Source organism: Phytopseudomonas argentinensis, from assembly GCF_900113905.1.
Classification (GTDB): Bacteria; Pseudomonadota; Gammaproteobacteria; order Pseudomonadales; family Pseudomonadaceae; genus Aquipseudomonas; species Aquipseudomonas argentinensis.
This window is the reverse complement of record NZ_FORC01000001.1, coordinates 786271-1015575: the sequence shown is the minus strand read 5'-3', so window position 1 is coordinate 1015575 and position 229305 is coordinate 786271. Positions and strand designations below refer to the sequence as shown.

Sequence of the window (229305 nt, the reverse complement as noted above, 5' to 3'; positions counted from 1 at the left end):
GCTCGGCGAGCAGTATTCGTTCCAGGCTTTCCATTTCCTCGGCTTCCTCATCGTCGATGTGGTCGTAGCCCAGGAGATGCAGACAGCCATGTATCACCAGATGCGCCCAGTGCGCATCCAGGGTCTTGCCTTGCTCGACCGCCTCGCGCTCGACCACCGGCACGCAGATCACCAGGTCGCCAAGCAGTGGAATATCGAGTAATTCGTCGGGTACATCGGCCGGGAAGGACAGCACATTGGTGGCGTAATCCTTGCCGCGCCAGGTGCGGTTGAGCTCACGGCCTTCGGCTTCGTCCACCAGGCGGATGGTCAGTTCCGAGTCGGCGCTGCGCTGGCGCAGGGCGAGTGCGCACCAGGCCTGGAAGTCGGCCTCCGCGGGCAGGCGGCCAGCATCGCTGGCGACCTGCAGATCCAGTTCGATCATGGCTCGGAGCGCGCTCCCGGATCGTTGTCCGCCGGGCGGCGGTCGAACGGTTGGCGCTCGGCATCGAAGCGCTCGTAGGCTTCGACGATGCGCTGCACCAGCGGGTGACGCACCACGTCCTTGGGCTTGAAGTGGGTGAAGCTGATACCCGGCACGCCCTTGAGCACCTCGATCACGTGGGTCAGGCCGCTCTTGGTGCCGCGGGGCAGGTCGACCTGGGTGATGTCACCGGTGATCACCGCGGTGGAGCCGAAGCCGATGCGGGTCAGGAACATCTTCATCTGTTCCATGGTGGTGTTCTGGCTTTCATCGAGGATGATGAAGCTGTTGTTCAGCGTACGACCGCGCATGTAGGCCAGCGGCGCGACCTCGATCACCTGTTTCTCGATCAGCTTGGCCACCTGCTCGAAGCCGAGCATCTCGTACAGGGCGTCGTACAGCGGGCGCAGGTAGGGGTCGATCTTTTGCGACAGATCACCAGGCAGGAAACCGAGCTTCTCGCCAGCCTCGACAGCCGGGCGTACCAGCAGAATGCGGCGAATCTGCTCGCGCTCCAGTGCATCCACGGCGGCGGCTACGGCCAGGTAGGTCTTGCCGGTGCCGGCCGGGCCGATGCCGAAGTTGATGTCGTGATCGAGGATCGCCTTCACGTACAGCTGCTGGTTGGCGCCACGCGGGCGGATCATGCCCTTGCGCGTGCGCAGGGCGATGTTGGCGTGGCCGCTGGGTGCGTTCAGTTCCTCGATACCGGATTCCTGCAGGAACAGGTGCACCATGTCCGGCGACAGCTCGGTGGCGTCGGTTTCACGGTACAGGCGCCGCAGCAGGTTTTCGGCAGAGGTGGTCTGGCCAGGCTCGCCCAGCAGCTCGAACTGGTTGCCGCGGTTGCGGATCTCGATGCCCAGGCGCGATTCGATCAGGCGCAAGTGCTCGTCGAATTGCCCGCTGAGGTTGGCGAAGCGCTTGGCTTCGAAGGGTTCGAGGGTGAAGCGATGAGGTGTCGAGGTGATATTCAAGGTCGTATTGTGGCCGCCGTCGGCTGAATGGAAGGAAGAGAATAGCGCTAGCCAGGGCCGAGTGAAAGCGCGCCGATAGCCGCGCCTCGGGCAAAGATGGCCGATGATCGTGCGCGCTGGAGCCATGGGCGGCAAGAAAATCGCCGCTGCGGGCGCCTTCACGAGTTTGTAAGTGGGTCTGACTCGCTTCACTCGCGGTTCCATGGCCGCCCTGAAGGGCGTTCGGCGCGGGCGGCGTTCCCGTCGGTCTGGCGACCCGGCGCGGTTTCACCGCGCAGCCGCGCATGAGGCTATCAATGACGCTCGATCAGGGTGCCGCGCAGGGAATGCGGCATCGCCTCATCGATATGCACGTCGACGAACTGGCCGATCAGGCGCGGATTGTCGCACTGAAAATTGACGAAGCGGTTGTTCTCGGTCTTGCCCTGCAACTTGCCGGGATCCTTTTTCGAGAAGTCGCTGACCAGAATGCGCTGCACGCTGCCGACCATGCGCCGGCTGTTTTCGAAACCCTGCTGGTTGAGGCGATGCTGCAGACGCTGCAGGCGTTCCTTCTTCACTTCTTCCGGCGTGTCGTCATGAATATCCGCGGCCGGGGTGCCGGGGCGCGAGCTGTACATGAAGGAGTAGGAGAAGTCGAAGCCGACGTCCTCGACCAGTTTCATGGTCTGCTCGAAGTCTTTTTCGGTTTCGCCGGGGAAGCCGACGATGAAGTCCGAACTGATCACGATGTCCGGCACCGCTGCGCGCAGTTTGCGGATGCGCGACTTGTACTCCAGCGCCGTATGGTTGCGCTTCATGGCGGCAAGGATACGGTCGGAGCCGGACTGCACCGGCAGGTGGAGAAACTTCACCAGCTCTGGAATGTCGGCGTGGGCTTTGATCAGCGCATCGGAAAACTCCAGCGGGTGGCTGGTGATGTAGCGAATACGGTCGATGCCCTCGACGGCGGCCACCAGGTACAGCAGCTCGGCGAAGTCGGCGATACCGCCGTCGCGCGTTTCACCGCGGTAACCGTTGACGTTCTGGCCTAGCAGGGTCACTTCACGCACGCCGTTTTCGGCCAGGTGAATGATTTCGCCCAGCACGTCGTCCAACGGCCGGCTGACTTCCTCGCCCCGGGTATAGGGCACTACGCAGAAGGTGCAGTACTTGCTGCAGCCTTCCATGACCGAAACCATGGCGCTGGGGCCGTCGACCCGGGGCTCGGGCAGGCGGTCGAACTTCTCGATCTCGGGGAAGGAAATGTCCACCTGGGCGGTCTTGGTCAGCCGCGCGGCGTCGATCATCTCCGGCAGGCGATGCAGGGTCTGCGGGCCGAAGACCACATCGACATAGGGCGCCCGATCGCGGATCGCAGCGCCTTCCTGGCTGGCCACGCAGCCCCCGACGCCGATTACCAGTTCGGGGTTCTCCAGCTTCAGTTCACGCCAGCGGCCGAGCTGGGAAAACACCTTGTCCTGGGCCTTCTCGCGGATCGAGCAGGTGTTGAGCAGGATGACGTCGGCATCTTCCGGGCGATCGGTGACTTCCAGAGCCTGATGCTCGCCCAGCAGGTCGACCATGCGCGAGCTGTCGTACTCGTTCATCTGGCAACCGTGGGTTTCGATATAGAGCTTCTTGGTCATGGCGGTTCGTCGGCGGTGAAAAAATGACCGCGGATTATAGGAGGGTTGCTCGCGTGAGGCCACCGGCGATGGACGGGAGGGGCGACGCCCCGGCAAGACGGCATGCTAAGATTTGCGTCCTTTCATTGCATAGCCAGCCATTCGTCATCCATGAGCAAGCGCGACCCGATCTACAAGGTGATTTTTCTCAATCAGGGCCAGGTGTACGAGATGTACGCCAAGCAGATCTTCCAGAGCGATCTGTGGGGGTTTCTGGAAATCGAGGAGTTCGTGTTCGGAGAGCGTTCGCAACTGGTGGTCGATCCCAGCGAGGAAAAACTCAAGGCACAGTTCGAGGGCGTCGTGCGCAGCTTCGTGCCGATGCATTCGATCGTGCGCATCGATGAAGTGGAGCGCCTGGGCACGCCGAAGATCAGCGAAGCCAAGGGTGGCGGCAACGTCATGCCATTTCCGATGCCGATGCCGGAGAAATAGCCCCCGGGGCAGTGAGTCGCTGCTTGGCGCGGCGGCTTATTTGAGCGGTGCGAAGGGGGACAGGCTGTCGGCGGCCTGCAGTTCCTGCAGGTAATTGCGGAAGATCTGCCCGAGCACCTGGGTGGCGACTTCCTGTTCCGCTCGCGGCATTTGCATGGCCACTTCATCGGCGCCGTCCATGGCCTCGTCAGAGCCGTTGACCGCGGCCATTTTCAGCACGATGTAGGCCTGTACGTTGTTGGCCGCGACGCCTTCGCCACGAAAGAACATCATGCCCAGACGGTACTGCGCCTGGGCATGGCCTTGCAGCGAAGCGTGCTCGAACCAGTTCAGTGCCTGGGACAGGTCGCGCTCGCCGGCTTGACCGTTGTAATAGAACTCGCCCAGTTCGTACTGGGCCTGCGCATCGCCGTTCTCGGCGCTCTGTTGGCAGGCCTGCAAAGCGCTGGGCAGGTCTTCGGCGGCGACGTTCAGCGAACAGCTGCCAATCGCTGGGATCAGCAATGAGTTTCCGTCCGCCAAGGCAAGCGCTGGCAGCAGGAGCAACAGGCAGCCCAGGGACAGGGTGCGGCCGGTGCGCTTCATGAAGATCCGGATACCTCGACAGGCTGGCGGGTGGGTGACTGGCGAAGCCAAATGGGCTCGCCATCACATTATGAAATAAGCGACACCGTTCTTACAAAGTGTTTACCGGCTTTTCTGCCCCAGGTTGAGGCAACAATCGCGCCTGCCGGACTGACAACCCCGGTTATACGCCTTTCAAGGGCTTGCAGGTGGCCTACACAGGATCGCGCTGGCCAGCCTGCCGTTCACCTCAGGCGCCGAACGGCACCGCGGGGTTCACGCCTGTTTGAGTGCGGCGAAGGCCCGCTCGGCGGCGTCCAGGGTCAACTGCAGCTCGGTGGCGCCATGGGCGATCGAGGTGAAACCGGCCTCGAAAGCACTCGGCGCCAGGTAAACGCCGCCGTCGAGCATCAGGTGGAAGAAGCGCTTGAAACGCTCGGCATCGCTGGCCATCACGTCATCAAAGGTAACGATATCGTCGGCGCCGCTGAAGTACAGGCCGAACATGCCGCCTGCCTGAGTGGTCACGAACGGGATACCGGCGGCATCGGCACGGTCCTGCAGACCCTGCAGCAGCGAACTGGTGTAGTCGCTGAGCTCGGCGTGGAAGCCCGGCCGGCTGATCAGCTTCAGGGTGGTCAGGCCGGCGGCCATGGCCAGCGGGTTACCCGACAGGGTGCCGGCCTGGTAGACCGGACCGAGCGGGGCGATGCGCTCCATGATCGCGCGCTTGCCGCCAAAGCAGCCCACCGGCATGCCGCCGCCGACGATCTTGCCGAAGGTCGACAGGTCCGGGGTGACGCCGTAATGCGCCTGGGCGCCGCCAAGGGCGACGCGAAAGCCGGTCATCACCTCGTCGAAGATCAGCACCACGCCGTGCTGGTCGCACAGCGAGCGCAGGCCCTCGAGAAAGCCCGGCGCCGGCGGTACGCAGTTCATGTTGCCGGCCACCGGCTCGACGATGATGCAGGCCACGCTCTGGCCGACTTCAGACAGGGTCTGTTCGACCGCCTCGATGTCGTTGAACGGCAGCGTCAGGGTATGTTTGGCGAAGTCGGCCGGCACTCCCGCCGAGCTGGGTACGCCCTGGGTCAACAGGCCGGAGCCGGCCTTGACCAGCAGGCTGTCGGAGTGGCCGTGGTAGCAGCCCTCGAACTTGATGATCGCGTCGCGGCCGGTGTAGCCGCGGGCCAGACGGATGGCGCTCATGGTCGCCTCGGTGCCCGAGCTGACCATGCGTACCATCTCCATGGACGGCACGATCGAGCAGACCAGGTCGGCCATCTCGGTTTCCATGGCGGTCGGTGCCCCATAGGACAGCCCGTGGTCGAGTTGGCGACGTACCGCGTCGAGTACCTCGGGATGGCTATGGCCGAGAATCATCGGACCCCAGGAGCCGACGTAGTCGACGTAGCGCTTGTCGTCTTCGTCGGTGACGTAGGCGCCCTCGGCGTGCTTGAAGAACAGCGGCGTGCCGCCCACGCTCTTGAATGCGCGCACCGGTGAGTTCACACCGCCGGGAATGTGTTTCTGGGCGTTGGCGAAAAGCGTTTCGGAGCGGGACATGAGGGGTCTCCTGAAAGTGAGTCAGTTCGATTCGAACAGGGCGCTGAAGGCACGCGCGCGGCGCTCTACCTCGGTGGGCGAAGCGGCGGCGAACAGGGCATGGATCACGGCGATCATGCTGGCGCCCTGGTCAATCAGCGGCGCGGCGTTGTGCAGGTCGATACCGCCGATGGCGACGATCGGCAGTGCCACCTGCGCCTTGGCTTGCGCCAGTAGATCGGGGGTGGCAGCTGGGGCACCGGGTTTGGTCAGGGAGTTGAAGAAGCGCCCGAAGGCCACGTAGCTGGCGCCTTCGCTGGCCGCCTGTTCGGCCAGGGCGAGCTGGGCGTGGCAGGTCGCTCCGATGACCGCCTGGCGGCCGAGCAGGGCGCGGGCCGCCGCCAGCGAGCCATCCTGCTGGCCGAGGTGCAGGCCGACGCCAAGGCGTGCGGCCAGTTCGGCGTCGTCATTGATGATCAGCGTGGCGCCATGGCTTTCGCACAGCCTGTGCAGCGCCTCGGCCTCGCGCAGGCGGCGGGCCTCGTCAGTCGATTTGTCGCGGTACTGCAGCAGGCGCGCGCCGCCGGTCAGTGCGGCTTCCACGTAGGGCAGCAGCTTGCCGTCGGCGAGCAACTGGCTGTCGGTGATGGCGTAGAGGCCGCGCAGTTTGCCAGGCTTGGCCATCAGCCGAGATCCAGCGGCAGGCGGCGCGGAACGAACTGGCCGCGGCCGGGCTGCTCGGCATCGCGCAGGGTGCGCCAGGTGTAGTCCAGGGCGCTTTGTACCGCGCCGATCAGATCCTGGCCGAGGGCCAGGCGGCCGGCCAGGCTGCTGGCCAGGGTGCAGCCGGAGCCGTGGTAGCTGCCGGGCAGCCGCGGGCAGGTGAAGGTGCGCACGCTGCCATCGCGCAGATACAGGCGATTGTGCACGGCGTCGGGTTCGTCGCCATGGCCGCCGGTGATCAGCAGATGCTCGATATGCGCCAGCAGCCGCTCGGCGCATGCGTCAGCGCTGCCGTCGGGCAGTTCGGCGAGAATGCGCGCCTCGGGCAGGTTCGGGGTGGCGATGACGGCGCCGGGAAACAGCCGCTCACGCATGGCGAAGCCGACGTCTTGCTTGCCCAGGGCGCCACCGCCGCCAGCGCGCAGCACCGGGTCGCAGATCAGTGGGATGCCGGGCAATTTGTCCATGATCATCAGCACGGTGTCGACCATCTCCACCGAGCCGAGCATGCCGAGCTTGACTGCGGCCACCGGCATGTCGGCGATTACCGCATGGGCCTGGGCCAGCACCCAGTCGCGCTCCAGTACCCGGAAGTCGCTGACGTCCACGGTATCCTGTACGGTCAACGCAGTGACCGCTGGCGCCGCGTGGCAACCCTGGGCGAGCAGCGCCTCGATATCGGCCTGCAGGCCGGCACCGCCGCTCGGGTCATGGCCGGACAGGCACAGCACCACCGGGCGCGAGGGCGCGAGGCGGGCGGTGCTGCGCGGGTAATCGGGGAGGCCAAAGTCGATCATCTGTGTCGCGGATTCCGGCTTACGGGTACGGCGTTGGCCGCGGTACCAGGTTGAACGGGCTCGCACCCGCACAGGGCAGGCGGCATCTGGATGGGGCGCGAGCTTAACATTTTATGGCCGGCAATGAGCCCAGGCCGTCGCGGCCTTCAGCCACGTGCGTGTTTATCACCTTGAGCCCCTCGAGCGGTATTTGTACGATGGCCCTGCAGCATGGACGGCCAGCGGGCCGTAGCCTGTGCTCTCTTTATCAGCGGGTCATAAGGCGCCTGGGATGAACAATCTGTTGCGTGGTGTCTGCGTGTTGCTGTGCCTGCTGACGGGCTTCGTCCAGGCCGAGCCACGGGTGGTGGCGCTGAGCTGGGAGGCCACCGAGCATCTGCTCAAGCTCGATATCACCCCCATTGCGGTGGCCGATGCCGACCAGTACCGCGCCCAGGTGGCGCGCCCGCCGCTGCCGGCCCAGGTGCCCAGTGCGGGGGCGCGCCGCGCGCCGAACCTGGAACGACTGGCAGCGCTCAAGCCCGATCTGATCGTTATCGGCGAGCCGCTCGAGGGCATGCGCGACGAACTCGCGCGCATTGCGCCGGTGACCACCTACGGCAGCTTGTCCCAGGAGCACGACAGTTATCTGGTCGCCCGTGACGACTACCTGGCCCTGGCCCAGCGTTTCGGGCGTGAGGATCAGGCGCTGCGTGAGCTGGCCGCCATGCAGGTGCAGGTCGATGAACTGCATCGCCGGCTGGTCGAGCATTTTCGCGGGCAGTTGCCCAGGGTCGCGGTGATCCGCTTCACCTCGCCGACCAGGGCGCGCGTAGCTGGCACTGATTCGATGATCGACCATGCCCTGCAGCAGCTGCACCTGCAGCCAGCTTACCCGCAGCCGAACGAATCGGTAGTGCCGGTGCAGGCACTGGCGAGCATCGAGGACGGCGTGGTGCTGTATATCGAGCCCTTCGCCGGGCAGGCGCAGCTGTTCGCGACGCGCGAGTGGCGAGCCATGCCGTTCGTGCGCGCCGATCGTTTCGCGGCGATGCCTGACACCTGGGCCCATGGCGGGGTGTTTTCCATCCAGTACCTGGCCGAGGCCATCACCCAGGCCCTGCTGAGCCTGCCTGCGCCGTGAGCTGACGTTCGGTCGTCTTGGCGCTTGCGATGCGCGGTCGCGAACCCTAGAGTTGCCGGCATTCATATATCGAGCCATGCACGACAGCGTCATCTCGAAGGCGTGGGGCCTTGCGACGCTGCACAACATGGTCATCTGCGGGGCTGCATGCGTTTTCTCCTGATCCTTTTTCTGGCCCTTTGTCCGTGGTTGGCCAATGCCGCCGGGCCGGCGCTATTCGACGAGTACACCCGCATGCTGCCGCTGGGCGAGCACATGGCGGTGTTCGAAGACGTACGGGGTGACAAGACCATCGACGACGTCACCTCCAGCGCCCTGCAGGGCAGCTTCCGGCAGCACGACAAGGCGGTGCTGAACGCCGGCTATTCGCGTTCGGCGTTCTGGCTCCGCATCGACCTGCATTATCGGCCGCAGGCCGCCGCGCGCGCCGCCAATGTGCAGAGCTGGCTGCTGGAGCTGGCCTACCCGCCACTGGACCATCTGGAACTGTACGAGGAGGGCAGTGACGGACGCTTTCACCTTAGTCATCGCACCGGCGATGCGCTGCCGTTCTCCAGCCGGCAGATCCGTCAGAACAATTACCTGTTCTCGCTGGACTTCCATCCCGAGCAACTGCGGCGCGTCTACCTGCGCCTCGAGAGCCAGGGGTCGATCCAGGCACCGCTGAGCCTGTGGTCGCCAGCTGCCTATCTGGAAGAGCAGCCGGCGCGCATCTACGTGCTGGGCATCATCTATGGCGTGCTGCTGGTGATGCTGATCTACAACCTGTTCATCTTCATCAGCGTGCGTGACACCAGCTACCTGTATTACATCCTGTACATCGCCTCGTTCGGTTTGTACCAGGTGTCGGTCAATGGTGCGGGCATCGAGTTCTTCTGGCCGGACAGCCCCGGCTGGGCGAATATCGCCACACCCTTCCTGATCGGTGCCACGGCGCTGTTCGGTTGCCAGTTCGCCCGTAGTTTCCTGCACACCCGCGAACACAGCCCGTGGGTGGATCGCAGCCTGTTGCTGCTGATGCTCTGGGGCGCGCTGGTGATGGTGCTGGCTCTGTGTGTCAGCTATGCCCTGTCACTGCGTCTGGCCACGGTACTGGCGCTGGTGTTCACCCTGGTGATATCCACTGCCGGGGCGCTGGCCTGGCTGCGGGGCATGCGCGTGGCGCGCTATTTCCTGATCGCCTGGGCGGCGTTTCTGCTCGGCGGGCTGGTCAACACGCTGATGGTTCTCGGCTATCTGCCCAACGTGTTCCTGACCATGTACGCCAGCCAGATTGGCAGCGCCATCGAGGTGGCGCTGCTGTCGCTGGCCCTGGCCGATCGCATCAATGCCATGAAGGAGGAGCGTGCCCGCATCCTGCAGAGCGCCAGCGCCAGGCTGGAGATGCTCAACCAGCAACTGGCCGACAGCAACCGACTCAAGGACGATTTCCTGGCGACCGTGACCCACGAACTGCGCACGCCGATGAACGGGGTGATCGGCTCACTGGAGCTGATGCAAACCCTGCGTCTGGACCCGGAGGTGGAGCAGTACCAGAAGACCGCGACTCGCTCGGCGCGGGACATGATGCAGATGGTCAACGATATTCTCGCGCTCACCGAACTGCAGGCCGGCCGGCTCTACCCCCGGCGCGAAACCTTCAGCCTGCGCGGCCTGCTCGATGGGCTATGTGCGAATTTCGAGGGCCGTGCCCGCGACAAGGGCCTGGCCTTCGAGCTGGATCTCGACGAGCGCCTGCCCGATACCGTGGAAGGCGACGGGCAGAAGCTCGCCCAGGCGCTGGGCTATCTGCTCGACAATGCGGTCAAGTTCACCGCCGTGGGCAAGGTGCGCATGCGCGTGCGCGGCAATGCCCAGGCGGCGCCGGACAGCCTGCCACTGAGCATCGAGGTGATCGACGCCGGCATCGGCTTGGAGAACGTTCGCGAAACCGACCTGTACCGGCGCTTTCATCAGCTCGACACCTCGATGACCCGCCAGTACGGCGGCTTGGGCATCGGCCTGAGTATCTGCCGGCAACTGGTCGACCTGCTCGGTGGCAGCCTTGCCTACGAGCCCAACCGGGCCGGGGCGGGGGGCAGTATCTTTCGTCTCGACCTGACGTTGGCGCTGCCCGTGCAGAAGCCTGCCGAGCAGCCCGCGGTACGGCGCAGCAGCGGCGCGGCGGTCCGGGTGCCCGAACAGTGCACGGTGCTGGTGGTCGAGGACAACGCCATCAACCAGCTGGTGATTCGCGGCATGCTGCTCAAACTCGGCTATCGAGTGCGTACCGCCGACAACGGTAACGAGGCACTGGAGTGCCTGCAGCGCGAGACCATCGATGCGGTGCTGCTCGATTGCCAGATGCCGGTAATGGACGGCTTCGCCACCTGCCGCGCGCTGCGCCAGTTGCCCAACTGTGCGCAACTGCCGGTGCTGGCGATCACCGCACACAGCCAATCCGGGGACCGCGAGCGCTGCCTGGCCGCGGGCATGAGTGACTACCTGGCGAAACCGGTGAAGTTCGATGAGCTGCGCGTGCTGCTGCACGACTGGGTGCTGTGCCGTACGGCCTGAGTGACGTGTACCCAATACGGTGGTGGTCGCCCTCTAGGACCCTGGCGACAGGCAACGCGCCAGCTCGCGGGCATCGTGGCTGCAGAAAATCTCCAGCTGCGGCTGCTCCAGGGACAGGGCCCGCAGGCGCCGCTGGTTAAGCACCCGCCGTTCGTGGTCGGTGTCCATCAAGCGCTGATAGAGGCGCAGCCCAGGCGGACACCGGCGTGACGCCTGGCCGATCTCGTTGCGGAAGAAGTAGGCGTCGCCGGCATGCAGCACCCAGCCGTGTTCGCCTCGGATGGCGATGCCGGCATGGCCGGCGGTATGGCCGCGTAGCGGAATCAGCAGGATGTCGTCGACCACGCTGCGAACCGACTGGAAGCCAAACCACTCCTCCCCCTCTTCACGGTACAGCTGCCAGCGGCTGATCCCGCGCCATTGCGCAGGCACGAAGCGGCGGCGGGGCAGAAACCCTCTTGCTTGCTGCGCCGCGGCGTGTTCATCCTGCATCAGGTGAATGGTCGCGTTGGGAAAATCAGCCAGGCCGCCGGCATGGTCGAAGTCCAGGTGGGTGAGCAGGATATGGCGCACGTCGGCCGGCTGAAAACCCAGCTTGCGAAGCTGCGCCACGGCGGTGCGAGCGGGGTCGAGCCGGATGTTGTTGAGCACCCTGAACAGCCGGCTCAGCCGTGAGGGATCGCGCACGTCATCCTCGCCGAAACCGGTATCGACCAGCACCAGGCCATGCTGATCGGTCTCCAGCAGCAGACAGTGACAGCACAGGTGAGCCAGCGGCCCTTTGCTGAAGCCGTCGAACAGCGCACCGCCGAGCGGGCACATGCAGCCGCAGTCCAGGTGATGGATTCTGATCATGGCAGTTCCTGCCGTCCTGAAGGTGCCCGCAGCCGCCAGGCCGCGCGGCGCAACAGCGGCTCAATGGTGCACGTGGGCACCGGTGGGATCTTCGATCTGGAACACCTTGCCCTTCTGCCAGGCATCGGCGCCAGGCAGTACCGGCGGCCGTTCGATGTCGGCGCGCTTCTGGCGTTTTTGGGTGCTGTCGATGCCCAGGCGCCGATCACGCTCATCGACCATGCGCCGATCCACCTGACCATCGGCGGTGAAGCCCATCATCAACTGGGGCACGCCCAGCGGCAGGCTCTTTTGCTGATCGGTATGCCAGGTGTGCCAGGTCTTGCCGTAGGTACGCACCAACTTGCGCATCAACGCATGTTCGGCGACCTCTGGAATCCCAGGGGCGACCAACTGGCCGGATTTCACTTCATGCACATGACTGTGCCACAGCGCCTTTTCCGCGTCGGGCAGGGTCTTGAACAACTGCTCGCTGATGATGTACTCGACACCCATCAGCTTGGCATCCTTGACGTTGCCGTCGTAGATCACGCACTGAATCAGCTCCTCGCTAAGCACGGCGCAGTAGTGATGGGCCTCCATCTGCGCCTGCGGTCTGCCATTGTAGAAATGAAAACCGTCGAGGTAAGCGTTCAGGGCTGCCACGGGAGCGTGAGACTGCAGGCTGGCTGCGCCTGCTTCCAGCATTCGGGTATCGGCCTTGGTCGGCGCGCCCTCGGTGCCAACGTTGGAATGACTCTTGGCCGCAATGCAGCCGCCCAGCGGCAAGATGGCCAGCAGTGGCAGCAGCGCCAAGCCCGTTCGCGCGATCATGGTGGACTCCTGTCAAAGCCGAGCCCGGCAATGGCCGGGCTCGAGGGTGCGATCAGTGGTGGGTCTGGCTCTGCAGCTTCTTCGCCATTTCCAGGTGATGTTCCAGCTTGGGCAGGGTCTTCTTGGCCCAGGCGCTGACTTCCGCATCATCGGATGCTGCCGCTTGCTGAAAGAGCTTGATGGTCTGCTCGTGAGCCACCACCTGGTTGTTGGCGTAGGCCTTGTCGAAGTTCTCGCCGTCGCGTACCTGCAGGATCATGGCCTTGGCCTTGTTCATCAGCTCGGCGTCGTCGGAAACCTCAAGGTTTTTCTTCTTGGCCAGTGCCTTTAGCTCTTCGTTGGCACGGGTGTGGTCATCGATCATCGCCTGGGCGAATTTCTTCACCTCGGCGCTGCTGCCTTTCTCGAGTGCCAGCTTGCCGGTTTCGATTTCCGCGATGCCCTTGGCCGACGCCTCCTCGGCAAAGTCATTGGCACTGACTTTGTCGGCGGCCTGGGCCATGGTGGCGAAGCCGAAGAGCAGGGCGGCGGTTGCGCTGATCAATACACCTGTGCGTTTCATGTTGATTCCTTGTTAGGTCGATTGCTGGGCTTGAGCGCCGCTCAAGGCGACAGCTGTAGCCACTGTCGATTGGCATGAGTAATAAAGGGAATTAACGAAGCGGTCTTTCAATGAACACCGTCTCCTTAATGGCCTACCACCCGGGGCAGGTAAAAAGTTGGAAAGGGTCGTTGCCGGAACGTTCGAGAAAAAAAGCAGTGAGAACGATGAGTGGTAGGTTTTATAACGCGCGTATAAGGACTGTATAAGAAATGGCAACGTAAGTTGTGCCAGGCGCGCGGAAGTCGCGTGCTGTAAAACTGCAGACTTTCTTGGATTTATTCAACAATTATTTGTTTATCGAACATGCGGTTCGCAGTGCAGTCAGTGCATAGATAAGGTCGCTTTTTAGTTAAGAGATCGCAGGCTTGATAACAGCATTTCGCCATGCCATTGGGCCGTTCGAATTCACTGATGAGGCAGCACCATGAAAGAGCCGATATTCCTGATCGATTACCTTTGTGATAACCAACCCATGCACCTGGAGGTGACAGCCGACACCGAGACCATGTCGGTCGAGCAGGCGCAGCAGCATGTGCAGAACGCGGGTGCCAAGGGCCGAATCACCGACGTACAGGTCAGCAAGATCACCCGTACCCATGAGCCGGGTACCACGCCCGGGCATCAGCGGCAGCCTTGAAGCCAATGCAGCCAGCCGGCGCCTGGCGCCGGCTGGTAGATGGTGCAAAGCGTGCTGCCTTAACCTAGCGCTTGGCTTCCAGTCCCGGGGTGTCGGAGCGGTCCAGAAAGGCCTGGCTCAATTCCGGCAGGTGGCTACGAAGCCAGTCAGCCATGGCGATTTCCTGCTGCAGGATCGCTTCACAGTCCTGTTGGGTCTGCGCGTCCCCCGCTGCCTTGGCAGCTGCAATGAGTACCGTGTAGGAAGCGATTTCCAGGGTTTCGAATACATAGCCCGACATGGCGCCTTTGACCACTTCATCGCTCATCATCATGCCGCCCATGGCCTGACCGAAGGCCATTAGTTTCCCGCTCAGGTCCTTCAGCGTGGAAGGTTCGCTGCCCAGGCGCGCCAATGCCCGTTCCAGGGTCTCGCGCTGACCTATGGTTTCTTCGATATGTTTTTCAATACGCGTGCGCAACTTTGGGTAATTGTGCAGGCGCTCTTTCTGGGCGCTCAGCATCTGTTCCGCTTGTTGTTCCATGGCATGGGCATCGCGCAGCCAGTTCACCAGGTTTTCACGTGTCGTGGTCATCATCGAATTCCGTGGTTATTAGCAAGTAGGAATTCCGAGAGAGTGGCGGGGACAGAGGTTCAGTCATTTTCGCCAACGGTATTAAACGAAGCGGTATTAAGCGAAGCGGCGGGGTACTGTTGTTCTCCGAAGTTGCCGTTTCGCTTAATTGTAAACTTTGTTTTTTCTTGAACTAGCTGCGCACTTTCGCATTCGGTTACTACAAGGCCCATCAGGGCAGGGAGCGAAACCATGAAGGGAATTATTACCGGTGAGGAGAACAGTCCATGTTCGTACACAACAAGCAGTTGCAGTACACGGTAAGAGTCGCGGGGCCCAATCCGGGTCTGGCGAATCTGCTGCTCGAGCAATTCGGTGGCCCGCAAGGTGAACTGGCAGCGGCCATGCGTTATTTCACCCAGGGCCTGGCTGAAGACGATGCAGGCCGCAAGGATCTGCTGCTGGACATCGCCACCGAGGAACTGAGCCACCTGGAAATCATCGGCTCGATCGTCGGCATGCTTAACAAGGGGGCCAAGGGTGATCTGGCCGAAGCCGTGGAAGAGGAGGCGGCGCTTTACCGCTCGCTGACCGAAGGCGGCAACGACTCGCACATCACCTCCCTGCTGTACGGTGGCGGCCCGGCGCTGACCAACTCTGCGGGGGTGCCCTGGACGGCGGCCTACATCGATACCATCGGTGAGCCCACAGCGGATTTCCGCTCCAACATCGCTGCCGAGGCACGTGCCAAGATCATCTACGAACGCCTGATCAACGTCACCGATGACCCGGGCGTCAAGGATGCGCTGGCCTTTCTGATGACTCGCGAACTGGCGCACCAGAAGTCCTTCGAGAAGGCGCTGCATGCCATCCAGCCGAACTTCCCGCAGGGCAAACTGCCGGGCATCCCGGAGTTCACCAGCGTCTACTTCAATATGTCACAGGGTGCAGAGGATCGTCGTGGCCCGTGGAACGAGGGCGATCAGTGGGAGTTCGTCGACAACCCGCAGCCTGCGGTCGATGGTGGAGACGGCACTGCTCAGGTGATGTTGCCCGCCAAGCAGGCCGAGACGCTGTTGCAGATGGCCAAACGCACCGCCTCGGATCCGACCCTGGATTCGATCACTGGCGCTGATCTGGGCTCGGGTGCAGCGCGCAAGCCCAAGTAGGGGCAATCATGCCTCGAGTGATTCGAGGCGGGTGGATATCAGCCAGGCGAGCGATGCTCGACCTGGCTTTTTTTGTGCCTGCAATCGCTTGCCTGCCGGAAATGCTGGCAATTACCGCTGATCCTTCAGGTTGAATCTTTTTTCCCGTGCCGGTCTCCCACTTCCATAAGGCCGCATCGTTTAACCGGCTTCGCCCGCAACGGCCACACCAAGAATCGTTTGAGTGCCGCATGTTCACTGGTGCTCTTGAACTGCCCACGCAAGGCTCCGACCATGACGACTTTGATGCCGATCTTCACCACGACCAGCCAGGACTGCAGCTTTCTCCAGGCCGGCCCTGCGCGGACGCTGTACGAGCGCCTGCTGCAGCCTGAGCTGGACGCGAACGCGCTGCAGGAGGCTCGCAGCTTCCTCGATGAACAGCTGGTTCAGGCCCGGGCGTTGCCTTGCGAGGTACCGACGCAGCCAGAGGCATTGCTCGAATGGATGCGCGGTGGCGCGCAGCGCACCACCGAGGCGTATGGGCAGTACCTGCAGGAGCGCCGCCAGGGCGCGCCGCGACGTTACTTCAGCAACCGTGCCCATGCCTTGTACTTCCTGCGCCATGTTGCGCCCACCAAACTGGTCGATGGCGCCTGGCTGTATGGGCTGCTCAGGCATTGGCAGGAGCTGCGCCTGCGCCCCTTGTTGCGTACCTATCTGGAAGAGCTGGGCGATGGCGTTCCGGCCATGAACCACGTGGTGCTCTACAAGCAGCTGCTTGCCCAGCACGACTGCGATGAACTGGCCGAGCTCGACGACAGTCATTTTCTCCAGGGTGCGCAGCAGCTCGCGCTGGGTCATCTGGCCGAAGATTATCTGCCCGAAGTGATCGGCTATAACCTGGGTTATGAACAGCTGCCCCTGCACCTGCTGATCACCAGCTTCGAACTCACCGAACTGGATATCGACCCTTATTATTTTCAGTTGCATGTGACCATCGACAACGCCAGCTCGGGTCATGCGCAGAAGGCCGTGCAGGCGGTTCTCGAGAATCTGCCCCTGGTGGGCGACCGTGACGAGTTCTACCGCCGCGTGCTGCGCGGCTATCAGCTCAATGACCTGGGCGTGGGCTCGACGGCGGTCATCGCCGCGTTCGATCTCGAAGACGAGGTCTGCGCCATGCTCGAGCGTAAACGTGAGGTGGCCACCCAGGTGCATTCCGATTACTGCCGGATCGAAGGGCGCACGGTCAACGAGTGGCTGAGCGAGCCTGGCCAGGTGCGCGCCTTTCTCGACGCCCTGCAGAAGCGCGGCTGGATTCGCCGCGACGAGGACCCGCAAAGCAGCCGATTCTGGCAACTGGTGCAAGGTGATCGAGCTGCCATGTTTGGGGTGTTCAGCAGCTACGAGCAGCAGTTGCTGCACGACTGGATCGCCGGTAGCTGGGCGCCGCCGCGGGCCCGTGGCCGGCACCGTCGGCGTGCAGCGCCGGCCGTTGCCGAGCAGGCTGCCGGGTTGGACGACGAGGCCCAGGCTCTACATGCCGCGCTGCGTGGGCTGCCGGCTCAGCAGCAGGCCGACAAGCTGATCGAGCTGATGTCGCCAGCCAGCCATTTCACGCCGGCAGGTCTGCTGGCCACGCGCCTGTTCAACGCCTATCTCCAATAAACATGTCCGGGGCACCGATGCACAGCGAGCAGAATACCGTACAGCAACAGGCGCTACTGGGCCTCGGCCAGGCTCTTGTTAAGCAAGGCTACCGATTCGTCACCGCCACGCCGCTGACCCACGAACGGGTCAATGCACGGGCTGAAAACAGTCAGGCCCGGGATCTTGCCGGGGTGTTCGGCTGGAGCCGGCCGTTTGCCGCGCCGCTGCTTGGCGACGAGCTGCTGGAATTGCTGCGTGCCGGTGGCGCGCTGCAGGAGGAGGGATCTCTGCACGCCAGCGCGGTACGCTGGTCCAGCCTTGGTGACAACCTGTTCGTGCATTCGCGCTACCCGACGGTGCAGACCGACGCGGTGTTCTTCGGCCCCGATACCTATCGCTTCGTGCGGGCTATCGATGCCTGGCTCGGCACGCCCTCCGCCACGCAGGTAACACGGGCGGTGGACATCTGCTGTGGAGCCGGTCCGGGTGCATTGTGCATTGCCCAGGCGCGGCCGAGCGCCGAGGTGCTTGCCGTGGATATCAATCCGCGGGCGCTGCAATTCACCCGCATCAATGCCGCACTCGCAAAGCTTACCAACGTCGAGGCGCACTACAGTGATCTGCTGAAAAACGTGGACGGTGAGTTCGACCTGATCGTCGCCAATCCGCCCTATATGCTCGATGCCGAAAGTCGCGCTTATCGCAATGGCGGTGGCGAACTTGGCGCGGGGTTGTCCGAGGCCATCGTCGAGGCGGCGCTGCCGCGGCTGGCCCCAGGCGGTAGCCTGTTGCTCTACACCGGCGTGGCCATGACTGCGGCGGGCGATCCCTTTCTCGCCTACGTCAAACGCACGCTTGGCGACCAGTCGCTGGCGTGGCGTTATGAGGAAGTGGATCCGGACGTATTCGGCGAAGAGTTGCTCAAGCCCGGCTACGAGCAGGTCGAGCGTATCGCTGCGGTGGTTCTGACCGTTACTCGCACCGCGGGCTGAGCGGTGGCGCTGGGGGCAATGACTCGCCCTCAGCGCCTGGACCTTAAGCGCTTTCGATAAAGCGCCGAATGCGCTGCGCCGCTTCCACGCATTGTTCAAGAGGGGCGACCAGCGCCATGCGAATCCGCCCGGCCCCCGGATTGAAACCGTCCACCTCACGGGACAGGTAGGAGCCGGGCACCACGGTCACGTGTTCCCTGGCAAACAGGGCGCGGGTGAATTCGGCATCATCGCCCGGCGTCCTGGCCCACAGGTAGAAGCCGCCATCCGGGCGCTGCACATCGAGCACGTCGCCGAGAATCTCCAGCACGGCATCGAATTTCTCGCGGTACAGGTCGCGGTTGGCACGCACGTGCGCCTCGTCCTGCCAGGCCGCGACGCTGGCCAGCTGGGTTTGTACCGGCATGGCGCAGCCATGGTAAGTGCGGTACAGCAGGAACGCCTTGAGAATCTCCGCGTCGCCGGCCACGAAGCCCGAGCGCAGGCCGGGCAGGTTGGAACGCTTGGACAGGCTGTGAAACACCACGCAGCGCTTGAAATCGCTGCGGCCCAGCTCGGCGCAGGCGGTCAGCAGGCCCGGTGGCGGGCTGTCCTCGTCGAAATACAGCTCGCTGTAGCACTCATCGGCCGCTATCACGAAGTCGTAGCGGTCGGCCAGGTCGATCAGTTTCTTGAGGATCGGCAGCGGAATCAATGCGCCGGTCGGGTTGCCGGGCGAGCACAGGAAGAGAATCTGGCAGCGCTGCCAGACCTCCGGCGCCACGGCATCGAAATCCGGGTTGAAGCCGTGTTCGGCCAGGCATGGCAGGTAATGGGGCTGGGTGCCGGCGAGCAGGGCCGCGCCCTCGTAGATCTGATAGAACGGGTTGGGACTTACCACCAGGCCATCGACATCGCGCTGCGCCACGGTCTGGGTGAAGGCGAACAGCGCTTCGCGGGTGCCGTTGACCGGCAGCACGTGGCGGGCGGCATCCAGCCAGCCGGTCGGCACCTGGAAGCGCCGCTCGCACCAGCCGACGATGGCTTCGCGCAGTGCCGGGATACCCAGCGTGGTCGGGTAGACCGCCAGCTGGTCAAGGTTATCGGTCAGGGCCTGGGCGACGAAGGCCGGCGAGCGATGCTTGGGTTCGCCGATCGACAGGGCGATGGGCGAGCGATCCTCGGCGGGGGCGACACCGGCAAGCAGGGCACGCAGTTTCTCGAAAGGGTAGGGCTGCAACTGGGCGAGGGCGTGGTTCATGGTGATCCGACGGGTCCTGTATGGGGCGGCGACAAAGGTGCCGACACTAGCACGTGGGCCGGGCGAGGAAAATTGCTTATGCCGTTCCGAGGCCTCGGCTCGGGGTCGCCATCCCCAACTGCACTGACCGGCAACACGTCAAGCAGGGAGTGGCAGATGGTTGTCCAAGGCACGTTGCAGGCAGCCGTAGGTTGCGCTTGCAGGGCTGTAGCGCGGGCTTTTCAGCCACTCTTTCGAGTCGCCGGCAATCGCGCGGATTTTGCCGAGCGGCGCTAAAGAGCTGCAGCCTCTAGCCGATAGCCTGGGCGTAATCCATTCCTGCCGTCCTTCAGCGAGAGCTCCTTCATGCGCACCTTAAAATTCAGCCACAAGATCATGCTGGCTGCTTCCCTGGTGGTCATTGCGGCCTTCGCATCCTTTGCGCTGTACAACGACTACCTGCAGCGCACGTCGATTCGCGACAATCTGGCCAATTACCTCAACGATGTCGGTCAGGTATCTACCGGCAACATCCAGCACTGGCTTTCTGGGCGCATGCAACTGCTCGACAACCTGGCCGAATCGGTACAGGACGACAGCGCGCCTGCATCGCTGGCCAGAAACCTGCAGCACCGCAGCATCGCCTCGGCTTTTCTGTATGCCTACTACGGCCAGAACGACGGCACCTATACCCAGTTTCCCGCCAGTGAGCTGCCTGCCGGCTATGATCCGCGCCAGCGCCCCTGGTACAAGAGCGCGGCAGGCGCCAGCGGCCCTGGCCTGACCGAGCCCTACCTGGCAGCCGACCCGCGCGATGGCCTGCTGATCACCATCACCCGCCCGGTCAGTGTCGGCGGTACCTTGCAGGGCGTGGTTGGCGGTGATCTCAAGCTGCAGACCATCGACGATATCCTCAACTCCTTCGACCTGGGTGGCATGGGCTATGCATTCCTGGTCGATGACAAGGGCACGATGCTGGTGCACCCCGACAAGAGCCTGGTGCTCAAGAAGCTGCCGGAGCTCTACCCCGAGGCGACGCCGCGCCTGGAATCCGGCCTGCAAAACACCACCGGCATCGATGGCAGTGCGCGCATCGTCACCTTCCTGCCGGTACAGGGCCTGACCGGGGTGCGCTGGTACGTCGGTCTGTCGGTCGATGAAGGCAAGGCCTTTGCAGCGCTGCAGGAATTCCGCCTCTCGGCACTGACCTCGACAGTGATCGGGGTGATCGCCATCCTGCTGTTGCTCGGCGCGCTGATCCGCATCCTGCTGCGCCCGCTGCACGTGATGAGCCATGCCATGAGCGGCATCGCCGAGGGCGAGGGCGATCTGACCCAGCGCCTGAAAATCGATTCCGGCGACGAGTTCGGCGAGCTGGCCGGGGCCTTCAACCGCTTTGTCGAGCGTATTCACGAGTCGATTCGCGAAGTCGCCTCGACCACCCGTGAAGTGCATGCCCGGGTCAGTACCGTGGTGCAGGCGTCCAACGCGTCGATGGGCAACTCCAGTGAACAGGCCGCGCGCACCGACAGCGTCGCCGCGGCGATCAACGAGCTTGGCGCCGCCGCCCAGGAAATCGCCCGCAACGCCGCCGACGCCTCGATTCAAGCCAGCGAAGCGCGCCGCGATGCCGAGGAAGGTCAGGGCATGGTCGAGCGCACCCTGGGCTCGATGGGCGACCTGTCGGACAAGATCCAGGCCTCGGGCAGCCATATCGAGCTGTTGAGCGAGAAGAGCAACGACATCGGCCAGATCCTCGATGTCATCAAGGGTATTTCCGAGCAGACCAACCTTTTGGCGCTCAACGCCGCCATCGAGGCGGCCCGTGCTGGCGAAGCTGGCCGTGGTTTCGCGGTGGTGGCCGACGAGGTGCGCAATCTGGCCCAGCGTACCCAGAGTTCGGCGCAGGAAATCCAGCAGATGATCGAGCAGCTGCAGACCGGTGCCCGCGACGCCGTGGCGACCATGAGCGAGAGCCGCCGCTTCAGTGACGACAGCGTGCGCATCGGTGGGCAGGCGGGCGAGAACCTGCGCGGGGTGACCCGCCGCATCGGCGAGATCGATGGCATGAACCAGTCCGTGGCCACCGCCACCGAGGAGCAGACCTCGGTGATCGAAAGCCTGAACATGGACATCACCGAGATCAATACGCTGAACCAGGACGGTGTGCGCAACCTGCAGGCCAGCCTGAATGCCTGTACCGAGCTGGATCAACAGGTCGGGCGGCTCAAGCAGCTGGTGGACAGCTTCAGGATCTGAAGCCGGCCGCGCGGGCCTCAGCGCCCGCGCGGCATTCTAGATGCTGATCTGCGAGGGGCTGGGGCTGCTGGTGGCCGACAGCCGGGTGATGATCGCCTGTTGCAGGCGGGCACACAGCTCGGGGTCGGACAGCGGCTGGTTGTCGGCATCGGTTACAAAGAACACGTCTTCCACCCGTTCGCCCAGGGTGGCGATCTTGGCGTTCTGCAAGGACAGGTCGAAATCCAGGAAGATGCGTCCGACCTTGGCCAGCAGGCCGGGGCGATCCGGGGCGGTCAGTTCCAGCACGGTCACCGGTCGCTGGGCATCATTGTGGATGGTCACCTGGGGCGCAAAAGCGAAGTGCTTGAGCTGGCGTGGCACTCGGCGCTGGATGATGCTCGGGTATTCGTCCGGATGCATCAGGGTATCGACCAGGCTCTGGCGGATCTGCTTGATGCGCGCGGGGTTGTCGCCGATCGAGCCGCCTTCGGCTTCCAGCACGATGTAGGTATCGAGGGTGAACTGGCTGGTCGACGTGAGAATCCGCGCGTCGTGGATGTTCAGGTTCAGCTGTGCCATGGCCGCCACCGTCACCGCGAAGAAGTCGTGCTGATCCGGTGCATAGATGAAGATCTGCGTGCCGCCCTCGAACTCGCGCTGGGTGGTTTCCTTGATCAGCACCAGTGGGCCGCCGTCATCGGGGTGCTGGAGGATCGCGTCGGTGTGCCAGGCAACGTCGCTGGCAGTGTGGCGCAAGAAGTAGTCATCGCCCAGTTGCGACCACAGCTGCTCGACGTCGTCAGGGTCGGTGCCGCCATTGATCAGGGTATCGAGCGCCGCGCTCTGGGTCAGGCGAATCTGCTCCTCGCGCTCTACCGGGTTCTCCAGGCCGCGGCGCAGCGCGCGCTTGGTCTCCGTATAGAGTTGGCGCATCAGGCTGGCCCGCCAGGAGTTCCACAGGGTCGGGTTGGTGGCGTTGATGTCGGCCACGGTGAGCACATAGAGGTAGTCCAGGTGCGTCTGGTCGCCGACGAATGCGGCGAAGTCGTTGATCACCTGCGGATCGGATAGGTCCTTGCGCTGGGCGGTGGTCGACATCGCCAGGTGGTTCTGCACCAGCCAGACGATCAGCCCGGTGTCCCAGGCGGGCAGGTGGTGGCGCTGGCCGAAGGCTTCGGCGTCGACCGCGCCCAGTTCCGAGTGGTCACCACCGCGGCCCTTGGCGATATCGTGATAGAGCCCGGCGAGATAGATCAGCTCGGGCTTGGGCAGCTTGTCGATCAGCTTGCTGGCCAGCGGAAACTTCTCGGCCAGTTCCGGCCACTTGAACTTGCGCAGGTGCTTGATCAGGTTGAGCGTGTGGGCGTCGACCGTGTAGATATGGAACAGGTCGTGCTGCATCTGCCCGACGATATGACCGAACTCGGGCAGGTAGCGGCCGAGGATGCCGTAGCGGTTCATGCGCCGCAGGTTGCGGTGGATGCCCTGTTCGCACTTGAACAGCTCGATGAACAGACTGGTATTGCGGATGTCCTTGCGAAAATCGTCGTCGATCAGGTGACGGTGATCACGCAGCAGGCGAATGGTGTCGGCGCAGACGCCATTGAGTTCGGGGTGCTGGGCCATCAGCACGAAAATTTCGATGATCGCGAACGGCGTACGCTTGAAGACGTTGGCGTGGGTGACCTCGATGTAGCCGTCGCGCACCTGGAAGCGACTGTTCAGCGGCTTCGCCGGCAGGCTGTCGCCGGTGCGCAGGATCTCCTCCTCGAAGTGCTGGTTGATCAGGTCACTCAGCTCGGCGATGGCCATCACCACCCGGTAGTATTTCTGCATGAAACGTTCGATGGTGCGCTTGGTGTCGCCTTCGTGGTAGCCGAGCAGCTCGGCTACCTTGCTCTGGTGATCGAACAGCAGGCGATCCTCGGCACGCCCGGCCAGCATGTGCAGGGCGTAGCGCACCTTCCAGAGAAACTCCTGGGAGGAGGCGAGCAGGGCGTATTCGCTTTCCAGCAGGAAGCCCTGGCCGACCATCGCATGCAGGTTCAGGGTGCCGAAGTGCCGGCGCGCCACCCACAGGATGGTCTGGATATCGCGCAGCCCGCCGGGCGAGCCTTTGACATTGGGCTCCAGGTTGTACTCGGTGTCGTTGTACTTGGCGTGGCGGGCCTTCTGTTCGTCGCGCTTGGCCAGGTAGAACGCCTTGCTCGGCCACATGTGGGCGCTGGAGGTCACTTCCTGCATGCGTTCGCGCAGGTGCTCGGGGCCGGCGATGGTACGGCTTTCCATCAGGTTGGTGATGACCGTCAGATCGGCGCGGGCCTGTTCGCCGCATTCGGCCACCGAGCGCACGCTCTGGCCGACCTCCAGGCCAATGTCCCAGAGCAGGGTGAGAAAGCCTTCGATCGGCTCGCGAAAGGTTTCCTGGTCATCGCCGCCGAGCAGGATCAGCAGGTCAATATCGGAATAGGGATGCAACTCGCCGCGGCCGTAGCCACCCACCGCCAGCAGGGCGATTTCCGCCTCGCTACTCCAGCTGAAGCGGTTCCAGGCCTCGAGCAGGATCTGGTCGGTGAAGCGTGCGCGATCCTCGACCAGGCGGCGCACGTCGCGGTTGTCGCGAAAGCGTGCGTCCAGCACCTCGTGGGCGCGGCGAATGGCTTTCTTGAAGGCGCCGATGGGGCTGGACTTGAGTGCCAGTTCCGCCTGGAACTGGCCGCGATCGAACAACTCGGCGTCTAGCAGCGACATGCGGCGGCCTTCCTTTATCTATAGGGGATGCGCGTATCAGGCTGAGGTGCGGGCAATGGTGTCGTCGCTGCGCAGGGTGAAGATCTCGTAGCCATCGGCAGTGACCAGCAGGGTGTGCTCCCATTGCGCGGACAACTTGCGATCCTTGGTGATCGCCGTCCAGCCATCACCCAGCACGCGGGTTTCGGGGCGACCCTGGTTGATCATCGGCTCGATGGTGAAGGTCATGCCTTCCTTGAGTTCCATGCCGGTGCCGGCGCGGCCGTAGTGCAGCACCTGCGGGTCTTCATGGAACACCGAGCCGATGCCATGGCCGCAGAACTCGCGAACCACCGAGAAGCCGTTTTTCTCGGCATGCTTCTGGATCACCTCACCGATGTCGCCAAGGCGCGCACCGGGGCGCACCACTTCGATGCCTTTATAGAGGCACTCCTGGGTGACCCGCGACAGGCGCTCGGCCCACTCCGGCACCTTGCCGACGTGGAACATGCGGCTGGTGTCGCCGTAATAGCCGTCCTTGATGACGGTGATGTCGATATTCATCACGTCGCCTTCCTTGAGCGGCTTGTCGTTGGGGATGCCGTGACAGACCACGTGGTTGAGCGAGGTGCAGATGGATTTCGGAAAGCCCGGACGACCTGGCGCGGCGCCATAGTTGAGCGGCGCGGGAATAGCCTTCTGCACATCGACGATATAGTTGTGGCAGAGGGCGTTGAGCTCGTCCGTGGTGACGCCGGGTTTGACATGTTCGGCGATCATTTCCAGTACGTCGGCGGCCAGGCGACCGGCGATGCGCATTTTCTCGATTTCGTCGGGCGTCTTGAGGGTGACGGTCATGGTGATCTCGGTTGTTCTGTAAAGGCTGCATGGTAACAGTTTGCGCCGCCAACCTTGAAGCGCCCGCGCGCGGGGGCAGGCCATCAAGCGCATGCAGGCATATAGCCTAAGGTCGGTTTGTGTGGTATAAAACGCGCCGCTTTACGGGGTAGACCCCGAAAGCTTAACCCCACACACGCATCGACACGATTTCCTGGGTGCCCGCAAGGGTTGGAAATTGGGATGCGTGGAGGCCTAACCCGACTTATCAAGGAACTATCATGTCCCAAGTCAACATGCGCGATATGCTGAAGGCCGGTGTGCACTTCGGCCACCAGACCCGTTACTGGAACCCGAAAATGGGCAAGTACATTTTCGGCGCGCGTAACAAGATTCACATCATCAACCTGGAAAAGACCCTGCCGATGTTCAACGACGCCCTGTCGTTCGTTGAAAAGCTGGCTGCTGGCAAGAACAAGATCCTGTTCGTCGGCACCAAGCGTTCCGCTGGCAAGATCGTTCGCGAAGAAGCAGCTCGTTGCGGCTCGCCGTTCGTCGATCACCGCTGGTTGGGCGGCATGCTCACCAACTACAAGACCATCCGTGCCTCGATCAAGCGTCTGCGCGATCTGGAAGTACAGTCCCAGGACGGTACCTTCGCCAAGCTGACCAAGAAAGAAGCCCTGATGCGTTCGCGTGATCTGGAAAAACTGGATCGCAGCCTGGGTGGTATCAAGGACATGGGCGGCCTGCCGGACGCACTGTTCGTCATCGACGTTGATCACGAGCGCATCGCGATCACCGAAGCCAACAAGCTGGGCATCCCGGTCATTGGCGTTGTCGATACCAACAGCAGCCCTGAAGGCGTTGACTACATCATCCCGGGTAACGACGACGCCATCCGCGCCATCCAGCTGTACATGGGTGCAATGGCCGACGCCGTGGTCCGTGGCCGCAGCAACGCTGGCGGCGCCACCGAGCAGTTCGTTGAAGAAGCCCCGGCTGCCGAAGCCGCCGAAGGCTAAGCGGTAACGCAGAGCATCTGGTGTTATGCGCTGCGCAAAAAGGGGGCTAGGCCCCCTTTTTGCCACTCACAGATTTGATCATCCGTATTGCGGGTGATGGTTGAAGACCTACACAGAGGATTTTCAAGATGGCAGAGATTACTGCAGCACTGGTCAAGGAACTGCGCGAGCGTACCGGCCAGGGCATGATGGAATGCAAGAAGGCCCTGGTTGCCGCCGGTGGCGACATCGAGAAGGCCATTGATGACATGCGCGCTTCCGGCGCCATCAAGGCTGCCAAAAAGGCTGGCAACATCGCCGCTGAGGGTGCTATCGCCGCTCGCGTCGAAGGTGGCCGTGGTGTGATCATCGAAGTCAACTCGCAGACCGACTTCCTGGCTCTGCAGGACGACTTCAAAGGCTTCGTGAAAGACAGCTTGGATGAAGCCTTCGCTCAGAACCTGACCGACGTCGCTCCGCTGATCGCTTCGCGCGAATCCGCTCGTGAAGCGCTGGTTGCCAAGTGCGGCGAGAACGTCAACATCCGTCGCCTGACCGCTGTTTCCGGCGACACCGTTGGTGCTTACCTGCACGGCCACCGCATCGGTGTTCTGGTCGTTCTCAAAGGTGGTAACGACGAGCTGGCCAAGCACGTTGCCATGCACGTCGCTGCTTCCAACCCGGCCGTGGTTTCCCCGGACCAGGTTTCCGAAGAGCTGGTTGCCAAGGAAAAGGAAATCTTCCTGCAGCTCAATGCCGACAAGATCGCCGGCAAGCCGGAAAACATCGTCGAGAACATGATCAAGGGCCGCATCAACAAGTTCCTGGCCGAAGCCAGCCTGGTTGAGCAAGCCTTCATCATGGATCCGGAAGTCAAGGTCGGTGACCTGGTCAAGAAAGCCGGTGCAGAAGTCGTTTCCTTCGTACGTTACGAAGTGGGCGAGGGCATCGAGAAGGCCGAGACCGACTTCGCTGCCGAAGTTGCTGCTCAGGTTGCTGCCAGCAAGCAGTAACAGCAGGCCGCTCAGCTAGTGCCCCAGAAGAGGCTGCCCGCTCACGCGCGCGGCCTCTTTTTCAAATGGGTTTTTTTTCAGAACGGCGGTTGGTGCCCACGGCACGAACAGTCTTGAGCGCTGTCGAAGCGCTCGATATGGCGAGTCACTCGGCTCGCAGGTTTTTCTTACGCCGCAGGAGAGAATGGTAATGGCTCAGCAGGTGAGTGGTCGTCAACCGCGTTACAAGCGCATTCTGCTCAAACTCAGCGGCGAGGCCCTGATGGGCTCCGAAGATTTCGGCATCGATCCCAAGGTGCTCGATCGCATGGCCCTGGAAGTCGGCCAGCTGGTCGGCATCGGCGTCCAGGTCGGTGTGGTGATCGGTGGCGGCAATCTGTTCCGCGGCGCAGCGCTCAGCGCGGCCGGCATGGATCGGGTCACCGGTGATCACATGGGCATGCTGGCCACGGTGATGAACGCCCTGGCCATGCGCGACGCCCTGGAGCGCTCGAACATCCCGGCACTGGTCATGTCGGCCATCTCCATGGTCGGCGTCACCGACCACTACGATCGCCGCAAGGCCATGCGCCACCTGAAGACCGGTGAGGTGGTGATTTTCGCCGCTGGCACTGGTAATCCGTTCTTCACCACCGATTCGGCCGCCTGTTTGCGCGGTATCGAGATCGACGCCGATGTGGTGCTCAAGGCAACCAAGGTGGATGGTGTGTACACTGCCGATCCCTTCAAGGATCCGCATGCGGAAAAATTCGATCGCCTCACCTATGACGAGGTGCTGGATCGCAAGCTGGGCGTGATGGATCTGACGGCTATCTGCCTGTGCCGGGATCACAACATGCCGCTGCGGGTATTCAATATGAACAAGCCGGGTGCCCTGCTCAATGTCGTGGTGGGTGGTGCCGAAGGTACTTTGGTCGAGGAAAGCAAAGAATGATCAACGAAATCAAGAAAGACGCTCAGACGCGCATGCAGAAGAGCCTGGAATCGCTGGTCCACGCATTCAGCCGCATCCGCACCGGTCAGGCTCACCCTAGCATCCTCGGTGGTGTGATGGTGCCGTATTACGGCGCGGACACCCCGCTCAACCAGGTTGCCAGCGTGACCGTCAAGGATTCGCGCACCCTGCAGGTGGTGGCATTCGAGCGCAGCATGCTGAGCGCCGTCGATAAGGCCATCCAGAGTTCGGGCCTGGGTTTCAACCCGACCAACCTCGGCGAGCTGCTGCTGGTGACCATGCCGGCGCTGACCGAAGAAACCCGCCGCGGTTTCACCAAGCAGGCCCGTGATGCCGCCGAAGATGCCCGCGTTGCCGTGCGCAACATTCGTCGCGATGCCATGAGCCAGCTCAAGGATCTGGTCAAGGAAAAGGAAATCAGTGAGGACGAAGAGCGCCGCGCTGCTGATGACGTGCAAAAGCTGACCGACAAGTTCGTGGCCGAGATCGACGTCGCCGTGAAGCAGAAAGAAGCGGACCTGATGGCCGTCTGACGGCCAGGAAGTCGCCATGGACAATAGCAAAGTCGGTGCCGTGATGGCCGTTCCACGGCACGTGGCGATCATTATGGATGGTAACAACCGCTGGGCGCGCAAGCGCCTGCTGCCCGGTGTCGCCGGACACAAGGCGGGTGTGGATGCGGTGCGGGCGGTCATCGAGGTGTGCGCCGACTCCGGCGTCGAGGTGCTGACCCTGTTCGCCTTCTCCAGCGAGAACTGGCAGCGCCCGGCCGACGAGGTCGGGGCGCTGATGGAGCTGTTCCTCAGCGCCCTGCGCCGCGAGGCCCGCAAACTCGACGAGAACGCTATCAGTCTGCGCATCATCGGCGACCGCTCGCGGTTCCACCCTGAGCTGCAGGCCGCCATGCGCGAAGCCGAAGCCGCGACCGCCGGGGCCGTGGGCGAGAAGCGCTTCATTCTGCAGATCGCCGCCAATTATGGTGGCCAGTGGGATATTGCCCAGGCCGCGCAGCGCCTGGCGCGCGAGGTTCAGGGTGGCCATCTGCAGCCGGAAGACATCACCCCGCGCCTGCTTCAGGGTTGCCTGGCAACTGGCGACCTGCCGTTGCCCGACCTGTGCATCCGTACCGGTGGCGAGCATCGGGTGAGCAATTTCCTGCTCTGGCAGATGGCCTACAGTGAACTGTATTTCTCCGACCTGCTGTGGCCGGACTTCAAGCACGACGCCATGCGTGCGGCGCTGGCGGATTTCGCCAAGCGCCAGCGACGCTTTGGCAAGACCAGTGAACAAGTAGAAGCCGAGGCCCGCGCCTGATGCTCAAACAACGAATCATCACGGCGCTGATCCTGTTGCCGATCGCCCTGGCAGGTTTCTTCCTGCTCGAAGGTGGCGCATTCGCGCTGTTCATCGCCGTGGTGGTCGTGCTTGGCGCCTGGGAATGGGCGCGTCTGGCAGGCCTGCAGGCTCAGCCGCTGCGCATTGCCTATGGGGCACTGGTGGCGGTGTTGCTCTATCTGCTGTACGGCGTACCGGCGCTGGCGCCTTGGCTGTTGGCCGCAGGCGTGTTGTGGTGGGCCTTCGCTACCTTCCTGGTACTCAACTACCCCGATAGCAGTCGTTACTGGGGCGCATTGCCGGGGCGCCTGCTGATCGGCCTGCTGATTCTGTTGCCGGCCTGGCAGGGCCTGGTGGTGATCAAGCACTGGCAGTTGGCCAACTGGCTGATCCTGGCGGTAATGGCATTGGTCTGGGTCGCCGATATCGGCGCCTACTTTTCCGGCAAGCGCTTCGGCAAGCGCAAGCTGGCGCCGCGGGTCAGTCCTGGCAAGAGCTGGGAGGGCCTGGTCGGTGGTCTGCTGCTCAGCCTGCTGCTGACGGTGGCCGTTGGGCTCTACCGCGACTGGTCGTTCAGTCATTTTCTGCTGGCGCTGCCGGCCGCTGCGCTGGTGGTGCTGATTTCGGTGGTCGGTGACCTGACCGAAAGCATGTTCAAGCGCCAGTCCGGCATCAAGGACAGCAGCAACCTGCTGCCGGGCCATGGCGGTGTGCTCGATCGCATCGACAGCCTGACGGCCGCGGTTCCGGTGTTCGCCATGCTGTTGTGGCTGGCTGGCTGGGGCGCATTGTGAGCCAGGTACAACAGGTTACCGTGCTGGGGGCCACCGGCTCCATCGGTCTTAGCACCCTCGATGTCATCGCCCGGCATCCGTCGCGTTACCAGGCCTTCGCCCTCAGTGCCTTCACTCGCATGGCGGAGCTGGAAGCGCTGTGCATCAGCCACCGGCCACGCTTCGCGGTGGTCGCCGATGGCAGTGCGGCCCGCGACCTGCAGGCGCGTTTGCTGCACGCCGGGCTCGCTACCCGGGTGCTGTTTGGCGAAGCCGGGTTGTGCGAGGTCGCGGCCCACGCTGAGGTGGACGCGGTGATGGCGGCCATTGTCGGTGCGGCAGGGCTCAAGCCGACCCTGGCGGCGGTCGAGGCCGGCAAGAAGGTATTGCTGGCCAACAAGGAAGCCCTGGTAATGTCCGGCGCGCTGTTCATGCGTGCGGTGCGCGAGAGTGGCGCGGTGCTGCTGCCCATCGACAGCGAGCACAATGCGATCTTCCAGTGCCTGCCCCAGGATTACGCGCGCGGCCTGCAGCCTGTCGGGGTGCGGCGCATCCTGCTGACCGCCTCCGGCGGGCCGTTTCGCGAGTTTGCAGGCGATGCCCTGCATGCGGTGACCCCCGAGCAGGCCTGCGCCCATCCCAACTGGTCGATGGGCCGCAAGATTTCCGTCGATTCGGCGAGCATGATGAACAAGGGCCTGGAGTTGATCGAGGCCTGCTGGCTGTTCGATGCCCGCCCACAGCAGGTCGAGGTGTTGATTCACCCGCAGAGCGTCATCCATTCGCTGGTCGATTACGTCGACGGCTCGGTACTCGCCCAGTTGGGCAACCCCGACATGCGTACACCCATCGCCCATGCCCTGGCCTGGCCGCAACGCATCGATTCGGGGGTCGCAGCGCTGGATCTGCTCGCCGTGGCACGTCTGGATTTCCAGGCACCTGACGACGTTCGCTTTCCCTGTCTGCGCCTGGCGCGTGATGCCGCCGAGTCTGGCGGCAGCGCGCCGGCAATGCTCAATGCCGCCAACGAAGTGGCGGTGGCAGCGTTTCTCGAGCGGCGGATTCGCTTTACCGATATCGCGCGTATCATTGGCGGCGTTCTCGAGGCCGAACCGGCGGTTGCCGTGAACTGTCTCGACGCCGTGCTCGAGGCCGACCGCCGCGCGCGAGAGCTGGCCGGGCAGTGGCTCAATCGTGGGGAGGTGGCATGAGCGCACTCTATATGATCGTCGGTACCCTGATCGCCCTCGGGGTGCTGGTGACCTTTCACGAATATGGTCATTTCTGGGTCGCCCGCCGCTGTGGCGTCAAGGTGCTGCGCTTTTCCGTGGGCTTCGGCACGCCCCTGGTGCGCTGGCATGACCGCCAGGGCACCGAGTTCGTGATCGCTGCGATTCCGCTCGGTGGCTACGTGAAGATGCTCGACGAGCGCGAAGGCGACGTGCCACCGGAGCTGGCCGAGCAGTCGTTCAACCGCAAGACCGTCAGGCAGCGCTTCGCCATCGTCGCTGCAGGGCCGGCTGCCAACTTCGCCCTGGCCCTGGTGTTCTTCTGGTTGGTGGCCATGCTGGGCAGCCAGCAGGTGCGGCCGGTGATTGGTGCGGTGGAGGCGGGCAGCCTGGCGCAGGTTGCAGGCCTGCAGGTCGATGAAGAAATCGTCGCGGTCAATGGCAAGGGCACCACCGGCTGGTCGGCAGTCAACCTGCAGCTGGTGCGCCGTCTGGGTGAAAGCGGCGAGCTGCTGATCACCACGCGGCCTGCCGATGGCGGCGCCGAGTCTGTTCACCGCGTTCAGCTGGATAACTGGCTGCGTGGCGCCAACGAGCCCGATCCGATCGCCTCGCTGGGCATTCGCCCGTGGCGGCCAAGTCTTGAACCGGTGCTCGCCGAGTTCGACCCCCAGGGCCCGGCCCAGGCCGCCGGTATGCGCGCCGGTGATCGCCTGCTGGCCCTGAACGGGCAGCCCCTGAGCGATTGGCAGGACCTTGTCGATCGGGTCCGTGGTCTGCCGGGCAAGGCGGTAGCCATTGCCCTGGAGCGTGACGGGCAGCGTCTGGAAATTCCGCTTACCCTGGCGGTCAAGGGCGAGGGCGATGCGGCGACAGGATATCTTGGCGCCGGCGTCGCGCCTGCCCAATGGCCGGCGCAGATGCTGCGCGAAGTCAGCTACGGCCCACTGGCGGCGATAAGCGAGGCGGCGTCGCGAACCTGGACGATGAGCCTGCTGACCCTCGATTCGCTAAAGAAAATGCTCTTCGGCGAGCTCTCGGTAAAAAACTTGAGCGGGCCGATAACCATTGCTAAAGTGGCGGGCGCTTCGGCCGAGTCAGGCCTTGGGGACTTTTTGAATTTCCTCGCCTACCTGAGTATCAGTCTGGGCGTTCTCAATTTGCTGCCCATTCCGGTTCTGGATGGCGGACATCTGCTTTATTACCTGGTCGAGTGGGTACGGGGCCGCCCGCTTTCCGAACGGGTGCAGGGTTGGGGGATGCAGATTGGTATCAGCCTGGTGATCGGGGTGATGCTGCTGGCTCTGGTCAACGACCTTGGTCGCCTGTGAGCCCAGTTGAATTATATATCTTTCGTCTCGAACGACTGATTTCTTATCGTTAGTTGGAATAAGAAAGGACTTCATGAAACGTCTGCTGCTACCTGCGGTTCTTGCCGCATTGATGATCGCCGAAGTTCACGCCGAGTCCTTCACCATCTCCGATATCCGCGTTAACGGTCTGCAGCGCGTTTCCGCGGGCAGCCTGTTCGGCGCGCTGCCCTTGAACGTCGGCGAGGCGGCCGACGACCGTACGCTGACCGAAGCAACCCGCGAACTGTTCAAGACCGGTTTCTTCCAGGATATCCAGCTTGGTCGCGACGGCAACGTGCTGGTCATCACCGTGGTCGAGCGCCCGTCGATCTCCAGCATCGAGATCGAGGGCAACAAGGCTATCAGCAGTGACGACCTGCTCAAGGGCCTGAACCAGTCCGGCCTGGCCGAGGGCGAGATCTTCCAGCGCGCGACCCTCGAAGGCGTGCGTAACGAGCTGCAGCGCCAGTACGTGGCCCAGGGCCGTTATTCCGCCGAGATCGACGCCGAGGTGATTCCTCAGCCGCGTAACCGCGTGGCCCTGAAGATCAACATCAACGAAGGCAGCGTTGCGGCCATTCAGCACATCAACGTGGTCGGCAACAAGGTCTTCTCAGATGAAGACCTCAATGACCTGTTCGAGCTGAAGACCACCAACTGGCTGTCGTTCTTCCGCAACGACGACAAGTACGCCCGTGAAAAACTCTCCGGTGACCTGGAGCGTCTGCGCTCCTACTACCTGGACCGCGGCTACATCAACATGGATATCACCTCCACCCAGGTATCCATCACCCCGGACAAGAAGCACGTCTACATCACCGTTAATATCGATGAGGGCGAGAAGTTCACCGTGCGTGACGTGAAGCTGTCCGGCGACCTCAAGGTGCCGGAAGAAGAAGTCCGTGCGCTGCTGCTGGTCAAGGAAGGTCAGGTGTTCTCCCGCAAGGTGATGACCTCCACCAGCGAACTGATCACTCGCCGCTTGGGTAATGAGGGTTACACCTTCGCCAACGTCAACGGCGTGCCCGAGCCGCACAATGATGACAACACCGTATCCATTACTTTCGTGGTGGATCCGGGCAAGCGTGCCTACGTCAACCGTATCAATTTCCGCGGCAACACCAAGACCGAAGACGAAGTGCTGCGCCGTGAGATGCGCCAGATGGAAGGCGGCTGGGCGTCTACCTACCTGATCGACCAGTCCAAGACCCGTCTGGAGCGTCTGGGCTTCTTCAAGGAAGTCAACGTCGAGACCCCGCAGGTGCCGGGTACCGACGACCAGGTTGACGTCAACTACAGCGTCGAGGAGCAGGCTTCCGGCTCGATCACCGCCAGCGTGGGTTTCGCCCAGAACGCCGGCCTGATCCTCGGTGGCTCGATCACCCAGAACAACTTCCTGGGTAGCGGTAACCGTGTCAGCCTCGGCCTGACCCGCAGCGAATACCAGAGCCGCTACAACTTCTCCTTCACCGATCCGTACTGGACCGAGGATGGCGTCAGCCTTGGCTACAACGCCTTCTACCGTACCACCGACTACGACGAGCTTGATGTCGATGTATCCAGCTACTCGGTCGACAGCCTCGGTGCCGGCATCAACATCGGCTACCCCATCAGCGAGACCGCGCGTCTGACCTACGGTTTGACCGCGCAGCAGGACGAGATCAACTCGGGTCGCTATACCGTCGACGAAATCTTCGACTTCACCCGTCAGGAAGGCGAGAAATACCTCAACTTCAAGGCTTCCGTCGGCTGGTCCGAGTCCACCCTCAACCGCGGCGTGCTCGCCAACCGTGGCCACTCCCAGAGCCTGGTGTTCGAGACCACCGTGCCGGGCAGTGACCTGTCGTTCTACAAGCTCGATTATCGCGGCCAGGTGTTCAAGCCGCTGACCGATACCTACACCATGCGTTTCCATACGCAACTGGGTTACGGCGGTGCGTTCGGGTCCACTCAGAAGCTGCCATTCTATGAGAACTACTATGCCGGTGGTTTCAACTCGGTACGTGGTTTCGAGGACAGCAGTCTTGGGCCTCGTAGTACGCCAAGCCGTGGTGAAGCTATAACCGGCAACGCTGGCACAGCGGCCGACCCCGATCAGGATCCGCTGCCGTTCGGTGGTAACGTATTGATCCAGGGCGGCGCCGAACTGCTGTTCCCGCTGCCGTTCGTCAAGGATCAGCGCTCGCTGCGTACCGCGCTGTTCTGGGATGTGGGTAACGTGTTCGACACCGACTGCAGCTCCGGCCAGAAACGCCGTGGTGACAGCTGCGACATCGATTTCGGCAACCTGGCCAGCTCGGTAGGTGTCGGCGTTACCTGGATCACCGCGCTCGGCCCGCTGAGTTTCAGCCTGGCGATGCCGGTCAAGAAGCCGGACGATGCCGATACCCAGGTATTCCAGTTCTCCCTCGGCCAGACGTTCTAAGCGTCTGGTTACGAACCACCAAGACAGTTTTTCTGCAGGAGTTGCACCGTGCGTAAGTTGACTCAATTGGTTCTGTTAAGCGTCACCCTGCTGGCTACCCCAGCCTTCGCGGAAATGAAGATCGCCGTGCTCAACTACCAGATGGCCCTGCTCGAGTCCGATGCGGCCAAGCGCTATGCGGTCGACGCCGAGAAGAAATTCGGCCCGCAGCTGAACAAGCTCAAGACTTTGGAAAGCGACGCCAAACGCATTCAGGACCGCATCGTCAAAGATGGCGAGAAGATGCAGACCGCCGAGCGTGAGCGCCTGGAACTGGACTTCAAGCAGAAGGCCCGTGACTTCCAGTTCCAGTCCAAGGAGCTGAACGAAGCCAAGGCGGTTGCCGATCGCGACATGCTCAAGAAGCTCAAGCCCAACCTGGACAAGGCCGTTGAGGAAGTCATCAAGAATGGCAACTTCGACCTGGTGCTCGAGCGCGGCGCGGTCATCGATGTCAAACCGCAGTTCGACATCACCCGCCAGGTCATCGAGCGCATGAACCAGATGCGTTGATGATGTCCACACCGGTATTCACCCTCGGCCAATTGGCCGAACAGCTGGGCGCCACCTTGCGTGGCGCCGCTGAGCAGACAGTCGACGGGCTGGCAACCTTGCAGGATGCCGGCCCGTCTCAGCTGACGTTCCTGGCCAATGCGCAGTATCGCAAGCACCTCGGCAGTTGCCGGGCCGCTGCGGTGCTGCTCACCGCTGCCGATGCCGAAGGTTTCTCCGGCAATGCGCTGGTCGTCGCCAATCCCTATCTGGCCTACGCCACGCTGTCCCATCTGTTCGACCGCAAGCCCAGGGCCGTTGCCGGCGTCCACCCGACTGCGGTGGTGGCCGAGGACGCGCAGGTCGATCCGAGCGCCGCTATCGGTCCCTACGTGGTCATCGAGGCAGGGGCAAAGATTGCCGCTGGCGTGTCGCTGGGCGCGCATTGCGTGATCGGCGCACGCTCGGAGATCGGTGAGGGCGGCTGGTTGGCCCCGCGGGTCACCCTGTACCACGACGTGCGTATCGGCAAGCGGGTGGTGATCCAGTCCGGCGCGGTGATCGGTGGCGAGGGCTTCGGCTTCGCCAACGAGAAGGGCGTGTGGCAGAAGATCGCCCAGATCGGCGGCGTGAGCATTGGTGACGATGTCGAAATCGGTGCCAACACCACCCTCGATCGCGGCGCACTGGCCGATACGCGTATCGGCAACGGCGTGAAGCTGGATAACCAGATCATGATCGCCCACAACGTGCAGGTCGGCGACAACACGGCGATGGCCGCCTGTGTCGGCATTTCCGGCAGCACCTCGATCGGCAAGAACTGTATGATCGCCGGCGGCGTCGGCATGGTCGGTCATATCGACGTGTGTGATGGCGTATTCGTGACCGGCATGACCATGGTCACCCGCTCGATCACCGAGCCCGGTGCCTATTCGTCGGGCACTGCCATGCAACCTGCAGCCGAGTGGAAGAAAAGCGTGGCGCGCATCCGCCAGCTGGACGACATGGCGCGGCGTGTGAAGCAGCTGGAAAAACAGCTTGCTGCCGTGACCTCGAGCGGGAATGCCTCATCTGATGCCTGAGCCAATGGCTGGCTCTCTTCTTTTTATTACGGGCTTCTCTGGAAATGATGGAAATCAACGAAATTCGCGAGTACTTGCCGCACCGTTACCCGTTCCTGCTGGTGGATCGGGTCACGGATCTGGATCTTGAGGGCAAGAGCGTTCGTGCCTATAAGAATGTCAGCGTCAATGAGCCATTCTTCAACGGCCATTTTCCCGAGCATCCGATCATGCCAGGCGTCCTGATCATCGAGGCCATGGCCCAGGCCGCCGGTATCCTGGGTTTCAAGATGATGGACGTGAAGCCTGCCGATGGCACCCTCTACTACTTCGTCGGCTCCGATAAGCTACGCTTCCGTCAGCCGGTGGTGCCGGGCGACCAACTGATCCTCGAGGCCAAGTTCCTCAGCAGCAAGCGCAGCATCTGGAAATTCGAATGCAAGGCCACGGTCGACGGCAAGGAAGTGTGCTCGGCCGAAATCATCTGTGCGGAACGCAAGTTATGAGTTTGATTGACCCTCGCGCCATCATCGATCCCAGCGCCAAGCTGGCTGACGACGTCGTCGTCGGCCCTTGGTCGATCATTGGGCCCGACGTAGAAATTGGCGAGGGCTGCGTGCTGGGTCCCAACGTGATCATCAAGGGGCCTACCCGAATCGGTAAACACAACAAGATCTACCAATTCGCCTCCCTGGGTGAAGACACCCCGGATCGCAAGTACAAGGGCGAGCCTACGCGCCTGGTCATCGGTGACCACAACATCATCCGCGAAGGCGTGACCATGCACCGCGGCACCATTCAGGATCGTGACGAGACCACCATCGGTGATCACAACCTGATCATGGCCTATGCCCATATCGGTCACGACAGCGTGGTCGGCAACCACTGCATCCTGGTCAACAACGTGGCCCTGGCCGGGCACGTGCACATCGGCGACTGGGCGATTCTGTCCGGCTACACCCTGGTGCATCAGTTCTGCCATATCGGCGCCCACGCCTTTGCCGGCATGGGTGCAGCGATCGGCAAGGATGTCCCGGCCTACGTCACGGTCTCCGGCAACCCGGCCGAAGCGCGCAGCATGAACTTCGAAGGCCTGCGCCGTCGCGGTTTCAGTAGCGAGTCGATGCAGGCGCTGCGCCGTGCCTACAAGATCGTCTACCGCCAGGGTTTCACCATCGAGGAAGCACTGGTCGAGCTGGAAGAAGTGGCGGCCCAGTTTGCCGAAGTGGCGGTGTTCCGCGATTCGATCCTGACCTCCAGCCGCGGCATCACCCGCTGACCCATGGCTGAGGTATTGCGTGTCGCGCTGGTTGCCGGCGAGGCATCCGGCGACATTCTCGGTGCAGGGCTGATGCAGGCGCTCAAGGTGCAGCACCCGAACGTCGAGTTCATTGGTGTCGGCGGTCCGCGCATGCAGGCCGAGGGCCTGGTCAGCGATTTCCCCATGGAGCGCCTGGCGGTCATGGGCCTGGTCGAAGTGCTGGGCCGGCTGCCGGAGTTGCTGTCGCGCCGTCGCCGCCTGATCGCCAGCCTGATCGAACGCAAGCCCGATGTGTTCATCGGCATCGATGCGCCGGACTTCACCCTGGGCGTCGAACTCAAGTTGCGCCAGGCCGGCATTCGCACCGTGCATTACGTCAGCCCATCCGTCTGGGCCTGGCGGCAGAAGCGCGTGCTGAAGATTCGCGATGCCTGCGACTTGATGCTCACCCTGTTTCCCTTCGAGGCGCAGTTCTACGAGGCGCATCAGGTGCCGGTGTGCTTTGTCGGCCACCCGCTGGCCGATGCCATCCCCCTGCAAGCCGACCGTACCGCGGCGCGCGAAGCGCTCGGCCTGCCGCTCGAGGCGCCGGTGGTGGCCTTGTTGCCGGGCAGCCGCGGCGGTGAAGTGGCGCGCCTCGGCAGCCTGTTTCTCGATGCCGCCGAGCGCCTGCGGGCGCTGCGCCCCGGCGTGCGCTTCGTGCTCCCCTGTGCCAGCCCGGAGCGTCGCCAGCAGCTCGAACAGATGCTCGGTAGTCGTGACCTGCCGCTGCAGTTGCTCGACGGCCGCTCCCACGACGCCCTGGCCGCCTGTGATGCGGTGCTGATCGCATCCGGCACGGCTACCCTGGAGGCGCTGCTCTACAAGCGGCCGATGGTGGTGGCCTACCGCGTCGCGCCGATGACCTTCAGCATTCTCAAGCGTCTGGTGAAGAGCCCGTACATCTCGCTGCCCAATCTGCTCGCCCAGCGGCTGCTGGTGCCCGAGTTGATTCAGGATGCGGCAACCGCCGAGGCCCTGGCCCAGACGGTGTCGCCGCTGCTGGTTGACGGCGAGGTGCAGACCGAAGGCTTCGATGCCATTCACCGCACCCTGCGCCGCGATGCGTCCGAACGGGCGGCTGCCGCGGTTCTCGATCTGGTGGGGCGCAGCTGATGCAACTGGGTCTGGATTTCGCCACGGTCGAGGAATTGGTGGCCGGGGTCGACGAGGTCGGTCGCGGCCCACTCTGTGGTGCGGTGGTCACTGCGGCGGTGATTCTCGACCCGGCGCGGCCGATTCTCGGCCTCAACGACTCGAAGAAGCTCAGCGAGGCGCGGCGCGAAAAGCTGTTCGATGAAATTCGCGAGAAAGCCCTGGCCTGGTGCATTGCCCGGGCGGAAGTGGAAGAGATCGACCGCCTGAATATCCTGCACGCCACCATGCTGGCCATGCAGCGTGCGGTCGAAGGTCTCGCCGTGCAGCCGAAACTGGCGCTGATCGACGGCAACCGCTGCCCGAAACTCGCGGTGCCCAGCGCGCCGGTGATCGGCGGCGACGCCCAGGTGCCGGCGATTGCTGCGGCCTCGATTCTCGCCAAGGTCAGTCGTGATCGGGAAATGCGCGAGCTTGACCTGCTTTACCCCGGGTACGGCATCGCCCTGCACAAGGGCTACCCAACACCCGTTCACCTCGAGGCCCTGACCCGTCTGGGCCCGACTCCCATCCACCGGCGCTCCTTTGCGCCGGTACGCCGCCTGCTGGAAGCCGTGACCGCGTTCTGAGCCATTCAGCCCGCTGTAGGTCACTCCAGTTACGGTACAATCCGCGTTTTGTCGCTTTTCCTGCAGGGCTTCTTCATGGCTGTTTCCTTCGTACATCTTCGCCTGCACACCGAATATTCCCTGGTCGACGGCCTGGTTCGCGTCAAGCCGCTGGTCAAGGCGGTAGCCGGCGCCGGCATGCCCGCCGTGGCGGTCACCGACATGAGCAACATGTGCTCGCTGGTGAAGTTCTACAAGGCTGCCATGGGCGCCGGTATCAAACCGATCTGCGGCGCCGATATCTGGCTGGCCAGTGCCTACGAAGATGGCCCGCTGACCCGAATGACCCTGCTGGCGATGAACCCCAAGGGCTACCGCAACCTGACCGAGTTGGTGTCGCGTGGCTGGAGCGATGGGCAGAGCAACGATCTGGTGATCATTCAGCGCGACTGGGTGAAAGCCGCCAGCGAGGGGCTGATCGCCCTGTCTGGCGCCAAGGAGGGCGAGATCGGCCATGCGCTGCTCGACGGCGAACAGGCCAGGGCCGAGGCCCTGCTGCAGGAGTGGCAGGCGGTATTCCCGGAGCGTTTCTATCTCGAGGTGCAGCGCACCAGCCGGGTCAACGACGAGGAACACGTGCACGCCGCTGTGGCCCTGGCGGACCGGATGGGCGCGCCGCTGGTCGCCACCAACGACGTGCGCTTCCTCAAACAGAGTGATTTCGAGGCCCACGAAACCCGTGTGTGCATCGGCGAAGGGCGCATTCTCGACGACCCGCGCCGGCCGCGGATCTACTCCGACCAGCAGTACCTGAAGTCGCCAGAGGAAATGGCCGAGCTGTTCAGTGACCTGCCCGATGCGCTGCAGAACACCGTCGAGATCGCCAAGCGCTGCAATATCGACGTGCAGCTGGGCAAGTACTTCCTGCCGGACTTCCCGGTGCCGGAAGGCATGACCATCGACGAATACTTTCGCAAGGTGTCCTTCGACGGCCTGGAGGAGCGCCTGGAAGTCCTGCTGCCCAAGGATACCCCGGACTACGACGCCAAGAAGCAGGTGTACATCGACCGCCTGAATTTCGAGCTGGATATCATCATCCAGATGGGCTTCCCTGGTTACTTCCTGATCGTCATGGACTTCATCCAGTGGGCCAAGAACAACGGCGTGCCGGTCGGTCCCGGCCGGGGTTCAGGTGCCGGCTCGCTGGTCGCCTACGTGCAGAAGATCACCGATCTCGATCCGTTGGCCTATGACCTGCTGTTCGAGCGCTTCCTCAACCCCGAGCGGGTATCGATGCCCGACTTCGACGTCGACTTCTGCATGGACGGCCGTGACCGGGTCATCGACTACGTGGCCGAAAAATATGGCCGCAACGCAGTAAGCCAGATCATCACCTTCGGCTCCATGGCCGCCAAGGCGGTGGTCCGCGACGTGGCGCGGGTGCAGGGCAAGTCCTACGGTTTGGCGGATCGTCTGTCGAAGATGATTCCCTTCGAGGTCGGCATGACCCTGGAAAAGGCCTACGAGATGGAGGAGCCGCTGCGCGACTTCCTCAAGGTCGACGAAGAGGCGGCCGAGATCTGGGACATGTCCCTGAAGCTCGAGGGTATCGTGCGTGGTACCGGCAAGCACGCCGGTGGCGTGGTGATCGCGCCGACTAAGCTGACCGACTTCGCGCCGATTGCCTGTGACGAAGAGGGCGCCGGCTTGGTGACCCAGTTCGACAAGGACGACGTCGAGCAGGCTGGCCTGGTGAAGTTCGACTTCCTCGGCCTGCGTACCCTGACCATCATCAAGTGGGCGCTGGAAACCATCCACCGCGACCAGCGCGCCGCCGGGGTGGCCGAAGAGGATCTGGTCAACATCGACTTCATCCCCCTCGATGACAAGCCGACCTACCAGATGCTGCAGAAGGCCGAGACCACCGCGGTGTTCCAGCTCGAATCGCGGGGCATGAAGGAGCTGATCAAGAAGCTCAAGCCCGACTGCCTGGAAGACATGATCGCTCTGGTGGCGCTGTTCCGCCCCGGCCCGCTGCAGTCCGGCATGGTGGACGACTTCATCAACCGCAAGCATGGTCGCGCCGAGCTGTCCTATCCGCACCCCGATTACCAGTACGCGGGCCTGGAGCCGGTGCTCAAGCCCACCTACGGGATCATTCTCTACCAGGAACAGGTGATGCAGATCGCCCAGGTCATGGGTGGCTACACCCTTGGCCAGGCGGACATGCTGCGCCGCGCCATGGGCAAGAAAAAGCCCGAGGAAATGGCCAAGCAGCGCGGCGGCTTCATCGAGGGCTGTGCCAACAATGGCATCGACGCCGAGCTGGCCGGCAACATCTTCGACCTGGTGGAAAAGTTCGCCGGTTACGGCTTCAACAAATCCCACTCGGCCGCCTATGGCCTGGTCTCCTACCAGACCGCCTGGCTGAAGGCCCATTACCCGGCGCCCTTCATGGCCGCGGTGCTGTCGGCGGATATGCACAACACCGACAAGGTGGTGATCCTTATCGAGGAATGCCGCAGCATGAAGCTGCGCATCGATCCGCCGGATGTGAATGCCTCGGAGTTCAAGTTCACCGTCAGCCACGACGCGAACAACGTGCCGCGGATTCTCTATGGCCTGGGTGCGGTCAAGGGGGTCGGCGAAGGGCCGGTGGAAGCCATCGTCGAGGCGCGCCAGGACGGCCCGTTCAAGGACCTGTTCGATTTCTGCTCGCGGGTCGACCTCAAGCGCATCAACAAGCGCACCATGGAAGCGCTGATCCGCAGCGGTGCGCTCGACCGCCTGGGCCCGCATTTCCACGACGAGATCAAGGCCTACCAGGCCAATATCGATCGCAACCGAGCCGTGCTGCTGGCCGCGATGGAAGAGGCGGTACAGGCAGCCGAGCAGACAGCACGCAGCCACGATAGCGGGCATATGGATCTGTTCGGCGGGGTGTTCGCCAGCCCGGAGGCGGATGTGTATGCCAACCATCGCAAGGCCCGTGAGCTGTCCCTCAAGGAGCGCCTCAAGGGCGAGAAGGACACCCTGGGCCTGTACCTGACCGGCCACCCGATCGATGAATACGAAAGCGAAGTACGGCGCTTTGCCCGTCAGCGCATCGTCGACCTGAAGCCGGCACGCGATACCCAGACCGTAGCCGGCCTGATCGTCAACCTGCGGGTGATGAAGAACAAGAAGGGCGACAAGATGGGCTTCATCACCCTGGACGACCGTTCCGGGCGCATCGAAGCCTCGCTGTTCGCCGATGCCTTTGCCAGTAACCAGGCCTTGCTGCAGAGCGACGCCCTGGTGGTGGTGGAGGGGGAGGTCAGTAACGACGATTTCTCCGGTGGCATGCGGCTGCGCGCCAAGCGGGTGATGAGCCTGGAAGAGGCGCGCACCGGCCTGGCCGAGAGCCTGCGGGTCAAGGTACAGGCCACGGCGCTGAAGGGCGATCGGCTGCGCTGGTTGGGCGAGCTGTGCCAACGTCACCGTGGCGCCTGCCCGATTACCCTGGATTACACTGGCGCCGATGCCAAAGCCCTGCTGCAGTTTGGCGAGGAGTGGCGAATCGACCCGGCCGACAGCTTGATTCAAGCTTTGCGTGACCAGTTCGGGCGAGACAACGTCTTCCTGCAATACCGCTGAAAATGGCGGCGCTGGAAAGGTGGGCTCAGGCCGCGCCTTTTCGGCCCTGACCCTGCATGTTTGCCCCTGGCGTGAGCAGATCTTATGATTTGCCGCCGTGCGAATGCCTGGCGCATTTGCCGGCATTTTCGCCGGACGTGCACTGCAGGTGTCGACCTGAAGGCGCCTGTTCCTATAAGGTAGGCGCCAATTGGATACACGCTCCCCGGCCCTTTTGGCCGTCGACGCATGACGGATGCCTATGAACCCGAATTATCTCGATTTCGAACAGCCGATTGCCGACCTGCAAGCCAAGATCGAAGAGCTTCGCCTGGTTGGTAACGACAACTCCCTGAACATCGGCGACGAAATCGCCCGCCTGCAGGACAAGAGCAGCACGCTCACCGAGAGCATCTTCAGCAATCTGACCAGTTGGCAGATCGCTCGCCTCGCGCGTCACCCTCAGCGTCCGTATACCCTGGACTACCTGCAGCACATCTTCACCGAGTTCGACGAACTGCATGGCGACCGCCACTTCTCCGACGATGCGGCCATCGTTGGCGGTGTCGCACGCCTCAACGGCCAGCCGGCGATGGTCATCGGTCATCAGAAAGGCCGCGAAGTGCGTGAGAAGGTGCGTCGCAACTTCGGCATGCCGCGCCCGGAAGGATACCGCAAGGCCTGCCGCCTGATGGAAATGGCCGAGCGCTTCAAGATGCCGATCCTGACCTTCATCGATACCCCGGGTGCTTACCCGGGCATCGACGCCGAAGAGCGCGGGCAGAGCGAGGCGATCGCCTGGAACCTGCGCGTCATGGCGCGCCTGAAGACGCCGATCATCTCCACCGTGATCGGTGAGGGCGGCTCCGGCGGCGCGTTGGCCATCGGTGTGTGCGACAACCTCAATATGCTCGAATACTCGACCTATGCGGTGATCTCGCCGGAAGGTTGCGCCTCGATCCTCTGGAAGACTGCCGAGAAGGCGCCGGAAGCTGCCGAGGCCATGGGCATCACGGCCGAGCGCCTGAAGGGACTGGGCATCGTCGACAAGGTGATCGCCGAGCCCCTGGGTGGTGCACACCGCGATCCGGGCGCTGCTGCCGAATCGATCCGCCAGACCCTGGTCGCTCAGCTCGAAGACCTGCGCAAGCTCGATACCGACGCGCTGCTGGCCCGTCGCTACGAGCGCCTGATGAGCTACGGCATCGCCTGATGCCGTCCTACCCCGCAAGCAGGCCAATCGCCCTGATGGCCGTCATGCTTGCGGGGTCGCTTCACTGATCCCCATGTCTCTCGAATCCACCGTGCTGGCGCGCCTCGCGCCATGGCGTAATGCGCCGCTCTGGCGGGTAGCGTTTTCCGGCGGGCTCGATTCCTCCGTGCTGCTGCATGTGCTGGCCAAGGCCGCCCGGCACCATGAGCTGCCGCCGATCCGCGCCGTTCACGTGCATCACGGGTTGCAGGCCGCCGCCGAGCAATGGCCTGCGCACTGCCAGCGCTTTTGCGATGAGTGGGGCATCGCCCTGGCTATCGAGCCTGTGCAGGTGGCACCTGGGGCCAGCCTGGAGCGCGCCGCTCGCGAGGCGCGCTTTGCGGCATTCGCCTCTCTGATGGTGCCGGGTGAGGTGCTGCTGCTGGCCCAGCATCAGGACGACCAGGCGGAAACCCTGCTCTATCGGTTGCTGCGTGGCGCCGGCGTGCGGGGGCTGGGGGCGATGGCGCACAGTCGTCGACTGGGCCAAGGGCATGCCGTCAGGCCGCTGCTGGATATACCACGCAAGGTGCTTGAGACCTACGCGGCCAGCCAGGGCCTGGGATGGGTGGAAGACCCTTCGAACAGCGACAGCGGCTTTGCCCGCAACTTCCTGCGTCAGGACATTCTGCCGCGTCTGGCTGCGCACTGGCCGGCGGCCTCCACGGTGCTGGCCCGTGCGGCGGCGCATCAGGCCGAAGCGCAGGAGCTGCTGGAGGACCTTGCCGCGCTCGATCTGCAGCGCTGCCTTGGCCAGTTGGGCGTTGCCTGGCTGACCATTCCCTGTCTCGATTTACCGGCGCTGCGCCAACTGTCCGACGCACGGCAGCGCAATGTGCTCAGGCACTGGCTGGGCACCGAGACGCGCCTGCCGGACAGTCGCCATTGGCAGGGCTGGACCGATCTGCGTGACGCCGCCCTCGATGGGGCGCCGGTATGGCGGTTGGAAAGCGGCGAGCTGCGCCGCCATGGTGATCAGCTGCTGTGGCTGGGCGCTGCCTGGCTGTTGCCCTGGTCCAAAGACGAGCAGCCTTGGCCGCAAGTGCCCCAGCCCCTCGAGTTGCCTGGCAATGGCGTCGTCGAGTTTTCCGGGCGGCTTCCGGATGGACGGCTGAGCATCGGTTACCGGCAGGGTGGTGAAGTGCTCAATGTGCCGGGCCGTGGCCGGCGTGATCTCAAGCGCTTGTTGCAGGAAGCGGGTGTGCCCGAGTTCATTCGCCCCCGGCTGCCGCTGCTGCGGCGCGATGGCCAGGTCGTTGCGGTGGCCAATTTGCCGCTCGATCCGGCCATTGGTGAGCTGCGTTGGCAGATATCCTCTGTGGTGCAGCCAGTGGCGCAGGGGTGACTGCCTGAGGCCATGTGTTCGAAGCTAAGCGGCGGATTCACAAGGCATTTCCCGTGATGCCGGAATTCTGCCAGCAGCTGTTTTCGCGCGGTGCCGGCTTGCCGTTCTTCCCCCTTCGGGACCTTTCCGGTAGACTACGCTCCCGTCTCTATTCAGGTATTCGCTGCTTCTTCCGGAAGCGGTGGATGTTTGCTATTTGCCGGCATGGTTCGCCATGTTTGCTAAGGTGAACCAAGGCCTTCTCTGCTCCCCGGCGGCTCGACCGCCACTGCTGACTTCTTAGGGTTTTTCATGACGCGCTTCATTTTCGTCACGGGTGGTGTTGTTTCTTCATTGGGGAAAGGCATCGCCTCGGCATCCTTGGCGGCAATCCTGGAGGCGCGGGGCCTGAAGGTCACGATGCTCAAACTGGATCCGTACATCAACGTCGATCCGGGCACCATGAGCCCGTTCCAGCATGGTGAGGTGTTCGTCACCCACGATGGCGCCGAGACCGACCTCGACCTAGGTCACTACGAGCGCTTCATCCGTACCACCATGACCAAGAGCAACAACTTCACCACCGGCCGCGTGTACGAAGACGTACTGCGCAAGGAGCGCCGTGGCGACTACCTGGGGGCGACCATTCAGGTCATCCCGCACATCACCGACGAGATCAAGCGGCGCATCATCAAGGGTGCCGGCGACGCCGACGTGGCCATGGTCGAGATCGGCGGTACGGTTGGCGATATTGAGTCGCAGCCGTTCCTCGAAGCCATCCGCCAGCTGCGCGTGGAAGTGGGCGCCAAGCGCGCCATGCTGATGCACCTGACCCTGGTGCCGTACATCGCCACCGCCGGCGAGACCAAGACCAAGCCGACCCAGCATTCGGTCAAGGAACTGCGTTCCATCGGCCTGCAGCCTGACGTGCTGGTGTGCCGCTCCGATCACCCGATCGACGTGTCGTCGCGTCGCAAGATCGCTCTGTTCACCAACGTCGAAGAGCGCGCGGTGATCAGCCTGGAAGACGTCGACACCATCTACAAGATCCCCGGCGTGCTGCATGCCCAGGGTCTGGACGACTTCGTCGTCGAGCGTTTCGGCCTGGATTGCCGCGGCGCCGACCTCTCCGAGTGGGACCGCGTGGTGGATGCCAAGCTGAACCCGGAGAAGGAAGTCACCATCGCCATGGTCGGCAAGTACATGGAGCTGCTGGACGCCTACAAGTCGCTGATCGAAGCGATGAGCCACGCCGGCATCCAGAATCGCACCAAGGTCAACCTTCGCTACATCGACTCCGAAGACATCGAGAACCAGGGCACCGACCTGCTGCAGGGCGTCGATGCCATCCTGGTGCCGGGCGGCTTCGGTCTGCGCGGCGTGGAAGGCAAGATCACCACGGTCAAATATGCCCGCGAGAACAAGATTCCCTACCTGGGTATCTGCCTCGGCATGCAGGTGGCGGTCATCGAGTTCGCCCGTAACGTGCTGGGCTGGAGCGATGCCAACTCCACCGAATTCGATATCGCCAGCGGCCACCCGGTGGTCGGCCTGATCACCGAATGGCAGGACGCCACCGGGGTTACCGAGTCGCGTACCGAAGCTTCCGATCTGGGCGGCACCATGCGCCTGGGTGCCCAGGACTGCCAGCTGCTGCCGAACTCCCAGGTACATGCCTGCTACGGCAAGGACGTGATCGTCGAGCGCCATCGTCATCGTTACGAAGTGAACAACAACCTGCTGCCGCAGCTGATCGAGGCAGGCCTCAAGGTCACCGGTCGCTCCGGTGACGGCGCCCTGGTCGAAGTGGTCGAGAGCGCGGATCACCCCTGGTTCGTGGCCTGCCAGTTCCACCCCGAGTTCACCTCCACGCCGCGTGACGGCCACCCGCTGTTCAGCGGTTTCGTCAACGCTGCACTGGCGCACCAAGCGAAGAAGGCCTGACCCATGGCGCAGAAGACCGTTCGTGTTGGCAAGATCGACATCGCCAACGACAAGCCTTTCGTGCTGTTCGGCGGCATCAACGTGCTGGAGTCCCGTGACTTGGCCATGCGCGCCTGCGAGGAATATGTGCGGGTTACCGACAAGCTCGGCATCCCTTACGTATTCAAGGCCAGCTTCGACAAGGCCAATCGCTCCTCGGTGACCTCCTTCCGCGGCCCCGGCCTGGAAGAGGGCATGAAGATCTTCGAGGAAGTGAAGAGGACCTTCGGCGTGCCGGTGATCACCGACGTACACGAGCCGCACCAGGCGCAGCCGGTGGCCGATGTCTGCGACATCATCCAGTTGCCGGCCTTCCTGTCCCGACAGACCGACCTGGTGGTGGCCATGGCCAAGACCGGCGCGGTAATCAACATCAAGAAAGCGCAGTTCCTGGCACCCCAGGAGATGAAACATATTCTCGCCAAGTGTGTCGAAGCCGGGAACGATCAGTTGATCCTCTGCGAACGTGGCTCCTCCTTCGGGTACAACAACCTGGTGGTGGACATGCTGGGCTTCGGCATCATGAAGGCCTTCGAGTACCCGGTATTCTTCGACGTTACCCACGCCCTGCAGATGCCGGGCGGTCGCTCGGATTCCGCCGGCGGGCGTCGCGCCCAGGTCACCGAGCTGGCCAAGGCCGGCATGAGCCAGGGCTTGGCGGGGCTGTTTCTCGAGGCGCATCCGGATCCGGAAAACGCCATGTGCGACGGGCCCTGTGCCCTGCGCCTGGACAAGCTTGAGCCGTTTCTCGCTCAGCTCAAGCAGCTGGATGATCTGATCAAGAGTCAGGATCCGATCGAAACCGCCTGAGGGCGTTTCCCGGTCTCGTCCGTTTCACCGCCCGGCCCGTTGGCCGGGTTTGTATATCCGCCTGGCTGCCATCGCGCGTGGTCGGTGGCCTACGAATGCTGCAGTGTGTTTTCGACAACTTCTGGAGAGCTTACAAGAATGGCAAAGATCGTCGACATCAAGGGTCGTGAGGTTCTCGACTCCCGTGGCAACCCCACCGTGGAAGCGGACGTAATCCTCGACAATGGCATCGTTGGCAGCGCCTGCGCGCCGTCGGGTGCCTCCACCGGTTCGCGCGAAGCGCTGGAACTGCGTGATGGCGACAAGAGCCGTTACCTGGGCAAGGGCGTGCTCAAGGCCGTGGCCAATATCAACGGCCCGATTCGCGATGCGCTGCTGGGCAAGGACCCGGTCGACCAGAAAGCACTCGACAAGACCATGATCGATCTCGACGGCACCGAGAACAAGGCCAAACTGGGCGCCAATGCCATCCTCGCCGTGTCCCTGGCTGCCGCCAAGGCCGCTGCCCAGGACCAGGACCTGCCGCTGTACGCGCATATCGCCAACCTCAACGGCACACCAGGCCAGTACTCCATGCCGGTGCCGATGATGAACATCATCAACGGCGGCGAGCACGCCGACAACAACGTCGACATCCAGGAGTTCATGGTTCAGCCGGTTGGCGCCAAGACCTTCTCCGACGGCCTGCGCATGGGCACCGAAATCTTCCACCACCTCAAGGCTGTACTGAAGGCCCGTGGCCTGAGCACCGCCGTGGGTGACGAAGGCGGTTTCGCACCGAACCTGGCCTCCAACGAAGACGCGCTGTCGGCGATTGCCGAAGCCGTGGCCAATGCCGGCTACAAGCTGGGCAGCGACGTGACCCTGGCTCTGGACTGCGCGGCTTCCGAGTTCTTTGAGGACGGCAAGTACAACCTCTCCGGCGAAGGCAAGTCCTTCGACGCCGAAGGTTTCGCCGAGTACCTCAAGGGCCTGACCGAGCGCTTCCCGATCATCTCTATCGAAGATGGCCTGGACGAGTCCGACTGGGCGGGCTGGAAGATCCTCACCGACAAGATCGGCGCCAAGGTTCAATTGGTCGGCGACGACCTGTTCGTGACCAACACCAAGATCCTCAAGGAAGGCATCGACAAGGGTATCGGTAACTCGATCCTGATCAAGTTTAACCAGATCGGCTCGCTGACCGAAACCCTGGAAGCCATCCAGATGGCCAAGGCCGCCGGCTTCACCGCGGTGATCTCGCACCGCAGCGGCGAAACCGAAGACAGCACCATCGCCGACCTGGCCGTGGGTACTGCCGCTGGTCAGATCAAGACCGGTTCGCTGTGCCGTTCCGACCGCGTATCCAAGTACAACCAGCTGCTGCGTATCGAAGAGCAACTGGGCGCCAAGGCGCCGTACCGCGGTCGCGGCGAGTTCCGCGGCTGAGTCAGGTTCGCGCGGCGGGGCGTTACGCCTTGCCGCGCGGGCGTGCTGGAGCACCACCACGTCGATCTGGCGGCCTTGCCGGATAGCGGCGAGGCAGGGAGAATCCACGGATGTCCGCTTTAGCGACCCTTTCCTACCCGAGTGCCTCACCTGCCATGCGTAGTCCCTACTGGCTATTTCTCGTTCTGATCCTTGTGCTTGCAGGCTTGCAGTATCGCCTGTGGGTGGGCGAGGGCAGTCTGGCGCAGGTGACAGAACTTCAGCAGCAGATTGCCGAACAGCAAGGCGAGAACGAGCGCCTGCTCGAGCGTAACCGCATTCTCGACGCCGAAGTGATGGAGCTCAAGAAAGGCATGGAAACCGTCGAAGAGCGCGCCCGCCATGAGCTGGGCATGGTCAAGGACGGCGAAACCCTCTATCAGTTGGCTGAATGAACACACCTGATCTGCCGCCTTTCTGGGCGGTGATTCCGGCCGCCGGCATCGGCAGCCGCATGCGCGCCGACAAGCCCAAGCAGTATCTGCAACTGGCCGGCAAAAGCATTCTCGAGCATACCCTGCACTGTTTTCTCGATCACCCCTGCCTGCGTGGCGTGGTGGTCAGCCTGGCCGAAGGCGACCCCTTCTGGCCGGCCCTCGATTGTGCCCGCGATGGGCGAATCCATATCGCCGCCGGCGGTGCCGAACGTGCCGACTCGGTACTCAATGCCTTGCTGCGTCTGGCCGAGCTGGGAGCAGGTGAGCAGGACTGGGTGCTGGTGCACGACGCCGCGCGCCCCAACCTGGCACAGTCCGATCTCGATCTTCTACTGGCCGAATTGGCCGACGACCCGGTAGGCGGGCTACTCGCCGTCCCGGCCCGAGATACCCTCAAGCGCGTGGGCAGCGATGGTCGGGTACGCGAAACCATCGATCGTTCACCGATCTGGCAGGCCTATACGCCGCAGATGTTCCGCCTTGGCGCCCTGCATCAGGCGCTGGCCGAAGCCCTGGTCTCGGATGTTGTGGTCACCGACGAGGCCTCGGCCATGGAGTGGGCCGGGCAGGCGCCGCGCCTGATCGAGGGCCGGGCGGACAACCTCAAGGTCACCCGCCCGGAAGACTTGCACTATCTGGAGCGCCTCTGGCGAGGCCGCCACTGAGTCACCGCGGCATCTCAGTTGAGCCACTTCTTGGCATTCTTGCCGATGTTTCGCTCCAGCACCGAGGTGAGCTTGTTCATGGCGCCGTCGATGGCCTGCTGCAGCTCGCAGGCGTCAAAGGACACCGACATCGGATCACGGCCCTTCATGCGCGCCTCGACCTTGCAGCGCTTGTCCTGAGGGCCGCTCTTCAAGGCGTTTTCATCCGAGAGATGAATTTCCACCCGGGTCAGGTGTTCCTCGTAGCGCTGCAATTTGTCGCGCACTCGCCCGCGAATGTCAGTCTTGAATGCCATGGAGGTGTCGACGTGTTTTCCGCTGTTGACCATGACCTGCATAATCCTGTCCTCATGCTGGTGGCTTAGCAACGGCCCCAAAACGAGGGCCTCAGGGGTTACGACGGGCCGGGGGCGAAGGGGTTCGCGGTCGGGTTGTGACATTCCGTGAGCGCCAGCCTGGAGACGCGGCAATCAGGCGTATTCGGCGCGTTGAGCGAGACCGTAACGTAATGCGTCGATCAGTTGCCTGACCTTGGGCGATAGATGCCGCTGCTGGGGGTAGAGCGCCCATACCGCGGTATTGGGTGGCTGATGATTATCGAGTAGCGATACCAGGGCGCCGCTGCGCAGATGCTCGAGCACGTAGTAGTCCGGCAGCTGGCATAAGCCGAGCCCCGCCAACGCAGCTTCCAGCACGGCCTGACCGCTGTTGCAGCGCCAGTTGCCCTGGATGCGCTGGGAGGCTTCGCGACCGTCGAGCTGGAAGGTCCACACATCGCTGCTGCCGACCAGGCAATTGTGCCGGACCAGTTCGGAAAGACTGTGCGGGCGTCCATAGCGCTGCAGGTAATCAGGCGACGCGCACAGGTACATGCGCCGAGGTGCCAGGCGGGTCGCCAGCATGCGCGAGTCCGGCAGGCGGCCAAGGCGTATGGCGATGTCGAAGCCGTCCTGGACCAGGTCGAGGGTGCGATTGCTCAGTTCGATGTCCACGGACAGGCGTGGATGGCGCGCCATGAACGCGGTGACCAGCGGAACGATGAAGCGCTCGCCGTAGGCCACCGCGCAGGTCATGCGCAGCAAGCCCTTTGGCTCACTGCCCAGATCGCCGATGGCGTTAAGCGCTTCCTCGCGGGCGTCCTGCAGCCGCTGGCAGTGCTGCAGGAACGTCTGGCCGGCCTCGGTCAGCGCCACCTTGCGCGTGGTGCGGTAGAACAACCGGGTTTGCAGGCGCTCTTCCAGGCGAGCGATCTGCCGGCTCACCTGGGAAGACGACAGGCCCAGGCGCTCGGCCGCTGCGCTGAACTGGCCGCATTCGGCGACGGCCACGAATTCGTCCAGGCCTTCCCAGCGATTCATGCTAGCTCCTCGTTAAAAAAGGATTATCCCTGATGGGCAATAATGTTTTGCATTTTGCCTGATTATCTCTAGTGGTGGCTCTATTACACTGCTCGCCATTGTTATCTCACCTGGAGAATCAGAGCATGATCAAGTCGCGCGCCGCCGTAGCCTTTGCGCCCAACGAGCCGCTGCAAATCGTCGAAGTGGATGTCGAGCCGCCAAAGGCCGGTGAAGTGCTGGTGCGTATCGTCGCCACCGGCGTTTGCCATACCGACGCCTATACGCTGTCTGGCGCCGACTCCGAGGGCGTGTTCCCGTCGATCCTGGGCCATGAAGGCGGCGGCATCGTCGAAGCCATCGGCGAGGGGGTGACCTCGGTAGCCGTGGGTGACCACGTGATTCCGCTGTACACCGCCGAATGCCGCAAGTGCAAGTTCTGCCTGTCCGGCAAGACCAACCTGTGCAGCTCGGTGCGCGCCACCCAGGGCAAGGGGCTGATGCCCGATGGCACCTCGCGCTTCAGCTACAACGGCAAGCCGATCTACCACTACATGGGTTGCTCGACCTTCTCCGAGTACACCGTGCTGCCGGAAGTCTCCCTGGCGGTCATTCCCAAGGAAGCGCCGCTGGAAAAGGTCTGCCTGCTCGGTTGCGGCGTGACCACCGGGATCGGCGCAGTGCTCAACACCGCCAAGGTGGAAGAGGGCGCTACCGTGGCGATCTTCGGTCTGGGTGGCATCGGCCTGGCAGCGATCATTGGCGCCAAGATGGCCAAGGCCTCGCGGATCATCGCCGTCGACATCAACCCGGCCAAGTTCGACGTGGCCCGTGAGCTGGGTGCCACCGATTTCGTCAACCCGAAGGATTACGACAAGCCGATTCAGGATGTCATCGTCGAGTTGACCGACGGCGGCGTGGATTACAGCTTCGAGTGCGTCGGCAACGTGCAACTGATGCGCGCGGCGCTCGAATGTGCGCACAAGGGCTGGGGTGAAAGCGTGATCATCGGCGTGGCAGGTGCTGGCCAGGAGATCAGCACCCGGCCGTTCCAGCTGGTGACCGGTCGGGTGTGGCGTGGCAGCGCCTTCGGTGGCGTCAAGGGCCGCACCGAACTGCCGAGCTATGTGGAGAAGTCGCAGAGCGGCGAGATTCCGCTGGACACCTTCATCACTCACACCATGGGTCTGGAGCAGATCAACGAAGCTTTTGACCTGATGCACGAAGGCAAGAGCATCCGCACCGTCATCCACTACTGATCAGTGGGGCGGGCAGCTTATCTGCCGATGGCCTGCCCGCCGCCCCGTGAGGATTCGTCATGACCTTGGAAATCGTTTCCAGCAACAAGAGCTTCGGCGGCTGGCACAAGCGCTACCGGCACCGTTCTTCGAGCCTCAACTGCGACATGGTGTTCGCTGTCTACCTGCCGCCGCAGGCCGAACAGGGCGCCAAGCTGCCGGTGCTGTACTGGCTGAGCGGCCTGACCTGCAGCGACGAGAACTTCATGCAGAAGGCCGGTGCCCAACGCATGGCCGCTGAACTGGGGTTGATCATCGTCGCGCCGGATACCAGCCCGCGGGGTGACGGCGTGCCGGACGACGCCAACGGCGCCTATGATTTCGGCCTGGGAGCCGGCTTCTACATCAACGCCACCCAGGAGCCCTGGTCGCGCCATTACCGCATGTACGATTACGTGGTGCAGGAACTGCCAGCGTTGATCGAGGCCAATTTCCCGGTCTCCGACAAGCGTGCCATCGCCGGGCATTCCATGGGCGGCCATGGCGCACTGATCTGTGCGCTGAAGAATCCGGGACGCTACCGATCGGTTTCGGCCTTCTCACCGATCAGTAACCCGGTCAATTGTCCATGGGGCGAAAAAGCCTTCAGCAACTATTTGGGTGAAGACCGCTCGCGCTGGCGCGAATGGGATGCCAGTTTGCTGATCGCCGAGGCCACCGAGCAGTTACCGCTGCTGGTCGATCAGGGCGATCGCGATGACTTCCTCGAGGGACAGCTCAAGCCCCATGCACTGGAGGCAGCGGCCAAGGCGGCGAACCATCCGCTGACACTGCGCCTGCAGCCAGGGTATGACCACAGCTATTATTTCATCGCCAGTTTCATCGAGGACCATCTGCGTCATCATGCCGAGGCGCTGGCGGGCTGAGGCCTCTGATCGATGGTAAAAGCATTTCGCGGGCGGGGGCGCCCAGCCCATGCCCGCGATGCGCGACTGGATGCAATGAATAAAAAAGGGCGCTGCAGATCAAATCTGCAGCGCCCTTTTTCTAACGCGGACGGTTATTCGCCCAGGCTGGAACGCAACATCCAGGCATTCTGCTCATGCACGCCGATACGCGCTACCAGCATGTCATGGGTGAACAGGTCGCCAGCCTCTTCGGCCAGTTCCGCGAATTCACTCATGCGCCGGGCAACGGTCTCGTTGTCCAGCACCAGCTGCTTGATCATTTGTGGCGTAGTCCCGTGGGGCGCCTCGTTGTCGATTACGGTCAGGGAGCGGAAGGTCTCTCCGCCGGTCGGTACCAGCTTGCCCAGGGCACGGATGCGTTCGGCGATTTCGTCGGCCGCCTGATGCAGTTCGTTGTACTGCCCGTCGGTCAGCTTATGCAGGCCATAGAAGTTGGCACCCTGCACGTTCCAATGCACACCCAGGGTCTTCACGTACAGGGTGTAGCTGTCGGCGACTGCCTTGGTCAGCGCCTCGGCGACTTTTTCGCGGGCACCGCCATCAACGCTGGTGTTGATGTTCAGGCCATCGCCCTTGAGTTTCGACGGCGCGGTCTTCGGCGCGGCTTTGGACTGGGGTTTAGCGACTGCCGGTTTTTTTGCTACGGCCATGATGCTCTCCATGGTTGCTGGAAATTCTGCTACTTCTTGTCGACTCCCGGAAGCGCAAAAACATTCCCATGTTTTTCTTCGTGGTCATCGGCGCAGGGGGCGTTCGTTGCGAGCACCTGCAGGTAAATGCGCCACCTTGTCTGCCTCGGTTGCCGGGCAAAGCCGCCTTGCGCCGAGCTTTCGGGTAGAATCGGCCTTTTTGCGAGGGCAGCGGCTCATGCGGATTGGCCATGGTTACGACGTGCACCGGTTCGGCGAAGGGGATTTCATCACCCTGGGCGGGGTGCGCATTGCCCACAGGTTCGGCCTGGTCGCCCATTCCGATGGCGACGTGCTGCTGCATGCCCTGAGCGACGCGCTGCTGGGCGCGGTGGCGCTCGGTGATATCGGCAAGCACTTCCCCGATACCGACCCGAACTTCAAGGGCGCCGACAGTCGTGTGCTGCTGCGCCATGTACTCGGCCTGGTGCACGCCAAGGGTTGGGCCGTCGGCAACGTCGACGCCACCATCGAGGCCCAGGCGCCGAAGATGGCGCCGCATATCGAGGCCATGCGCGCGCTGATCGCCGAAGACCTGCAGGTCGAGCTGGATCAGGTCAACGTCAAGGCCACCACCACGGAAAAGCTGGGTTTCGTAGGGCGCGAAGAAGGCATCGCCGTGCACGCCGTTGCCTTGTTGGTCCGCCCATGACCGAGTCGGAACTGCTTGGCCCGCGCGCCCATGGCGAACCCTGCGGCCTGGCCGTTCTCAAGGCCACGGCCGAGGATTTCCAGGTCGACGAGGTGCTGGACATCGAGCTGTCCGGGGCGGGTGAGCACCTATGGCTGTGGGTCGAGAAACGCGGCCTCAACACCGAGGACGCCGCGCGCCGCCTGGCACGGGCCGCTGGCGTGGCCATTCGGATGGTCAGTTATGCCGGCTTGAAGGATCGCCACGCGCTCACCCGGCAGTGGTTCAGCATCCACCTGCCGGGCAAGCACGATCCTGATCTGGCGGCCGCCCAGGACGATACCCTGGCGATCCTCAAGCAGGTGCGTCACGCCCGCAAGCTGCAGCGCGGCGCCCATGCGGCCAATGGCTTCACTCTGCGGCTGAGCCAGTTGCAGGCCGATCACACGGTACTGGATCGGCGCCTGCAACGTATCAATGAGCAGGGCATTCCCAACTACTACGGTGCCCAGCGTTTCGGGCACGAGGGCGGTAACGTCGCCCACGCCCGCCACTTCGCCGAGCGCGGCGAGCTGCCGGAAAAGCGCAATGTGCGGTCGCGGGTGCTGTCGGCCGCGCGCAGCTTCATATTCAATCGGGTACTGGCCGAGCGCGTGGCGGCCGGCAACTGGAACCAGGCGCGGCCTGGCGACCTGCTGGCATTCACCGACAGTCGCAGCTTTTTCCCGGCGGGCGAGGCGGAATGTCAGGATCCTCGGCTGGCCCAGCTGGACCTGCATCCCACCGGGCCGCTGTGGGGCGCGGGGGCTTCGCCTGCGCAGGGTGACACCGGGCTACTCGAGCAGCGGATAGCCGCGACCGAGGCGCTGCTAGCCCAGTGGCTCGCACAAGCGGACATGGCGCACGAACGGCGTATCCTGCGCCTCCCCATTAGCGGTTTGACGTGGCATTATCCCGAGCCTGACATTCTGCAACTGGAATTCGTCCTGCCGGCTGGATGTTTCGCCACCGCACTGGTGCGCGAAATCGTCGACCTTTTGCCTGCAGGGCAGACGGACAACCCATGCGTATTCTGATTTCTAACGATGACGGCGTGGCCGCACCGGGCCTCGCCGCATTGCACGCTGCGCTCGCCGATTACGCCGATTGCACGGTGATCGCCCCGGATGGCGATCGCAGCGGTGCCGGCAGTGCGCTGACCCTCGATCGGCCGCTGCACCCCTGCACCCTGGCCAACGGTTACATCAGCGTCAATGGTACCCCCACCGACTGCGTGCACCTGGGCATCAACGGCCTGCTGCCCGAGGCGGTGGACCTGGTCGTGGCGGGCATCAACCTGGGCCCCAACCTGGGCGACGACGTGCTGTATTCGGGGACCGTCGGCGCCGCGCTGGAAGGTCGCGTCCTGGCCCGCCCGGCGTTCGCGTTCTCGCTGCTTTCCCGCTCGGCCGAAAACCTGCCCACGGCAGCCCATTTCGCCCGCAAGCTGGTGGCGGCCCACGAGCAGCTCGACCTGCCGCCACGCACGGTGCTGAACGTCAACGTACCGAACCTGCCGCTCGACCATATCCGTGGCGTGCAGCTGACCCGCCTGGGCCATCGTGCCCGTGCCGCCGCACCGGTAAGGGACGTCAACCCGCGGGGCAAGGCCGGCTATTGGATCGCAGCGGTCGGCGATATCGAGGATGGTGCCGAGGGGACCGATTTCCATGCCGTGATGCAGGGCTACGTATCGGTCACGCCGCTACTGCTCGACCGCACCTATCAGGATGGCCTCAATCGCCTCAAACCCTGGCTGGAGGGGTTGATGACATGAACCGGGAGCATGACCGCCACGGGATTGGCATGACCTCGCAGCGCACTCGCGAACGGCTGATTCAACGCCTGTACGACGAGGGCCTGTCCAACGCCGGGGTACTCGAGGTGATTCGCCGTACGCCGCGCCACCTGTTCGTCGACGAAGCCCTGGCCCATCGTGCCTACGAAGACACGGCGCTGCCGATCGGCCACAACCAGACCATCTCGCAACCCTACATGGTAGCGCGCATGAGCGAGCTGCTGCTGGCTGCCGGCCCGCTGGACAAGGTGCTGGAGATCGGTACCGGCTCCGGCTATCAGACGGCGATCCTGGCGCAGTTGGTCGAGCGGGTATTTACGGTCGAGCGCATTCAGGGTTTGCAGGAACGGGCGAAGGAACGTCTGGTCAAACTGAGCCTGCGCAACGTGGTGTTTCGCTGGGGCGATGGCTGGGAGGGCTGGCCGGCACTGGCGCCCTACAACGGCATCATTGTTACCGCTGCGGCATCCGAAGTGCCACAGGCCCTGCTGGATCAGCTGGCACCCGGTGGCCGCCTGGTGATTCCGGTCGGTTCAGGTGACGTTCAGCAACTGTTACTGATTATTCGCGAGGAACAGGGTTTCTCCCGGCACGTACTCGATGCAGTGCGGTTCGTGCCTCTGCTTAACGGCCCATTGGCCTGATTCAAACCGATCGGAAGGATGCATGAAGAAAACCTTGTTGCTGTATACCAAAGGCATGGCGATGGGCGCGGTCGATGTGGTGCCTGGCTTCTCAGGTGGCACCGTCGCCCTGATCACCGGTATATACGACAAGCTTCTCGGCTCCTTCGCGGCCATGCCTCAGGCGCTGATGCTGGTCGCCCGCGGGCGTATCGCGGCGGCCTGGCAGGCCTGCAACGCCAGCTTCCTGCTGGTCGTGCTGCTGGGCATCCTGAGCAGCGTGTTCACCCTGGCACGGGCCATCAGCTACCTGATGAATGAACACCCGGTGCCGCTGTGGGCATTCTTCTTCGGCCTGGTGCTGGTCTCCGTCTACTTGGTGGGGCGTGAGGTGCAAGCCTGGCGCAGCAATCGGCTGGTCGGCTTCGCTGTTGGTCTGGTATTCGCCCTGTGGATCACCCTGGCAGTGCCCATGCAGCTTTCTGCCGACCCGCTGATGCTGTTCTTCGCCGGCGCCATCGCCATCAGCGCAATGATCCTGCCGGGCATCTCCGGCAGTTTCATTCTGGTATTGCTAGGCCTCTATCCGGTGGTGCTGGGCGCCGTGAAGAATTTCGATGTGGCTGTGCTGGCGGTGTTCTGCGCCGGTTGTGTATTGGGGCTGCTGACCTTTTCGAAGGCATTGAGCTGGCTGCTCGCCAACATGCGTGACCTGACCATGGCGTTTCTAGCGGGGCTGATGCTCGGTTCACTGGTCAAGGTCTGGCCCTGGAAGCAAACCCTGACCTGGCAAACCAATCGACATGGTGAATCGTTTCCACTCGAGCAGGTCAATCTATTGCCGTGGCAGTTTGCCGACGTCAGTGGCGAGGATGCGCAGCTGCTGCTGGCCATCGCATTGAGCCTGTGTGCCGTTGCGCTGGTGCTCGGCGTGGAATGGTTGGCGCGCCGTCGCCAGGCTGAAGAAGTGTGACGTTTCGACGTTCTTTACGGGTCGTTCGAGGCCGTCTGCAAGGGAGATTGGGGTGAGTTCCACAGCCAAGCAAGGACATCGTTGCTCGGGCAAGTTGCGCAGCTTGCTGGTTCTGGCAGCCATCAGTGCGCTGCTGGCCGGCTGCGCCAGCTCGCACTCCGGTAGTGTGCAAGTCGTCGATCGCAACAGCGCGGCTTCACAGCGCCAGCCGGTGACATCCGGCCAGTACCGGGTGCAACGTGGAGATACACTTTATTCGATCGCCTTTCGCTATGGCTGGGACTGGAAAGCACTGGCTGCGCACAACGCCATCGCGCCGCCGTATCTGATTCGCGTTGGCCAGGTGATTCGCTTCGGTTCGGCCAGTTCGAGCAGGCCGGTGGCGGCTTCCGCGCCGAGCGTCTCGACGCCTGTGGTGACCACCCCCAGCCGGCCCTCCACGCCGGTGCAGGCGCCCCCGGCGCAAACCACCAGCCGCCCGTCGACACCGGTTGTGGTAGCGCCTGCCACTACGCCTGTAGAGCCTGTCCAGCGGTCCGCGACAGGCTGGGCGTGGCCGGCAAGTGGTGCGATTATCGGACGTTTTTCCTCAAACGGCAGTTTGAATAAAGGCATTGATATAGCAGGTGAATTGGGACAGCCTGTCCTTGCTGCGTCTGGAGGATCCGTTGTCTACGCCGGGAGTGGGTTACGGGGCTACGGCGAATTGGTGATCATCAAGCACAGCGATACCTACGTGAGTGCCTACGGTCATAACCGCAGGTTGTTGGTACGTGAGGGGCAGCAGGTCAAGGTCGGGCAACAAATTGCCGAGATGGGTTCCACGGGGGCTGACCGGGTGAAGCTTCATTTCGAGATTCGCCGCCAGGGTAAGCCAGTGGATCCAATGCAATACCTGCCACGTCGTTGATCTGTCGCTCGTTCACTCCCTCATGTTGGATGGACGGGCTCGGATGTTGCCAAGGAGAAGTGCGCATCAGGGCTTGCTGGTCGAACTCAGCAAGGGACGGAACAATAATATGGCACTCAATACCAAGGCGCCGGAGTTTGACATCGATGAAGAAGTGCTCCTGATGGAGCCGGACATCGATCTTGACGAGGCCAGTGACGCGGCGGCTCCTGTCAAGGTTACGCGCAGCAAGGCCAAGCAGCCCGCGGGCAGCAAGCAACACAAGTACATCGACTACACCCGGGCGCTCGACGCCACTCAGCTTTACCTCAACGAAATCGGTTTTTCTCCCCTGCTTACCCCCGAGGAAGAGGTGTTCTTCGCGCGTCTGGCGCAGAAGGGCGACCCCGCCGGGCGCAAGCGCATGATCGAAAGCAATTTGCGGCTGGTGGTGAAAATCGCCAGGCGCTACGTGAATCGTGGCCTGTCGCTGCTGGACCTGATCGAGGAAGGCAATCTGGGGCTGATTCGCGCGGTCGAGAAGTTCGATCCCGAACGTGGTTTCCGGTTCTCCACCTACGCGACCTGGTGGATCCGCCAGACCATCGAGCGGGCGATCATGAACCAGACCCGCACCATTCGCCTGCCCATTCATGTGGTCAAGGAACTGAACGTCTATCTGCGCGCTGCGCGGGAGCTGACCCAGAAGCTCGACCACGAACCGTCCCCTGAAGAAATCGCCAACCTGCTGGAAAAGCCGGTGGGCGAAGTCAAGCGCATGCTCGGCCTCAACGAGCGTGTGTCCTCGGTGGACGTCTCCCTGGGGCCGGACTCCGACAAGACCCTGCTCGATACCCTCACCGATGATCGACCTACCGACCCCTGCGAGCTGCTGCAGGACGACGATCTTTCCCAGAGCATCGACCAGTGGCTTTCGGATCTGACCGACAAGCAGCGTGAGGTGGTGGTGCGTCGCTTCGGCCTGCGTGGCCACGAGAGCTGTACGCTCGAGGAGGTTGGTCAGGAGATTGGCCTGACCCGTGAGCGGGTACGGCAGATCCAGGTCGAGGCGCTCAAGCGCCTGCGCGAGATACTCGAGAAAAACGGCCTGTCCGCCGACTCACTGTTCCAGTAACCCCGGCCTGCCAGGCCTTGGGCCAGCCAGCTCTGCTGGCTGGCTTTTTTGTGGCTGCTTATCGGCAGCTGCAATGAAAACGGCGCCTCAAGGGCGCCGTCTCCGTCAGGCTCGCCTGCTCAGGCTCGCAATTGCAGCAGGGCATCCGACTGTGCCTGCACGGCACGGTATTGCTCGGCATCCTTGGCCAGCACCGAGGCCGGTACCGGAAAGATCTCGTCCAGCTTGCTGCGCCATTCAGCCGAGGCCGCCTGGTCGGGGAAGCAGCGGCGAATCAGGTCGAGCATGATCGAAACGGTCACCGAAGCGCCTGGCGAGGCGCCCAGCAGGGCGGCGATGGAGCCATCCTGAGCCGCCACCAGTTCGGTACCGAACTGCAGGATGCCGCCTTTCTTGGCGTCCTTCTTGATGATCTGCACGCGCTGGCCGGCAATCTCCAGGCGCCAGTCGCTGGCCTTGGCCTCCGGATAGAAGCCGCGCAAGGTGTTCAGGCGCTGTTCCTGGGATTGCATCACTTCCTTGACCAGGTAACGGGTCAGGTCGAAGTTGTCGCGGGCCACGGCCAGCATCGGGCCGATGTTGTTCAGGCGCACCGACATCGGCAGGTCGAGAAGCGAACCCTTCTTCAGGAACTTGGTGGTAAAGCCCGCGTAGGGCCCGAACAGCAGCGACTTCTTGCCATCGACCACGCGGGTATCCAGATGCGGTACCGACATCGGCGGCGAGCCGACTTCGGCCTGGCTGTAGACCTTGGCCTGATGCTGGTTGACCACCTCCGGGTTGTCGCAGCGCAACCACTGGCCGCTGACCGGGAAGCCGCCAAAGCCCTTGCCTTCGGCGATGCCGGACAGCTGCAGCAGGGGCAGGGCGCCACCCCCGGCACCGAGAAACACGAAGCGCGCCTGGATCTGCCGATGAGTGCCGTTCTGCTGATCCTTGGTGCTCACGCGCCAGCCGTGCTCGTTGCGGGTCAGGTCGGTGACCTTCTGATTGAACGTGACGCGGGCCTCGCTCTGCTGGGCCAGGTGGTCGAGCAGGCTCTTGGTGAGTGCGCCGAAGTTGACGTCGGTACCATTGGCCACGCGGGTCGCTGCGATCGGCTCCTGCGGATCACGGCCGGGCATCATCAGTGGCATCCACTCGGTCATGGTGGCGCGGTCTTCGCTGTACACCATGTCTTCGAAGGCGTGGTGTACATGCAGCGCTTCGAAGCGTTTCTTGAGGTAATCGATGCCTTTCTGGCCGCGTACGAAGCTCAGGTGCGGGACAGGGTTGATAAAGGACTTGGGCGCGCCAAAGGTACCCTTCTTGACCAGGTAGGCCCAGAACTGCTTGGACTCCTCGAACTGAGCATTGATGCTCACCGCCTTCTTGATGTCGATGGATCCATCGGCAGCTTCGGGGGTGTAGTTGAGCTCGCACAGACCGGCGTGGCCGGTACCCGCATTGTTCCACGGGTTGGAGCTTTCCACTGCAACGTGGTCCATTGCCTCGACGACCTCCAGCTTGATGCCCGGATCGAGTTCCTTGAGCATTACAGCCAGGGTCGCACTCATGATGCCGGCACCGACCAGCACTACATCTACAGCTTCGTAATCGTTCTGCGCCATTACCACATCTCCAAAAAATCAGCTTCCAGTCATAGGCCGTCGGCCTGGGCGTCAAAGGCGCCTGTCAGCGGTTGCAGAGCTGTATTGAGGATGGGGATGAGGGGAGGAGGCCGCCCAGTCCTGCCGCAAGTTGGTTCATATGTTCGCCACACTCTTGTGAAGTTATTGAAACCGTTTTTTCGCGCTCTTTTGAAACGCGAACCTCAAAAGTTCATGTGCCTGTTGAGCCTTCCCCGGCCGCAGATGTTCCGCGAAAACGCGGTTACCGCATGATGAAGAGGCCATTGATAGCGAGCAGCACGAAGTGGGCGACTCTCTGTGGCGTTGCCGATGGCATGAATGCATCAGCGGTACGGCGATGCCGATCAGGAGGCGTCCTTATAATCGGGGCGAGATTATAAGGCGAAAGCGCGGCAAGTGATCAGTGCGTGTGACTTTTATTGCGCACGCAATTGCCGATGGAAAACGCCCGGGCGGGCGTTCAGCGCGAGGTGAAGGCGCTTTTCGGCAGGCGGGCGCCGAGCCAGTTGAGGCGCTGCTCAGTGACTTCATGCCAGCCTGCAGACCCCGGTGGCTGGGCGCTCTGGTGGAATGCGCGGCAGATGCCGTGCTCGTCGAGGCAGGCGAAAATACGCTGCTGGGGTCTGCTGGCGAATTTCTGCAGGAGTGCGCGCATCAAAAGCGTCCTTCGTGCAAAGCGACTAAAGTCTTATACCGCCGGCATGTGACGCACAGGTGACGTGGAACCGCGCTCACCTAAAACAGGTCGATTCGTTATACTTCGCGAGCCTTAAGCGCCCCCATGGAGAACCGAGTATGAATCGCCTGTTGTTTGGTCTGGTTGCCGTTATCAGTCTGGCTCTTGTCGGTTGTGCCCACAGCCCTCAGCAACTCAGCCCGCAGCCCAAGCTGATCGGCTCGCTGACGCCTGTCGGCCAGGGCCAGCCGGTTGTGGTGCGGGTGGTCGATGGACGTCCTTCCCCGGTGCTGGGAACCCGTGGCGGCCTGTATCCGGAAACCAGTGCCATCAGCGTATCGGGGCAGGATGTGCTGCCCAAGCTGCAGGCTCAGGCCGAGGCGGCCGTGCGCCTGCTGGGCTTCACTCCTTCGGCGAATGCCTACAACGCCCCGCAGTTGACCCTGACCCTGGCCGAGCTGAAGTACCAGTCGCCCAAGGAAGGCCTGTACGTCACCGAAGCCAACATGACCGCCAGCTTCCGTGCCGACGTGCAGAACAGCAATCGCCGCTATAGTGGCCGTTACGGTGCCTCGCTGAATCAGCGTTTCGGCATGGCGCCCAACCAGGAAACCAACACCAAGCTGGTCAGCGACGTGTTGAGCGATGCGCTGACGCGCGCCTTCAAGGATCCGACCCTGGGGCAGATCCTCAGCGGTCAGTGATCTGACGGCAGCCAAGAAAAAGCCCCGACATGTCGGGGCTTTTTTATTGCCGGGGACGCTTTGAGGTCAGAGCGGCAGGCCAGCCTTGACGCGGTACTGGTTACGCACCGGCATCGCGTACTGGAGGATCAGGTAGGGCTGTTGCTCGCTTGGGCAGCGGTTCAGGCGCTGCTGCCATTGTTCCTTGGCCGCTGACAGCTCGGCGGCGCCGAACAGGGACTCGGCCGCTGGCACGTCCAGCTGCGGATCGCGTTCGCTCCACATGGCATAGGCCAGGTAGTGCACGGGGAACAGGCGGTAACCGGTGAGAATCTGCGCGTCGGTCAGGGCGGCCAGCTGCTTGGCGTCCTCGAAACCGCTGGTGATCGGGTCGCCGAAGTGCACGTGTACGCGCCCCTTGTAGCCGGTGATGCCCAGCCCGATGCTCTTGTCATCCTCGCCCGGCTGCTTGGTGTAGCTGCCGGTGGTGGCGCGGGTGTACAGCTCGCGGGCCTTGGCCTGGTCGCAGGGATCGTACTCGTAGCTGATCGACACCGGTGTCAGCTTGAGGCTGGCGATGACCTCGGCGAAGGGCTCGTCCTTGCGGCTCATATGAAACATCTTGAGGATTGCCGAGTCGGTGCGGTCATCACCGTCCTTGGCACGGCCTTCGGCCTGGGCGATCCAGATGGACTCGCCGTCCTGGCAGATCGAATGGCTGATATAGGCCGACAGCAACTGGTAGGCCGCGAGTTTTTCGCGGCGACCGCTGATCGAGCGATGCACGATGAAGCTCTTGTTCAGGCGCATCAGGTCGCTGACGAAAGGCTTCTGCAACAGGTTGTCGCCAATGGCGATACGGGGGGTCTGCAGGCCCGCGTGGTATACCGCGTAATTGACGAAGGCCGGATCCATGACGATGTCGCGGTGGTTGGCCAGAAACAGGTAGGGGCTGCCGGCCTTAAGCGTCTCAACGCCCGAATAGGTCACGCCATCGGTGGCATGCTCGACGGTGCGGTCGATGTAGGGCTCGATGGATTCCTGCAGCGCGCGTACCGAACCGATATGGCGGAACTGCCCACGCAGGCGATGGGCTATAAGGGGTTTGAGCAGCCAGCCAAACGGGCTGGCCAGGCGGGGAAAGCGAAATTGGGTAAGGATGTCGAGAAATGCATCGTCGGCCAACAGACGTGCCAGAACCGCTGGAATTTCCGCGTCGGCATAGGGTCGGATGCTGTCGAATTCGCCCATCATGATCTCTTGTGATTGTCGCTGCGATTGAGGAGTTCAGGCCCTGCACCATGTGCCACGTTCACGCGCCGATACAGCATGACGGTGGCTCCAGGGGCAGCACCTAGACCGCCCATTATAACCTGCAAGTCACGGAGGCGCCCCATGTTGGAAACCCAGGATTATCAGTGCCCCTACTGCGGTGAGCCCGTCGAGGCGGTTCTTGACCTGTCGGCCGGCGATCAGCAATACATCGAGGATTGCCCGGTATGCTGCCGGCCTATCGTCTTCCTGCTGGAAACCGATGGGCAAGCCTGGCACCTGGATGTACGTGGGGAGAACGACTGATGAGGCGCATCTACGAACCGCAGGACCTGATGGAAGGCGAGTTGCTCAAGGCCATGCTGGCCAGCGAGGGCATCGAGGCGCATCTGGTAGGGGTTCATCTGGCTGGCGCGGTGGGTGAACTGCCGGCGTGCGGGCTGCTCGGCATGCTGGTCGAGGACGAGAACGCCGAACGCGCTCGCTGGCTGATCGCCGAGTACAATGGCGCGCAACCGCTACCCGGTGACGAGCCCGACGACGTTCAGGGCGTGTTGCTGTGTTGAGTCAACGGTACGCCCGCCCATCCCGATCGAGCCTTTCATGAGTGGACGCTTCGCGCTGTTTCGCTGGACGCCCGCCTTCGCGGCGCAGCCAGGTTTTCCTGCCGACCAGCAGCCGCACTGGAACCTCGCACCTGGCTCCCAGGTGCTGTTGTTGCGCGGCGAGCACGAGCAGCCTGCGCTGGTTCGCGCGCGCTGGGGGCTAACCCCTGCCTGGCTCAAGGATTTGTCGAAAACGCCCGCCCATGCCCGCGCCGAAACCCTGGCCGAGCAACCGATGTTTCGCGAAGCATTTCGCCTGCGCCGCGGCCTGATTCCGGCCAATGGCTTCTACGAGTGGCGGGGGGCGGCGCGCAAGCGGCCCTATTGGCTGAGCGGTGAGGAATCATTGCTCTATTTCGCTGCGGTCTGGGAGGCCTACCCGGTCGAGGGGCACGTCTACCTGAGCGCGGCGATGATCACCCAGGCGGCGGCGACGCTGCGTCGTCCACTGATCCTCAATGCCCAGGGCAGGCAGCGCTGGCTGGCTGCCGATACCCCGCTTGAACAGCTGCAGGCGCTGCTGGTCGGCACGCCGCAGGCGCTGCGGGAACGGGTGTTGAGCAATCTGGTCAATGACCCGACGCTCGACGGGCCGGAGTGTCTGACGCCTGCCTGAGCCTTGGCTTGCGCTGAAATACGTGCAGCACCTAGCAGGTTGTTGAAAAACTGCCTACGTGGCCGCCGCATCGTTGAAAACAGCCTTAAAATGCTTGTGCACACAAGTCGTAGGCTCCGCTTTTCCGCGGTTTTTTGTGGGGCCGCCCAGGCCTCGCGTCAGCTGTCTCGCCTACGTTTTTCAACAGCCTGATAGCATACTTCGTTCAAGGTCCCAGGGAGTTCCAGCATGAAATCGTCGTTGTCCATTACCACGCTGACCGCGGCACTGCTGCTGGCAGGATGCCAAGCTGTGAACACCACCAGCGGTGGCGCGGTGGGTGTCGAGCGCAAGCAGTACATGTTCAGCGCGCTGTCGACCGATGAAGTCAACCAGATGTACGCCCAGTCCTACCAGGAGACTTTGCAGAAGGCCTCCGGCAAAGGTGTGCTGGACAAGACCAGTGCCGATGCCAAGCGCCTGCAGCGAATCGCCGATCGCCTGATCAAGCAGGCGCCGCTGTTCCGCCCCGATGCGGCGCAGTGGCAGTGGGAAGTCAATCTGATCAAGAGCCCGGAGCTCAACGCCAATTGTGGGCCCGGCGGCAAGATCATCTTCTACAGCGGCATTATCGAAAAACTGAAACTCACCGACGATGAAATCGCCGCGGTGATGGGGCACGAGATCGCCCACGCCCTGCGTGAGCATGGCCGTGAGGCGATGTCCAAGGCCTATGGTTTGAACCTGGCCAAGCAGGGCGCCGCCGCGCTGCTCGGTGTGAGCTCGGATCAGATGGCGCTGGCCGACGCCGCGGTGAACTACGGTATGACGCTGCCCAATAGCCGCAGCAACGAGAACGAAGCCGACCTGATTGGTCTGGAGCTGTCTGCCCGTGCCGGCTTCAATCCCAACGCGGCAGTTACCCTTTGGGAAAAAATGGCCAAGGCCAGCGAGGGGGCGCCGCCGGAGTTCATGAGCACGCACCCGTCGTCGTCCAGCCGTATCGCCGCGCTGCAGGCGGCCATTCCCAAGGTCATGCCGCTCTACCAGCAGGCCAAGAAGGGCTGATCGCGATGCTCCGGCCAGCGCCGTGCGCAAGCGCTGGCCGGGCGCTGGCCTGTCAGCCGTTGAGAAAACCACTCAGCAGCATGGCCTGGTAGGCGGCGTACACCGCCAGGGCGGCAAAGGCGATGGCGGCGAGCCGGCGAATCAGGGTGAGCGGCAGGCGGTCGGCGGCAAAGTTGCCGGCCAGCACCACCGGCACGTTGGCGATCAGCATGCCCAGGGTGGTGCCCAGCACCACCATGATGAAGTGCGGGTACTGGGCGGCGAGCATCACGGTCGCCACCTGGGTCTTGTCGCCCATCTCGGCCAGGAAAAAGGCGATCAGTGTGGTCAGGAACGGCCCGTAGCGTTTCAGACTGGAGCTTTCGTCGTCATCGAGTTTGTCGGGGATCAGCGTCCACAGCGCCACGGCGATAAAGGATACCGCGAGGATCCAGCTCAGCAGCGCCGGCGACAGCAGGCCGGCCACCCAGTTGCCCACTGCCCCCGCAGCCAGGTGGTTGGCCAGGGTGGCGACCACCATGCCCCAGATGATCGGCCAGGGCCTGCGAAAGCGGGCAGCCAGCAACAGCGCGAGCAATTGAGTCTTGTCGCCGATTTCCGCCAGGGCAACGATCAGGGTGGGAACGAAAAGAGATTCCAGCATCGGGGTTCCTAAAGGGGCGGGTAGACACGGCTATGACACGTACAGCCTCCCCGCCCCGGGTAAGGTGCTCGTGTCATAGGTCTTGTCAAACCCTGCGGCGTTCGAGCCGAACGGCGCAGATCCGTCTGGGCGGATCTTGGGTCGCACGCACCATGGTCAGCCGACCAAGTATGTTGATGCATGCCGGGCGAGCTGGCGCTCGCGGGAGACTACTCCCCTAGGACGCGCGCATTCTGCCCAAACGCTGTGCATTGGGCAAGGCCTGCGCCGCTGCGCCGCAGGCAGCTTTGCTCATCGGCTGGCGGCTTGATAGATGCGGAAGCCATCGGCATCGGCCAGGGTGTGACACGGGCCGATATGCTGCTCGATCAACGGCGGATACTTGAGAAAGCGGTTGGCCACTAGGCGGATCTGTCCGTCTTTGCGTAAATGTCGGGCTGCCTGGCGCAGCAGGTCTTCGCTGGCCTGATAATGAGTGTGCACGCCCTGGTGGAACGGCGGATTGCTGAGGATGGCGCTCAGCTCGGCAGGCGCCGCAGCGATACCATCGCCACTGATGACATCCGCCTGCAGGCCGTTGGCCGCCAGGGTCAGGCGGCTGCTGGCGACGGCGAAGGCATCGACGTCCAGCAGGGTGACCTGGCTGTGTGGGTAGCGGCGCTTGAGCACCGCCCCCAGCACCCCGGCGCCGCAGCCGAAGTCAAGCAGATGGCCGTCGGGCAACTGATCGAGATGCTTGAGCAGCAGCGCGCTGCCGATATCCAGGCGGCCGTGGCTGAATACGCCGGGCAGGGTGACAATATCGAGGGAGCCGTCAGCCAGCGGCAGGCTGTAGCGCTGCGCCAGTGCATTCAGGTCTGGCGCTGCCGGCACGTTATCCACGCGTACCTGCCACAGCTGGCAGTGGCGGGCGCTGTCGAGCTTGCGTGGCGTACCGTAGGCCGCCATCTGCTTGGCGGCGCGCTCGACGCCGGCGCGTTTTTCGCCAACCAGATAGAGCAGCTTGCCAGGCAATCGGGCGGCCAGGGCGTCGAGCAGGTAAGCGGTCAACTCGCGGGATTTGGGCAGGAACAACACGGCCGTCTCGACGAGCGCGGCTGGCGGCGTGACGTCAAAGGCGCTGCGCCCGGCGAAGCGTTGGTCCAGCCGGGCATGGTCGCCGGCATGCCAGCTCCAGCCCGCGGCCTGTGGCAGGTGCCCGAGCAGATCATCGGCCGGCAGGCCTGCGAGCAAGGCCGAGCCACCGAACAGCTCGGCCTGACGCAGCAGCACTTCACTTCGCGGATCCATCAGCTCTTCCCCGGTAAAAGCGCGAAGGGTAGGGGCGTGGGCCGCAAGCTGCAAGTCCGATGCATCAGGGGTCAGCTGACCTGGCGCTTGGCCTGCCCGGCGAAAAAGCCTGCTGCGTTTTCCGCCAGTTGGCCGACGATCCGCTGGCGCGCTTCACGGGCGCCCCAAGCGCTGTGGGGGGTGATGATCAGGCGCGGGATGTCGGCAGCCAGCAGCGGATTGCCGTCCTTGGGCGGCTCCTGGGTCAGCACGTCGGTCGCCGCACCCCCCAGCTTGCCGGCGCGCAGGGCGTCGGCCAGGGCCTGCTCGTCGATCAGACCGCCGCGGGCGGTGTTGATCACGAAGGCGCCGGGCTTGAGCAGATCCAGTTCCCGGGCGCCAATCAGGTTGCGCGTCCGCTCGGTCAGCGGGCAGTGCAGGGTGAGGGCATCGACCTGGGCGAGCAACTCATCGAGTGGCAGCCGATCGTCCCGGGCTGGCCGGCCCGGCAGTTGCCCATAGAGCACGCGCATGCCGAATGCCTCGGCCAGCCGGGCGACCGCGCTGCCCAGCTCACCGTGGCCGAGCAGGCCCAGGGTCTTGCCCTCGAGTTCGACGATCGGATGATCGAGCAGGCAGAAGATGGGCGACTGCTGCCAGCGGCCGGCGCTGATATCGCGCTGGTACTCAGGCAGACTGGTGGCCAGGGCGAGCAGCAGGGTGAGGGTGTGCTGGGCCACCGATGGCGTGCCGTAGCCCTGGCAGTTGCACACTGTGACACCGTGCGCCCGGGCTGCGGCGAGGTCGACGTTGTTGGTGCCAGTGGCCGCGACCAGTATCAGCTCCAGTTCGGGGCAGGCCGCCAGCACCGCAGCATCGATCACCGCCTTGTTGCTGATCGCCACGCGGGCACCCTGCAGGCGCTCGATGACCTGCGCCGGGGTGCTCTGGTCGTGCAGTACCAGCTCGGCGAAGAGCTCGCGCAGCGGCGCCATGTCAAGGTCGCCAAGGTCGAGGGAGCGATAATCGAGAAACACTGCGCGGCCTGTTTTGCTCATCAGCTGTACCTTTATGACTGTCCGGTTGGGAAGTACAGTGCAGCCTATCAGAAGGCCTCTGCCGTCTGCCCGCTCTGCATGGGGGCGTCAGCCTTCGCCACCTGGATCAATCAGCCATCTCCTGGAGCCGCCGTGTACTGGATGGAATTTCTTACCGTTGCCGTCATTCACCTGCTGGCCGTCGCGAGCCCAGGCCCGGACTTCGCCGTGGTGGTGCGCGAGAGCGTCGCTCACGGCCGGCGCATCGGCGTTTTCTGCGCCCTGGGTGTCGGCACCGCGATCTTTCTTCATGTGGCCTATTCGTTGGCGGGCATCGGGCTGATCGTTTCGCAGTCGATCGTGCTGTTCAATGCCCTGAAGTGGCTGGCCGCTGCCTACCTGCTGTACATCGGGTTCAAGGCACTGCGCGCCAAGCCAGCGGCGCCCGCTGCGGCGCAATCCCAGGCTCCGGCACCGGCACGAACCCCGCGTGCGGCGTTCATCACCGGCTTCGTGACCAATGGCCTCAACCCCAAGGCGACGCTGTTCTTCCTGTCGCTGTTCACCGTGGTGATAAATCCGCACACCCCGCTGCTGGTGCAGGGCGGTTATGGCGTTTACCTGGCCGTGGCCACGGCGCTGTGGTTCTGCCTGGTGGCGATGCTGTTCAGCCAGCGGCGCGTACGTGATGGTTTCGCGCGCATGGGCCATTGGTTCGACCGCCTGATGGGCGCGGTGCTGGTCGGCCTGGGTATCAAGCTGGCGTTTACCGAACTGAAGTAGGGCGCGCGGTCGCGCGCCTATTTCGTGGCGGTCAGAGCACTTCCAGCGCCACCGCCGTCGCCTCACCACCGCCGATGCACAATGAGGCGACACCGCGCTTGCCACCGGTTTGGCGCAAGGCGTTGATCAAGGTGACGATGAGCCGCGAGCCGGTCGAGCCGACAGGATGGCCCTGGGCGCAGGCACCGCCATAGATGTTCACCTTGGCGTGGTCTAGGTGGTGTTCGCGGATCGCCAGCATGGTGACCATGGCGAATGCCTCGTTGATTTCGAACAGGTCGACCTCGTCCTTGCCCCAGCCAGCCTTGTCCAGCACCTTGCCGATAGCGCCGATGGGGGCGATGGTGAACTCGCTGGGATCCTGGCTCTGGGTCGAGTGGGCGACGATGCGTGCCAACGGCTGCAGGCCACGTGCCCGGGCTTGTTCGGCGCTCATCAGCAGCAGCGCGCTGGCGCCATCGGAAATCGAACTGGCGTTGGCGGCGGTGATGCTGCCGTCCTTGCTGAAGGCCGGTTTCAGGCTTGTGATCTTGTCTATCCTGGCGCTCAGCGGCTGTTCATCCTCGCTCACCTGAACCTCGCCCTGGCGCGTTGCCACGTTGACCGAGACGATCTCGTCGGCCAGTAGGCCAGACTGCATGGCCTGTTGCGCACGGCGCAGCGACTCGATGGCGTAGGCGTCCATCGCTTCGCGGGTGATGCCGTAGCGATCCGCGGTCTCCTGGGCGAACGAGCCCATCAGGCGACCGGTGCGGGCATCCTCCAGGCCATCGAAGAACATGTGATCCTTGACCTCGCCGTGGCCCATGCGCAAGCCGCCACGCGCCTTGGGCAGCAGGTATGGAGCATTGGACATGCTCTCCATGCCGCCGGCGATCACCACCTGGGCGCTGCCGGCCTTGATCAGGTCGTGAGCCAGCATCACCGCCTTCATGCCCGAACCGCACAGTTTGTTGATGGTGGTGCAGCCCGTTGCGCTTGGCAGGCCGGCGCCCAGCGATGCCTGGCGAGCCGGGCCCTGCTTGAGGCCGGCGGGCAGCACGCAGCCCATGATCACTTCCTGCACGTCCTCGGGGGCGACACCCGCCCGGGCGATGGCAGCGCGGATCGCTGCGGCACCAAGGTCCGTTGCGCTTAGCGGAGCCAGGCTACCCTGAAAACCACCCATGGGCGTGCGTGCGCCACTGACGATAACAATATCCGACATGTGTTCACCTTGATCTTCAATAGGGGGAGCAAAACCGTCTCGTTGGTTACAGTGAGCAACACAATCATCCATCTGGCTGATTGAGCGAGCGCCGGTACACGCTACTGTTGGCAAGGTGCCATCTGCGCGCTCAGGTTTTGCTTCATCTCTGTCACCATCAACAATAGCCCAGAACAGGTGAGCCCATGCTGCAGACCCGCATCATCCCTCCCTCCGCGAATGCCCACCCATACCCGCTGCTGATCAAAAGCTTGCTGCTGTCGGGCAGTCGCTACGAAAAAAACCGTGAAATCGTCTACCGCGACACGATGCGTTACAGCTACGCGACCTTCAACGAACGAGTAGCGCGGCTGGCCAACGTGCTCACCCAGGCCGGCGTGAAGGCCGGCGACACCGTGGCAGTGATGGACTGGGACAGTCACCGTTACCTGGAATGCATGTTCGCGGTACCGATGCTCGGCGCGGTACTGCACACCGTCAATGTGCGCCTGTCGCCGGAACAGATTCTCTACACCATGAACCACGCCGAGGACCGCTTCGTGCTGGTCAACAGCGATTTCGTCGCGTTGTATCAGGGCATCGCCGGGCAACTCACCACGGTCACCGGCACCTTGTTGCTGAGCGACAACGCCACGGCCGCCGGCGAGCTCCCCGGTTCTGTCGGTGAGTACGAAAGCCTGCTGGCGGCTGCCGAGCCGAGCTATGCGTTCGCCGATTTCGACGAGAACTCCGTTGCCACCACCTTCTACACCACCGGCACCACCGGCAATCCCAAAGGCGTTTACTTCACCCACCGGCAACTGGTGCTGCACACCCTGTCGATGGCCACCACCCTGGGAAGCCTGGACAGCATTCGCCTGATGGGCAGCGATGACGTGTACATGCCCATCACGCCCATGTTCCACGTGCATGCCTGGGGCGTGCCCTATGTCGCCACCTTGCTGGGCGTAAAGCAGGTCTACCCGGGCCGTTACGAGCCGGAGATGCTTTGCCAGCTGATCAAGGGCGAGCAGGTGACGTTTTCCCATTGCGTGCCGACCATCCTGCAGATGCTGCTCGCCGCCCCTGGCGCCCAGGGGCATGACTTCAATGGCATGAAGGTGATCATCGGCGGCAGCGCACTCAATCGCGCCCTGTATGACGCGGCCAAGGCCAGGGGTATCCAACTGACAGCCGCGTACGGGATGTCCGAGACCTGTCCGCTGATTTCCTGCGGCTATCTCAATGAAGAACTGCTCGCTGCCAGCGAGCTACAGCGCACCGCCTACCGCATCAAGGCCGGGGTTCCGGTGCCGCTGGTCGAGGCGGCGATCATGGATAGCGAAGGCAGGTGCTTGCCCGCCGACGGCGAGACCCAGGGCGAACTGGTGGTGCGAGCGCCCTGGCTGACCCAGGGCTATTACCGCGAGCCGGAAAAGGGCGAGGAATTGTGGGCCCGTGGCTGGCTGCATACCGGCGATGTGGCCACCCTGGATGCCATGGGGTTCATCGACATCCGCGACCGTATCAAGGACGTGATCAAGACCGGCGGCGAGTGGATTTCCTCGCTGGAGCTGGAAGACCTGATCAGTCGCCAGCCAGCGGTTCGCGAAGTGGCCGTGGTCGGCGTGGCGGATCAGCAGTGGGGCGAGCGCCCTTTCGCCCTGGTCGTGGCCAAGGATGGCCAGCCGCTGGACGCCGCAATTATCAAGGCGCACCTCACGCCCTTCGTCGAGCAGGGGCTGATCAACAAGTGGGCGATTCCCTCGCAGATCGCCCTTGTTACCGAAATTCCCAAGACCAGTGTGGGCAAGCTGGACAAAAAGCGCATTCGCGTTGACCTGGCGCAGTGGCAAGAGGCGGGAAGTGATTTTTTATCGTCCCTGTAAAGCACGAATTTCAAGGTCAAAAATGTGACTGATCAGTCAAACAAGCGTTTGGCTTGCTAATTGCTGGTTTCAGGCCATTCTTGGCTTGTCACGGATGGGACTGATCCCTCTAAACCGGCGAGCCAGAGTGTCTGGGGCACTGCAAGCATCACCTGGCAAGCTCGCTGGCTTTAGTCAATCAGCCATAACAAAAACAAATGGAGTAGCGTCGATGACCAACACAACAAGGCCTTTCTGGCGTCTGGCAAAACTGCCGCTGGCCGTCAGCCTCGCATCAACTCTTGCCAGCCCGGCATTCGCGGTGAATTTCAATATCGGGGAAATCGAAGGTCAATTCGATTCGTCGCTGTCCGTGGGGGCTAGCTGGTCGACAGCCAAGCGTGACGATCGTTTCATCGGCGAAGCCAATGGCGGCACTGGCTACACCCAGACGGGTGACGACGGTCGTCTCAATTTCAAGCGCGGCGAAACCTTCTCCAAGATCTTCAAGGGCATTCATGACCTCGAGTTGAAGTACGGCGATACCGGTGTGTTCGTGCGGGGCAAATACTGGTACGACTTCGAACTCAAAGATGAGTCGCGTCCCTTCAAGGACATCGATGACGACGGCCGCAAACCGGGTGCCAAGTCCGCCGGTGCGGAATGGCTCGATACCTTCGTGTACCACAACTACAGCATTGGCGATCAGCCCGGCTCCGTGCGCCTGGGCAAGCAGGTGGTGAGCTGGGGTGAAAGTACCTTCATCCAGAACAGCATCAACTCGATCAACCCGGTTGACGTTTCCGCTTTCCGGCGCCCAGGCAGTGAGGTCAAGGAAGGTCTGATCCCGGTCAACATGTTCTATGTTTCCCAGAGCGTCACCGATCGGTTGTCGATGGAGAGCTTCTACCAGTTGAGCTGGAAACAGACCGTTGTCGATAACTGCGGAACCTTCTTCTCGACCGCCGACGTGGCGGCCAATGGCTGTAACAACAACTACAACATCCTCAACAGCAGCCTGGTCGGCTTGTTGCGTGGCGTCGATGCCCTGGCAGCCGGGGCGCCGGCGCTGGCGCCGATCGGTGCGTCGGCCGCCGGTGTGAACTACACCCAGGAAGGCATGGTGGTGCGTCGCGGCAAGGACAACACTGCACGCGATGACGGGCAGTGGGGCTTGGCACTGCGTTGGCAGGGCGATAACACCGAGTACGGCGCGTACTTCATGAATTACCACAGCCGTACGCCGTTCCTCAGTGTGCAGAATGCCGATGCGGCAGCGCTGGCGAGAATTGGCGCTGCGGCTCGCAGTATCTACAACACCCTGGGGGTTGGTGCCGCTGGCAGCCCTGCAGCTTGGGTAGGCTCGGGTAATGCTTGGCTCGGCGCCGCGCCACCTGCCGCTTTCGCAGGCCCCCTGGGCGCTCAGGCACGCACGCTTGCCGGCGCCGCTGTGGCCGTGGGTAACGGCAGTTACTTCATGGACTACCCCGAGGACATCCGCCTCTATGGTCTGAGTTTCTCCACCACGCTGCCTACCGGCACGGCCTGGCAGGGTGAAGTCAGCTATCGCCCGAACGCGCCGGTGCAGATCAACACCCAGCAGCTGACCCTTGCCCTCGCAGGCGCTGCAGCTGGTACCACGGCACCGGGGGCGGTGCAGAAGGGCTATGACCGCAAGGAAATTACCCAGATCCAGACCACCTTCACGCATTTCTTCGATCAGGTGCTGGGCGCTGACCGCCTGACCCTGGTGGGCGAAGTCGGCTTCGCGCACGTGGGCGGCCTGGAAGGCAAGAACAAGAACCGCTATGGTCGTGACCCTATCTACGGCATCACCGGCAGTGCGGTGGACCCTAACGAAACGTCCATTGCCCGTTATGGCGACCATGGTTACACCACTGCCAACTCCTGGGGTTATCGCATGCGCGGCATCCTGGACTACAGCGATGTGTTCGCCGGTGTGAACCTGCGCCCCAACGTCGCTTTCTCCCACGATGTTGACGGCTATGGTCCCAACGGGTTGTTCAATGAGGGCGCCAAGGCTGCCAGCCTGGGCCTCGATGCCGAATATCAGAACACCTACACCGCCACCGTCGCCTACACCAACTTCTTCGATGGTCGTTACAACACCCTCGTTGATCGTGACTTCCTGGCCCTCAGCTTCGGTATGAACTTCTAAGCGCCCGTATTCATAGGAAAACGCATTTATGAGAACAACAAAAAGGCTGTTGCAAACTGGCGCTCTGACCTTGTCGCTGCTGGCCACCGGTGTGATGGCAGCGGTGTCGGCGGACGAGGCGGCCAAGCTGGGTAATACCCTGACGCCGATCGGCGCCGAAAAGGCAGCTAACGCTGATGGCAGCATCCCGGCCTGGACGGGCGGGCTGCCCATCAATGCGGGGGCGGTGGACGCGGGTGGCTTCCTGGCCGATCCGTTCCCCAACGAGAAGCCACTGTTCACCATCACCGCGCAGAACGTCGAGCAGTACAAGGACAAGCTCACGCCTGGCCAGTACGCGATGTTCAAGCGCTATCCGGAAACCTATCGGATGCCGGTCTACACCACGCATCGCTCGGCAACCGTACCGGACAACATCATCGCGGCGACCAAGCAGAACGCGACCAACACCAAGCTGATCCAGGGCGGTGAGGGGCTGGAGAACTTCCAGCTGGCCAACCCGTTCCCGATTCCGAAAGACGGTCTGGAAGCGATCTGGAACCACATCACCCGCTACCGTGGTGCCAGCGTTCGTCGCCACGTGGTGCAGGTGACGCCGCAGGCCAATGGCTCGTTCAGCCCGGTCAGCCTGGAAGAAGAGTTCGCTTTCCGCAGCATGATGAAGGGCGTCGATACCAGCCAGCCGAGCAACATCCTGTTCTACTTCAAGCAGCGGGTAACCGCACCGTCGCGTCTGGCCGGTAACGTGTTGCTGGTGCATGAGACCATCGACCAGGTGAAGGAGCCGCGGATGGCGTGGCTGTACAACGCCGGTCAGCGCCGTGTGCGCCGCGCGCCGCAGGTGTCCTATGACGGCCCGGGTACTGCCGCCGACGGCCTGCGTACCTCGGATAACCTCGACATGTACAACGGCTCGCCTGATCGCTACGACTGGCAGTTGCTGGGCAAGAAGGAAATCTACATTCCCTACAACAGCTACCGTCTCGATTCAACGAAGTTGAAGTACGCCGACATCGTCAAGGCGGGACACCTGAACCCGGACTTCACCCGTTACGAGTTGCACCGCGTCTGGCACGTGACCGCGACCCTGAAGCAGGGCGAGCGCCACATCTATGCCAAGCGTGACTTCTACCTCGACGAGGATACCTGGCAGGCCGCTGCCATCGACCACTACGACGGTCGCGGTACCCTGTGGCGCGTAGCGGAAGCCCATGCCCAGTACTACTACGACAAGCAGGTGCCGTGGTACGCCGTCGAGGTCATCCATGATCTGCTCTCCGGTCGCTATCTGGCCCTGGGCCTGAAGAACGAGGAGAAGCGCGCCTACGAGTTCGACTATCCAGCCAAGGAAAGCGACTACACGCCGGCAGCACTGCGCCAGTCTGGCGTTCGCTGATCGTCGCGTAAAACCAGAAAGCCGGCCTCAGGGCCGGCTTTCTGCTGTCTGCTCGAATGATTTTCGAGATGAGACCCGTGAAGCCTCTACAGGTGATGCACGATTTGCCGCTCCACCGCGCGGCACCTTACGGCGGTTACAATCGGCCATCCGCCTGCCATCCGCGTTACAGGAAACCCGCATGCAATCCACTTCTCCCACCTTGATCCGCGAAACCTTTCCCGTCGGCCCGCTGCAGTGCAACTGCACCATCATTGGCGATCCGGTCAGCGGCAAGGCCATCGTGGTCGATCCGGGTGGCAACCCAGACCTGATCATGGCACGCCTGGAGGCCCACGGCCTCAAGGTGGTGAGCATCATCCACACTCACGCGCACCTGGATCATTTCCTGGCGTCCGGGCAGATGAAGGAAAAGACCGGCGCGACCCTGCACCTGCACAAGGATGATCAGTTCCTCTGGGACAACCTGGAGATGCAGTGCCAGATGTTCGGCGTGCCCTATACGCCGGTGCCCGCCCCCGATCAGTGGCTGGCCGATGACCAGGCACTGGCCTGCGGCTGCGGTGTGGCCCTTCACACGCCGGGGCATACCCCTGGCTCCATGAGCTTCTGGTTTCCCGAGGCCAAGCTGCTGATCGCCGGCGACACCCTGTTTCGCCGCGGCATCGGTCGTACCGACCTGTGGGGCGGCGATTACGCCACCATCGAGCGCTCCATCCGGCAGCGTCTGTACCGGCTGGATGAAGACGCCACCGTGGTGACCGGCCATGGGCCGGACACCCGACTAGGTGACGAGATGCGCGAAAACCCCTTCGTGCGTGCTTGAAAAAACAAGCGTTTACAGATTTTTTGCGTGGTGATTGTTAGCCTTGGTCGGGAACTTGACTGCGTTCGCTGGCTCGAAGCCGCGGATAAAAGCCTGCCTCTCTCGTAAAACGACTAAGGATTACCCATGATCAAACTCCGCTCGCTGATTGCCGCAACGGCCGTTTTCGCTGTCCTGTCCGGCTGTACCGTCAACCCCTATACCGGTGAAAGCCAGGCAGGCAAGGCCGGTATCTATGGCGGCGTTGGCGCCCTGGCGGGAGCCGCGGTGGGCGCTGCCACCTCGAGCAAGAAGGATCGCAAGAAGGGCGCGCTGATCGGTGCCGCCGTCGGCGGTGCAGCGGGCGGTGGTTACGGTTACTACGTCGATACCCAGGAAGCCAAGCTGCGTCAGCAACTGCAGGGCACCGGCGTACAGGTGCAACGCAATGGCAATGACCTGACCCTGATCATGCCGGGCAATATCACCTTCGCCAGCAACTCGGCAGACATCGCCGGCAACTTCTACCCGACGCTGAATTCCCTGGTACTGACCTTCAAGGAGTTCAACAAGAACGGTGTGAACATCGTCGGCCATACCGATAGCACCGGTTCGGCCGAGCTGAACCAGAGCCTGTCCACCCGCCGTGCGCAGAGCGTGGCCTCGTACCTGGCTGCCAACGGCGTGGCCGCGTCGCGCATCTCGGCCTATGGCGCTGGCCCCAACCAGCCGATCGCCAGCAATGCCAACGAAGCAGGGCGTGCACAGAACCGTCGCGTGGAAATCAACCTGCGCCCGCTGTAAGCCAAACCGCGCATCAGAAAACCCCGCCACGGCGGGGTTTTTTATGTCCGCCATATTCCTGTGCCGGTGGCTGCCACGCGCGTGATGACTAGACTGTGATGATCAATGGTCGATGCGGGCAGGGAGGTAGAGGTGGTGCCGGATCAGGATGAGCCGCTGGAAATACTCGTCGTCGATGATCGACAGGACAATCTGGATGACATGCAGGAACTGCTCGAAGCCATCGAGCAGCCGGTCCACTGCGTGGACTCGGGTCCCAAGGCCCTCGAATACCTCGCCCAGGGTGAAGTGGCCCTGGTGCTGCTCGATGTACAGATGCCCCGAATGGACGGCTTCGAGGTGGCGCGGCGCATGCGCAATGGCCCGCATACCCGACTGACACCGATCATCTTCATCTCCGGTATGGCGCAGACCGATGAGATCCTCAGTAAGGGCTATGGTGCCGGCGCGATGGACTTCATCGCCAAGCCGGTGCAGCCGGCGATGCTGTTGCACAAGGTACGCGCGCTGCTCGAACACGAGCGCCATCGCCGTGATCTATTGCGCCTGACCCGGCAACTGGAGCGCGAGCGGGCATTCAATGCCTCGATTCTCGACAACACTGCCGAAGGCATTCTGGTGGTCGGCGACGAAGGGCGTATTCGCTTCGCCAACCCGGCGATCACCCGCATGCTCGGTTGCCAGGCGGGCGAGCTGATCGGCAGTGCGCTGCTGGACTGGGTCGAGGGCGGTGACGCTGAGGAGTGGCAGACCTCCAGCTTCTACCTGCACTGGCAGCGTCGCGAGGACCTTCGTCTGCATGACGCCAACCTGCGTACCCGGGATGCCCGCCCCGTGCCGGTGGCGCTTTCCTGTTCGCCGCTACCGGATAGCGAGCACGGCATGGTGCTGTTGGCGCTGGACATGTCGGTGGTGCGTGACCTGCACCATCAGCTCGAGTCGCTGGCCATCACCGATGCGTTGACTGGATTGCTCAACCGCCGTGGTTTTCTGCAGGAGCTGCAGGCCGCGATCTCCCGTCACCAGCGCACTGGCCAGAAGGCGGCCTTGCTGTACCTGGATCTGGATGGCTTCAAGCGCATCAACGACACCCTGGGCCACGAGCGCGGTGATCAGGTGCTGCGCCAGGTCAGCGTTCAGCTCAAGGGTTGCCTGCGCCCCTATGATCGCCTGGCACGGATCGGCGGCGACGAATTCACGGTGATCCTCGACAGCCTGGGTAGCTCGGCCGAGGCGGCCGCGGTGGCGCAGAAACTGGTCCAGCAGGTATCCGACCAGGCGGGTGAGGGCGACCTGTCGGGGCTGGGCGTCAGCATTGGCATCGCCTGCTTACCCACCGATGGTGACACGGTCGAAGATCTGCTGCGGGCGGCCGATATGGCGATGTATGCGGCCAAACGCGGTGGGCGGCGGCAGTATCGCTTCCACCAAGCAGAGAGTTGAGCCTAGGGATGCTGCTGGTGCAGGCGCATCAGCAGGTCGTCCTTGGCTCCCCACAGGGCGTTGACCCACTGCTGGAAATCCTGGCGATAGGCTTCGTCCTGGTCGTAGGCGCGGCCGATGAAGCGAGCCGGGATCGGTAGCTGCTCGACCACCACCACCACGTCGTGCAGCTGACCGCTGAGCAAGGTCCAGAAACCGGGGCTGCCCTGCGGGTAATGCAGGGTGACGTTGATCATGCCGTGCAGCTGTTCGCCCATGGCATCGAGCACGAAGGCCAGGCCCCCTGCCTTTGGCTTGAGCAGGTAGCGGTAGGGCGATTGCTGTTCCTGATGCTTGGCCGGGGTGAAGCGAGTGCCTTCGACGAAGTTGAAGATGCCCACCGGGTTGTGGCGAAACTTGGCGCAGGTGCGGCGGGTGGTCTGCAGATCCTTGCCTTTCTTCTCCGGGTGCTTGGCCAGGTATTGCTTCGAATAGCGCTTCATGAAGGGAAAGCCCAGTGCCCACCAGCACAGGCCGATCACCGGTACCCAGATCAGTTCCTGCTTGAGGAAGAACTTCAGCGGCCGGACGCGTCGGTTGAGCAGGTACTGCAGCACCAGAATATCCACCCAGCTCTGGTGGTTGCTGGTTATCAGGTAGGAGTGTTCGTAGTCGAAGTTCTGCTCACCCTGGATATGCCAGCGGGTTTTGCCCAGCACCTGCATCCAGGCTTTGTTGCAACTGATCCAGCCTTCCTGGATGAAGATCATCAGGCGATCACTGGCTCGTTGCACAACCGGCAGTGGCAGCAGGATACGCAGCAGCGTGATGGTGAATAGCGGCACGCACCAGAACAGGGTATTGAGCGCCAGCGAGACGCTCCCCAGCAGGCCGAGCACCGGGGCAGGCAGAAAGTGCAGCATGAACGTGCGAACCTCAGGCAGGTTGGCTGCCGGCGATAGCGCTGGCAGCAATTGGCGCACAGGTTAACGATTGGTGATGGAACTGCAAGTCGAGGCGAATGCGGGGTGTGTCACCCGCATTCGCCTCGCCCTTGTTCACCGGCGCATGTTGGCGGCCTGGATAGCGGTCAGGGCAATGGTGAAGACGATATCGTCCACCAGCGCGCCGCGCGACAGGTCGTTCACCGGCTTGCGCAGGCCCTGCAGCATGGGCCCGACGCTGATGCAGTCGGCGCTGCGCTGCACCGCCTTGTAGGTAGTATTGCCGGTGTTCAGGTCCGGGAAAATGAACACCGTGGCGCGACCGGCCACCGGGCTGTTGGGGGCCTTTTGTCGGCCGACGCTTTCGATGGCCGCGGCGTCGTACTGCAGCGGGCCGTCGACCAGCAGTTGCGGGTCGGCCTGGCGTGCCAGGCGCGTGGCCTCGCGCACCTTTTCCACTTCCTCGCCACTGCCCGAATCACCGGTGGAGTAACTGAGCATCGCTACCCGCGGCGGAATGCCGAAGGCCTGGGCGGAGCTGGCGCTCTGCAGGGCGATTTCCGCCAGTTGCTCGGCATTGGGGTCCGGGTTGACCGCGCAGTCGCCGTAGACCAGCACCTGATCCGGCAGCAGCATGAAGAACACCGAGGACACCAGGTTGTAGCCGGGGGCGGTCTTGATCAACTGCAGCGCCGGGCGGATGGTATTGGCGGTGGTGTGCACCGCGCCGGACACCAGGCCGTCGACTTCGTCCAGGGCCAGCATCATGGTGCCCAGCACCACGGTGTCTTCGAGCTGGGCGCTGGCCATTGGCGCGTTGAGGCCCTTGCCCTTGCGCAGCTCGACCATCGGCTCGACGTAGCGCTCGCGGATCAGATCCGGGTCGAGGATCTCCAGCCCTGGCGGCAGCTCGATGCCCTGGGCCTGGGCCACGCTGTGCACCTCCTCGGGCTTGGCCAGTAGCACGCAACGGGCGATGCCGCGGGCCTGACAGATGGCGGCGGCCTGTACGGTGCGCGGCTCGGCGCCTTCAGGCAGGACGATGCGTTTGTTGGCGGCCTTGGCCTGCTGCACCAGCTGGTAACGGAACGCCGGCGGCGACAGGCGCAGCTCCCGCGGGCTGCCGCAACGGGCGGCCAGCCAGTCGTGATCGATATGGCTGGCGACGAAGTCGGCGACCTTCTCGGCGCGCTCCTTGTCGTCGACCGGGATTTCCTTGTTCAGGCGATTGAGGTTGGTGGCCGTGTCGTAGGAGCCGGTACTCACGGTCATCACCGGCAGGCCGCTCTGCAGGGCCCCGCGGCACAGTTCCATGATCCGTGGGTCGGGGGCGAAGTCGCTGCACAGCAGCAGGCCGGCCAGCGGCATGCCGTTCATTGCGGCCAGGCTGGCGGCGAGGATGATGTCGTCGCGGTCGCCCGGCGTCACCACCAGGGTTCCCGGCTTGAGCAACTGCACGGTGTTGGCCACGGCGCGGGCGCACAGCACGATCTTGAGCATGCGCCGTTGTTCGTAGTCGCCGGCATTGAGGATGCGTGCGCCGAGCAGCTCGGCGATGTCACGGGTACGCGGCGCGTTCAGCTCGTCGAGCCAGGGGATGCAGCCGAGCAGGCGAAATTCCGGGTGGCGCAGCAAGGAAGACTGTTCGCGCAGACGAGCGGTGAAGGCCTCCAGGCCATCATCGCTACGGATCTTGTTGAGGATCACGCCGAGCACCTTGGGATCCTTCGGGCCACCGAACTGCTGGGCCTGGATTTCCACGCGGTCACACAGTTCGCCGAGGCTTTCCTGCTCCGGCGCCGAGACCAGGATCACGTCGGCATCCAGGCTCTTGGCCAGGTGGAAGTTGACCCGTGCGGCATAGCTGGCCTGGCGCGTCGGCACCATGCCCTCGACGATCACCACGTCCTTGTCCTTGGCGGCTTCCTGGTAGAGGCTGATGATTTCCTCGAGCAGCTCGTCCAGGTCGCCATCGCCAAGCCGCCGTTCGACATGGGCGAGGGCCAGGGGCTTGGGCGAGTGCAGGCCGTGGGTGCGCGCTACCAGTTCGCTGGAGCGCTCAGGGCCGGCATCGCCCTGGTGCGGCTGAGCGATTGGCTTGAAGAAGCCGACCTTGAGGCCGGCGCGTTCCAGCGCCCCGACCAGGCCCAGACTGATGGAGGTGAGACCGACGCCGAAGCCGGTCGGCGAGATGAAAAAGGTGTGCATGGGGTTCTCCGTAATCAGTCGAGCAGCGCCAGGGTATCGAGGGCAATCTGCCGTTCTTCGTTGGTGGGCACCACCAGCACCCGGGTATGGTCGTGGGCGTGGATCGGTCCGCTGACGCCACGCAGGCAACGCGCATTGGCCGCTTCGTCGAGCTTGAGGCCGAGCAGGCTCAGATGGGCCACCGTCTTGCTGCGGATCAGCGGCGAGTTCTCGCCGATGCCGCCGGTGAAAAGCAGCCCGTCAAGGCGCGGCAGGGCGCAGCTCATGGCCGCCAGGGATTTGGCCAGGCGGTAGCAGAACACCTCGATGGCCAGGGTGGCGCCGGCATGCCCGTCTTCGCGGGCCTGCTCCAGGCTGCGCATGTCGTTGGACAGGCCCGACAGGCCCAGGAGACCGCTGTCGTGGTTGAGCATGCGGTCGATCTGCTCCAGGCTCCAGCCCAGGGTGCGCGACAGGTGGCTGTGCAGGTTGGGGTCGACATCGCCGCTGCGGGTGCCCATCACCAGGCCTTCGAGTGGCGTCAGGCCCATGCTGGTATCACGGCTCTGGCCATTGACCACCGCACAGGTCGAACAGCCATTGCCCAGGTGGGCGACCAGCCAGGCGCTGTCATCCGCTGGCAACCCGGTGAGCTCGGCCGCGCGGGCACTGACGAAACGGTGGCTGGTACCGTGGAAGCCATAGCGGCGCACGCCGTGCTCGCGATACAGCTGCTCCGGCACCGCGTAGCGATAGGCATGTTCGGGCAGGCTCTGGTGAAAGGCGGTGTCGAACACCGCCACCTGGGGCAGCTCGGGGTACAGCGCCAGGGCCGCTTCGATCCCTAGCAGGCCGGCCGGGTTGTGCAGCGGCGCCAGGGGCGCGACGGCGCGAATCGCGGCGATCACCTGAGCGTCTAGCCGTTGTGCGCTGGTGAAGTGCTCACCGCCGTGCACCACACGGTGACCGATGCCATGCAACTGGCCGCCGGTGGCGTCCTGCACCTGCTGCAGCAGATGTGCGAGCGCTGCGCGGTGGTCGTCGCCGGCAATGGCCAGGCTGTGCTTGACCCCATCGCGCTGCCAGTGCAAGACCGCGTCGGCACTGCCAAGGCGCTCGGCCAGACCACTGATGGCGAACGACTGCTGATCAGGATCGACCAGGGCGAATTTGATGGAGGAACTACCGCAGTTGATTACCAGAATATTGCGTGCGGGCATTCAGAAGTCCTTAGCATCGGTAGGCATTTGCGCCGGTGTTGCGACACACCAGCCACAGGTGAAGTTCGTGCCGATACGCGCATGGCGCTGCGCGGCATCGAGTACCCAGGGGCGATTTTGCCAGGGCGGCTGATGGCGCAGGTGCTGAGTATGGCCACACGATAAGACAGCCACCCAATGGCCGTCATGATCTTGCTCAAAACCGACCAGGGTAACCCCGGACGCGGCCCGCCCGTCTGGGCTTGGGTCGCTTTCGGCCCCGCCCTTGGTTACAATCTCACGTTCATTTTCCTCGAGCAAAAGGTTCGCCCCATGCAGATCGCCGCCAACAAGGCCGTTTCCATCGACTATACCCTGACCAACGATGCCGGTGAGGTGATCGATAGTTCCGCTGGCGGCGCGCCGCTGGTTTACCTGCACGGTGCTGGCAACATCATCGTCGGTCTCGAGAAGGCCCTGGTCGGCAAGCAGGCCGGTGACGAAGTCAAGGTCGCCGTCGAGCCGGAAGAAGCTTACGGCGAATACAGCGCCGAGCTGGTCGCGACCCTGAATCGCTCGATGTTCGAAGGCGTCGACGAGCTGGAAGTCGGCATGCAGTTCCACGCTTCCGGCCCGGACGGCGGCATGCAGATCGTCACCATCCGCGAGCTGGAAGGCGACGACGTGATCGTCGACGGTAACCACCCCCTGGCCGGCCAGCGCCTGAACTTCGCGGTCAAGGTCGTCAACGTGCGTGACGCCAGCCAGGAAGAAGTCGCCCATGGTCACATCCATGGCGAAGGCGGTCACCAGCACTGATCCGTATGTCGGCAGCGCAATTGTCGCTGCTGGCAGATGGTCATGAACGGCTGCTAAGCTGCAGTCGTGAAAAGGCGCCTTTTCAGGCGCCTTTTTTATGCCTTGCCAGCCGCGGCAAATCGTCGTCGACGAACGTTCTTCATGCCTTTTCGCGTTACCCGGAGCACCCATCATGAGCGCCTTTCACCACCTGACACTGCATGCACTGGACGGCCAGGAGCTGCCGTTGGCCCCGCTCAAGGGCAAGGTGGTGCTGGTGGTCAACGTTGCGTCCAAATGCGGGCTCACGCCGCAATATGCCGGCCTCGAGCGCCTGCAGCAGACCTATGCCGCGCAGGGCTTCAGTGTGCTGGGCGTGCCCTGCAACCAGTTCGCCGGGCAGGAGCCCGACGACGAGGCGGCCATTGCCCAGTTCTGCAGCCTGAATTACGGCGTGACCTTTCCGCTGAGCAGCAAGCTCGAGGTCAACGGCAGCGGTCGTCATCCGCTGTATCGTTTGCTGGCTGGCGAGGGCGCCGAATTCCCTGGTGACATCACCTGGAACTTCGAGAAATTCCTGGTCGGCCAGGACGGCCGAGTGCTTGCGCGGTTCTCGCCGCGCACCGCGCCGGACGATCCGGCCTTGATCCAGGCCATCGAGAAGGCTTTGGCCTGAGCCTCGGGGCTGCGCCATGCGGCCCTGCATCCTTGCTGACGTTTCAGTGGGCGCGCTTGCTTTCGATCACCAAGGGCGGATTGCGCCCGTTGCCGGGCACGGCGTTGCTCTGCAGCGCGGCGTGCAGGTGCTGTTCGAACTGCTCGACGATGCTCGACCAGTTCTGTCTGGCCGCATGCTGCCGGGCGTTGAGGCGAACCCGGCGCAGGTTCTCGCTGCTCTCCGTCAGCCAGACCGCGGCTTCGATAAAGGTGCGCTGGTCATCGCCGCTGGCCAGCATGCCGTTGTGGCCGTCCTCGACATGCTGGGCAGCGGCTGCCTGATCAAAGGCGACCACGCCGAGGCCCGATGCCATGGCTTCTAGCAATACGTTGCCGAATGTCTCGGAAAGACTGGGGAACAGAAAGATATCGCCGCTGGCATAGTGCTGAGCCAGCGTTTCACCGCGCTGGATGCCGCAGAACAGGGCGTCCGGCAGCTGTTTCTGCAAGCTCTCGCGCAACGGCCCGTCGCCGACTATTACCAGCCTCAGGTGCAGGCCGGCGGATTGCCGTTGCAACGCCCGGAAGGTGCTGACCAGCAGGTCCAGATTCTTCTCGGCGGCCAACCGGCCCACGTGCAGCACGGCGATATCCTGCTCGGCCAGGCCCCAGCTGCGCCGCAATTCGTCGCTGCGCCGGGCCGGGTTGAACAACTGCGCGTCCACGCCGCGGGCGAGCAGTTCCAGGCGCTCGAAGCCGCGGCGCTGCAGTTCGCAGCGCTGGCTCAGGCTGGGTACCAGGGTCATGCGCGAGGCATTGTGAAACCAGCGCAGGTAGTTGGTCAGCAGGCGGGTCAGCAGGGTGATGCCGTAATGGCCGGTGTACTGCTGGAAGTTGGTGTGAAAGCCGCTGATCACCGGGATGCGTAGGCGCCTTGCGGCGCGCAGGGCAGACAGCCCCAGCGGGCCTTCGGTGGCGATGTACAGCACGTCGGGTGGTTGCCTGCGCCACAGGCGCAGCAGCTTGTGACGTGCCGACTGGCCCCACTGCAGGCCGGGATAGCCGGGCAGCGGCCAGCCGCGGGTCAACAGCAGGTCGTCATCATTGGCAGCGGGGGTGTCATGGTTCTGTCGTGGGCGGATCAGTTGTAGACGATGGCCACGTGCGCGCAGCCCGCTGACCAGATGGCCAAGGGTATTGGCCACCCCGTTGATTTCCGGACTGTAGGTCTCGCTGACCAGGGCGATGAATAGCGGGGGAGTGCTCATGACAGCAGTCTGGGCTGCCGTCATGTAGCGTTTGTGACGTCAGTGTGTCGTTTGCGTGACGGCGCCGGCGCCCGAGCTGACGCCCCCTTCACGCACCCAGAACAGGGTGGCGCCGGCGACTGCTGCGGGCATCATCACGATGTTCACGAAGGGCACCAGCAGGGCGGCGTAGGTGATGCCGCCAAAGCCCAGGGATTGCCAGCGCTTCTCGCGCAGCCAGGCGAGCATGTCCTGCCAGCTGACCTTGTTGTTGTCGGCAGGGTAATCGATGTACTGGATGGCCATCATCCACACCCCGAACAGCAGCCACAGTGGCGCCGCGACTAGGTTGACCACCGGGATGAACGACAGGATCAGCAGCCCCAGTGCGCGTGGCAGAAAGTACCCCAGCTTGCGCGCCTCACGACCCAGGGTGCGCGGCACCATGGCAATCAGCTCACCCCAGCTGAAGGGCGGAAAGTTGTCCTGGCCGCGCACCACCACCTCGACTTTCTCGGCGAGAAAGCCATTGAACGGCGCGGCCACGATATTGGCCAGCATGGTGAAGGTGAAGAACACCATCAGCACCACCAGCACCACGAACAGCGGCCAGAGAATGTATTGCAGAAAGCTCAGCCAGCCTGGCAGCGATGGCATGAAGGTGTCCACCCAGCCGCTGAACTGCTGCACGGCAAGGCCGATCATCAGGCTGAACAGGATCAGGTTGATCGCCAGCGGCAGCAGCACGAACAGCCGCAGGCCGGGGCTCATCACCAGTTTCAGGCCTTCGCCGAGGTATTGCGGGCCGGACAGCACGGGAGCGCGCATCAAAGGTGTCTCCAACAAGTGAACGTGGCGCGACCTTACCCATTTTGCCGGCGCGGCGAAAGCAGGGTGCGGCCATAGCGGGTGACTATCCAGGTGATTGGCAAAGCGCATTTCCCTGGCGCAGGCCGCGGCGGCTAGTCTGCTCGCGTCCCTTGTGCCGCCGTAGTCCTGACTTTCCTGTTCAGGTGGCGGCTTTTTTTGCAGCGCCATGCTGTGAGGAGTTCCCGATGTCGAGTATCCGCCACGCCCGCGTGATCATTCTCGGTTCCGGCCCGGCGGGTTACAGCGCCGCGGTCTATGCCGCGCGCGCCAATCTCAAGCCCCTGCTGATCACCGGCTTGCAGGCCGGTGGCCAATTGACCACCACCACCGAGGTCGACAACTGGCCCGGCGACGCCCATGGCCTGACCGGGCCCGAGCTGATGCAGCGCATGCAGGCCCATGCCGAACGCTTCGAGACCGAGATCGTCTTCGATCATATCCAGGCGGTGGATCTGGCCGCGCGGCCCTTCACCCTGGTGGGCGACAGCATTTCCTACACCTGCGATGCGCTGATCATCGCCACCGGTGCCAGCGCCCGCTACCTGGGCCTGCCGAGCGAGAGCGCCTTCATGGGCAAGGGTGTATCGGCCTGCGCCACCTGCGACGGTTTCTTCTATCGCAACCGTGAAGTGGCGGTGGTCGGCGGCGGCAATACCGCCGTGGAGGAAGCACTGTACCTGGCCAACATCGCCAGCCGGGTCACCCTGATTCACCGCCGTGGCGCCTTTCGTGCCGAGAAGATCCTGCAGAACAAGCTGCAGGAGCGGGTAGCCGAAGGGCGCATCGTGCTGGCCCTCAATGCCGAGGTGGAGCAAGTGCTTGGCGATGCCTCGGGCGTCACCGGCGTGCGGATCCGCGAGGCCGGTGACGCGACCCGTGACCTGCCGGTGGACGGCCTGTTCGTGGCCATCGGTCATACGCCCAATACGGCGTTGTTCGAAGGGCAACTAGCACTCAGGGACGGCTACCTGCAGGTCAACGGCGGGCGTGACGGCAATGTCACGGCGACCAGCATCGCGGGGGTGTTCGCCGCTGGCGATGTGGCCGACAGCGTCTATCGTCAGGCCATTACCTCGGCGGGGGCGGGCTGCATGGCGGCGCTGGATGTGGAGCGTTATCTGGACGGCCTCTGATCCTCGAGCAAGAGGCAGCTCGTCGAACCCTGCAACGAAAAAATGCCCGTATCGATTGATACGGGCATTTTTTTGGTTTGGCTCATGAGGCGGGCTACAGGTCGAAGTCGTACTCGGCCAGCTGCTTGTGCAGGCGTCGCTCCTCGAGGAAATTGTCGATGATGCGTCGCTTTGTGAGATTGGTTTTCGCCACTTCCACGGGGGCTTCGCTGTTGTCCGTTTCGTCGCTGACGAAGTCGTCGTCCAGTTCCAGGTCTTCTTTGCCGTTGCTCATGCGCTTCACTCCCGGCTACAGGGGCCATTTGCCGACCTTATAAGGGCAAACGTGAAGCGAGTAAAAAAGATTTTTTCAATCAGCTGATATCGGAAACCTATGAAGCATCAATCGTCCGATGTCTTTTGCTTGTATTCACACAGGTCTTCGATCCGGCAGCTGCCGCAGCGCGGCTTGCGCGCCTGGCACACGTAGCGGCCATGCAGGATCAACCAATGGTGTGCATCGAGGAGAAAATCCTTGGGCACGAACTTGAGCAGCTTCTTCTCGACCTCCACCACGTTCTTGCCGGGGGCAATGCCGGTGCGGTTGCTGACCCGAAAGATATGCGTGTCCACCGCCATGGTCAGCTGGCGAAACGCGGTATTGAGCACCACGTTGGCAGTCTTGCGACCGACTCCGGGCAGGGCCTCGAGCGCTTCACGGGTTTCCGGCACCTGGCTGCCGTGCTGCTCGACCAGGATGCGACAGGTCTCGATGACGTTCCTGGCCTTGCTGTTGTACAGGCCAATGGTCTTGATGTACTCGCTCAGGCCGTCGACGCCCAGGGCGAGGATCGCCTCTGGTGTATTGGCCACCGGGTAGAGCTTGGCGGTGGCCTTGTTGACGCCGACGTCGGTGGCCTGGGCAGATAGGATGACGGCAATCAGCAGCTCGAATGGCGTGCTGTAGGCCAGTTCGGTCTTGGGTTCGGGATTGTCTTCGTGCAGGCGGCGGAAGATCTCAAGGCGTTTGGCGGCGTTCATGGTCGCATCAGGGTCCGTCGAGGCGCTCTAACTGGCGCTGGTGTGCGCCTGCAGCCGGCGTTCGGCGGCGGCGAGGCGGTCTTGGGCATCACGTATCTTGGCAGGCTCAGGCGTATCGCTGCGCTGCAATTTGCTGAGTTCGGCGCGCGCATAGGCCAGGTCGGTCTTCAACTGGCGCAGCGGTGCGCTGAGCCCGGCCTTGTCGACCAGCACGCGCGCCGGCGCTGGCTTGCCGCAGCGCTCTTCGGCCAGGTGCAGGGCCTGCTGGGCCGCAGCATAGGCGCTTCGCAACGGCGCCAGGGCCTGCTCGTCGAGACCGCGGCGCTCGCCGGCCTTTAGGGCCATGCGGTGGCTGGCCAGGTCGATCTTGGCCTGCTTAAGGGCCTGTTCGCCCGGGCGTGGCGCTTCGTGTGCAGGCTTTGACTGTAGCGCGGCGAGACGCTGCTGATCGCGCTCGGCGGCCTGCTGCAGGGCGGCAAGTTGCTGACGCTGGCCGTCGTCCGGCGTATCACCAAAGGCCTTCAGGCCCTTTTGCAGCTGCGCGCGGCTCATGGCGGCATCGATCTTCGCCTGCTTCAGGGAGGATGCGGCAGCAGGCTGCTGGGGCGCGAGGGCGGGCGCTTCGACAGGCCCAGGCCGCACTGGTCGGGTTGCGCGGCGACGGGCCTCGGTGCGCGCCAGACGGGCCAGGCGATTCTGGTGGCGGGTGCGGAACTGGTCGGCCCGTGCGCGCTGCACCTCGGCTTCGGGCGGCGCCAGGGCGATCAGGTCGATGCAGTCCACCGGGCACGGCGCGATACACAGCTCGCAGCCCGTGCATTCGTCGCCGATCACCGTGTGCATTAGCTTGGCGGCGCCGACGATGGCATCTACCGGGCAGGCCTGGATGCACTTGGTACAGCCGATGCATTCGGCCTCGCGGATCACCGCCACCTGCGGCGGCGTTGCCGGCAGTGCCAGGGGCAGCTCCGGTACCTGCAACAGGTCGGCCAGTGCGTGGATGGTCGCATTGCCACCAGGGGGGCACTTGTTGATCGCCTCACCCGCGGCGATCCCCTCGGCATAGGGCAGGCAGCCCGGATGGCCGCACTTGCCGCATTGCGTCTGCGGCAGCAGGGCATCGATGGCCGCGATACGCAGTGAGTTGCTCATGGGCGCACCCGGGCGAGCCTGAACAAGCGTGATCCGGGCTGGTACGGGCAGGTGAAGTGGCGGGAGTCGATCATCGCTGTTGCAAGTCTGGTTGACGCGTGAGCCGGGCATTATCCGGCATGCGTCGCCCCCGGTACAGCGCGAGACCGGCACGCGTTCGATCAGCTCCCGTTGCGCACGCGGCTGGCCTTGCGCCACAGCCAGCGGACCAGCAGGGCGAGCGGGAACAGGATGATCACGAAGGGGATGCCGTAGCCGAGCAGTCTGATGGCTTCGGTAGCGCCCTCGGTGGCATTGTCGAGCATGCCGCTGGCGGCTTCGCCAATGCGTGCCAGGCGCCCGACCGGCTGGCCTTCGGTGCTGAAGCTCAAGGTCAACAGGTTGGTGGTCAGGCGTCGTTGTTGCTGCGCCGACTGCTGGGCATTGCCTGCCAGTTGCACATCCACCTCAGCCAATTCGCGGGCCAGGGCGAGCATGTCGCTGACGCTCAGGTCGCTGCGGGCCTGGTACTGCAGCAGGGTTTTCTGCTGGCGTTCCAGACGCTGGCGTTGCTGCTCGGTATCGCTGACTGCCTGAGCCAGGTCCTCGGCGCGGGTATGGCGGCTCTGCAGTTCGCCGCCCTCGCCGGCAAAGGCCACCAGTGGCTCGACGCCCGCTGGGGCGATACGCACGGTGATGCTGGCGGCCTGGTAAGCGCCCTGGCTCTGCTCGATGGCCAGCAGGTCGCACTGGCCGAAACGCTGGCTGCCGCACGCTTCACGTACCGCTGCCAGGCGCGGCTCGACCTGCTCGACAGGCAGGTGAATGCCGACGCTGTGTTCGTAGGCAAGAAAGGCGCCCTGTTGCGCCATTTCACCCTGCAGCGCGGCGCCTGCTGGCGGGTGGCTGTCACCGGAGGGCGAGCAGCCGACCAGGGTCAGCAGGGCCAGGGCAGTGGCAAGAAACCAGGTGCGGTGGGAAAGCATCCTTGCTCCAGATCGGTTATTTGACGCGCTGACCCGGCTTGGCGCCGCTGTCCGGGCTGAGCAGGTAAATTTCTTCGCCGCCAGGGCCGGCAGCCAGCACCATGCCTTCGGAGACACCGAACTTCATCTTGCGCGCCGCCAGGTTGGCCACGTACAGCGTCAGGCGGCCTTCGAGCTTGCTGGGGTCCGGGTAGGCGCTCTTGATGCCGCTGAACACGTTGCGCTTTTCGTCGCCGATATCCAGGGTCAGGCGCAGCAGCTTGTCGGCGCCTTCGACGAACTCGCATTTTTCGATCAGCGCAATGCGCAGGTCGACGGCGGCAAAGGTGTCGAAGGTGATTTCGGTGGCCAGCGGGTCCTTCTGCAGCTCACCGTTACCTTTTGGCGCTTCGGCAGCCGCCAGGTCTTCCTTGGAGGCTTCGACCATGGCTTCAACCTTGGCCGGCTCGATACGCGCGAGCAACGGGCTGAAAGGGTTTAGCTGGTGATCGGCCAGTGGTGTGGCCAGGTCGGCCCAGGTCAGCGGCGCGACGTTGAGGAAGGCTTCGGCGTCGCGGGCGAGGTTCGGCAGTACCGGCTTGAGGAAGATCACCAATTGGCGGAACAGGTTGACGCCCAGGGCGCAGATCGCCTGCACCTCGTCGGCCTTGCCGTCCTGCTTGGCCAGCGACCAGGGCGCCTTGTCGGCGATCCAGGCATTGGCGCGGTCGGCCAGGGCCATGATCTCGCGCATGGCGCGGGCGAAGTCGCGGCTCTCGTAGGCCTCGGCGATGCCTGGTGCGGCGCTCTGGAAGGCATTCCACAGCTCCGGCTCCGGGTTGGCCGCTACCAGCACGCCGGCGTTGCCCTTGTGGATGAAACCGGCGCAACGGCTGGCGATGTTGACCACCTTGCCGACCAGGTCCGAGTTTACCTTCTGAATGAAGTCTTCGAGATTCAGGTCCAGGTCATCGACGCCGCGGCCCAGCTTGGCCGCGTAGTAGTAACGCAGGTATTCGGGATTCAGATGATCCAGGTAGGTACGCGCCTTGATGAAGGTGCCGCGCGATTTGGACATCTTCTGGCCGTTGACCGTCAGGTAGCCGTGCACGTTGATGGCGGTCGGCTTGCGGTAGCCGGCACCTTCGAGCATGGCCGGCCAGAACAGGGCGTGGAAGTTGACGATGTCCTTGCCGATGAAGTGATACACCTCGGCGCTGGAATCCTTGTTCCAGAACGCGTCGAAATCCAGCTCCGGGCGGCGTGCGCAGAGGTTCTTGAAGCTGGCCATGTAGCCGATCGGGGCATCCAGCCAGACGTAGAAATACTTGCCCGGCTCGTCGGGAATCTCGAAACCGAAGTAGGGCGCATCGCGGCTGATGTCCCACTCGTGCAGACCACCGTCCAGCCACTCGGCGAGCTTGTTGGCCACCGACTCCTGCAGGGTGCCGCTGCGCGTCCACTGCTGGAGCATGTCCTGGAATTGCGGCAGCTTGAAGAAGAAGTGCTTGGAGTCCTTGAGCACCGGTACCGCACCGGAAATCGCCGAGCGTGGGTCTTTCAGTTCGGTGGGCTCGTAGGTGGCGCCGCATTTCTCGCAGTTGTCGCCGTACTGGTCCGGCGTCGCGCATTTCGGGCAGGTGCCCTTGATGAAACGGTCGGCCAGGAACATGCCTTTTTCCGGGTCGAAATACTGGGTCACCGAGCGCGTGGCGATGTGGCCATTGTCACGCAGCGCCTTGTAGATCGACTCCGACAGCTCGCGGTTTTCCGGCGAGTGGGTGGAGTGGAAGTTGTCGAAGTCCACCAGGAAGTCGGCGAAGTCGCCGCTGTGCTCGGCCTTGACGCCGTCGATCAGCTGTTCCGGGGTGATGCCTTCCTTCTCCGCGCGCAGCATGATCGCCGAGCCGTGGGCGTCGTCGGCGCACACGTAGATGGCCTGATTGCCGCGCAGCTTCTGGAAACGCACCCACATGTCGGTCTGGATGTACTCGAGCATATGGCCAAGGTGGATCGAACCGTTGGCATAGGGAAGGGCGCTGGTAACGAGAATCTGGCGAGCTTGGGACATTGTCAGGCGGTCATCGGTTGGCGGGTGGTCGGTCACTATAAAGTAAGCGGGCGCGTTCCGGCCAGCGGGCAAATTTGCTGGATATCGGCTTGAATTTAGAGGGGCGAGCGGGTTCCAAAGATTACCTTCCGCTCCCAGCAAGGAGATAAACCATGCCTGCAGTTTTACGTCCGCTCGCCTGTGCCACCGCGCTGGCCCTTCTGGTGGGGTGTGCCTCGAGCAACCCGTATGACAATGTCGGTGGCGGTGCCTCCGGCGGTGGGCATCGCACCGCCACCTACGGCGGTTTGGCCGCGCTGGCCGGTGCGGCCGTCGGTGCGGCGGTCAATCACGACGACCGTGGCAAGGGTGCGGCCATCGGTGCCGTGCTCGCCGGTGCAGCAGGTGCCGGCTACGGCTACTACGCCGACCGCCAGGAGGCCGAGCTGCGCCGCAGCATGGAAGGCACTGGCGTGGAAGTGCAGCGCCAGGGTGACGACATCAAGCTGATCATGCCGGGCAACATCACCTTCGCCACGGATTCAGCCGAGATCGCCCCCAGCTTCTACGCGCCGCTGAACAACCTGGCCACCTCGTTCAAGCAGTTCCAGAACAACAGCATCGAAATCGTCGGCTACACCGACAGTACCGGTTCGCGCCAGCACAACATGGCGCTCTCCGAGCGTCGTGCGCAGAGCGTGACCAGTTACCTGACCGCCCAGGGTATCGATGGCTCCCGGCTGTCCAGCCGCGGCGCCGGCCCGGACCAGCCGATCGCAGACAACGCCACTGCCGAGGGGCGTGCGCAGAATCGTCGCGTCGAGGTGAATCTCAAGCCGCTACCGGGCCAGCCCGTGCAGTGAGTGCTGCCTGCCGGCGGCCCGACGGGCCGCCAGCCTGCATCGGCAGTGCGGCTCGGGTAGGATAGGCGTCTTTTCTGCCATCTCCGGAGCCAAGCATGAGCGCTGATATCCGCGCTGCGGTCGAAGCCGTATTGCGTCAGTACACCGACCCCCATCTCGATCAGGATCCGCTCAGTGCCGGCTGCGTGCGCGCCATCGACGTGCAGGGTGACCAGGTCAGCGTGCAGCTCGAGCTGGGTTACGCCGCTGCGCAGTTCAAGCAGGGCTGGGCGCAGATGCTGCAACTGGCCATCGAGAACCTCGAGGGCGTAGGCAGCGCCGCTGTCGAGGTGAATTGTGTGATCGCCGCGCACAAGGCGCAGGCCCAGGTGCCGGCGCTGGCCAACGTCAAGAACGTGATCGCCGTGGCGTCCGGCAAGGGCGGTGTGGGCAAGTCCACCACCGCCGCCAACCTGGCCCTGGCTCTGGCCCGCGAGGGTGCACGGGTGGGCATTCTCGATGCGGACATCTACGGCCCCAGCCAGGGCATCATGTTCGGCATTGCCGAAGGCACGCGGCCCCAGGTGCGCGAGCAGAAGTGGTTCGTGCCCCTTGAGGCCCATGGCGTGCAGGTGATGTCGATGGCCTTTCTGACCGACGACAACACGCCGGTGGTCTGGCGCGGCCCGATGGTCTCCGGCGCGCTTATCCAGCTTGTCACCCAGACGGCCTGGGATGATCTCGATTACCTGATCATCGATATGCCGCCGGGCACCGGCGATATCCACCTGACCCTGGCGCAGAAAGTCCCGGTGGCCGGTGCGGTGATCGTCACCACCCCGCAGGATCTGGCGCTGCTCGATGCCAGGAAAGGCGTGGAGATGTTCCGCAAGGTGAACATTCCAGTGCTTGGCGTGGTAGAGAACATGGCCGTGCACATCTGCTCCAGCTGTGGGCATGCCGAGCATCTGTTTGGCGAGGGCGGTGGAGAGAAGCTGGCCGCGCAGTTCGGGGTCGACCTGTTGGCCTCGATGCCGCTGTCGATGGCCATCCGCCTGCAGGCCGATGGCGGCAAACCGACCACCATCGCCGATCCTGAGAGCCAGATCGCCATGCTCTACCAGCAGGTGGCCCGCATGGTGGGTGCGCGCATCGCCACTGGAGCCGCCAAGGCCCAGGGCATGCCGAACATCGTCATCGCCGACGATTGATCGTCATAGCAGGTGCGCCACCGCGCACCTGCTGCACGCATTGCCAGAAATTCCCGCCCCTTGTGACGGCCCTTAGGGCATCTGCCAGGAATCGCAGGTATAAAAAAACCCCGCCGAAGCGGGGTTTTTTTAGGGAAAGAGCAGGTTAGATAACCTGAACTTCCTCAGCTTGCATGCCTTTCTGACCACGGGTGGCCACGAAGGAAACTTGCTGGCCTTCTTTCAGGCTCTTGAAGCCATCGCTCTGGATAGCTTTGAAGTGTACGAACAGGTCGTCACCGGATTGCGGAGTGATGAAGCCGTAGCCTTTTTCATCGTTGAACCACTTAACGGTGCCAGTCTGACGATTGGACATGTGATGTCTCCTAAGAACTAAATAATTAACAGCCCTGGATAGAACCAGGCCGGGACTGAGTGCAACGAGTACTAGGAGTCGGACGATGTTTGGATCGAAATCTAGGCATCATGTAGCGATTCGCGGTGACACATGCAGCACAGTGGGATCACCATACCCGCTTTTTTCGCGAAGTGCGAATGGTCTGTCAGTCTTTCTGCGATTTACTTGCATCGGCACCTGCCCAAGCGCATCGCAACGGCCCGTCAACAGGCTTTGAACCCAGCCTTGCAGCCCGGTAAGATGCCTGCACTTTTCACCGCACAGACTTTCAGGACGGCCCCGCCATGAGCATCAAATCGGACAAGTGGATTCGCCGCATGGCTCAGGAACACGGCATGATCGAGCCCTATGTCGAGCGCCAGGTGCGCGGCGCGGACGACAGCCGGGTGATTTCCTACGGGGTTTCCAGCTACGGCTACGACGTGCGTTGTGCCGACGAATTCAAGGTCTTCACCAACATCCATTCGGCGATCGTGGATCCGAAGAATTTCGACGCCAAGAGTTTCGTCGACATCAAGAGCGACGTGTGCATCATTCCGCCGAACTCCTTCGCACTGGCTCGTACTGTCGAGTTCTTCCGCATTCCCCGCGATGTGCTGACCATCTGCCTGGGTAAGAGCACCTACGCGCGTTGCGGCATCATCGTCAATGTCACGCCGCTGGAGCCGGAGTGGGAAGGTCACGTGACCCTGGAGTTCTCCAACACCACCAACCTGCCGGCGAAGATTTACGCCAACGAGGGTGTGGCGCAGATGCTCTTCCTGCAGTCGGACGAAGCCTGTGAGGTGTCCTACAAGGATCGTGGCGGCAAGTACCAGGGCCAGACCGGCGTGACCCTGCCCAAGGCCTGATGGCCGCTGACGTTTACCAAGAACCGGGCCAGGCCCGGTTTTTTTATGCCTGGATGCTGCCAGGGCGGGGCGCCTGAAGAGGGCGAAGCAGCAAATTGCAGGCAAAAAAATGGGCGCTTCATGCGCCCGGAGAAATCAATCGATGCCTAATTTCTGAGTGGCCCCGGCGAGTGAAGTTCCCCGAGATTTATAGGGCGAACTGTTCCCGGGCGGCAGGTCTACATGACTATCAGGGCACGCCATTTGGCGTGTCGCCACGTTGCCTGCGGGAGACTCGCCATGAGCCAATGGATCATCACCTATAGCCGAGATGAGGCTGCCGAAGTCCTCAAGGTGAAATCGAAAGACAAGCCCAGCCTGGAACAGGCAGTGACCTGGGTGCTTGAGTGGGCGCAAGAGAATCTCGAGCCCCTCGAGCCAAAGGAGCAGCCCCATGAAGAGCAGACGCCAGCGGTTCGCCTGGAAGAGCGTTTCGGCATCACCATCACCGGCATCGCCAAGGACTGACGCGCCGCTTCACGCCCGGGCGCGTTGCGCGCCGGGGGCCGGGGTGGCTGCAGTGCGCCGAGCCAGTGGCTCGACCTTGCGTTGCTTTTCATGCAGGAAGCTCAGCACCGCGTGGCGGTAGGCGTTGTAGCGCGGGTCATCGGCCAGGGCGATGCGGTCACGGGGCCGAGGCAGGTCGATGCTGAGGATCTCGCCAATGGTCGCTGACGGGCCGTTGGTCATCATCACGATGCGGTCGGAGAGCAGCACCGCTTCGTCGACGTCATGGGTGATCATCATCACCGTATTGTGCAGTTCGCTCTGGATGCGCATCACCTCGTCCTGCAGGTGGGCGCGGGTCAGGGCATCGAGGGCGCCAAAGGGTTCGTCGAGCAGCAGCACCTTGGGCTCCATGGCCAGGGCGCGGGCGATGCCAACGCGTTGCTTCATTCCGCCGGAAATTTCATTGGGACGCTTGTGCAGGGCGTGGCCCATGCTCACCAACTCAAGGTGATGCAGTGTCCATTCGCGACGCTCGGCCTTGCTCTTGGTGTGCTTGAATACCTTGTCCACAGCCAGGGCAACGTTCTCCTGCACGGTCAGCCAGGGCAGCAGCGAGTGGTTCTGGAACACCAGGCTGCGATCCGGGCCGGGGCCGCGCACCTCGCGGCCGTCGAGAATCACTGCGCCGCTGCTCGAATCGGTCAGGCCGGCGACGATGTTCAGTACCGTCGATTTGCCGCAGCCGGAGTGGCCGATGATGGAAATGTATTCGCCGCGCTCGACGTTGAGGTTGATCTGGTTCAGTACGTGGGAGCTGACGCCGTCACGCTCGAAGTACTTTTCCACATGCTCGATGCTCAGGTAGTGCTTGCTCATGTCCGTCTCCTCAGGCCGATGTGCCGCGGGTGATGCGATTGCCGACGAACAACACCAGGCGATCGAGTATGAAACCGACCACGCCGACGTAGACCAGGGCAAGAATGATGTCGCTGATGCGCGAGGCGTTCCACGCATCCCAGATGAAGAAGCCGATGCCCACGCCGCCTATCAGCATCTCGGCGGCGATGATCGCCAGCCAGGACAGCCCCACGCCGATGCGCAGCCCGGAGAAGATGTACGGCGCCGCTGCCGGCAGCATGATCTTGTGGAAGTACTCCACGCCGTTGAGGCGCAGCACCTTGGCGACGTTTCGGTAGTCCTCGGGAATGTTGCGGATGCCCACCGAGGTATTGATGATGATCGGCCAGATGGCGGTGATGAAGATCACGAACAGCGCCGAGGGATGGCTGTCCTTGAAGCCGGCCAGCGACAGCGGCAGCCAGGCCAGCGGCGGCACGGTACGCAGGATCTGGAACAGTGGATCGAGGCCGCGCATCGCCCAGGTCGACTGGCCGACCAGCACGCCGAGCGCCACACCCACCACCACCGCCAGGGCATAGCCGTAGGCCACGCGCTCCAGGCTGGCGAGCAGCTGCCAGGCCATGCCGACGTCGGTGCCGCCGTTGTCGTAGAACGGGTTGACGATCAATTCCCAGGTGTCTTCGATCACCTGGCTGGGCGGCGGCAGGGCGGCATTGGCACCGCTGCACAGCAGTTGCCAGATCAGCATCAGCGCGGCGGTGATCACCAGCGGTGGCAGCACCGACTGCATCAGGGTGGTCGACAGGCGTTTCAGCCAGCTTGGAGCGATGACGCCAGCCGGTAGGGCCAGCGATTTTACGGGCGCATTCATGGCGTTTCTCCGGTTAGGCCTTTAGGGTCAGGCTGTCGAGATAGGCTTGCGGGTTTTCTGGGTCGAAGGTCTTGCCGTCGAAGAAGGTCTCGATACCGCGGGATTTGCCCTGGGGAATCTGTTCGGCAGGCACGCCCAGCTCGGCAGCAGCCTGGCGCCAGATGTCCTCGCGGTTGACCTGGTCGATCAGCGCCTGGCTGTCGAAATCCCCTGGCAGGTAGCCCCAGCGTTTGTTTTCGGTGAGGAACCACAGATCGTGGCTCTGGAAAGGGTAGGAGGCGAACTCGCTCCAGAAGCGCATCAGGTGCGGGCTGTTTTCCACCACGCGGCCGTTGCCGTAATCGATGTTGCCCTGCAGACGGGCCAGCAGATCCTTGGCCGGGGCACCGATCCAGCGGCGCTTGGCGCAGATTTGTGCGACCTTTTCCTTGTTCGCGGCCGCTTCGCAGAACATCTGCGCTTCCATCACCGCCTTGAGCAGGGCGCGGGTCGCGTTGGGGTTGGCGGCGACATAATCGGCGCGCAGCGACAGGGCCTTTTCCGGATGGTTGGCCCACAGCTCGCCGGTGGTTACCGCGCTGTAGCCGATGTTCTGGTTGATCAACTGGGCGTTCCACGGCTCACCGACGCAGAAAGCGTCCATGCTGCCGACCTTCATGTTGGCGACCATCTGCGGTGGCGGGATGACCACGGTCGGCAAGTCCTTGTTCGGCTCGATGCCGCCGGCGGCCATCCAGTAACGCAGCCACAGGTCGTGGGTGCCGCCGGGGAAGGTCATCGCCGCGGCGATCTTCTGGCCCTTGGCCTGCTTGGCAGCGACCGCCTGCTTGAAGGCGCTGGCGTCGCTGCCGAGCTTGAGGTCCGCGTATTCCTTGCTGATCGAGATGCCCTGGCCGTTGAGGTTCAGGCGCGCCAGCAGGACCATGGGCAGCGGCGTGTTGTTGGTGGTGATCTTGCCGGCGGCCATCAGGTAGGGCATCGGCGTGAGGATATGGGCGCCGTCGATACCGCCGCTGCCGGCGCCGAGCACCAGGTTGTCGCGAGTGGTGCCCCAGGAGGACTGCTTGAGCACTTCCACCTCGGTCATGCCGTGCTTGGCGAACAGCCCGAGGTCCTCGGCGACGAACAGCGGCGCAGCATCGGTGAGGGCGATAAAGCCGAGCTTGGCCTTGGGGGTTTCCAGGCCATCGCTGCCGGCTGCCCAGACCGCACTGCTCAGGCCCGCTGGCAGCATGCTCATCAGGGCGCCGCCGCCAAGCAGCCCCATGGACTGCTTGAGGAAGGTGCGGCGTGGCAGGCCGGTTTTTGCTTCGGCGGCGCGTGGCGTGTCGTCCATCTCGTTCTCCCCAAAAGGCACGCATAAAAAAACGGCGTCACGCTCATGGCAGCGCGGGGGCTGCATTGAGTGTGGACGCCGTTGTCCAGGATTCGGATTGTGGAGGAGCAGGGCTTGCCTCCTTGCCAAGGGACATAGCAGGTTGCATGCCAGCGGCCCTTCCACCTTATGCGGCAGCCAGGCAGTCAGCCGTGGCGGGCAGCCGTCAATGGGTTAACTGACTGAGCGGCAAGCCTTTTCGGCTCGAGTTCGATACGGCTCTGCCATGCGCGTTGCAGGCGGGCGATCTTTGTTGCCGCACAGCAGCAGGGCGCGACGCCCCATCAATGCGCGGCGCAGGTGCATGACCAGGTCGGGCTTGGGAACCGATAGCACTGTGCGCAGTGCATCACCATTTCTGTGTATCAGGAATTGTTCTTGCGATGGATCGACAGCAATAAGGCAGAAGCGGACATTCGCGTAACTTGTGGGAGGGGCTTTAGCCCCGAGTTTCTACAGCTGATCGTTCCACACATTGTGCGTGAGCTGTGGTTTGCCAGAGTTATCGCATTGTTCTTAAGTTCGGTTCCGCTCTGTCGAGCGGGTTTCTTTTGGCATCGCCCGGATGGCCGGCCCCGCCAAAAGAAACCAAAAGGTCTAGCCCCGGCATACGGCCCCGGCTTCGCCGGGGTTCCCTCGCTACATCGTTGCTCCGAGGGCCCGACCTAGGCGGCCCCCCACGAAGGGCCATCCATGGCCCATCGCGGCTCTCGCGACATCCATGTCGCTCAAGGCTACCCGCCCGGCCCTCTCCGCAACGATTGCGCTCGGCCTTCTGAAGGGGCGAATTGGTGTCGCCTGCTAATTTTGTAGCGTGAGGAACATCAAAAGCGAAAGCGCCCGACGGCCGCTTTCGCCACATTGCGCCATTGCGGATGCCTTACGCCGAGTGATCGTGAACAGATCCCAAGCGGGCTGGCGAGTGGCGGTCGGCAGCAAGCGCACTTTTCTCAGCCGCGCCGGGCCTTGTCGGTTCGTGGCTTTTCCTGGGCCTTGCGCGCGGCGAAGGTGAGCAGGCTCTGGGCGACGTCGACCAGGCGCATGCTGCGCTCCATGGCCGATTGGCGCAGGCGCGTATAGGCCGCGTCTTCGCTCAGGCCGTAGTCGTTCATCAGCAGCTTCTTGGCCCGCTCGATCAGCTTGCGCTCGTTGAGCGTTTCGCGGGTTTCCTGCAGCTCGTCACTGACCTGCTGCAGGCGCTGGTTCTGCTCATGGAGAAGATCCAGTACCGAGCGGGCCAGATGATTGCCCACGGCATCCTGGGGCGGGGAATCGAGGGTGCTGCTGTGCACGCTGAACAGCAGCGCCTGGTCGCTGCCGGCATCCATTTGTGCCACTCGGCCGAGCAGGGCGCGGTGGTTGTCCAGGTCGGCATGGGCTTCGGCGATGCTGCGCCGGCAGCGTTCGAGCAGGCATTGGGTCAGGTGGCTTTCGACCTGCTTCATGGCGTCGATGCGCTTGGTGTTGAGTTCGAACCACGGTTCGCACAAACCCGGATCTACCTTCGCCTCGGCCGAGGTGCGCTGGGCGACGCCGCGCAGGCTGATCACCTGGGCAACGGTATCGGTGCTGAGGATTTGTTGCCACAGTGCATTGGCCTCGGTGTCGGCGAATTCGCCGAAGATATCGAAGCAGCGCTCCTGGCCGTCCTGCAGGTGCAGCAGCCGCGCTTGCAGCTCGTCATCGAAGTAACCGCGAGAAAAACCTTCGACGCCGACCGCACGCTCCTGGCCGGCGAGCTCCTTGCCCTGCATGAAGTTGAACAGCGCCACCAGCACCCGAGTGATACCCGGATCTACGGCGGTATCAGCTGCTTCGAAGACCACCGCCAGCAGCCCGCCGATGAGGCGGGTAAAGGCCTGGGTCGCCTGGCGTGGCGACAATTGCCGTTCACGGATGCGCCGGCGTAGCCCAGGCAGTTCGTCGAAGCCGTGCAGCACGTAGGCGATGCGGTTGAACAGGCGTGCGCGGTCGGCGGAGTTGGCCTGGGCGGTGTCCATGGACAGAAAAAAACCATGCACCTCGCGCTCCACGACGGCGCAGTCTGCGCTGTGGGCATCAAGTTGGTGCAGAAAGTGGTCCGTCTGGTTGCCCAGATAGACGTTCGAGTAGCCCCGTTCCTTCTGCAACTGGTGCACCAGCAGGCTGATCCGGGTAACCAGTTCACAGGTGACGGACAGGCTTTCCAGGCCCTGCAGCTCGCAGCGGCGGGCGGCGAGCATGAAACGCAGGGTGGCGGGCATCTTGTGATCAGGCATGGGAACGTCTTGTGGGTCGCAGTATTGAACCAGAACGGTGCAAATAGCAGTCCAGTTTCGCTGGGGCGCAGTCTATCGGGCAGGCAGTGGGGCTCTACGACGTGCTTTCAGCCACCTTCTGGGTGCCGGCATGCCGTCGCTGTACTCACTTCAGGCGCTATGCAACTGCAGCTGTTCGGCTGCCAGAATGGCTGCGCCAACCACGTCGCCGATCACCAAAATGGCTGGGCTTTTCAGCTGAAAGGCCTGAGCGTCGTCGGCCATCGCCCGCAGCGTGCTGCGGCATTCGCGCTGATCGGGCAGCGAGGCGTTCTCGATCATCGCCACTGCGGTGTCTGCCGCCATGCCGGCATTGAGCAGGTGTTGGCGGGTATCAGCCAGGGTAGCGATGCCCATGTACACTACCAGCGTTGTGCCGCCCTGGGCCAGCGCTTGCCAGTTCGGCGAGCTGCCGTCCTGGGTATGGGCGGTGACCAGCGTCACCCCGCGGGCCACGCCGCGCAGGGTCAGCGAGATGCCGCAGCGCGTCGCCGCCGCCAGGCCGGCGGTGATGCCATTGACGATCTCGCACTGCACGCCGCGGGCTGCCAGCCAGTCGGCTTCTTCGCCGCCGCGGCCAAAAATGCACGGGTCGCCGCCTTTGAGGCGCGCCACCACCTTGCCCTGGCGGGCGTAGCGCAGCATCAGGCGGTGGATGAACGCCTGAGGTGTCGAGCGGCAGCCGCCGCGCTTGCCGACGCGGATCACCCGGGCGGCCGGGCAGTGCTCCAGCACCTGCGGGTTGACCAGATCATCGATCAGTACCACGTCGGCCAGGCCGAGGGCGCGCACCGCCTTGAGGGTCAACAGTTCCGGGTCGCCGGGGCCGGCGCCGATCAGCCATACGCTTGGGTTCATCGCGGTATTCCTCTTTCTGGTCGACCTGATCTGCGTCAGGCTTCGATGGTCTGTAGTGCCAGCAGGCGCTTGATTTCCGGTACGCAGGAGCCGCATTGAGTACCGCAACCGAGATTCTGTTTGAGCGCATTCAGGTTGCAGCCGCGCTGGATGCCGTCGCGCACGGCGTTTTCGCTGACGTTCATGCAGGTGCACAAGGTTTTGCCAGTGCTTGCGCGAGTTTCGCCGGGTGGGCTTTCCACGGGCGCCAGTAGCCAGCGGCGCAAGGCGCGGCCGCTGTCGTCATCCAGCGAGGTCTGGTTCTGCCAGAGTTCACGCAGCCAGTTGCGCGCACAGGTTTCGCCACTCAGGGCAAAACCGGTGAGGCGGCCATCCTCGATGCGCACGCGTTTGTGGATGGGCATGCCGCCCTGTCTGTCGCGCGGGTCGTCGTAGTGCATCACCGGCCCGTCGCCGAGGCCCAGGTGTTCGTACAGCAGGTCGAGCAGGCCCGCGGCGGGGGCGTGATGGTGGGCGGCGCGCATCATCAGGGCCGGTGTCTCGCGGCCGACCAGGGCGAAGCTGGCATAAGCGAAGCTGTCGCACAGCGGCCGCAGGGCCTGCAGGCGCTGCTGCACCTCGCCTTCGATCAGCGCATGGAAGGCCCAGGGCAGGTCGATGGCCCGCACCTCGATACCGGCGTGCTTGAGCTCGGGTTGTTTGGACAGCCCATCGAACGCCGGCAAGGTCAGGGCATTGATGCCCAGACCCTTGAGAAAACGGTCGCCCCAGTGCATGGGCAGGAAGGCCTGGCCCGGTTGTAGGCTGGCATCGGTCTGCATGCGCACCACCAGCGCACCGCGCCGGCTGCGTACTTCGACCAGGCTGCCGTTCTCCAACTGGCGTTGGGCGATGTCCTGCGGATGCAGGCCGAGCACGGGCTCTTCGGCATGGGCGAACAGCCGCGCCGCGGTGCCGGTGCGGCTCATGCCGTGCCATTGGTCACGCAACCGTCCGGTATTGAGCGTCAGCGGATAATGCTCGTCGCGTTGCTCCCGGGGTGGCTGGTACGCCTCGGCGATAAAGCGTGCGCGGCCGTTGGCGCTCGGGAAGTGGCCATCAGCGTAGAGGCGCGGTGTACCGTGCTCGGCGCCCACGGGAAACGGCCACTGCTGCGGGCCGCGGGCCTCCAGCAGTCCATAGCCGAGCCCACTCAGATCCAGGTCGCGCCGGCGGGTCAGTACCTTGTATTCCTCGAACAGTTGCTCGGGATTGGTGAAGGCGAAAAGGCCGGCTGGCACGCCGGGCAACCTGGCTTCCAGGCGACGGGCGAAGTCGCAGGTGATCGACCAATCCGCCCGCGCTTCGCCAGGTGCCGGCACGGCACGGCGCACGCGGCTGATGCGGCGCTCGGAGTTGGTCACCGTGCCTTCCTTCTCGCCCCAGCTGGCAGCGGGCAGCAGCAGGTCGGCGAAGCGGCAGGTTTCGGTGGTAGAGAACGCTTCCTGCACCACCACGAATGGGCAGTCGCGCAGCGCCTGATGAACCTTGTGCTGGTCGGGCATCGATTGAGCCGGGTTGGTGCAGGCTATCCATAGCGCCTTGATCTTGCCGCTGCCGACTGCCTCGAACAGCTCGATCGCGCTAAGCCCCGGCGCATCGGGCAACTGGTCGACGCCCCAGTAGGCCGCGACTTCGGCGCGATGCTCCGGGTTGGCGACCTCGCGATGGCCGGGCAGCAGGTTGCTCAGGCTGCCGGTTTCCCGCCCGCCCATGGCGTTGGGCTGGCCGGTCAGCGAGAACGGGCCGCTACCCGGCTTGCCGATCTGCCCGGTGGCCAGGTGCAGATTGATGATCGCCGCGTTCTTGGCGGTGCCGGCGGTGGACTGGTTGACGCCCATGCACCACAGCGACAGAAAACGTGGCGAGCGGCCAATCCAGTCGGCGCAGCGGCGCAGGTCGGCCTCGCTGATCGCGCACAGCTCGGCCACGCGCTCTGGTGGATAATCCGCAACCAGGCTTTGCAAGGCGTCGAAGCCCTCGGTGTGCACCTCGATAAAAGCATGGTCGATCCGCCTCTGTTCCATTAGTAGGTGCAGCACGCCGTGCAGGAGCGCCACATCGCTGCCAGGGCTGATGGCCAGGTGCAGATCAGCCAGCTCGCAGGTGTCGGTGCGCCGCGGGTCGACGACGATCACCTTCATCTCTGGATTGTCGGTCTTGGCGGCTTCCAGGCGCCGAAACAGGATCGGGTGGGCGTAGGCCATGTTGCTGCCGATGATCAGCAGGGTGTCGGCCTCTTCGATGTCCTCGTAGGAGCAGGGCGGCGCGTCGGCACCCAGGCTGCGCTTGTAGCCGACCACGGCCGAGGACATGCACAGGCGTGAATTGCTGTCGATATTGTTGGTGCCGACCAGGGCACGGGCCAGCTTGTTGAAGGCGTAGTAATCCTCGGTCAGCAACTGCCCGGAAATGTAGAAGGCGACGCTGTCCGGGCCATGCTCGCGGATGGTCTCGGCGAATACCTCGGCGGCGTGATCCAGAGCGCTGTCCCAATCCGTGCGGGTGCGGCCAAGGCCCTTGCCCAGGCGCAGTTCCGGGTACAGGGCGCGGGCGGCGAGGTCGCCGGTCAGGTGCAGCGAGGCACCTTTGCTGCACAGCTTGCCGAAATTGGCCGGGTGCGCCGGGTCGCCGCTGACGCCGAGGATGCGCTTGCCATCATGCTCGATCAGCACGCCGCAGCCGACCCCGCAGTAGCAGCAGGTCGAGGCGGTGGTCTGCGTGGCGCAGTCGTTCATCAGGCGGCCCCCTGCAGGAGCGGCGGTTCGGCAGGCATGGCCGGTGTCGGACTGGCCAAAGCCTCCTCGCCGAACATCAGCAGGTCGCGGATATCCGCCACGTTACGGCCTTCGCGGATCAGCTGCAGGTACCAGGCAGCGTCAGCGGTGTCGCCGTACAGGCAGGCGCCGACCAGCACATCGTTTTTGAGCACCAGCTTGCGGTAGCTGCCGGTGGTTGGATCGTCCAGGGTGATGCTCTGGGTGCCCGGGTGACCTGCGAAATCGCCTGCGGAAAACAACTCGATGCCGGTGACCTTGAGCTTGGTCGAGGTCAACGAGCCGAGGTAGCGGCGAAAGCCCTGCATGGCCAGATGGCTGGCGCACACGCGGGCCTGCTCGAACAGCGGCGCCACCAGGCCATAGGCGACGCCACGGTGGCTGACGCATTCACCCACCGCATACACCCGTGGGTCGAAGCTCTGCAGGGTGTCGTTGACCAGAATGCCGCGGGCGCAGGGCAGGCCGGCGTTCTGGGCCAGCTCGATATTGGGGCGAATGCCGGCGGCCATCACCACCAGGTCGGCCGGCAGTTGTTCGCCATCGCTGAAGCGTACCGCGCTGACTCGGCCGTTCTCGGTGCCCAGCAATTCCTCCGTCTGTTTGCCGAGGGCGAAGTACAGGCCGCGGTGCTCCAGGGCGCTCTGCAGCAGGCGCCCGGCGCGGGCATCAAGCTGGCGCTCCAGCAGGGTGGCGCCATTGTGCACCACGCTGACGTCCATGCCGCGCAGCTTCAGGCCGTGGGCGGCTTCCAGGCCCAGCAGGCCGCCGCCGATCACCACCGCGCGGCGGTGCCGGGTGGCGCTGTCGAGCATCAGGCGGGTGTCGGCGATGTCGCGGTAGCCGATTACGCCGTCCAGCGTGTTGCCGGGGATCGGCAGCATGAACGGCCGCGAGCCGGTGGCGATCAGCAGGCGGTCGTACGCGGCGCGGCTGCCGTCATCGGCGATCACCTGGCGGCGGATGCGGTCGATCTCCAGCACCTTGCGACCCAGGCGCAGCTCGATGCCGTGATCGGCATACCAGGCGAGGTCGTTGAGCACGATGTCGTCGAAGGTCTGCTCACCGGCCAGTACCGGCGAGAGCAGGATGCGATTGTAGTTGGGGTGCGGTTCGGCGCCGAACACGGTGATGTCGTAGAGATCCGGGGCGATCTTCAGCAGCTCTTCGAGCGTGCGTACGCCGGCCATGCCGTTGCCGATCATCACCAGTTTCAAGCGTTTCATCCGCGACCTCCGTTGAGCTAACCCGGGTCAACGCGGGGGCGAAAAAAAGGCGTCCTGCACCGTGAGTGCAAGGACGCCTTTGTCCGATCCCGATTCGTTTCGGGGAGCCTGCCGTCTGCCGGCGTGCTCGATGTCTGCAAGGACATGAGCAGGGACTGTGCCAATCAGGCCATGGATATGCCGCCTGGCCGGTAAAGATCACGCTTCGTGAGCGCCGCCGCGCCATACCGCGGCGGCGCCAGTGAGTGAACGCCGCTATCGGCTCATGGCTGACGCGGCTTGCGTGCGTTTTTTATTGCCCTGAGCTGGTGCGCCCGGCACCAGCCTGGTGCCTCAAGGCGTCAGCAGCAGGCGTTTGCGCCCGTAGGTCTTCTCCAGGTTCTGTTGCAGCACCGGGAAGCTGACGTACTGGGCGCGGCGCCAGGCGTCGATGCCGTCGGCGTAATGGGGGCTGGCCGGGTTGCCGGACTGCCCGGAGCTGTTCAGGCCGATCATCGGTTCTTCGCGGCCGAAGTCGACGATCATGCGCATGCTCGGGATCAGCCAGGTATCGAAGTCCTGCCCCCAGTTGTAGGCCGAGACGTTCAGGGTGCTGTGGTCACCCCCGGCCGGGTAGGGGCCACGATCCAGGTAGCCCTTGAGCGAAGCAATGCTGGCGCGCTGGCCGGCGCCGAGGTGCGGCGCCATCTGCGTGCTCGCGCTGCGCCATTCGTAGCTGTGCAACTTACCCCACTTCCACGCCGTGCGCTCGTTGCCCAGGCGTTGCTCGAGCAACTCGATGCTGGCCGCCAGGCTGCGCGCCAGGATCGCCGGTTTGTCTTCCTTCTGGCTGGTGCGCACGTCGTCCCAGAACGGGCTGTCGTCGCGGCCGAGCAGGTGATCGGCCTGCGCCGAGTAGGACAGATTGGCGGTGTTGACCAGAGCTTGCCAGGCGGGCGAGGTGTCCGGGCCTAACTCGTCGAGGAAGATCTCCCGGGCGCTCTGCTGCAGGAAGGCGCCGTACACGGCGGCGTCTGCCGAGGTGGCGGATAGCTTGCCGTCGAAGGCCATCAGCCGGCTCAGGGCTTCGCGGGCCTTGGCGCGCTGCGGCTCGGGCAGGCGGTCGATGGCCTGACGCAGCGGGCCGGCCATGTTCTGCGCTTCGAACATGCCCTGCAGCTTGGCCACGAAGGGCGAGGTCTGGTCGTATTGCATGGCGATCATGCTTGGCGTGTCGTGACGGCCGCTGCCAGCCAGCTGGGCGATACGCTCGTAGCGCTCCGGCGCATACCAGGAGTTGGACAGCTGCATGCCGTAGCCACGCGGCACGCTGCGCTGATTGGCGCTGCCCAGCCAACCCTGCTGCGGGTCCTGGTCGTAGGGGTGGAGCATCGGGTCGGCGAAGCCGTCCCACTCGTAGCGGCTGTCCCAGCCAGGCGAGGGCACCAGGCCCTGGCCTTCACGGCGATTGGGGAAGCGCCCGGTGACCTGCCAGCCGATGTTGCTGGCGTCGGCGAACACCAGGTTCAGCGGCATGGCGCGGATTTCCCGGGTCGCCTCGAAGGCCTGCTCCACGGATTGGGCCCGCGACAGATTGAAGAAGGCGTCGAGACTGGCGTCTTCCTCGAACTGTGCAGTCTTCAGTGCCAGGCCATAGCCGCTCTGCAATTGCAGTGGCTGCAGAGGGTGCTTGCGCTCGCCCAGCACGCTGTTGAGCAGCGGGCCGTGGCGGGTTTCGTAAATCGTCTCGCGGATCGGTTTCTGGCCCTTGATGAAGAAGGTCTCCTGGCGCTGCAGGGCCGGCTGCCATTTGCCATCGGCGAGATACAGCAGACGATTGCCTTCACGCTTGACCTGCTCGAGGAACAGGTCCTGGTTGTCGCCCATGACCATGCTCATGCCCCAGGCCAGCTTGCCGTTGAAGCCGGCGACCACCGCGGGGATGCCCGCGACCGTCACCCCGGAAGCCTGGAATTTCGGTGCGCGGATCTGCACGAAGCTCCACACCGAAGGCAGCTCGATCGGCAGGTGCATGTCGTTGGCCAGCAGGCTCTTGCCGCTGCGGCTGCGCGACGGGCCGATGGCCCAGTTGTTCGAGGCGGCGACGCCAAGCATGTGCTGCTCGGACACCTGCGCCGCGGCGCTGTTCACCGCCTGCAGACCGGGGATGGCGCCGCCCAGGGCCAAGCCCTTGAGCTTGTCGGCTTCCTCGAACGGCAGCGGCTCGTCCGGGTAGGTAGGCAGCAGCCAGGCGAGTTTGTCGGCGCCGACCTTCTGGGTCAGGCTCAGCGCGGCGATCTCTTCCTGCAGGTTCACCGACAGGCCGAAGTTGAGCAGGCAGAACACCAGCACCGAGTCTTCCGGCTTCCAGTACGGCGGGCGATAACCAGCCTCGGCCAGGTCCATCGGCAGCTTGTCGCGGTAGCGGAACAGGTAGGCGTTGACGCCCCGGGCGTACACCTCGAAGAACGCCTTCATGCGTGGCGAGGCGTTCTTGTAGAGCACCTCGGCGCTCTTCTTGAGGTTCACCGCGCGCATGAAACGGTCCATCTCCAGCACACCGGGGCCAGCCATTTCCGCCAGGCGGCCTTCGGCCATCAGGCGCAGGCTGACCATCTGGCTGATGCGGTCGCTGGCGTGCACGTAGCCTAGGGTAAACAGTGCGTCGTGGAAGGTATGGGTCTCGATCAGCGGCATGCCAAGCGGGTTGCGACGCACCGAAGCGGTTTGCGCCAGGCCCTGCACGTGAAAGGAGCCCTGATCCGGCGCCACGCTGCTGCGGTAACGGCTGTCGAGCAGGGATTGGCAACCGCTCAGCGCAACCATGCCGGTGACGACGCCGGCGAGGCTCAGGGTGGCGAGAGGGCGGAAAGCGCGCGGCAGCATGCGGCGGACTCCTGGAGAATTGATAAGGATGGTGGGCGGGCTGGAATGGCGCTAAAGGTAGAGAGCGCCATGACGCCTGGCAAGTGGCGCGAGGGCCGATTCGACGTGGGGTTATGGCCGGGCGGCCAATCCCTCGTCGAGCAACCAGCGCGCCGCCTCGTGGGCCTGTTGCTGATGGGCCTCGCTCAGCTCGGTGAAGCGCGCTTCGTGCTGGCGGCGTTCGCCGCGGCTCAGGGCCTGCCAGGCGGCATGGGTCGGCACATGGGAAGTGGCGTCGTATAGCTGCTGGAACACCTTGGCCTGGGGCGCAAGGCTCAACTGGCTGTCGTAGTTGTCGAGCAGTACCTTGATGCGGATGGCGCCTTCGATCAGTGGCAGTTGGCCGTCGAGCAGGGAACTGGCCAACACACGAAGATCATCGTGCAGGCGCTGGCGTTGCGCGAGGCGCACTTCGGCCTGCTGACGCTGCCCGGCCCAGACCTGGCGCCAGAGATAAGCAGCGTAGAGGGCGAGTGCGCCGACGATCAGTACCGCAAGCAGGATCAGAAGCTGATCAGGCCCCATGGCACTTCTTGAATTTCTTGTCGCTGCCGCACGGGCAGGGATCGTTGCGGCCGACGTCCTTCAAGGAGTTGCGTACCGGCTCCTGAGGCGCGTGATTGCAGTGCGGGCCGTGCACATGGCCGTGGTGGCCATGATCATGCTCGTGATCGTGGTTGCAGTCAGGGCCGTGAACATGGGGTTGCTGGGTCATGCGGGTCACTCCGGAAGATAATCGCCGGGAATTATCTCGCCATTGCGCGCCATGTGCACGCGGCGACCGAAGAATAATCCGGTTTTCACCTCGCCCCGCAGGCGATAGCGGATGGGCTCATCGGGGTTTTCCAGCAGCTTGACCACCTGGCGTACGTGGCGCCACAGGTTGGTGCGCACCGGCACGTCGAATTCCAGATGGCCGTTGGCCGGCACGGTGAACCAGACTTCCGACTCGCCATCGGCGAGCAGCACGTCGTTCAGGTGCACCACGTAGTTGAGGCCGCGTACCGGCAGGCTGACGTCGTTGGGATTATCGATGCGAAAGCGCAGGATGAAGCGCTGCTCGAGCAACTTGGCCTTGACCACGTTGACGTCCACGAGGCGCACGTCCGGGTCTTCGAAGCTGTTCGAGAACCAGGTCGAGCAGCCGCTGAGGGCCGTGCCCATACCCAGGAATACCATTAGGCTAAGAATTCTTATCATTTGCGCCTGATAAAACATTTCATACTCCGTTCGAGGCCTCAGTGTAACAAGAGACGCCTTTTGTGCCCTAGGCCTGTCGTCATTTCGTTGCAGTCGCTGGCGCTGGCATAGGGAAAATGCCGACCGACTCTCGTGTGTGTGCAAAAAGCTGCGTCATACTGGCGTGCGGGCATTTAGCTTTTATTGCCGCGGCGAAAATGGCGCCGTGGCGCCGACAGGAAGGAACGTGATGATGGCGCGATACGAGATCGCATTTTCCGGTGAGTTGGTGCCCGGTGCCCAGCTGGAGGTGGTGCAGGCCAACCTGGCCAAGCTGTTCCAGGCCGATGCGCAGCGCATCGCCCAGCTGTTTTCCGGACGCCGTGTGGTGATCAAGAACAATCTGGACGAGGTAGCGGCAGAGAAGTACCGCAGCACCCTGGAGCGCGCCGGTGCGCGGGTCGAGGTGGTGGATACCGAGCCGCAGGTCATCGAGGATATCGAGCTGGCGTCGCCACCTGCTGCGGCGCCTGCCATCGAGGTTGCGGTAGCGCCGGCTGGGCGTCTGGTGGTCGCCCCACGGGATGAATACATGGCGGCGTTCACCAATGTGGATGCACCGGATTTCGGTGTCGCCGCGCTGGGGGCGGATCTGCAGGATGGCAAGGCCGAGGTGGCCGTTCCGGCGCTGGATCTGTCTTCGTTCAGCCTGGCGCCGGTGGGCAGCGACATGGGCCAGGCCAAGGCCGCGCCTGCAGCGCCGGCCCCGGATACCTCGCACCTCAAACTGCTCTGAGAGGCGCTTCTACAGATAGGCCGCGCAGCACTTCTTGAACTTCTGTCCGCTGGCGCACGGGCAGGGATCATTGCGGCCCGCCTGCAAACCCACGGTGGGATCGATGAAATACCAGCGGCCCCCGCTCTGTACGAACGCCGAGCGCTCGCGGTGACTGTGCTCGCCATCGGCGTCGTGCCAGCGGGCCACGAAGGTGACCCGGGCGTGCTCGGGCTGGCCGCCGAGTAACTCCGAGTGCTCGACCTCCAGGCCCAGCCAGGTGCTCTGCAGGCTCCAGGCCCGAATACTTTCCATGTCCAGTTTCGCCTGCTGCGCCGGCAATGAGGTTGCCTGCAGGTAATCGACATTGCCCAGCACGTAGGCGCTGTAGCGCGAGCGCATCAGGCTCAACGCGCAGGGGGCGGCTGCACCGTCGTGATAGCGCCCGCAACAGTCGGCGAGCGAATCGCCGCTACCGCACGGGCAACCGCTTGGGATCGCGTCAGGTGTCATGCTTACCACCAGTATTTGCCGAAATTTTCCGGGTTGGCCCAGAACTGGGAGGAGGCTGGTGACAGGCCAAGCGTAGCGGGCTTCATAGGGGACCTCAAGCTGTTCTGGTGACGCGATGGTGACAGCGTTGGTGACAGATGGCGAGCCTACAAGGTCGCTAAAAGCTCCACCTGAAGAGCCTTGTCGTATGGATGCGAGGGTGGCTGAGGGGGGAATCGGAACGTGCTCCTTTGATGGTATGAGCACACGAATTTTTGTCCCATTTTCTGGCGCCGCCGATAGACTACGGTGCAATGAGTGCCTCGACGTAAATTGTCGGTGAGCATCGATTTTCTTGAGTTCAGGCGCTTTAGACCGCGCATAAGGAGAGTGGAATGAGCGTAAGCACGCATTTGCCAGGACGGCTCAGAAACACACCGCTCCCATATAGTCATGGTCTGATGCCCCTCTTTGAAGCGGTCGTCAACTCAATCCACGCGATTGCCGAATCCAACCCTGACTTCGACTGCGGCGAGATCACTATCGAGATCATTCGTGCTCCGCAAAGCAGTTTGCATTTAGACGATAAAGCGAAGCGTGGCGCTCCTCCTCAAGAGCCCATTATTGGCTTCAAGGTCACCGATAATGGTGTGGGATTCCATGATAAGAACATGGAGTCCTTCGAGACACTCGACAGTGAATACAAAGCCTCGCAGGGGTGCAGAGGTGTTGGGCGTCTTCTATGGTTAAAGGCCTTTGAAGGCGTTAATGTGAGTAGCACATACAAAGATGGGGGCGATGTTTGGAAGGCGCGCACCTTTACTTTTACTGCCTCACGTGGGGTTGCTGACATGAGTTTCAGTGCCCCAGCGCCTCACAAGCCAAAAACCTGCGTTCACCTCTCAGGGTTCCGGAGCTCTTACCGAGAACGAGCCCCGAAAAACGCCAGAACTATTGCCAATAGTTTATTTGAACACTGTCTTTGGTATTTTGTTCGTGACGGCGGTGCACCAAGAATTACAATTGTGGATGATGGCGAAAGACTGGGCCTTGATGCTGTGTTTGAGGAGTATATGCACTCTTCATCCCAAAGAGATCAAATTGAGGTCAAAGGGAAGAGCTTTGAGATTACTCATCTAAAGCTCAAGGCAAGTAGTTCAAAATCTCCATTTATTGCATGGTGTGCGGCAAGTCGAGTTGTAGAGCAAGAGTCTATAGCTGGGAAAATTAGCGGCCTGCACGGCAAGATCACGGACTCAGATGGCGACTTCGTTTATGCCTGCTATGTGACATCCTCGTTTCTCGATGAGAATGTTCGGCCAGAACGTATCGGTTTCGATATCGAAGAGGCAGCTGGCGAACTGTTCGCATCTTTATCTGTGAGTCTTAGCGACATACGAAGCGCTGTTTTGGCTTCATCAGGCTCCTATCTCGAAAAATACCTTGAGGAAAACAAGAGGGCCGGTAAGGACCGTGTGGAGAAATTTGTTGCGCAACGAGCACCTCGCTACAGGCCTATCCTGAGACACATTGATGAGTCCAGGCTCACCATTGACCCGACTATCTCTGATAAAGAGCTGGATCTGCTTCTTCATCGGCAGCTCGCGGAGATTGAGAGCAGTATGCTTTCCGAAGGGCATGATGTAATGGCCTTTGACGGCAATCAGTCCCCGAAGGATTATCAGGCTCGTTTGAGTAGCTATCTTGAGAAGGCAGATGACATCAAGAAATCTGACTTGGCAAGTTACGTGTTTCATCGGAAAGTCATACTCGATATCTTGGGAAAAGCGATAGAGCGAGGTAATGATGGTAAGTATGCGCGGGAAGATTTAATACACGAGCTTATTGCGCCAATGAGAAAAACCTCAGATGAGATTTCTTTCGATAGTCTAAATCTTTGGCTCATTGATGAAAGATTGGCTTTTCACGATTTTTTGGCTTCGGACAAGCCGATCTCATCGTTCCCGATAACAGGTTGTGGCGAACACAAAGAGCCCGATATCTGTATCCTTAATGTTTTCGACGAGCCACTTCTTGTTTCCGAAAGTACGCGTGGCGCTCCTGCCAATCTGACCATAGTCGAAATCAAGCGTCCTATGCGGAATGATGCTGCTCAGGGGGAAGAAAAGGACCCTATTGAGCAGTCCCTTGGATACCTTCAGAGAATCAGAGATGGAAAGGTTTTGACCGCGAAAGGTCGCCCGATTCCCAACTCAGACAGAATTCCTGGGTTCTGCTATGTCCTTTGTGACTTGACTCCTTCGATTGAGATGCGGTGCAGGATACATGGTCTAACGCGAGCGGCAGATGGGCTTGGCTACTTCGGATACAATACAAATTTTAACGCATATATAGAAGTGATCTCTTTCGATGGAGTTGTGAGCTCTGCAAGGGAAAGAAATCGAGCATTCTTTGATAAGCTTGGTCTGCCAACTAACTAATGATCAGGTGTTTGATATATGTCCTGAGTGCCATTTGAAATGGTTTGTTAAAGTATCAAGTGGCGACACAAAATATTAATTCCAGTCACGGCCTGCTTTGCGCTGTCTGCTGGCTTCAGCGTTGATTCTGCGGTTTATTCGCTGACGCTCCTTTTGCGCTGGACTCAGAGTGCGGCTTTTGGCGAGACTTCGAAGAATACAGTTCCGCTCTTGGTTCTCGGTAAGAATCCGCTCCAATATCGCTGCACTATGCTGGTGCCCTGATTCCTGCATGACCTTCGCCACGGCGTAGGCGACTTTCGGGTTCTCAAGGACGGCCTCGAATGCCTCGAACACCATGTCCTTAAATTCTGGCGAGACCCACGCTGCATACTCGATGGTCGCTCGCTTTGTTGCCCAGGAAGCCTCCCCGTTGGAGCTGTGCAAGTTCTGCATAGCTTCGAGGCGCTTGGCCTCTTTGGTTCGCCACTGGCCGGGGGACTTCTTAGGGTCAAGTTTCAACGAGCGCCATATCTCCGTCAGATTCCATTGACCTGCTGCGCTTGCCTTGTATGGCTGCCCTTCGATCACAATGACTTGTCCTGCGTGCTTGTGCTTAATATCGATATCCATGATGTCGTATTTCCTTTCGGTTGCTCCCCGCGTACGCTCCTCACGGCCAGCACACAGACCCACGACATGAGGGGCTGGCAGCAGGCACGAGGAGCAATCGGAAGAGCAGTGTTGGTAGGTATGCCCAGCCACGGGCGACGGAGGTTGGTCATTGATGATGATCAGCCCACATAGGAGCCGAAGATCACCGAGAATAACCTTGAGAAGGCAGGGAGTGGAACCTAAGGGGGCCCTATCCTTATAGTGAGGGTTTTTGCTGTTCTTGTTATTTACGCACAAGCTTTTTAATCACCAGCACTTTAACTGGGCAGTAGAGGAGCTTTTCCGCAATGGATTTGCTGATTTCGTGGTTCGAGGCTCATTCAGGGACCGCTGGGTGGATGCAAGCTTTTGGTGGATTGATCGGATTGGCGATAGCCATCTATCTTCCACACCAACAACACGTCAAGGCCCTGAAACAGGCTGGCTTGCAGCGTCATGAGCGATCTCTTCAGCTTTTTGATGCGCTGGGTGCAATGGCTAATTTCGCGGGGCAAAGTCTACTCAATGTTCTTGGTGCTATGGAGTCGCCCGATTTCGTAGAGGAGCTCCCGTACGCCTATCAACCATCAGAGCTTGAAGGTTTAGCGACTGCGTTTTCCAGTTACCCGCTGCACGAGTTGCCTGACCATGACAGCGTGCAGTCAGCACTTCTAATCAAGTCTTCTTTTTCTCATGCGAGTAAAAAGCTCTCAGAAGCTTTTTCAGCTGTGATGTCTGGAGATCTGGCGGCCTACATTGAGCACAAGGATGTCTTCGAGTTTTATTACAATGAGCTTTGTGAGCATGTAACACGCTTCAGCGACTTGGCTGATGGCTACCGGAAGCGTCTCCAAGATTCCGAGTAGATGAGTTTTCGTTAGCCTTTGAAGAGAAGAGAGTGCTGCAAGCTTTTAATGTGTCCCAAGATGTCCGACAGCTTGTAGACGTAGGTGGCGGTTTTGTCGATGGTGACCGAGAGGATCCCCATGCAGCCGTTTTCGGTTCTGTAGCTGGGGGCTCAGTTGTCAGCGGCTAAGTAGGCGGCGCTTACTTTGGCGACTCAAAGGGCTGTTGCATCAAGTGGCGCATGCGCTCCTGCCAAGCCTCAACCAGTTGAGGATCTTTTGAGACAAAGGGGGTCAATTTATTTAGGTTCTCTTCAATCAGAGTCATCGAAGGGTGACTTTGCCGGTTACCTTCCGCGTCCCGGAACAGGCCGGCTACCAAGCTGTTTAGAACGAAAGTATTCTCAATATTCAGCCGAGCGAGCTCCCTGAGGTTATTCCTGATTCGCTCTGCCTCCTCCTTAGCCTCGTGTGCAGCTTTTGCGTCCTTCTCCGCTGACTCAGCGCTTCGTCTAATGGACGCCTTCCAAAAGGTGATCTCAGAGATGCTGTCCGGTCCAAGAATTAGAAACAGCGCCACAAACAGCCACAGCGTTTCCAAAGCGATAAAAGCCTTTAGTTCTATGCCACCAGCTAATAGAGCAACGGGGAATGCCAGAAGAATTGGCCAAAGCATCGCATAGCCAACGCGCTGAATAGGCCCCTTAGTTGTAGAACTCATTCATCTCTCCTTGAGACGTACACATGACCGGCCAGATGAACCTATCCCACAATCTATCGTGACGCCTACTGGAAGGCGTAGAACTACCAAGGATTTGCATCTGCACCTTTGATTAACGCAGGGTTATTTAACAAAAAGGCTGCCTCAGTGAACGAGGCGGCCTTCAGGTGAAACTCTCAATAGGGACTACGTTTCTTCTCCCCATGGTGCCGCAGTAGCCTGCGCTTCCAGTCAGTGTCCAACATGCACGCGAAGATCACGATTGCCAGGGTTAGGACGCCAATGAACTCACAGATGCTCATCGGATAACCGCTTCAAAGGCATTGCGCAGCGCAGCATGCAGGGTATCTACCGGAACCCGCTGAGAACCGGCATAGAGATCGTAGGTAATGTTGCCCGAGCTATGTCCAGTGATACTCTGTGCGATCACTTCAGGCGTCGCGGCGGCCTTCAGCAGCCCCGATAGAGAATGCCTGAGCGAGTGGAACGACTGGTCGCTACCTGCGGCGAGACCCAGTGGTTCGCGCAGCGCATCATTGAGCGGCTTGTTGAAGTAGTGGGCCTTGGCCTTGAACAGCTTCCCTGGCTCCCCGGCGACCCATTCGAGGAATGCACCGAGGGAGAACCCGTGTACTCCATCGACGAGTGGGACCTGTCGCACCGAGAAATCATTCTTTAGCGTCTTGCCCTGTTCATCCTTGTTGATGTCGATCACGGTGACCTCGCCAATCTGCTTCACATCGGCCTGGGTGAGCTGATAAAGCTCGCCAATGCGGGCGCCTGTAAGTACGCCAAGGGACAGCGCCCAGCGTTTCCAGTCGTCTGCTGGCAGGCCATTGGCGTAGGCCATGATGGTAGCCACCTGATCTTCGGAGAACGGTTTGCGCTCGCTCTCTGCGCCTCGCTCGATCTTCAGGCCCTTGTCGAAGGCCCGTTCAATATGGCCGTTGTTCTTTGCCCAATCCATTACGGTCGAGAGCTGAGTAAGTAGCTTGTTGATGGTCAGTGGCTTACGGCCCTCCGCGATCTTCTCCTTGAGCGCCACCATGTCACCCCTTGTGTGGGATTTGATGTCAAGGTCACCCAGCAGGCTGGAAAGAGTCCGGCAGTTCGATTGGATGGCCCGTAGGGTCGAGCCCTCGACGTTGCCGCGACGTTCACTGATGAACAGCTCAGCGAGTGCCTCGAAGGTGATTGGGTCAGTAGGGGCGCCTACAGATAGGGAGGCGGACACGTGGGGGAGGGTGCCTCCTGGCTCCGGGCCCTCCAGGCGTTCAATGACTCCCATGAGGGGCTTAGTGTTGCCCTTCAGGCGTGCTTGTGCGGCCTTTACGATCTCCCGCCCGATGTCCAAGGCCCTGTGTTGATCGACGTTCAGTGGTGCTTTGGCTGCTGCCTGGGCGAGTGATACGGACAGGTCGTCATAGATCATGTCGTAGGCCGACAGGCAGTCATCGCTGTTTGCACCGCTCAGGGCGTCATGTGCGATCTCCAGCAGGCGCTCCTTGAGAATCGGCCAGTCTGCCTCAGGGCGATCAAGATGAAAGATAGCCAGGGCCTGAAGGATGTCCTGGGAAAGCGTCATTGCTGTGGGCCTATCGGTGGTGCGGAGGGAAACAGCGAAGCTGCGCGTTGCACAGCCCCGAGGACGGACTCTGAGGTAGTAGATGCCGTTACGGCGATAGTGCCATACGGACAGGCGCTGAGGCCGTTTCTGGTGACAGCACTGGTGACTGGCTGGTGACACTTGGCCCTGCTCGGGCATGGCTTCGCTGGTAGTCATGGTGAGGTAAGCCCTTGATATTCATCGGGTTACCACCAGTACTTCCCAAAATTCTCTGGGTTGGCCCAGAACTTGGCGTTCAGCCAGTCGGGCGCCTGCTTGTATTCGAGCAGGTCATAGGTGAACAGGCTGAGAACCTGCTCGTCCCGCGTGAAACGTTCGCTGACGTGCAGCGCCAGGGCGAAGAAGTCGGTGTCCTTCCAGCCGCAGGCGGGCAGGTCGACGAGCACGGCCATGCGGCTGGCATTGAGGTTGCGGATGCCGCCGAGCAATTGCAGGCCTGCACGCCGCTCCAAGTGCTCGAGGCAGTCGACCACCACGGCGAGATCGAAACGTTGCCCGGCAAGCTCTTCTGGCAGGTAACCGGGGGTGGCGTGGGCCACCACGCTCTGCGGATGCGCCTTTTTGAAGGCATCTACCGCTGGTTGTTCGCTGGCACTGACCAACAGCAACCGTGCCGGCGCATAACGCTGTAGTAGAGCGGCCAGTGATTGCTGGGGCGTGCGGGCGGATATGATCTGGTTCATCAGAAACCTCGAAACGATCACAAAAGACTACCGCGCATCCTCATATTCAACTAGAACTGTTCGCGCCAGGGTGATGTCGTAATGCTGTCTGGCAGACATTGAAGCGGGCGTCTTTAATCCAGAGTGCTGGTTTTTGCGCCGATCCCCATTAGGAGACTTGCATATGAGTATTACAAGGAAAGCGGTACCCCTGATCATTGCGTCCACCTTTCTGACGGGCTGCGCCGGCGTCCAGAAATCCGACTGGCCGACCTGTGCTGCCGTCGGTGGTGTCAGCGGTGCTGCTCTGGGTGCCATCGAAAGCTCTGCCTGGGCAGGCGGCGGTGCGGTAATTGGCGCGGGTTTCGCCGCTGCCTATTGCTGGGTCCACGGCGCCGAAGCGCAGGAAGTGGCGGTTGTTGAAGAGACCGTAATGGTCGAGGAAACCGTCGTTCCCGAGCCGGCTGCCGAAGCCGTACGTGTCGAGCTGGACGTCAAGTTCGACTTCGACAAGTCGCAGGTCAAGCCAGAGAGCATGGGCGACATCCAGAGCCTGGCTGACTTCATGAAGCAGTATCCGCAAACCACTACCGTGGTTGAAGGCCATACCGACTCGGTCGGTACCGACGCCTACAACCAGAAGCTGTCCGAGCGCCGTGCCAATGCCGTGCGTGAAGTGCTGGTCAATCAGTACGGTGTGGGCGGTACCCGCGTCAACGCAGTCGGTTATGGCGAAAGCCGCCCGGTTGCCGACAACGCCACCGAAGAAGGCCGTGCGATCAACCGTCGCGTAGAAGCCGAAGTCGAAGCCCGGCCATAAGCCTGGCTCGCTCTTCGTGAGCATCCTGGCCGGCCCCGTGCCGGCCAGGAACACGATGTCACGCAATGGACGTCGTTTTTGCTCTGACCCTCTGTTTCCCTGCCCATAAACGCAGTAATGTGCCGCACGATAACAAGTGGGGTAGGGCGGGCAATGAAGATTATCGCAGGACTAGGCAAGCTGCTGGCGACACTGTTCTGGTGCGTGGTGCTGGCCAATCTGATCTCCCCTTATGCACAACCGTTCGCGCACCTGCTGACGCTCGCCGGCGTTGCCGTGCTGGGCCTGCATCTGGCCGAACTGGTGCTGTTCAAATCCGTGCTTCGCGCACAGCCACGGGTGGCCATCGAGCGGGCCAAGGTATTGGCGTTCGGCATGTTTCATGTCTGGTCGTTGCCTGCGGTCGAGGCCGTTCCGATGAATGCCGAGGAGGCCGCCCCATGCGCAAGCTGATTCTTCTGGCGGCGCTGTGCTGCCCGCTGGCGGCGGTGGCTGCCGCCGTTATCGAAGTCGACTCCCATCACTTCACCCGCCTGCCCGTGCAGGGCAATGTTCTGCAGCTGGAACGCGTCACCGTGGCGGACAGCGGGACGCTGCTGATTCCTGTGGGGGTCAGTGAAGTGCACATCGGCGAGTTGTATCTGGGCCACGATGCGCAGATCGCCATCGCACCGTCGAACGAGCGCCTGTTGCTGGATATCGGTACTGGGCAGATTGCCGCAGGTGCGCAGATCAGTGCGCCGGGCGCCCCGGGCACCGCGCGACAGGCCGCGCTGCCCGGGCGTACCTTGGTGATTCGCATGCAGGCGGTGAACACCGCGCCCTGGCTGCTCGATGCCCGTGGCGGTCGTGGCGCAGCGGGCTACGCTGGCCTGGATGGTGCCGATGGCAAGGCCGGCGGTTGCGCCTGGGGCCAGGCCAGCGCCGGCCATGACGGCCAGAATGGCACCGACGGGCACCCTGGTGCGCCGGGCGGGCAGATTCGCCTGGAGGTGCCCAGCGACTTTCCTGTCGAGCATTTGCAGACGCGGCTGGAAGGGGGCGCCGGGGGCGCGCCAGGTGCCGCTGGCAACGCCGGTAGCGGCGGAGCGAGCAAGGGTTGCTGGATCTACAGCACCCGCGCAGGTCTCGATGGCCGTCCCGGCCTGCCCGGTCAACCCGGCGCCGCTGGCCGCGCAGGACGCCTGGACGTGGTGCGCTTCTGATTTGAGTAGGGCCTGCGACCCAGGCCCTGAGGTCCTAGAAGTTGGGGCGTGCGGCGGCGATCGCCACAACCGCCATGCCCATCAGCAGGTTGCAGGCGACCAGGCGGCGGATGCCGCCCAGCACGGTGCCTGCCGCTGGCCAGTCCTGCGCCTCCACGGCACGACGCATGTTCGGCAGCTGCAGCATCTGGATGCGCAGGAACAGCGCCAGCATCGCCAGGTACAGGCCCATCATCACGTTCACGTAGCGCGGCGCGCCATCGAAACCGCTGAAACCCATGTGCAGCAGGCCGATGCCGCTGATCGGCAACAGCACCACGGCGATCCATACCCACACGAAGAAGCGGCGAAACACCTCCAGCCACAGCTTCAGGCGATCCGGCGCCTGCAGCGCGCCGGCGGCCGGGCGCAGGACCATCCACGCGAAGAACATGCCGCCGACCCAGATCAGCGCAGCGAGCAGGTGCAGGGTGTAGAGGAGGGAATAGGGCGGCATTCACGTACTCCGGTAGCCAGCGGATCACATCGGCGCAACGTCGTGCAGGTCGATCTCGACGTGCGGTGATCGGTTTCAGAAGTCTGGTCTGGCGCTGGCGTGCACCGTGCTCTTCATCGGGAGCAGGCAAGCGAGCCAGCACGCAGGCGACAGGCGCGTTATGATAGCGGCCGTTTTCGAATACTGAAAATATATCCAGCCTTTTCGCAGCCAGATCCTTAATGCTCAGCACCGAACTCAAGACCCAGATTCAGGGCGCCTACTCCCGTTTTCTCGAATCCAAGGGCCTCAAGCCTCGCTATGGGCAGCGCCTGATGATTGCCGAGGTGGCCAAGGTCCTGGGTACCATCAAGACCGACGATGAAGGGCGTCGGCTTGGCGAGCCTGCGGTAGTGGCCGTCGAGGCCGGCACCGGGACCGGCAAGACCGTGGCCTACTGCATGGCCGCCATTCCCACTGCCAAGGCTGCCGGCAAGCGCCTGGTGCTCGCCACTGCCACCGTGGCGCTGCAGGAGCAGATCGTGCACAAGGATCTGCCCGACCTGATGCGCAACAGCGGCCTTAGTTTCAGCTTCGCCCTGGCCAAGGGGCGCGGTCGCTATCTGTGCCTGTCCAAGCTCGACGTGCTGCTGCAGGAGGGCCAGGCGCAGAGCTCCACGGCGCAACTGTTCGAGGAGGAAGGTTTTCGCATCGATGTGGATGAGGAAGGCCAGAAGCTGTTCACCACCATGATCGAGAAGCTGGCCGGCAACAAATGGGACGGCGACCGCGACAGCTGGCCCCAGGAGCTGGAAGACAGCCGCTGGGCGCAGCTGACCACCGACCACAGCCAATGCACCGGCCGCCATTGCCCGAACTTTGGGCAGTGCACCTTCTACAAGGCCCGTGAAGGCATGGGCAAGGTCGACGTGATCGTCACCAACCACGACATGGTGCTGGCCGACCTCGCCCTGGGCGGCGGTGCGGTGCTGCCCGACCCACGCGACACCCTGTACGTGTTCGACGAAGGTCATCACCTGCCGGACAAGGCCATCGGCCACTTCGCCCACTTCACCCGCCTGCGCTCCACCGCCGACTGGCTCGAGCAGATCGCCAAGAACCTCAGCAAGCTGCTGGCCCAGCACCCGCTGCCAGGCGATCTCGGCCGGCTGATCGAGCAGGTGCCGGAGTTGGCGCGCGAGCTCAAGACCCACCAGCAGTTCATGTTCAGCGCTTGCGAGCAGGTGGCCGACTTCAAGCCTGGTGAAGACATGGAAGGCCGTGAGCGGCCACGCCACCGCTTCGTCGGCGGGGTGGTGCCCGAGCACCTGATCGAGCTGGGCCTGGAGTTGAAGAAAGGCTTCTCCAAGCTCACCGACCTGTTCACCGGGGTGACCGAGAAGCTCAAGGAGGCCATGGACGGCGAGACCAGCATCGGCATCGCCAGCCACCAGGCCGAGGAGTGGTACCCGCTGTTCGGCAGCCTGCTGGCGCGCGCCCAGGGCACCTGGGAACTGTGGCTGGCCTTTACCAGCGAAGATCCGGAGGACAGCCCGCCCATGGCGCGCTGGCTCACCCTGGCCGAAAGTGGTGCGCTGTTTGATATCGAGGTCAATGCCAGCCCGATCCTGGCGGCCGAGACCTTGCGCCGCAACCTGTGGAACGTCGCCTACGGTGCCCTGGTGACCTCGGCGACGCTCACCGCACTGGGCACCTTCGACCGTTACCGCATGCGCGCCGGCTTGCCCAAAGTGGCAGCCACCGCGGTCGTGCCGAGCCCGTTCCACCATGCCGATGCCGGCCTGCTGCGCGTGCCGGATCTCAAGGCCGACCCGCGCAATGCCGCCGAGCACACCGCTGCCATCATCCGCGAGCTGCCCGGCCTGGTGCAGGGCTCGCGCGGTACCCTGGTGCTGTTCTCCTCGCGCCGGCAGATGCAGGACGTGTTCGACGGCCTGGAGCGGGACTGGCGCAAGCGTGTGTTCATCCAGGGCAACCTGTCCAAGCAGGAAACCCTCAACAAGCACAAGGCGCGGGTCGACAGCGGCGAGGAAAGCGTGCTGTTCGGCCTGGCCAGTTTCGCCGAGGGTGTCGACCTGCCGGGCGCCTACTGCGAGCACGTGGTAATCGCCAAGATACCCTTCGCGGTGCCGGACGACCCGGTCGAGGCCGCCCTGGCCGAATGGATCGAAGCACGCGGCGGCAACCCGTTCATGGAAATCTCCGTGCCCGACGCCTCGCTGCGCCTGGTGCAGGCCTGCGGGCGCCTGCTGCGCACCGAAGAGGATCGCGGCACCATCACCCTGCTGGATCGGCGGGTGGTCACCCAGCGCTACGGCAAGGCGATTCTCAACGCACTGCCGCCATTTCGCCGGGAGATCGGCTGAGGGGCCTGCCTTTTTACCGGCCAGGGCCGGCAAAAAGGCGCTTCCGGTTCCTTATCGGACATGTGGGCTTTGCGGTGGAGCCCCCATCTGTCGCACTATTGCGCCTGCGCGCTGAGGCGCGACAAAAGGCTCGTGACGGGATTGTCGCGGGTACTCATATTCGTCGTCGAGTTGCGGGGAGAAGGGGTCTTGAAGGTCAACACCTGGCTGCTGTCGGCCGACCGTTCGGTGCAGTGCGAAGCACGCTCATCCACCGAGGGTCTGGTTTCCAAAGTTCTGTCACTGTGCATCGCTGCAGCCCGTCCACGGCAACCTCAGGCAATGGGGCGTCTGGCGCTGATCGCGGTGCTTGGCCTGCCCGTGACGGGCAACGCCGCGGATCGCCAGGAGCTGTTCAACTTCGTGCGGCCGATGGATGCCGTGCAGGTCGCCGGCGACAATGCCTACCTGCCCAGCATCACCGCGGAGAGCGCCGCCCAGGGCGAGATCCTGCGCCGTGCCACCTTCAACCCGGGCGAACGCCCTACCTTGCGGCTGACCCCCCAGAGCGGCAGCTGGGACTGGTCCGAGTCGAGCGCCATGAGCCTGCGTGTGCAGAACGCCATGGACTGGGCGCTGACCGTTGACGTGACCATCGAAAGCGCCGACGGCAAGCGCCTGACCAGCCAGATCGCGTTGCCGGCCGGGCCGGCGCAGACGCTGCTGGTGCCCCTCGGCGCGACCTCGCCGCGGGCCCAGGGCATGCGTGCCGGTGCCCTGATGCCCTGGCGATACGATGGCCGCCTGCTGCTCCTGGCGGAAACCGTGAGCGGGGAGATCGATGCCTCCCAGGTTACCGCCGTGACGCTGTCGATTCCCAACCCGCAAGCGGCCCAGCATCTGCTGCTCGGGCGTTTCGGCGTACGCGGCAGTGCCGACCTGGAAGACGCCTACCGTGGCATCGTCGATGCCTACGGTCAGTTCACCCGCCGCGACTGGCCGGGCAAGATCAAGAGCGACGACCAGCTGCGGCAGGGCGTTGCTCAGGAAGACAAGCAGCTGCAAGCCTGGCAGGCCGAACACCCGAAGCAGGATATGTATGGTGGCTGGATCGGCGGGCCGTCCTTTGAAGCCACCGGCTTTTTCCGCACCGAGAAGCGGGGCGGGCGCTGGTTCCTGGTCACGCCCGAGGGCAATCCGTTCTATTCGCTGGGCGTGAATACCGTGACCGGCACGCAGAGCCAAACCTATGTAGAAGGGCGCGAGAAAATGTTCAGTGCCCTGCCGGCCGAGGGTGAACCACTGGCCGCGTTCTACGGCAGTGGCAGCAACGAGTCTGATACTGGCGCCAACCGCGGTCGCGATTTCGACAAGGGGCGCTGGTACGACTTTTACGCCGCCAACCTGCAGCGCACCTATGGCGAGCAGAAGCCCGAGGCATGGCGCGAGCGCGCGCAGAACCGCCTGCAGGCCTGGGGCTTCAACACCCTGGGTAACTGGAGCGACAACGACTTCGCCCTCGACAAGCGCATGCCCTACAGCATTCCACTGTCGATCCATGGCGACTACGCCACCATCAGTACCGGCGTCGACTGGTGGGGGGGCATGCCCGATCCCTTCGACCCGCGCTTTGCCATGGCTGCCGAACGTGCCATTGCCATTGCCACCCGCGACCATCGCGATGATCCCTGGGTGATGGGCTACTACGCCGACAACGAACTGGCCTGGGCCGGCCCGGCCGAGGATCCGCAGTCGCGCTATGCGCTGGCCTACGCAACGCTGCGCCTGACCACCGATGTGCCGGCCAAGCGTGCCTTCCTCAAGCAGTTGCGCGACAAGTACCGTAACCAGGAAGGGCTGTCCAAGGCCTGGGGCATCGAGTTGCAGGCCTGGGAACTGATGGAAGATCCCGGCTTCCAGGCGCCGCCGATCAATCCGGCCTACCCGGCCATCGAAAAGGACATGCAGCGCTTCCTGCGCCTGTTCGCCGACACCTACTTCAAGACCATCGCCGATTCGCTCGACTGGCATACGCCCAATCACCTGCTGCTGGGTGGGCGCTTCTCCGCGAGCATTCCCGAGGCAGTGCAAGCCTGCGCCGAGTATTGCGATGTGCTGAGCTTCAACTTCTATACCCGCGAGCCGCAGCATGGTTATGACTTCGAGGCGCTGCGCAAGCTGGACAAGCCGCTGTTGGTCACCGAGTTCCATTTCGGCTCCCGCGACCGCGGCCCGTTCTGGGGTGGCGTCGCCGAGGTGTACAAGGAAGAAGAGCGCGGCCCTGCCTATGCGAACTTCCTGAACAAGGCCCTGGAAGAGCCGCAGATCGTCGGGGTGCACTGGTTCCAGTACCTGGATCAACCGGTCACCGGGCGCCTGCTCGACGGCGAGAATGGTCACCTGGGCCTGGTGGCGATCACCGACCGGCCCTGGGACGGTTTCGTCAGCGCCGTGCGCAAGGCCAACCTGAGCGTGGCGCCGCTGGTGCTCGAGCAGGCCGCCAAGCAGCCCGAGCCGGAGGCCGCACCCACTCAGGATCCGGTACCGGCACCAGCCGCCGATCCAGGCGCCGAAACCAAGCCTTAATCATCAAGCGCCAGCCTGGCCTGGCGCCTTTTCCCTTCCCAGGAGCAGTCAGTGCAGATTCAGGGTTACTTCGACCTCAAGTTCGAAGCGGTGAAAGACGCCTTTGCCGCCCTTTTCGACGACCCCCAGGAGCGCGGCGCCGCGCTGTGTGTGCAGGTGGGCGGCGAAATCGTGGTGGATATCTGGGCCGGGGTCGCCGACAGGGAGGGCCAGCAGGCCTGGCAGAGCGATACCATCCTCAACCTGTTCTCCTGCACCAAACCCTTCACCGCCGTGACCGCCTTGCAACTGGTGGCCGAAGGCAAGCTTGAACTGGATGCGCCAGTGGCCCGCTACTGGCCGGAGTTCGCGGCTGCCGGCAAGCAGCGCATCACCCTGCGTCACCTGCTCAGTCACCAGGCCGGGCTGCCGGCGATTCGCCAGAGCCTGCCGGCCGAGGCGTTGTACGACTGGCAGGCGATGACTGCCGCGCTGGCCGCCGAGACGCCCTGGTGGCGGCTGGGCGAGGGCCATGGCTATGCGCCGATCACCTTCGGCTGGCTGGTCGGCGAGTTGCTGCGTCGTGTCGAGGGGCGTGGCCCGGGCGAGTCGATCGTGGCACGTACCGCCAAGCCCTTGGGCCTGGACTTCCATGTCGGCCTGGCCGATGAGGAGTTTCACCGCGTGGCCACCATCAGCCGCGGCAAGGGCAACCTGGGCGATGCGGCGGCGCAGCGCATGCTCAAGACCATGATGAGCGACGCCCAGGCGATGACCACCCGGGCCTTTACCAACCCGCCGTCGATCATGACCAGCACCAACAAACCCGAATGGCGGCGCATGCAGCAACCTGCCGCCAATGGCCATGGCAATGCGCGCAGCCTGGCGGGGTTCTATAGCGGCCTGCTGGACGGCAGCCTGCTCGATAGCGAACTGCTCGCCGAACTGACCCGCGAGCACAGTGTCGGTGACGACAGGACGCTGCTGACCCCGACGCGGTTCGGCCTTGGCTGCATGCTCGACCAGCCCGCCGTGGCCAATGCCACCTACGGCATGGGGCCAGGTGCCTTTGGCCACCCTGGCGCGGGCGGTACCACCGGTTTCGCCGATCCGGAGCGCGACGTGGCGATGGGTTTCGTTACGAATAACCTGGGGCCGTTCGTCTTAATGGATCCGCGGGCACAGAAACTTGCGGTTATCTTATGCGAGTGTTTTTAACAGTCGCGCTTAAACTCTTGCGCAATAAAGCTTTTAGCTGCTGACTCCGGGTCGCCCGGGTGACTTCGACCGATTAGATAGTGGATGAACCGATGCTTTCCTATAAGACTTGCGCGCTGGCGCTTTGCGTACTGCTGACAGGTTGCTCCCTGTTCGAGAAAAAGGAAGATCCCAAGCCGGTTCCCATGCCGCCGCCGGAAGTCACCCAAGCCTGGCTGGACGAGTATGAGCCCCTGGTACGTGAAGCGATCAAGGACAGCAACTTTGCCATGGAGCGCCGCGAGAACCTGCTGGTGGTCACCGCGCCGGTCAAGGGCTCGTTCAACCCGGATCGCCCGGGCATGCTGCTGCCGGTTACCCTGAGCCCGATCACCCGCGTTGCCAAGGTACTGGAGAAGGACGCCAAGGTCGGTGTTCTGGTACTTGGCCACGCTGACAGCACGGGTGCTCTGGAAGCCAACCGTGAACTGAGCCTCGAGCGCGCCCGCGCCTTTACCGCCATCTTCCGCCTCAGTGGCCTCAAGGGCGACCGTCTGATGGTCAAGGGCATGGGCCCGGACATGCCGCGCGCCGCCAACGACAGTGCCAATGGCCGTGAACTCAATCGTCGTGTGGAAATCCTGCTCACCCGTCAGGACACGCTCAAGGCGCTGATCGCCCAGTACAGCACGCCGGAGCCGGCCGTGCCTGCCGCTACCGCGGTAGCCGCTGCCGAAAAGCCAGCCGAGAAGCCGGCTGCCAAGGTTGCCGCCAAACCTGCAGCCAAGAAGGTGGCCAAGGCTTCTGCCAAGCCCAAGGCAGCTGCCAAACCTGCTGCCAAGGCGGTTGCCAAAACCGCTGACAAGCCAGCCGCCAAGAGCGCCACCAAGCTCGCCGATGCCAAGAAAGTGGTTGCCGCAGATCAAGCCAAATAAGGCTTACCCCGTTAAGCTAGGGTCTTTGTCGCTTTCGAGAGTACGCTCATGACTCAGACCCTGGCCGACATGCGCCGTGATTACACCCGTGACGGGTTGAGCGAGGATCAGGCGCCGCTGGAGCCCCTCGCACTGTTCAGAAGCTGGTTCGCCGATGCGGTGAAAACCGAGCAACTGCCCGTGGAACCCAATGCCATGACCCTGGCCACCGTCGATGCCGATGGCCGGCCGCACTGCCGTGTGCTGCTGCTCAAGGGGCTGGACGAGCGGGGCTTCACCTTCTTCAGTAATTACCAGAGTGCCAAGGGCGAGCAGCTGCAGGCCAATCCCTATGCCGCGCTGACCTTCTTCTGGCCGACCCTGGAGCGCCAGGTACGTATCGAGGGGCTTGTAGAGCGGGTGAGGCCTGCCGAGTCCGACGCCTACTTCCAGGTGCGCCCGTTGGGCAGCCGCCTCGGCGCCTGGGCATCACCGCAGAGCCGGGTGATTCACGACCGTGGTGAACTGGAGGGCCTGTTGGCGCAAACCCAACGTCGTTTCGCCGACCATGCGCCCGAGTGCCCGCCACACTGGGGCGGCTACCGCCTGCTGCCCGAGCGCATCGAATTCTGGCAAGGCCGTGCCAGCCGCTTGCACGACCGCCTCGATTATCGCCGCGCAGGCGAAGCCTGGCTGCGCCAGCGGCTGGCGCCCTGACGGCTCACTGCCGTGCCGCCGCGGTGGCGCACGGCGGTCGATCCTCCCTGCAATCGGCCTACAATGGCGGCTTCTTTCGCGCAGGCCCCAGCATGCTTGAACTCGACTCCACCCTGGCCCAGCACATCGTCGATCGCGCCATGGCCATCCTGCCGTACAACATCAACGTGATGGACGCCCAGGGCATGATCATCGGCAGTGGCGATCCGTTGCGGCTGCACACCCGTCATGAAGGGGCGCAGCTGGTGCTGGCCAATCGCCGGGTAGTGGAGATCGACGAGCAGGCCGCAGCCTGCCTGCGCGGCGTGCGCCCTGGCGTGAACCTGCCCCTGCTGCATGCCGATGAATTGATCGGCGTGCTGGGCATCACCGGTGATCCCGAGGTGGTGCGGCCCTATGCCGAGCTGGTGCGCATGGCGGCGGAAATGCTGGTCGAGCAGCGTCAGGTTCAGGCCGAGCGCCACTGGCAACGGCATCAACTGGATGCCTGGCTGCGCCAGCTGTTCGATCCAGCGGTGAGCGTCGCGGCGCTGGCAGCGGATGCTCAGCGGCAGGGGCTGGCGCTCGCTTGGCCGCGCCAGGTGTGCCTGCTGGAGTTGCAGGAAGGCGGCGAGCCGCTGGCCCAGCAGGCGCGTTTGCTGGGTGTGCTGACCGGCAAGAGTGAGCATCTGGCGGCGCCATTGGGCATGCGCGAGATGCTCTGGTGCCGGCCGCTAAGCGCAGGTCGTGATGACGCGCGCTGGCTGGAAAGTGCCGATGAGCGCGGTTTGGGTCTGGCCCGCCTGTTGGTCAGCGATCCGGTACAGTCGCTGGGGCAGTTACGTCAGGCCTGCCTGGCCCTGCGTGATCTGCAGGCCTTTGCCAGGGCGCGTTATCCCGCGTTACGTCTGGTGTCGCTTGAGGAGCATCGCCTGGCGACTCTGCTCCATGCCCAACGCGACAGCTGGCTGCTGCAGGGCTGGCTGGCGCCGTTGAAACAGGTACTCGCTCAGGACAGTAACGGCATGCTGCGCGAGACCCTCGAAGCCTGGTGTAAGCATGATGGCCAGGTGCAGAGCTGTGCGACGGCACTGGGGATCCATCGCAACACCCTGCGCTATCGCCTCGAACGTGTCGCCGAGCTCAGCGGAGTGGAGCTGACCCGTCTGGATCGCCGCCTGCAGCTGTCGCTGGGCCTGGGTTTGATCGAGCCTGATTGAAGCCTCTCGCTGGATATGATGCTTCTGCACAGTTATGGGTGTTCGCTTTGCCTGTCTTGTTGTGCGGATGAATAGGGTGTCGCCTGCTACTGCTGGGTGACAATGCCGGGCACCTGGCAAATCACATAACAACAATGAGGATACCGGCATGGCTCTGGTTCTGATCCTGGTCGCACTGATTGCATTCATCGTGCTCTCGACCACCCGTCTCAAGTTGCATCCCTTTCTCGCTCTGCTGGCCGCGGCACTGATCGCCGGGTTTGCTTACCAACTGCCTCATCAGGATATCCTCAAGACCATCGCCACCGGCTTTGGCAGCATCCTCGGCAATATCGGTATCGTCATCGTGCTTGGCACCATCATCGGGGTGATCCTCGAGCGCAGCGGCGCGGCGATCACCATGGCCGAAACGGTGATCAAACTGCTCGGCGAGCGCTTCCCGACGCTGACCATGTCGATCATCGGTTACCTGGTGTCGATTCCGGTGTTCTGTGATTCCGGTTACGTGATCCTCAACTCGCTGAAAAACGCTCTTGCGGCGCGCATGAAAGTTTCGGTCGTGGCCATGAGCGTGGCGCTGGCGACAGGCCTTTACGCCACCCATACCTTCGTGCCGCCGACGCCCGGGCCGATCGCCGCTGCCGGTAACCTGGGGCTGGGTTCGAGCCTGGGCCTGGTCATCGTTGTGGGCCTGGTCGTGGCGCTGGTTACCGCGCTGGCTGGCATGTTGTGGGCCAATCGCTTTATCGGCAAGGACATTGCCCTGGTAGACGACGGCACGCCCATGCCGGGTAGCGAAGACTTCGCCGCGCTGCGCGCTCAATACGGCACGCTGCCCAGCGCAACCCAGGCCTTCGCGCCGATCTTCGTACCGATCCTGCTGATTTGCCTGGGCTCGATCGCCGCATTCCCGAGCCGGCCGCTGGGCGACGGTACATTGCTGAGCGTACTGGGCTTCCTGGGTCACCCGGTGATGGCGCTGCTGGTCGGTTTGGCGCTGGCCTGCACACTGCTCAAGGGCACCGGCAAGCGTCAGAACCTGCATGACCGGGTCTCCGAAGGCATCATATCCGCGGCACCTATCATCCTCATCACCGGTGCCGGCGGTGCATTTGGTGCGGTGCTCAGCGCTACGCCTTTGGGCAATTACCTGGGTACCACGCTGTCGGCGCTGGGCGTTGGCCTGTTCATGCCGTTTCTGGTGGCTGCCGCGCTGAAAACTGCCCAGGGATCCACCACCGTGGCACTGGTGACCACCTCGGCCATGGTTGCACCGCTGCTTGGCCAACTGGGCCTGGACAGCGAGATGGGCCGGGTGTTAACCGTGATGGCCATTGGTGCCGGCGGCATGACGGTATCCCATGCCAACGACAGTTTCTTCTGGGTGGTAACCCAGTTCAGCCGCATGCCGGTAGCCGTGGCCTATCGTGCACAGACCATGGCCACCTTGATCCAGGGTGTGACCGGTATGCTCACCGTGTGGCTGCTCAGCCTGGTGCTGCTGTAAGTCGTTTCTCTACGGGGCGCCTTCGGGGCGTCCCGCTGTTACCGAGGTCTTGCCATGAAAATCGTCATCGCTCCTGATTCATTCAAGGAGAGCCTGAGTGCGCCCGACGTGGCGCAGGCCATTGCCCGCGGCTGGCTGGCCGTTTACCCGCAGGCCGAGGTGGTCTTATGCCCCATGGCCGACGGCGGTGAAGGTACCGTGGATGCGCTGCTTGCAGCCACCGGAGGCGCGCGCCGCGAACTGTCGGTAAAGGGGCCGCTGGGCACGCCGGTGCAGGCGCACTGGGGGTGGCTGGTCGATGGTACGGCGGTGATCGAGATGGCCGCGGCAAGCGGCCTGCACTGGGTGCCGAGCGCCCAGCGTGATGCCCGGGTGACCTGCAGCTATGGAACCGGTGAGTTGATCCGCGCGGCACTGGATGCGGGCGCCACACGGATCATCCTCGGTCTTGGTGGCAGTGCCACCAATGATGGCGGCAGCGGCTTGCTGCGGGCCCTGGGCGCACGCTTTCTCGATGCTGGCGGCAGCGAACTGCGCGCTGGCGGAGCGGCTTTGGCGTCGCTGCAACGGGTTGACCTCGGCGGGCTGGATAAGCGCCTGCAGGACGTGCCGGTCGATGTGGCGGCCGACGTCGACAACCCACTGTGCGGGCCCAAGGGAGCATCGGCGGTATTCGGTCCCCAAAAGGGTGCCAGCCCGGCGCAGGTCGAGGAGCTGGATGCCGCCCTGGCGCGCCTTGCCGAGGTGGTCGGCGCGGCGCTGGGCGAGGATTTCAGCACCTTCCCGGGCGTTGGCGCAGCCGGTGGGCTGGGCTTTGCGGCCAAGGCCTTTCTCGGCGCGCGCTTTCGCCCCGGCATCGAACTGGTGGCCGAACTCTCCGGGCTTGCCGATGCGGTACACGGCGCCGACCTGGTGATCACCGGCGAAGGGCGCCTGGATGCCCAGAGCCTGCATGGCAAGACGCCGGTTGGCGTGGCGCGGGTGGCGCAAGCGCAGGGTGTACCCGTGATCGCCCTGGCCGGCAGCCTGGGGGAGGGTTATCAACAGGTGCGCGAAGCCGGCATCGAGGCTTGCTTCAGCCTCGCTCCGGGGCCCATCACCCTGGAGCATGCCTGCGCCAACGCCGGGCAGGAACTTGAAGCACGGGCGGCCGATCTCGCCAGGTTCTGGCGCCTTGCGCAGGGCACGCGTGGCTAGCGATCGGCCCAGCTCCCCGCGCGGAGGGGGGGACGATTGCCAGGCACGGCTGTCTATACTGCTGTCGGATGGCGCGATGGCCATCCTGTACCGATGCTGAACGGATGAGGCAATTTGTCGGCATTCACAGTGACCGTCCTGGCGGCCACGCGGTCATAGGGTTATCAGTCCAGTCTGGAGAATCGTCATGCTTAAACCTGGTTTTTTCGCTGTCCTGTTTGCCGCAGCGACTCTCACGCTTGGTGGCTGCGCATCGAGCCTGACCGGTGACAGTTATTCGCGCGACGAGGCGCGTGCCGTACAGACCGTGCGCATGGGTACCATCGAGTCGCTGCGGCCGGTGAAGATCGAGGGCACCAAGACCCCCATCGGTGGTGGTGCGGGTGCGGTGATCGGCGGCGTAGCGGGTAGCGGCGTCGGCGGCGGCCGTGGCTCGGCGGTGGCGGCGGTGATCGGTGCAGTGGCCGGTGGCCTGCTGGGCGCAGCGGCCGAGGAAGGCATCACCCGGACCCAGGGCGTGGAGATCACCGTCCGTGAAGATGACGGCAGCATGCGTGCTTATGTACAGGCCGTGGAAGAGAATCAGATCTTCCGCGTGGGTGAGCGCGTGCGCATCATGACCGTCAATGGCACCAGCCGCGTCACCCACTAACGAGCGTATCGCTCACGCGGGGCAAAGAGGCCGGATCAGCTTGCTGATTCGGCCTCTTGCATTTCGGTCTGCCGCTGAAAGCCCTGAGCTAGACAGGTTAAAGCCAGTGTAGCGGGCGGGCTCTCGAACCTGGTGGAGATAGTTTTAGTAATAATTCTATCCATGACGTCAAGTCGATAGCCCAGCATAATCGAAGAGGCTTCCTGGTGGGTTTTTGCGGGCTTCTGCCGGAAAAACAAGTCGAACGCTCGGGTGTTTGACCAGTCAGTTACAGCGTGCGGCGCGATAGCCGCACAGCCGTTGGTAACTGGCTCGGCAGCTCCGAGTCGGGCTGGCGCAGGTGGTTTTCTCCGCTTACCGGGTTGGCATCACGCACACCATCGCAGGGATCGGCCGGACGTCAGGCGACCGGCATTCTGGCACACACTAACTGGCCGTTTGGCTGCATGACGGGCTCGTACAAGGGGTTTAGTGTATGGCGCTTGCGCTGATCATCGCCTTACCATTTTTAGGTATCTTTCTGCCGCTGCTGGCTGATCGCATGGGCCGTTCGCTCTGTGCGCTGGCAGCCGCGCTCGGCCCGGCGGCGGCGCTGGTGCTGCTGTGGTTGGAGCAGCCGGCGGTCTTCGCCGGCGAGGTTCAGGTGGTCAGTTATTCCTGGCTTCCCGAACTGGGATTGAACCTGAGCCTGCGCCTGGACGGCCTTGGGTTTCTGTTCGCCCTGATGATCCTCGGCATCGGTTTGCTGGTGATCCTCTACGCCCGCTATTACCTGAGCAAACAGGAACCCATGGGCCGCTTCTTCTCCTATCTGCTGCTGTTCATGGGCGCCATGCTGGGGGTGGTGCTGTCGGAAAACATGCTGCTGATGCTGGTGTTCTGGGAGCTGACCAGCCTGTCGTCGTTCCTGTTGATCGGCTTCTGGAACGGTAGCTCGGATGCCCGCCGGGGCTCGCGCATGGCACTGACCGTCACCGGTGGCGGCGGCTTGGCGCTGCTTGCCGGCATTCTGCTGCTGGGCAACATTGCCGGCAGTTTCGAACTGAGCGAGGTGCTGGCGGCGGGTGACACCATCCGCAATCACGGTCTGTACCCCATCACCCTAACCCTGATTCTACTCGGGGTATTCACCAAGTCGGCGCAGTTCCCGTTCCATTTCTGGTTGCCCCAGGCCATGGCCGCGCCCACTCCGGTCTCCGCGTATCTGCACTCGGCAACGATGGTAAAGGCGGGCGTTTTCCTGCTGGCGCGTTTCTACCCGGCCCTGGCCGGCACGGAGTGGTGGTTCTATCTGGTCAGCATGACCGGTATGGCGACCCTGCTGTTCGGGGCGATCATGGCGCTGTTCCAGCACGACCTCAAAGGACTGCTGGCCTACTCGACCATCAGTCACCTGGGCCTGATCACCCTGCTGTTTGGCTTCAACACCGAGCTCTCCTCGGTCGCTGCGGTGTTTCACATCATCAACCACGCAACTTTCAAGGCTTCGCTGTTCATGGCCGCGGGCATCATCGACCATGAGACCGGTAGCCGCGACATGCGCCGCATCGCCGGCTTGTGGAAGTACATGCCGCACACGGCCGTGCTGGCCATGGTGGCGGCTTCGGCAATGGCCGGGGTCCCATTGCTCAACGGCTTCCTGAGCAAGGAGATGTTCTTCACTGAAACGCTCAATCAGGATCTGCTGGGCATCTTCAACTGGATGATCCCTACCGTGGCGACCCTGGCCGGGGTGTTTTCGGTGGCCTATTCACTGCGCTTCATCCACGACGTGTTCTTCAACGGCGAGCCCAGGGATCTGCCCAAGTACCCGCCCCACGAACCGCCGCGCTACATGAAGATTCCGGTGGAGATTCTGGTTTTCCTGTGCCTGCTGGTCGGTATGCTGCCGGCTTACACGGTGGCGCCGCTGTTGGCGTCAGCGGCCAGCGCGACCCTGGGCGGTGAGGTGCCGTACTACAGCCTGTCGATCTGGCACGGTTTCAACCTGCCGCTGGGCATGAGCGTGGTGGCTATGGTTGGAGGCATCGTCGTCTACGCCTGCCGCGAACCGCTGTTCCGCTGGTACAACGGCATGCCGGAAGTGGATGCCAAGGAGATGTTCGAGCTGCTCAACGCGCGCCTGGTTCGGAGCGCTCGCTGGGTGACCAAACTGCTGGAAAGCGGCTCCCAGCAGCGTTATGTGGCATTCCTGCTGATGAGCGCGCTGGCGCTGATCATCACCGCGCTGTCACCCATGGAGTCGCTCAGTGGCAGTGTGGCGCTGACTCCGCTCGATGGCATCACCGTGCTCGGCATGGCGGTGCTGTGCGTGATGGCGGTGCTGACCGTGGTATTCCATCGTAACCGCCTCAAGGCGCTGATGACCCTGAGCTGCGCCGGGCTGATGGTGGCCCTGGCCTTCGCCCGCTATTCAGCACCGGACCTGGCGCTGACCCAGCTGTCGGTCGAGGTGGTGACCATCATCCTGCTGGTGCTGGCACTGTTCTTCATGCCCGACCGCACGCCCATGGAGTCGAGCAGCCTGCGTGGTCTGCGTGACGTGCTGCTGGCCGGTGGCACCGGCATTGCCGTGGCACTGCTGGCCTATGCGGTGATGACCCGCCCGTACGACACCATCTCCTCGTTCTTCCTCGAGAACAGCGTCAGTGGTGGTGGCGGTACCAACGTGGTCAACGTGATACTGGTTGACTTCCGCGGCTTCGATACCCTGGGCGAGATCAGCGTGTTGGCGATTGCCGCCATCGGTATCTATGGCCTGTTGGCCGGCCTGCACCTGCCCCATCCGCATACCGATCCGAACGGCAGGCCCTGGTCGCGTGACAGCCACCCGATGATTCTCGACAGTATCGCGCGCATCCTCCTGCCCATGGCGCTATTGGTATCGGCCTTCATTTTCGTGCGTGGGCACAACCTGCCCGGCGGCGGCTTCATCGCCGGCCTGATCACCGCCATCGCACTGATCCTGCAGTACGTGGCCCACGGCGTGGAATGGACCCAGCGGCGCATGCCGTGGAGCTTCCACAGCATCGCCGGCCTCGGGGTGCTGATCGCTGCGCTGACCGGCCTGGGCAGCCTGGCATTTGGTGCGCCGTTCCTGACCTCGGCCTTCGACTATTTCCATCTTCCGCTGATTGGCAAGTTCGAACTGGCCACTGCGCTGCTCTTCGACTTGGGCGTGTACCTGGCGGTGGTCGGCTCCACGCTGCTGATCCTGTCCAACATCGGCCATGTCAGCCAGGATGAAACCAGCAAGGAGGTACTCTGATGGAAGCGCTATTCGCCATTACCCTGGGCGTGCTGGCCGCCAGCGGTGTCTATCTGCTGATGCGCGCACGCATCTATCCGGTGGTCATGGGCCTGACCCTGATTTCCTATGCGGTCAACCTGTTCCTGTTCGCCATGGGGCGTTTGGGTACCGGGGTGCCTGCGGTCATCGGCAAGAGCGCCGAACATGGTGATCCGATTCCCCAGGCGCTGGTGCTCACGGCCATCGTCATCGGCTTTGCCATGACCGCCTTTGTGGTGGTGCTGTCATTGCGCGCCCTGGGTGAGCTGCGCACTGACCATGTCGATGGTGAGGAGTCGCGCTGATGAACCACGCGCTGATCCTGCCGATCCTGATCCCGCTGTTTACCGGCAGCCTGCTGCTGATTGGCTCGCAGCTGTCGATCACCGCCAAACGCTGGGTCTCCCTGCTGGCTACCTGGGCGCTAGTACCGCTGAGCGCCTGGCTGGTGCTGCAAGCGGACACTGGTGCGCTGCAGGTCTACGCACTTGGCAACTGGCAGGCGCCGTTCGGCATCATCCTGTTGCTTGATCGCCTAGCGGCGCTGATGTTGCTGGTGACCGCCGTGCTGGCCAGCTTCGCCATGCTCTATGCGGTGCGTGGCGACGACCAGCGTGGTCCGAACTTCCATGCGCTGATGCAGTTCCAGTTGCTCGGCATCAATGGCGCCTTCCTGACTGGCGACCTGTTCAACCTGTTCGTTTTCTTCGAAATTCTGCTGATCGCCTCCTACTCGTTGCTGGTCTACGGCGGCGGCCCAATGCGCATCAAGGCCGGTATGCATTACGTGGTGCTGAATCTGGTGGCCTCGTCATTCTTTCTGATCGGCATCGGCATGCTCTACGGCCTGCTCGGTACGTTGAACATCGCCGACCTGGCATTGAAACTTTCCGTAGCTGACGCCGATCGTCAGCACCTGCTGGCAGCTGCAGGGTATCTGCTGCTGATCGTGTTCGCGCTGAAGGGCGCCATCCTGCCGCTGTACTTCTGGCTACCCAATGCGTACGCCGCCGCTACGGCGCCGGTAGCGGCACTGTTCGCAGTGATGACCAAGGTCGGGCTGTATGCGATCCTTCGCGTGTTCACCCTGGTGTTCGGCAGCGAAGCGGGGCAGCTGGCCCATCTGGTCGATTACCTGTTGTGGCCACTGGCGGCGCTGACCCTGCTGCTCGGGGTGACCGGCGCGCTGGCGGCGCGCAGCCTGGGCCGGCTGATCGGCTACCTGGTGATCGTGTCGGTCGGCACCCTGCTGGCCGGTGTCGCGATGGGCAGCGTGCAAAGCCTGGGTGCGGCGCTTTACTACCTGATTCACAGCACCTGGATATGCGGCGGCCTGTTCCTGCTGGCCGACCTGCTGGCACGCCAGCGCGGCGAGATCGGCCTGCGCCTGCGCAAGGGGCCGCAACTGCTGCAGCCCAAGCTGCTTGGCGGGTTGTTCTTCGTCGGCGCGATCTCGGTGGCCGGCTTGCCGCCGTTCTCCGGCTTCCTTGGCAAACTGATGCTGCTGCGTTCGGTGGAAGCCGGCTGGCAGGCGCTGGTGCTCTGGCCGGTGGTGCTGGTGGGGGGGCTGGGTATGGTCATCGCCCTGGTGCGCGCCGGCAGCACGCTGTTCTGGCGCTGCACGGGCGAGCCCGCGACGAATGCCGAATTCGACCGCATCCGCGCGCTGGCCACCATCTGCTTGCTGGCCGGTGGCCCGTTGCTGGTGGTGGCGGCGCAGCCGATTCATGAGTACACCCAGGCCGTCGCCCAGCAGTTGCTGGATGTGCACGGCTATCTGCAGATCGTGCGCGGAGGTGAGCGATGAGCCTGTCCCGTCTGTTCCCCCATCCCATGCTCAGCGTGCTGCTCACGGTGATCTGGCTGCTGATGGTCAACGCGCCCAGCGTCGGCCACTTGGTACTGGGCGCCTTTTTCGGTTGGGGCATCGCCTTGCTGTGCAGCGGCTTCATGCTCGAGGTGCCGCGGCTGCGCCGCCCGTTGCGGTTGTGCCGCTACCTGTTGATGGTGCTCTGGGACATCGTCATTGCCAACCTGCACGTCGCGCGACTGGTGCTCGGGCCGACCCGCAAGCTGCGTCCGGCGTTCGTCGAAGTGCCCATGGACATCGACAACGAATTCATCCTCTCGGTACTCGCCTGCATCCTTTCCCTGACCCCCGGCACCGTTTCGTCGGGCCTCAGCAACGACCACAAGACGCTGCTGCTGCATGGCCTGGATGTGCCCGATGATCAAGAACTGATTACCGAACTCAAGGCGCGCTATGAAGCCCCGCTGATGGAGATTTTCGAATGCTCGCGTACGTGATTCCCTTCTGCATGGCCTTGATGGGCGTCGCCGTGACGCTCAACGTGATCCGTCTGGTGCGCGGCCCGGACATGCCCGACCGGGTGCTGGCCCTGGACACGCTGTATATCAATGCCCTGGCGCTGATCGTGGTGTTCGGGATCTGGCTGAAGTCGGATCTGTTTTTCGAAGCGGCGCTGCTGATCGCCGTCATGGGTTTCGTCGGCACCGTGGCGGTGGGCAAGCACCTGCTGCACGGCGAAATCATCGACTGAGGAGGGAATTGCCATGCCATTCTGGATCGAAGCACTGGTGGCGTTTTTCTTGCTGGTCGGCTGCTCGTTCGCCTTGATCGGCGCCATTGGCCTGTATCGCCTGCCGGACTTCTTCACCCGCCTGCATGGCCCCACCAAGGCCACCACCTTGGGTGTGGGCAGCATGGTGGTCGCCTCGATGATCTTTTTTGGCAACCATGAGGAAGGTTTGAGCCTGCATGAGCTGCTGATCGTCATGTTCCTGTTCATCACCGCGCCGGTCAGCGCCCATATGCTGGCCAAGTCGGCGATGCAGGAGAAGGTCAAGCTGGTGCGCCGTACCCGCGGGCGCCCCTGGGAATCCTGAACGGGGCTGGCGCTCTGGGCGCCGATCTCGATCGAGCTGGTGTGCAGGTCGAGATCGGCAGCCCCTCAATCCGGCGCCGTGCCCACGGCGCACCACCCCCGGCTGCTAGCGGGCCTGCTCATCCATCAGCGCGCGTGCCAGACCCTCGGCGACACGGATGCCGTCGACACCCGCAGACAGAATGCCACCGGCATAGCCCGCGCCTTCACCGGCGGGGAACAGGCCGCGCACGTTGAGGCTCTGCAGATCCTCGCCTCGGGTGATGCGCAGTGGCGATGAGGTGCGCGTTTCGATACCGGTGAGCACCGCGTCATGCAGGTCGAAACCCTTGATCTGCTTGGCGAAGGCCGGCAGCGCTTCGCGAATCGCCTCGATGGCGAAGTCCGGCAGGGCCGGCGCCAGATCGCCCAGCTTGATGCCTGGCTTGTAGGACGGCTCGACGCTGCCCAGGGCGGTGCTCGGCTTGCCGGCGATGAAGTCGCCGACCAGCTGGCCTGGCGCCTCGTAGTTGCTGCCGCCGAGCACATAGGCGTGGGATTCCAGGCGCTCCTGCAGCTCGACGCCGGCCAGTGGGCCGCCGGGATAATCCTGCTCCGGGGTGATGCCGACCACGATGCCCGAGTTGGCGTTACGCTCGTTGCGCGAGTACTGACTCATGCCGTTGGTGACCACCCGGTGCGGCTCGCTGGTGGCCGCGACCACGGTTCCGCCCGGGCACATGCAGAAGCTGTACACCGAGCGGCCGTTCTTGGCGTGGTGCACCAGCTTGTAGTCGGCTGCGCCGAGTTTCGGGTGGCCGGCGTATTTGCCGAGGCGCGCACGGTCGATCAGCGACTGCGGATGCTCGATGCGAAAGCCTACCGAGAAGGGCTTGGCTTCCATGAACACGCCACGCGTGTGCAGGGCGCGGAAGGTATCCCGCGAGCTGTGGCCCAGAGCCAGGATGACGTGGCGGCTGCGCACCTGTTCGCCGTTCTCCAGCTCGACACCGACCAGTTGACCGTCTTCGATCAGCACGTCGGTGACGCGCTGCTGGAAGCGCACCTCGCCGCCAAGGGCCTTGATCTCTTCGCGCATGGTGGCCACCACGCCGGTCAGGCGGAAGGTGCCGATATGCGGCTTGCTGACGTAGAGGATCTCCTCCGGTGCGCCAGCCTTGACGAATTCTTCCAGCACCTTGCGCCCATAGTGGTTGGGGTCCTTGATCTGGCTGTACAGCTTGCCATCGGAAAAGGTCCCCGCGCCGCCTTCGCCGAACTGCACATTGGACTCGGGATCGAGCACTTTCTTGCGCCACAGGCCCCAGGTGTCCTTGGTGCGCTGGCGCACGTCCTTGCCGCGCTCCAGCACGATCGGCCTGAGGCCCATCTGCGCCAGCAGCAGCGCCGCGAAGATGCCGCACGGGCCGAAACCGATCACCAGCGGGCGTTGCGCGGGCAGGTGCGCTGCGCTGATGTTCAGCGGCTTGTAGCGCACGTCCGGGGCGATACCGAGGTTGCGGTCATTGCTCAGGCGCGCCAGCAACGCGGCTTCGTCGCGCACGCTGAAATCCAGGGTGTAGATGAACGGCATGTCGCCGGACTTCTTGCGGGCATCGTAGCTGCGCTTGAACACGCTGAACTCGAGCAGTTCGCTGTCGTCGATACCCAGGCGCTCGACCAGAGCCGGGCGCAGGGCATCGTCGGCGTGATCGAGGGGCAGTTTCAGTTCGGTGATGCGCAGCATGGAATTTCCACCTATCAGGGCCGGAGGCAACCCGGCAGCTTTTTCGAGGGCGGCGATTATGGACGAAAAACGCCTGGCGGGCTGCAGCTGGCGTGTCGCAGGCGACGGATTGCTGTCCGGACCGATGTGCCGTGAAGCGCGGCGCAGACGTCACTGAGCAGACTTTCATGGCATAAAAGGACGCTCGCATGCACTCGAACAGGATGCTCAAACTCGGTTATCTGGCCGGTCTCATCACGCCATTGTGGTTGGCGCTGGGCGTGACCCTGGCCGGCGCGTTTTATCCCGGTTACAGCCATGTCGACCAGGCCATGAGCCTGCTGGGCGCCGAAGGCGCACCAACCCAGGCCTTCTCGCCATTGATCAACAATTTTCCGCTGGGCGTGCTGTTTCTGCTGTTCGGTACGGCGGTGCTGCTGAGCTTTCGCGACCCTTGGGCGCGGCTGAGCGGCCTGCTGATCATTCTCCATGGCCTGGGCAGCTTCGGTACCGGCTCCTTCGCCTGTGATGCCGGCTGTGCGCCTGAACAGCCCTCCAACAGCCAGAACCTGCACAACCTGTCGGGGCTGGTCATGGCCTTCAGCCTGCTGCTGGCCAGCGGGCTCTGGGTATGGCTGGCCCGGCGTCTGCTCGCCTCGTCAGGGTTCGCCGCATTCTCGCTGCTATGCACCCTGGCAGCCCTTGGCGCCTTGCCCCTGATGGCCGCTGCGCTGGAGAGCGGCCATGGTTTTGGCCTCTATCAGCGCATCAATTACGGTGTATCGTTGCTGTGGGTCGCCGGGCTGGCGCTGATGCTGCTGCGCCGCTGCAAATCCTGACTCGTGTTTGCTTACGATTTGCCGGTGTCCCCGGGCAGGAGGAGTTGCTAGGGTCCAGGCTCACCTTCTGTGTAGAGAACAAAGGGGGCAACCATGAGCAGCCAACCTTGGAGCGAGGGCACACCGGCAAGCGTATTGCTGGCCACCGATCTCAGCGTACGCTGCGACCGTGCGCTGGATCGGGCCGCGCAGCTGGCTGGGGAATGGCAGGCCCTGCTGGTTGGCGTCAATGTGCTGGAAATCGCCCAGGCTCCCGATCTGGTGCTGGGCTGGGTCGGGGAGCGCGATGACGCCAGCCTGGCGCGTTTTGCCGAGCAGCAACTGCAGCAGGACCTGTCAGGCCTCGATGTGCAGGTACGCCTGCGTATCGAGCGCGGCGAGCCGGTGCAGGCCATCGCCCAGGCGGCGCGCGAGACCGGCAGTGCGCTGGTGGTCACCGGGGCGGCGAGCAATGAGTCGTGGGGCCGCCTGCTGCTGGGCTCGACGCTCGAGTCACTGGCCCGGCAGTTGCCGCAGCCCTTGCTAGTGGTGCGCCAGCGGCCGCGCGGGCGCTACCAGCGGATTCTCGTGGCCACCGACTTTTCCGACTCGTCACGTCACGCCCTGCACGCGGCTGCCCGCTACTTTCCCGATCGCGAACTGGTGCTTTATCACACCACCGAGGCGCCGCTGTCCGACCGCCTGGAGCGGGTGATCGACGCTGAGACGCGTCGGCATATCGAGGAGGGTGATTACGCCGCATTTCTTTCTGCCAGTGATCTGCCCGACGAGGCGCGCAAGCGCACCCGCATCGTTATCGAGCAGGGCTCTCTGGGGGCTGCACTGAGTCGCTATGTGCGTGAGCATGCCGTTGATCTGGTGGTGATGGGCACGCATGGGCGCAGCGGGCTGATGAATGTGCTGCTCGGCAGTGCGGCAAGTGAATTGCTGCAATGGGTGCCGTGCGACACCCTGATCGTGCGCGAGCCGCGCGCCGCCGATTAAAGGTCGATGCGCTTGTTCATCCAGTGTTGGCGCTGTTCGCTAGCATGAAAGGTCCAGGCCACGAAGCGGCTCTGCTTCTGGCCCTGGCTCATTTCCAGCGTGCGGGTATCCACAGCGCCGACTTTCTTCAGCATGGCGTACACGCCCGGCAGGTTGCCAGCCTTGGAGATCAGCGTGCTGAACCACAGTACCTGGTCGCGGTGCTCGGCGCTTTCGCCGATAAGCCGCGCCACGAACGCCGCTTCGCCGCCTGGACACCAGAGTTCTGCCGCCTGGCCGCCGAAGTTGAGCACCGGTAATTTGCGCTTGGGGTCGAGCTTGCCGAGGTTGCGCCATTTGCGCTTGCTGCCGCTGGCGGCTTCGGCTGCCGAGGCGTGGAAGGGCGGGTTGCACAGGGTCAGCTCGAAGCGCTCGCCAGGTTGCAGCAGCCCCGTGAAGATGTGTTGCGCCTCGGGTTGCAGGCGCAGTTCGATCTGCTCGCTCAAACCGGGGTTCGAGTGCACGATGGCCCTGGCCGACGCGATGGCCTGCGGTGCGATATCCGCCCCCACGAAACGCCAGGCGTATTCGCAACTGCCCAGCAGCGGGTAGATGCAGTTGGCGCCCATGCCAATGTCCAGCGCCCGAACCGCCTTGCCCCTGGGAATTTCACCACCGTTGTCGCTGGCCAGCAGGTCGGCCAGGTAGTGCAGGTAATCGGCGCGCCCGGGAATTGGCGGGCACAGGTAATCCGCTGGGATGTCCCAGTGCGCGATGCCGTAGAACTGCTTGAGCAGGGCACGGTTGAACACCTTCACCGCCGCGGGATTGGCAAAATCGATGCTCTGATTTCCGTACGGATTGATGATCACGAATGCCGTCAGCTCCGGGCTGGCCTTGATCAGCGCGGGAAAGTCATAGCGGCCCTGATGGCGGTTGCGGGGGTGCAGCTGACCTTTCTCAGGCGAGGCGGGCGGTTTCGATGGGCGTTTGGCAGGCATGCTGAGGCATCACGGGAGCGGGCGGTGGCCTATTTTCCCACAGGCGCAGGCGCTCTGCTTGCCGGCTTTGTTGCGACGGCAGCCGTTGCGGAATCAGCTTCGGTAGGCGCCCTGACCCAGATCAACGGAGGGCTGCCTGACCCGCCCTAGACTGGCCCCACTTAGGGCAGTGACAGGGGCAGGGCATGGCCTATCTCAGTTGGAGCGATGACCTGAACACCGGGATCGCCGTGATCGACGGCCAGCACCGGCGCATCGTCGACATGATCAACGAGCTATATGCAGCGCAACAGCAAGGTGCGCGCGAGGGCGTGGGGCAGGTAATCGAAGAACTGGTGGACTACACCAGCTCGCACTTCGCCTTCGAGGAGGCGATGCTCGAAGAGTCGGGCTACGTGTTCACCAAGGCCCACAAGCGGGTGCATGAATTGTTTATCCGCCGGGTCGAGGATTACCGCGCGCGTTTCCGACAGGGCGAGGATGTCGGTGACGAGTTGCGCAGCCTGCTCGGCCGCTGGCTGTTCGGACATATCCGCAACGATGACCAGAACTACGTGGCGGCAGTCACCGAAAACCTGCGCCGCCTGGCTGCCGACAAGTCCGAGGACGGCTGGCTGAATCGCGCCAAGCGGCGTTTCTTTCGCGCGGCGTAGCGTGCGGTTTCAAAACCATAGCGCACGGTGAGCAGCGCGTTTGTGGGAGAGGCCGGGCGGCGATTCGCTTTAGCCTCGATTTGCCTGGCCAGGCGTAGGACTCGCGGCTAAAGCCCCTCCCACGAGATCGCGAACGGTCACTTGCGCCTTTATCCCGCCGCTGTGCTTGTCGTGAACTACAGCGGAAATATCCACGGCACCATCGTCACGCTGACGATCATCACCAGAATGGTGAACGGCACGCCGACGCGTACGAAATCGCCGAAGCGGTACTGACCCGGCCCCAGCACCAGGGTATTTACCGGCGACGAAATCGGCGTCATGAAGGCCGCCGAGGCGGCCAGGGCCACGGTCATCGCGAAAGGCACGGGGGACACGCCCAGCGCCTGGGCGGTGGCGATGGCCACCGGTGCCATCAGAACCGCCGTCGCGGTATTGGAGATGAACAGGCCGATCAGCGCGGTGACCGCGAACAGGCTGGCCAGGATCACCCGTGGCCCGGCGTTGCCGAGGGCGCCGACCAGACCGTTCACCGCCAGGTCGATGCCGCCGGTTTTCTGCAGGGCCAGGGCGAACGGTAGCATGCCGACGATCAGGATCAGGCTCGGCCAATGGACGGATCGGTAGGCGCTGGGCATGTCGATGCAGCGGAAGGCGCCCATCAGCAGGCAACCGATCAGCGCGGCCATGACGTTGGGGACCAGGCCACTGATCATCAGCCCGACCATCACCGCGAGGCTCAGCAGGGCATAGGGTGCCTTGCGCGCCGCGGGCGCCACTTCGTCGACTTCGGCGGGTAGGCTGAGCACCAGAAAGTCGCGATTGAGGCTCTGCAGGTGATGGATCTGCTTCCAGCTGCCAGCTACCAGCAGGGTATCGGCGTGGCTCAGCTTCTCGTCCACCAGCAGGCCTTCCAGCGCCTTGCCGTGACGGCGCAGACCGACCACGTTGAGCTTGTAGCGGCTGCGCAGACCCAGTTCTTGAATGCTCTTGCCCGGCAGGTGCGATTCCGGTGGTAACGCCACTTCGGCCAACCCCAGCTCGTGGGAATGCACGCTGTAGTAGGAGTTGCTCAGCCGCAACGGTTCCAGCCCCAGCTCCTGATAGGCGCCTAGCACGGCGATGGCCGGGCTGGCCAGGTCGACCAGCAGCACGTCGCCGGCTTGCAACTGGGTATTGCCGGTGGCCATCAGCAGCAGGGTACGAAACTGCCGCTGGCGCTCCACGGCAATCACGTTGATGCCGTATTGCGAGCGCAGCTTCAGTTCGTCCAGGGCCTGGCTGGCCAGCGGCGAATCGGCGCGCACCCGCAGGCGCCGCTCGCGCTCGTTGAGCCGGTAGCTTTGCGCCAGGTCGGCGAGTGTCAGCCGCGGCGGCGCAGAGCTGTCGCCATCGGTGTCACGCTGCAGCCAGCGTCGCGTGGCGAGCATATAGAGCACACCCAGCGCCAGCACGGCCAGGCCGACCGGCGTGAAACTGAAGAAACTGAAACCCGGCAGGCCAGCGCGCAGCAGCTCGCTGTGCACCACCATGTTCGGCGGCGTGGCCACCAGCGTGAGCATGCCGCTGATCAGCCCGGCGAACGCCAGGGGCATCATCAGGCGGCCTGGCGCGATCTTCAGGCGCGCCGCCACACCGAGCACCACCGGAATGAAGATCGCCACCACGCCGGTGGAACTCATCACCGAGCCCAGCCCGGCCACGGCCACCATCAGTAATACCAGCAGGCGGGTTTCACTGCTGCCGGCCTTGGCCACCAACCAGTCACCGAGGCGATAGGCGATACCAGTGCGTACCAGGCCTTCACCGATCACGAACAGCGCGGCGATCAGGATCACGCTCGGGTCGGCGAAGCCGGCCAGGGTTTCCTGAATGGTCAGCACGCCGGTCAGCGGCAGGGCGACGAGGATCATCAAGGCCACCACGTCCATGCGCGGTTTGTTGATGACGAACAGCACCACGGCCGTGAACAGCAGGCCGAGCACCATCAGCAGGTCGATATTCATTTGGGCTCCTTGCCGGGGAGTATCTCAGGGGTAACCCAACACCGCCTTGATCTGCTGCAGGTTGTCCGCAATCCAGCGCTTGTCGATGGCGCCCCAGTCGCGGATCACGTAGTGGCCGGCGTTGTTGCGCTCGCCATCCTGCTGCTGGAATTGGCAGTCGATATCCAGCTCTTCCAGTGCGCTCAGCGTGTCCTGGGCAGTGCGCCGGGGCATACCGGTGGCGGCCATCAGGGCGGGCACGCTGTCGGCAGCGCCGCTGTCGATCAGCCAGGCCACGTAGAGGCGGCGGTAGAAGCTGGTCTTGGTCTTGCTCACGTCCATTTGCATCGTCCGATCGTGTAAAGAGTCGAGAGCATACTGCCTGATGCGACACGGCATGCCCATAAACGAAAACGGCCCGCCGGGTCGTCACCGCGGCGGGCCGTTTTTTCCAGCGCGCTGGCTTACAGGCTGGCGATCTTGCCGCGCTGTTCCACCAGATTGGCCAGGGCCTGTTCGGCCTCGGCCAGCTTGGCGCGTTCCTTCTCGAGCACTTCGGCCGGTGCCTTGGCGACGAAACCTTCGTTGGCCAGCTTGCCGCCAACCCGCTTGGCTTCGCCTTCCAGACGCTGGATTTCCTTGTCCAGGCGCGCCAGTTCGGCTTCCTTGTCGATCAGCCCGGCCATCGGTACCAGTACCTGCATGTCGCCGACCAGAGCGGTGGCGGACATCGGCGCTTCCTCGCCGGCAGCCAGCACCTTCACCGATTCGAACTTGGCCAGCTTGTTGAGCAGTGGGGCGTTGTCGTTAAGGCGGCGCAGGTCTTCGGCATTGGTGTTGGCGAGGATCACGTCGATGCGCTTGGCCATGGAGATCTTCATCTCGCCACGGATCTGCCGCACGCCGAGCATCAGCTGCTTGACCCATTCGATGTCGCCTTCGGCGGCCGCATCGATGCGCGTCTCGTTGGCCACTGGCCACGGCTGCAGCATCAGGGTGTCGCCGCTGACGCCAGCCTGACCCTTGATGCGCTGCCAGATTTCCTCGCTGATGAATGGCATGAACGGGTGGGCCAGACGCAGGATCACTTCCAGCACACGCACCAGCGTGCGGCGGGTGCCGCGCTGGCGTTCGAGCGGGGCGTTCTCGTCCCACAGCACGGGCTTGACCAGCTCCAGGTACCAGGCGCAGTACTCGTCCCAGACGAACTCATACAGGGCTTGGGTCGCCAGGTCGAAGCGGAAGGCGTCGAGGTGGCGGGTCACGTCCTGCTCGCAACGCTGCAGGGCGGAGATGATCCAGCGATCGACCGGTGACAGATCAACATCCTCGCCGTTGATGCCGGTGTCCTGGCCATCGGTGTTCTCGATGACGAAGTTGGCGGCGTTCCACAGCTTGTTGCAGAAGTTGCGATAGCCCTCGACGCGGCCCATGTCGAACTTCACGTCGCGGCCGGTGGTGGCCAGTGAGCAGAAGGTAAAGCGCAGGGCGTCGGTGCCGTAGCTGGCGATGCCGTCCGGGAATTCGGCCTTGGTCTGCTTGGCGATCTTCTCGGCGAGCTTGGGCTGCATCATGCCGCTGGTGCGTTTGGCCAGCAGGGTTTCCAGGTCGATGCCGTCGACGATGTCCAGGGGGTCGAGCACGTTGCCCTTGGACTTGGACATCTTCTGGCCCTGGCCGTCGCGCACCAGACCGTGCACGTAAACGGTCTTGAACGGGATCTGCTTGGTCAGGTGGGTCGACAGCATGATCATCCGGGCGACCCAGAAGAAGATGATGTCGAAACCGGTGACCAGCACGTCGGTGGGATGATGGGTCTTCAGGAAATCGGTCTGCTCGGGCCAGCCGAGGGTGGAGAAGGTCCACAGGCCGGAGCTGAACCAGGTGTCCAGCACGTCGTCGTCCTGGCGCAGGGCGATGTCGCCCAGGTTGTGCTTGGCGCGCACTTCGGCTTCGTCGCGGCCGACGTAGACGTTGCCCGCCTGGTCGTACCACGCCGGAATGCGATGGCCCCACCACAGCTGACGGCTGATGCACCAGTCCTGGATGTCACGCATCCAGCTGAAATACATGTTTTCGTACTGCTTGGGTACGAACTGGATTTCGCCGTTCTCGACCACTTCGATGGCTTTCTCGGCCAGCGGCTTGGTGGACACGTACCACTGATCGGTCAGCCAGGGCTCGATGATGGTGCCGGAACGGTCGCCCTTCGGCACTTTCAGGGCGTGGTCGTCGATGCTTTGCAGCAGGCCAAGGGCGTCGAACGCGGCGACGATCTGCTTGCGCGCTTCGAAGCGATCCAGGCCGGCGTATTCGGCAGGCAGGCTGGCATCGAGCAGGGCGTTGACGCTGCCGTCGATGTTGAAGATCTGCGCGCCGGCCAGCACCTTGGCGTCCTGGTCGAAGATGTTGATCAGCGGCAGGTTGTGGCGCTTGCCGACTTCATAGTCGTTGAAGTCGTGAGCCGGGGTGATCTTCACGCAGCCGGTGCCGAATTCCGGGTCGCAATAATCGTCGGCGATGATCGGGATGCGACGGCCAACCAGGGGCAGCTCGACGTATTGCCCGATCAGCGCCTTGTAGCGTTCGTCTTCGGGGTTCACGGCGACGGCGGCGTCACCCAGCATGGTTTCCGGGCGGGTGGTGGCAACGATCAGGTAGTCATTGCCCTCCGCGGTCTTCTGGCCGTCGGCCAGCGGATAGCGCAGGTTCCACAGGTGGCCCTTCTCGTCGTGGCTTTCCACTTCCAGATCGGAAATGGCGGTGTGGAACTTGGTGTCCCAGTTGACCAGGCGCTTGCCGCGATAGATCAGACCATCTTCGTGCAGGCGCACGAAGGCTTCCTTGACCGCCTCGGAGAGGCCGTCATCCATGGTGAAGCGCTCGCGCGACCAGTCCACCGACGAGCCCAGGCGACGGATCTGCCGGGTGATGTTGCCGCCGGACTCGGCTTTCCATTCCCAGACTTTGTCGAGGAACTTCTCGCGGCCTAGATCATGGCGATCGATACCCTGGGCGCCCAGTTGGCGCTCTACCACCATCTGCGTGGCAATGCCGGCGTGATCGGTGCCCGGTTGCCACAGGGTGTTGCGACCCTGCATACGGCGGAAGCGGATCAGCGCGTCCATGATCGCGTTGTTGAAGCCGTGGCCCATGTGCAGGCTGCCGGTCACGTTCGGCGGCGGGATCATGATGGTATAAGGCTCACCGGAGCCCTGCGGAGCGAAGTAGCCCTTCGCCTCCCAGTTTTCATACAGGGCGGTTTCGATGGCGTGGGGCTGGTAGGTCTTGTCCATGCGCGGCGGGACCCTTCTGGCGTCTGATCGGAAAAGCCGAGCAGTATAACCAACCGCCGCGCAGTTTTCTTCCGCTCTCGCGGCTATCGGTCGAGCGGGAAAACCTTGTCAGGGCAGGGGATCAGCGGCGCGGCGGGAGCAGGCGATTGAGGCGCGCCTGCAGGCGGCGCTTGAGCTCGGCTTCGATCTGCGGCACGAAATCGTCGATCACATCCTGCAGCAGCAGCTGCGCGGCGGCGCGCAACTCGGTATCCAGGCGGTTGATCTCGTTGTCGCGGCCAATGGCGCGCTGCACGGTCTGGCGCAGCTCGTCTTCCGAGGCGATGCCGGTGGTGCTGCCAGGCGCGGAGGGCTGCACAGCACGGACCGGCTCTGGGGAGCGCACCACCTCGGAAAGTACGGGGATGTCGTCCGGGTCGAACTTGTCGGTGAGCAGCGGTGGGTCGAGGTCGTCGTCGAGCAATTCGCGAATCGATTCGAGATCGCTCAGCAGGGCGCCGGGTTTGTGGGGCGGGTTCAGGTTGTCCATGGCAGGGGTCTACAGTTCGACACGTTTGGGATCATAGCCGCGCTGCCGGTAGCTGCGGAAATTCTCCCGGCAGGCGGTCAGCAGGTCGGGTTCCTGGTTGACGATCTCGATCACCCGGCTGAAACGATCGATATGCGGGCTGAGCGTGCTGCTGAGGTTGATCAGCACCGCCTGCTGCGCCTCGGGCTGTTCGTCCAGACCGATCACCACCGGCGCTTGCGGATCATCCTGATGCAGGCCGTGGGGGATGAAACTCTCCTGGCGCACGCGCCAGAGCAGCTCGTCGAGTTCGTGGCATTGCGCGCTGTCGCGACCGCGCAGAAACACCGGCAGGCCAGCTCGCCAGGCTTTGCCGGCGAGCTGGCAGGCAGCGCGCAGGCGTTCGGCTGGAGTGGCCGACGACAGTACGTAGAATTCGATTCGGGGCATGGCGGCAAGTGTCGGGCTTCAAGCGGCAAGCTTCAAGCGAAAAGCGGAGTATGGATCAAGCAGGCTTGTGCGAGCAGCAGGCGAGGGTGGCCAGGTGAGCCACCCTCGGGGGCGCTGGCGATCAGGCCGGCACGCGGTCGAGCAGGTACTGGGTGAGCAGCGGTACCGGGCGGCCGGTGGCGCCCTTGTCCTTGCCACCGCTGACCCAGGCGGTGCCGGCGATATCCAGGTGCGCCCACTTGTAGGCTTTGGTAAAGCGCGACAGGAAGCAGCCGGCGGTGATGGTGCCGGCTTTCGGCCCGCCGATATTGGCGATGTCGGCGAACGGACTGTCGAGCTGCTCCTGGTACTCGTCGTACAGCGGCAGTTGCCAGGCGCGGTCGTCGGCCTGACGGCCGGCGGCGAGAATCTGGTTGACCAGTTCGTCGTCGTTGCCCATCAGACCCGACACATTGCTACCCAGGGCGACGATGCAGGCGCCGGTGAGAGTGGCGATGTCGATCACCGATTGCGGCTTGAAGCGCTCGGCGTAGGTCAGGGTGTCGCACAGCACCAGACGGCCTTCGGCGTCGGTGTTGAGGATTTCCACGGTCTGCCCGCTCATGGTGGTGACGATATCGCCCGGGCGCGTCGCACCGCCGCTGGGCATGTTCTCGGCACAGGCCAGCAGGCACACCAGGTTGATCGGCAGTTGCAGTTCGAGTACCGCACGCAGGGTGCCGAACACGCTGGCGGCGCCGCCCATGTCGTACTTCATCTCATCCATGCCGGCGGCCGGCTTGATGCTGATACCGCCGGTGTCGAAGGTGATGCCCTTGCCGACCAGGGCGTGGGGCTTGTCGCCTTTCCTGCCGCCGTTGTACTGCATGACGATCATCCGCGGCGGCTGGTCGCTGCCCTGGGCCACGGCCAGGAAAGCGCCGGCGCCGAGTGCCTGCAGCTTCTTCTCGTCGAGGATGTCGACCTTGAGGTTCTTATGCGCCTTGGCCAACTCCTTGGCCTGCTCGGCCAGGTAGCTGGGGTGGCAGATGTTCGGTGGCAGGTTGCCCAGGTCCTTGGTCAGTGTCATGCCGATGGCGATGGCGCGCGCTTCGCGGGTGGCGCGTTCGACGGCGGCGGTGTCGGCCTTGTCGGTGATCAGGGTGATCTTCTTCAGAGCGCCTGGCGTAGCCTTCTGGCTCTTGAAACGGTCGAACTGGTAGCCGGCATCGGCGAGGCTTTCCACCAGCAGGCGGGCCTTGCCGTAGGCATCACGACCTTTTACTTGCAAATCCTGCAGAGCGAGCAGGGCATCGCTGCCCGCCAGGGTCTTGAGCACGCCATAAACGGCGGCGACCACTTTGCGCAGTTGGCGATCCGAGAGTTCGGCTTCCTTGCCAGTGCCGACCAGCAGCACGCGTTCGGCCTTGAGGTTCGCCAGGCCGTGGGCCAGCAGGGTCTGGCCGGGCTTGCCCGCCAGGTCGCCACGCTTGAGCAGGGTGGTGATGGCGCCACCGCTGGCGGTGTCGACTGCCTTGGCGGTGGCTCCGAGCAGGCCGCCTTCACCGACGGGAATGACCAGGGTGGCGGTTTTCAAGGTTTCCGGGCGAGCGCTTTTAACAATAAAGTCCATGCGTGGTGTCCCCAAGACAACGAGTCGCGAATCCAGGATGATTTACGGCGTTCTGCTAGCGGCCTTTGTACGAAGGCTCGTAGGTGGCTGACAGCATAGTCAGTTCTGACCAGCGGTCTTGCCCATTGATTCATTGAGCCAAGGCGCCAGAAGCACTTCTGGCGTTGCCCGGCAGGTGCACTTGCCGGGCAGGTGGTCGCTTGCATGCGTCGAGCTATCGTACAGGCGGCGTTGGCGGATGCCCAGGCCCGAGGGCTGGCACCGCTCGCTGTGGGGCATGCGGGCACGCGGCGCGGGCCGGTCAGTGTTCATTGGTGCCGGTCTTCACCTTTCGCCTCGCCTTCGCTAGCGTAGAGGGCTCGCTCACCGTCCAGGCCGAATCCATGATCAGTATCCGAACCATGACCATCGCCGATTACCAGGTGGTGATGCACCTCATGCGAAATACCCCGGGTGTGTCCTTGCGAGACGCGGACTCGCGCGAGGCGACGGCAAGGTACCTCGAGCGCAACCCCGGCCTGAGCTTCATCGCCGAAGACGGCCCTGTCATCTGTGGTTGCGTCATGTGCGGACATGACGGGCGTCGTGGCTATCTCCAGCATCTGCTGGTGATTCCTGAGTACCGTCATCAGGGCATCGCCAGCAGGCTGGTGAGCCATTGCATCGAGGGGCTCGAAAGCCTTGGTATCCGCAAGTGCCATCTGGACGTATTGACGAGCAATGAGGCAGCGGCCGCTTATTGGACCAGTCAGGGGTGGCAGTTGCGTCGCGACATCGACCGCTATTCGTTCACCCGTCCGGGAGATGAGAATGCCTGAGGGCAGCGCTCCGGCCCAGGCCGTGTCGGCCGCGTAGGAGCGGGTGCTCGTCCGCTCGAGGCTAACCGTCAAGGGGGTGAACCTCCTGGCGCCCTCTTGCGATTGGCCCATTGGGCCTTCGAACGTATCGCTCGAGCTTGCGGTCTAGAAATGGCGCGGCCATGTTCCTCAGTGACACGCCGATTCAATCGCAGGATAATGGCAACAATTTTTTGGCTGGTTCGCCGAGTGCGGGTGCCGGTATGCAGTGCGGCTGGGTTCAACACGCCGCCTGAGCCTGACAATCCTGGAGTGTCTGTTTGATCGTCTTCCGATATCTGTCCCGAGAGGTTCTGGTTACCTTGAGCGCGGTGAGTGCCGTGCTGCTGGTGATCATTATGAGCGGCCGCTTCATCAAGTACCTGGCCCAGGCGGCCCAGGGGATACTCGATCCAAGCGTATTGTTCCTGATCATGGGCTTTCGCCTGCCTGGCTTTCTGCAGCTGATTCTGCCCCTGGGCCTGTTCCTGGGTTTCCTGCTGGCCTATGGGCGGCTGTATCTGGACAGCGAGATGACTGTGCTGTCGGCCACCGGCATGAGCCAGCAGCGGCTGTTCCTCTACAGCCTGGCGCCCGCCACGGTGGTGGCGCTGCTGGTGGCCTGGCTGAGCATGGGGCTGGCGCCTCAGGGGGTGACCCAGGTAGCCAGGATCTTCAATCAGCAGGATGCCCTCACCGAGTTCGATACCCTGGTGCCCGGGCGCTTCCAGTCGATGCGCAACGGAACGCGGGTCACCTACACCCGGGAGCTGTCGGAAGACCGCACCGAGCTGGGCGGCATCTTCATTTCCGACAAGCGCCTGTCCCGTGCCGGTGACAAGGATCGCGGCATCAGCGTGCTGGTCGCCGAGCGTGGTCGTCAGGAAGTGCAGCCCGACGGCAGCCGCTACCTGATCCTGGAAAACGGTTACCGCTATGACGGCAACCCGGGACAGGCCGATTACCGGGTCATCCAGTACGACACCTATGGCGTACTGCTGCCCAAACCGTCGGTGGCCGCGGACATCAGCGAACGTGAGGCGATTCCCACCTCGCAGCTGATCGGCAGCGACGATCCGCGGCTGCAGTCCGAGCTGCAGTGGCGCCTGTCGATTCCATTGCTGGTCTTCATCGTCACCCTGATGGCGGTGCCGTTGTCGCGGGTCAATCCGCGCCAGGGCCGCTTCCTCAAGCTGTTGCCGGCGATTCTCCTGTACATGACCTACCTGGGTCTGCTGGTGGCGGCGCGCAGCGCGCTGGACAAGGGGCGCATTCCGCCTTACGTCGGGCTATGGGGCGTGCACCTATTGTTCCTGCTGGTTGGCCTGGCGTTGCTCTATTGGGAGCCGCTGCGTCTGAAGTTGGTAAGCCGTCGGGAGAATGCTCGTGGTTAAGCTGGATCGTTACATCGGCGTGCAGGTGCTGTTCGCCATTCTGGCTGTGCTCGGCATCATCGTCGGTCTGGCCCTGCTGTTCGCGTTCATCGACGAACTGGGTGATATCGAAGGCAACTACAGCATCGCTGATGCCCTCTGGTATGTGCTGCTGACCGCGCCGCGGCGGATCTACGACATGCTGCCGATGGCGGCGCTGGTGGGCTGTCTGATCGGCCTGGGTACCCTGGCCAGCAACAGCGAGCTGACCATCATGCGCGCAGCCGGTGTGTCCATCGGCCGTATCGTCTGGGGCGTGATGAAGCCCATGCTGGTGCTGATGCTGGTCGGCATTCTGATCGGCGAATACGTGGCACCCTGGACCGAAAACCAGGCCCAGGCCAGCCGTGCCATGGCCCAGGGCGGTGGCGAAGCGCAAACCGCCAAGCGCGGCATGTGGCATCGTCAGGGGCAGGAGTTCGTGCACATCAACGCCGTGCAGCCGGGCGGCGTGTTGTTCGGGGTGACCCGCTATCGCTTCGATGACGAGCGCCGCCTGGAGTCGTCCAGCTTCGCCCGCCGTGCCACCTACGAAGGCAGCTATTGGCAGCTGGAGGACGTGGCGACAACGTTGTTCCATGACCGCCGCACCGAGGTCGTCAAGGCGCCGACCGAGCGCTGGGACATCGAGCTCAGCCCGCAGTTGCTGGGCACCGTGGTGCTGGAGCCTGAGGCGCTGTCGATCACCGGCTTGTGGAGCTACATCCACTATCTGAAAGAGCAGGGCCTGAACAACGGCAACTACTGGCTGGCGTTCTGGACCAAGGTGCTGCAGCCGCTGGTTACCGCCGCGTTGGTGCTGATGGCCATCTCCTTCATCTTCGGCCCGCTGCGGTCGGTCACCCTGGGGCAGCGCGTGTTTACCGGCGTGCTGGTGGGCTTCGTGTTTCGTATCGCCCAGGACCTGCTGGGGCCGTCGAGCCTGGTGTTCGGCTTCTCGCCGCTGCTGGCCGTGCTGATTCCAGCGAGCATCTGCGCCATTGCCGGTGTCTGGCTGCTGCGCCGAGCGGGCTGATCCGCCGCGCCCTTTCCTGTCGGTGGGAAAGGGCACCGCTGCCTGCTCGTTTAAGTCGCCGTGATCCTGCGGGTCACTTGCGATGTGCGTGCTTGGGCAGTCTGACGATAAGGCTGTCGGAGTACAGGTCGTGCCAGCTACGCTTGCGCCTGTCGACCAGTATCCACGCAAAGCCCAGCCCCAGTGCCAGCCACGACACGCCCGCGATCACGAAGCGCAGCAGCGCTTGCCAGAGGCTGATCGCCGTGCCATCGGCATTCTGTACGCGTATGCCCCACACCTGCATGCCGAGCGTCTGGCCACCGTGGGTCCAGAACTTGGCGAAGAAACCGAACAGGCTGAACAGCAGCAGAGTGGAAAGCAGCGGGTCACCATCCAGGGCGCCGGCGTCGGACCATTGTCGCAGCTGCGCCTCGCCGTAGATGGCCATCTGGATCAGCTTGTAGATAAAGCCGACGACGATCAGCAGGGCAATGCACAGAAAACTGTCATACAGCGCCGCCGCCAGGCGTCGGCCCAGGCCGGCCGGGGGAAAGTCGCCTTGCGGGCGTAACGCGGATTTGGGCATGACAGGCTCGCGATGGGGGCGCATGGAGCGCGGATACTAAGTGACGGGCATAAAAAAACCCCTGACCTGGGTCAGGGGTTTTTTCAAGCAGCGGCTTATTCCTGGATTTGAACCTGGTCAGCCTGCATGCCTTTTTGACCTTGTACAGCAACGAAGCTAACTTTCTGGCCTTCTTTCAGGCTCTTGAAGCCGTTACCTTCGATAGCGCGGAAATGTACGAACAGATCCGGACCGCTTTCTGGAGTGATAAAACCAAAACCTTTCTCGTCGTTAAACCACTTGACGGTACCGTTCTGACGATTCGACATGTCTCTTTTCCTTGGAACTAGAGTTGATGACAGCCTCCATGTATAGAGGACTGAAGACTGGTTGCAAGGAGTGATGGAAGTCGAACGGGATGTAGCGGATCTTGAGCGATCTACTGCATCAGGTCACGATTCTCGGCGACCCATGCAAACACAGTGGCTGAACTCTACGCTAACTTTTGCGCAAATGCCAACCCTTCGGGCAGGCGAAAACCCACGTAAAGTTCGCGAGGCTTTTATACGAATTGCAGTTGGGTTTTTATAATGGCTGACACATGTGCAACGAGGCGATGCACGGCACTGTTTCAGTGCGAACTGTCACAAGCTGGCAACAGTAGAAGGATATATGGTGCCCCGGGGGAGACTCGAACTCCCACTTCTTTCGAAAACGGATTTTGAATCCGCCGCGTCTACCGGTTCCGCCACCGGGGCACAATGGCGGCGCAGTATAGGGAGCAAGCTGCCATTGGTCAATGCACTTGCGTGGTCAGCGTAGGCGAATTCCGGTAAGCTGCTCCGCCCTGCAGTACGACACCGTTACCCATCATGCGCGTTGCCGACTTTCATTTCGATCTGCCTGACGGGCAGATCGCCCGCCACCCCCTTGCCGAACGCCGGGCCAGCCGATTGCTGATCCTCGACGGTGCCAGTGGCGCGCTTGCCCATCGGCAGTTTGCCGACCTGCTCGAATACCTGCGCCCCGGTGATCTGATGGTGTTCAACAACACCCGGGTGATCCCGGCGCGGCTGTTCGGGCAGAAGACCACTGGCGGCAAGCTGGAGATCCTTGTCGAACGGGTGCTCGACGAGCACCGGGTGCTGGCTCACGTGCGGTCGAGCAAGTCGCCCAAGCCAGGCTCGTTGATCGATATCGATGGCGGTGCCCGGGCGCAGATGCTGGCGCGCCACGATGCGCTGTTCGAACTGCGCTTCGAGGAGGCGGTGCTGCCGTTGCTCGAGCGCGTCGGGCACATGCCGTTGCCTCCTTATATAGACAGGCCGGACGAAGCGGCCGACCGCGAGCGCTACCAGACCGTCTATGCGCAGAAGGCCGGTGCCGTCGCCGCCCCTACCGCAGGCCTGCACTTCGATGCCGAGCTGCTGGCGGCGTTGCGCGAGAAGGGTGTCGAGAGCGCCTTCGTGACCCTGCACGTCGGCGCCGGAACCTTCCAGCCGGTGCGTGTCGAGCGCATCGAGGATCACCACATGCACAGCGAGTGGCTGGAGGTCGGCCAGGACGTGGTCGACGCGGTGCAGGCGTGCCGCGCCCGTGGTGGCCGCGTGGTGGCAGTGGGGACCACCAGTGTGCGCTCCCTGGAAAGCGCCGCCCGCGACGGTGAGCTGAAGCCGTTCAGTGGCGATACCGACATCTTTATCTATCCAGGCCGGCCGTTCCATGTGGTCGATGCCCTGGTTACCAACTTCCACCTGCCGGAATCGACCCTGCTGATGCTGGTGTCCGCCTTCGCCGGCTATCCCGAAACCATGGCCGCCTACGCCCAGGCCGTGGCCGAGGGTTATCGCTTCTTCAGTTACGGTGATGCCATGTTCATTACCCGCAATCCCGCACCGCGCGGGCCCGAGGCCTCAGTATGACGCGCACCTGCCGCATGTCCTTCGAACTGCTCGCTACCGACGGCAAGGCCCGTCGCGGCCGCCTGACGTTCCCGCGTGGCGTGGTGGAAACCCCGGCGTTCATGCCGGTGGGCACCTATGGAACGGTCAAGGGCATGTTGCCGCGTGATATCGAGGCCATCGGCGCGCAGATCATTCTCGGCAATACCTTCCACCTGTGGCTGCGCCCGGGTACCGAGGTCATCAAGCGTCACGGCGATCTGCATGACTTCATGCAGTGGCAGGGGCCGATCCTCACCGACTCCGGCGGCTTCCAGGTGTTCAGCCTTGGGGCGATGCGCAAGATCAAGGAGGAGGGCGTGACCTTCGCCTCGCCGGTCGACGGCTCCAAGGTGTTCATGGGGCCGGAAGAGTCCATGCAGGTGCAGCGCGACCTGGGCTCGGACATCGTGATGATCTTCGACGAGTGCACGCCGTACCCGGCCGAGTTCGACGTGGCCAAGACCTCCATGGAGCTGTCGCTGCGCTGGGCCAAGCGTTCCAAGGTCGCCCATGGCGACAGCAGTGCGGCGCTGTTCGGCATCGTTCAGGGCGGCATGCACGAGTCGCTGCGCATGCGCTCGCTGAAAGGCCTGAGCGAACTGGAGTTCGACGGCCTGGCCATCGGTGGCCTTTCGGTGGGTGAGCCCAAGGAAGAGATGATCAAGGTGCTCGACTATCTGCCCGGGCAGATGCCGAGCGACAAGCCGCGCTACCTGATGGGCGTCGGCAAGCCGGAAGATCTGGTCGAGGGCGTGCGCCGTGGCGTGGACATGTTCGACTGCGTGATGCCGACGCGCAACGCGCGCAACGGCCACCTGTTCGTCGACACCGGAGTGCTGAAAATCCGTAACGCTTTCCACCGTCACGATGATTCGCCGCTGGATCCCACCTGCGACTGTTACACCTGCAAACACTTCTCGCGCGCCTATCTGCACCATTTGGATAAGTGCGGCGAAATGCTCGGCAGCATGTTGAATACAATCCACAACTTGCGCCATTACCAGCGCCTCATGGCTGGTTTGCGCGAGGCAATTCAACAGGGTACATTGGCCGCCTTTGTCGATGCCTTCTACGCTCGGCGCGGCCTGCCAACGCCGCCGCTGGACTGATTTTCGATGGCCAAAAGATCTTTCAACAGGAGTGTCAAATGAGCTTTTTTATTCCCGCTGCCTACGCTGATGCCGCTGGCCCTGCTGCCGGCCCAGCCGGTACCGGTTTCGAGTGGATCTTCCTGATCGGCTTCCTGGTCATCTTCTATCTGATGATCTGGCGCCCTCAGGCCAAGCGCGCCAAGGAGCACAAGAATCTGCTCGGCAATCTGCAGAAGGGTGACGAGGTGGTGACCAGCGGTGGCATCGCCGGCAAGGTTTCCAAGGTCAGCGACGACTTCGTGGTCATCGAGGTGTCCGATACCGTCGAACTGAAGATCCAGAAAGCAGCCATTGCGGCAACCCTGCCCAAGGGCACGCTGAAAGCCATCTGATAACGATTGAAAACTAGCTGCGTTGCCATCGCTGCGTTAGATACAGGCTCGGAATGCTCATTTACACCCGTAAAGTCGCTCGCGATTCCGATCGCTTCCTCGCCTGTCTCTCTGGGGCCGCCATTGGCCTTGCGATGGTTACCTCGCCTAGGTTTTTCGGTGGTCTGCTAAGTCTCTGTTCCAGTTTTATCCATCCCGCGGGGCGCAATGTGCGCCCCGCGTCATAAGCGGGCGGCGTCATTCATGCTCAACAAATACCCTTTGTGGAAGTACCTGCTGATCGCAGCTGTGCTGATCGTCAGTCTGATTTATTCCGCACCTAATCTTTACCCCGATGATCCGGCGATCCAGATCAGTGGGGCCAGTTCGGCGCAGACCATCGCGCAAGCCGATCTCGATCGCGTCAGCAAGGCGTTGAACGAGGCAGGCATCGAGGTCAAGGCGTCCAACGTTGGCGAGCAGGGCCGTAGCGGCCTGATTCGCCTGGTCAGCCAGGGCGACCAGCTGCCGGCCAAGGATGTCGTGCGCAAGGCGCTCGGCGACAGCTATGTAGTGGCCCTGAACCTCGCCCAGACCACACCTGAGTGGCTGCGCAAGCTTGGCGCCAGCCCGATGAAGCTCGGCCTCGACCTCTCCGGCGGTGTGCACTTCCTGCTTGAAGTCGACATGGACAAGGCCCTGGAGGTTCGTCGCCAGGTCTACGAGGGTGAGCTCAAGAGTCTGCTGCGCAAGGAGCGTGTGCGTTATCGCAGCATGCCGCAGCAGGGTGGAGCCATCCAGCTGGGCTTCGCTGACAGCGAAACCCTGGAGAAGGCCGAGCAGCTGATCCGCAAGGATTACAAGGATTTCGAGCTCAACGCTCAGGAGCGTGGTGGCCAGCAGGTGCTGCGCGTGACCATGACGCCGGCCAAGATCGCGGAAATTCGCGAGTACTCGATTCGCCAGAACCTGACCACCGTGCGTAACCGCGTCAACGAGCTGGGCGTGGCCGAGCCGCTGGTGCAGCGCCAGGGGGCCAACCGCATCGTGGTCGAGCTGCCGGGCGTGCAGGACACTGCCGAGGCCAAGCGTATTCTCGGTAAGACCGCCAACCTGGAGTTCCGCCTGGCGGCTGATCCGAATGCGCCACGTGGCACCACCGAGCAGTTCGGTTTCCGTGAGGAAGGCCGCCCGCCAGTGGAGCTCGAGCGTGAGCTGATCATCACCGGTGACCAGGTCACCGACGCCCAGGCCAGCTTCGACGAGAACGGCCGCCCGCAGGTCAATATCCGCCTCGATGGCCATGGCGGCGACCTGATGAACCGCGCCACCCGCAGCAATGTCGGGCGCAGCATGGCGGTGATTTTCATCGAGCAGCGCCCGCTGACCCGCTACGTGAAGCAGGTGGTCGATGGCGTCGAGCAGGAAGTGCAGGTCGATTCCTTCAAGGAAGAGAAGCAGATCATCAGCCTGGCGACCATCCAGTCGCCGCTGGGCAGTCAGTTCCGCATCACCGGCCTGAACGGCCAGGGTGAGTCCTCGGAACTGGCGCTGCTGTTGCGCGCCGGTGGTCTGGCTGCGCCGATGTACTTCGCTGAAGAGCGCACCATCGGCCCGAGCCTGGGTGCCGAGAACATCATCAAGGGTATCGAGTCCACCGAGTGGGCGATGATCTTCGTGTCGATCTTCATGATCTGCATCTACCGCTTCTTCGGCTTCCTGGCCACCATCGCCCTGGCGTTCAACCTGACCCTGCTGGTCGGCCTGATGTCGGTGATCGGTGCCACCCTGACCCTGCCGGGTATCGCCGGTATCGTGCTGACCCTGGGTATGGCGGTCGACGCCAACGTACTGATCTATTCGCGAATCCGCGAAGAGCTGAAGAACGGCCTGTCGGTGCAGCGCGCCATTCATGAAGGTTTCGACCGCGCCTACACCGCGATTCTCGACAGTAACCTGACCACCCTGTTGGTCGGTGCGATTCTGTTCGGGCTGGGTACCGGGCCGATCAAGGGCTTCGCCGTCACCATGTCGCTGGGCATCATCACCTCGATGTTCACGGCGATCATGTTCACCCGCGGCATGGTCAACCTGATCTTCGGTGGCCGTAACTTCAAGAAATTGTGGATTTGAGGTGAGGCTATGAATCTTCCATCGCGCATTCCGTTCATGACGATACGCAATATTGCGTTCGCCATTACCGTGGTTATCAGCCTTATCGGCTTGGGTAGCCTGTTCAAACATGGCCTCAACTACGGCCTGGACTTCACCGGCGGCACGCTGATCGAACTGACCTACGAGCAGCCGGCGGACCTCGAGCTGATCAAGCGTGAGCTGGGTCAGGCTGGTTATGCCGACGCCGTGGTGCAAAGCTTCGGTTCCACCACCGACGTGCTGGTGCGCCTGGCCGGTGACTCGCCTGACCTGGGCAATGAAGTCGCCGGCGCGCTGCGCAAGATCGATACCGAGACATCGTTCGAGGTCAAGCGTGTCGAATTCGTCGGCCCGCAGGTGGGCGAGGAGCTGCGTGACCAGGGTGGCCTGGCCATGCTGCTGGCGCTGGGCGGCATCCTGCTGTACCTGGCTTTCCGCTTCCAGTGGAAATTCGGGGTCGGCGCGGTCGGTTCCCTGGCCCACGACGTGATCGTGACCCTTGGCATCCTGGCGTTCTTCCAGGTGCCGTTCGACCTGACCGTGCTGGCTGCCGTGCTGGCCATGGTCGGTTACTCGCTCAACGACACCATCATCATCTACGACCGGATTCGCGAGAATTTCCGTGTGCTGCGCAAGGCCGACATCGTCGAGAACATCGATGTGTCGGTGACCCAGACGCTGCTGCGCACCATCGCCACGTCCATGTCCACGGCCATGGCGCTGGTCGCTCTGCTGGTATTCGGTGGCGACAGCCTGGGCGGCTTTGCGCTGACCCTCTTGATCGGTGTTGTGGTCGGTACCTACTCGTCGGTCTATATCAGTGCGCCGGTGCTGATCTGGCTGAAACTGACCTCCGAGGATCTGATCCCTCCAGCGACCACTGCAGAAGGTGTCGATGATCGTCCCTAGGGCGTGATGCGTTCACCATTTGCACTGCATAAAGGCGGGCGGCAAGGGAACTTGTCGCCCGTTTTGCATTTCCAAGGCTGGGAGTAAAGCGCATAGGCGCTGCAGTTGTGATCAGGAGAATCGCATGAACAAGTCATTGTTGGTTGGTGCTGTACTGGGTGCTGTCGGTGTGACTGCAGGTGGTGCTGTTGCAACCTACAGCATGGTGAGCGGACCCAAGTACGCCGAGGTTCTGGCGGTCAAGCCGGTCACCGAGACCATCAAGACACCGCGTGAGGAATGCCGGGACGTGGCCGTGACCCGCCAGCGTCCAGTGCAGGACCAACACCAGATCGCCGGTACCGCGATCGGCGCCGTGGTTGGTGGCCTGCTGGGCAACCAGGTAGGTGGCGGCAACGGCAAGAAGATCGCCACTGTCGCGGGCGCTGTGGGCGGCGGTTATGCCGGCAACAAGGTGCAGGAAGGCATGCAGTCGCGTGATACCTACACCACCACGGAAACACGCTGCAAGACCGTCACCGACAGCAGCGAGAAGATCGTTGGCTATGACGTGAAATACGATCTGGATGGCAAGGTAGGCCGTGTGCGCATGGACGAAGAGCCGGGCAGCAAGATCCCGGTTCGCGACGGCAAGCTGGTACTGGCCAACTCCGAGTCGGATGAGTAATCCACCCGGCGGGATGTAAAAAAGGCGCTCTCAGAGCGCCTTTTTCGTGGGCAATAAAAAACCGGCCTTGGGCCGGTTTTTTTGGCGCCGCAATTAGCGTTTGAGCGATGCCGAGAGGTGCGGCTGAATCGCGGTCAGCACGGCCTTGAAGCACTTTGTGTTGCCGGCGACGATCTGGCCCTTCTCGAGGAAATCGTGGCCGCCGCTGAAGTCGCTGACCAGGCCGCCCGCTTCCTGGATCAGCAGGGCGCCGGCTGCCATGTCCCACTCGGACAGGCCGAATTCCCAGAAGGCGTCGAAACGCCCGGCGGCCACATAGGCCAGGTCGAGGCTGGCAGCACCGGCGCGGCGGACGCCGGCGGTCTGGCCGACCAGGCTGCGGAACATGCCCAGGTAGTTCTCGAGGTTGTCCAGCTGGTCGTTGCGGAACGGGAAACCGGTGCCCAGCAGTGCGCCGTCCAGGCTCTTGCGGTTGCTCACGCGCAGGCGACGGCCATTGAGGGCGGCGCCACGGCCACGACTGGCGGTGAATTCTTCCTGGCGCACCGGATCGATGATCACCGCGTGCTCCAGGCGGCCGCGGTATTTGCAGGCCAGGCTGACGGCGAAATGCGGAACACCGCGCACGAAGTTGGTGGTGCCGTCGAGCGGATCGATGATCCACTGGTAGTCAGCGCCTTCGCCGCTGCCTTCGAGCAGGCCGCCTTCCTCGCCAAGGAAGCTGTGGGTCGGGTACGCCTTGCGCAGCGCCTGGACGATCATCAGCTCGGCGGAGCGGTCGATCTCGGTGACGTAATCCTTGGCGTCCTTTTCATCTACGGCGATGACGTCCAGGCGTTCGATTGAGCGGAAGATCATTTCACCGGCGCTACGGGCTGCGCGCAGCGCGATATTCAGCATGGGCTGCATGGAGGTTCACCTGGGGTCGTGATAAAGCCGGCCATTCTAGCAGAAAAGCCCGTCGCTTGAAGTGCCGTCGGTGTCTCGCATGGCACAAAGAGGGGGGCTTCTGTAAGATTTATCACCTTGTTTATCCGATGCGGGCGTCTACCTTGCTGCAGAACATTCGAGTGGTACTGGTCAATACCAGCCATCCCGGCAATATCGGCGGGGTGGCCAGGGCCATGAAAAACATGGGGCTGTCGCGACTGGTGCTGGTCGAACCGCGCCAGTTTCCCAGCGAGGAGGCGGTGGCTCGTGCCTCCGGCGCCACCGATATTCTCGATTCTGCCCAGGTGGTCTCCTGTCTCGAAGAGGCGCTGGCGGGTTGCAGCCTGGCGTTCGGTACCAGTGCGCGCGAGCGACGCATCCCCTGGCCGCTGATCGACCCGCGCGAGTGTGGCGTGGCCGCGGTACAAAAGGCTGACGAAGGCGCTGAGGTGGCGTTGGTGTTCGGCCGCGAGCACGCCGGCCTGACTAATGAAGAGCTGCAGCGTTGCCATTTCCATGTGCACATCCCGTCCGATCCGGCATTCAGTTCGCTGAATCTGGCCGCAGCCGTGCAGGTGCTGACCTACGAGGTGCGCATGGCGGCCTTGGCTGGTGAAAATGCGCCGGTCGCGCCTCGCCAGGATGCGATTGAGGAGGGCGATCAGCCGGTAACGGCTGACGAGATGGAATCCTTCTATGGCCATCTGGAGAAGTCGCTGGTGGAAATCGGCTTTCTCGACCCTGCCAGCCCGCGGCACCTGATGACTCGTCTGCGCCGCCTGTATGGCCGCAGTGAGGTGACGCGGCTGGAAATGAATATCTTGCGCGGCATCCTGACCGAAACACTCAAGGCTGCGCGCGGTGAGCACCATAAGCGGGGGAAGACTGATGTTTGAGCGCATGCGGGAAGATATCCAGGGCGTGTTTCATCGTGATCCGGCGGCGCGTAATGCGTTCGAGGTGGTGACCTGCTATCCGGGGCTGCATGCGATCTGGTTGCATCGCGCAGCCCATGCATTGTGGGGCTCGGGCTGGAAGTGGCTGGCGCGGGGCGTGTCGAACTTCAGTCGCTGGCTGACCGGTATCGAAATTCATCCCGGTGCGGTGATCGGCCGGCGTTTTTTCATCGATCACGGTATGGGTATCGTCATTGGTGAGACTGCCGAGATCGGCAACGACGTGACGCTCTACCAGGGCGTTACCCTGGGCGGCACCAGCTGGAACAAGGGCAAGCGCCACCCGACGCTCGAGGATGGTGTGGTGGTGGGTGCCGGCGCCAAGGTGCTCGGCCCGTTCACCGTGGGCGCAGGTGCCAAGATCGGTTCCAACGCGGTGGTCACCAAGGCTGTACCGGCTGGGGCGACCGCGGTCGGCATTCCGGCCAAGATCATCGTCAAGGGGGGCGACGGGCTCGAAGCGCAGCGCCAGGCGATCGCCGACAAGCTGGGCTTCGACGCCTATGGTGTCAGCCAGGACATGCCCGACCCGGTGGCCCGGGCGATCGGCCAGTTGCTCGATCACCTGCATGCTGTCGATAGCCGGCTGGAAGGTATCTGTGGAGCGCTGGGCAAACTGGGCAGCGATTATTGCGCCAAGGACATGCCGGCGTTGCGTGACGAGGATTTCGCCGGCGTCTGCAAGGAGCCTGGCAACAAGCCGGCTGCCTGATGCGATGCGGGTGTGGCTTTGCTATGATCCGCGGCCAGTTTTGCCGGGAAGCGTCCCTAAACCCGAGTGTTTTGGTTGGTCTTATAGTTGACTTAAATACTCGGAAAAGGGGATAATCGCTTCACATTGTGAATCCTTGGTAACCCTTCATGCGACTGACTACCAAAGGCCGCTACGCCGTGACTGCCATGCTCGATCTGGCGCTGCATGCGCAGAACGGCCCGGTATCCCTCGCCGACATCTCCGAGCGTCAGGGCATTTCCCTTTCCTATCTCGAGCAGCTGTTCGCCAAGCTCCGTCGCGGCAGCCTGGTATCCAGCGTTCGCGGTCCGGGGGGCGGTTATCAGCTGTCGCGCAACATGCAGGGTATCCAGGTCGCTGAAGTGATCGACGCGGTCAACGAATCCGTCGATGCCACCCGTTGCCAAGGGCAGGGTGGTTGTCATTCCGGCGATATCTGCCTGACCCACCACCTGTGGTGCGACCTGAGTCAGCAGATACACGAGTTTCTCAGCGGCATCAGCCTGGCCGACCTGGTCACGCGCCGCGAAGTGCAGGAAGTCGCCCAGCGCCAGGATCAGCGTCGCTGCAGCAGCAATGGCAGGGCGCACCAGCTGGATAAGATTGAAGCGTCCACCGTCGATTGAGTACGCAAGGCGCCGGCCTGATACCTGATTAGGAGATACCGAAATGAAATTGCCGATCTACATGGATTACTCCGCGACAACGCCGGTCGACCCGCGCGTTGCGCAGAAAATGATCGAATGCCTGACCAACGAAGGTAACTTCGGCAACCCCGCATCGCGCTCCCACGTCTTTGGCTGGAAGGCCGAGGAAGCGGTGGAGAACGCTCGCCGCCAGGTTGCCGAGCTGGTCAATGCCGACCCGCGCGAGATCGTCTGGACCTCCGGTGCCACCGAGTCCGACAACCTCGCCATCAAGGGCGTGGCCAGCTTCTATGCCAGCAAGGGCAAGCACCTGATCACCTCGAAGATCGAGCACAAGGCGGTGCTCGATACCATGCGCCAGCTCGAGCGTGAAGGCTTCGAAGTGACCTACATCGAGCCTGGCGAAGATGGCCTGATCACCCCGGCCATGGTCGAAGCGGCGCTGCGCGAGGACACCATTCTGGTGTCGATCATGCACGTCAACAACGAGATCGGCACCGTCAACGACATCGCCGCGATCGGCGAGTTGCTGCGCGCGCGTGGCGTGTTCTTCCACGTCGATGCCGCCCAGTCGACCGGCAAGGTCGAGATTGACCTGCAGAAGCTCAAGGTCGACCTGATGGCCTTTTCGGCGCACAAGACCTACGGCCCCAAAGGGGTTGGCGCACTCTATGTACGCCGCAAGCCACGTATTCGCCTGGAAGCGCAGACCCACGGTGGCGGCCACGAGCGCGGCATGCGTTCCGGCACCCTGGCGACCCACCAGTGCGTCGGCATGGGCGAGGCCTTCCGTATCGCCAAGGAAGAAATGGCCGCCGAAAACGCCAAGGTGCTGGCCCTGCGTGACCGTTTCTTCAGCAAGGTAGATGGGCTGGAAGAGCTGTACGTCAATGGCAGCATGACCGCCCGTGTACCGCACAACCTGAACCTGAGCTTCAACTACGTGGAAGGCGAGTCGCTGATCATGGCCCTCAAGGACTTGGCGGTATCGTCCGGTTCGGCCTGTACGTCTGCGTCCCTGGAGCCTTCCTACGTGCTGCGTGCCCTGGGCCGCAACGACGAACTGGCACACAGCTCGATTCGCTTCACCTTCGGCCGCTTCACCACCGAAGAAGAAGTCGACTACGCCGCGGAGAAAGTACGCGAAGCAGTCACCAAGCTGCGCGAACTGTCGCCGCTCTGGGATATGTTCAAAGAAGGTGTCGACATTTCCAAGGTGGAATGGGCAGCACACTAAAAGCTGCCAGCGAGCGGCGCCTGATGAAAGAGGATTGATAACATGGCTTACAGCGAAAAGGTCATCGACCACTACGAGAACCCGCGCAACGTCGGCAAGATGAACGCGGAAGATCCTGATGTCGGCACCGGCATGGTCGGTGCACCGGCCTGCGGCGACGTGATGCGACTGCAGATCAAGGTCAGCGACGCCGGCGTCATCGAAGACGCCAAGTTCAAGACCTACGGTTGCGGCTCCGCCATCGCCTCCAGCTCCCTGGCCACCGAGTGGATGAAGGGCAAGACCCTGGATGAGGCTGTCACCATCAGCAACACCCAGTTGGCTGAAGAGCTGGCGCTGCCACCGGTGAAGATTCACTGCTCGGTACTCGCCGAGGACGCCATCAAGGCGGCCGTGCGCGACTACAAGCAGAAGAAAGGTTTGCTCTAAGGAGGTTTGTCGATGGCCATCAGCATGACTCAAGCCGCTGCCCAGCATATCCGTCGTTCCCTCGACGGCCGTGGTAAGGGTGAGGGCATCCGTCTCGGGGTTCGTACCACCGGTTGCTCCGGCCTGGCCTACGTGCTGGAGTTCGTCGACGAAACCGCTGGCGAGGATCAGGTGTTCGAAAGCCACGGTGTCAAAGTGATCATCGATCCCAAGAGCCTGGTGTACCTCGATGGCACCGAGCTGGATTTCGTCAAGGAGGGGTTGAACGAAGGCTTCAAGTTCAACAACCCCAACGTCCGTGGCGAATGTGGCTGTGGCGAAAGCTTCAACATCTGATGAACAGTTCCGGCCCTTGTCATTTCGCCCTGTTCGAGTTGCAGCCGAGTTTTCGCCTGGATCTCGAACAGTTGGCCTCGCGTTATCGTGAGCTGGCTCGCAGTGTTCATCCGGATCGTTTCGCCGATGCCTCCGAGCGTGAGCAGCGCCTGGCGCTGGAGCGCTCGGCGAGCCTCAACGAAGCCTACCGCACGCTCAAGAGCGACTCGCAGCGGGCGCGTTACCTGCTGGCGATGCGCGGGCCCGAGTTGCCCATGGAAGTCACCGTGCAGGATCCTGACTTCCTGATGCAGCAGATGCAGTGGCGCGAGGAGCTCGAAGACCTGCAGGACGAAGCCGATCTGGCTGGCGTGGCCGCTTTCAAGGGCCGCCTGAAGATCGCCCAGCAGGAGCTGAACGAACGCTTCGCCGAGGCTTGGGAGGACAATGCGCGCCGAGAAGAGGCTGAACGCCTGATGCGCCGCATGCAGTTCCTGGACAAGCTTTCCCACGAGGTGCGCCAGTTGGAAGAGCGCCTCGACGATTAATGCTCGCGCGGCTGCCGTGGCCGTGCCTGATACCCAGATAAGCACCGACTACCTATGGCTTTATTGCAGATCGCTGAGCCCGGACAGAGCCCACAACCCCACCAGCGTCGTCTGGCTGTCGGCATCGACCTGGGCACCACCAATTCCCTTGTCGCCGCCGTGCGCAGTGGCGTCAGCGAGCCGCTGCCGGATAGTGAAGGGCGCCTGATCCTGCCTTCGGCCGTGCGTTACCACGCCGATCGTGTCGAGGTCGGTGAAGCGGCCCGCCGCGATGCTGCCAGCGACCCCTTCAACAGCATCCTCTCGGTCAAGCGCCTGATGGGGCGCGGTCTCGCCGACGTCAAGCAATTGGGTGAGCAACTGCCTTACCGCTTCGTCGCCGGCGAGTCGCACATGCCGTTCCTCGACACCGTGCAGGGCCTGAAGAGCCCCGTGGAGGTGTCCGCCGATATCCTGCGGGCGTTGCGCCAGCGCGCCGAGGCAACGCTGGGCGGCGAACTGGTTGGCGCGGTGATCACCGTGCCGGCCTATTTCGACGACTCCCAGCGCCAAGCCACCAAGGATGCCGCGCGCCTGGCCGGCCTGAGCGTGCTGCGCCTGCTCAACGAACCTACTGCTGCCGCAGTTGCCTATGGTCTCGACCAGAGCGCCGAAGGCGTGGTGGCGATCTATGACCTGGGCGGCGGTACCTTCGACATTTCCATCCTGCGCCTGACCGGTGGGGTATTCGAGGTATTGGCTACCGGCGGCGACAGCGCCCTGGGCGGCGACGATTTCGATCACGCCATTGCCGGCTGGATCGTCGAGCAGGCGGGGCTGTCCGCCGATATCGAGCCCGGTGCCCAGCGTAGCCTGCTGCAGACAGCCTGTGCCGCCAAGGAAGCGCTGACCGCTGCCGAAACCGTCGAGGTCGTACATGGCCAGTGGCGTGGCGTGCTGTCGCGTGGCGAGTTTCAGGCGTTGATCGAGCCCATGGTGGCGCGCAGCCTGAAAGCTTGTCGCCGCGCGGTGCGCGACGCAGGTATCGAGGTCGAGGATGTGGGCGCCGTGGTCATGGTCGGTGGCTCGACCCGCGTACCCCGCGTGCGCGAGGCCGTTGGCGAGCTGTTCGGGCGCCAGCCGCTGACCGATATCGATCCGGATCAGGTGGTCGCCATTGGTGCGGCGATCCAGGCCGATGCCCTGGCCGGCAACCGCCGCGCCGATGGCGAAGAATTGCTGCTGCTGGACGTCATCCCGCTGTCCCTGGGGTTGGAAACCATGGGCGGGCTGATGGAAAAGGTGATTCCGCGCAACACCACGATTCCAGTGGCCCGTGCCCAGGAATTCACGACGTACAAGGATGGCCAGAGCGCCATGATGATCCATGTGCTGCAGGGTGAGCGCGAACTGATCAGCGATTGCCGCTCCCTGGCACGCTTCGAGCTGCGCGGCATCCCGCCGATGGTGGCCGGGGCCGCGAAGATCCGCGTGACTTTCCAGGTGGATGCCGATGGCCTGCTCAGCGTCAGTGCCCGCGAGCTCGCCTCGGGCGTCGAAGCCAGTATCCAGGTCAAGCCGTCCTATGGCCTTACCGACGGTGAAGTGGCGCGCATGCTTCAGGACTCCTTCCAGCACGCCGGTGGCGACAAGGCGGCCCGCGCATTGCGCGAGCAGCAAGTCGATGCCCAACGCCTGCTCGAAGCGGTCGAAGGCGCGCTGCAGGCGGACGGCGAGCGTTTGCTGGACGCCGAGGAGCGCATGGTCATCGAGCTGCAGATGCAGGAATTACGTGATTTGTTGACGGGCACCGATGGCATGGCCATCGAGCAACAGACCAAGCGTCTGTCGCAGGTGACCGATGCCTTTGCCGCCCGGCGCATGGATTCGACGGTTAAAGCCGCGCTGGCCGGGCGCAGCCTGAATGAGATCGAGGAATAAGCGATGCCCTTGGTAACTTTTCTGCCCCACGAGAAATTCTGCCCCGAGGGGCTGGTGGTCGAGGCGCCGTCCGGTACGTCGATCCTGGAGCTGGCCCACGAGCACCACATCGAGATGGAGAGTGCCTGCGGCGGCGTATGCGCCTGCACCACCTGTCACTGCATCGTGCGCAAGGGCTTCGATTCGCTGAACGAGGCCGACGAGCTTGAAGAGGATTACCTCGACAAGGCCTGGGGCCTGGAAGCGCAGTCGCGCCTGGCCTGCCAGGCGATCGTCGGTGAGCAGGACCTTACCGTCGAGATTCCCAAGTATTCGCTCAACCATGCCGCCGAAGCGCCGCACTGATCAGGAAGCCACGACATGAGCCTGAAATGGGTTGATGTGCTCGAAATTGCCATCCAGCTCGCCGACAGCAAGCCGGATGTGGATCCCCGTTACGTCAATTTCGTCCAGCTGCATCGCTGGGTGGTCGAGCTGCCGGAGTTTTCCGACGACCCGCAGCGTGCCGGCGAGAAGGTCCTGGAAGCCATTCAGGCCGCCTGGATCGAAGAAGCAGAGTAATTGAGGGCGGCTCACACCCGACCTTTTATGCCGAGCAGGTGCCACCTTGGGCCATCGCTCTTATGCTTTTGACTGGAACCCGCGTATAATTCGCGGGTTTAATTTTTGGCTTTAATCCACTGTTTCTGGAGTTTCACATGGCTGTTCAACGTACCTTCTCCATCATCAAGCCGGATGCCGTTGCGAAAAACGTCATTGGCAAGATCACCACCCGCTTCGAGGAAGCCGGCCTGCGCATCGTTGCCTCCAAGCAACTGCAACTGTCCGAGCGTGAAGCCGCTGGCTTCTACGCCGAGCACAGCGAGCGCGGTTTCTTCAAGGACCTGGTTGCCTTCATGACTTCCGGTCCGGTCATCGTCCAGGTTCTGGAAGGCGAGAACGCCATCGCCAAGAACCGTGAGCTGATGGGCGCCACCAACCCGAAAGAAGCGGCTGCCGGTACCATCCGTGCCGATTTCGCCGTTTCCATCGACGAGAACGCGGTACACGGTTCCGACTCGGAAGCTTCCGCTGCCCGCGAAATCGCTTACTTCTTCTCCGCTACCGAGATCAACGCCCGCATTCGCTAAGGCGAAGCGTGCGAAGGTGACGTCATGACCGACACGAATGGCAAAATCAACCTGCTGGGCCTGACCCAGCCGGAAATGGAGCAGTTCTTCGAGAAGCTCGGAGAAAAGCGCTTTCGTGCCGGTCAGGTCATGAAGTGGATTCACCACTTTGGCGTCGATGATTTCGCCGCCATGACCAACGTTGGCAAGGCCTTGCGCGAGAAGCTCGGGGCCGCTGCCTACATTCGTGGGCCCGAAGTGGTCAGCGAAGACATTTCCACCGATGGCACGCGCAAGTGGGTAGTGCGCGTGGCGTCGGGCAGCTGCGTGGAAACCGTGTACATCCCCCAAGGTGGGCGTGGCACCCTGTGCGTTTCCTCGCAAGCCGGCTGTGCCCTGGACTGCAGCTTCTGCTCCACGGGCAAGCAAGGTTTCAACAGCGACCTGACCAGCGCCGAGATCATCGGCCAGGTATGGATCGCCAACAAGTCGTTCGGCAGCGTGCCAGCGAAGATCGACCGCGCCATCACCAACGTGGTGATGATGGGCATGGGCGAACCACTGCTGAACTTCGACAACGTCGTCTCGGCCATGAAGATCATGATGGACGACCTCGGCTACGGCATCTCCAAGCGCAAGGTGACGCTGTCGACTTCCGGTGTGGTGCCGATGATCGACAAGCTCGCCGAGGTCATCGACGTGTCCCTGGCGCTGTCGCTGCACGCGCCGAATGACGAGCTGCGCAGCCAGCTGGTACCGATCAACAAGAAGTACCCGCTGGACATGCTGCTGGCCGCCTGCAAACGCTACATTTCCCGTCTTGGCGAGAAACGTGTGTTAACAGTCGAGTACACCCTGCTCAAGGACGTCAACGATAGACTCGAGCACGCCGAGCAGATGATCACCTTGCTGGCCGACATCCCGTGCAAGATCAACCTGATTCCGTTCAACCCGTTCCCCCATTCGGGTTACGAGCGTCCGAGCAATAACGCGATTCGCCGCTTCCAGGAACTGTTGCAAAAAGCCGGGCATAACGTCACGGTGCGTACCACCCGTGGCGAAGACATCGACGCCGCTTGTGGGCAGCTGGTTGGTCAGGTCATGGACCGTACCCGCCGCAGCGAACGCTACATTGCCGTGCGCCAGCTCAATGGCGACGCCGATGCCGCTCGCCCCACTGCCAGTCGTACCTGAGAGGATCTCCATGACCGTGCTGCGTTCCCTGCTGCTGTTGTTCGGTGCCAGTCTGCTCACCGCCTGCGTGTCGACCGGTGATGTCGATCCGATGAAGACTTCCGAAGGGCGCAAGAAGGCCTACGACTCGTTCGTGCAGCTGGGCATCGGTTACCTGCAGCAGGGCGAAACGGGGCCGGCCAAGGTACCGTTGAAGAACGCGCTGGATATCGACTCGTCCGCGCCCGACGCACATGCGGTACTGGCTCTGGTGTTCCAGCGTGAGATGGAACCCAAGCTGGCTGATGAACATTTCCGCAAGTCGTTGTCGAACAACCCCAGGGACGCGCGCCTGCTGAACAACTACGGTGGCTTCCTGTTCGAGCAGAAACGCTACAAGGAAGCCATGGAGCGCTACAGCCTGGCCGCCGAGGACAGCCTCTATCCGGAGCGCGCGCGGGTCTTCGAAAACATGGGCATGACCGCCATGATGCTCAACCAGCGTGAGCAGGCCAAAAGCTATTTCGAGCGCTCGTTGCGCCTCAATAGCCGCCAGCCACGTGCCTTGCTGGAGATGGCCAATCTCTCCTTCGAGGATCGCCAATACGTGCCGGCGCGCAGCTATTACGAGAGTTTCAGCGCCATTTCCGAGCAGAACGCCCGTAGCCTGTTGCTGGGCGCGCGCCTGGCCACGATCTTCGAGGATCGTGACCGTGCTGCCAGCCTCGGCCTGCAGTTGAAACGTCTTTATCCCGGTACGCCGGAGTATCAGCAATATCTGTCGGAGCAAAGATGAAAGCGGCCCAACCTGAAGTTGCAGCAGCTCATCGCGTCAATCCTGGAGAAGCCCTGCGTGCGGCGCGTGAGAGCAGGGGCTGGTCGGTGGCCGAAGTGGCGACCCAGCTCAACCTCACCCCGATGCGCCTGAGCCAGCTGGAGGCCGGCGAGTTCGACAAGCTGCCGGGCAATACCTTCTCGCGCGGGTACATTCGCGCCTACGCGAAATTGCTGGGCCTGGAGCAGGCGCCCCTGGTGGCCGACTTCGATCAGTTCACCGGCAGTAATGCCACCGGCAGCAGCGTGCATGCGCTGGGCCGCATCGAAGAGCCGACCCGCTATTCGCAGAGCATCCTGCGTCTGGTCAGCTTCCTCTTGCTGGTTGGCGTGGGCAGTGCCTGCTTCTACTGGTGGCAGGACCAGGGCTGGCAGATCGACGACCTGAAGAATGTCGGTCTCGGCCATGTCGAAGTCGATGGCGCCGATGGCAGTACGCAGATCCATCCGCTCGACGAGCCGGAAGATCAGGCCGTGGCGGAAGCCCAGAGCCAGGGCACCGAATTGCCGCTGCCGGGCGTGGCTGCCGAGCAGCCGGAAGGCACCGCGCCGGAAGCCACGGCGAGCGAACTGCTGGAACAGAACCCGCCGGCCCAAGCCGCGCCCGTTGAGCCCGCTCCTGCGCCGACCGAACCGAGCGCACCGAATGCTCCCGCTGCACCAGCGGCGCAAGCGCCTGCTAGCCCTGCCGCCCAGCCCCAGGCCCCGGTGGCTGCGGGTGAAGGCCTGGTGAGTTTGAAATTCACCGCCGATTGCTGGGTTCAGGTGACCGATGCCAATGGCAAGGTCATCGCCAGCGGTCTGAAACGCGCCGGCGACAGCCTCGATGCCCGAGGGAAGGCGCCCATGGAACTGCGCCTGGGCTTTGCCCGTGGTGCTCAGGTGACCTATAACGGTGCCGCGGTCGACGTGACGCCGCATATCTCCGGTGAAACCGCACGCTTGAAGTTGGGTGGCCAGTAATATGCACGGTGAATCACCAATCAAACGTCGTCTCTCTCGCAAGATCTGGGTCGGCTCGGTTCCGGTCGGCGGTGATGCGCCGATCGCCGTGCAGAGCATGACCAACACCGACACCAACGATGTCGCCGCCACCGTCGAGCAGATCCGTCGCCTCGAAGCGGCGGGCGCCGATATCGTGCGCGTCTCGGTGCCGGACATGGACGCCGCCGAGGCTTTCGGACGCATCAAGCAGCAGGTCAACCTGCCGCTGGTGGCCGACATCCATTTCGACTACCAGATCGCCCTGCGCGTGGCCGAGCTGGGTGTCGATTGCCTGCGCATCAACCCGGGCAACATCGGCCGTGAAGATCGCGTCAAGGCGGTGGTAGAAGCCGCGCGTGACAAGGGCATCCCGATCCGCATCGGCGTCAACGCCGGTTCCCTGGAAAAGGACCTGCAGAAGAAATACGGTGAGCCGACGCCCGAAGCACTGGTCGAGTCCGCGCTGCGCCACGTCGAGCATCTCGACCGTCTGAACTTCCCGGACTTCAAGGTCAGCGTGAAGGCCTCCGACGTGTTCATGGCGGTCGAGGCCTACCGCCTGCTGGCCAAGCAGATCGAACAGCCGCTGCACCTGGGCATCACCGAAGCCGGCGGCCTGCGCTCCGGTACCGTGAAGTCTTCGGTGGGCCTGGGCATGCTGCTCGCCGATGGCATCGGCGACACCATCCGCATCTCGCTGGCTGCCGATCCGGTGGAAGAGATCAAGGTCGGCTTCGATATCCTCAAGTCGCTGCGCCTGCGCTCGCGGGGCATCAACTTCATCGCCTGCCCAAGCTGCTCGCGCCAGAACTTCGACGTGGTCAAGACCATGAACGAGCTGGAAACCCGCGTGGAAGACCTGCTGGTACCGCTGGATGTCGCGGTGATCGGCTGCGTGGTCAACGGCCCTGGCGAAGCCAAGGAAGCGCATATCGGCCTGACTGGCGGCAGCCCGAACAATCTGGTGTACATCGATGGCAAACCAGCCTCGAAGCTGACCAATACCAATCTGGTGGATGAGCTGGAAAAGCTGATCCGCGAAAAGGCCGCCGAGAAGGCCGCAGCCGATGCGGCTGTGATCGTGCGCGGCTGAGCCGCGCTTAAGGAAGACAAGTGAGCAAGTCCCTGCAAGCCATTCGTGGCATGAACGATATCCTGCCGCAGCAAACCCCGGCCTGGCGCTATCTGGAAACCACCCTGGCGAGCTTGCTGGATAGCTACGGCTATCAGGAAATCCGCCTGCCGATCCTCGAGTTCACCGACCTGTTTGCCCGTGGTATCGGTGAGGGCACCGATGTGGTCGACAAGGAGATGTACACCTTTCTTGACCGCAACAACGAATCCCTGACCCTGCGCCCCGAAGGCACTGCCGGCTGCGTGCGCGCCGTGCTCGAGCATGGCCTGACCGGGGGTGGGCAGGTGCAGAAGCTGTGGTACGCGGGCCCGATGTTCCGTTACGAGAAGCCGCAGAAAGGCCGCTATCGCCAGTTCCACCAGATCGGTGTGGAAGTGTTCAACCTGCCCGGGCCGGACATCGACGCCGAGCTGATCACCCTGACCTGGCGCCTGTGGAAGCAGCTCGGCCTGGCCGACGCGGTGACCCTGCAGCTCAACAGCCTGGGTTCCAGCGAGGCGCGCGCCGCCTACCGCAAGGCCCTGGTCGCATATCTACAGGAGCGCTTCGACCGTCTCGACGAGGACAGCCAGCGGCGCATGACCACCAATCCGCTGCGTATCCTCGACAGCAAGGTGCCGGAAACCCAGGCTCTGCTGGTGGACGCACCGCGCCTGCACGACTACCTGGATGCCGAATCCCTGGCCCACTTCGAGGGGCTCAAGGCGCGTCTGGACGCGGTCGGCATCCAGTACCAGATCAACCAGAAGCTGGTTCGCGGCTTGGACTACTACAGCCGTACCGCCTTCGAGTGGGTGACCGACAAGCTCGGCTCCCAGGGTACCGTCTGTGGCGGTGGCCGGTACGACGGCCTGATCACCCAGTTCGGCGGCAAGCCGACCCCGGGCGTGGGCTTCGCCATGGGCGTCGAACGCCTGGTGCTGCTGCTGGAAACCCTGCAGTGCGTGCCCGCCGAGTTGAACCGCCCGGCCGACGCCTTTATCTGCGCCTTCGGTGAAGCTGCCGAGCTGGCTGCACTGGCCCTGGCCGAAGAGGTGCGTAATCAGGTTCCGGGGCTGCGTCTGCTGGTCAACGCCGGCGGTGGCAGCTTCAAGAGCCAGTTCAAGAAGGCCGACAAGAGCGGAGCGCTGTATGCTCTGATTCTCGGTGAGGACGAACTGGCCAAGCGCGTGGTAGGTTGCAAACCTTTGCGCGATGACAGCGAACAACAAAGCATTGCCTGGTCGGATCTTGCCGACCATCTGGCATCCTGCACCCAGCAGGCTTGAGCGATTTAGCGATTGAGGAGTATTGGGGTGGCGTTGAACAGCGATGATGATGAACTGGCCGGCCTGAAAGACTGGTGGGATCGTAACGGCAAGCCACTGCTGGCGGGCGGCGCCCTGGCGTTGATCGCGGTATTCGGCTGGCAGGCTTGGCAGAAGTATCAGGCCAACCAGGCGCAGGGCGCATCGGTGGTCTATCAGCAACTGCTGGAGTCGGCCATGACCCCGAGTGGTCAGCCGGACGCCGCCAAGGTCGCAGCCCTCGCCGGTGAGCTGAAGAAAGACTTCGGCGGTACCCAGTACGCCCAGTACGGCAGCCTGTTCGTGGCCAAGGTCGCGGTCGAGTCCGGTAAGCTCGACGACGCCGCCACCGAGCTGCGCAGCGTGGTCGACAAGCCGGCCAACGAGACCCTGGGCGAACTCGCCCGTCAGCGCCTGGCTCGCGTGCTGGCTGCCCAGGACAAGGCTGACGAAGCGCTCAAGCTGCTCGATGGCGATGCCGACCAGGCCTTCCTGGCCAGCCGCGAAGAGCTCAGGGGTGACCTGCTGGTGAAGCTGGGTCGTACCGACGACGCCCATGCCGCCTACGTGAAAGCCAAGGGTGCGCTGGCTGAAGAGGCTGCCGTCGGTGGTCTGCAACTGAAGATCGACGACCTGGCCAAAGGGGATGCATGACGTGATGCGCTGGAAGAATGCCGCACTGCTGGCCCTGGCCGTTCTGGCCGTGGGTTGCAGCAGCAACAGCAAGAAAGAACTGCCGCCTGCCGAACTTCCCAAGTTCACCGAGGAAGTGAAGCTGCAGAAAGAGTGGAGTCGCTCGATCGGTAGTGGTCAGGGCGACATCTACAACATGCTCGAGCCGGTGGTCGATGGCGAGCAGATCTTCGCCGCCGACGTCGAAGGCCTGGTCGTGGCCATGGATCGCATGACCGGCAAGGTGGCCTGGAAGCAGGAGCTGGACGTTCCGGTTTCCGGCGCCGTGGCGGCGGGCTACGGAATGATCGTGGTCGGCACCCTCAAGGGTGAGGTGATCGCCCTGGATTCGTCCAGCGGTGAGGAGAAATGGCGCGCCCGCGTGCCGAGCGAAGTGCTGTCCGCCCCGGCCATCAGCAGCGACACCGTGCTGGTACAGACCCAGGACGACACCCTTGTCGCACTGGACGCCTATAGCGGCCAGCAACGCTGGATCTTCGAGAACACCCCGGCCGTGCTGACCCTGCGCGGTACCGGCAGCCCGCTGTTGACCAATCAGCTGGCCATCGCCGGCCTGTCCAGCGGCAAGGTTGTCGCCCTGGACGTGCAGCGCGGCATCCCGGTCTGGGAACAGCGCGTGGCCATTCCCCAGGGTCGCTCCGAGCTCGACCGTATCGTCGATATCGATGGCGGCCTGCTGCTCTCCGGTGGCCAGCTGTACGTGGTCACCTACCAGGGCCGCGTTGCGGCGCTGGATCTGCAGAGCGGCCGGGTGATCTGGCAACGCGAGGCGTCCAGCTCCATGGGCGTGGCCCAGGGTTTTGGTAACGTGTACGTGACCCTGGCCAGTGGCACCGTGGAAAGCATCGATGAGCGTTCGGCGTCGGCACTGTGGACCAACGATGCCCTGGCGCGCCGCCAGTTGTCGTCGCCCGCGGTGTTCTCCAGCTACGTTGCGTTTGGTGACTTTGAGGGCTATCTGCACCTGATCAGCCAGGTCGACGGTCGCTTTGTCGGCCGTACCCGCATCGACAGCGACGGTCTGCGCGCCCGCCCGTTGGTGGTCGGCGACTGGCTGTATGCCTTCGGCAACGGCGGCAAACTGGTGGCCCTGACCATCAAGTGAGCCCCGGCTCTGTTCGCCTGGCAGTGCCAGGCGAGCGGGGCGGATAGTGCGAGATTTTGCGGCCGCTGCCTGTGCAGCGGCTTTTGTATTTTTTGAAATAACGAAGTGGAGAGCCGAATGGTTCCCGTAATTGCCCTGGTGGGCCGGCCGAACGTCGGCAAATCCACCTTGTTCAACCGCCTGACCCGCACCCGCGACGCGATCGTCGGGGATCTTTCGGGTCTGACCCGCGACCGCCAGTACGGCGAGGCCAAGTGGCAGGGACGTACCTATATCGTGATCGACACCGGCGGTATCTCCGGTGACGAGGAGGGCATCGACGCGAAGATGGCCGAGCAGTCCCTGCAGGCCATCGAGGAAGCCGATGCCGTGCTTTTCCTGGTCGACGCCCGTGCCGGGTTGTCCGCCTCCGACCAGATGATTGGCGAGCACCTGCGCAAGCGCAACAAGCGCAGCTTCCTGGTGGTCAACAAGGTCGACAATCTTGACCCTGACCTGGCCCGCGCCGAATTCGCGCCGCTGGGCATGGGCGAAGCCCTGGCCATCGCCGGTGCCCATGGCCGTGGCATCACCCAGATGCTCGAAGCCGCCCTGGGCAGCTTCCCCAAGGATGCCGGCGAGCCCGCTGAAGGCGAAGAGCCCGAAGAAGTGGCCGAGGGCGAGGAAGCCAAGCGCATTCCCGGCCCGAGCGAGAAGGACGGCATCAAGCTGGCCATCATCGGCCGCCCCAATGTCGGCAAGTCGACCCTGGTCAACCGCATGCTCGGTGAAGACAGGGTCATCGTCTACGACCAGGCCGGCACCACTCGCGACAGCATCTACATTCCCTTCGAGCGTGACGACGAGAAGTACACGCTGATCGACACCGCCGGCGTGCGCCGCCGTGGCAAGATCTTCGAGGCGGTGGAGAAGTTCTCGGTGGTCAAAACGCTGCAGGCCATCCAGGACTCCAACGTCGTGGTGTTCGTCATGGACGCCCGCGAAGGGGTGGTCGACCACGACCTCAACCTGCTCGGCTTCGTGCTCGAGAGTGGCCGCGCGCTGGTCATCGCCTTGAACAAGTGGGATGGCATGGAGCCCAGCGAGCGCGACTACGTGAAGACCGAGCTGCAACGCCGGCTGTTCTTCGTCGACTTCGCCGATATCCACTTCATCTCGGCGCTGCACGGCACCGGCGTGGGTCACCTGTACAAATCGGTGCAGGCCTCGTTCCAGTCGGCGATTACCCGCTGGCCGACCAGCCGCCTGACGCAGATCCTCGAGGATGCCGTGCAGGAGCACCAGCCGCCGCTGGTCAACGGTCGCCGCATCAAGCTGCGTTACGCTCACCTGGGTGGTGCCAACCCGCCGCTGATCGTGATCCACGGTAATCAGGTCGACGCTGTACCGCGGGCCTATTCCCGTTACCTGGAGAACACCTATCGTCGCGTACTGAAACTGGTCGGTACGCCGATCCGCATCGAGTACAAGGGTGGCGAAAACCCCTACGAGGGTAACAAGAACACCCTGACCGACCGCCAGGTAAACAAGAAGCGCCGCCTGATGAGCCACCACAAGAAGGCCGAGAAGAAGCGCAAGGACAAGCGCTGACAGGTCGCTGGTATCAGCAGCCGGTAATGGAGGGGTAGCTACAGCCGTAGCTGCCCCTTTTTTCATTTCTGCGCTCTTGATCGGCTACCGAGCCGATGGTGGCCGTGCCTGTTGTGAACGAAAAAGCTGGGGCACTCTCCGCCGTTTCAAGCCACTAACCCAGAACCCTATCGCCACAAGCAAGGAGTTCATGATGAAAGTACTGATGGTGCTGACTTCCCACGACCAGCTCGGCAACACTGACGCGAAAACCGGCTTCTGGCTCGAGGAGTTCGCTGCGCCTTACTACGTGTTCAAGGATGCCGGTGCCGACATCGTGCTGGCGTCGCCTGCTGGTGGCCAGCCGCCGCTGGATCCGAAAAGTGATGCGCCCGATGCGCAGACCGATGCTACCCGTCGTTTCAAGGCCGACGCCGAGGCGCAGCGCCAACTGGCCAGCACCGTGAAGCTCGCCTCGGTGAGCCAGCAGGATTTCGATACTGTGTTCTATCCTGGCGGCCACGGCCCGTTGTGGGACCTGGCCGAATCGCGCGAATCCATCGCCCTGATCGAAGCTTTCGAGCGTGCCGGCAAACCCATTGGCTTCGTCTGCCACGCGCCGGGCGCGCTGCGCCATGTCAAGGCTGTGGACGGTAGCCCGTTGGTGAAGGGGCGTCGAGTTACCGGTTTCAGCAACAGCGAAGAGGCCGGCGTACAGCTGACCGACGTGGTGCCGTTTCTGATCGAAGACGAGTTCCAGAAGCTCGGCGGGCAATATGAAAAGGGCGAGGACTGGGGCTCCTTCGTGATCGAGGATGGCAAACTGGTCACCGGCCAGAACCCGGCCAGTTCCGAAGCTGCTGCCGAGGCACTGCTGGCGCAGCTCAAGTAAATCTCTCGGCCGCAGCGCCACCGCCTGGCGCTTCAGCCAAGGCGCAGAAGGCGGTGCTGATGGGCATGAAGGTGATTATTTAATGCAATTGTGAGTGAATCGCAGTTGGATTATGATCGCGACCCCTCCCATTAGGACCGTCTTTCCATGCGCTGGAGTCGTGCTTCAATCTGCCTGTTGTCCCTGTGTTCCGTCGGCGTTCACGCCGCTTCGCTGACCGTGCCGGAAGACGGCGCGCTGGAACTTCCCGACTCCGTCGTTACCGGCAGCGCAGAAAGCGCGACCGGCCCCGTGCAAGGCTATGCGGCAACTCGCTCGGCGAGCGCCACGCGCACCGATACCGCTCTGCATGAAACGCCGCAATCGGTCAGCGTGGTACCGCGCGACGTGATCGACGACATCTCCGCCACGCGCCTGCAGCAAGCCCTGGACCAGGCCGGCGGCGTTGGCCGTGCCAATAACTTTGGCGGCCAGGGGCTGACGACCTTCACCGTACGTGGTTTCACCACGGGCGAGTTCTACCGCAACGGTTTTCCGATCAACCGCGGCTACCCCAACTCGCCGGATGCCAACACCCTGGAACGTGTGGAAGTGCTGCGTGGCCCGGCCGCGACACTGTATGGCCGTGGCGACCCCGGCGGTACATTCAACGTGGTCACCAAGCAGCCGCTGGCCGAGCAGCGCACCACCATCGGCAGCCAGTTCACCGACCAGGGCCTGCGCCGTGGCACGCTGGACACGGGCGGTCCGCTGGACGAAGAAGGCCGCCTGGCCTATCGCCTGAACGTGGTCGGCGAGGGCGGCGACAGCTTCCGTGACGATGTGGAGAGCGAGCGGTACGGCATCGCCCCGGTGCTCAGCTGGCAGGTGTCCGATGACACGCGCATCACCTTCGAAGGTGATTTCATGCGTAACAACCACCCGCTCGATCGCGGCCTGACCCACTACCCGGGACAGCGTGGTCAGCCCAGCCATTCGACCTATTACTGGGAGAAGGGCACCGACAATATGCTGCATAACGACAACGACATGGTGCAGCTGCGTTTCGAGCATCAGCTCAATGACGATTGGTCGTTGGCTGGCGGTTATCAGTATCTGGATGGTTCCCTCAAGGGCAACGCAGTCGAGGCCAACGGGATTGCCGCTGATAACGTGACGCTGAATCGTAACTTCAATTACCGCAAGCTGGAGTGGACCGATCACGATTTCCAGCTCAACCTTACCGGTCACTTCGAGACAATGGGCTTCGCCCACACGCTGATCACCGGTGTCGAGTACGAAGATTACGATTACAGCTCGATCATCAATCGTTCTACCGCCGCCTACCCGATCAATATTTTCGATCCGGTGCTCGGTCAGCCTCGCCCCGCACTCGGCAATATCACGACGCATGATCGCGAGAACCTGAAAACCTGGGCTGCGTTCGTGCAAGACCAAATCGCGCTGACCGAGCGCTTCAAGGTGCTGGGCGGTGTTCGCCTGGAGCGCTTCGAACACAAATACGATGATCTACGGATAAACAACGCAGACTGGGAAAAGGCCGACAACGCCGTGACCCCGCGCGTCGGCGTCATCTATGACCTGACCGATAGCGTCGCGGTCTACGCCAACGCCTCCAAATCCTTCAAGCCCAACTCCGGCGCGGCGCGCCTGGGCGGCGGTTTTGACCCGGAAGAGGGCAAGGCTTACGAGCTCGGCATGAAGTGGGCAGCGCTGGATGGCCTGCTGAATATCGATACGGCGGTGTTCCATACCATCAAGGAAAACGTGCAGACCGTCGACCCGGTGGATCCCAGCTTTCGCATCGCCGCTGGTGAAGTGCGCAGCCGTGGTTTCGAGGTCAACGTGGCGGGCGAGCTGACGCCCGAGTGGCGAGTAATCGGCGGCTACGCCTATGTGGATGCCGAAGTCACAAAGGACAGCACGCTGCCCAAAGGCACGCGCCTGGCCAATATCCCGCGCAACGCCTTCAATCTGCTTAACGTCTATGAGTTCCATGACGGCGCCTTGCGTGGCCTCGGCCTGGGCGTCAACCTCAAGTACGTGGATGAGCGTGCTGGGCAGACGACCGCGACCACCTACACGATGACCGACTACACGGTTACCGACCTGCTGAGCTTCTACAAGGTCAACGAGCACCTACGCCTGAACCTGGACGTGAGGAACGTGTTCAACAAGGGTTATGAGGAAGGTTCGTTTAACGCCTACGCCTACCCGGGCGAGCCACGCACCGTGCAGACCGGCTTCACCTACACCTTCTGATAACCCGTAGCGCTCAGGCGAAGGCCTGAGCGCTTAGCGGTTGGACCACCGGCCGCCCCTGACGATCCTTCAGAATATCCACCGCCACGCCATAGGTGCTCTGCAGCAACTCTGCGGTGACGATCTCGCCTGGGTGGCCGCTGGCGGCCAGTTGGCCGTCGACCAGCACCAGCAGGTTGTCGGCGTACTGGCAGGCCAGGTTCAGGTCGTGCAGCACCACCACCGTCACCAGGTTGCGGCTGCGCGTCTCCTGGCGCACGCGGTCGAGCAGGGCGATCTGGTGGCGCAGGTCGAGGGCGCTGACTGGCTCGTCGAGCAGCATCACCCTGGGTTCGCGCATCAGCACCTGGGCGAAGAACGCCATCTGCCGCTGCCCGCCGCTGAGCGAGCCGATGCTGCGCCCGGCCAGGTGGGCGATGCCGACCTGGGAGAGCTTTTCCATGGCGCGCTGCAATTGCTCATCGTCCAGACGCAAGCCGATCTGCCCGAGGTTACCCAGCACCACCACTTCGAGCACCGACAGTGACACCTCGGTGCTGCAATCCTGGGGCATATAGGCAAAGTCGCGCCGCCAAGCTTCGAGCACGCCTCGACTGGCCGCCCCAGCGCCGCGGCTGTGTTCGCCATGGGTGATGGCGCCGCCGGCCAGTGGCAGGTCGCCGGCCATGGCGCGCAGCAGGGTGGTCTTGCCGGTGCCATTGGGGCCCAGCACCACATGGATGGCGCCCGGCTCCAACGTGGTACTCAGGCCATGCAGGATGGTGCGCCCGGAGCGGGCGAGGGCAAGGTTGTCGAGCTGGATCATGTGCGGCCTCGCTGCGGGGCGAAGATCAGCCAGAGCAGGAACGGCACGCCGACGATGGCGGTGACGATACCGATGGGAAACAGCGCGCCCGGCACGATGGACTTGGACAGCACCGACGCCGCCGACAGCATGAAGGCGCCGCAGATGGCCGACAGCGGCAGCAAAAAGCGCTGATCCTCACCGACCAGCATCCGCGCGATATGCGGCGACACCAGGCCGACGAAGCCGATCACGCCGACGAAGCTGGTTGCCGTGGCGGTCATCACCGCCACCAGAATCAGGATCTTCAGGCGCAGTACGCGGATGTTCACACCCAGGCTCACCGCGCGGGTTTCGCCCAGGCTCAGGGCCGCCAGCTTCCAGGCATCGCCCATCAGGATCACGCAGCACAGCAGGGTCACACCGGCGGTGATGCCCAGGGTCGTCCAGGTCGCCTTGCCGAGGTTGCCGAACAGCCAGAACAGAATCTGCTGCGACAACTCCGGCGAGGACAGAAACTGCACCAGCGACAGCAGCGACTGGAACAGGAACAGCATGGCGATGCCGCCCAGGATGATCGTATGGCTGCCGGCGTGGCGTAGCGTGGCCAGGGCGAACAGAAACACCACTGCCAGCATCGAACAGGCGAAGGCGCCCAGTGGCACGCCGATCAGCGGGCCCAGCCCGAAACTGCCGAAGGCCAGGCTCAGCGCCGCGCCAAAGCCGGCCGCGGCGGCCATGCCCAGGGTGTAGGGGCTGGCCATGGGGTTGTTGAGCAGGGTCTGCATCTGCGCGCCACCGGCGCCGAGCGCCGCACCGACGGCCAGTGCCATCAGCGCCACGGGCAGGCGCAGGTCATGCACGATGGTATCGGTCATCGCCGCACGCTCGCCAATGTTCAACAGTGAGCGCAGCACGTCCCACGGCGAGAGCATCGACGGCCCGGTGGCGATGTCCAGCACCAGACAGGCGCCGCACAGCAGGGTGAACAGCAGGCAGTTGCGCCAGCGCTTGCGCTCGCGCAGTCGGTGCTCGGCAATGGCGTCGCGCTCGACCGCCGATGGCACCATGGCTTCAGGCTTATTCATGGGCGCTGATGGCATAGGTGCCCTCGAGCGGGATCGGCAGGTACTTGCGATAGTAATTCATGTAGTTGGCCATTGGGTCGAGATCGGCGAACAGATCCGGGTACAGCTGCTTGGCAATGAACTGCAGCATGGTGAAGTCGCCCAGGCTGCGCGAAGCGCCCTGGTAAACGCCGTACAAGCGACCATCACGAATCGCCGGCAGTTCCGCCCAGCCCGGCCGCGCGGCGAAAGCCTGCAGCTGCTTGCGCGCCGTGGCTTCGTCTACGCCAGGGCCCATGGGCAGGGCGCTGGGGTTGCTGTTGTCTTCACGGCCGGAAATGATGATCACCTCGGGGCGCGCAACCAGCACCTGCTCAGGGTTGATCTGGCCCCAGGCCTTTACATAGGGTGCGGCGATATTGTCGCCGCCGACCGCGGCAGCCATGGCGCCCCACATGTTATTGCCATAGGTGAAGGAGTATTCGGCCGGGCCCTTGTTGCCGAACTCGATATAGATGCGCGGCTTGGGCTTGTTGGCCTTGGCGATGCGCGTCTCGATATCCCTGACCGCTGCGCTGTACAGGTCCGCCAGCTCACGGGCGCGAGCCTGCTGGCCGGTCACTTCGCCGAGCAGCAGGGTGGAGTTCACATGGCGTTCCAGGGTCTGGGCGTTGTAGTCGATCACCAGCACCGGCACGCCGGCTTTCTCCAGCCGCGCCACCTCATCGGGCAGCGCCTGGAATTGCCAGTCGGTCAGCACCAGCAGATCCGGCTCCAGGCTCAGCACCTTCTCGACCGAAAAACTCTGGGTTTCCACTTCGCCAACATCGGCCAGGGTGTCCAGCTGCGGGAAGCGCTCCACATAGCGCTTCCAAATTGTCGGCACCTTACGCTCCCAGGCCCCACGGGAAATCCCCACCACCGAATCGAACGCCTTCTCGCCACCGACGGCTGCGTAATCCTCGAAGTTGAACCCCAGCACCACCCGTTTGGCTGGTAGCGTCACGGTGACGCTACGTCCCAACACATCAACCACCTGCCCGGCGTGACAAAGGCTAGAAAAAAGAAAAGCGATAACCATTACTACTAGTGGGTAAGCGCGTTGCTTGCTCATCGTCTCGTTGTCCGTTTTAACCGTGGTAGGCGTTGCTGGGCCAAGTATGCCGTACGTCAGGCAGATACAAAAAAGCCCTGCAGGGGCAGGGCTTTAGTGTTTCTGATCTGGAGCGGGCTAAGGGAATCGAACCCTCGTCATGAGCTTGGGAAGCTCAGGTAATGCCATTATACGAAGCCCGCATCGAGGGCGACTTTATACCCGAATTCGCTGGCGAAATGAAGCCTGCGTTAGCCGTTGAGCGAAAAGCCGGGCATCTTCGGCTCGCAGCCAGGGCTTCATACGGCCATGGCGTGCAGGCCGGGGTGTGGCGTGAAGCGTTTGCCGCTGGCGCTGTGTTGTAGAAAGCCCAGCACGGCGTTTTGGGTCTGCAGCCAGGCACCTTTGTGTTCCATGTCGATGAAATGGCCGGTGTTGCTAACCTTGGCGAAGTGGCAGTCGGTGATGTAACGGGCCATCAGGCGGGCGTCAGCGACCGAGGTGTATTCGTCGAGTTCGCCGTTGATGAACAGCAGCGGGATACCGATGCCGCCCAAGCGGTCCAGTTGGCAGTGGGCCTGCATGCGCAGCACCTGATGCACGTGGGCGTTCATCTGCCGGTATTCGTGGGCGGACAGGCGGCTGGTGTGCTTGTGGTTGTAACGCTTGAACAGCGAGGGCAGGTGCTTGCCGATGGTGGTGTTGATCAGGTGGCCGACCTTGTCGCCGTCCTCCTGATTCAGGCACACCAGGGCGCGGCCCAGGTAGTCGAGCATCGGCTCGTTGAGGATTGGCGAGAACGAGGCAAAGATGGCTTTTTCCAGGGTAGGCGGGCGTTTGCTCAGGGCCAGCATGCTGGCTATGCCGCCCCAGGAAAACGACATCAGGTACTGGGCCCCGTAGTGGTCAATCAGGTCGAGCAGGATCGCCGCTTCGTCTTCCTTGGTTATGCAATGCTCGTTGCGGTTGTGCGCTCGCGACTGGCCGGCGTAGGGCTGGTCGAAAAGCACCACGTTGAACTGGGTGCCGAGGTATTTGACCGTCTGCGCGAAGGACGCGGTGGTTGCCAGCGAGCCGTTGACCAGGATGATGGTCTTCTGCGCCGAGGGGTTGGCGTGAAATTCGGTATGTACCTTGTACGTCCTGTGAACATCGATGACAGCGATTGCTGGCTTCATATGGATTCCTCCGGGCGCAAAAGATGAACCTGGCTGACGGCGAACCGTGAACCGGCAAGTCACCTAGCTAGGAAAGCGCCTGGATATGACAAGGCAATGTCAGGCTGGAGGGTCTTGTGATTGGATGGTTAGCGCAGGTTTCAGGACTGTAAGGAAAAGGCTTGGGCGTGCGCTCTTCTCAACAGCCAGGCGCCCATTTTCCAGGGCACACAGACCATCGGCGGCGGCAGTTCAGACGCTGGCGATTTCTGCCGTGCTGAGGGCGCGGTACTGGCCGGGCGCCAGTTGCGGATCGAGGACGATCTCGCCCATGCGTTCGCGATGCAGGGCGACGACGCGGTTGCGGAAGTGGCCGAACATGCGTTTGACCTGATGGTAGCGGCCTTCGAACAGGGTCAGCCGGGCGTGATGGCTGTCCAGCACGTCGAGTTCGGCGGGCAGGGTGGTGAGGTCTTCGAAGGCGAAGTACAGGCCGCGGGCGAAGACTTCGGCGTACTCGTCGGTGATCGGCTGCTCGGTTGTGACGTGGTAGACCTTGGGCTTGCGCTCTTGCGGTTGGGTGATGCGCCGCGACCAGCGCCCATCGTTGGTGATCAGCAGCAGGCCACTGGTGTTGAGGTCCAGCCGCCCGGCCAGGTGCAGCTCGTGCTTGTCAGGCTCATCGAGCAGATCGAGCACGGTGCTGTGTTCGTCGTGCTCGGTGGCGCTGACCACGCCGACCGGTTTGTGCAGCATCCAGTAGCGCGCGCTGCGCCCGGCCTGCAGCAGTTCGTCGTCCAGCTCCACGCGCTGGAAGTCGCGGATATCGAAGCGCGGATCAAAGATGATCTCGCCGTCCACGCGCAGGCGGCCGGCGCTGATTAGCAGGCGGCTGTCCTGGCGACTGAAGCGCGGGAAGTTACTCAGGAAGCGATCCAGGCGCATGGTTCAGTCGGGCTCGCGGTCGTGCTCTTGGGAAACAGAGCTGTGCACGGTCCCCGCGCAGCGCGGGCACAGGCAGGCACGGTTCAAGGCCTCGGGCGGCAGTTCCTGCAGCGCTTGCGGCTGGACCTCGACTTCGAAGCACCAGCAATGCGTCACCTCGTTGTCGCTCGTGGCCTGGGCGCAACTGTTGGGCTGGCCGCAGGCGGGGCACAGGTTGGTGTTCATCGGGCTGGCTCGCGCAGCTGGTCGTACCCGGCCTGTTTGCCGGCAGCAGGCCAAGCCCGCAGGATGAGCATTGGCAAGCGAGCGCTGGCGGTTTGGGCGGGCGGTGACGGCAAGGTGCTGGCTTCTTGAGGCGTGGCCGCCATGCTAGGTGGGCGATGCCCAGGGCGCAAGCCGAGCGACGCGAAGCATGGGGTTCGCGCCGCCTGGTCGAGGCGTTTACGCCTGTTCGATAACGGCCACCCGCTGGCCGGCGCGCACCGCGGTGCCCGGTTGCACGCGAATCTCGCGGACGATGCCGGCCACCGGCGCGGTCAGCGGGATCTCCATCTTCATTGATTCCAGAATCACCAGCACGTCGCCGGCATCGACCGCGGTGCCTTCCTCGACCTGCACCTGCCAGAGGTTGCCGGCGATATGGCTGTCGACGCTGTGCTGGCCAGCGTCGAGCGGCGCATCCTCGGTCACTTCGGCCACGCCTTCCTCGCTCTCGAAGTGCGCCTGGCCGGAGTCGATCCAGCGTTGCCGTTCGGCGGCGAAGGCCGTGCGCTGCTGGTCACGGAAGGCGGCGATGCCATCGGCTTCTTCGCTGAGGAATTGCTGGTAGTCGGCCAGGGCCAGCTCGCTTTCCTCGATACGCAGCTCGAAGCGACCGAGCGGGAAGTCGCGGCGGATGCGCAGCAATTCATCGGCACTGACCGGGTAGAAGCGGATCTGGTCGAAGAAGCGCAGCAGCCAGGGCTTGCCCCCAAACGCCGCCACCTCGCGGTAGCGGTTCCACATCTGCAGGGTGCGGCCGACGAACTGATAACCGCCGGGGCCTTCCATGCCGTACACGCACATATAGGCGCCGCCGATGCCCACCGAGTTTTCGGCGGTCCAGGTGCGCGCCGGGTTGTACTTGGTGGTGACCAGGCGATGGCGCGGGTCGAGCGGCGTGGCCACTGGCGCACCGAGGTAGACGTCACCCAGGCCCATGACCAGATAGCTGGCGTCGAACACGGTGCGGTAGACCTCATCCAGATTCGGCAGGTCGTTGATGCGGCGGATGAACTCCAGGTTGCTCGGGCACCAGGGGGCGTCCTTGCGCACGGTGGTCATGTACTTGTCGATGGCCAACTGGCAGGCCGGGTCGTCCCAGGACAGCGGCAGGTGGACGATACGTGACGGCACCTTGAGGTCACGCGCGGCACACACGGCGTCCCATTCGCCGGCGACGATATCCAGCAGTTTGCGCAGCGCCAGGGTTTCCGGCTGGTAGTGTACTTGCAGCGAGCGGATGCCGGGCGTCAGGTCGATCACGCCGTCGAGCTTCTTGGCTTCCAGTGCCTGCATCAGCGCATGGCCGCGGAAGCGCAGCACCAGATCCAGCTCGGGCTGGCCGATTTCCAGCAGCAGGTGAGTATCGCCAGACAGGCGCGCGACCAGGCGGGTATCGTCCTGGCCGATATCCAGCACGATGGGGTTTTGTAGTTCGGATGCCTTTATGGGAGCGGATTTATCCGCGATATGGGTGTCGTCTGCATCGCGGCTAAAGCGGAGCGCCGCCCGGCCGCTCTCACAGAGTTCTGCGTATTCGCGTGCATTGTTCTGTGCCAACTCCCGCGCCGTGGCGATATCCACCGGCACGAAGCGCACCTTGTCGCCGGCCTTCAGTTGGCCGAGCTGCCAGAGGTCGGCCTCGATGATGGTCACCGGGCAGACGAAACCGCCCAGGCTTGGGCCGTCCGGGCCGAGGATCACCGGCATGTCACCAGTGAAATCCACCGCGCCGATGGCGTAGGGATTGTCGTGGATGTTCGAGGGATGCAGGCCAGCTTCGCCGCCGCTGTCGCGCACCCACTCGGGCTTTGGCCCGATCAGGCGCACGCCGGTGCGGCTGGAGTTGAAGTGCACTTCCCAGGCGGTGGCGAAAAAGCTGTCGATATAGGCGGGCGTGAAGTATTCCGGCGCGCCGTGGGGGCCATAGATCACGCGGATTTCGCGCACCGCGGGCAGGGCGGGGTACAGCTCGGCGGGCAGTTGGGCACCGGCCTGGCGATCTGCCAGAGCGGGGATATGCAGCACGTCCCCGGCGCGCAGGGCGCGACCGCCGTGACCGCCGAACTGGCCGAGGGTGAAGGTGCTCTTGCTGCCCAGGTAATCCGGCACTTGGATGCCGCCACGAATGCTGAGATAGCTACGCGCGCCGGGCCCATTGATGGTACCGAGGGCCAGGGTGCTGCCGGCCTTGATCAGCAGCGCGGTGTTGATCGGCTGGGCGATGCCATCGATGCTCAGGGGGATTTCGGCGCCGGTCACGGCGATCACCGCATCGGTGTTGAAGCGCAGCAGCGGGCCGCTCATGGTGATTTCCAGCGCAGCGGCGCCTGCCTCATTGCCGAGCAGGCGGTTGCCCAGGCGCAGGGCACGGCTGTCCATCGGCCCGGACGGCGGCACGCCGACGGCCCAGTAGCCAAGGCGACCAGGGAAGTCCTGCACGGTGGTCTGGGTGCCGGCGCTCAGCAACTCGAAGGTAGTGGCCTGGTAGACCAGATTCTCCAGGCAGCGTGTCCACGGCGAGCCGCTGGCGAAGGGCGCGTCAGCAAGGATCTGGCGCAGGTAGTCGCGGTTGCATTCCACGCCGTACAGCACCGAGTGGGCCAGTGCATCGTCTAGCGCGGCGCTGGCTTGTGCACGGGTTGGCTGCCAGGTGATCAGCTTGGCGATCATCGGGTCGAAGTAGGGCGGAATCTCGCAGCCGGCCTCGACCCAGGTGTCGATACGCAGCGCCTTGCCGTCGGCTTCGGGAAACTGCACGGCGGTGAGCAGGCCGGGGCTGGGCTGGAAGTCACGGCCCGGGTCTTCTGCATACAGCCGCGCCTGAATGGCATGGCCGCTGGGCTGTAGTCGTGCTGCCAATTCGCTTAGCGGCGGCAGATCGCCGGCGGCCAGCTCGATCATCCAGCGCACCAGGTCGACGCCCCACACCTGTTCGGTGACGCCGTGCTCGACCTGCAGGCGGGTATTCACTTCCAGGAAGTAGAAACGCTCGGCCTCGCTGTCATAGACGAATTCGACGGTGCCGGCGCTGCGATAGCTGACCGCTTTGGCCAGCTTGATCGCCGCGGCGCACAGCTCGTCGGCCATGCCGGCGGGCAGGTTGGGCGCCGGGGTTTCTTCCAGCACCTTCTGGTTGCGGCGCTGCACCGAGCAGTCGCGCACGCCGAGGGCGATCACTTCACCCTGGCCATCGCCGAATACCTGCACTTCCAGGTGGCGGGCACGCTGGATGTATTTTTCGATAAATACGCCGCTGTCGCTGAAGTTGTTCTCACCCAGGCGTTTGACCGCCTCGAAGGCGTCGGAGAGCTCGGCGGCCGAACGGCAGACGCGCATGCCGATACCGCCGCCACCAGCGGTGCTTTTCAGCATCACCGGGTAGCCGACCTGTTCGCCTGCGACCAGCGCGGCGTCGAGGTTTTCCAACAGCTCGGTGCCTTCGAGCATCGGCACGCCGTGCTGCTTGGCCAGGGCACGGGCGGTGTGCTTGAGGCCGAACACGCGCAGTTGCTCGGGCGTCGGGCCGACGAAGGCGATACCGGCCGCTTCGCAGGCTTCGGCGAAGGCGGCGTTTTCGGAGAGAAAACCGTAGCCCGGGTGGATGGCTTCGGCGCCGGTCTGTTTGGCGACGCCGAGAATCTTGTCGATCTCCAGATAAGTTTGCGCGGCCGGGCCCTCACCGAGGGAGAGCGCCTCGTCGGCCTGCTGGATATGCCGGCTGGCCACATCGGCTTCGGAATAGACGGCGACGCCTTTGACGTCGAGCTCACGCAGGGTACGCAGGATGCGGCAGGCGATGGCGCCGCGGTTGGCGATCAAGAGTTTGTCGAACATCTTCATTGAGCCTCGAAGGGCATGGCGGGCCGTCCCGCCGGTCTTGGGTCTGCACCACGGCCGTCCGTGGTGGCTTTGTTCGAGTAGCGAGGTGTCTTTCGTTGGGTCGCGTAGGTGAAATCCGCGAGTGCATTGATGGGTTTCACCTACGCGGCCCGACCCATCCGACGGGCCTACGTTTTCACCAATTTGGTGGACGTGAAGAGCGACGGCTACGCGCCCCGATCCACCCTACGAGTCGCGGTTTTTCTGGGGAGCGATGTTCAGGCATTGCCCTGAACGGCTCTGGCAGATCAGCAGCAGGAAGCGGCGCAGGCATTGGCTCAGTTCCATACCAGCACCTCGGCAGGCGTCGGGTTCCAGCCGTTGCAGGGGTTGTTGAGCTGCGGGCAATTGGAGATCAGCACGATCACGTCGGTCTCGGCGCGCAGCTCGACGTACTTGCCCGGCGCGGAGATGCCGTCCTCGAAAGTCAGGCCGCCCTCTGGCGTGACCGGCACGTTCATGAAGAAGTTGATATTGGCGCCGATGTCGCGCTTCTCCAGGCGGCCGTCGTGCAGGCTGGCGCGCAGGAAGTTGTCGCGGCAGCTGTGCATATAGCGCTTGTCCAGCGCGTAACGCACGGTGTTGCTCTCCTGGGCGCAGGCGCCGCCGAGGGTATCGTGGCGCCCACAGGTGTCGGCAACGATGGTCAGCAGCGGCTTGCCGAGGTTGGAGTAGAGCACCGTGCCAGTGGTCAGGTAGACGTTGTTCTGCTTGCGCAGGGTGCGCTGCGGATCGAATCGCTCGCGCGGGTTGGCGGCGGCGAAGAACAGGGTATCGATCGCCTGGTTGCCTTCCAGGTCATGCAGGCGCAGGGTCTGCCCGGCCTTGACCTCGAACAGGTAGGGCTCACCCGCCGGGATGGTGTGGCGCAGCACGGCGGTTTCGGGATGCAGGTTGCTGGCGGTCAGTTTCATGTCGGCATCCTCAGAGGTACTGGCGTTCGGTGTTGTGGAAGGCGCGGCCGTTTTCCGGGCGTGAGGTGCGGCACAGCACGCTGATGCCGTCGCTTTGCACCTTGCTCCAGGCCAGTTGCACCGGCTTGGGGGCGTATTGCGGGTTGGGGTCCATCGGGTGTTGCAGGGCGGTGAGCACCACCAGGGTGTCCATCGGCGCGTACAGCTCGATGTAGTCACCCGCCTGGCTGTTGCCGGGTTGGAACTGAAAGGCGCCGTTTGCATCGACGTCCACGCGGCTGAACAGGTTGAGGTTCATCAGCAGGTCCGGAAGGGCGAGGTTCCACTTGCCCATTTCCACCAGCAGGTTGTCCGTGCCGTTGCGGAAGAAGCCGTTGCGCAGTTCCTGGTAGCGGCCCTGGCCGTACTTCTCGGCGACTTCATCGGCATTCAGTACGCCGCCGAAGCTATCGTGCCAGCCGCAGGTGTCGGCGGTGATGGCCGCCAGTACCTTGCCCATGTCCGAGTACAGGCAATAGCCGGCGGTGAGCTTGGCGGTGTGCTGGCCCTTGAGGGTGTCGGGCAGGTTCAGGCGCTCGCTTTTCTCGACGGCGTTGAACAGCAGCAGGCTGACGTTGGCGCCGCCTTCGATATCGGTGAGGCGCAGCAGTTGGCCGCGCTTGAGCACGAACGAGGTATGGCCGCCGCCGGGGACGGTTTCCTCATAGAGGGTGGGGCGCAGGGTTAGAGAGGCAGTCATGCTCGGACTCCTTGTTGGGCAGTTGGCAGGCCGTCGGTCAGGTGGGCCGGCAGCGTGTCGAGCGCGGCACGGACGGCTCGGCGATCTTCGTTGAGAGGAATGTCGTAGGTGATGCGCGCGCCAAAGGCGTTTGGCGCGTGTGGGTCGATGCGGGTCTTGTCGAACACCATCAGGCGGGTGCCGAGGCTGAAGCCTTCGGACAGGTCGTGGGTGACCATGAATACGGTCAGCCCGGTTTCGCGCCACAGTTCGAGCAGCAGGGCGTGCATGTCCTTGCGGATGCCGGGATCCAACGCGCCGAAGGGTTCGTCGAGCAGCAGTACACGGGGTTTCATGATCAGTGCCTGGGCAATCGCCAGGCGTTGCTGCATGCCGCCGGATAGCTGGCTGGGGTATTTGTCGAGGGCATGGCCAAGGCCGACTTTCTGCAGCAGCTCGGCGGCCTGTTCCCGGGCGGCGCGCTTGGCGCTGCCGAACAGCCGGCCGAGCAGAGCGGAGCACGGCAGCTCCAGGCCGATGGCGACGTTATCCAACACGCTCAGGTGCGGGAATACCGAGTAGCGCTGAAACACCACGCCACGGCTGGCATCCGGCTCGCCGGCCAGCGGTGTACCGTCCAGCAGGATCTCGCCCTTGCTGGGGCGCTCCTGGCCCAGCAGCAGGCGCAGGAAGGTCGACTTGCCGCAACCGGATGCACCGACCAGGGTGCAGAACTCGCCTTCGGCGATGGACAGGTTCAGGCGTTCCAGAACGGTTTGTTCGCCATAAACCTGCCAAACGTTTTTTACTTGAATAAAGGCGCTCATGTTTTTGCTCCCTCGTACCAGGGAAAGCACAGCCGCGTCAGTTGGCGCAGACCCAGGTCCATCAGCCAGGCGAGCAGGGTGATCCACAGCACGTACGGCAGGATCACGTCCATGGCCATGTAGCGGCGTACCAGGAAGATGCGATAGCCGAGGCCGTCGGTACTGGCGATGGCTTCGGCAGCGATCAGGAACAGCCAGGCGGAGCCCAGCACCAGGCGTAAAGCGATGAGCAGGCGTGGTAGCAGCTGCGGCAGTACCACGCGCAGGATTAGCGTCCAGGTGCTGGCGCCAAGGGTCTGCGCCTTGATCAGCAGTTCCTGGGGGATTTCCCGGGCGCGCTGCTCCAGATCGCGCGCCAGGATCGGGGTGATGCCGATGACGATCAGCATCACCTTGGACAGCTCACCGAGGCCAAAAACGATGAACAGGATCGGCAATATCGCCAACGGCGGCACCATCGACAGCACAGTGAGCAGTGGTGACAGCGGTGCCCCTAGCAGCGGCAGAATGCCCGCGGCGATACCCAGGCACAGCCCGACCACGGCAGCGATGCCGATACCCAAGCCGAGGCGCGTGAGGCTCGAGGTGGTGTCCCGCCAGAAGGCGTATTCGCCGGTGCGCTTGTCTTCGGTAAAGGCCATGCGGTCGACGGCCGCAACCATCTGGCTGGCGCTGGGCAGCAACTTGTCGTTGGGGTTGTCTGCCAGGCGCTGCGCCGACGCCGTGAAGTAGGCGAACAGCAGCAGCGCGAATGGCAGCAACACCAGCAGCAGGCGGCCGGCCCGGTCGGGATGTCGGTTTATCAGGCGCATGGCGATCTCGTTATGCGTGTTGGGGTTGCGAGGCGGTGGTCCGATCCACCCCGCACTCCCAGGAGGATCAAAGCTGGCCGTCGGCAGCCATCTGCATGTAGGTCGGGTCGAAGCGCAGCTTGAGGTTGCCCTGATCACCCGTGGTCACGCCGCCCGCGAAGCTCATGCCGATGGCATCGGCGCTCTGCGCGCCCTCGCCGAGCAGGCCGTGATCGAAGGAGAAGGCTGCGACCTTGCTCATGGTTTCCGGCAGACGCGGGCTCTTGGTGAAGGCCACGGCGTCCTTGGCGCTGTAGAACATCTTGGTGGTGGCGAGCTGCGCCTCGTAACTCTTCAGGTCGGTGCCCGAGGCCTTGGCCATGTGCTCGCGGGCCGCCTGGCCGGCAGCGCCGCTGTCGCCCATGGTCGCCATGATTTCGTACCAGGCACCGGTCAGCGCCTTGCCCAGGGCCGGGTTGTCCTTGAGGGTGTCGCTGTTGACCACCATCAGGTCAATGATTTCGCCGGGAATCTGGCTGGAATCGAAGACCTTGGTCACCCCGGGCGTGGCTTCGATCTCGGCGAGCAGCGGGTTCCAGGTGGTGACAGCGGTGACGTCCTGGGTGGCGAAGGCGGCGACCATGTCGGCATCCGAGGTGTTCACCACCTTCAGGTCACGCTCGCTCAAGCCTGCTTTTTCCAGACCACAGGCGAGCAGGTAGTGGGAGACCGAGAGCTCGACCAGGTTGACGTTCTGGCCCTTGAGGTCGGCAAGGGTTTTCTTCTCGCCCTTGAGCACTACGCCGTCGTTGCCGTTGGAGAAGTCGCCGACGATCAGCGCGGTGCTGTCTACGCCACCGGCGGCGGGGATGGTCAGGGCGTCCATGTTGGTCATGGTGCAACCGTCGAACTGGCCGGCGCTGTACTGGTTGATCGACTCGACGTAGTCATTGATCTGCACCACGTCGATGCTGATGCCGTATTTGTCAGCCCATTTGTTGACGATCCCTTGGGCGTCGCCATATTCCCAGGGCATCCAGCCGGCGTAGATGGTCCAGCACACGCTGAAACTGTCCTTTTGCGCAGCCTGGCTGTTGATCGCGAGGGCTGCCGCCAGACCGGCGGCGAGAACGGAGAAGAGACGGGGCTTGCGCATGAGGACCTCCAGTTCGAGAAAGGGCGGGCAGGAGTGCGCGGCATGTCCCATTACTGGGGCGCGTTCTCCCGGGCTTTTGTCCCGCCGTGTAACCCCTCGAGGAGGTCGCCAACTCTCGGACCAGTCATTCGCCGTTTGTTGGCGAACCGGAACCCTAGTCAGCTATTGCAAGTTGTGATGCCGCTGTCCTGGCCGATGCCGAGGATTTTCCTGCTCGACAGGGTATAAGCGAGGATCGTGCCAGGCGAAAGAATGCGCTGTGGCGTAGGGCCGCCTGCTCCGGATGGGCGAGGTAGCTGCGCTCTGCTGGTGCGTTGAGAATGGGTTGTGCGCGATTTCGGCGCGCCGGCCTGGGCCGCGTCGCGCCGAATGATTGTTGCCACTGACCGACGAGTGGAGCGGATTCAGCGTAGCTGGAATTGTCTGATGGCTGGGGATATCCCCCCGGCATCGGCAGCCGCTGATGTGCGTTTCGCGGTCGAAGGAGGCCGCCCCATGATCCGTAAATCCATGCTCGTTGCGTTGTTGGGTTTCTCGCTGACAGGTTGTGCCGTGTACGGCGACAGTCGCTATGGCAATCGCTATTACGAACGTGAGTACCGCCCCGGCACCTATGTGGAGCGCACCGAGGTGTATGGCGCACCCCGCGTATACGTCTATGAGGATCGTCGCTACGACCGGCGCTACACGCCGCCCGTCTACCATGCACCGCCGCCCGGGTATTACACGCCGCCACCGCCGCCGCGCCACTACAACCCGCCGGGTTATGAACAACGCTATTACGGTCGCCATGATCGCAATCGCCGTGACTACCGCCCGGCGCCACGGCCAGGTTGGGAAGCGCAGCGCCATCACTACCAGCAACAGCAACGCCAGCGCTATGCGCCGCCACAATGGCAGCAACGCGAGGCGCCCCGGCGTATCCAGGGGATGCCCGAGCGTCGGCGCTGAAAGCCGTACCGATGCTTACCGCGGTGCGCATCGGTACGTTCGTCGCCTGTAGTGGCATCTAGCAATTGTTTTTTGTGTGCCCGCGCCGCACCATGACGACGTTGCTTATCTGGAAGCATTGTCGTGCCCATCGGCGGTTCTGGCGTTCTCTCACCTCGTTATCGCTGGCCGTTGCTGGTGGCGTGGCTGCTCGCCCTGTCGCTGGTGGCTGGCGGCCTGCATGCGCAGTGGGACTTCCAGCGTATCGCCGCTCGAGCCGAACAGCTGTATGGTCCATTGGGCGCCGGCAAACCCCGCATCGATGCCTGGCAACGGCTGCTCGACGAGCAGCGCAACGCCCCGGAGGCCGACCAGCTCAAGGCCGTGAACCGGTTTTTCAACCTGCAATTGCGTTTCCGTGACGACCAGGAAATCTGGGGCGTTGCCGACTACTGGGCGACGCCCGTCGAGGCGCTGATGCGCGGCGCCGCCGATTGCGAAGATTACGCCATCGCCAAGTACTTCAGCCTGCGTGAGCTGGGCGTACCGAGCGAGAAGCTGCGCATCACCTACGTCAAGGCGGTGCGCCTGAACCAGGCACATATGGTGCTGACCTATTACCCGACCCCCACCTCGGTACCGCTGGTACTGGATAACCTGATCGATGCCATCGAGCCCGCCACCGAGCGCAATGACCTGGTGCCCGTGTATGCCTTCAATGCCGAAGGGCTCTGGGTGCCGGGGCCGGCTGGCGGCAAGCAGGTGGGAGACAGCAAGCGCCTTTCGCGCTGGCAGGATTTGTTGAAGAAGATGCGCGCTGAAGGGTTTCCCTAAGGCGTAGCGAGGAGTTGTGCATGTCACTGTTCAAGCAGTTGTGTGTCGCCATCTGCGTGCTGATGCTGGTGAGTTTCGCCGGCAGCGTCGTGGTCAACGTGGAGAGTTCGCGCGGGCAGCAGGTCAACCAGCTGCGCTCCCATGCGCAGGACGCCGCCACGGCACTGGGCCTGTCGCTCGGTTCGCACCTGGACGACCCGGCGATGCTGGAACTGATGGTCAGCTCGATTTTCGACAGTGGCTATTTCGAGAGCATCCGGGTGATCGGCCCGGATGAAAAGGTGCTGGTCGAGCGCTCCGGCCCGAGTCTGGGCCGAGGTGCGCCGCAGTGGTTCGCCGATCTGGTGAACCTGGCGCCAGCCCAGGGCGACGCCATCGTCAGTGATGGCTGGAATCAGGCTGCGCGGGTCGAGGTGGTCAGCCACCCGTATTTCGCCATCGCCAAACTGTGGCAGACCGCCTACGCCACCTTCCTGTGGCTGGCGCTGATCAGCCTGCTGTGCATTGCCCTGGGTGTGCTGCTGCTCAAGCGCCAACTGCGCCCGCTGGAATACATGGTCGAGCAGTCCAACGCCATCGCTCGCCGCGAGTTCCTCAGCGCGCCGAACCTGCCGCGTACCCCCGAGTTTCGCCGGGTGGTCAACGCCATGAACCAGATGGTGGAGAAGCTCAAGACGCTGTTCGACGAGGAGGCCTCGCGCAGTGAGAAACTGCACGCTGAAGCCTATCAGGACAGCCTGACCGGCCTAGCCAACCGCCGCTATTTCGACCTAGACCTGCAGGCCCGTCTGACCGGAGAGGAGCGCGCCAGCAGCGGTGCACTGATGCTGTTGCGGGTCAATGACCTTGTCGGTCTGAACCAGCGTATCGGCGGGCAACGTACCGACCAGTTGCTCAAGGCGGTGGCCGAGCAGTTGCAGCAGGTCAGCCAGGGGCGGTTCCTGCTAGCGCGCAACCGCGGCGGCGAATTCGCCTTGCTGGCCGCCGGTGTCGACCGTCAGGAGGCCGAGCATTTGGCCGAACAGCTGTGCGGTGCCCTGCTGACGTTGCAGCAGACCGGCGCCAGTGATTGCTCGCCAGTGGCCCATATCGGCATCACCACCTTCGCACCGGGAGCGAACAGCAGCGAGCTGTACAGTGCGCTGGATGCCGCCCTGGCCGAGGCGGTCAGCAACGGCCGCAAGCATTGGGCGTTCGTCGAGCATCGCCAGCAGGCCGCTGCCAACGGCGAGCGCAACGACTGGCATCACCTGCTGGACAGCGCCCTGCAGCAGGGGCAGTTCCTGCAATACGTGCAGCCGGTGGTCAATGCGGCCGACCCGACTCAGGTGCTGCACAACAAGGTATTGGCGCGCCTGCTCGACGCGCGCGGCGAAACCATTCCCGCCGGTCAGTTCCTGCCGTGGCTCGAGCGCTTCGGCTGGACCGCCCGCCTGGACCTGGTAATGCTCGACGCCTTGCTGGCGCAACTCGCCAATCATGAAGGGCAGGTGGCACTGAGCCTGTCGGGAATCACCGTGCGTGACCCGCAGGCCCTGCAAGAGGTCTATGAGCGCCTGCGCATGAATCCGGCAGTCAGTGGTCGTCTGATCCTGGAATTGGATGAGAGCCAGTTGCCGGGTGCGGCAGAGCTCGAAGCCATCACGCGAAAGCTGCGCAGCCTGGGCGTCGAACTTGGCCTGCAGCACTTCGGTGGGCGCTTCAGCATGATCGGCAATCTGGCCAAGCTGGGCCTGGCCTACCTGAAGGTGGACGGCAGCTTTATCCGCGGCATCGATCAGGAAAGCGACAAGCGCCTGTTCATCGAGGCCATGCAGCGGGCGGCCAATAGCATCGATCTGCCGTTGATCGCCGAGCGGGTGGAAACCCGTGGGGAGTGGGAAGTGTTGCAGACGATGGGAGTCAGCGGCGTACAGGGGCGCCTGTTCAGCGAGCCGGCCGCCTGGGCCTGATCAGATCAGGCCGCGTTCTTCGTCATTGATCAACCTGTTCATGCCGCCGAGTGCATCGCGCGCTCGGCTACGCCCCATCAGCTTGCTCTGGGCCGCTTCCGGCAGGTCGGTGATGCGTACCACGCCTTTCTTGATCAGTACGTCGATCAAGTCCTCGAGTACACGGATCATATCCAGGTCGCTCTGCTTGAGCTGCAGCAGGCTGCTTTCCACATTCTGGTTGGAAAACCAGGCCCGGGCTTCTTCGCTATCGGCTGGAAGCTCGCCATTCATTCCTTCGAAAGGTTCGGGCTGCACGCGCAGCAGTGCACCCTCGGCATTACGTTTTATATAGAACACGGGCTTTCTCCGATAAACCTGTCTGCCAAAGCTTAGCGCCCCGCCACGCAAGTGTGGCGGGGCATCGGCCTATCATGGATCAACCTTGATCGTGTGGTTGGCGATCAGCGTGTTGATGTCGTAGCTGGGCAGGCTGGCCTGGCCCAGGTCGATCTGTACATCGGCCTTGGCTGCGGCCTGTGGAGCGGTGGTGTCGGCATTGTTGAACTCGCCCTTGGTGCTGATCAGCAGAGTAGAGCTGCCATTGTCCGTCACCAGCTTCAGGTAGCTGTCGAGGTTGTTGCTGTGGTCCTGCAGCAGCGAGCTGATGTCGATGGTGTCACCCTCGGCCACGTTGAAGTCCTTGATGACATCCTTGCCGAAGTCGCCTTTCTGCCAGGCGAAGGTATCGGCACCTGCGCCACCGAACAGGATGTCGTCGCCTGGTCCGCCAACCAGCAGGTCGTTGCCGCCCTGACCATACAGAATGTCGTTACCAGCGCCGCCGTACAGCTTGTCCGCGCCGCCGCGGGTGTCGCCCGCCACGTTGAAGGTTTCGTGGTTGGCACGAATGTAGTCGTACAGGTCGCCGTTGCTCGGCGCGATGCCGTTCTTCAGCTCCAGGAAGGTTTCCAGGGCCTTCACACCGGCACCGTCATGCAGGTCGGCGGGCCTGGTCGGGTTGCCATCCACGCCCCATTTCAGGCCATCGGTGTTGATCACGTCACCAAAGATGATGTCGTTGCCATCGCCGCCGGAGATGGTGTCGTTACCGACCGTCACGGGCACGTTCGCATTCGAACCGCCATGCAGGGCCACCGAGAGTTCATCGGCCGAGTTGACGATCTCGACCTTGCCCACCGGCACCTTGGTGTAATCCACGCGGGTGATGTTATCGATCGCCATTGTGGCGCTGGCGAAGTTACTCGACTTGTCATCGACGCTGAAGGCCAGGCGATAGGTTCCTGCGCCGACGACCGCGGTTTCCGCCGTTGTCCAGTTGCCGCCGGTGGTTCCGCCGCCGGTCTGTACGTCGTTCCAGACGCCCTGTACCAGTTGCTGAAGCTTCCAGCTCAGCGCGTCACCGTTGCCGGTATCCGTGGTGCCGTAGGCGAAGCGCAGGCTGCTGAACGCACCTTCGGCAATGGTCAGCGACGGCGTCGTGGCGGTGACCGGAGAGCCTCCCACCGTATCGCGAATCATCAGGGCATCGCCGCTGCGGCCGACCGAGCCATTAAAGGTGCCGGTGCCGGATGTCTGCCAGTTGGCCAGGTTGTTCCAGCCCGTGGTGTTGTTGTCGAAGTTGGCCAGGGTGGCTGCCGAGCCGTTGGCCAGGTAGGTGGACGCAGGCGCGTCGGTAGTATTGTCGAACAGGCTGAGATTCTTCTGGCTGACGCCCGAACCGATACCGATGGCCTGCACGGCGCTCTTGCCGGCGAGCACGTTGAAGGTATCGAGCGAGCCCAGCAGTACCTGATCATTGGTGGTCGATCCGTTGCCGCTGACCGTGGTGGTGTTGCCGTTGTAGTAGAAGGTCGGGTCACCGTCGGACAGGAAGAAGGTCAGGTTCTCGTACCCGGCCGCCTTGGTATTACCAGCAGCGCTCTGGGCGTCGAACCAGGCGCTGGCTTCCTTGAAGGCGGCTTCATAGTTGGTGCCACCATTGGCGGTAAGGCGCTGGATATCGGCCAGCAGGCTGTCGAGCTTGCTGCCATTCTGCAAGTCGGCCACTTTGGTGCTCAGCGTGACGTCGCCAGCAAAGCCAACCAAGGTGAGGTTGACGACCCCATCATGGCCCGCCAGGGTTTTCGCGAAGTTCGACAGCGCGCTCTTGGTCAGGCTCATGCGATCACCCTGCATACTGCCGGAGGTATCGACGAGCAGGGCGATGTTGTAGTTGGTCGCCGGTTGAAGGGTGGTCAGCGTACCGCCTGCGTCACCGAGCAACACGTCGTTACCGGCGCCGCCACCGATGGTGTTGTCACCATTGTCATTGGCCCCACTGCCCGCCACGCGGATGGTATCCGCCGGCTGGTTCACCTTCAGGGTGACGGTGGCGATATCGCTGCCGCCCTTGCCGTCGCTGATGGTGTACTGGAAGCTGGCGTCGCCGTAGAAACCGGCCTTAGGCGTGAAGACCACATTGCCGTTGTTCAGCGTGACCGTGCCGTTGCTGGCGTTCTGCACGCTGGTAATGGACAGCGCATCGCCATTCGGGTCGGTGTCGTTGCCGAGCAGGGTGCTGCCGGCGATCGTCAGGCTGTCGCCGGATTCCACGACCAGGCTCGAGGTGCTCGGTATGTGGTAGAGCATGTCCGAGTCGACGACCTTGAAAGTGCCGCCCTGGCCCAGCTCGACCTTCAGGCGCGCATCGCCGCCCTGATCCCAGTAGATGATCTCGATCTGTTGCGCGCCCGCTTGAGCTGCGCTGATGGTGAACGTTTGGCCGGTAGCGGTAGAGGTCGACTGGATGTTGTTGAACTCTGCAACCACCTGGCCGTTGATACGGATGCTATAGCCGTCATCGGCCGTGACCTTGAACTGGTAGGTACCGGCCGCCAGGTTGATATAGCCACCCATCTTGATAATGGCGTCTGAGGTGTTGCCCGGGTCTGTGGACAGCGAGTTGGCTTTGGCGCCGTTCCCTGACGCGACATCCACGCCCAGGAAATTCTGCAGGTTGGTGCCGTTGCCCAGACCTGAGGCATTGCTCAAGGTCCCGTAGTCCAGTTTGGTGGCGTTGAAGGTCGCCGCCGGATTGTGGCTGTCGATGAACTGGCGAACCTGGCTCAGATTGGTCAGGTTGGCGCCATCGTTGCCTGCGCCGGTGCTCGCGTCGTTGTAGCCGTAGTATTCGGCTTTGAGACCGGTGATCTTGGTGTAGCTGTCGTCCTTGGCATCCGGGGTGCCGTCGATGATGCCGCCGGTGGCGCTCAGGCCGCCAATATCCAGCTTCACCGTTTCCAACGGCTCGGCAACCACATTGTCGGCAAGCGTCGGTACGGTCACCGAGAAGCTGGTGACCCCAGCGGGCACGGTGATCTTTCCGGTGCTGGCATCGTAGGTCACGCCATTGCTGAAGCTCTGGGCGCTCAGTTTGTAGTCGACGTTCGCGGTTGCTGTTCCGGTTGCGCTGAAAGACAGAACGGTTGGCGTGGAGCTGGCATTGCTCAGGGTGACGTTGAAGACCAGGTTACTGCCTTCGACCACATTGTCATCGGCCGTACCGGGTTGCCCGACATCGATGGTTTTCACGGTTGGCGCCGGATCGTTGTCGATGATGGTCGCCGTACCGGTCTTGCCGCCAACGGTCAGGCTGAAGGTTTCGGTCGGCTCGCTGACGGTGTCATTGATGGTCGGCACCGTGACCGTGAAGCTGGTCACGCCAGCCGGCACGATGACCTGGCCGGTGGCGGCGTTGTAGGTCACACCGTTGCTGAAGCTCTGGTTGGTCAAGGTTCCGTTGTAATCGCTACCTGCCACCGCTGTACCGGGTGTCAGCGCCAGGCTGAACAGGGTGGGCGTGCTGCTGGCGTTGGTCAGGTTGACGGTGAAGACGGCGTTATCGCCTTCATCGACCTGGCCACCGGTGCTGTCCACCGCAGCGCTTATGGTGCTGACAGTCGGCGCGGCATCGTTGTCGATGATGGTCGCCGTACCGGTCTTGCCACCAACGGTCAGGCTGAAGGTTTCGGTCGGCTCGCTGACGAGGTCATTGATGGTCGGCACCGTGACCGTGAAGCTGGTCACGCCCGCCGGAACGGTGACCTGGCCGGTGGCGGCATTGTAGGTCACACCATTGCTGAAGCTCTGGTTGGTCAGCGCCGCGTTGTAATCGCTCCCCGCTACGGCTGTGCCAGGATTCAACGCCAGGCTGAAAGTGGTCGGCGTACTGCTGGCGTTGGTCAGGTTGACGGTGAAGACGGCGTTGTCGCCTTCGTCGACCTGGCCGCCTGCGCTATCGACAGCCGAACTGACAGTACTGACGGTCGGCACCGCATCGTTGTCGATAATGGTCGCGGTGCCGGTTTGGCCGCCCACGGTCAGGCTGAAGGTTTCGGTCGGTTCAGCAACAGTGTCGTTGATCGTTGGAACAGTGACCGTAAAGCTTGTCACGCCCGCCGGGACGGTGACCTGGCCAGTAGCGGCGTTGTAGGTCACGCCGTTACTGAAGCTCTGATTGGTCAGGGCTGCGTTGTAGTCGCTGCCCGCCGTGGCGGTACCGGCATTCAGCGCCAGGCTGAAGGTGGTGGCCGTGCTGCTGGCATTGGTGAGGTTGACGGTGAATACGGCGTTGTCCCCTTCATCGACCTGGCCACCGGTGCTGTCCACGGCAGCACTGACGAAGCCGACAGTCGGCGCGGCATCGTTGTCGATGATGGTCGCGGTGCCGGTCTTGCCACCCACATTGAGCGTGAAGGTTTCGGTCGGCTCGCTGACTGTGTCATTGATGGTCGGCACCGTGACCGTGAAGCTGGTGACGCCAGCCGGCACGGTGACTTGGCCAGTAGTGGCGTTGTAAGTCACGCCATTGCTAAAGCTCTGGTTGGTGAGCGTACCGTTGTAATCGCTGCCTGCAGTGGCAGTACCGGCATTCAGCGCAAGGCTGAAGCTGGTCGGCGTACTGCTGGCGTTGGTCAGGTTGACGGTGAAGACGGCGTTATCGCCTTCATCCACTTGACCCCCGGTGCTGTCCACTGCGGCACTGACGGAGCCGACAGTCGGCGCGGCATCGTTATCGATGATGGTCGCGGTACCGGTTTGGCCGCCCACGGTCAGACTGAAGGTTTCGGTCGGTTCAGCAACAGTGTCGTTGATCGTTGGAACAGTGACCGTGAAGCTTGTCACGCCCGCCGGCACGGTGACTTGGCCAGTAGCGGCGTTGTAGGTCACGCCGTTACTGAAGCTCTGATTGGTCAGGGCTGGGTTGTAATCGCTGCCCGCCGCGGCGGTACCGGCGTTCAGTGCGAGGCTGAAGGTGGTGGCCGTGCTGCTGGCGTTGGTCAAATTGACGGTGAAGACGGCGTTGTCGCCTTCGTCCACTTGGGCGCCTGCGCTATCGACAGCAGCGCTGACCGTGCTGACGGTCGGGGTGGCATCGGTGTCGATGATTGTGGCGGTGCCGGTTTTGCCACCTACGGTCAGGCTGAAAGTTTCGGTCGGTTCGCTGACGGTGTCATTGATGGTTGGCACGGTGACGGTAAAGCTGGTGACGCCAGCTGGCACGGTGACCTGGCCGGTAATGGCGTTGTACACCACGCCGTTGCTGAAGCTTTGATTGTTCAGTGCCGCGTTGTAGTCACTGCCCGCAGTCGCAGTACCCGGATTCAATGCGAGACTGAAGGTAGTTGGTGTGCTGCCGGCGTTGCTCAGGTTGACGGTGAATACGGCGTTGTCGCCTTCGTCCACTTGGCCACCTGTACTGTCCACGGCAGCGCTGACGGTGCTCACGGTTGGCGCCGCATCGTTATCGATGATGGTCGCGGTACCGGTTTTGCCGCCTACGGTCAGCGTGAAGGTTTCGGTCGGCTCGGCAATGGTGTCGTTGATGGTCGGCACGGTGACGGTAAAGCTGGTGACGCCTGCCGGCACTGTGACAACGCCGGTTAACCCGTTGTAAGTCACCCCGTTGCTGAAACTCTGGTTGTTCAGCGCAGCGTTGTAATCGAAACCGGGCAATGCCGAGCCAGGGTTCAGGGCCAGGCTGAAGCTGGTGGCGGTACTGCTGGCATTGGTGAGGTTGACGGTGAACACGGCGTTGTCGCCTTCGTCGACCTGGCCACCGGTACTGTCCACGGCAGCGCTGACGGTGCTCACGGTCGGTACGGCGTCGTTGTCGATGATGGTCGCGGTGCCCGTCTGACCGCCCACGGTCAGGCTGAACGTCTCGGTCTGCTCATGAACAGTGTCGTTGAGGGTCGGCACGCTGACGGTAAAGCTGGTCACGCCAGCCGGCACGGTGATCTGACCTGTTGCCGCATTGTAGGTCACGCCATTGCTGAAGCTCTGGTTGGTCAGGGTGCCGTTGTAATCGCTGCCCGCAGTTGCGGTGCCGGCATTCAGCGCAAGGCTGAAACTGGTCGGCGTGCTGCTGGCGTTGGTCAGGTTGACGGTGAACACGGCGTTGTCGCCTTCATCCACTTGACCACCGGTGCTGTCCACCGCGGCACTGACGGAGCCGACAGTCGGCGCCGCATCGTTGTCGATGATGGTCGCAGTACCGGTTTTCCCACCTACGGTCAGGCTGAAGTTCTCGCTCGGTTCGCTGACGGTATCGTTGATCGTTGGAACAGTGACGGTAAAGCTGGTGACGCCCGCCGGCACAGTGACTTGGCCAGTAGCAGCGTTATAAGTCACGCCGTTGCTGAAACTCTGGTTGCTGAGCGTACCGTTGTAATCGCTGCCCGCAGTGGCAGTACCGGCATTCAGAGCAAGGCTGAAAGTGGTCGGCGTGCTGCTGGCGTTGGTGAGGTTGACGGTGAATACGGCGTTGTCGCCTTCATCCACCTGGCCGCCTGCGCTATCAACCGCAGCACTGACGGAGCCGACAGTCGGCGCCGCATCGTTATCGATGATGGTCGCGGTGCCGGTCTTGCCACCAACAGTCAGGCTGAAGGTTTCGGTTGGCTCACTGACCGTGTCATTGATGGTCGGCACCGTGACCGTGAAGCTGGTGACGCCAGCCGGTACGGTGACCTGGCCCGTGGTGGCGTTGTACGTGACGCCATTGCTGAAGCTCTGATTGGTGAGTGTCGCGTTGTAATCGCTACCGGCAGTTGCCGTGCCCGGGTTGAGGGTCAGGTTGAATGTCGATGCCGTGCTGCTGGCATTGGTCAGGCTGACGGTGAAGACCGCAATGTCGCCTTCGTCAACCTGGGCACCTGTGCCGTCCAAGGCAGCGCTGACCGCACCGATACCCGGTGCGACTTCGGTACCAATGATGGTGATGGTGGCAGTGGCGGTTGCTGTACCGCCATAACCATCACCGACCGTGTAGGTGAAGCTCTGGGTCTTGAGCTCGCCGGACTTCAGATTGTTGTCATTGGCGGCAAAGTTGAAGCTGCCATCGGCATTGACGGTCAATACACCCGTTGCCAGAGCGACCTTGCCGTCGGCAGGAACGTCGGCGCCGTTGATCTTGATGACGCCAAGTGTCTGGTTGGCCTGGGCATCGCTGTCGTTGTTGAGCAGACCTTTACCCTGGTCGATGATAAGCGTCTGGCTTTCATTGACCACATAGGCGCCGTTGGCCGACGCCGGGCCAGACCCGGAAAAGCCGGTCAGGAAGTAGTCGGACCCGTCACCGGTACCATTTGCGGTAGGCAGGGCTTCGAAACGGATGCTGTCGAACACCTGGGTGCCGGTATCGAGTGAGAAGGTACCAGAACCACCGCCGCTGAATTTGAAGGTGCCACTGGCCACTTCAACACCTTCGTACATAGCCACCCAGCGCCCGACCTCGCCACCTTCTTCGGCAGCGATCAGGCGGCTTACACGGAAGTCGGCCTGGTTGAGATTGCCGCTGAAGTTGAGGGTGATGGATTCGGTTTTGCCCGTGGTCGGATCGTATTCCAGCTGGTCGGGAACCTGGTTGAGCACAGCGCGCGGCGAGCCGGCAACGCCCAGTGCGTTCTGGTTGCCGTCGACAGCCAGCTGGAGCAGGGTGGCGCTGTCGCCATTGCCATCCCGCGCCTGGATGAGGGTCTGCTGGTTGTTACTGTCGTTATGCGCCCAGTTGTTGGTGGCTGAGCCGCTAACCAGGTCGCCAATGGTTACGGTGTATGGGCTGCCGACGGGGTCGTCGACCGCCACAGGGTTGCTGTTGACCAGCGCCTGATCGCTGCCTTTGCCCGACACGTTGCCGAACTGATCCTGCAGCGTCGCCTCGACGGTGATGGTCTTGCCTTCACCTGGGTTGGCGAAGGTGGTGTCGACACGACCACTGGCGATTTGCGCCTCCGTCAGGGTGAAGGTCTGAACCGCCACGCCGTCGGTGACACTGATGGTGTCGCCGACCACCGCACCGGCCGGCAAGCCGACACGCACGTCTATCGCGCCGCTGAGCTCGTTCTGGCCGATCACGCCATCGTTATTGGCATCTTCACTGATGGTGACGACCGGAGCCGCACCGGTAGTGCCAGCCAGGGTGTCGATCCTGGCGGTATCGGTGCCTTTTTCGGAGGTGTTGCCGTACTGATCGCGCAGCGTGGCTTCCACCGTCAGGGTGTTGCCTTCGCCTGGGCTGGCGAAGGTGGTCGCGACGAAGCCTGCGGTGATTTGCGCGGCGGTCAGGGTGATGGTCTGTGGCGTGGTGCCATTGCTGATAATCAGCGTGTCGCCAGCCACAGCACCAGCCGGCAGGCCAACGCGTACGTCGATCTCGCCGTTGAGCTCGGCCTTGCTGATAACGCCGTCGTTATTGGCGTCTTCAGTGATGTTGACCACTGGGGCCGCGCCGGTGTCGCCGGCAAGCGTGTCGATGGCGCCGTTGTCGGTCGCACTGCCAGTATTGCCGGCCTGATCGGTAACTTGAGCGGCAACGGTATATGGGCCTTCCGCCAGGGCCTGGGGAACATCGGCAGTGTAGGTGCCGTCAGCCAGAACCGGTGCAGTGAAGGAGAAACTCGTACCGTTTTGGGTAAGAGTCAGGGTGACGATACTGCCAGCAGGCGCATCGGTCGTGCCTGTAATGCTCGGTGTGGTGTCGTTGCTAACCGCTGGCGCATCGACGGTGATAGTTGGAGCCGTGGTATCGACGCTGTAGGTTTCAGTGTCCGAACCTGTGCCGATGTTGCCTGCTGCATCGGTGGTGCTGATGCTGGCATTGATGGTCTTGCCGGCATCGGCGGCCAGATCCGCACCTGGGACGTTAATGCTAAAGGTGTTGTTAGCCTGCACCTGACCGGTGAAGGTCTTGCCATTGACGGTCAGGGTGACGGTATCGCCAACTTTTGCATCGCCACCGACAGTGCCGGTCACCGGAATCTGCTGGCCAGACTCGGCGATATTGATCACGTCATCGGCGGTGATGTTGGCATCGAGAGTAATTGTCGGAAGCGGAGCGGTGGTGTCGATGGCGCCGCTGTCATTAGCCGAGCCGGTGTTGCCGGCGGCATCGGTGACTGTGGCATCAACGGAGTAGGAGCCTTCAGCCAAACCAGCCGGTGCATCAACCGAGTAAGTGCCGCCAGCGACCACGATCGCGGTAGTGGTCAGAACCGTAGTGCCCTGGGTGATGGTTAGCGTGACTGTGCTGCCAATGGGTGCATCGGTCGTACCGGTGATGGTCGGAGTGGTGTCGTTGGTAATGGCAGGGGCATCGACGGTGATCAGTGGAGCAGTGGTGTCGATAGCGCCGCTGTCGTTAGCCGAACCGGTATTGCCGGCAGCATCGGTAACGGCAGCATTAACGGTGTAAGAGCCTTCCGCCAGGCCAGCCGGTACGTCAGCGGAATAAGTACCGCCCGCTACAACCGTAGCCGTGGTGGTCAGCACCGTAGTGCCTTGCGTAATCGTCAGGGTGACGACGCTGCCGACCGGGGCATCGGTCGTGCCGGTGATAGTCGGGGTCGTATCGTTGGTAATGGCTGGAGCATCGACGGTGATCAATGGGGCAGTTGTGTCGATAGCGCCACTATCGTTTGCCGAACCGGTATTTCCAGCAGCATCGGTAACAGATGCGTCAATTGAGTACGGGCCTTCAGCCAAGGGCTGATTCAGCTCGACATTGTAGGTGCCGCCCGCCAAGACAGGGGTAGTGACCGTGAAGGTCGTATTGCCCTGGGTAACCGTCAGAGTGACGGTGCTGCCCACCGGCGCATCGGTAGTACCGGTGATAATCGGAGTCGTGTCGTTACTGACTGCGGGCGCATCAACGGTAATCAGCGGCGCGGTGGTATCGATAGCACCGCTGTCGTTTGCCGAGCCGGTGTTGCCGGCGGCATCGGTGACTGTGGCGTCAACGGTGTAAGAACCTTCAGCGAGGCCAGCCGGTACGTCAGCGGAATAAGTGCCGCCAGCTACCACGATCGCAGTAGTGGTCAGAACGGTAGTGCCTTGGGTGATGGTTAGCGTGACTGTGCTGCCAACGGGTGCATCGGTTGTGCCAGTGATGGTCGGGGTGGTGTCGTTAGTAATGGCCGGGGCATCAACGGTGATCAGCGGAGCTGTGGTGTCGATAGCGCCGCTGTCATTGGCCGAGCCGGTATTGCCGGCAGCATCGGTAACTGTGGCGCCGACGGTGTAAGAACCTTCAGCGAGGCCAGCCGATACGTCAGCGGAATAAGTGCCGCCTGCTACAACCGTAGCCGTGGTGGTCAGCACCGTAGTGCCTTGTGTAATCGTCAGGGTGACGACGCTACCCACCGGCGCATCGGTCGTGCCGGTGATGGTCGGGTTGGTGTCGTTGCTGATGGTAGGCGCATCAACGGTGATCAGTGGAGCAGTGGTGTCGATAGCGCCGCTGTCGTTTGCCGAGCCAGTATTACCGGCGGCATCGGTGACCGTGGCATCGACCGAGTACGACCCTTCGATCAAGCCAGCCGGTACGTTCGCGGAATAAGTACCGCCTGCCACAACCGTAGCCGTGGTGGTCAGAACGTTCGTGCCCTGGGTGATGGTTAGCGTGACTGTGCTGCCTACCGGCGCATCGGTCGTGCCGGTGATGGTCGGAGTGGTGTCGTTGGTAATGGCTGGAGCTTCGACAGTGATCAGCGGCGCAGTTGTGTCGATAGCACCGCTGTCGTTTGCCGAACCGGTATTGCCGGCGGCATCGGTAACGGCGGCATCAACGGTGTAAGAGCCTTCAGCCAGACCGGCCGGTACGTTGGCAGAATAAGTGCCGCCTGCCACAACCGTAGCCGTGGTGGCCAGAACGGTAGTGCCCTGGGTGATCGTCAGGGTAACCGTACTACCAACAGGCGCATCGGTAGTACCGGTGATGATCGGGGTCGTATCGTTGGTAATCGCCGGGGCATCGACGGTGATCAGTGGAGCGGTGGTATCGATAGCACCCGAGTCGTTTGCCGAGCCGGTATTACCGGCAGCATCGGTAACGGCGGCATCAACGGTGTAAGAGCCTTCAGCGAGGCCAGCCGGTACGTTCGCGGAATAAGTACCGCCCGCTACAACCGTAGCCGTGGTGGTCAGCACCGTAGTGCCTTGTGTAATCGTCAGGGTGACGACGCTACCCACCGGCGCATCGGTCGTGCCGGTGATGGTCGGGTTGGTATCGTTGGTAATGGCAGGAGCATCGACGGTGATCAATGGGGCAGTGGTGTCGATAGCGCCACTATCGTTTGCCGAGCCGGTATTTCCAGCAGCATCGGTAACAGATGCGTCGATTGAGTAAGGGCCTTCAGCCAATGGCTGACTGAGCTCGACGTTGTAAGTGCCACCGGCCAGAACCGGTGTAGTGACTGAGAAGGTCGTATTGCCCTGGGTAACCGTCAGGGTGACGATGCTGCCGACCTGCGCATCGGTCGTACCGGTGATGGTAGGCGTCGTGTCGTTGCTGATGGCAGGCGCATCGACGGTGATCAGTGGAGCGGTGGTATCAATCGCGCCGCTGTCGTTAGCGGAGCCAGTATTGCCGGCAGCATCGGTAACGGCAGCATCAACGGAGTAGGAGCCTTCAGCCAAGCCAGCCGGCGCAGCAACCGAGTAAGTGCCTCCTGCTATCACGATCGCGGTAGTGGTCAGAACGGTAGCGCCCTGGGTGATGGTCAGCGTAACGGTGCTGCCAACAGGTGCATCGGTAGTACCGGTGATTGTCGGGGTCGTATCGTTGGTAATCGCCGGGGCATCCACGGTGATCAGCGGCGCAGTTGTGTCGATAGCGCCACTATCGTTTGCCGAACCGGTATTTCCAGCAGCATCGGTAACGGCAGCATCTACGGTGTAAGAACCTTCAGCCAGGCCCGCTGGTACGTCAGCGGAATAAGTACCGCCTGCCACAACCGTAGCCGTGGTGGCCAGAACGGTATTGCCCTGAGTAATTGTCAGGGTAACTGTGCTGCCTACCGGCGCATCGGTCGTGCCAGTGATGGTCGGGGTGGTGTCGTTGGTAATCGCCGGGGCATCCACGGTGATCCGCGGCGCAGTGGTATCAATAGCACCCGAGTCGTTGGCCGATCCGGTATTGCCGGCGGCATCAGTAACAGATGCGTCGATTGAGTAAGGGCCTTCAGCCAGGCCAGCCGGTACGTCAGCGGAATAAGTACCGCCCGCTACCACGATCGCGGTAGTTGTCAGAACGGTACTGCCCTGGCTGATCGTCAGGGTAACCGTGCTACCAACAGGCGCATCGGTAGTACCGGTGATTGTCGGGGTCGTATCGTTGGTAATCGCCGGGGCATCCACGGTGATCAGCGGCGCAGTTGTGTCGATAGCGCCACTATCGTTTGCCGAACCGGTATTTCCAGCAGCATCGGTAACGGCAGCATCTACGGTGTAAGAACCTTCAGCCAGGCCCGCTGGTACGTCAGCGGAATAAGTGCCGCCAGCCACAACCGTAGCCGTGGCGGTCAGAACGGTAGTGCCTTGGGTAATGGTTAGCGTGACTGTGCTGCCAACGGGTGCATCGGTCGTGCCAGTGATGGTCGGGGTGGTGTCGTTGGTAATGGCTGGAGCATCGACGGTGATCAGTGGAGCAGTGGTGTCGATAGCGCCGCTGTCGTTTGCCGAGCCGGTATTACCGGCGGCATCGGTAACAGATGCATCAATAGAGTATGGGCCTTCAGCCAATGGCTGACTGAGCTCGACGTTATAAGTGCCACCGGCCAGAACCGGTGTAGTGACTGTGAAAGTCGTATTGCCTTGGGTAACGGTCAGCGTAACGGTGCTGCCAACAGGCGCATCGGTCGTGCCGGTAATGGTCGGCGTCGTGTCATTGGTGATAGCCGGAGCATCGACCGTGATAGCCGGAGCGGTGGTGTCGATAGCACCCGTATCTGTTGCCGAACCAGTATTGCCCGCCGGATCAGTCACCTGAGCGCTCACGGAGTACGTGCCTTCGGCCAGGGCCTGGGGAGCATCGACGGTATAGGTACCGCCAGCCAGAACCGGGGTAGTCACGGTAATGACGGTGCTGCCCTGGGTAATGGTCAAGGTAACCGTGCTGCCGACCGGCGCATCGGTCGTGCCGCTGATGGTCGGCGTGGTGTCGTTGCTGGTGGCAGGCGCATCGACGGTGATCAATGGGGCGGTAGTATCGATAGCACCGCTGTCGTTAGCCGAACCGGTATTGCCGGCGGCATCAGTGACTCTGGCATCGACAGAGTAGGGCCCTTCGACCAAACCAGCGGGTACGTTGGCGGAATACGTCCCGCCGACCGCCACGGTTGCCGTGGTGGTCAGAACGGTTGTGCCCTGGGTAATGGTCAGCGTGACCGTGCTGCCAACAGGCGCATCGGTCGTGCCAGTGATGGTCGGCGTCGTGTCATTGGTGATAGCCGGAGCATCGACCGTGATAGCCGGAGCGGTGGTGTCGATAGCGCCCGCATCGGTTGCCGAGCCAACATTGCCCGCCGGATCAGTCACCTGAACACCAACGGTGTACGGGCCTTCGGCCAGGGCCTGGGGAACATCGACGGTATAGGTACCGCCAGCCAGAACCGGGGTAGTCACGGTAATGACGGTGCTGCCCTGGGTAATGGTCAGGGTAACCGTGCTGCCCACCGGCGCATCGGTCGTGCCGCTGATGGTCGGGGTAGTGTCATTGCTGACTGCAGGTGCATCGACAGTGATGACCGGCGCCGTGGTATCCACGGTGTAAGGCCGGCTGGCCGTGGCAGTACCGACATTGCCTGCCGCATCCGCACTGCTGACCGACGCACTGATGCTGTTGACGCTACCGAGGTCGGCGCTGCTGACCGGAATGCTGAAACCAAGCGTTCCGTTACCCAGAGCGATAACCGCACCGCTATACAGGTTGCCACCCAGGTTCAGGGTGATCGCGTCGCCGACCCGTGCGTCGCCGCCAACCGTACCGGTAATGACCACCGTGGCGGCGCTGAGCTCGGCGCTGTTGAGGAGGTCATCGCCAGTGATCGGGTCGATGCCGATGGTCACCACCGGAGCGGTTGTGTCTGTTGGAGTTGTGTCTGGTGTGGCAGTGGTCGCCGCAGTGGTGAAGATGGCGGGATCATTGTCTTCGATCAGGTTGAAGCCGGGGGTGCCGAGACCGGTCGTCTGAAAACCGATCGTCGGATCGACGCTCACTGCGGTCTCGCTGAGCATCACTGCGCTATGACCACCGCCTGCGCTTCCGCCGCCACCGCCACCGGCGCCAGGACCGGCAGCCGTGGGCTCGAGGTCGACGGTCGGATCGAGGCCCGCAGCCAGCGCCTGTTCGAATTCGCTGCTGGCAGCCGGGGTCCCTGCGTCTGCAGCTTCCTCGGCCGCTGGGTCACCAGCCTGCCATGAGCTGTTTGCATCGAGCTTCACAATTTCGCCGTTGGCCATTTCCAACGTCACGGAGCCACCATCGGCTGTGGTGACCTGTTCGCCCGCGAAGACACGGTCGCCTTCGAAGACTTGACGCCTGATGCCATCAACAGAAGTGACGAAGACTTGGCCAATCAATGATTTGATGACGGCGGCGAAATTGCTCATAACCAGCTCCATGCGCGTGCGCGAGGTAAATCTTGTGAAATGCGTCTATACCGAGTTATAGCGGATACTGCTTAAAACGCTTCGTCATATAATTGGCGGAAAAATATTGCTTGAGAGTTTTCGCCAGAGTATTGACCCTTTGGGTCTGATCATAAACAATTAGAGCAGGTGATGTCACTTTGACATTCTGGCGTGTTTTGTCTTTTCACGACAGCGAAATCACGGTGGCAATGATAGTCTTCGGCAGGTTATTCAGCGACTTGATATATACCGATAAACATGTGGGTTTTCACAGGGAATTTACCGACCATGCGCTTCATTGCCACACTTCCTCTTGCCTTCGCAATTTCCATTTCAGCCCAGGCACAGACGTTGACCGAAGCCATGCAGAATGCGCTGAGCGTGCATCCTGAAATTCAGTCCGGGATCAATGCGCGGCTGGCGGTCGAAGAGGATATGAAGGCGGCGCGGGCAGGCTATCTGCCGCGTGTCGACGTGCAGGCCGGTTATGGCCGCGAGGGTACCGAGAACAACAGTACCCGTGCCAGGGACGACAGCGGTTATCGGACGCTTAACCGTTCCGAGGCGAGCCTGACCGTTCAGCAGATGCTGTTCGACGGCTTTGCTACCCGCAATGAAGTCGCCCGTCAGCGCGCCACCGTCAACGCCCGCGCCTATGCGCTGCTGGCCAACTCCGAGCGCACGGCGCTGGAAGTGGCCCAGGCCTACCTGGATGTCCTGCAGCGTCAGGAGCTGGCGCGCCTGGCAGAAGAGAACCTGCGCAGCCACGAGCGCATCTACGATCAGATTTCCCTGCGCAGCGAGCGCGGTGTCGGGCGCATGGCCGATCTGGACCAGGCCGAGGCGCGCCTGGCCCAGGCACGTAACAATCTGCTGACAGAGCAGACCAATCTGGCCGACGCCCAGATCACCTACCTGAGCGTGGTGGGTCGCGAGCCCGTCGACCTCGCCATGCCGGACAGCATGGGCGTGCATCTGCCCGAAAGCCTGACGGCTGCCCGTGACGAATTGCTGGCCAACAACCCCAACATCAGCTCGGCCGAGGCCGATGTGAAGGCAACCGAGGCGCAATACGCCGCGGCCAAAAGCATCTACTACCCACGCTTCGATGCCGAAGTGTCCACCGGTCTCAACGACAACGTCGATGGCGTGGAAGGGGAGAACAAGGAATGGCAGGCAATGGTGCGCATGCGCTACAACCTCTACGCGGGCGGTAGCGACAGCGCCAACGTGCGCTCCAGGGCGTACCTGAGCAACCAGGCCATGGATATCCGCAACAATGCCTTGCGCGTGCTCAACGAGGAAGTCGGGCTGGCCTGGAACGCGCTGCAAAATGCGCGTGCACAATTGCCGATCGCTCAGCGATACGTCGACCATAGCTCCCGCGTGCGCGACTCCTACCAGAAGCAGTTCGGTCTCGGCGAACGTACCCTGCTGGATCTTTTGGACAGCGAGAATGAATACTTCACCGCCGCTCGACGTCTGCAAGAGGTGCGGTTTACCGAGCTGTTCACCCATTACCGCATCAAGGCGACCACCGGTACGCTGCTCAAGAGCCAGGGAATCGCGGCGCCGATGGCGTCCGTTCCGCTCGATACGGTCAAGACTAATGTGCAACTGCCCAACTTGAACTAGAGTTCGGTTTTTTAAGGTAAGGGTAAATGTGCAGTGGCAGTAGAACCTGATACGTCCCAGCCACGTAATGATCCTCGTGACCGTTACGACGATCCGTTGCTGGATAGTTTGCTGTCGTTGTGCAGTCTCCATCAGAAATCCGTCAGCCGCGCCATGCTCACAGCGGGGCTGCCGCTGCCCAAGCAGCGCCTGAGTGCCGAGTTGCTGCCGCGGGCAGCCGCCCGCGCGGGCCTTCAGGGCCGTTGGCTGCGTCGCAACCTCGAAAAGATCCCCGAATTGGCCTTGCCCGCGCTGCTGCTGCTGCGTGATGGACGTAGTGCACTGTTGCTCGGCTGGGAAGCCGATGGCCAGGCGCGAATCATGCCCAGCGAAACCGAAGGCGGCGAGGTGCGGGTCAGCATCGATACGCTGGCCGAGGATTACAGTGGCCGCGTGTTCTTCGCCCAGCCTCAGCACAAGTTCGATTTCACCCGCGGCGAGCTGATACCCCAGGCTGGCTCTTGGTTTCGTGACACCCTCATGCGCTCGCGCTGGCTGTATATCGACGCGGTCGCGGCCAGCCTGCTGATCAACCTGATCGGCCTGGTCACCCCGCTGTTCGTGATGAACGTCTATGACCGCGTGGTGCCCAACCAGGCCGAGGCGACGCTGTGGGTCCTGGCCATCGGCATCTGCGGGGTATTCATCTTCGACCTGCTGCTCAAGACGCTGCGCGGCTTGTGCCTGGACCTTGCCGGCAAGAAGACCGACATGATCGTCTCGGCCACCCTGTTCGAGCGCATCGTCGGCATGGCGATGAAGCACCGCCCGGCGCGGGTTGGCAGCTTCGCCCAGAACATCCACGAATTTCAGAGCCTGCGCGACTTTCTAGCCTCGCTGACGCTGGCCAGCGTCATCGACCTGCCGTTCACCATTCTGATTCTTGCGGTCATCGCCTACCTGGGCGGGCACCTGGTGTGGATCCCCATCCTCGCCTTTCCGCTGGTTGCGCTGATCGGCTGGGCGTTGCAAAAACCGCTGGCCAAGACCATGGAGCGCAGCATGGCTCTGGCCGCCGAGCGCCAGTCCGGCCTGATCGAGAGCCTGGCCGGTCTGGATGCGGTCAAGGTCAACAATGCGGAGAGCGAGCGTCAGTACCTCTGGGAGCAGACCATCGGCACCCTGGGCCGCTTCGAACTCAAGGCACGCATGCTGTCCAGCCTGGCGATGAACTCGACGCTGTTGCTGCAGCAGCTCGCCGGTGTGGTGATCATCGTTCTGGGCGTGTACCAGATCATCGCCGGCAACCTCAGCATGGGTGGGCTGATCGCCTGCTACATGCTCAGCTCCCGCGCCTTGGGCCCGCTGGCTCAGGTCTCCGGGTTGCTGATCCGCTACCAGCAGGCGCGCGTGACGCTGGATTCGGTCAATCACATGATGGAGCTGCCCCAGGAGCGCCAAGCCGACGAGCGCCCCCTCAAGCGCCAGACGCTGCAGGGCGGCATCGAATTCCGCCAGCTGGATTTCCACTACCCCGAGCAGCAGCAGGCGGCGTTGCAGGGCATCAACCTGGTGGTCCGCCCTGGCGAGAAGGTTGGGGTCATCGGCCGCAGCGGCTCCGGCAAGAGTTCACTGGCCAAGCTGATCGTCGGTCTCTACCAGGCCGACTCGGGCAGCCTGCTGGTCGACGGTATCGATGTGCGTCAGCTGGATGTCAGCGACGTGCGCTACAACATCGGTTACGTGCCGCAGGATATCCAGCTGTTCGCCGGCACCCTGCGCGACAACCTGGTATCGGGCGCGCGTTACGTCGAGGACGAGCTGGTGCTGCAGGCCGCCGAGTTGGCCGGCGTGCATGAGTTCGCGCGGCTGCACCCCAACGGCTACGAGTTGCAGGTGGGCGAGCGTGGCCAGAATCTCTCCGGCGGCCAGCGCCAGAACGTTGCCCTTGCCCGTGCCCTGTTGCTGGATCCGCCGATCCTGTTGCTCGACGAGCCCACCAGCGCGATGGACAACACCGGCGAGGAGCGTCTCAAGCAGCGCCTTGCGGCCATCAGCAAGAACAAGACGCTGCTGCTGGTCACCCATCGTGCGTCGATGCTCAGTCTGGTCGAGCGGCTGGTCATCGTCGATCGCGGGCGCATCATTGCCGACGGCCCGAAAGAGAGCGTCATGGAGGCGTTGAAGAAGGGGCAAATCAGTGTCAGTTAAGCACTCCTTGCAGCGCTTTTTCCGCGCGCTCGCTGCCTATTTCGGCCCCCGTGACGAGGTGGGCGACGAGCCGTTGCCGGAGGTTCGCAAGGCACTTATCGAGGATGCGCCGCGGGTGCTGCGTTTGACCCTGTGGGGCATCATCGCCTTTGTGGTGTTCTGCCTGCTGTGGGCCAATTTCGCCGAAGTCGACGAGGTCACCCGTGGGGAGGGCAAGGCCATCCCGTCCTCGCGTGTACAGAAGATCCAGAACCTGGAGGGCGGTATCGTTTCCGAGTTGTTCGTCCATGAAGGGCAGGTAGTCGAAGCCGGTACGCCCCTGTTGCGCCTGGACGATACGCGCTTTGCCTCGAACGTAGGCGAGACCGAAGCCGATCGCCTGTCGCTGGCCATGCGCGTCGAGCGTCTGAGTGCCGAGGTCGAGGGGCGCGAGCTGGCCATCCCCGAAGATATCGCGGCCAAGGCGCCGGGCCTGGCGCAGAGTGAACGGGCATTGTTCCTCAGCCGCCAGCAGCAGCTGCAGGACGAGATTGCCGGTTTGCAGGAGCAATTGACCCAGCGTCGTCAGGAAGTGCGTGAGTTCGTCTCCAAGCAGGGCCAGTTCCGCAACAGCCTGGAGCTGCTACGCCAGGAAATCCGTATGTCCGAGCCATTGGTGGCCGAAGGTGCGGTGTCGCCCGTGGAGGTCCTGCGCCTCAAGCGTGCCGAGGTGGAAAGCCGTGGTCAGCTGGAGGCCACGGGGTTGGCAATACCCCGTGCCGAAGCGGCAATCAAGGAAGTGGAGCGCAAGATCGATGAGACCCGTGGGCGTTTTCGCAGCGAGGCACTGACCCAGCTGAACGAGGCGCGCACCGACCTGAGCAAGATCGAATCCACGGGCAGGGCGCTCGAGGATCGTGTCAATCGTACCCAGGTCACCTCGCCGGTGCGGGGGATCGTCAAGCAACTGCTGGTCAATACCATCGGTGGCGTGATCCAGCCTGGCAGCGACATGGTGGAGATCGTGCCCATCGACGATACCCTGCTGGTCGAGGCGCGTATCCGCCCACAGGACATCGCCTTCCTGCATCCGGGCCAGGAGGCGGTGGTGAAGTTCACCGCCTATGACTACACCATCTACGGTGGCCTGAAAGCCAAGCTCGAGCAGATCGGCGCCGATACCGTGACCGACGAGGAAGGCAACAGCTTCTACCTCATCAAGCTGCGCACCGAGAAAAGCCACCTCGGCACCGAGGAGCGTCCGCTGTTGATCATTCCCGGCATGGTCACCTCGGTCGATATCATCACCGGCAAGAAGAGCGTGCTCAGCTATCTGCTCAAGCCGATCATCCGCGCCCGCGCCGAAGCTCTGCGCGAGCGCTGATCGATCAGCCGAGATCGGCCAGCGGGTGATCGTCGAGCGGCGTGAAGTGCGCGGCGATCACCTGCGCTGGCACGCTGCTCACATCCGCCCAGCGCCATTGCGGGGCGTGATCCTTGTCGATCAGGCGGGCGCGCACCCCTTCGGCGAACTCCGGATGGCGGCAGCAGCTCAGGCTCATGCCATATTCCATCTGAAACACCTGCGCCAGGGACAGGTGCCGGGCGCGCCTGATCTGTTCCCAGACCAGATGGGCCGTCAGCGGGCTTCCGCCCCGTAGCGTCTTGGCGGCCTTGGCCAGCAGGACGTCGTCGTCATTTTCCAGGCTGACCAGTGCCTGCCAACTCAATGGCAGCGTGGCCTGGTCGAGCAGCGCATCGATGCGCTCGCGGCGTGGTAGCCACTGTGCTGCCGGTAGCTCGCCACTGGCCTGCTGTTCCAGCGCCTTTAACAGGCTGTGCAATTGCAGGTCGGCCTGGTCACGCCAATTCAGTTGCACCAGCCCCTCGATCAAATCGTCCTGCTGGCCGTCGAGCAGAAAGCGGTCGGCCAGATTCAGGTCGAGGGCATCGCGGGCATTCAGCGGACTGGCGGTCAGCCCGAAGAACAGGCCCAGTTTGCCGGGCAGGCGGGAAAGAAAATGGCTGCCGCCGACATCCGGGAAAAGGCCGATGCTGATCTCCGGCATGGCCAGCCGACTGCTCGGCGTGACGATGCGAATCCCCGCGCCCTGCAGCAACCCCATGCCGCCGCCCAACACATGGCCGTGGGCCCAGCAGATCAGCGGTTTGGGGGAGGTGTGCAGACAATGGTCGAGACGGTATTCGCGGGCGAAGAAGCGTTGCGCCAGTTCGGGTGTTGCACCAGGGGCGGCAAGACATTGCCTGGCCAGTTGTACCACATCGCCGCCGGCGCAGAACGCCTTGCTGCCGTTGCCGCGCAGCAGGACGCAGGCGATATCGGCGTCTTCGGCCCAGGCATGCAGGCGATCCTGCAGGGCATCGATCATCGGCAGCGACAGGGCATTGAGGCTGGCAGGCGCGTCCAGGCTGGCGATGGCAATGCGGTAGCCATGCAGGCTGGGGCGTTCTTCAAAGGTGACATTCATGTGCAGTTCCAGAGGCAATTGCCGGTAAGCATCATTGATTGCGCCAGTTGGCCGTCCGTTTTTCCAGGAAGGCATTGACCCCTTCACGGGTATCGGCGGCATCGAACAGGTCGACGAAACGTTCGCGCTCGGCAGCCAGCCAGGTCGTCGGAGCCCTTTCGCGCGCACCCTGGATCAGCGGTTTGATGGCGCGCACGGCCATTGGGCTCTGGCTGGCGACCTTGGAAGCCAGCAGCAACGCGTGGCCGCGCGCTTCGCCGCTATCGACCACCTGTTCCACCAGGCCAATGCGCAGCGCGGTGTCGGCATCGAGCCGTTCACCACAGAGAATCATGCGCTTGGCCCAGCCTTCGCCGACTAGCCAGGGCAGGTTCTGGGTGCCGCCAGCGCAGGGCAGCAGGCCGACGCTGGCTTCCGGCAGGGCCATCATGGCCTGGCGCTCGGCAATGCGGATGTCGCAGGCCAGGGCGCATTCCAGGCCGCCACCCATGGCGTAGCCGTTGATCGCCGCTATGGATACCCCGCGGAAGGCGCTGAGCCGTTCGAATGCCTCGCCAAAGCGGCTGGCCATCTCCCGGGCGCGGGCCTTGTCGCCATCGGCGAACAGTTTCAGGTCGGCACCGGCGGAGAAGAACTTGCCACCCTGGCCGGTGATGACCAGCGCATAAATGTCGTCATCGCGGTCCAGGTGGTCGATCAGCTGCTTGAGACCGATCAGTGATTCACGGTCCCAGGTATTGGCAGGCGGGTTGTTGATGGTGAGCAGGGCGGTGTGGCCGTGCTTCTCCACCGTGAGCTTGTGGGTCAGGTCGAAGATACCGGGTTTGTAGGGTTCAAGTGCCGTACTCATGGGGCGTCCTCTTCAGCGGTGTTGTCTTACTGTAGCGCCAAAGGCGGGTCGGTGTTATGCCGTGTGGCGCAGTGCGCGCCGTTTACCGGTCGCGCTGGCGAATCGCTTGGCGTAACAATGCCTTGTAAGCAATCCTGTGCCGCCGCGCCTGGTGCCCGTGCTGCCTTGACTTGCCCGACACGCTTCTCTAGCGTGCTGACTTCATTGATTACCGGGAGCAGGCATGTCCGCCGCAGACAAGGTCAAGCTGGAGGCCGGCTGGAAACAGGCGCTTCACGAGGAATTCGACAAACCCTACATGAGCGCCCTGGGCGATTTCCTGCGCCAGGAAAAGGCGGCTGGCAAGGAAATCTACCCGCCGGGCCCGCTGATTTTCAATGCCCTGAATTCCACCCCGCTGGACCAGGTCAAGGTGGTCATCATTGGCCAGGATCCTTATCACGGGCCGGGCCAGGCACATGGCCTGTGTTTCTCGGTGCAGCCGGGCGTGGCCACGCCGCCATCACTGGTGAACATCTACAAAGAGCTCAAGCGCGACCTGAATATCGATATCCCGAACCACGGCTATCTGCAGTCCTGGGCCGAGCAGGGCGTGCTGCTGCTCAACACTTCGCTGACCGTCGAGCGTGCCAATGCGGGCTCCCATGCCGCCAAGGGTTGGCAGCCGTTTACCGACCGGATCATCTCGGTGGTCAGTGAGCAGCGCCCGCACCTGGTGTTTTTGTTGTGGGGCGCCCATGCGCAAAGCAAGGAGCGGCTGATCGATACCAGCAAGCACCTGGTGCTGCGCTCGCCGCATCCGTCGCCCTTGTCGGCGCATCGGGGCTTTATCGGCAATGGCCATTTCAGTCGCGCCAACAAGTTCCTCGAGCAACATGGCCTCACCCCCATCGACTGGCGAGTTCCGCCGATTCAGGGCTGATCAGCCGGCGCAGATCTGCCCGGCCAGGTCGCTTTGCAGGGACGCAATGCGCTGATTCACCTGGGTACGCTGCTGGTCGTCGGCAGCGGCCAGCAGATCGCTGAGCAGGGCAGCCATCGCCTGGCGTGACTGTTCATAGGCCTGGGTCGCCTGTTGGTCGTGGGCGCCGCGACGATTCTCCAGCACGTGGCTCATGCGCTGGGCAAAATCCTCGGCGTCACGCTGATCCAGCACGCTGCGAAACTCGCTCTGCCAGCGTGCGCGGTTCTCCAGCCACAGACGATTCTGATCACGGCGCTCGCTGGCCCATCGGGCAATGCGTGCCTGCTGGGCTTCGTTGAGTGTGCCGAACCAGGGCTTCAAGCGTTTTTCCAGGCGCTCGGCACGCTCGCTGATCTGGGTCTGCAGAGGCGGCTCGAGAAATTTCTGGCGGTCTTCGACATTATCTTTTTCCATGCGTGCATAGAGGCGCTCGACCTGTTTGGGGCGCAGGTCGGCGAGCAGCGCGACGGCCGTCGGATTGGTCTGCTGCACGACGGCATGGAACGCCTGCTCGGCCTCGATCATCTTCGCCTCTAGTTGGCCAGCGTCTGGCGCAGGCTCCTGAAGCAGATCCCGGGTGCGCTGCAGCCAGTCCACATAGCGCGGCAGCTCAGTGCTGCAGTGCCAGGCCAGGTGTTCCTGCAGCCTGGGCTTGAACCAGGCCTTCTGCTGTGAGTCGAGGTCCAGGTACTGATCCACCCGCCAGGCAATCACCCAGTCCAGGTTGCGATAGGCCAGGCCAGCCTTGCTACAGGCACTGACCAGCAGGCCGAGCGATAGCAGCAGGAGCAGGCTCTTCAGGTAACCGGACATGTCGACTCCTCTCGTGCGTACCTGAATAAGAGTACGCCAGCCATATCGACAGCAAGCGCTCGGACATATCCGCTAAAAAAGCCCGGCTTGAAACCGGGCTGGAAAGGTCAGGGCAGCGGTGAGTGCCGCTGCCATAGCCGGAACAAGGGCTCGGCCAGAAACATCACCAGAAACAAACGCAAGGCCTGCAGCGCTG

202 protein-coding genes, 2 tRNA genes, 1 pseudogene and 2 riboswitches (2 of these 207 cut by a window edge) are annotated in these 229305 nt (G+C 63.0%); of the genes and pseudogenes, 120 read left to right on the top strand and 85 right to left on the bottom strand.

The features are described from left to right. The 3 genes from ybeY to miaB all read right to left on the bottom strand — a co-directional run. Nucleotides 1-424 carry the 5' portion of an rRNA maturation RNase YbeY gene (ybeY, locus tag BM154_RS04635; RefSeq protein ID WP_074881194.1) on the bottom strand. 35 nt of this gene lie to the left of the window's left edge, so only the first 424 of its 459 coding nucleotides appear in the window; its start codon is at nucleotides 422-424; its stop codon lies off the left edge, out of view. After that, entirely contained in the window at nucleotides 421-1440 is a 1020-nt protein-coding gene (locus tag BM154_RS04630; RefSeq protein ID WP_074881193.1) for a PhoH family protein, read from the bottom strand. Before BM154_RS04630 ends, ybeY begins: the two co-directional genes overlap by 4 nt. 293 nt (nucleotides 1441-1733) lie before the next feature. Next, nucleotides 1734-3068 (bottom strand): tRNA (N6-isopentenyl adenosine(37)-C2)-methylthiotransferase MiaB, encoded by a 1335-nt coding sequence (miaB, locus tag BM154_RS04625; RefSeq protein WP_074881192.1) that lies wholly within the window; start codon nucleotides 3066-3068, stop codon nucleotides 1734-1736. 150 nt (nucleotides 3069-3218) lie between these two features. On the opposite strand from miaB, the gene BM154_RS04620 reads away from it, so the two are divergent. Beyond that, nucleotides 3219-3542, top strand: coding sequence for a DUF1820 family protein (locus tag BM154_RS04620; protein WP_074881191.1), 324 nt, complete (start codon nucleotides 3219-3221; stop codon nucleotides 3540-3542). 36 nt (nucleotides 3543-3578) lie between these two features. On the opposite strand, the gene BM154_RS04615 is transcribed toward BM154_RS04620, so the two are convergent. The 4 genes from BM154_RS04615 to BM154_RS04600 form a co-directional block, all read right to left on the bottom strand. Further along, entirely contained in the window at nucleotides 3579-4127 is a 549-nt protein-coding gene (locus BM154_RS04615) for a tetratricopeptide repeat protein (RefSeq protein WP_074881190.1), read from the bottom strand. 255 nt (nucleotides 4128-4382) lie between these two features. After that, nucleotides 4383-5672, bottom strand: coding sequence for a glutamate-1-semialdehyde 2,1-aminomutase (gene hemL / locus BM154_RS04610; RefSeq protein WP_074881189.1), 1290 nt, complete (start codon nucleotides 5670-5672; stop codon nucleotides 4383-4385). 21 nt (nucleotides 5673-5693) lie between these two features. After that, nucleotides 5694-6335 (bottom strand): thiamine phosphate synthase, encoded by a 642-nt coding sequence (gene thiE / locus BM154_RS04605; protein WP_074881188.1) that lies wholly within the window; start codon nucleotides 6333-6335, stop codon nucleotides 5694-5696. Beyond that, nucleotides 6335-7171, bottom strand: a complete 837-nt coding sequence (locus BM154_RS04600) for a bifunctional hydroxymethylpyrimidine kinase/phosphomethylpyrimidine kinase (RefSeq protein ID WP_074881187.1) — start codon at nucleotides 7169-7171, stop codon at nucleotides 6335-6337. The genes thiE and BM154_RS04600 overlap by 1 nt, the downstream gene beginning before the upstream one ends. A 271-nt stretch (nucleotides 7172-7442) precedes the next feature. On the opposite strand from BM154_RS04600, the gene BM154_RS04595 reads away from it, so the two are divergent. Then, a complete protein-coding gene (locus BM154_RS04595) occupies nucleotides 7443-8294 on the top strand; it encodes an ABC transporter substrate-binding protein (protein WP_074881186.1) in 852 nt (283 codons plus the stop codon). 147 nt (nucleotides 8295-8441) lie between these two features. Beyond that, nucleotides 8442-10850, top strand: a complete 2409-nt coding sequence (locus tag BM154_RS04590; protein WP_074881185.1) for a hybrid sensor histidine kinase/response regulator — start codon at nucleotides 8442-8444, stop codon at nucleotides 10848-10850. 33 nt (nucleotides 10851-10883) lie between these two features. On the opposite strand, the gene BM154_RS04585 is transcribed toward BM154_RS04590, so the two are convergent. From BM154_RS04585 to BM154_RS04575, 3 genes are all read right to left on the bottom strand, one after another. Beyond that, complete coding sequence (locus BM154_RS04585) at nucleotides 10884-11702, bottom strand: MBL fold metallo-hydrolase (protein WP_074882374.1); 819 nt, start codon at nucleotides 11700-11702, stop codon at nucleotides 10884-10886. A 63-nt stretch (nucleotides 11703-11765) separates the two neighbouring features. Beyond that, nucleotides 11766-12518, bottom strand: a complete 753-nt coding sequence (locus BM154_RS04580) for an OBAP family protein (RefSeq protein ID WP_083414449.1) — start codon at nucleotides 12516-12518, stop codon at nucleotides 11766-11768. 52 nt (nucleotides 12519-12570) lie between these two features. Next, a complete protein-coding gene (locus BM154_RS04575) occupies nucleotides 12571-13080 on the bottom strand; it encodes a DUF4142 domain-containing protein (RefSeq protein WP_074881184.1) in 510 nt (169 codons plus the stop codon). A 466-nt stretch (nucleotides 13081-13546) separates the two neighbouring features. Between BM154_RS04575 and BM154_RS04570 the strand changes: the two genes are divergently transcribed. Further along, a complete protein-coding gene (locus BM154_RS04570; RefSeq protein ID WP_074881183.1) occupies nucleotides 13547-13759 on the top strand; it encodes a hypothetical protein in 213 nt (70 codons plus the stop codon). 64 nt (nucleotides 13760-13823) lie between these two features. On the opposite strand, the gene BM154_RS04565 is transcribed toward BM154_RS04570, so the two are convergent. Then, nucleotides 13824-14333 (bottom strand): ferritin-like domain-containing protein, encoded by a 510-nt coding sequence (locus BM154_RS04565; protein WP_074881182.1) that lies wholly within the window; start codon nucleotides 14331-14333, stop codon nucleotides 13824-13826. A 266-nt stretch (nucleotides 14334-14599) separates the two neighbouring features. Between BM154_RS04565 and BM154_RS04560 the strand changes: the two genes are divergently transcribed. The 3 genes from BM154_RS04560 (at nucleotide 14600) to BM154_RS04550 (ending at nucleotide 18105) form a co-directional block, all read left to right on the top strand. Beyond that, the gene (locus BM154_RS04560) at nucleotides 14600-15481 is read left to right on the top strand and encodes a manganese catalase family protein (protein ID WP_074881181.1); all 882 of its coding nucleotides are present in this window, start codon (nucleotides 14600-14602) and stop codon (nucleotides 15479-15481) included. Between the two features lie 273 nt (nucleotides 15482-15754). Further along, nucleotides 15755-17131 carry an iron-containing redox enzyme family protein gene (locus tag BM154_RS04555; protein ID WP_074881180.1) on the top strand — a complete coding sequence of 459 codons (1377 nt, stop codon included), beginning with the start codon at nucleotides 15755-15757 and terminating at the stop codon, nucleotides 17129-17131. 17 nt (nucleotides 17132-17148) lie between these two features. After that, nucleotides 17149-18105, top strand: a complete 957-nt coding sequence (locus BM154_RS04550) for a methyltransferase (protein WP_074882370.1) — start codon at nucleotides 17149-17151, stop codon at nucleotides 18103-18105. A gap of 43 nt (nucleotides 18106-18148) precedes the next feature. Here BM154_RS04550 and dapC read toward each other — a convergent pair whose 3' ends face one another. Continuing rightward, the gene (gene dapC / locus BM154_RS04545; RefSeq protein WP_074881179.1) at nucleotides 18149-19345 is read right to left on the bottom strand and encodes a succinyldiaminopimelate transaminase; all 1197 of its coding nucleotides are present in this window, start codon (nucleotides 19343-19345) and stop codon (nucleotides 18149-18151) included. A gap of 345 nt (nucleotides 19346-19690) precedes the next feature. Between dapC and BM154_RS04540 the strand changes: the two genes are divergently transcribed. Further along, on the top strand, nucleotides 19691-21583 hold the full coding sequence (locus BM154_RS04540; protein WP_074881178.1) for a methyl-accepting chemotaxis protein: 1893 nt from the start codon (nucleotides 19691-19693) through the stop codon (nucleotides 21581-21583). Between the two features lie 36 nt (nucleotides 21584-21619). On the opposite strand, the gene BM154_RS04535 is transcribed toward BM154_RS04540, so the two are convergent. Continuing rightward, nucleotides 21620-24316 carry a [protein-PII] uridylyltransferase gene (locus BM154_RS04535; protein WP_074881177.1) on the bottom strand — a complete coding sequence of 899 codons (2697 nt, stop codon included), beginning with the start codon at nucleotides 24314-24316 and terminating at the stop codon, nucleotides 21620-21622. Nucleotides 24317-24352: 36 nt separating this feature from the next. After that, nucleotides 24353-25153, bottom strand: a complete 801-nt coding sequence (map, locus tag BM154_RS04530) for a type I methionyl aminopeptidase (protein WP_074881176.1) — start codon at nucleotides 25151-25153, stop codon at nucleotides 24353-24355. Between the two features lie 260 nt (nucleotides 25154-25413). On the opposite strand from map, the gene rpsB reads away from it, so the two are divergent. From rpsB to tilS, 18 genes are all read left to right on the top strand, one after another. After that, on the top strand, nucleotides 25414-26157 hold the full coding sequence (gene rpsB, locus BM154_RS04525) for a 30S ribosomal protein S2 (protein WP_073261679.1): 744 nt from the start codon (nucleotides 25414-25416) through the stop codon (nucleotides 26155-26157). Between the two features lie 128 nt (nucleotides 26158-26285). Further along, on the top strand, nucleotides 26286-27149 hold the full coding sequence (gene tsf / locus BM154_RS04520) for a translation elongation factor Ts (RefSeq protein ID WP_074881175.1): 864 nt from the start codon (nucleotides 26286-26288) through the stop codon (nucleotides 27147-27149). Between the two features lie 190 nt (nucleotides 27150-27339). After that, nucleotides 27340-28083: a UMP kinase gene (pyrH, locus tag BM154_RS04515; RefSeq protein ID WP_042555172.1), complete on the top strand. Its 744-nt coding sequence runs from the start codon at nucleotides 27340-27342 to the stop codon at nucleotides 28081-28083. Then, nucleotides 28080-28637, top strand: a complete 558-nt coding sequence (gene frr / locus BM154_RS04510) for a ribosome recycling factor (protein ID WP_074881174.1) — start codon at nucleotides 28080-28082, stop codon at nucleotides 28635-28637. Before pyrH ends, frr begins: the two co-directional genes overlap by 4 nt. Nucleotides 28638-28653: 16 nt before the next feature. After that, entirely contained in the window at nucleotides 28654-29418 is a 765-nt protein-coding gene (gene uppS, locus BM154_RS04505) for a polyprenyl diphosphate synthase (protein ID WP_074881173.1), read from the top strand. Next, the gene (locus BM154_RS04500) at nucleotides 29418-30233 is read left to right on the top strand and encodes a phosphatidate cytidylyltransferase (RefSeq protein WP_074881172.1); all 816 of its coding nucleotides are present in this window, start codon (nucleotides 29418-29420) and stop codon (nucleotides 30231-30233) included. The genes uppS and BM154_RS04500 overlap by 1 nt, the downstream gene beginning before the upstream one ends. Then, a complete protein-coding gene (ispC, locus tag BM154_RS04495) occupies nucleotides 30230-31423 on the top strand; it encodes a 1-deoxy-D-xylulose-5-phosphate reductoisomerase (RefSeq protein ID WP_074881171.1) in 1194 nt (397 codons plus the stop codon). The genes BM154_RS04500 and ispC overlap by 4 nt, the downstream gene beginning before the upstream one ends. Then, on the top strand, nucleotides 31420-32772 hold the full coding sequence (gene rseP, locus BM154_RS04490) for a sigma E protease regulator RseP (protein WP_074881170.1): 1353 nt from the start codon (nucleotides 31420-31422) through the stop codon (nucleotides 32770-32772). The genes ispC and rseP overlap by 4 nt, the downstream gene beginning before the upstream one ends. Nucleotides 32773-32845: 73 nt before the next feature. Next, nucleotides 32846-35218, top strand: coding sequence for an outer membrane protein assembly factor BamA (gene bamA / locus BM154_RS04485; RefSeq protein ID WP_074881169.1), 2373 nt, complete (start codon nucleotides 32846-32848; stop codon nucleotides 35216-35218). A 48-nt stretch (nucleotides 35219-35266) separates the two neighbouring features. Continuing rightward, the gene (locus BM154_RS04480) at nucleotides 35267-35770 is read left to right on the top strand and encodes an OmpH/Skp family outer membrane protein (protein WP_070884108.1); all 504 of its coding nucleotides are present in this window, start codon (nucleotides 35267-35269) and stop codon (nucleotides 35768-35770) included. Next, nucleotides 35770-36831: a UDP-3-O-(3-hydroxymyristoyl)glucosamine N-acyltransferase gene (lpxD, locus tag BM154_RS04475; protein WP_139225382.1), complete on the top strand. Its 1062-nt coding sequence runs from the start codon at nucleotides 35770-35772 to the stop codon at nucleotides 36829-36831. The genes BM154_RS04480 and lpxD overlap by 1 nt, the downstream gene beginning before the upstream one ends. 44 nt (nucleotides 36832-36875) lie before the next feature. Beyond that, complete coding sequence (gene fabZ, locus BM154_RS04470; protein ID WP_074881168.1) at nucleotides 36876-37316, top strand: 3-hydroxyacyl-ACP dehydratase FabZ; 441 nt, start codon at nucleotides 36876-36878, stop codon at nucleotides 37314-37316. Further along, nucleotides 37313-38089 carry an acyl-ACP--UDP-N-acetylglucosamine O-acyltransferase gene (gene lpxA, locus BM154_RS04465; RefSeq protein ID WP_074881167.1) on the top strand — a complete coding sequence of 259 codons (777 nt, stop codon included), beginning with the start codon at nucleotides 37313-37315 and terminating at the stop codon, nucleotides 38087-38089. The genes fabZ and lpxA overlap by 4 nt, the downstream gene beginning before the upstream one ends. A 3-nt stretch (nucleotides 38090-38092) precedes the next feature. Continuing rightward, nucleotides 38093-39226: a lipid-A-disaccharide synthase gene (gene lpxB / locus BM154_RS04460; protein WP_074881166.1), complete on the top strand. Its 1134-nt coding sequence runs from the start codon at nucleotides 38093-38095 to the stop codon at nucleotides 39224-39226. Beyond that, entirely contained in the window at nucleotides 39226-39834 is a 609-nt protein-coding gene (gene rnhB, locus BM154_RS04455) for a ribonuclease HII (RefSeq protein ID WP_074881165.1), read from the top strand. Before lpxB ends, rnhB begins: the two co-directional genes overlap by 1 nt. Nucleotides 39835-39909: 75 nt before the next feature. Beyond that, entirely contained in the window at nucleotides 39910-43449 is a 3540-nt protein-coding gene (gene dnaE / locus BM154_RS04450) for a DNA polymerase III subunit alpha (protein ID WP_074881164.1), read from the top strand. 241 nt (nucleotides 43450-43690) lie between these two features. Then, nucleotides 43691-44641 (top strand): acetyl-CoA carboxylase carboxyl transferase subunit alpha, encoded by a 951-nt coding sequence (gene accA / locus BM154_RS04445; RefSeq protein WP_070884104.1) that lies wholly within the window; start codon nucleotides 43691-43693, stop codon nucleotides 44639-44641. A gap of 73 nt (nucleotides 44642-44714) precedes the next feature. Next, complete coding sequence (tilS, locus tag BM154_RS04440; protein WP_074881163.1) at nucleotides 44715-46025, top strand: tRNA lysidine(34) synthetase TilS; 1311 nt, start codon at nucleotides 44715-44717, stop codon at nucleotides 46023-46025. A gap of 221 nt (nucleotides 46026-46246) precedes the next feature. Here the strand turns inward: tilS and BM154_RS24360 are convergent, their stop codons facing one another. Continuing rightward, nucleotides 46247-46432, bottom strand: coding sequence for a hypothetical protein (locus BM154_RS24360; RefSeq protein ID WP_236101343.1), 186 nt, complete (start codon nucleotides 46430-46432; stop codon nucleotides 46247-46249). Here BM154_RS24360 and BM154_RS04435 point away from each other — a divergent pair. The 5 genes from BM154_RS04435 to ispD all read left to right on the top strand — a co-directional run bounded on the left by BM154_RS04435 (nucleotide 46359) and on the right by ispD (nucleotide 51366). Further along, nucleotides 46359-47948 (top strand): CTP synthase, encoded by a 1590-nt coding sequence (locus BM154_RS04435; RefSeq protein ID WP_244157095.1) that lies wholly within the window; start codon nucleotides 46359-46361, stop codon nucleotides 47946-47948. The two genes, BM154_RS24360 and BM154_RS04435, sit on opposite strands and share 74 nt — an antisense overlap. Before the next feature lie 3 nt (nucleotides 47949-47951). Then, a complete protein-coding gene (kdsA, locus tag BM154_RS04430; RefSeq protein ID WP_074881161.1) occupies nucleotides 47952-48797 on the top strand; it encodes a 3-deoxy-8-phosphooctulonate synthase in 846 nt (281 codons plus the stop codon). Nucleotides 48798-48935: 138 nt separating this feature from the next. After that, on the top strand, nucleotides 48936-50225 hold the full coding sequence (gene eno / locus BM154_RS04425) for a phosphopyruvate hydratase (RefSeq protein ID WP_074881160.1): 1290 nt from the start codon (nucleotides 48936-48938) through the stop codon (nucleotides 50223-50225). 155 nt (nucleotides 50226-50380) lie between these two features. Beyond that, nucleotides 50381-50659, top strand: coding sequence for a cell division protein FtsB (ftsB, locus tag BM154_RS04420; RefSeq protein WP_074881159.1), 279 nt, complete (start codon nucleotides 50381-50383; stop codon nucleotides 50657-50659). Beyond that, nucleotides 50656-51366, top strand: coding sequence for a 2-C-methyl-D-erythritol 4-phosphate cytidylyltransferase (gene ispD / locus BM154_RS04415; protein ID WP_074881158.1), 711 nt, complete (start codon nucleotides 50656-50658; stop codon nucleotides 51364-51366). Before ftsB ends, ispD begins: the two co-directional genes overlap by 4 nt. Before the next feature lie 14 nt (nucleotides 51367-51380). Here the strand turns inward: ispD and BM154_RS04410 are convergent, their stop codons facing one another. After that, nucleotides 51381-51695: an HPF/RaiA family ribosome-associated protein gene (locus BM154_RS04410; RefSeq protein WP_279626207.1), complete on the bottom strand. Its 315-nt coding sequence runs from the start codon at nucleotides 51693-51695 to the stop codon at nucleotides 51381-51383. 141 nt (nucleotides 51696-51836) lie between these two features. Next, the gene (locus BM154_RS04405; protein ID WP_074881156.1) at nucleotides 51837-52724 is read right to left on the bottom strand and encodes a LysR substrate-binding domain-containing protein; all 888 of its coding nucleotides are present in this window, start codon (nucleotides 52722-52724) and stop codon (nucleotides 51837-51839) included. 125 nt (nucleotides 52725-52849) lie between these two features. Between BM154_RS04405 and BM154_RS04400 the strand changes: the two genes are divergently transcribed. Both BM154_RS04400 and fghA read left to right on the top strand, forming a co-directional pair. Then, the gene (locus BM154_RS04400; protein ID WP_074881155.1) at nucleotides 52850-53962 is read left to right on the top strand and encodes an S-(hydroxymethyl)glutathione dehydrogenase/class III alcohol dehydrogenase; all 1113 of its coding nucleotides are present in this window, start codon (nucleotides 52850-52852) and stop codon (nucleotides 53960-53962) included. A gap of 59 nt (nucleotides 53963-54021) precedes the next feature. Further along, nucleotides 54022-54867 carry an S-formylglutathione hydrolase gene (gene fghA / locus BM154_RS04395; protein ID WP_074881154.1) on the top strand — a complete coding sequence of 282 codons (846 nt, stop codon included), beginning with the start codon at nucleotides 54022-54024 and terminating at the stop codon, nucleotides 54865-54867. A 134-nt stretch (nucleotides 54868-55001) separates the two neighbouring features. Here the strand turns inward: fghA and BM154_RS04390 are convergent, their stop codons facing one another. After that, nucleotides 55002-55559 carry a Dps family protein gene (locus tag BM154_RS04390; RefSeq protein ID WP_074881153.1) on the bottom strand — a complete coding sequence of 186 codons (558 nt, stop codon included), beginning with the start codon at nucleotides 55557-55559 and terminating at the stop codon, nucleotides 55002-55004. Between the two features lie 217 nt (nucleotides 55560-55776). Between BM154_RS04390 and ispF the strand changes: the two genes are divergently transcribed. The 7 genes from ispF (at nucleotide 55777) to rpoS (ending at nucleotide 61686) form a co-directional block, all read left to right on the top strand. Further along, entirely contained in the window at nucleotides 55777-56250 is a 474-nt protein-coding gene (gene ispF / locus BM154_RS04385; RefSeq protein WP_074881152.1) for a 2-C-methyl-D-erythritol 2,4-cyclodiphosphate synthase, read from the top strand. Then, nucleotides 56247-57305, top strand: a complete 1059-nt coding sequence (gene truD / locus BM154_RS04380) for a tRNA pseudouridine(13) synthase TruD (protein WP_074881151.1) — start codon at nucleotides 56247-56249, stop codon at nucleotides 57303-57305. The genes ispF and truD overlap by 4 nt, the downstream gene beginning before the upstream one ends. After that, a complete protein-coding gene (surE, locus tag BM154_RS04375; protein ID WP_074881150.1) occupies nucleotides 57293-58045 on the top strand; it encodes a 5'/3'-nucleotidase SurE in 753 nt (250 codons plus the stop codon). Before truD ends, surE begins: the two co-directional genes overlap by 13 nt. Beyond that, nucleotides 58042-58710 carry a protein-L-isoaspartate(D-aspartate) O-methyltransferase gene (locus tag BM154_RS04370; RefSeq protein WP_070884090.1) on the top strand — a complete coding sequence of 223 codons (669 nt, stop codon included), beginning with the start codon at nucleotides 58042-58044 and terminating at the stop codon, nucleotides 58708-58710. The genes surE and BM154_RS04370 overlap by 4 nt, the downstream gene beginning before the upstream one ends. A gap of 22 nt (nucleotides 58711-58732) precedes the next feature. After that, nucleotides 58733-59662: a polyprenyl-phosphate transporter gene (locus tag BM154_RS04365; protein WP_074881149.1), complete on the top strand. Its 930-nt coding sequence runs from the start codon at nucleotides 58733-58735 to the stop codon at nucleotides 59660-59662. A gap of 46 nt (nucleotides 59663-59708) precedes the next feature. Further along, nucleotides 59709-60572, top strand: coding sequence for a peptidoglycan DD-metalloendopeptidase family protein (locus BM154_RS04360; RefSeq protein ID WP_074882367.1), 864 nt, complete (start codon nucleotides 59709-59711; stop codon nucleotides 60570-60572). Between the two features lie 109 nt (nucleotides 60573-60681). Further along, a complete protein-coding gene (gene rpoS, locus BM154_RS04355; protein ID WP_074881148.1) occupies nucleotides 60682-61686 on the top strand; it encodes an RNA polymerase sigma factor RpoS in 1005 nt (334 codons plus the stop codon). 119 nt (nucleotides 61687-61805) lie between these two features. Here the strand turns inward: rpoS and mqo are convergent, their stop codons facing one another. Then, complete coding sequence (mqo, locus tag BM154_RS04350) at nucleotides 61806-63296, bottom strand: malate dehydrogenase (quinone) (protein WP_074881147.1); 1491 nt, start codon at nucleotides 63294-63296, stop codon at nucleotides 61806-61808. Nucleotides 63297-63777: 481 nt separating this feature from the next. Next, nucleotides 63778-63972 carry a hypothetical protein gene (locus tag BM154_RS04345; RefSeq protein ID WP_074881146.1) on the bottom strand — a complete coding sequence of 65 codons (195 nt, stop codon included), beginning with the start codon at nucleotides 63970-63972 and terminating at the stop codon, nucleotides 63778-63780. Between the two features lie 140 nt (nucleotides 63973-64112). Between BM154_RS04345 and BM154_RS04340 the strand changes: the two genes are divergently transcribed. Next, nucleotides 64113-64697: a YajG family lipoprotein gene (locus BM154_RS04340; RefSeq protein ID WP_074881145.1), complete on the top strand. Its 585-nt coding sequence runs from the start codon at nucleotides 64113-64115 to the stop codon at nucleotides 64695-64697. 66 nt (nucleotides 64698-64763) lie between these two features. On the opposite strand, the gene BM154_RS04335 is transcribed toward BM154_RS04340, so the two are convergent. Further along, the gene (locus tag BM154_RS04335; RefSeq protein WP_208609413.1) at nucleotides 64764-65927 is read right to left on the bottom strand and encodes a 1-acyl-sn-glycerol-3-phosphate acyltransferase; all 1164 of its coding nucleotides are present in this window, start codon (nucleotides 65925-65927) and stop codon (nucleotides 64764-64766) included. 144 nt (nucleotides 65928-66071) lie between these two features. On the opposite strand from BM154_RS04335, the gene BM154_RS04330 reads away from it, so the two are divergent. From BM154_RS04330 to BM154_RS04315, 4 genes are all read left to right on the top strand, one after another. Further along, nucleotides 66072-66254, top strand: a complete 183-nt coding sequence (locus BM154_RS04330; RefSeq protein ID WP_074881143.1) for a CPXCG motif-containing cysteine-rich protein — start codon at nucleotides 66072-66074, stop codon at nucleotides 66252-66254. Next, nucleotides 66254-66514: a putative signal transducing protein gene (locus BM154_RS04325; RefSeq protein WP_074881142.1), complete on the top strand. Its 261-nt coding sequence runs from the start codon at nucleotides 66254-66256 to the stop codon at nucleotides 66512-66514. Before BM154_RS04330 ends, BM154_RS04325 begins: the two co-directional genes overlap by 1 nt. Nucleotides 66515-66551: 37 nt before the next feature. Further along, a complete protein-coding gene (locus tag BM154_RS04320; RefSeq protein WP_074881141.1) occupies nucleotides 66552-67169 on the top strand; it encodes an SOS response-associated peptidase in 618 nt (205 codons plus the stop codon). Nucleotides 67170-67397: 228 nt separating this feature from the next. Beyond that, nucleotides 67398-68216, top strand: coding sequence for a M48 family metallopeptidase (locus tag BM154_RS04315; protein ID WP_074881140.1), 819 nt, complete (start codon nucleotides 67398-67400; stop codon nucleotides 68214-68216). 52 nt (nucleotides 68217-68268) lie between these two features. Here the strand turns inward: BM154_RS04315 and BM154_RS04310 are convergent, their stop codons facing one another. The 3 genes from BM154_RS04310 to BM154_RS04300 form a co-directional block, all read right to left on the bottom strand. Beyond that, nucleotides 68269-68859 (bottom strand): TMEM165/GDT1 family protein, encoded by a 591-nt coding sequence (locus tag BM154_RS04310; protein WP_074881139.1) that lies wholly within the window; start codon nucleotides 68857-68859, stop codon nucleotides 68269-68271. Nucleotides 68860-68946: 87 nt separating this feature from the next. Continuing rightward, nucleotides 68947-69089: riboswitch (yybP-ykoY riboswitch) on the bottom strand. A gap of 61 nt (nucleotides 69090-69150) precedes the next feature. Continuing rightward, nucleotides 69151-70149: a class I SAM-dependent methyltransferase gene (locus BM154_RS04305; protein WP_074881138.1), complete on the bottom strand. Its 999-nt coding sequence runs from the start codon at nucleotides 70147-70149 to the stop codon at nucleotides 69151-69153. Nucleotides 70150-70220: 71 nt separating this feature from the next. Beyond that, on the bottom strand, nucleotides 70221-71186 hold the full coding sequence (locus BM154_RS04300; RefSeq protein ID WP_074881137.1) for a 2-hydroxyacid dehydrogenase: 966 nt from the start codon (nucleotides 71184-71186) through the stop codon (nucleotides 70221-70223). 132 nt (nucleotides 71187-71318) lie between these two features. On the opposite strand from BM154_RS04300, the gene BM154_RS04295 reads away from it, so the two are divergent. Continuing rightward, a complete protein-coding gene (locus BM154_RS04295; RefSeq protein WP_074881136.1) occupies nucleotides 71319-71948 on the top strand; it encodes a LysE family transporter in 630 nt (209 codons plus the stop codon). Nucleotides 71949-71979: 31 nt separating this feature from the next. Here the strand turns inward: BM154_RS04295 and BM154_RS04290 are convergent, their stop codons facing one another. Next, the gene (locus tag BM154_RS04290) at nucleotides 71980-73155 is read right to left on the bottom strand and encodes an acetyl-CoA C-acyltransferase (RefSeq protein ID WP_074881135.1); all 1176 of its coding nucleotides are present in this window, start codon (nucleotides 73153-73155) and stop codon (nucleotides 71980-71982) included. 185 nt (nucleotides 73156-73340) lie between these two features. Here BM154_RS04290 and BM154_RS04285 point away from each other — a divergent pair, with 185 nt between their 5' ends. From BM154_RS04285 to BM154_RS04260, 6 genes are all read left to right on the top strand, one after another. Next, a complete protein-coding gene (locus BM154_RS04285; RefSeq protein WP_074881134.1) occupies nucleotides 73341-75023 on the top strand; it encodes a fatty acid--CoA ligase in 1683 nt (560 codons plus the stop codon). Nucleotides 75024-75234: 211 nt separating this feature from the next. Beyond that, nucleotides 75235-77181, top strand: coding sequence for a DUF1302 domain-containing protein (locus BM154_RS04280; protein WP_074881133.1), 1947 nt, complete (start codon nucleotides 75235-75237; stop codon nucleotides 77179-77181). Nucleotides 77182-77209: 28 nt separating this feature from the next. Next, nucleotides 77210-78577: a DUF1329 domain-containing protein gene (locus BM154_RS04275; RefSeq protein ID WP_074881132.1), complete on the top strand. Its 1368-nt coding sequence runs from the start codon at nucleotides 77210-77212 to the stop codon at nucleotides 78575-78577. Nucleotides 78578-78758: 181 nt separating this feature from the next. After that, on the top strand, nucleotides 78759-79403 hold the full coding sequence (locus tag BM154_RS04270) for an MBL fold metallo-hydrolase (RefSeq protein ID WP_074881131.1): 645 nt from the start codon (nucleotides 78759-78761) through the stop codon (nucleotides 79401-79403). A gap of 126 nt (nucleotides 79404-79529) precedes the next feature. Continuing rightward, nucleotides 79530-80186 (top strand): YiaD family glycine zipper/OmpA-like lipoprotein, encoded by a 657-nt coding sequence (locus tag BM154_RS04265; RefSeq protein ID WP_083414445.1) that lies wholly within the window; start codon nucleotides 79530-79532, stop codon nucleotides 80184-80186. A 135-nt stretch (nucleotides 80187-80321) separates the two neighbouring features. Further along, nucleotides 80322-81629 (top strand): GGDEF domain-containing response regulator, encoded by a 1308-nt coding sequence (locus BM154_RS04260; RefSeq protein WP_244157055.1) that lies wholly within the window; start codon nucleotides 80322-80324, stop codon nucleotides 81627-81629. Between the two features lie 2 nt (nucleotides 81630-81631). Here BM154_RS04260 and BM154_RS04255 read toward each other — a convergent pair whose 3' ends face one another. From BM154_RS04255 to BM154_RS24590, 4 genes are all read right to left on the bottom strand, one after another. Beyond that, entirely contained in the window at nucleotides 81632-82531 is a 900-nt protein-coding gene (locus BM154_RS04255; protein WP_074882363.1) for an acyltransferase, read from the bottom strand. Nucleotides 82532-82666: 135 nt separating this feature from the next. After that, complete coding sequence (pta, locus tag BM154_RS04250) at nucleotides 82667-84760, bottom strand: phosphate acetyltransferase (RefSeq protein WP_074881129.1); 2094 nt, start codon at nucleotides 84758-84760, stop codon at nucleotides 82667-82669. 14 nt (nucleotides 84761-84774) lie between these two features. Continuing rightward, nucleotides 84775-85959 carry an acetate kinase gene (locus BM154_RS04245; protein WP_074881128.1) on the bottom strand — a complete coding sequence of 395 codons (1185 nt, stop codon included), beginning with the start codon at nucleotides 85957-85959 and terminating at the stop codon, nucleotides 84775-84777. After that, complete coding sequence (locus BM154_RS24590; protein ID WP_341864826.1) at nucleotides 85960-86133, bottom strand: DUF3565 domain-containing protein; 174 nt, start codon at nucleotides 86131-86133, stop codon at nucleotides 85960-85962. It abuts the gene before it with no gap. Between the two features lie 138 nt (nucleotides 86134-86271). Between BM154_RS24590 and BM154_RS04235 the strand changes: the two genes are divergently transcribed. After that, the gene (locus BM154_RS04235; RefSeq protein WP_074881127.1) at nucleotides 86272-86757 is read left to right on the top strand and encodes an FKBP-type peptidyl-prolyl cis-trans isomerase; all 486 of its coding nucleotides are present in this window, start codon (nucleotides 86272-86274) and stop codon (nucleotides 86755-86757) included. Nucleotides 86758-86929: 172 nt separating this feature from the next. Next, on the top strand, nucleotides 86930-87412 hold the full coding sequence (locus BM154_RS04230; protein WP_074881126.1) for a glutathione peroxidase: 483 nt from the start codon (nucleotides 86930-86932) through the stop codon (nucleotides 87410-87412). Between the two features lie 43 nt (nucleotides 87413-87455). On the opposite strand, the gene BM154_RS04225 is transcribed toward BM154_RS04230, so the two are convergent. Together BM154_RS04225 and cysZ are read right to left on the bottom strand one after the other, a co-directional pair. Then, the gene (locus BM154_RS04225; RefSeq protein WP_074881125.1) at nucleotides 87456-88661 is read right to left on the bottom strand and encodes a glycosyltransferase family 4 protein; all 1206 of its coding nucleotides are present in this window, start codon (nucleotides 88659-88661) and stop codon (nucleotides 87456-87458) included. Nucleotides 88662-88700: 39 nt separating this feature from the next. Next, entirely contained in the window at nucleotides 88701-89468 is a 768-nt protein-coding gene (gene cysZ / locus BM154_RS04220; RefSeq protein ID WP_074881124.1) for a sulfate transporter CysZ, read from the bottom strand. A gap of 227 nt (nucleotides 89469-89695) precedes the next feature. Here cysZ and trxB point away from each other — a divergent pair, with 227 nt between their 5' ends. Continuing rightward, the gene (gene trxB / locus BM154_RS04215; RefSeq protein ID WP_074881123.1) at nucleotides 89696-90643 is read left to right on the top strand and encodes a thioredoxin-disulfide reductase; all 948 of its coding nucleotides are present in this window, start codon (nucleotides 89696-89698) and stop codon (nucleotides 90641-90643) included. A 94-nt stretch (nucleotides 90644-90737) separates the two neighbouring features. Here the strand turns inward: trxB and BM154_RS04210 are convergent, their stop codons facing one another. From BM154_RS04210 to metG, 5 genes are all read right to left on the bottom strand, one after another. Continuing rightward, entirely contained in the window at nucleotides 90738-90917 is a 180-nt protein-coding gene (locus BM154_RS04210; RefSeq protein ID WP_070887944.1) for a PA3496 family putative envelope integrity protein, read from the bottom strand. A gap of 107 nt (nucleotides 90918-91024) precedes the next feature. Beyond that, a complete protein-coding gene (gene nth, locus BM154_RS04205) occupies nucleotides 91025-91663 on the bottom strand; it encodes an endonuclease III (protein ID WP_074881122.1) in 639 nt (212 codons plus the stop codon). Nucleotides 91664-91690: 27 nt separating this feature from the next. Beyond that, the gene (locus BM154_RS24520) at nucleotides 91691-92815 is read right to left on the bottom strand and encodes an RnfABCDGE type electron transport complex subunit B (protein ID WP_074881121.1); all 1125 of its coding nucleotides are present in this window, start codon (nucleotides 92813-92815) and stop codon (nucleotides 91691-91693) included. A 161-nt stretch (nucleotides 92816-92976) separates the two neighbouring features. Beyond that, nucleotides 92977-93780 carry a DUF4349 domain-containing protein gene (locus tag BM154_RS04195; RefSeq protein WP_074881120.1) on the bottom strand — a complete coding sequence of 268 codons (804 nt, stop codon included), beginning with the start codon at nucleotides 93778-93780 and terminating at the stop codon, nucleotides 92977-92979. A 16-nt stretch (nucleotides 93781-93796) separates the two neighbouring features. Continuing rightward, nucleotides 93797-95830, bottom strand: a complete 2034-nt coding sequence (metG, locus tag BM154_RS04190; RefSeq protein ID WP_074881119.1) for a methionine--tRNA ligase — start codon at nucleotides 95828-95830, stop codon at nucleotides 93797-93799. A gap of 152 nt (nucleotides 95831-95982) precedes the next feature. Between metG and BM154_RS04185 the strand changes: the two genes are divergently transcribed. Continuing rightward, nucleotides 95983-96672, top strand: a complete 690-nt coding sequence (locus BM154_RS04185) for a YiaD family glycine zipper/OmpA-like lipoprotein (protein ID WP_074881118.1) — start codon at nucleotides 95983-95985, stop codon at nucleotides 96670-96672. A 95-nt stretch (nucleotides 96673-96767) separates the two neighbouring features. Next, on the top strand, nucleotides 96768-97862 hold the full coding sequence (gene apbC, locus BM154_RS04180; RefSeq protein ID WP_074881117.1) for an iron-sulfur cluster carrier protein ApbC: 1095 nt from the start codon (nucleotides 96768-96770) through the stop codon (nucleotides 97860-97862). Nucleotides 97863-98007: 145 nt separating this feature from the next. Here apbC and BM154_RS04175 read toward each other — a convergent pair whose 3' ends face one another. Then, nucleotides 98008-98217 carry a cold-shock protein gene (locus tag BM154_RS04175; RefSeq protein WP_003245585.1) on the bottom strand — a complete coding sequence of 70 codons (210 nt, stop codon included), beginning with the start codon at nucleotides 98215-98217 and terminating at the stop codon, nucleotides 98008-98010. Nucleotides 98218-98543: 326 nt separating this feature from the next. Here BM154_RS04175 and dcd point away from each other — a divergent pair, with 326 nt between their 5' ends. Together dcd and BM154_RS04165 are read left to right on the top strand one after the other, a co-directional pair. Then, entirely contained in the window at nucleotides 98544-99110 is a 567-nt protein-coding gene (dcd, locus tag BM154_RS04170; RefSeq protein ID WP_013792448.1) for a dCTP deaminase, read from the top strand. A gap of 279 nt (nucleotides 99111-99389) precedes the next feature. Continuing rightward, nucleotides 99390-99617, top strand: a complete 228-nt coding sequence (locus BM154_RS04165) for a hypothetical protein (protein ID WP_074881116.1) — start codon at nucleotides 99390-99392, stop codon at nucleotides 99615-99617. Nucleotides 99618-99626: 9 nt separating this feature from the next. On the opposite strand, the gene BM154_RS04160 is transcribed toward BM154_RS04165, so the two are convergent. From BM154_RS04160 to BM154_RS04110, 11 genes are all read right to left on the bottom strand, one after another. After that, a complete protein-coding gene (locus tag BM154_RS04160; RefSeq protein ID WP_074881115.1) occupies nucleotides 99627-100475 on the bottom strand; it encodes an ABC transporter ATP-binding protein in 849 nt (282 codons plus the stop codon). Nucleotides 100476-100485: 10 nt separating this feature from the next. After that, entirely contained in the window at nucleotides 100486-101331 is an 846-nt protein-coding gene (gene ntrB / locus BM154_RS04155) for a nitrate ABC transporter permease (protein WP_074881114.1), read from the bottom strand. A gap of 13 nt (nucleotides 101332-101344) precedes the next feature. After that, nucleotides 101345-102667, bottom strand: coding sequence for a CmpA/NrtA family ABC transporter substrate-binding protein (locus BM154_RS04150; RefSeq protein ID WP_074881113.1), 1323 nt, complete (start codon nucleotides 102665-102667; stop codon nucleotides 101345-101347). 989 nt (nucleotides 102668-103656) lie between these two features. Beyond that, on the bottom strand, nucleotides 103657-104964 hold the full coding sequence (locus tag BM154_RS04145) for a nitrate regulatory protein (protein ID WP_074881112.1): 1308 nt from the start codon (nucleotides 104962-104964) through the stop codon (nucleotides 103657-103659). Between the two features lie 150 nt (nucleotides 104965-105114). Beyond that, a complete protein-coding gene (gene cobA / locus BM154_RS04140) occupies nucleotides 105115-105861 on the bottom strand; it encodes a uroporphyrinogen-III C-methyltransferase (RefSeq protein WP_074881111.1) in 747 nt (248 codons plus the stop codon). A 35-nt stretch (nucleotides 105862-105896) separates the two neighbouring features. Further along, complete coding sequence (locus BM154_RS04135) at nucleotides 105897-108638, bottom strand: nitrate reductase (protein WP_074882359.1); 2742 nt, start codon at nucleotides 108636-108638, stop codon at nucleotides 105897-105899. Then, nucleotides 108638-109903, bottom strand: a complete 1266-nt coding sequence (locus BM154_RS04130; RefSeq protein ID WP_139225380.1) for an NAD(P)/FAD-dependent oxidoreductase — start codon at nucleotides 109901-109903, stop codon at nucleotides 108638-108640. Before BM154_RS04130 ends, BM154_RS04135 begins: the two co-directional genes overlap by 1 nt. 333 nt (nucleotides 109904-110236) lie before the next feature. Then, entirely contained in the window at nucleotides 110237-112768 is a 2532-nt protein-coding gene (locus tag BM154_RS04125; RefSeq protein ID WP_074881110.1) for a penicillin acylase family protein, read from the bottom strand. A 111-nt stretch (nucleotides 112769-112879) separates the two neighbouring features. Beyond that, complete coding sequence (locus BM154_RS04120; protein WP_074881109.1) at nucleotides 112880-113332, bottom strand: DUF2489 domain-containing protein; 453 nt, start codon at nucleotides 113330-113332, stop codon at nucleotides 112880-112882. Continuing rightward, entirely contained in the window at nucleotides 113322-113522 is a 201-nt protein-coding gene (locus tag BM154_RS04115) for an SEC-C metal-binding domain-containing protein (RefSeq protein ID WP_074881108.1), read from the bottom strand. Before BM154_RS04115 ends, BM154_RS04120 begins: the two co-directional genes overlap by 11 nt. A 5-nt stretch (nucleotides 113523-113527) precedes the next feature. Continuing rightward, nucleotides 113528-114025: an LEA/WHy family protein gene (locus BM154_RS04110; RefSeq protein ID WP_074881107.1), complete on the bottom strand. Its 498-nt coding sequence runs from the start codon at nucleotides 114023-114025 to the stop codon at nucleotides 113528-113530. A gap of 214 nt (nucleotides 114026-114239) precedes the next feature. On the opposite strand from BM154_RS04110, the gene BM154_RS04105 reads away from it, so the two are divergent. After that, complete coding sequence (locus tag BM154_RS04105) at nucleotides 114240-114782, top strand: hypothetical protein (RefSeq protein ID WP_074882357.1); 543 nt, start codon at nucleotides 114240-114242, stop codon at nucleotides 114780-114782. A gap of 9 nt (nucleotides 114783-114791) precedes the next feature. On the opposite strand, the gene BM154_RS04100 is transcribed toward BM154_RS04105, so the two are convergent. Beyond that, nucleotides 114792-115274 carry a YchJ family protein gene (locus tag BM154_RS04100; RefSeq protein WP_074881106.1) on the bottom strand — a complete coding sequence of 161 codons (483 nt, stop codon included), beginning with the start codon at nucleotides 115272-115274 and terminating at the stop codon, nucleotides 114792-114794. Nucleotides 115275-115648: 374 nt separating this feature from the next. On the opposite strand from BM154_RS04100, the gene BM154_RS04095 reads away from it, so the two are divergent. After that, the gene (locus tag BM154_RS04095; RefSeq protein ID WP_074881105.1) at nucleotides 115649-117694 is read left to right on the top strand and encodes an ATP-binding protein; all 2046 of its coding nucleotides are present in this window, start codon (nucleotides 115649-115651) and stop codon (nucleotides 117692-117694) included. Between the two features lie 75 nt (nucleotides 117695-117769). Here BM154_RS04095 and BM154_RS04090 read toward each other — a convergent pair whose 3' ends face one another. After that, a complete protein-coding gene (locus tag BM154_RS04090) occupies nucleotides 117770-118306 on the bottom strand; it encodes a hypothetical protein (protein ID WP_074881104.1) in 537 nt (178 codons plus the stop codon). A 329-nt stretch (nucleotides 118307-118635) separates the two neighbouring features. Between BM154_RS04090 and BM154_RS04085 the strand changes: the two genes are divergently transcribed. Beyond that, entirely contained in the window at nucleotides 118636-119193 is a 558-nt protein-coding gene (locus tag BM154_RS04085; RefSeq protein ID WP_074881103.1) for a hypothetical protein, read from the top strand. 181 nt (nucleotides 119194-119374) lie between these two features. Here the strand turns inward: BM154_RS04085 and BM154_RS04080 are convergent, their stop codons facing one another. From BM154_RS04080 to BM154_RS04070, 3 genes are all read right to left on the bottom strand, one after another. Next, the gene (locus tag BM154_RS04080) at nucleotides 119375-119893 is read right to left on the bottom strand and encodes a hypothetical protein (protein ID WP_074881102.1); all 519 of its coding nucleotides are present in this window, start codon (nucleotides 119891-119893) and stop codon (nucleotides 119375-119377) included. Nucleotides 119894-120191: 298 nt separating this feature from the next. Further along, nucleotides 120192-121478: a site-specific integrase gene (locus BM154_RS04075; protein ID WP_074881101.1), complete on the bottom strand. Its 1287-nt coding sequence runs from the start codon at nucleotides 121476-121478 to the stop codon at nucleotides 120192-120194. 227 nt (nucleotides 121479-121705) lie between these two features. Next, nucleotides 121706-122203 (bottom strand): DUF6231 family protein, encoded by a 498-nt coding sequence (locus BM154_RS04070; protein ID WP_074881100.1) that lies wholly within the window; start codon nucleotides 122201-122203, stop codon nucleotides 121706-121708. A gap of 163 nt (nucleotides 122204-122366) precedes the next feature. Here BM154_RS04070 and BM154_RS24635 point away from each other — a divergent pair, with 163 nt between their 5' ends. The 3 genes from BM154_RS24635 (at nucleotide 122367) to BM154_RS04055 (ending at nucleotide 124207) form a co-directional block, all read left to right on the top strand. Beyond that, a complete protein-coding gene (locus tag BM154_RS24635) occupies nucleotides 122367-123002 on the top strand; it encodes an OmpA family protein (protein WP_074881099.1) in 636 nt (211 codons plus the stop codon). Between the two features lie 153 nt (nucleotides 123003-123155). Beyond that, a complete protein-coding gene (locus BM154_RS04060; protein WP_074881098.1) occupies nucleotides 123156-123455 on the top strand; it encodes a DUF1145 domain-containing protein in 300 nt (99 codons plus the stop codon). After that, entirely contained in the window at nucleotides 123443-124207 is a 765-nt protein-coding gene (locus tag BM154_RS04055) for a collagen-like triple helix repeat-containing protein (protein ID WP_074881097.1), read from the top strand. The genes BM154_RS04060 and BM154_RS04055 overlap by 13 nt, the downstream gene beginning before the upstream one ends. 34 nt (nucleotides 124208-124241) lie before the next feature. Here the strand turns inward: BM154_RS04055 and BM154_RS04050 are convergent, their stop codons facing one another. Beyond that, nucleotides 124242-124703, bottom strand: a complete 462-nt coding sequence (locus tag BM154_RS04050; RefSeq protein ID WP_074881096.1) for a CopD family protein — start codon at nucleotides 124701-124703, stop codon at nucleotides 124242-124244. Nucleotides 124704-124924: 221 nt separating this feature from the next. Between BM154_RS04050 and dinG the strand changes: the two genes are divergently transcribed. The 15 genes and pseudogenes from dinG to BM154_RS03975 all read left to right on the top strand — a co-directional run bounded on the left by dinG (nucleotide 124925) and on the right by BM154_RS03975 (nucleotide 143192). Continuing rightward, on the top strand, nucleotides 124925-127069 hold the full coding sequence (gene dinG / locus BM154_RS04045) for an ATP-dependent DNA helicase DinG (protein ID WP_074881095.1): 2145 nt from the start codon (nucleotides 124925-124927) through the stop codon (nucleotides 127067-127069). A gap of 321 nt (nucleotides 127070-127390) precedes the next feature. Then, nucleotides 127391-129634, top strand: a complete 2244-nt coding sequence (locus BM154_RS04040; protein ID WP_074882355.1) for a beta-agarase — start codon at nucleotides 127391-127393, stop codon at nucleotides 129632-129634. A 51-nt stretch (nucleotides 129635-129685) separates the two neighbouring features. Further along, nucleotides 129686-130831 carry a serine hydrolase domain-containing protein gene (locus BM154_RS04035; RefSeq protein ID WP_074881094.1) on the top strand — a complete coding sequence of 382 codons (1146 nt, stop codon included), beginning with the start codon at nucleotides 129686-129688 and terminating at the stop codon, nucleotides 130829-130831. A 155-nt stretch (nucleotides 130832-130986) separates the two neighbouring features. Further along, a pseudogene (locus tag BM154_RS04030) lies at nucleotides 130987-131745 on the top strand (OmpA family protein); the annotation flags it as partial. Nucleotides 131746-131793: 48 nt separating this feature from the next. After that, nucleotides 131794-132441, top strand: coding sequence for a pyridoxamine 5'-phosphate oxidase (gene pdxH, locus BM154_RS04025; RefSeq protein ID WP_074881092.1), 648 nt, complete (start codon nucleotides 131794-131796; stop codon nucleotides 132439-132441). A gap of 92 nt (nucleotides 132442-132533) precedes the next feature. Beyond that, complete coding sequence (locus BM154_RS04020; RefSeq protein WP_074881091.1) at nucleotides 132534-133640, top strand: sugar diacid recognition domain-containing protein; 1107 nt, start codon at nucleotides 132534-132536, stop codon at nucleotides 133638-133640. Nucleotides 133641-133788: 148 nt separating this feature from the next. Beyond that, nucleotides 133789-135147: a GntP family permease gene (locus BM154_RS04015; RefSeq protein WP_074881090.1), complete on the top strand. Its 1359-nt coding sequence runs from the start codon at nucleotides 133789-133791 to the stop codon at nucleotides 135145-135147. Between the two features lie 54 nt (nucleotides 135148-135201). Continuing rightward, nucleotides 135202-136344, top strand: a complete 1143-nt coding sequence (locus BM154_RS04010; protein ID WP_074881089.1) for a glycerate kinase — start codon at nucleotides 135202-135204, stop codon at nucleotides 136342-136344. Between the two features lie 187 nt (nucleotides 136345-136531). Beyond that, nucleotides 136532-136996: an outer membrane lipoprotein gene (locus BM154_RS04005; RefSeq protein ID WP_074881088.1), complete on the top strand. Its 465-nt coding sequence runs from the start codon at nucleotides 136532-136534 to the stop codon at nucleotides 136994-136996. A gap of 475 nt (nucleotides 136997-137471) precedes the next feature. Then, the gene (locus BM154_RS04000) at nucleotides 137472-140264 is read left to right on the top strand and encodes a monovalent cation/H+ antiporter subunit A (RefSeq protein ID WP_074881087.1); all 2793 of its coding nucleotides are present in this window, start codon (nucleotides 137472-137474) and stop codon (nucleotides 140262-140264) included. Further along, nucleotides 140264-140590 carry a Na+/H+ antiporter subunit C gene (locus BM154_RS03995; RefSeq protein ID WP_070887910.1) on the top strand — a complete coding sequence of 109 codons (327 nt, stop codon included), beginning with the start codon at nucleotides 140264-140266 and terminating at the stop codon, nucleotides 140588-140590. Before BM154_RS04000 ends, BM154_RS03995 begins: the two co-directional genes overlap by 1 nt. Next, nucleotides 140590-142092 (top strand): monovalent cation/H+ antiporter subunit D, encoded by a 1503-nt coding sequence (locus tag BM154_RS03990; RefSeq protein WP_074881086.1) that lies wholly within the window; start codon nucleotides 140590-140592, stop codon nucleotides 142090-142092. The genes BM154_RS03995 and BM154_RS03990 overlap by 1 nt, the downstream gene beginning before the upstream one ends. Continuing rightward, entirely contained in the window at nucleotides 142089-142592 is a 504-nt protein-coding gene (locus BM154_RS03985; protein ID WP_074881085.1) for a Na+/H+ antiporter subunit E, read from the top strand. Before BM154_RS03990 ends, BM154_RS03985 begins: the two co-directional genes overlap by 4 nt. Next, nucleotides 142577-142846 carry a K+/H+ antiporter subunit F gene (locus tag BM154_RS03980; protein WP_074881084.1) on the top strand — a complete coding sequence of 90 codons (270 nt, stop codon included), beginning with the start codon at nucleotides 142577-142579 and terminating at the stop codon, nucleotides 142844-142846. Before BM154_RS03985 ends, BM154_RS03980 begins: the two co-directional genes overlap by 16 nt. Before the next feature lie 13 nt (nucleotides 142847-142859). Then, nucleotides 142860-143192, top strand: coding sequence for a Na+/H+ antiporter subunit G (locus BM154_RS03975; RefSeq protein ID WP_074881083.1), 333 nt, complete (start codon nucleotides 142860-142862; stop codon nucleotides 143190-143192). Between the two features lie 105 nt (nucleotides 143193-143297). Here the strand turns inward: BM154_RS03975 and BM154_RS03970 are convergent, their stop codons facing one another. Continuing rightward, on the bottom strand, nucleotides 143298-144917 hold the full coding sequence (locus tag BM154_RS03970; protein WP_074881082.1) for an NAD(P)/FAD-dependent oxidoreductase: 1620 nt from the start codon (nucleotides 144915-144917) through the stop codon (nucleotides 143298-143300). A gap of 188 nt (nucleotides 144918-145105) precedes the next feature. Between BM154_RS03970 and BM154_RS03965 the strand changes: the two genes are divergently transcribed. After that, complete coding sequence (locus tag BM154_RS03965) at nucleotides 145106-145735, top strand: DUF998 domain-containing protein (RefSeq protein ID WP_074881081.1); 630 nt, start codon at nucleotides 145106-145108, stop codon at nucleotides 145733-145735. Between the two features lie 93 nt (nucleotides 145736-145828). Further along, nucleotides 145829-146719, top strand: coding sequence for a universal stress protein (locus BM154_RS03960; RefSeq protein ID WP_074881080.1), 891 nt, complete (start codon nucleotides 145829-145831; stop codon nucleotides 146717-146719). On the opposite strand, the gene rlmF is transcribed toward BM154_RS03960, so the two are convergent. Then, nucleotides 146716-147699 (bottom strand): 23S rRNA (adenine(1618)-N(6))-methyltransferase RlmF, encoded by a 984-nt coding sequence (rlmF, locus tag BM154_RS03955; protein ID WP_074881079.1) that lies wholly within the window; start codon nucleotides 147697-147699, stop codon nucleotides 146716-146718. The genes BM154_RS03960 and rlmF overlap by 4 nt on opposite strands. Nucleotides 147700-147884: 185 nt before the next feature. On the opposite strand from rlmF, the gene BM154_RS03950 reads away from it, so the two are divergent. Further along, entirely contained in the window at nucleotides 147885-148352 is a 468-nt protein-coding gene (locus BM154_RS03950) for a bacteriohemerythrin (RefSeq protein ID WP_074881078.1), read from the top strand. A gap of 176 nt (nucleotides 148353-148528) precedes the next feature. Here BM154_RS03950 and BM154_RS03945 read toward each other — a convergent pair whose 3' ends face one another. From BM154_RS03945 to BM154_RS03920, 6 genes are all read right to left on the bottom strand, one after another. Then, nucleotides 148529-150358, bottom strand: coding sequence for an SLC13 family permease (locus tag BM154_RS03945; RefSeq protein ID WP_074881077.1), 1830 nt, complete (start codon nucleotides 150356-150358; stop codon nucleotides 148529-148531). A 24-nt stretch (nucleotides 150359-150382) separates the two neighbouring features. Continuing rightward, nucleotides 150383-150679, bottom strand: a complete 297-nt coding sequence (locus tag BM154_RS03940; RefSeq protein WP_074882353.1) for a winged helix-turn-helix domain-containing protein — start codon at nucleotides 150677-150679, stop codon at nucleotides 150383-150385. 122 nt (nucleotides 150680-150801) lie between these two features. Next, on the bottom strand, nucleotides 150802-153633 hold the full coding sequence (locus tag BM154_RS03935; protein ID WP_074881076.1) for a valine--tRNA ligase: 2832 nt from the start codon (nucleotides 153631-153633) through the stop codon (nucleotides 150802-150804). Between the two features lie 121 nt (nucleotides 153634-153754). Next, entirely contained in the window at nucleotides 153755-154162 is a 408-nt protein-coding gene (locus BM154_RS03930) for a DNA polymerase III subunit chi (protein WP_074881075.1), read from the bottom strand. A 9-nt stretch (nucleotides 154163-154171) separates the two neighbouring features. Next, nucleotides 154172-154591, bottom strand: coding sequence for a DNA polymerase III subunit chi (locus tag BM154_RS03925; protein WP_074881074.1), 420 nt, complete (start codon nucleotides 154589-154591; stop codon nucleotides 154172-154174). Between the two features lie 121 nt (nucleotides 154592-154712). Beyond that, on the bottom strand, nucleotides 154713-156203 hold the full coding sequence (locus tag BM154_RS03920) for a leucyl aminopeptidase (protein ID WP_074881073.1): 1491 nt from the start codon (nucleotides 156201-156203) through the stop codon (nucleotides 154713-154715). A 383-nt stretch (nucleotides 156204-156586) separates the two neighbouring features. On the opposite strand from BM154_RS03920, the gene BM154_RS03915 reads away from it, so the two are divergent. From BM154_RS03915 to lptG, 3 genes are all read left to right on the top strand, one after another. Continuing rightward, nucleotides 156587-157021, top strand: a complete 435-nt coding sequence (locus BM154_RS03915; RefSeq protein ID WP_074882351.1) for a GNAT family N-acetyltransferase — start codon at nucleotides 156587-156589, stop codon at nucleotides 157019-157021. 299 nt (nucleotides 157022-157320) lie between these two features. Then, on the top strand, nucleotides 157321-158433 hold the full coding sequence (gene lptF / locus BM154_RS03910) for an LPS export ABC transporter permease LptF (RefSeq protein ID WP_074881072.1): 1113 nt from the start codon (nucleotides 157321-157323) through the stop codon (nucleotides 158431-158433). Then, nucleotides 158426-159487, top strand: a complete 1062-nt coding sequence (gene lptG, locus BM154_RS03905) for an LPS export ABC transporter permease LptG (protein ID WP_074882350.1) — start codon at nucleotides 158426-158428, stop codon at nucleotides 159485-159487. The genes lptF and lptG overlap by 8 nt, the downstream gene beginning before the upstream one ends. A gap of 73 nt (nucleotides 159488-159560) precedes the next feature. Here lptG and BM154_RS03900 read toward each other — a convergent pair whose 3' ends face one another. The 3 genes from BM154_RS03900 to BM154_RS03890 form a co-directional block, all read right to left on the bottom strand. After that, nucleotides 159561-160055 carry an RDD family protein gene (locus BM154_RS03900; RefSeq protein WP_074881071.1) on the bottom strand — a complete coding sequence of 165 codons (495 nt, stop codon included), beginning with the start codon at nucleotides 160053-160055 and terminating at the stop codon, nucleotides 159561-159563. A 95-nt stretch (nucleotides 160056-160150) separates the two neighbouring features. Continuing rightward, complete coding sequence (locus BM154_RS03895; protein ID WP_003284681.1) at nucleotides 160151-160363, bottom strand: cold-shock protein; 213 nt, start codon at nucleotides 160361-160363, stop codon at nucleotides 160151-160153. Nucleotides 160364-160707: 344 nt separating this feature from the next. Continuing rightward, a tRNA-Leu gene (locus tag BM154_RS03890) sits at nucleotides 160708-160792 on the bottom strand. 114 nt (nucleotides 160793-160906) lie between these two features. On the opposite strand from BM154_RS03890, the gene queA reads away from it, so the two are divergent. The 6 genes from queA (at nucleotide 160907) to BM154_RS03860 (ending at nucleotide 167169) form a co-directional block, all read left to right on the top strand. Next, complete coding sequence (gene queA / locus BM154_RS03885) at nucleotides 160907-161956, top strand: tRNA preQ1(34) S-adenosylmethionine ribosyltransferase-isomerase QueA (RefSeq protein WP_074881070.1); 1050 nt, start codon at nucleotides 160907-160909, stop codon at nucleotides 161954-161956. A gap of 14 nt (nucleotides 161957-161970) precedes the next feature. Further along, nucleotides 161971-163086, top strand: a complete 1116-nt coding sequence (gene tgt, locus BM154_RS03880) for a tRNA guanosine(34) transglycosylase Tgt (protein ID WP_208609420.1) — start codon at nucleotides 161971-161973, stop codon at nucleotides 163084-163086. 38 nt (nucleotides 163087-163124) lie between these two features. Continuing rightward, a complete protein-coding gene (gene yajC / locus BM154_RS03875) occupies nucleotides 163125-163460 on the top strand; it encodes a preprotein translocase subunit YajC (protein WP_074881068.1) in 336 nt (111 codons plus the stop codon). 243 nt (nucleotides 163461-163703) lie between these two features. Further along, entirely contained in the window at nucleotides 163704-165572 is a 1869-nt protein-coding gene (gene secD / locus BM154_RS03870) for a protein translocase subunit SecD (protein WP_074881067.1), read from the top strand. Between the two features lie 9 nt (nucleotides 165573-165581). Next, complete coding sequence (secF, locus tag BM154_RS03865) at nucleotides 165582-166502, top strand: protein translocase subunit SecF (protein ID WP_074881066.1); 921 nt, start codon at nucleotides 165582-165584, stop codon at nucleotides 166500-166502. Nucleotides 166503-166626: 124 nt separating this feature from the next. After that, nucleotides 166627-167169, top strand: coding sequence for a glycine zipper 2TM domain-containing protein (locus tag BM154_RS03860; protein WP_074881065.1), 543 nt, complete (start codon nucleotides 166627-166629; stop codon nucleotides 167167-167169). Between the two features lie 93 nt (nucleotides 167170-167262). Here the strand turns inward: BM154_RS03860 and suhB are convergent, their stop codons facing one another. Further along, on the bottom strand, nucleotides 167263-168078 hold the full coding sequence (gene suhB, locus BM154_RS03855; RefSeq protein WP_074881064.1) for a type III secretion system regulator SuhB: 816 nt from the start codon (nucleotides 168076-168078) through the stop codon (nucleotides 167263-167265). A gap of 128 nt (nucleotides 168079-168206) precedes the next feature. Here suhB and trmJ point away from each other — a divergent pair, with 128 nt between their 5' ends. The 21 genes from trmJ to BM154_RS03750 all read left to right on the top strand — a co-directional run bounded on the left by trmJ (nucleotide 168207) and on the right by BM154_RS03750 (nucleotide 187926). After that, on the top strand, nucleotides 168207-168995 hold the full coding sequence (gene trmJ, locus BM154_RS03850; protein ID WP_074881063.1) for a tRNA (cytosine(32)/uridine(32)-2'-O)-methyltransferase TrmJ: 789 nt from the start codon (nucleotides 168207-168209) through the stop codon (nucleotides 168993-168995). After that, the gene (cysE, locus tag BM154_RS03845; protein ID WP_074881062.1) at nucleotides 168988-169767 is read left to right on the top strand and encodes a serine O-acetyltransferase; all 780 of its coding nucleotides are present in this window, start codon (nucleotides 168988-168990) and stop codon (nucleotides 169765-169767) included. The genes trmJ and cysE overlap by 8 nt, the downstream gene beginning before the upstream one ends. Before the next feature lie 149 nt (nucleotides 169768-169916). Beyond that, nucleotides 169917-170414: a Fe-S cluster assembly transcriptional regulator IscR gene (gene iscR / locus BM154_RS03840; protein WP_074881061.1), complete on the top strand. Its 498-nt coding sequence runs from the start codon at nucleotides 169917-169919 to the stop codon at nucleotides 170412-170414. A 43-nt stretch (nucleotides 170415-170457) separates the two neighbouring features. Beyond that, nucleotides 170458-171672: an IscS subfamily cysteine desulfurase gene (locus BM154_RS03835; protein ID WP_074881060.1), complete on the top strand. Its 1215-nt coding sequence runs from the start codon at nucleotides 170458-170460 to the stop codon at nucleotides 171670-171672. 42 nt (nucleotides 171673-171714) lie between these two features. Next, nucleotides 171715-172101, top strand: coding sequence for a Fe-S cluster assembly scaffold IscU (gene iscU, locus BM154_RS03830; protein ID WP_070883324.1), 387 nt, complete (start codon nucleotides 171715-171717; stop codon nucleotides 172099-172101). Between the two features lie 12 nt (nucleotides 172102-172113). Next, nucleotides 172114-172437: an iron-sulfur cluster assembly protein IscA gene (gene iscA / locus BM154_RS03825; RefSeq protein ID WP_042555293.1), complete on the top strand. Its 324-nt coding sequence runs from the start codon at nucleotides 172114-172116 to the stop codon at nucleotides 172435-172437. Then, entirely contained in the window at nucleotides 172437-172964 is a 528-nt protein-coding gene (hscB, locus tag BM154_RS03820) for a co-chaperone HscB (RefSeq protein ID WP_074881059.1), read from the top strand. Before iscA ends, hscB begins: the two co-directional genes overlap by 1 nt. A 54-nt stretch (nucleotides 172965-173018) precedes the next feature. Further along, the gene (hscA, locus tag BM154_RS03815) at nucleotides 173019-174884 is read left to right on the top strand and encodes a Fe-S protein assembly chaperone HscA (protein WP_074881058.1); all 1866 of its coding nucleotides are present in this window, start codon (nucleotides 173019-173021) and stop codon (nucleotides 174882-174884) included. Nucleotides 174885-174887: 3 nt separating this feature from the next. Further along, nucleotides 174888-175229: an ISC system 2Fe-2S type ferredoxin gene (gene fdx, locus BM154_RS03810; protein ID WP_074881057.1), complete on the top strand. Its 342-nt coding sequence runs from the start codon at nucleotides 174888-174890 to the stop codon at nucleotides 175227-175229. A gap of 15 nt (nucleotides 175230-175244) precedes the next feature. Continuing rightward, nucleotides 175245-175445, top strand: a complete 201-nt coding sequence (gene iscX, locus BM154_RS03805) for a Fe-S cluster assembly protein IscX (RefSeq protein ID WP_074881056.1) — start codon at nucleotides 175245-175247, stop codon at nucleotides 175443-175445. Between the two features lie 137 nt (nucleotides 175446-175582). Beyond that, on the top strand, nucleotides 175583-176014 hold the full coding sequence (ndk, locus tag BM154_RS03800; RefSeq protein ID WP_013792385.1) for a nucleoside-diphosphate kinase: 432 nt from the start codon (nucleotides 175583-175585) through the stop codon (nucleotides 176012-176014). Nucleotides 176015-176038: 24 nt separating this feature from the next. Then, entirely contained in the window at nucleotides 176039-177187 is a 1149-nt protein-coding gene (gene rlmN, locus BM154_RS03795; RefSeq protein WP_074881055.1) for a dual-specificity RNA methyltransferase RlmN, read from the top strand. Between the two features lie 10 nt (nucleotides 177188-177197). After that, complete coding sequence (pilW, locus tag BM154_RS03790; protein ID WP_074881054.1) at nucleotides 177198-177962, top strand: type IV pilus biogenesis/stability protein PilW; 765 nt, start codon at nucleotides 177198-177200, stop codon at nucleotides 177960-177962. After that, nucleotides 177959-178963, top strand: coding sequence for a RodZ domain-containing protein (locus tag BM154_RS03785; RefSeq protein ID WP_074881053.1), 1005 nt, complete (start codon nucleotides 177959-177961; stop codon nucleotides 178961-178963). Before pilW ends, BM154_RS03785 begins: the two co-directional genes overlap by 4 nt. Nucleotide 178964: 1 nt before the next feature. Beyond that, on the top strand, nucleotides 178965-180077 hold the full coding sequence (ispG, locus tag BM154_RS03780) for a flavodoxin-dependent (E)-4-hydroxy-3-methylbut-2-enyl-diphosphate synthase (protein WP_074881052.1): 1113 nt from the start codon (nucleotides 178965-178967) through the stop codon (nucleotides 180075-180077). Between the two features lie 20 nt (nucleotides 180078-180097). Next, nucleotides 180098-181387, top strand: coding sequence for a histidine--tRNA ligase (gene hisS, locus BM154_RS03775; RefSeq protein WP_074881051.1), 1290 nt, complete (start codon nucleotides 180098-180100; stop codon nucleotides 181385-181387). Nucleotides 181388-181420: 33 nt separating this feature from the next. Then, the gene (locus BM154_RS03770; RefSeq protein WP_074882348.1) at nucleotides 181421-182059 is read left to right on the top strand and encodes a tetratricopeptide repeat protein; all 639 of its coding nucleotides are present in this window, start codon (nucleotides 181421-181423) and stop codon (nucleotides 182057-182059) included. Further along, entirely contained in the window at nucleotides 182052-183203 is a 1152-nt protein-coding gene (bamB, locus tag BM154_RS03765; RefSeq protein WP_074881050.1) for an outer membrane protein assembly factor BamB, read from the top strand. The genes BM154_RS03770 and bamB overlap by 8 nt, the downstream gene beginning before the upstream one ends. A 117-nt stretch (nucleotides 183204-183320) precedes the next feature. Further along, nucleotides 183321-184793 (top strand): ribosome biogenesis GTPase Der, encoded by a 1473-nt coding sequence (gene der / locus BM154_RS03760; RefSeq protein ID WP_074881049.1) that lies wholly within the window; start codon nucleotides 183321-183323, stop codon nucleotides 184791-184793. Between the two features lie 193 nt (nucleotides 184794-184986). Beyond that, nucleotides 184987-185664, top strand: coding sequence for a type 1 glutamine amidotransferase domain-containing protein (locus tag BM154_RS03755; protein WP_074881048.1), 678 nt, complete (start codon nucleotides 184987-184989; stop codon nucleotides 185662-185664). A 147-nt stretch (nucleotides 185665-185811) separates the two neighbouring features. Then, the gene (locus tag BM154_RS03750; RefSeq protein ID WP_074881047.1) at nucleotides 185812-187926 is read left to right on the top strand and encodes a TonB-dependent siderophore receptor; all 2115 of its coding nucleotides are present in this window, start codon (nucleotides 185812-185814) and stop codon (nucleotides 187924-187926) included. Nucleotides 187927-187939: 13 nt separating this feature from the next. On the opposite strand, the gene BM154_RS03745 is transcribed toward BM154_RS03750, so the two are convergent. The 13 genes from BM154_RS03745 to BM154_RS03685 form a co-directional block, all read right to left on the bottom strand. Further along, complete coding sequence (locus BM154_RS03745; protein WP_074881046.1) at nucleotides 187940-188731, bottom strand: ABC transporter ATP-binding protein; 792 nt, start codon at nucleotides 188729-188731, stop codon at nucleotides 187940-187942. Next, nucleotides 188728-189798: a FecCD family ABC transporter permease gene (locus BM154_RS03740; protein WP_244157054.1), complete on the bottom strand. Its 1071-nt coding sequence runs from the start codon at nucleotides 189796-189798 to the stop codon at nucleotides 188728-188730. Before BM154_RS03740 ends, BM154_RS03745 begins: the two co-directional genes overlap by 4 nt. Then, the gene (locus tag BM154_RS03735; RefSeq protein WP_244157052.1) at nucleotides 189791-190804 is read right to left on the bottom strand and encodes an ABC transporter substrate-binding protein; all 1014 of its coding nucleotides are present in this window, start codon (nucleotides 190802-190804) and stop codon (nucleotides 189791-189793) included. The genes BM154_RS03740 and BM154_RS03735 overlap by 8 nt, the downstream gene beginning before the upstream one ends. A 195-nt stretch (nucleotides 190805-190999) precedes the next feature. Next, nucleotides 191000-191073: transfer RNA gene (locus BM154_RS03730), tRNA-Gly, on the bottom strand. 96 nt (nucleotides 191074-191169) lie between these two features. Next, complete coding sequence (locus tag BM154_RS03725; protein WP_074881043.1) at nucleotides 191170-192048, bottom strand: alpha/beta fold hydrolase; 879 nt, start codon at nucleotides 192046-192048, stop codon at nucleotides 191170-191172. Between the two features lie 231 nt (nucleotides 192049-192279). Further along, on the bottom strand, nucleotides 192280-192972 hold the full coding sequence (locus BM154_RS03720) for a pseudouridine synthase (protein ID WP_074881042.1): 693 nt from the start codon (nucleotides 192970-192972) through the stop codon (nucleotides 192280-192282). Between the two features lie 3 nt (nucleotides 192973-192975). After that, the gene (locus BM154_RS03715; protein WP_074881041.1) at nucleotides 192976-193197 is read right to left on the bottom strand and encodes a cysteine-rich CWC family protein; all 222 of its coding nucleotides are present in this window, start codon (nucleotides 193195-193197) and stop codon (nucleotides 192976-192978) included. 216 nt (nucleotides 193198-193413) lie between these two features. Further along, complete coding sequence (gene uca, locus BM154_RS03710; RefSeq protein WP_074882346.1) at nucleotides 193414-197070, bottom strand: urea carboxylase; 3657 nt, start codon at nucleotides 197068-197070, stop codon at nucleotides 193414-193416. A gap of 323 nt (nucleotides 197071-197393) precedes the next feature. Further along, complete coding sequence (locus tag BM154_RS03705) at nucleotides 197394-198029, bottom strand: urea amidolyase associated protein UAAP2 (protein WP_074881040.1); 636 nt, start codon at nucleotides 198027-198029, stop codon at nucleotides 197394-197396. A 10-nt stretch (nucleotides 198030-198039) separates the two neighbouring features. Next, nucleotides 198040-198768 (bottom strand): urea amidolyase associated protein UAAP1, encoded by a 729-nt coding sequence (locus BM154_RS03700; protein WP_074881039.1) that lies wholly within the window; start codon nucleotides 198766-198768, stop codon nucleotides 198040-198042. After that, entirely contained in the window at nucleotides 198765-199574 is an 810-nt protein-coding gene (locus tag BM154_RS03695; RefSeq protein WP_074881038.1) for an ABC transporter ATP-binding protein, read from the bottom strand. Before BM154_RS03695 ends, BM154_RS03700 begins: the two co-directional genes overlap by 4 nt. Continuing rightward, entirely contained in the window at nucleotides 199571-200386 is an 816-nt protein-coding gene (locus BM154_RS03690) for an ABC transporter permease (protein ID WP_074881037.1), read from the bottom strand. The genes BM154_RS03695 and BM154_RS03690 overlap by 4 nt, the downstream gene beginning before the upstream one ends. Before the next feature lie 67 nt (nucleotides 200387-200453). Then, nucleotides 200454-201521, bottom strand: a complete 1068-nt coding sequence (locus BM154_RS03685; protein WP_074881036.1) for a putative urea ABC transporter substrate-binding protein — start codon at nucleotides 201519-201521, stop codon at nucleotides 200454-200456. Nucleotides 201522-201584: 63 nt separating this feature from the next. After that, nucleotides 201585-201690: riboswitch (guanidine-I (ykkC/yxkD leader) on the bottom strand. A 326-nt stretch (nucleotides 201691-202016) separates the two neighbouring features. Here BM154_RS03685 and BM154_RS03680 point away from each other — a divergent pair. From BM154_RS03680 to lapD, 3 genes are all read left to right on the top strand, one after another. Next, the gene (locus BM154_RS03680) at nucleotides 202017-202472 is read left to right on the top strand and encodes a hypothetical protein (RefSeq protein ID WP_074881035.1); all 456 of its coding nucleotides are present in this window, start codon (nucleotides 202017-202019) and stop codon (nucleotides 202470-202472) included. Between the two features lie 123 nt (nucleotides 202473-202595). Next, on the top strand, nucleotides 202596-203285 hold the full coding sequence (gene lapG, locus BM154_RS03675) for a cysteine protease LapG (protein ID WP_139225378.1): 690 nt from the start codon (nucleotides 202596-202598) through the stop codon (nucleotides 203283-203285). A gap of 20 nt (nucleotides 203286-203305) precedes the next feature. Next, nucleotides 203306-205237 carry a cyclic di-GMP receptor LapD gene (lapD, locus tag BM154_RS03670; protein ID WP_074881034.1) on the top strand — a complete coding sequence of 644 codons (1932 nt, stop codon included), beginning with the start codon at nucleotides 203306-203308 and terminating at the stop codon, nucleotides 205235-205237. Here the strand turns inward: lapD and BM154_RS03665 are convergent, their stop codons facing one another. Both BM154_RS03665 and BM154_RS24265 read right to left on the bottom strand, forming a co-directional pair. Next, on the bottom strand, nucleotides 205238-205576 hold the full coding sequence (locus BM154_RS03665; protein WP_074881033.1) for a tryptophan synthase subunit beta: 339 nt from the start codon (nucleotides 205574-205576) through the stop codon (nucleotides 205238-205240). It abuts the gene before it with no gap. Between the two features lie 72 nt (nucleotides 205577-205648). Next, nucleotides 205649-220168 (bottom strand): Ig-like domain-containing protein, encoded by a 14520-nt coding sequence (locus BM154_RS24265; protein ID WP_074881032.1) that lies wholly within the window; start codon nucleotides 220166-220168, stop codon nucleotides 205649-205651. 309 nt (nucleotides 220169-220477) lie between these two features. On the opposite strand from BM154_RS24265, the gene BM154_RS03655 reads away from it, so the two are divergent. Genes BM154_RS03655 through BM154_RS03645 form a run of 3 tightly spaced genes read left to right on the top strand, consistent with a single transcriptional unit; the run spans nucleotide 220478 to nucleotide 225377 of the window. After that, a complete protein-coding gene (locus BM154_RS03655; protein WP_074881031.1) occupies nucleotides 220478-221824 on the top strand; it encodes a TolC family outer membrane protein in 1347 nt (448 codons plus the stop codon). 33 nt (nucleotides 221825-221857) lie between these two features. Then, nucleotides 221858-224014, top strand: a complete 2157-nt coding sequence (locus BM154_RS03650; RefSeq protein ID WP_074881030.1) for a type I secretion system permease/ATPase — start codon at nucleotides 221858-221860, stop codon at nucleotides 224012-224014. Between the two features lie 7 nt (nucleotides 224015-224021). Next, nucleotides 224022-225377: an HlyD family type I secretion periplasmic adaptor subunit gene (locus tag BM154_RS03645; RefSeq protein WP_139225410.1), complete on the top strand. Its 1356-nt coding sequence runs from the start codon at nucleotides 224022-224024 to the stop codon at nucleotides 225375-225377. 4 nt (nucleotides 225378-225381) lie between these two features. Here the strand turns inward: BM154_RS03645 and BM154_RS03640 are convergent, their stop codons facing one another. Both BM154_RS03640 and BM154_RS03635 read right to left on the bottom strand, forming a co-directional pair. Continuing rightward, complete coding sequence (locus BM154_RS03640; RefSeq protein ID WP_074881028.1) at nucleotides 225382-226482, bottom strand: enoyl-CoA hydratase/isomerase family protein; 1101 nt, start codon at nucleotides 226480-226482, stop codon at nucleotides 225382-225384. Nucleotides 226483-226513: 31 nt separating this feature from the next. Then, on the bottom strand, nucleotides 226514-227332 hold the full coding sequence (locus tag BM154_RS03635; RefSeq protein WP_074881027.1) for an enoyl-CoA hydratase: 819 nt from the start codon (nucleotides 227330-227332) through the stop codon (nucleotides 226514-226516). Between the two features lie 223 nt (nucleotides 227333-227555). Between BM154_RS03635 and ung the strand changes: the two genes are divergently transcribed. After that, complete coding sequence (gene ung, locus BM154_RS03630) at nucleotides 227556-228254, top strand: uracil-DNA glycosylase (RefSeq protein WP_074881026.1); 699 nt, start codon at nucleotides 227556-227558, stop codon at nucleotides 228252-228254. Here ung and BM154_RS03625 read toward each other — a convergent pair whose 3' ends face one another. Next, on the bottom strand, nucleotides 228255-229109 hold the full coding sequence (locus BM154_RS03625) for a DUF6279 family lipoprotein (RefSeq protein ID WP_074881025.1): 855 nt from the start codon (nucleotides 229107-229109) through the stop codon (nucleotides 228255-228257). It abuts the gene before it with no gap. A gap of 107 nt (nucleotides 229110-229216) precedes the next feature. Then, nucleotides 229217-229305 carry the 3' portion of an AbrB family transcriptional regulator gene (locus BM154_RS03620; RefSeq protein ID WP_074881024.1) on the bottom strand. Its footprint extends 967 nt past the window's final position, so only the last 89 of its 1056 coding nucleotides appear in the window; its start codon lies off the right edge, out of view; its stop codon occupies nucleotides 229217-229219.

Excerpts from the sequence above, each read along its gene's own strand:
- miaB (WP_074881192.1), bottom strand. The coding sequence starts at position 3,068 with ATGACCAAGAAGCTCTATATCGAAACCCACGGTTGCCAGATGAACGAG.
- BM154_RS04620 (WP_074881191.1), top strand. The coding sequence starts at position 3,219 with ATGAGCAAGCGCGACCCGATCTACAAGGTGATTTTTCTCAATCAGGGC.
- BM154_RS04615 (WP_074881190.1), bottom strand. The coding sequence starts at position 4,127 with ATGAAGCGCACCGGCCGCACCCTGTCCCTGGGCTGCCTGTTGCTCCTG.
- hemL (WP_074881189.1), bottom strand. The coding sequence starts at position 5,672 with ATGTCCCGCTCCGAAACGCTTTTCGCCAACGCCCAGAAACACATTCCC.
- thiE (WP_074881188.1), bottom strand. The coding sequence starts at position 6,335 with ATGGCCAAGCCTGGCAAACTGCGCGGCCTCTACGCCATCACCGACAGC.
- BM154_RS04600 (WP_074881187.1), bottom strand. The coding sequence starts at position 7,171 with ATGATCGACTTTGGCCTCCCCGATTACCCGCGCAGCACCGCCCGCCTC.
- BM154_RS04595 (WP_074881186.1), top strand. The coding sequence starts at position 7,443 with ATGAACAATCTGTTGCGTGGTGTCTGCGTGTTGCTGTGCCTGCTGACG.
- BM154_RS04590 (WP_074881185.1), top strand. The coding sequence starts at position 8,442 with ATGCGTTTTCTCCTGATCCTTTTTCTGGCCCTTTGTCCGTGGTTGGCC.
- BM154_RS04580 (WP_083414449.1), bottom strand. The coding sequence starts at position 12,518 with ATGATCGCGCGAACGGGCTTGGCGCTGCTGCCACTGCTGGCCATCTTG.
- BM154_RS04575 (WP_074881184.1), bottom strand. The coding sequence starts at position 13,080 with ATGAAACGCACAGGTGTATTGATCAGCGCAACCGCCGCCCTGCTCTTC.
- BM154_RS04570 (WP_074881183.1), top strand. The coding sequence starts at position 13,547 with ATGAAAGAGCCGATATTCCTGATCGATTACCTTTGTGATAACCAACCC.
- BM154_RS04565 (WP_074881182.1), bottom strand. The coding sequence starts at position 14,333 with ATGACCACGACACGTGAAAACCTGGTGAACTGGCTGCGCGATGCCCAT.
- BM154_RS04560 (WP_074881181.1), top strand. The coding sequence starts at position 14,600 with ATGTTCGTACACAACAAGCAGTTGCAGTACACGGTAAGAGTCGCGGGG.
- BM154_RS04555 (WP_074881180.1), top strand. The coding sequence starts at position 15,755 with ATGACGACTTTGATGCCGATCTTCACCACGACCAGCCAGGACTGCAGC.
- BM154_RS04550 (WP_074882370.1), top strand. The coding sequence starts at position 17,149 with ATGCACAGCGAGCAGAATACCGTACAGCAACAGGCGCTACTGGGCCTC.
- dapC (WP_074881179.1), bottom strand. The coding sequence starts at position 19,345 with ATGAACCACGCCCTCGCCCAGTTGCAGCCCTACCCTTTCGAGAAACTG.
- BM154_RS04540 (WP_074881178.1), top strand. The coding sequence starts at position 19,691 with ATGCGCACCTTAAAATTCAGCCACAAGATCATGCTGGCTGCTTCCCTG.
- BM154_RS04535 (WP_074881177.1), bottom strand. The coding sequence starts at position 24,316 with ATGTCGCTGCTAGACGCCGAGTTGTTCGATCGCGGCCAGTTCCAGGCG.
- map (WP_074881176.1), bottom strand. The coding sequence starts at position 25,153 with ATGACCGTCACCCTCAAGACGCCCGACGAAATCGAGAAAATGCGCATC.
- rpsB (WP_073261679.1), top strand. The coding sequence starts at position 25,414 with ATGTCCCAAGTCAACATGCGCGATATGCTGAAGGCCGGTGTGCACTTC.
- tsf (WP_074881175.1), top strand. The coding sequence starts at position 26,286 with ATGGCAGAGATTACTGCAGCACTGGTCAAGGAACTGCGCGAGCGTACC.
- pyrH (WP_042555172.1), top strand. The coding sequence starts at position 27,340 with ATGGCTCAGCAGGTGAGTGGTCGTCAACCGCGTTACAAGCGCATTCTG.
- frr (WP_074881174.1), top strand. The coding sequence starts at position 28,080 with ATGATCAACGAAATCAAGAAAGACGCTCAGACGCGCATGCAGAAGAGC.
- uppS (WP_074881173.1), top strand. The coding sequence starts at position 28,654 with ATGGACAATAGCAAAGTCGGTGCCGTGATGGCCGTTCCACGGCACGTG.
- BM154_RS04500 (WP_074881172.1), top strand. The coding sequence starts at position 29,418 with ATGCTCAAACAACGAATCATCACGGCGCTGATCCTGTTGCCGATCGCC.
- rseP (WP_074881170.1), top strand. The coding sequence starts at position 31,420 with ATGAGCGCACTCTATATGATCGTCGGTACCCTGATCGCCCTCGGGGTG.
- bamA (WP_074881169.1), top strand. The coding sequence starts at position 32,846 with ATGAAACGTCTGCTGCTACCTGCGGTTCTTGCCGCATTGATGATCGCC.
- lpxD (WP_139225382.1), top strand. The coding sequence starts at position 35,770 with ATGATGTCCACACCGGTATTCACCCTCGGCCAATTGGCCGAACAGCTG.
- fabZ (WP_074881168.1), top strand. The coding sequence starts at position 36,876 with ATGATGGAAATCAACGAAATTCGCGAGTACTTGCCGCACCGTTACCCG.
- lpxA (WP_074881167.1), top strand. The coding sequence starts at position 37,313 with ATGAGTTTGATTGACCCTCGCGCCATCATCGATCCCAGCGCCAAGCTG.
- lpxB (WP_074881166.1), top strand. The coding sequence starts at position 38,093 with ATGGCTGAGGTATTGCGTGTCGCGCTGGTTGCCGGCGAGGCATCCGGC.
- rnhB (WP_074881165.1), top strand. The coding sequence starts at position 39,226 with ATGCAACTGGGTCTGGATTTCGCCACGGTCGAGGAATTGGTGGCCGGG.
- dnaE (WP_074881164.1), top strand. The coding sequence starts at position 39,910 with ATGGCTGTTTCCTTCGTACATCTTCGCCTGCACACCGAATATTCCCTG.
- accA (WP_070884104.1), top strand. The coding sequence starts at position 43,691 with ATGAACCCGAATTATCTCGATTTCGAACAGCCGATTGCCGACCTGCAA.
- tilS (WP_074881163.1), top strand. The coding sequence starts at position 44,715 with ATGTCTCTCGAATCCACCGTGCTGGCGCGCCTCGCGCCATGGCGTAAT.
- kdsA (WP_074881161.1), top strand. The coding sequence starts at position 47,952 with ATGGCGCAGAAGACCGTTCGTGTTGGCAAGATCGACATCGCCAACGAC.
- eno (WP_074881160.1), top strand. The coding sequence starts at position 48,936 with ATGGCAAAGATCGTCGACATCAAGGGTCGTGAGGTTCTCGACTCCCGT.
- ftsB (WP_074881159.1), top strand. The coding sequence starts at position 50,381 with ATGCGTAGTCCCTACTGGCTATTTCTCGTTCTGATCCTTGTGCTTGCA.
- ispD (WP_074881158.1), top strand. The coding sequence starts at position 50,656 with ATGAACACACCTGATCTGCCGCCTTTCTGGGCGGTGATTCCGGCCGCC.
- BM154_RS04410 (WP_279626207.1), bottom strand. The coding sequence starts at position 51,695 with ATGGTCAACAGCGGAAAACACGTCGACACCTCCATGGCATTCAAGACT.
- BM154_RS04405 (WP_074881156.1), bottom strand. The coding sequence starts at position 52,724 with ATGAATCGCTGGGAAGGCCTGGACGAATTCGTGGCCGTCGCCGAATGC.
- BM154_RS04400 (WP_074881155.1), top strand. The coding sequence starts at position 52,850 with ATGATCAAGTCGCGCGCCGCCGTAGCCTTTGCGCCCAACGAGCCGCTG.
- fghA (WP_074881154.1), top strand. The coding sequence starts at position 54,022 with ATGACCTTGGAAATCGTTTCCAGCAACAAGAGCTTCGGCGGCTGGCAC.
- BM154_RS04390 (WP_074881153.1), bottom strand. The coding sequence starts at position 55,559 with ATGGCCGTAGCAAAAAAACCGGCAGTCGCTAAACCCCAGTCCAAAGCC.
- ispF (WP_074881152.1), top strand. The coding sequence starts at position 55,777 with ATGCGGATTGGCCATGGTTACGACGTGCACCGGTTCGGCGAAGGGGAT.
- truD (WP_074881151.1), top strand. The coding sequence starts at position 56,247 with ATGACCGAGTCGGAACTGCTTGGCCCGCGCGCCCATGGCGAACCCTGC.
- surE (WP_074881150.1), top strand. The coding sequence starts at position 57,293 with ATGCGTATTCTGATTTCTAACGATGACGGCGTGGCCGCACCGGGCCTC.
- BM154_RS04370 (WP_070884090.1), top strand. The coding sequence starts at position 58,042 with ATGAACCGGGAGCATGACCGCCACGGGATTGGCATGACCTCGCAGCGC.
- BM154_RS04365 (WP_074881149.1), top strand. The coding sequence starts at position 58,733 with ATGAAGAAAACCTTGTTGCTGTATACCAAAGGCATGGCGATGGGCGCG.
- rpoS (WP_074881148.1), top strand. The coding sequence starts at position 60,682 with ATGGCACTCAATACCAAGGCGCCGGAGTTTGACATCGATGAAGAAGTG.
- mqo (WP_074881147.1), bottom strand. The coding sequence starts at position 63,296 with ATGGCGCAGAACGATTACGAAGCTGTAGATGTAGTGCTGGTCGGTGCC.
- BM154_RS04345 (WP_074881146.1), bottom strand. The coding sequence starts at position 63,972 with ATGCGCGCACTCCTGCAGAAATTCGCCAGCAGACCCCAGCAGCGTATT.
- BM154_RS04340 (WP_074881145.1), top strand. The coding sequence starts at position 64,113 with ATGAATCGCCTGTTGTTTGGTCTGGTTGCCGTTATCAGTCTGGCTCTT.
- BM154_RS04335 (WP_208609413.1), bottom strand. The coding sequence starts at position 65,927 with ATGGGCGAATTCGACAGCATCCGACCCTATGCCGACGCGGAAATTCCA.
- BM154_RS04330 (WP_074881143.1), top strand. The coding sequence starts at position 66,072 with ATGTTGGAAACCCAGGATTATCAGTGCCCCTACTGCGGTGAGCCCGTC.
- BM154_RS04325 (WP_074881142.1), top strand. The coding sequence starts at position 66,254 with ATGAGGCGCATCTACGAACCGCAGGACCTGATGGAAGGCGAGTTGCTC.
- BM154_RS04320 (WP_074881141.1), top strand. The coding sequence starts at position 66,552 with ATGAGTGGACGCTTCGCGCTGTTTCGCTGGACGCCCGCCTTCGCGGCG.
- BM154_RS04315 (WP_074881140.1), top strand. The coding sequence starts at position 67,398 with ATGAAATCGTCGTTGTCCATTACCACGCTGACCGCGGCACTGCTGCTG.
- BM154_RS04310 (WP_074881139.1), bottom strand. The coding sequence starts at position 68,859 with ATGCTGGAATCTCTTTTCGTTCCCACCCTGATCGTTGCCCTGGCGGAA.
- BM154_RS04305 (WP_074881138.1), bottom strand. The coding sequence starts at position 70,149 with ATGGATCCGCGAAGTGAAGTGCTGCTGCGTCAGGCCGAGCTGTTCGGT.
- BM154_RS04300 (WP_074881137.1), bottom strand. The coding sequence starts at position 71,186 with ATGAGCAAAACAGGCCGCGCAGTGTTTCTCGATTATCGCTCCCTCGAC.
- BM154_RS04290 (WP_074881135.1), bottom strand. The coding sequence starts at position 73,155 with ATGTCGGATATTGTTATCGTCAGTGGCGCACGCACGCCCATGGGTGGT.
- BM154_RS04285 (WP_074881134.1), top strand. The coding sequence starts at position 73,341 with ATGCTGCAGACCCGCATCATCCCTCCCTCCGCGAATGCCCACCCATAC.
- BM154_RS04280 (WP_074881133.1), top strand. The coding sequence starts at position 75,235 with ATGACCAACACAACAAGGCCTTTCTGGCGTCTGGCAAAACTGCCGCTG.
- BM154_RS04275 (WP_074881132.1), top strand. The coding sequence starts at position 77,210 with ATGAGAACAACAAAAAGGCTGTTGCAAACTGGCGCTCTGACCTTGTCG.
- BM154_RS04270 (WP_074881131.1), top strand. The coding sequence starts at position 78,759 with ATGCAATCCACTTCTCCCACCTTGATCCGCGAAACCTTTCCCGTCGGC.
- BM154_RS04265 (WP_083414445.1), top strand. The coding sequence starts at position 79,530 with ATGATCAAACTCCGCTCGCTGATTGCCGCAACGGCCGTTTTCGCTGTC.
- BM154_RS04255 (WP_074882363.1), bottom strand. The coding sequence starts at position 82,531 with ATGCTGCACTTTCTGCCTGCCCCGGTGCTCGGCCTGCTGGGGAGCGTC.
- pta (WP_074881129.1), bottom strand. The coding sequence starts at position 84,760 with ATGCACACCTTTTTCATCTCGCCGACCGGCTTCGGCGTCGGTCTCACC.
- BM154_RS04245 (WP_074881128.1), bottom strand. The coding sequence starts at position 85,959 with ATGCCCGCACGCAATATTCTGGTAATCAACTGCGGTAGTTCCTCCATC.
- BM154_RS04235 (WP_074881127.1), top strand. The coding sequence starts at position 86,272 with ATGCAGATCGCCGCCAACAAGGCCGTTTCCATCGACTATACCCTGACC.
- BM154_RS04230 (WP_074881126.1), top strand. The coding sequence starts at position 86,930 with ATGAGCGCCTTTCACCACCTGACACTGCATGCACTGGACGGCCAGGAG.
- BM154_RS04225 (WP_074881125.1), bottom strand. The coding sequence starts at position 88,661 with ATGAGCACTCCCCCGCTATTCATCGCCCTGGTCAGCGAGACCTACAGT.
- cysZ (WP_074881124.1), bottom strand. The coding sequence starts at position 89,468 with ATGCGCGCTCCCGTGCTGTCCGGCCCGCAATACCTCGGCGAAGGCCTG.
- trxB (WP_074881123.1), top strand. The coding sequence starts at position 89,696 with ATGTCGAGTATCCGCCACGCCCGCGTGATCATTCTCGGTTCCGGCCCG.
- BM154_RS04210 (WP_070887944.1), bottom strand. The coding sequence starts at position 90,917 with ATGAGCAACGGCAAAGAAGACCTGGAACTGGACGACGACTTCGTCAGC.
- nth (WP_074881122.1), bottom strand. The coding sequence starts at position 91,663 with ATGAACGCCGCCAAACGCCTTGAGATCTTCCGCCGCCTGCACGAAGAC.
- BM154_RS24520 (WP_074881121.1), bottom strand. The coding sequence starts at position 92,815 with ATGAGCAACTCACTGCGTATCGCGGCCATCGATGCCCTGCTGCCGCAG.
- BM154_RS04195 (WP_074881120.1), bottom strand. The coding sequence starts at position 93,780 with ATGCTTTCCCACCGCACCTGGTTTCTTGCCACTGCCCTGGCCCTGCTG.
- metG (WP_074881119.1), bottom strand. The coding sequence starts at position 95,830 with ATGTCCCAAGCTCGCCAGATTCTCGTTACCAGCGCCCTTCCCTATGCC.
- BM154_RS04185 (WP_074881118.1), top strand. The coding sequence starts at position 95,983 with ATGCCTGCAGTTTTACGTCCGCTCGCCTGTGCCACCGCGCTGGCCCTT.
- apbC (WP_074881117.1), top strand. The coding sequence starts at position 96,768 with ATGAGCGCTGATATCCGCGCTGCGGTCGAAGCCGTATTGCGTCAGTAC.
- BM154_RS04175 (WP_003245585.1), bottom strand. The coding sequence starts at position 98,217 with ATGTCCAATCGTCAGACTGGCACCGTTAAGTGGTTCAACGATGAAAAA.
- dcd (WP_013792448.1), top strand. The coding sequence starts at position 98,544 with ATGAGCATCAAATCGGACAAGTGGATTCGCCGCATGGCTCAGGAACAC.
- BM154_RS04165 (WP_074881116.1), top strand. The coding sequence starts at position 99,390 with ATGAGCCAATGGATCATCACCTATAGCCGAGATGAGGCTGCCGAAGTC.
- BM154_RS04160 (WP_074881115.1), bottom strand. The coding sequence starts at position 100,475 with ATGAGCAAGCACTACCTGAGCATCGAGCATGTGGAAAAGTACTTCGAG.
- ntrB (WP_074881114.1), bottom strand. The coding sequence starts at position 101,331 with ATGAATGCGCCCGTAAAATCGCTGGCCCTACCGGCTGGCGTCATCGCT.
- BM154_RS04150 (WP_074881113.1), bottom strand. The coding sequence starts at position 102,667 with ATGGACGACACGCCACGCGCCGCCGAAGCAAAAACCGGCCTGCCACGC.
- BM154_RS04145 (WP_074881112.1), bottom strand. The coding sequence starts at position 104,964 with ATGCCTGATCACAAGATGCCCGCCACCCTGCGTTTCATGCTCGCCGCC.
- cobA (WP_074881111.1), bottom strand. The coding sequence starts at position 105,861 with ATGAACCCAAGCGTATGGCTGATCGGCGCCGGCCCCGGCGACCCGGAA.
- BM154_RS04135 (WP_074882359.1), bottom strand. The coding sequence starts at position 108,638 with ATGAACGACTGCGCCACGCAGACCACCGCCTCGACCTGCTGCTACTGC.
- BM154_RS04130 (WP_139225380.1), bottom strand. The coding sequence starts at position 109,903 with ATGAAACGCTTGAAACTGGTGATGATCGGCAACGGCATGGCCGGCGTA.
- BM154_RS04125 (WP_074881110.1), bottom strand. The coding sequence starts at position 112,768 with ATGCTGCCGCGCGCTTTCCGCCCTCTCGCCACCCTGAGCCTCGCCGGC.
- BM154_RS04120 (WP_074881109.1), bottom strand. The coding sequence starts at position 113,332 with ATGGGGCCTGATCAGCTTCTGATCCTGCTTGCGGTACTGATCGTCGGC.
- BM154_RS04115 (WP_074881108.1), bottom strand. The coding sequence starts at position 113,522 with ATGACCCAGCAACCCCATGTTCACGGCCCTGACTGCAACCACGATCAC.
- BM154_RS04110 (WP_074881107.1), bottom strand. The coding sequence starts at position 114,025 with ATGTTTTATCAGGCGCAAATGATAAGAATTCTTAGCCTAATGGTATTC.
- BM154_RS04105 (WP_074882357.1), top strand. The coding sequence starts at position 114,240 with ATGGCGCGATACGAGATCGCATTTTCCGGTGAGTTGGTGCCCGGTGCC.
- BM154_RS04100 (WP_074881106.1), bottom strand. The coding sequence starts at position 115,274 with ATGACACCTGACGCGATCCCAAGCGGTTGCCCGTGCGGTAGCGGCGAT.
- BM154_RS04095 (WP_074881105.1), top strand. The coding sequence starts at position 115,649 with ATGAGCGTAAGCACGCATTTGCCAGGACGGCTCAGAAACACACCGCTC.
- BM154_RS04090 (WP_074881104.1), bottom strand. The coding sequence starts at position 118,306 with ATGGATATCGATATTAAGCACAAGCACGCAGGACAAGTCATTGTGATC.
- BM154_RS04085 (WP_074881103.1), top strand. The coding sequence starts at position 118,636 with ATGGATTTGCTGATTTCGTGGTTCGAGGCTCATTCAGGGACCGCTGGG.
- BM154_RS04080 (WP_074881102.1), bottom strand. The coding sequence starts at position 119,893 with ATGAGTTCTACAACTAAGGGGCCTATTCAGCGCGTTGGCTATGCGATG.
- BM154_RS04075 (WP_074881101.1), bottom strand. The coding sequence starts at position 121,478 with ATGACGCTTTCCCAGGACATCCTTCAGGCCCTGGCTATCTTTCATCTT.
- BM154_RS04070 (WP_074881100.1), bottom strand. The coding sequence starts at position 122,203 with ATGAACCAGATCATATCCGCCCGCACGCCCCAGCAATCACTGGCCGCT.
- BM154_RS24635 (WP_074881099.1), top strand. The coding sequence starts at position 122,367 with ATGAGTATTACAAGGAAAGCGGTACCCCTGATCATTGCGTCCACCTTT.
- BM154_RS04060 (WP_074881098.1), top strand. The coding sequence starts at position 123,156 with ATGAAGATTATCGCAGGACTAGGCAAGCTGCTGGCGACACTGTTCTGG.
- BM154_RS04055 (WP_074881097.1), top strand. The coding sequence starts at position 123,443 with ATGCGCAAGCTGATTCTTCTGGCGGCGCTGTGCTGCCCGCTGGCGGCG.
- BM154_RS04050 (WP_074881096.1), bottom strand. The coding sequence starts at position 124,703 with ATGCCGCCCTATTCCCTCCTCTACACCCTGCACCTGCTCGCTGCGCTG.
- dinG (WP_074881095.1), top strand. The coding sequence starts at position 124,925 with ATGCTCAGCACCGAACTCAAGACCCAGATTCAGGGCGCCTACTCCCGT.
- BM154_RS04040 (WP_074882355.1), top strand. The coding sequence starts at position 127,391 with ATGGGGCGTCTGGCGCTGATCGCGGTGCTTGGCCTGCCCGTGACGGGC.
- pdxH (WP_074881092.1), top strand. The coding sequence starts at position 131,794 with ATGACTCAGACCCTGGCCGACATGCGCCGTGATTACACCCGTGACGGG.
- BM154_RS04020 (WP_074881091.1), top strand. The coding sequence starts at position 132,534 with ATGCTTGAACTCGACTCCACCCTGGCCCAGCACATCGTCGATCGCGCC.
- BM154_RS04015 (WP_074881090.1), top strand. The coding sequence starts at position 133,789 with ATGGCTCTGGTTCTGATCCTGGTCGCACTGATTGCATTCATCGTGCTC.
- BM154_RS04010 (WP_074881089.1), top strand. The coding sequence starts at position 135,202 with ATGAAAATCGTCATCGCTCCTGATTCATTCAAGGAGAGCCTGAGTGCG.
- BM154_RS04005 (WP_074881088.1), top strand. The coding sequence starts at position 136,532 with ATGCTTAAACCTGGTTTTTTCGCTGTCCTGTTTGCCGCAGCGACTCTC.
- BM154_RS04000 (WP_074881087.1), top strand. The coding sequence starts at position 137,472 with ATGGCGCTTGCGCTGATCATCGCCTTACCATTTTTAGGTATCTTTCTG.
- BM154_RS03995 (WP_070887910.1), top strand. The coding sequence starts at position 140,264 with ATGGAAGCGCTATTCGCCATTACCCTGGGCGTGCTGGCCGCCAGCGGT.
- BM154_RS03990 (WP_074881086.1), top strand. The coding sequence starts at position 140,590 with ATGAACCACGCGCTGATCCTGCCGATCCTGATCCCGCTGTTTACCGGC.
- BM154_RS03985 (WP_074881085.1), top strand. The coding sequence starts at position 142,089 with ATGAGCCTGTCCCGTCTGTTCCCCCATCCCATGCTCAGCGTGCTGCTC.
- BM154_RS03980 (WP_074881084.1), top strand. The coding sequence starts at position 142,577 with ATGCTCGCGTACGTGATTCCCTTCTGCATGGCCTTGATGGGCGTCGCC.
- BM154_RS03975 (WP_074881083.1), top strand. The coding sequence starts at position 142,860 with ATGCCATTCTGGATCGAAGCACTGGTGGCGTTTTTCTTGCTGGTCGGC.
- BM154_RS03970 (WP_074881082.1), bottom strand. The coding sequence starts at position 144,917 with ATGCTGCGCATCACCGAACTGAAACTGCCCCTCGATCACGCCGACGAT.
- BM154_RS03965 (WP_074881081.1), top strand. The coding sequence starts at position 145,106 with ATGCACTCGAACAGGATGCTCAAACTCGGTTATCTGGCCGGTCTCATC.
- BM154_RS03960 (WP_074881080.1), top strand. The coding sequence starts at position 145,829 with ATGAGCAGCCAACCTTGGAGCGAGGGCACACCGGCAAGCGTATTGCTG.
- rlmF (WP_074881079.1), bottom strand. The coding sequence starts at position 147,699 with ATGCCTGCCAAACGCCCATCGAAACCGCCCGCCTCGCCTGAGAAAGGT.
- BM154_RS03950 (WP_074881078.1), top strand. The coding sequence starts at position 147,885 with ATGGCCTATCTCAGTTGGAGCGATGACCTGAACACCGGGATCGCCGTG.
- BM154_RS03945 (WP_074881077.1), bottom strand. The coding sequence starts at position 150,358 with ATGAATATCGACCTGCTGATGGTGCTCGGCCTGCTGTTCACGGCCGTG.
- BM154_RS03940 (WP_074882353.1), bottom strand. The coding sequence starts at position 150,679 with ATGGACGTGAGCAAGACCAAGACCAGCTTCTACCGCCGCCTCTACGTG.
- BM154_RS03935 (WP_074881076.1), bottom strand. The coding sequence starts at position 153,633 with ATGGACAAGACCTACCAGCCCCACGCCATCGAAACCGCCCTGTATGAA.
- BM154_RS03930 (WP_074881075.1), bottom strand. The coding sequence starts at position 154,162 with ATGGACAACCTGAACCCGCCCCACAAACCCGGCGCCCTGCTGAGCGAT.
- BM154_RS03925 (WP_074881074.1), bottom strand. The coding sequence starts at position 154,591 with ATGCCCCGAATCGAATTCTACGTACTGTCGTCGGCCACTCCAGCCGAA.
- BM154_RS03920 (WP_074881073.1), bottom strand. The coding sequence starts at position 156,203 with ATGGACTTTATTGTTAAAAGCGCTCGCCCGGAAACCTTGAAAACCGCC.
- BM154_RS03915 (WP_074882351.1), top strand. The coding sequence starts at position 156,587 with ATGATCAGTATCCGAACCATGACCATCGCCGATTACCAGGTGGTGATG.
- BM154_RS03900 (WP_074881071.1), bottom strand. The coding sequence starts at position 160,055 with ATGCCCAAATCCGCGTTACGCCCGCAAGGCGACTTTCCCCCGGCCGGC.
- BM154_RS03895 (WP_003284681.1), bottom strand. The coding sequence starts at position 160,363 with ATGTCGAATCGTCAGAACGGTACCGTCAAGTGGTTTAACGACGAGAAA.
- queA (WP_074881070.1), top strand. The coding sequence starts at position 160,907 with ATGCGCGTTGCCGACTTTCATTTCGATCTGCCTGACGGGCAGATCGCC.
- tgt (WP_208609420.1), top strand. The coding sequence starts at position 161,971 with ATGTCCTTCGAACTGCTCGCTACCGACGGCAAGGCCCGTCGCGGCCGC.
- yajC (WP_074881068.1), top strand. The coding sequence starts at position 163,125 with ATGAGCTTTTTTATTCCCGCTGCCTACGCTGATGCCGCTGGCCCTGCT.
- secD (WP_074881067.1), top strand. The coding sequence starts at position 163,704 with ATGCTCAACAAATACCCTTTGTGGAAGTACCTGCTGATCGCAGCTGTG.
- secF (WP_074881066.1), top strand. The coding sequence starts at position 165,582 with ATGAATCTTCCATCGCGCATTCCGTTCATGACGATACGCAATATTGCG.
- BM154_RS03860 (WP_074881065.1), top strand. The coding sequence starts at position 166,627 with ATGAACAAGTCATTGTTGGTTGGTGCTGTACTGGGTGCTGTCGGTGTG.
- suhB (WP_074881064.1), bottom strand. The coding sequence starts at position 168,078 with ATGCAGCCCATGCTGAATATCGCGCTGCGCGCAGCCCGTAGCGCCGGT.
- trmJ (WP_074881063.1), top strand. The coding sequence starts at position 168,207 with ATGCGGGCGTCTACCTTGCTGCAGAACATTCGAGTGGTACTGGTCAAT.
- cysE (WP_074881062.1), top strand. The coding sequence starts at position 168,988 with ATGTTTGAGCGCATGCGGGAAGATATCCAGGGCGTGTTTCATCGTGAT.
- iscR (WP_074881061.1), top strand. The coding sequence starts at position 169,917 with ATGCGACTGACTACCAAAGGCCGCTACGCCGTGACTGCCATGCTCGAT.
- BM154_RS03835 (WP_074881060.1), top strand. The coding sequence starts at position 170,458 with ATGAAATTGCCGATCTACATGGATTACTCCGCGACAACGCCGGTCGAC.
- iscU (WP_070883324.1), top strand. The coding sequence starts at position 171,715 with ATGGCTTACAGCGAAAAGGTCATCGACCACTACGAGAACCCGCGCAAC.
- iscA (WP_042555293.1), top strand. The coding sequence starts at position 172,114 with ATGGCCATCAGCATGACTCAAGCCGCTGCCCAGCATATCCGTCGTTCC.
- hscB (WP_074881059.1), top strand. The coding sequence starts at position 172,437 with ATGAACAGTTCCGGCCCTTGTCATTTCGCCCTGTTCGAGTTGCAGCCG.
- hscA (WP_074881058.1), top strand. The coding sequence starts at position 173,019 with ATGGCTTTATTGCAGATCGCTGAGCCCGGACAGAGCCCACAACCCCAC.
- fdx (WP_074881057.1), top strand. The coding sequence starts at position 174,888 with ATGCCCTTGGTAACTTTTCTGCCCCACGAGAAATTCTGCCCCGAGGGG.
- iscX (WP_074881056.1), top strand. The coding sequence starts at position 175,245 with ATGAGCCTGAAATGGGTTGATGTGCTCGAAATTGCCATCCAGCTCGCC.
- ndk (WP_013792385.1), top strand. The coding sequence starts at position 175,583 with ATGGCTGTTCAACGTACCTTCTCCATCATCAAGCCGGATGCCGTTGCG.
- rlmN (WP_074881055.1), top strand. The coding sequence starts at position 176,039 with ATGACCGACACGAATGGCAAAATCAACCTGCTGGGCCTGACCCAGCCG.
- pilW (WP_074881054.1), top strand. The coding sequence starts at position 177,198 with ATGACCGTGCTGCGTTCCCTGCTGCTGTTGTTCGGTGCCAGTCTGCTC.
- BM154_RS03785 (WP_074881053.1), top strand. The coding sequence starts at position 177,959 with ATGAAAGCGGCCCAACCTGAAGTTGCAGCAGCTCATCGCGTCAATCCT.
- ispG (WP_074881052.1), top strand. The coding sequence starts at position 178,965 with ATGCACGGTGAATCACCAATCAAACGTCGTCTCTCTCGCAAGATCTGG.
- bamB (WP_074881050.1), top strand. The coding sequence starts at position 182,052 with ATGCATGACGTGATGCGCTGGAAGAATGCCGCACTGCTGGCCCTGGCC.
- der (WP_074881049.1), top strand. The coding sequence starts at position 183,321 with ATGGTTCCCGTAATTGCCCTGGTGGGCCGGCCGAACGTCGGCAAATCC.
- BM154_RS03755 (WP_074881048.1), top strand. The coding sequence starts at position 184,987 with ATGAAAGTACTGATGGTGCTGACTTCCCACGACCAGCTCGGCAACACT.
- BM154_RS03750 (WP_074881047.1), top strand. The coding sequence starts at position 185,812 with ATGCGCTGGAGTCGTGCTTCAATCTGCCTGTTGTCCCTGTGTTCCGTC.
- BM154_RS03745 (WP_074881046.1), bottom strand. The coding sequence starts at position 188,731 with ATGATCCAGCTCGACAACCTTGCCCTCGCCCGCTCCGGGCGCACCATC.
- BM154_RS03740 (WP_244157054.1), bottom strand. The coding sequence starts at position 189,798 with ATGAATAAGCCTGAAGCCATGGTGCCATCGGCGGTCGAGCGCGACGCC.
- BM154_RS03725 (WP_074881043.1), bottom strand. The coding sequence starts at position 192,048 with ATGAAGCCAGCAATCGCTGTCATCGATGTTCACAGGACGTACAAGGTA.
- BM154_RS03720 (WP_074881042.1), bottom strand. The coding sequence starts at position 192,972 with ATGCGCCTGGATCGCTTCCTGAGTAACTTCCCGCGCTTCAGTCGCCAG.
- BM154_RS03715 (WP_074881041.1), bottom strand. The coding sequence starts at position 193,197 with ATGAACACCAACCTGTGCCCCGCCTGCGGCCAGCCCAACAGTTGCGCC.
- uca (WP_074882346.1), bottom strand. The coding sequence starts at position 197,070 with ATGTTCGACAAACTCTTGATCGCCAACCGCGGCGCCATCGCCTGCCGC.
- BM154_RS03705 (WP_074881040.1), bottom strand. The coding sequence starts at position 198,029 with ATGAAACTGACCGCCAGCAACCTGCATCCCGAAACCGCCGTGCTGCGC.
- BM154_RS03700 (WP_074881039.1), bottom strand. The coding sequence starts at position 198,768 with ATGACTGCCTCTCTAACCCTGCGCCCCACCCTCTATGAGGAAACCGTC.
- BM154_RS03695 (WP_074881038.1), bottom strand. The coding sequence starts at position 199,574 with ATGAGCGCCTTTATTCAAGTAAAAAACGTTTGGCAGGTTTATGGCGAA.
- BM154_RS03690 (WP_074881037.1), bottom strand. The coding sequence starts at position 200,386 with ATGCGCCTGATAAACCGACATCCCGACCGGGCCGGCCGCCTGCTGCTG.
- BM154_RS03685 (WP_074881036.1), bottom strand. The coding sequence starts at position 201,521 with ATGCGCAAGCCCCGTCTCTTCTCCGTTCTCGCCGCCGGTCTGGCGGCA.
- BM154_RS03680 (WP_074881035.1), top strand. The coding sequence starts at position 202,017 with ATGATCCGTAAATCCATGCTCGTTGCGTTGTTGGGTTTCTCGCTGACA.
- lapD (WP_074881034.1), top strand. The coding sequence starts at position 203,306 with ATGTCACTGTTCAAGCAGTTGTGTGTCGCCATCTGCGTGCTGATGCTG.
- BM154_RS24265 (WP_074881032.1), bottom strand. The coding sequence starts at position 220,168 with ATGAGCAATTTCGCCGCCGTCATCAAATCATTGATTGGCCAAGTCTTC.
- BM154_RS03655 (WP_074881031.1), top strand. The coding sequence starts at position 220,478 with ATGCGCTTCATTGCCACACTTCCTCTTGCCTTCGCAATTTCCATTTCA.
- BM154_RS03640 (WP_074881028.1), bottom strand. The coding sequence starts at position 226,482 with ATGAATGTCACCTTTGAAGAACGCCCCAGCCTGCATGGCTACCGCATT.
- BM154_RS03635 (WP_074881027.1), bottom strand. The coding sequence starts at position 227,332 with ATGAGTACGGCACTTGAACCCTACAAACCCGGTATCTTCGACCTGACC.
- ung (WP_074881026.1), top strand. The coding sequence starts at position 227,556 with ATGTCCGCCGCAGACAAGGTCAAGCTGGAGGCCGGCTGGAAACAGGCG.
- BM154_RS03625 (WP_074881025.1), bottom strand. The coding sequence starts at position 229,109 with ATGTCCGGTTACCTGAAGAGCCTGCTCCTGCTGCTATCGCTCGGCCTG.